Annotated in this window: 199 protein-coding genes and 7 pseudogenes (1 of these 206 only partly in view); 126 read left to right on the plus strand and 80 right to left on the minus strand. The window is 59.4% G+C overall.

Translation table 11 applies throughout. The annotated features are described in order from the left end of the window. Positions 1 to 5: the final stretch of a DsrE family protein gene (locus ACLFLU_RS16095; RefSeq protein WP_426413141.1), read on the plus strand. 511 nt of this gene lie to the left of the window's left edge; only the last 5 of its 516 coding nucleotides appear in the window; its start codon lies beyond the left edge, outside the window; it ends in the stop codon at positions 3 to 5. Positions 6 to 55: 50 nt separating this feature from the next. On the opposite strand, the gene ACLFLU_RS16100 is transcribed toward ACLFLU_RS16095, so the two are convergent. From ACLFLU_RS16100 to ACLFLU_RS16130, 7 genes are all read right to left on the minus strand, one after another. Then, positions 56 to 1,435 (minus strand): polysaccharide biosynthesis C-terminal domain-containing protein, encoded by a 1,380-nt coding sequence (locus ACLFLU_RS16100; RefSeq protein WP_426413142.1) that lies wholly within the window; start codon positions 1,433 to 1,435, stop codon positions 56 to 58. Between the two features lie 58 nt (positions 1,436 to 1,493). Beyond that, complete coding sequence (locus tag ACLFLU_RS16105; protein WP_426413143.1) at positions 1,494 to 2,318, minus strand: hypothetical protein; 825 nt, start codon at positions 2,316 to 2,318, stop codon at positions 1,494 to 1,496. 52 nt (positions 2,319 to 2,370) lie between these two features. Continuing rightward, the gene (locus ACLFLU_RS16110) at positions 2,371 to 3,900 is read right to left on the minus strand and encodes a hypothetical protein (protein ID WP_426413144.1); all 1,530 of its coding nucleotides are present in this window, start codon (positions 3,898 to 3,900) and stop codon (positions 2,371 to 2,373) included. Then, complete coding sequence (locus ACLFLU_RS16115) at positions 3,897 to 5,882, minus strand: GumC family protein (protein ID WP_426413145.1); 1,986 nt, start codon at positions 5,880 to 5,882, stop codon at positions 3,897 to 3,899. The genes ACLFLU_RS16110 and ACLFLU_RS16115 overlap by 4 nt, the downstream gene beginning before the upstream one ends. A gap of 33 nt (positions 5,883 to 5,915) precedes the next feature. Continuing rightward, positions 5,916 to 7,322, minus strand: a complete 1,407-nt coding sequence (locus ACLFLU_RS16120) for an O-antigen ligase family protein (RefSeq protein WP_426413146.1) — start codon at positions 7,320 to 7,322, stop codon at positions 5,916 to 5,918. Between the two features lie 101 nt (positions 7,323 to 7,423). After that, positions 7,424 to 8,281, minus strand: a complete 858-nt coding sequence (locus ACLFLU_RS16125; protein WP_426413147.1) for a hypothetical protein — start codon at positions 8,279 to 8,281, stop codon at positions 7,424 to 7,426. Positions 8,282 to 8,380: 99 nt separating this feature from the next. After that, positions 8,381 to 9,472, minus strand: coding sequence for a glycosyltransferase (locus tag ACLFLU_RS16130; RefSeq protein WP_426413148.1), 1,092 nt, complete (start codon positions 9,470 to 9,472; stop codon positions 8,381 to 8,383). A gap of 923 nt (positions 9,473 to 10,395) precedes the next feature. On the opposite strand from ACLFLU_RS16130, the gene ACLFLU_RS16135 reads away from it, so the two are divergent. Together ACLFLU_RS16135 and ACLFLU_RS16140 are read left to right on the plus strand one after the other, a co-directional pair. Beyond that, complete coding sequence (locus ACLFLU_RS16135) at positions 10,396 to 12,519, plus strand: type I secretion system permease/ATPase (protein ID WP_426414002.1); 2,124 nt, start codon at positions 10,396 to 10,398, stop codon at positions 12,517 to 12,519. Next, entirely contained in the window at positions 12,506 to 13,930 is a 1,425-nt protein-coding gene (locus ACLFLU_RS16140) for an HlyD family type I secretion periplasmic adaptor subunit (protein WP_426413149.1), read from the plus strand. Before ACLFLU_RS16135 ends, ACLFLU_RS16140 begins: the two co-directional genes overlap by 14 nt. Positions 13,931 to 14,043: 113 nt before the next feature. Here ACLFLU_RS16140 and ACLFLU_RS16145 read toward each other — a convergent pair whose 3' ends face one another. The 7 genes from ACLFLU_RS16145 to ACLFLU_RS16175 form a co-directional block, all read right to left on the minus strand. Beyond that, positions 14,044 to 14,700: a helix-turn-helix transcriptional regulator gene (locus tag ACLFLU_RS16145; RefSeq protein WP_426413150.1), complete on the minus strand. Its 657-nt coding sequence runs from the start codon at positions 14,698 to 14,700 to the stop codon at positions 14,044 to 14,046. A 243-nt stretch (positions 14,701 to 14,943) separates the two neighbouring features. Next, positions 14,944 to 16,203, minus strand: a complete 1,260-nt coding sequence (locus ACLFLU_RS16150) for a polysaccharide biosynthesis/export family protein (RefSeq protein ID WP_426413151.1) — start codon at positions 16,201 to 16,203, stop codon at positions 14,944 to 14,946. A gap of 140 nt (positions 16,204 to 16,343) precedes the next feature. Next, positions 16,344 to 17,351 carry a GDP-mannose 4,6-dehydratase gene (locus ACLFLU_RS16155; RefSeq protein ID WP_426413152.1) on the minus strand — a complete coding sequence of 336 codons (1,008 nt, stop codon included), beginning with the start codon at positions 17,349 to 17,351 and terminating at the stop codon, positions 16,344 to 16,346. A gap of 16 nt (positions 17,352 to 17,367) precedes the next feature. Continuing rightward, positions 17,368 to 18,054, minus strand: coding sequence for a sugar transferase (locus tag ACLFLU_RS16160; protein ID WP_426413153.1), 687 nt, complete (start codon positions 18,052 to 18,054; stop codon positions 17,368 to 17,370). Beyond that, positions 18,051 to 19,187, minus strand: coding sequence for a DegT/DnrJ/EryC1/StrS family aminotransferase (locus ACLFLU_RS16165; protein ID WP_426414003.1), 1,137 nt, complete (start codon positions 19,185 to 19,187; stop codon positions 18,051 to 18,053). The genes ACLFLU_RS16160 and ACLFLU_RS16165 overlap by 4 nt, the downstream gene beginning before the upstream one ends. Before the next feature lie 72 nt (positions 19,188 to 19,259). Further along, positions 19,260 to 19,979, minus strand: a complete 720-nt coding sequence (locus ACLFLU_RS16170) for a nucleotidyltransferase family protein (protein WP_426413154.1) — start codon at positions 19,977 to 19,979, stop codon at positions 19,260 to 19,262. 456 nt (positions 19,980 to 20,435) lie between these two features. Then, positions 20,436 to 21,242 carry a LuxR C-terminal-related transcriptional regulator gene (locus tag ACLFLU_RS16175; protein WP_426413155.1) on the minus strand — a complete coding sequence of 269 codons (807 nt, stop codon included), beginning with the start codon at positions 21,240 to 21,242 and terminating at the stop codon, positions 20,436 to 20,438. 739 nt (positions 21,243 to 21,981) lie between these two features. Here ACLFLU_RS16175 and ACLFLU_RS16180 point away from each other — a divergent pair. Further along, entirely contained in the window at positions 21,982 to 22,641 is a 660-nt protein-coding gene (locus ACLFLU_RS16180) for a LuxR C-terminal-related transcriptional regulator (protein ID WP_426413156.1), read from the plus strand. Between the two features lie 112 nt (positions 22,642 to 22,753). Here ACLFLU_RS16180 and ACLFLU_RS16185 read toward each other — a convergent pair whose 3' ends face one another. Continuing rightward, the gene (locus tag ACLFLU_RS16185; RefSeq protein ID WP_426413157.1) at positions 22,754 to 22,990 is read right to left on the minus strand and encodes a DUF6894 family protein; all 237 of its coding nucleotides are present in this window, start codon (positions 22,988 to 22,990) and stop codon (positions 22,754 to 22,756) included. A gap of 497 nt (positions 22,991 to 23,487) precedes the next feature. Between ACLFLU_RS16185 and glmS the strand changes: the two genes are divergently transcribed. Both glmS and ACLFLU_RS16195 read left to right on the plus strand, forming a co-directional pair. Beyond that, on the plus strand, positions 23,488 to 25,314 hold the full coding sequence (gene glmS / locus ACLFLU_RS16190) for a glutamine--fructose-6-phosphate transaminase (isomerizing) (RefSeq protein ID WP_426413158.1): 1,827 nt from the start codon (positions 23,488 to 23,490) through the stop codon (positions 25,312 to 25,314). 374 nt (positions 25,315 to 25,688) lie between these two features. Beyond that, entirely contained in the window at positions 25,689 to 32,519 is a 6,831-nt protein-coding gene (locus ACLFLU_RS16195; protein WP_426413159.1) for an alkaline phosphatase family protein, read from the plus strand. 394 nt (positions 32,520 to 32,913) lie between these two features. On the opposite strand, the gene ACLFLU_RS16200 is transcribed toward ACLFLU_RS16195, so the two are convergent. The 5 genes from ACLFLU_RS16200 to ACLFLU_RS16220 are packed head-to-tail and all read right to left on the minus strand — an operon-like array spanning position 32,914 to position 37,505. Next, a complete protein-coding gene (locus tag ACLFLU_RS16200; RefSeq protein WP_426413160.1) occupies positions 32,914 to 33,618 on the minus strand; it encodes an ABC transporter ATP-binding protein in 705 nt (234 codons plus the stop codon). Next, a complete protein-coding gene (locus ACLFLU_RS16205; protein WP_426413161.1) occupies positions 33,611 to 34,357 on the minus strand; it encodes an ABC transporter ATP-binding protein in 747 nt (248 codons plus the stop codon). The genes ACLFLU_RS16200 and ACLFLU_RS16205 overlap by 8 nt, the downstream gene beginning before the upstream one ends. Next, entirely contained in the window at positions 34,354 to 35,364 is a 1,011-nt protein-coding gene (locus ACLFLU_RS16210) for a branched-chain amino acid ABC transporter permease (RefSeq protein WP_426413162.1), read from the minus strand. The genes ACLFLU_RS16205 and ACLFLU_RS16210 overlap by 4 nt, the downstream gene beginning before the upstream one ends. Next, positions 35,364 to 36,233: a branched-chain amino acid ABC transporter permease gene (locus ACLFLU_RS16215; RefSeq protein WP_426413163.1), complete on the minus strand. Its 870-nt coding sequence runs from the start codon at positions 36,231 to 36,233 to the stop codon at positions 35,364 to 35,366. The genes ACLFLU_RS16210 and ACLFLU_RS16215 overlap by 1 nt, the downstream gene beginning before the upstream one ends. 15 nt (positions 36,234 to 36,248) lie before the next feature. Beyond that, positions 36,249 to 37,505: an ABC transporter substrate-binding protein gene (locus ACLFLU_RS16220; protein ID WP_426413164.1), complete on the minus strand. Its 1,257-nt coding sequence runs from the start codon at positions 37,503 to 37,505 to the stop codon at positions 36,249 to 36,251. Here ACLFLU_RS16220 and ACLFLU_RS16225 point away from each other — a divergent pair. Continuing rightward, on the plus strand, positions 37,504 to 38,427 hold the full coding sequence (locus ACLFLU_RS16225; protein ID WP_426413165.1) for a GntR family transcriptional regulator: 924 nt from the start codon (positions 37,504 to 37,506) through the stop codon (positions 38,425 to 38,427). The two genes, ACLFLU_RS16220 and ACLFLU_RS16225, sit on opposite strands and share 2 nt — an antisense overlap. 145 nt (positions 38,428 to 38,572) lie before the next feature. Here ACLFLU_RS16225 and ACLFLU_RS16230 read toward each other — a convergent pair whose 3' ends face one another. From ACLFLU_RS16230 to ACLFLU_RS16255, 6 genes are all read right to left on the minus strand, one after another. Continuing rightward, on the minus strand, positions 38,573 to 39,937 hold the full coding sequence (locus tag ACLFLU_RS16230) for an FGGY-family carbohydrate kinase (protein ID WP_426413166.1): 1,365 nt from the start codon (positions 39,935 to 39,937) through the stop codon (positions 38,573 to 38,575). Between the two features lie 138 nt (positions 39,938 to 40,075). After that, complete coding sequence (locus tag ACLFLU_RS16235) at positions 40,076 to 41,191, minus strand: substrate-binding domain-containing protein (RefSeq protein WP_426413167.1); 1,116 nt, start codon at positions 41,189 to 41,191, stop codon at positions 40,076 to 40,078. A 49-nt stretch (positions 41,192 to 41,240) separates the two neighbouring features. After that, positions 41,241 to 42,224, minus strand: a complete 984-nt coding sequence (locus ACLFLU_RS16240; RefSeq protein WP_426413168.1) for an ABC transporter permease — start codon at positions 42,222 to 42,224, stop codon at positions 41,241 to 41,243. A gap of 5 nt (positions 42,225 to 42,229) precedes the next feature. Beyond that, on the minus strand, positions 42,230 to 43,216 hold the full coding sequence (locus ACLFLU_RS16245) for an ABC transporter permease (protein ID WP_426413169.1): 987 nt from the start codon (positions 43,214 to 43,216) through the stop codon (positions 42,230 to 42,232). Further along, positions 43,213 to 44,754 (minus strand): sugar ABC transporter ATP-binding protein, encoded by a 1,542-nt coding sequence (locus ACLFLU_RS16250; RefSeq protein ID WP_426413170.1) that lies wholly within the window; start codon positions 44,752 to 44,754, stop codon positions 43,213 to 43,215. Before ACLFLU_RS16250 ends, ACLFLU_RS16245 begins: the two co-directional genes overlap by 4 nt. A gap of 2 nt (positions 44,755 to 44,756) precedes the next feature. Continuing rightward, on the minus strand, positions 44,757 to 45,569 hold the full coding sequence (locus tag ACLFLU_RS16255; RefSeq protein ID WP_426413171.1) for a DeoR/GlpR family DNA-binding transcription regulator: 813 nt from the start codon (positions 45,567 to 45,569) through the stop codon (positions 44,757 to 44,759). Between the two features lie 184 nt (positions 45,570 to 45,753). Between ACLFLU_RS16255 and ACLFLU_RS16260 the strand changes: the two genes are divergently transcribed. The 3 genes from ACLFLU_RS16260 (at position 45,754) to ACLFLU_RS16270 (ending at position 49,831) form a co-directional block, all read left to right on the plus strand. Next, complete coding sequence (locus ACLFLU_RS16260; RefSeq protein WP_426413172.1) at positions 45,754 to 47,850, plus strand: bifunctional rhamnulose-1-phosphate aldolase/short-chain dehydrogenase; 2,097 nt, start codon at positions 45,754 to 45,756, stop codon at positions 47,848 to 47,850. Continuing rightward, entirely contained in the window at positions 47,847 to 49,145 is a 1,299-nt protein-coding gene (gene rhaI, locus ACLFLU_RS16265) for an L-rhamnose catabolism isomerase (RefSeq protein WP_426413173.1), read from the plus strand. Before ACLFLU_RS16260 ends, rhaI begins: the two co-directional genes overlap by 4 nt. A 272-nt stretch (positions 49,146 to 49,417) precedes the next feature. After that, entirely contained in the window at positions 49,418 to 49,831 is a 414-nt protein-coding gene (locus ACLFLU_RS16270) for a hydrogenase (protein WP_426413174.1), read from the plus strand. A 103-nt stretch (positions 49,832 to 49,934) separates the two neighbouring features. Here the strand turns inward: ACLFLU_RS16270 and ACLFLU_RS16275 are convergent, their stop codons facing one another. From ACLFLU_RS16275 to ACLFLU_RS16295, 5 genes are all read right to left on the minus strand, one after another. Continuing rightward, on the minus strand, positions 49,935 to 51,083 hold the full coding sequence (locus tag ACLFLU_RS16275; RefSeq protein ID WP_426413175.1) for a Gfo/Idh/MocA family protein: 1,149 nt from the start codon (positions 51,081 to 51,083) through the stop codon (positions 49,935 to 49,937). A 114-nt stretch (positions 51,084 to 51,197) separates the two neighbouring features. Beyond that, complete coding sequence (locus ACLFLU_RS16280) at positions 51,198 to 52,814, minus strand: ABC transporter ATP-binding protein (RefSeq protein ID WP_426414004.1); 1,617 nt, start codon at positions 52,812 to 52,814, stop codon at positions 51,198 to 51,200. 46 nt (positions 52,815 to 52,860) lie between these two features. Beyond that, positions 52,861 to 54,456, minus strand: coding sequence for a gamma-glutamyltransferase (ggt, locus tag ACLFLU_RS16285; RefSeq protein ID WP_426413176.1), 1,596 nt, complete (start codon positions 54,454 to 54,456; stop codon positions 52,861 to 52,863). Continuing rightward, positions 54,453 to 55,223, minus strand: coding sequence for a glucosamine-6-phosphate deaminase (nagB, locus tag ACLFLU_RS16290; protein ID WP_426413177.1), 771 nt, complete (start codon positions 55,221 to 55,223; stop codon positions 54,453 to 54,455). The genes ggt and nagB overlap by 4 nt, the downstream gene beginning before the upstream one ends. After that, positions 55,220 to 56,428: an ROK family protein gene (locus ACLFLU_RS16295; RefSeq protein WP_426413178.1), complete on the minus strand. Its 1,209-nt coding sequence runs from the start codon at positions 56,426 to 56,428 to the stop codon at positions 55,220 to 55,222. Before ACLFLU_RS16295 ends, nagB begins: the two co-directional genes overlap by 4 nt. Before the next feature lie 225 nt (positions 56,429 to 56,653). Between ACLFLU_RS16295 and ACLFLU_RS16300 the strand changes: the two genes are divergently transcribed. Genes ACLFLU_RS16300 through ACLFLU_RS16310 form a run of 3 tightly spaced genes read left to right on the plus strand, consistent with a single transcriptional unit; the run spans position 56,654 to position 60,033 of the window. Next, on the plus strand, positions 56,654 to 58,165 hold the full coding sequence (locus ACLFLU_RS16300) for an ABC transporter substrate-binding protein (RefSeq protein ID WP_426413179.1): 1,512 nt from the start codon (positions 56,654 to 56,656) through the stop codon (positions 58,163 to 58,165). Between the two features lie 57 nt (positions 58,166 to 58,222). Beyond that, positions 58,223 to 59,164 (plus strand): ABC transporter permease, encoded by a 942-nt coding sequence (locus tag ACLFLU_RS16305; RefSeq protein WP_426413180.1) that lies wholly within the window; start codon positions 58,223 to 58,225, stop codon positions 59,162 to 59,164. Then, positions 59,161 to 60,033, plus strand: a complete 873-nt coding sequence (locus ACLFLU_RS16310; RefSeq protein ID WP_426413181.1) for an ABC transporter permease — start codon at positions 59,161 to 59,163, stop codon at positions 60,031 to 60,033. Before ACLFLU_RS16305 ends, ACLFLU_RS16310 begins: the two co-directional genes overlap by 4 nt. Positions 60,034 to 60,175: 142 nt before the next feature. On the opposite strand, the gene ACLFLU_RS16315 is transcribed toward ACLFLU_RS16310, so the two are convergent. Continuing rightward, positions 60,176 to 60,910 carry a LuxR C-terminal-related transcriptional regulator gene (locus ACLFLU_RS16315; RefSeq protein WP_426413182.1) on the minus strand — a complete coding sequence of 245 codons (735 nt, stop codon included), beginning with the start codon at positions 60,908 to 60,910 and terminating at the stop codon, positions 60,176 to 60,178. 712 nt (positions 60,911 to 61,622) lie between these two features. On the opposite strand from ACLFLU_RS16315, the gene ACLFLU_RS16320 reads away from it, so the two are divergent. Next, a complete protein-coding gene (locus ACLFLU_RS16320; RefSeq protein WP_426413183.1) occupies positions 61,623 to 62,564 on the plus strand; it encodes a glycosyltransferase family 2 protein in 942 nt (313 codons plus the stop codon). 68 nt (positions 62,565 to 62,632) lie between these two features. Here the strand turns inward: ACLFLU_RS16320 and ACLFLU_RS16325 are convergent, their stop codons facing one another. Together ACLFLU_RS16325 and ACLFLU_RS16330 are read right to left on the minus strand one after the other, a co-directional pair. Further along, a complete protein-coding gene (locus ACLFLU_RS16325) occupies positions 62,633 to 63,820 on the minus strand; it encodes a glycosyltransferase family 2 protein (RefSeq protein WP_426413184.1) in 1,188 nt (395 codons plus the stop codon). Positions 63,821 to 63,828: 8 nt separating this feature from the next. Beyond that, positions 63,829 to 65,112, minus strand: coding sequence for a WecB/TagA/CpsF family glycosyltransferase (locus ACLFLU_RS16330; protein WP_426413185.1), 1,284 nt, complete (start codon positions 65,110 to 65,112; stop codon positions 63,829 to 63,831). A gap of 938 nt (positions 65,113 to 66,050) precedes the next feature. Here ACLFLU_RS16330 and ACLFLU_RS16335 point away from each other — a divergent pair. After that, the gene (locus ACLFLU_RS16335; RefSeq protein WP_426413186.1) at positions 66,051 to 69,011 is read left to right on the plus strand and encodes a polysaccharide biosynthesis/export family protein; all 2,961 of its coding nucleotides are present in this window, start codon (positions 66,051 to 66,053) and stop codon (positions 69,009 to 69,011) included. A 122-nt stretch (positions 69,012 to 69,133) separates the two neighbouring features. Here ACLFLU_RS16335 and ACLFLU_RS16340 read toward each other — a convergent pair whose 3' ends face one another. After that, positions 69,134 to 70,150 (minus strand): acyltransferase family protein, encoded by a 1,017-nt coding sequence (locus tag ACLFLU_RS16340; RefSeq protein ID WP_426413187.1) that lies wholly within the window; start codon positions 70,148 to 70,150, stop codon positions 69,134 to 69,136. Positions 70,151 to 70,323: 173 nt separating this feature from the next. After that, positions 70,324 to 71,529, minus strand: coding sequence for a glycosyltransferase (locus ACLFLU_RS16345; protein WP_426413188.1), 1,206 nt, complete (start codon positions 71,527 to 71,529; stop codon positions 70,324 to 70,326). Positions 71,530 to 71,972: 443 nt separating this feature from the next. Between ACLFLU_RS16345 and ACLFLU_RS16350 the strand changes: the two genes are divergently transcribed. Then, positions 71,973 to 72,668: an FkbM family methyltransferase gene (locus tag ACLFLU_RS16350; protein ID WP_426413189.1), complete on the plus strand. Its 696-nt coding sequence runs from the start codon at positions 71,973 to 71,975 to the stop codon at positions 72,666 to 72,668. Between the two features lie 142 nt (positions 72,669 to 72,810). Here the strand turns inward: ACLFLU_RS16350 and ACLFLU_RS16355 are convergent, their stop codons facing one another. Genes ACLFLU_RS16355 through ACLFLU_RS16365 form a run of 3 tightly spaced genes read right to left on the minus strand, consistent with a single transcriptional unit; the run spans position 72,811 to position 76,201 of the window. Then, a complete protein-coding gene (locus tag ACLFLU_RS16355) occupies positions 72,811 to 73,611 on the minus strand; it encodes a class I SAM-dependent methyltransferase (RefSeq protein ID WP_426413190.1) in 801 nt (266 codons plus the stop codon). Further along, positions 73,608 to 75,101, minus strand: coding sequence for an oligosaccharide flippase family protein (locus ACLFLU_RS16360; protein WP_426413191.1), 1,494 nt, complete (start codon positions 75,099 to 75,101; stop codon positions 73,608 to 73,610). The genes ACLFLU_RS16355 and ACLFLU_RS16360 overlap by 4 nt, the downstream gene beginning before the upstream one ends. Further along, positions 75,101 to 76,201, minus strand: coding sequence for a polysaccharide deacetylase family protein (locus tag ACLFLU_RS16365; RefSeq protein ID WP_426413192.1), 1,101 nt, complete (start codon positions 76,199 to 76,201; stop codon positions 75,101 to 75,103). The genes ACLFLU_RS16360 and ACLFLU_RS16365 overlap by 1 nt, the downstream gene beginning before the upstream one ends. Before the next feature lie 359 nt (positions 76,202 to 76,560). Here ACLFLU_RS16365 and ACLFLU_RS16370 point away from each other — a divergent pair, with 359 nt between their 5' ends. From ACLFLU_RS16370 to ACLFLU_RS16380, 3 genes are all read left to right on the plus strand, one after another. Beyond that, a complete protein-coding gene (locus ACLFLU_RS16370; RefSeq protein WP_426413193.1) occupies positions 76,561 to 77,862 on the plus strand; it encodes an O-antigen ligase family protein in 1,302 nt (433 codons plus the stop codon). A gap of 75 nt (positions 77,863 to 77,937) precedes the next feature. Beyond that, positions 77,938 to 78,942, plus strand: coding sequence for a DUF6492 family protein (locus tag ACLFLU_RS16375; protein WP_426413194.1), 1,005 nt, complete (start codon positions 77,938 to 77,940; stop codon positions 78,940 to 78,942). Continuing rightward, positions 78,899 to 80,026 carry a hypothetical protein gene (locus ACLFLU_RS16380; RefSeq protein ID WP_426413195.1) on the plus strand — a complete coding sequence of 376 codons (1,128 nt, stop codon included), beginning with the start codon at positions 78,899 to 78,901 and terminating at the stop codon, positions 80,024 to 80,026. The genes ACLFLU_RS16375 and ACLFLU_RS16380 overlap by 44 nt, the downstream gene beginning before the upstream one ends. A gap of 30 nt (positions 80,027 to 80,056) precedes the next feature. Here ACLFLU_RS16380 and ACLFLU_RS16385 read toward each other — a convergent pair whose 3' ends face one another. Continuing rightward, a complete protein-coding gene (locus ACLFLU_RS16385; RefSeq protein WP_426413196.1) occupies positions 80,057 to 80,986 on the minus strand; it encodes an FkbM family methyltransferase in 930 nt (309 codons plus the stop codon). 347 nt (positions 80,987 to 81,333) lie between these two features. Between ACLFLU_RS16385 and ACLFLU_RS16390 the strand changes: the two genes are divergently transcribed. The 3 genes from ACLFLU_RS16390 to ACLFLU_RS16400 all read left to right on the plus strand — a co-directional run bounded on the left by ACLFLU_RS16390 (position 81,334) and on the right by ACLFLU_RS16400 (position 84,255). Further along, positions 81,334 to 82,008, plus strand: coding sequence for a class I SAM-dependent methyltransferase (locus tag ACLFLU_RS16390; RefSeq protein WP_426413197.1), 675 nt, complete (start codon positions 81,334 to 81,336; stop codon positions 82,006 to 82,008). A gap of 24 nt (positions 82,009 to 82,032) precedes the next feature. Continuing rightward, positions 82,033 to 83,349 (plus strand): glycosyltransferase family 4 protein, encoded by a 1,317-nt coding sequence (locus ACLFLU_RS16395; protein WP_426413198.1) that lies wholly within the window; start codon positions 82,033 to 82,035, stop codon positions 83,347 to 83,349. Positions 83,350 to 83,553: 204 nt separating this feature from the next. Further along, a complete protein-coding gene (locus ACLFLU_RS16400; RefSeq protein WP_426413199.1) occupies positions 83,554 to 84,255 on the plus strand; it encodes a class I SAM-dependent methyltransferase in 702 nt (233 codons plus the stop codon). An 82-nt stretch (positions 84,256 to 84,337) separates the two neighbouring features. On the opposite strand, the gene ACLFLU_RS16405 is transcribed toward ACLFLU_RS16400, so the two are convergent. Then, positions 84,338 to 85,666 (minus strand): BA14K family protein, encoded by a 1,329-nt coding sequence (locus tag ACLFLU_RS16405; protein ID WP_426413200.1) that lies wholly within the window; start codon positions 85,664 to 85,666, stop codon positions 84,338 to 84,340. 400 nt (positions 85,667 to 86,066) lie between these two features. Here ACLFLU_RS16405 and ACLFLU_RS16410 point away from each other — a divergent pair, with 400 nt between their 5' ends. Beyond that, the gene (locus tag ACLFLU_RS16410; protein ID WP_426413201.1) at positions 86,067 to 87,572 is read left to right on the plus strand and encodes an exopolysaccharide biosynthesis polyprenyl glycosylphosphotransferase; all 1,506 of its coding nucleotides are present in this window, start codon (positions 86,067 to 86,069) and stop codon (positions 87,570 to 87,572) included. 120 nt (positions 87,573 to 87,692) lie between these two features. On the opposite strand, the gene ACLFLU_RS16415 is transcribed toward ACLFLU_RS16410, so the two are convergent. Further along, positions 87,693 to 88,757, minus strand: coding sequence for a LacI family DNA-binding transcriptional regulator (locus ACLFLU_RS16415; RefSeq protein ID WP_426413202.1), 1,065 nt, complete (start codon positions 88,755 to 88,757; stop codon positions 87,693 to 87,695). A 183-nt stretch (positions 88,758 to 88,940) separates the two neighbouring features. On the opposite strand from ACLFLU_RS16415, the gene ACLFLU_RS16420 reads away from it, so the two are divergent. The 18 genes and pseudogenes from ACLFLU_RS16420 to ACLFLU_RS16505 all read left to right on the plus strand — a co-directional run bounded on the left by ACLFLU_RS16420 (position 88,941) and on the right by ACLFLU_RS16505 (position 107,292). Next, positions 88,941 to 90,182, plus strand: a complete 1,242-nt coding sequence (locus tag ACLFLU_RS16420) for an ABC transporter substrate-binding protein (protein WP_426413203.1) — start codon at positions 88,941 to 88,943, stop codon at positions 90,180 to 90,182. A 76-nt stretch (positions 90,183 to 90,258) separates the two neighbouring features. After that, positions 90,259 to 91,130: pseudogene (locus tag ACLFLU_RS16425) on the plus strand (carbohydrate ABC transporter permease). Continuing rightward, positions 91,127 to 92,020 carry a carbohydrate ABC transporter permease gene (locus ACLFLU_RS16430; protein ID WP_426413204.1) on the plus strand — a complete coding sequence of 298 codons (894 nt, stop codon included), beginning with the start codon at positions 91,127 to 91,129 and terminating at the stop codon, positions 92,018 to 92,020. The pseudogene ACLFLU_RS16425 and the gene ACLFLU_RS16430 overlap by 4 nt, the downstream one beginning before the upstream one ends. A gap of 6 nt (positions 92,021 to 92,026) precedes the next feature. Continuing rightward, on the plus strand, positions 92,027 to 93,112 hold the full coding sequence (locus tag ACLFLU_RS16435) for an ABC transporter ATP-binding protein (protein WP_426413205.1): 1,086 nt from the start codon (positions 92,027 to 92,029) through the stop codon (positions 93,110 to 93,112). A gap of 26 nt (positions 93,113 to 93,138) precedes the next feature. Further along, positions 93,139 to 93,900 carry a sugar phosphate isomerase/epimerase family protein gene (locus ACLFLU_RS16440; RefSeq protein WP_426413206.1) on the plus strand — a complete coding sequence of 254 codons (762 nt, stop codon included), beginning with the start codon at positions 93,139 to 93,141 and terminating at the stop codon, positions 93,898 to 93,900. 14 nt (positions 93,901 to 93,914) lie between these two features. Beyond that, positions 93,915 to 95,075 (plus strand): Gfo/Idh/MocA family protein, encoded by a 1,161-nt coding sequence (locus tag ACLFLU_RS16445; protein WP_426413207.1) that lies wholly within the window; start codon positions 93,915 to 93,917, stop codon positions 95,073 to 95,075. Between the two features lie 155 nt (positions 95,076 to 95,230). After that, positions 95,231 to 96,286, plus strand: coding sequence for a sugar phosphate isomerase/epimerase family protein (locus ACLFLU_RS16450; protein WP_426413208.1), 1,056 nt, complete (start codon positions 95,231 to 95,233; stop codon positions 96,284 to 96,286). Between the two features lie 14 nt (positions 96,287 to 96,300). Next, positions 96,301 to 97,476, plus strand: coding sequence for a Gfo/Idh/MocA family protein (locus ACLFLU_RS16455; protein ID WP_426413209.1), 1,176 nt, complete (start codon positions 96,301 to 96,303; stop codon positions 97,474 to 97,476). A gap of 341 nt (positions 97,477 to 97,817) precedes the next feature. Continuing rightward, positions 97,818 to 98,135: an Hsp20/alpha crystallin family protein gene (locus tag ACLFLU_RS16460; RefSeq protein ID WP_426413210.1), complete on the plus strand. Its 318-nt coding sequence runs from the start codon at positions 97,818 to 97,820 to the stop codon at positions 98,133 to 98,135. Positions 98,136 to 98,159: 24 nt separating this feature from the next. Continuing rightward, the gene (locus ACLFLU_RS16465) at positions 98,160 to 100,427 is read left to right on the plus strand and encodes an FdhF/YdeP family oxidoreductase (protein WP_426413211.1); all 2,268 of its coding nucleotides are present in this window, start codon (positions 98,160 to 98,162) and stop codon (positions 100,425 to 100,427) included. A gap of 54 nt (positions 100,428 to 100,481) precedes the next feature. Beyond that, positions 100,482 to 101,894, plus strand: a complete 1,413-nt coding sequence (locus tag ACLFLU_RS16470) for a cytochrome ubiquinol oxidase subunit I (protein ID WP_426413212.1) — start codon at positions 100,482 to 100,484, stop codon at positions 101,892 to 101,894. A gap of 4 nt (positions 101,895 to 101,898) precedes the next feature. After that, positions 101,899 to 102,903 carry a cytochrome d ubiquinol oxidase subunit II gene (cydB, locus tag ACLFLU_RS16475; protein ID WP_426413213.1) on the plus strand — a complete coding sequence of 335 codons (1,005 nt, stop codon included), beginning with the start codon at positions 101,899 to 101,901 and terminating at the stop codon, positions 102,901 to 102,903. After that, complete coding sequence (locus ACLFLU_RS16480) at positions 102,903 to 103,016, plus strand: DUF2474 family protein (RefSeq protein ID WP_426413214.1); 114 nt, start codon at positions 102,903 to 102,905, stop codon at positions 103,014 to 103,016. The genes cydB and ACLFLU_RS16480 overlap by 1 nt, the downstream gene beginning before the upstream one ends. An 85-nt stretch (positions 103,017 to 103,101) precedes the next feature. Then, positions 103,102 to 104,289, plus strand: coding sequence for a mechanosensitive ion channel family protein (locus tag ACLFLU_RS16485; protein ID WP_426413215.1), 1,188 nt, complete (start codon positions 103,102 to 103,104; stop codon positions 104,287 to 104,289). 90 nt (positions 104,290 to 104,379) lie between these two features. Further along, entirely contained in the window at positions 104,380 to 104,979 is a 600-nt protein-coding gene (locus tag ACLFLU_RS16490; RefSeq protein WP_426413216.1) for a Maf family protein, read from the plus strand. 333 nt (positions 104,980 to 105,312) lie between these two features. Beyond that, complete coding sequence (locus tag ACLFLU_RS16495; protein WP_426413217.1) at positions 105,313 to 105,840, plus strand: HdeD family acid-resistance protein; 528 nt, start codon at positions 105,313 to 105,315, stop codon at positions 105,838 to 105,840. An 83-nt stretch (positions 105,841 to 105,923) separates the two neighbouring features. Continuing rightward, entirely contained in the window at positions 105,924 to 106,574 is a 651-nt protein-coding gene (grpE, locus tag ACLFLU_RS16500) for a nucleotide exchange factor GrpE (protein WP_426413218.1), read from the plus strand. Positions 106,575 to 106,899: 325 nt separating this feature from the next. Continuing rightward, entirely contained in the window at positions 106,900 to 107,292 is a 393-nt protein-coding gene (locus ACLFLU_RS16505; protein ID WP_426413219.1) for a DoxX family protein, read from the plus strand. Positions 107,293 to 107,472: 180 nt separating this feature from the next. On the opposite strand, the gene fdhD is transcribed toward ACLFLU_RS16505, so the two are convergent. After that, positions 107,473 to 108,453 carry a formate dehydrogenase accessory sulfurtransferase FdhD gene (gene fdhD, locus ACLFLU_RS16510; RefSeq protein ID WP_426413220.1) on the minus strand — a complete coding sequence of 327 codons (981 nt, stop codon included), beginning with the start codon at positions 108,451 to 108,453 and terminating at the stop codon, positions 107,473 to 107,475. Between the two features lie 237 nt (positions 108,454 to 108,690). Between fdhD and dnaK the strand changes: the two genes are divergently transcribed. From dnaK to ACLFLU_RS16610, 20 genes are all read left to right on the plus strand, one after another. Beyond that, on the plus strand, positions 108,691 to 110,589 hold the full coding sequence (gene dnaK / locus ACLFLU_RS16515) for a molecular chaperone DnaK (RefSeq protein WP_426413221.1): 1,899 nt from the start codon (positions 108,691 to 108,693) through the stop codon (positions 110,587 to 110,589). Positions 110,590 to 110,806: 217 nt separating this feature from the next. Next, positions 110,807 to 111,253, plus strand: a complete 447-nt coding sequence (locus tag ACLFLU_RS16520; RefSeq protein ID WP_426413222.1) for a DUF992 domain-containing protein — start codon at positions 110,807 to 110,809, stop codon at positions 111,251 to 111,253. Between the two features lie 155 nt (positions 111,254 to 111,408). Next, a complete protein-coding gene (locus tag ACLFLU_RS16525) occupies positions 111,409 to 112,584 on the plus strand; it encodes a hypothetical protein (RefSeq protein ID WP_426414005.1) in 1,176 nt (391 codons plus the stop codon). Between the two features lie 81 nt (positions 112,585 to 112,665). Next, on the plus strand, positions 112,666 to 112,848 hold the full coding sequence (locus ACLFLU_RS16530; protein ID WP_426413223.1) for a hypothetical protein: 183 nt from the start codon (positions 112,666 to 112,668) through the stop codon (positions 112,846 to 112,848). Positions 112,849 to 112,933: 85 nt separating this feature from the next. Then, positions 112,934 to 113,836 (plus strand): DnaJ C-terminal domain-containing protein, encoded by a 903-nt coding sequence (locus ACLFLU_RS16535; protein ID WP_426413224.1) that lies wholly within the window; start codon positions 112,934 to 112,936, stop codon positions 113,834 to 113,836. A gap of 8 nt (positions 113,837 to 113,844) precedes the next feature. Then, on the plus strand, positions 113,845 to 114,126 hold the full coding sequence (locus ACLFLU_RS16540; RefSeq protein ID WP_426414006.1) for a chaperone modulator CbpM: 282 nt from the start codon (positions 113,845 to 113,847) through the stop codon (positions 114,124 to 114,126). A gap of 46 nt (positions 114,127 to 114,172) precedes the next feature. Further along, complete coding sequence (locus ACLFLU_RS16545; RefSeq protein ID WP_426413225.1) at positions 114,173 to 114,463, plus strand: hypothetical protein; 291 nt, start codon at positions 114,173 to 114,175, stop codon at positions 114,461 to 114,463. Positions 114,464 to 114,534: 71 nt separating this feature from the next. After that, positions 114,535 to 114,891: a hypothetical protein gene (locus ACLFLU_RS16550; protein ID WP_426413226.1), complete on the plus strand. Its 357-nt coding sequence runs from the start codon at positions 114,535 to 114,537 to the stop codon at positions 114,889 to 114,891. Next, positions 114,884 to 116,272 (plus strand): sigma-54-dependent transcriptional regulator, encoded by a 1,389-nt coding sequence (locus tag ACLFLU_RS16555; protein WP_426413227.1) that lies wholly within the window; start codon positions 114,884 to 114,886, stop codon positions 116,270 to 116,272. The genes ACLFLU_RS16550 and ACLFLU_RS16555 overlap by 8 nt, the downstream gene beginning before the upstream one ends. Further along, complete coding sequence (locus ACLFLU_RS16560) at positions 116,251 to 118,281, plus strand: sensor histidine kinase (protein ID WP_426413228.1); 2,031 nt, start codon at positions 116,251 to 116,253, stop codon at positions 118,279 to 118,281. The genes ACLFLU_RS16555 and ACLFLU_RS16560 overlap by 22 nt, the downstream gene beginning before the upstream one ends. A gap of 189 nt (positions 118,282 to 118,470) precedes the next feature. After that, on the plus strand, positions 118,471 to 118,668 hold the full coding sequence (locus ACLFLU_RS16565) for a hypothetical protein (RefSeq protein ID WP_426413229.1): 198 nt from the start codon (positions 118,471 to 118,473) through the stop codon (positions 118,666 to 118,668). Between the two features lie 84 nt (positions 118,669 to 118,752). Beyond that, a complete protein-coding gene (locus tag ACLFLU_RS16570; protein ID WP_426413230.1) occupies positions 118,753 to 119,145 on the plus strand; it encodes a hypothetical protein in 393 nt (130 codons plus the stop codon). 368 nt (positions 119,146 to 119,513) lie between these two features. Further along, a complete protein-coding gene (locus tag ACLFLU_RS16575; protein WP_426413231.1) occupies positions 119,514 to 119,957 on the plus strand; it encodes a thioesterase family protein in 444 nt (147 codons plus the stop codon). A gap of 30 nt (positions 119,958 to 119,987) precedes the next feature. Then, positions 119,988 to 122,603, plus strand: a complete 2,616-nt coding sequence (gene clpB / locus ACLFLU_RS16580; protein WP_426413232.1) for an ATP-dependent chaperone ClpB — start codon at positions 119,988 to 119,990, stop codon at positions 122,601 to 122,603. A 125-nt stretch (positions 122,604 to 122,728) separates the two neighbouring features. Further along, a complete protein-coding gene (locus ACLFLU_RS16585; protein WP_426413233.1) occupies positions 122,729 to 122,980 on the plus strand; it encodes a DUF2171 domain-containing protein in 252 nt (83 codons plus the stop codon). 100 nt (positions 122,981 to 123,080) lie between these two features. Further along, positions 123,081 to 123,341 (plus strand): DUF2171 domain-containing protein, encoded by a 261-nt coding sequence (locus tag ACLFLU_RS16590; protein WP_426413234.1) that lies wholly within the window; start codon positions 123,081 to 123,083, stop codon positions 123,339 to 123,341. 419 nt (positions 123,342 to 123,760) lie between these two features. Beyond that, positions 123,761 to 123,955: a hypothetical protein gene (locus ACLFLU_RS16595; protein WP_426413235.1), complete on the plus strand. Its 195-nt coding sequence runs from the start codon at positions 123,761 to 123,763 to the stop codon at positions 123,953 to 123,955. A gap of 135 nt (positions 123,956 to 124,090) precedes the next feature. After that, positions 124,091 to 125,170, plus strand: coding sequence for a Dyp-type peroxidase (locus tag ACLFLU_RS16600; protein ID WP_426413236.1), 1,080 nt, complete (start codon positions 124,091 to 124,093; stop codon positions 125,168 to 125,170). After that, positions 125,163 to 125,987 (plus strand): family 1 encapsulin nanocompartment shell protein, encoded by an 825-nt coding sequence (locus ACLFLU_RS16605; RefSeq protein WP_426413237.1) that lies wholly within the window; start codon positions 125,163 to 125,165, stop codon positions 125,985 to 125,987. The genes ACLFLU_RS16600 and ACLFLU_RS16605 overlap by 8 nt, the downstream gene beginning before the upstream one ends. 122 nt (positions 125,988 to 126,109) lie before the next feature. Then, positions 126,110 to 127,006, plus strand: a complete 897-nt coding sequence (locus ACLFLU_RS16610; RefSeq protein ID WP_426413238.1) for a bestrophin family protein — start codon at positions 126,110 to 126,112, stop codon at positions 127,004 to 127,006. Positions 127,007 to 127,053: 47 nt separating this feature from the next. Here the strand turns inward: ACLFLU_RS16610 and ACLFLU_RS16615 are convergent, their stop codons facing one another. Next, positions 127,054 to 127,215 carry a hypothetical protein gene (locus ACLFLU_RS16615; protein WP_426413239.1) on the minus strand — a complete coding sequence of 54 codons (162 nt, stop codon included), beginning with the start codon at positions 127,213 to 127,215 and terminating at the stop codon, positions 127,054 to 127,056. A gap of 195 nt (positions 127,216 to 127,410) precedes the next feature. On the opposite strand from ACLFLU_RS16615, the gene ACLFLU_RS16620 reads away from it, so the two are divergent. The 4 genes from ACLFLU_RS16620 to ACLFLU_RS16635 all read left to right on the plus strand — a co-directional run bounded on the left by ACLFLU_RS16620 (position 127,411) and on the right by ACLFLU_RS16635 (position 129,535). Further along, positions 127,411 to 127,602, plus strand: coding sequence for a hypothetical protein (locus tag ACLFLU_RS16620; protein ID WP_426413240.1), 192 nt, complete (start codon positions 127,411 to 127,413; stop codon positions 127,600 to 127,602). Between the two features lie 387 nt (positions 127,603 to 127,989). Continuing rightward, positions 127,990 to 128,199, plus strand: a complete 210-nt coding sequence (locus ACLFLU_RS16625) for a hypothetical protein (protein ID WP_426413241.1) — start codon at positions 127,990 to 127,992, stop codon at positions 128,197 to 128,199. 29 nt (positions 128,200 to 128,228) lie between these two features. Then, a complete protein-coding gene (locus tag ACLFLU_RS16630; RefSeq protein ID WP_426413242.1) occupies positions 128,229 to 128,582 on the plus strand; it encodes a UBP-type zinc finger domain-containing protein in 354 nt (117 codons plus the stop codon). A 44-nt stretch (positions 128,583 to 128,626) separates the two neighbouring features. After that, positions 128,627 to 129,535 carry a DUF5996 family protein gene (locus ACLFLU_RS16635; RefSeq protein WP_426413243.1) on the plus strand — a complete coding sequence of 303 codons (909 nt, stop codon included), beginning with the start codon at positions 128,627 to 128,629 and terminating at the stop codon, positions 129,533 to 129,535. Between the two features lie 210 nt (positions 129,536 to 129,745). Here the strand turns inward: ACLFLU_RS16635 and ACLFLU_RS16640 are convergent, their stop codons facing one another. After that, the gene (locus tag ACLFLU_RS16640; RefSeq protein ID WP_426413244.1) at positions 129,746 to 130,636 is read right to left on the minus strand and encodes a LysR family transcriptional regulator; all 891 of its coding nucleotides are present in this window, start codon (positions 130,634 to 130,636) and stop codon (positions 129,746 to 129,748) included. Between the two features lie 95 nt (positions 130,637 to 130,731). Between ACLFLU_RS16640 and ACLFLU_RS16645 the strand changes: the two genes are divergently transcribed. From ACLFLU_RS16645 to ACLFLU_RS16655, 3 genes are read left to right on the plus strand one after another with little or no spacing between them, the layout of a single operon-like run. Further along, complete coding sequence (locus ACLFLU_RS16645; RefSeq protein WP_426413245.1) at positions 130,732 to 131,706, plus strand: NAD(P)H-dependent flavin oxidoreductase; 975 nt, start codon at positions 130,732 to 130,734, stop codon at positions 131,704 to 131,706. Between the two features lie 42 nt (positions 131,707 to 131,748). Further along, the gene (locus ACLFLU_RS16650; RefSeq protein WP_426413246.1) at positions 131,749 to 132,945 is read left to right on the plus strand and encodes an ABC transporter substrate-binding protein; all 1,197 of its coding nucleotides are present in this window, start codon (positions 131,749 to 131,751) and stop codon (positions 132,943 to 132,945) included. Positions 132,946 to 132,982: 37 nt separating this feature from the next. After that, the gene (locus tag ACLFLU_RS16655; RefSeq protein ID WP_426413247.1) at positions 132,983 to 134,509 is read left to right on the plus strand and encodes an acyl-CoA synthetase; all 1,527 of its coding nucleotides are present in this window, start codon (positions 132,983 to 132,985) and stop codon (positions 134,507 to 134,509) included. Positions 134,510 to 134,771: 262 nt separating this feature from the next. Here the strand turns inward: ACLFLU_RS16655 and ACLFLU_RS16660 are convergent, their stop codons facing one another. From ACLFLU_RS16660 to ACLFLU_RS16670, 3 genes are all read right to left on the minus strand, one after another. After that, positions 134,772 to 136,106: an amidohydrolase gene (locus tag ACLFLU_RS16660; RefSeq protein ID WP_426413248.1), complete on the minus strand. Its 1,335-nt coding sequence runs from the start codon at positions 136,104 to 136,106 to the stop codon at positions 134,772 to 134,774. Positions 136,107 to 137,283: 1,177 nt separating this feature from the next. Continuing rightward, positions 137,284 to 137,883, minus strand: a complete 600-nt coding sequence (locus tag ACLFLU_RS16665; protein WP_426413249.1) for a HupE/UreJ family protein — start codon at positions 137,881 to 137,883, stop codon at positions 137,284 to 137,286. Then, complete coding sequence (locus ACLFLU_RS16670; RefSeq protein WP_426413250.1) at positions 137,864 to 138,073, minus strand: HupE/UreJ family protein; 210 nt, start codon at positions 138,071 to 138,073, stop codon at positions 137,864 to 137,866. Before ACLFLU_RS16670 ends, ACLFLU_RS16665 begins: the two co-directional genes overlap by 20 nt. 160 nt (positions 138,074 to 138,233) lie before the next feature. On the opposite strand from ACLFLU_RS16670, the gene ACLFLU_RS16675 reads away from it, so the two are divergent. The 3 genes from ACLFLU_RS16675 (at position 138,234) to ACLFLU_RS16685 (ending at position 142,713) form a co-directional block, all read left to right on the plus strand. Further along, on the plus strand, positions 138,234 to 138,428 hold the full coding sequence (locus ACLFLU_RS16675) for a hypothetical protein (protein ID WP_426413251.1): 195 nt from the start codon (positions 138,234 to 138,236) through the stop codon (positions 138,426 to 138,428). Between the two features lie 641 nt (positions 138,429 to 139,069). Then, entirely contained in the window at positions 139,070 to 140,239 is a 1,170-nt protein-coding gene (locus tag ACLFLU_RS16680; RefSeq protein WP_426413252.1) for a WecB/TagA/CpsF family glycosyltransferase, read from the plus strand. Between the two features lie 68 nt (positions 140,240 to 140,307). Next, complete coding sequence (locus ACLFLU_RS16685) at positions 140,308 to 142,713, plus strand: tetratricopeptide repeat protein (protein WP_426413253.1); 2,406 nt, start codon at positions 140,308 to 140,310, stop codon at positions 142,711 to 142,713. Positions 142,714 to 142,752: 39 nt separating this feature from the next. Here the strand turns inward: ACLFLU_RS16685 and ACLFLU_RS16690 are convergent, their stop codons facing one another. The 3 genes from ACLFLU_RS16690 to ACLFLU_RS16700 all read right to left on the minus strand — a co-directional run bounded on the left by ACLFLU_RS16690 (position 142,753) and on the right by ACLFLU_RS16700 (position 145,560). Then, entirely contained in the window at positions 142,753 to 143,997 is a 1,245-nt protein-coding gene (locus tag ACLFLU_RS16690) for a hypothetical protein (protein WP_426413254.1), read from the minus strand. Positions 143,998 to 144,025: 28 nt separating this feature from the next. Next, a complete protein-coding gene (locus ACLFLU_RS16695; protein WP_426413255.1) occupies positions 144,026 to 144,619 on the minus strand; it encodes a polysaccharide biosynthesis/export family protein in 594 nt (197 codons plus the stop codon). 104 nt (positions 144,620 to 144,723) lie between these two features. Beyond that, entirely contained in the window at positions 144,724 to 145,560 is an 837-nt protein-coding gene (locus ACLFLU_RS16700; RefSeq protein WP_426413256.1) for an ExeA family protein, read from the minus strand. 269 nt (positions 145,561 to 145,829) lie between these two features. Between ACLFLU_RS16700 and ACLFLU_RS16705 the strand changes: the two genes are divergently transcribed. Together ACLFLU_RS16705 and ACLFLU_RS16710 are read left to right on the plus strand one after the other, a co-directional pair. Further along, positions 145,830 to 147,167 (plus strand): sugar transporter, encoded by a 1,338-nt coding sequence (locus tag ACLFLU_RS16705; protein WP_426414007.1) that lies wholly within the window; start codon positions 145,830 to 145,832, stop codon positions 147,165 to 147,167. A gap of 27 nt (positions 147,168 to 147,194) precedes the next feature. Further along, entirely contained in the window at positions 147,195 to 147,998 is an 804-nt protein-coding gene (locus tag ACLFLU_RS16710; RefSeq protein ID WP_426413257.1) for a CpsD/CapB family tyrosine-protein kinase, read from the plus strand. Between the two features lie 39 nt (positions 147,999 to 148,037). On the opposite strand, the gene ACLFLU_RS16715 is transcribed toward ACLFLU_RS16710, so the two are convergent. After that, positions 148,038 to 148,697, minus strand: coding sequence for a S1 family peptidase (locus tag ACLFLU_RS16715; protein ID WP_426413258.1), 660 nt, complete (start codon positions 148,695 to 148,697; stop codon positions 148,038 to 148,040). A 474-nt stretch (positions 148,698 to 149,171) separates the two neighbouring features. On the opposite strand from ACLFLU_RS16715, the gene ACLFLU_RS16720 reads away from it, so the two are divergent. The 3 genes from ACLFLU_RS16720 (at position 149,172) to ACLFLU_RS16730 (ending at position 151,308) form a co-directional block, all read left to right on the plus strand. After that, positions 149,172 to 149,867: a metallophosphoesterase gene (locus ACLFLU_RS16720; RefSeq protein ID WP_426414008.1), complete on the plus strand. Its 696-nt coding sequence runs from the start codon at positions 149,172 to 149,174 to the stop codon at positions 149,865 to 149,867. Positions 149,868 to 150,230: 363 nt separating this feature from the next. Continuing rightward, positions 150,231 to 150,407 carry a hypothetical protein gene (locus ACLFLU_RS16725; protein ID WP_426413259.1) on the plus strand — a complete coding sequence of 59 codons (177 nt, stop codon included), beginning with the start codon at positions 150,231 to 150,233 and terminating at the stop codon, positions 150,405 to 150,407. A 616-nt stretch (positions 150,408 to 151,023) separates the two neighbouring features. Next, positions 151,024 to 151,308 carry a hypothetical protein gene (locus tag ACLFLU_RS16730; protein WP_426413260.1) on the plus strand — a complete coding sequence of 95 codons (285 nt, stop codon included), beginning with the start codon at positions 151,024 to 151,026 and terminating at the stop codon, positions 151,306 to 151,308. A gap of 396 nt (positions 151,309 to 151,704) precedes the next feature. On the opposite strand, the gene ACLFLU_RS16735 is transcribed toward ACLFLU_RS16730, so the two are convergent. Continuing rightward, positions 151,705 to 152,010, minus strand: coding sequence for a hypothetical protein (locus ACLFLU_RS16735; protein WP_426413261.1), 306 nt, complete (start codon positions 152,008 to 152,010; stop codon positions 151,705 to 151,707). Positions 152,011 to 152,108: 98 nt separating this feature from the next. Here ACLFLU_RS16735 and ACLFLU_RS16740 point away from each other — a divergent pair, with 98 nt between their 5' ends. From ACLFLU_RS16740 to ACLFLU_RS16755, 4 genes are all read left to right on the plus strand, one after another. Further along, a complete protein-coding gene (locus tag ACLFLU_RS16740) occupies positions 152,109 to 153,563 on the plus strand; it encodes an undecaprenyl-phosphate glucose phosphotransferase (RefSeq protein WP_426413262.1) in 1,455 nt (484 codons plus the stop codon). A gap of 282 nt (positions 153,564 to 153,845) precedes the next feature. Next, complete coding sequence (locus tag ACLFLU_RS16745) at positions 153,846 to 154,214, plus strand: H-NS family nucleoid-associated regulatory protein (RefSeq protein WP_426413263.1); 369 nt, start codon at positions 153,846 to 153,848, stop codon at positions 154,212 to 154,214. Positions 154,215 to 154,572: 358 nt separating this feature from the next. Beyond that, the gene (gspD, locus tag ACLFLU_RS16750; RefSeq protein WP_426413264.1) at positions 154,573 to 156,840 is read left to right on the plus strand and encodes a type II secretion system secretin GspD; all 2,268 of its coding nucleotides are present in this window, start codon (positions 154,573 to 154,575) and stop codon (positions 156,838 to 156,840) included. A 50-nt stretch (positions 156,841 to 156,890) separates the two neighbouring features. Further along, on the plus strand, positions 156,891 to 157,262 hold the full coding sequence (locus ACLFLU_RS16755) for a hypothetical protein (RefSeq protein ID WP_426413265.1): 372 nt from the start codon (positions 156,891 to 156,893) through the stop codon (positions 157,260 to 157,262). 3 nt (positions 157,263 to 157,265) lie between these two features. On the opposite strand, the gene ACLFLU_RS16760 is transcribed toward ACLFLU_RS16755, so the two are convergent. Beyond that, complete coding sequence (locus ACLFLU_RS16760) at positions 157,266 to 158,087, minus strand: hypothetical protein (protein ID WP_426413266.1); 822 nt, start codon at positions 158,085 to 158,087, stop codon at positions 157,266 to 157,268. A gap of 202 nt (positions 158,088 to 158,289) precedes the next feature. On the opposite strand from ACLFLU_RS16760, the gene ACLFLU_RS16765 reads away from it, so the two are divergent. From ACLFLU_RS16765 to gspG, 10 genes are all read left to right on the plus strand, one after another. Continuing rightward, positions 158,290 to 160,083: a GspE/PulE family protein gene (locus ACLFLU_RS16765; RefSeq protein ID WP_426413267.1), complete on the plus strand. Its 1,794-nt coding sequence runs from the start codon at positions 158,290 to 158,292 to the stop codon at positions 160,081 to 160,083. Between the two features lie 11 nt (positions 160,084 to 160,094). Further along, a complete protein-coding gene (locus tag ACLFLU_RS16770; RefSeq protein ID WP_426413268.1) occupies positions 160,095 to 161,345 on the plus strand; it encodes a type II secretion system F family protein in 1,251 nt (416 codons plus the stop codon). Further along, the gene (locus ACLFLU_RS16775) at positions 161,342 to 161,782 is read left to right on the plus strand and encodes a GspH/FimT family pseudopilin (protein WP_426413269.1); all 441 of its coding nucleotides are present in this window, start codon (positions 161,342 to 161,344) and stop codon (positions 161,780 to 161,782) included. The genes ACLFLU_RS16770 and ACLFLU_RS16775 overlap by 4 nt, the downstream gene beginning before the upstream one ends. Further along, positions 161,779 to 162,183, plus strand: a complete 405-nt coding sequence (locus ACLFLU_RS16780) for a type IV pilus modification PilV family protein (protein ID WP_426413270.1) — start codon at positions 161,779 to 161,781, stop codon at positions 162,181 to 162,183. Before ACLFLU_RS16775 ends, ACLFLU_RS16780 begins: the two co-directional genes overlap by 4 nt. Beyond that, positions 162,180 to 162,800, plus strand: a complete 621-nt coding sequence (locus ACLFLU_RS16785) for a prepilin-type N-terminal cleavage/methylation domain-containing protein (RefSeq protein ID WP_426413271.1) — start codon at positions 162,180 to 162,182, stop codon at positions 162,798 to 162,800. Before ACLFLU_RS16780 ends, ACLFLU_RS16785 begins: the two co-directional genes overlap by 4 nt. Before the next feature lie 84 nt (positions 162,801 to 162,884). Continuing rightward, positions 162,885 to 164,003, plus strand: coding sequence for a PilN domain-containing protein (locus ACLFLU_RS16790; protein ID WP_426413272.1), 1,119 nt, complete (start codon positions 162,885 to 162,887; stop codon positions 164,001 to 164,003). Further along, positions 164,000 to 164,578, plus strand: coding sequence for a type II secretion system protein GspM (gene gspM / locus ACLFLU_RS16795; RefSeq protein WP_426413273.1), 579 nt, complete (start codon positions 164,000 to 164,002; stop codon positions 164,576 to 164,578). Before ACLFLU_RS16790 ends, gspM begins: the two co-directional genes overlap by 4 nt. Then, complete coding sequence (locus ACLFLU_RS16800) at positions 164,575 to 165,282, plus strand: hypothetical protein (RefSeq protein WP_426413274.1); 708 nt, start codon at positions 164,575 to 164,577, stop codon at positions 165,280 to 165,282. The genes gspM and ACLFLU_RS16800 overlap by 4 nt, the downstream gene beginning before the upstream one ends. After that, positions 165,227 to 165,916 (plus strand): prepilin peptidase, encoded by a 690-nt coding sequence (locus tag ACLFLU_RS16805; RefSeq protein WP_426413275.1) that lies wholly within the window; start codon positions 165,227 to 165,229, stop codon positions 165,914 to 165,916. Before ACLFLU_RS16800 ends, ACLFLU_RS16805 begins: the two co-directional genes overlap by 56 nt. Before the next feature lie 271 nt (positions 165,917 to 166,187). Continuing rightward, positions 166,188 to 166,643, plus strand: a complete 456-nt coding sequence (gene gspG, locus ACLFLU_RS16810) for a type II secretion system major pseudopilin GspG (RefSeq protein WP_426413276.1) — start codon at positions 166,188 to 166,190, stop codon at positions 166,641 to 166,643. Between the two features lie 107 nt (positions 166,644 to 166,750). On the opposite strand, the gene ACLFLU_RS16815 is transcribed toward gspG, so the two are convergent. Continuing rightward, positions 166,751 to 167,416: a PEP-CTERM sorting domain-containing protein gene (locus tag ACLFLU_RS16815; protein ID WP_426413277.1), complete on the minus strand. Its 666-nt coding sequence runs from the start codon at positions 167,414 to 167,416 to the stop codon at positions 166,751 to 166,753. A 995-nt stretch (positions 167,417 to 168,411) separates the two neighbouring features. On the opposite strand from ACLFLU_RS16815, the gene ACLFLU_RS16820 reads away from it, so the two are divergent. Further along, on the plus strand, positions 168,412 to 169,215 hold the full coding sequence (locus tag ACLFLU_RS16820) for a 2OG-Fe(II) oxygenase (protein ID WP_426413278.1): 804 nt from the start codon (positions 168,412 to 168,414) through the stop codon (positions 169,213 to 169,215). 272 nt (positions 169,216 to 169,487) lie between these two features. Here ACLFLU_RS16820 and ACLFLU_RS16825 read toward each other — a convergent pair whose 3' ends face one another. Further along, on the minus strand, positions 169,488 to 170,477 hold the full coding sequence (locus tag ACLFLU_RS16825; RefSeq protein ID WP_426413279.1) for a glycosyltransferase family 2 protein: 990 nt from the start codon (positions 170,475 to 170,477) through the stop codon (positions 169,488 to 169,490). Positions 170,478 to 170,824: 347 nt separating this feature from the next. Here ACLFLU_RS16825 and asnB point away from each other — a divergent pair, with 347 nt between their 5' ends. Then, positions 170,825 to 172,753 (plus strand): asparagine synthase (glutamine-hydrolyzing), encoded by a 1,929-nt coding sequence (gene asnB / locus ACLFLU_RS16830; protein ID WP_426413280.1) that lies wholly within the window; start codon positions 170,825 to 170,827, stop codon positions 172,751 to 172,753. Between the two features lie 561 nt (positions 172,754 to 173,314). Next, positions 173,315 to 175,729, plus strand: coding sequence for a hypothetical protein (locus ACLFLU_RS16835; protein ID WP_426413281.1), 2,415 nt, complete (start codon positions 173,315 to 173,317; stop codon positions 175,727 to 175,729). Positions 175,730 to 175,845: 116 nt separating this feature from the next. Here the strand turns inward: ACLFLU_RS16835 and ACLFLU_RS16840 are convergent, their stop codons facing one another. Next, positions 175,846 to 177,195, minus strand: a complete 1,350-nt coding sequence (locus ACLFLU_RS16840) for an oligosaccharide flippase family protein (RefSeq protein ID WP_426413282.1) — start codon at positions 177,193 to 177,195, stop codon at positions 175,846 to 175,848. Positions 177,196 to 177,428: 233 nt separating this feature from the next. Here ACLFLU_RS16840 and ACLFLU_RS16845 point away from each other — a divergent pair, with 233 nt between their 5' ends. Both ACLFLU_RS16845 and ACLFLU_RS16850 read left to right on the plus strand, forming a co-directional pair. Next, entirely contained in the window at positions 177,429 to 178,856 is a 1,428-nt protein-coding gene (locus tag ACLFLU_RS16845) for a hypothetical protein (RefSeq protein ID WP_426413283.1), read from the plus strand. A gap of 34 nt (positions 178,857 to 178,890) precedes the next feature. Beyond that, positions 178,891 to 180,162 carry a glycosyltransferase gene (locus ACLFLU_RS16850; protein ID WP_426413284.1) on the plus strand — a complete coding sequence of 424 codons (1,272 nt, stop codon included), beginning with the start codon at positions 178,891 to 178,893 and terminating at the stop codon, positions 180,160 to 180,162. Between the two features lies 1 nt (position 180,163). Here ACLFLU_RS16850 and ACLFLU_RS16855 read toward each other — a convergent pair whose 3' ends face one another. After that, on the minus strand, positions 180,164 to 181,273 hold the full coding sequence (locus tag ACLFLU_RS16855; RefSeq protein WP_426413285.1) for an acyltransferase family protein: 1,110 nt from the start codon (positions 181,271 to 181,273) through the stop codon (positions 180,164 to 180,166). A 218-nt stretch (positions 181,274 to 181,491) separates the two neighbouring features. On the opposite strand from ACLFLU_RS16855, the gene ACLFLU_RS16860 reads away from it, so the two are divergent. Then, entirely contained in the window at positions 181,492 to 182,670 is a 1,179-nt protein-coding gene (locus ACLFLU_RS16860; RefSeq protein WP_426413286.1) for a glycosyltransferase family 4 protein, read from the plus strand. Between the two features lie 37 nt (positions 182,671 to 182,707). Here the strand turns inward: ACLFLU_RS16860 and ACLFLU_RS16865 are convergent, their stop codons facing one another. Then, complete coding sequence (locus tag ACLFLU_RS16865; protein ID WP_426413287.1) at positions 182,708 to 183,466, minus strand: hypothetical protein; 759 nt, start codon at positions 183,464 to 183,466, stop codon at positions 182,708 to 182,710. Between the two features lie 232 nt (positions 183,467 to 183,698). Here ACLFLU_RS16865 and ACLFLU_RS16870 point away from each other — a divergent pair, with 232 nt between their 5' ends. After that, positions 183,699 to 184,826 carry a glycosyltransferase family 4 protein gene (locus ACLFLU_RS16870; RefSeq protein ID WP_426413288.1) on the plus strand — a complete coding sequence of 376 codons (1,128 nt, stop codon included), beginning with the start codon at positions 183,699 to 183,701 and terminating at the stop codon, positions 184,824 to 184,826. 14 nt (positions 184,827 to 184,840) lie between these two features. Here the strand turns inward: ACLFLU_RS16870 and ACLFLU_RS16875 are convergent, their stop codons facing one another. The 4 genes from ACLFLU_RS16875 to ACLFLU_RS16890 form a co-directional block, all read right to left on the minus strand. Then, the gene (locus ACLFLU_RS16875) at positions 184,841 to 185,917 is read right to left on the minus strand and encodes an acyltransferase family protein (protein ID WP_426413289.1); all 1,077 of its coding nucleotides are present in this window, start codon (positions 185,915 to 185,917) and stop codon (positions 184,841 to 184,843) included. Between the two features lie 81 nt (positions 185,918 to 185,998). Next, entirely contained in the window at positions 185,999 to 187,219 is a 1,221-nt protein-coding gene (locus ACLFLU_RS16880) for a glycosyltransferase (protein WP_426413290.1), read from the minus strand. 7 nt (positions 187,220 to 187,226) lie between these two features. Beyond that, entirely contained in the window at positions 187,227 to 188,195 is a 969-nt protein-coding gene (locus tag ACLFLU_RS16885; RefSeq protein WP_426413291.1) for a glycosyltransferase, read from the minus strand. Next, positions 188,180 to 188,725, minus strand: coding sequence for a serine O-acetyltransferase (locus ACLFLU_RS16890; protein WP_426413292.1), 546 nt, complete (start codon positions 188,723 to 188,725; stop codon positions 188,180 to 188,182). The genes ACLFLU_RS16885 and ACLFLU_RS16890 overlap by 16 nt, the downstream gene beginning before the upstream one ends. A 307-nt stretch (positions 188,726 to 189,032) precedes the next feature. On the opposite strand from ACLFLU_RS16890, the gene ACLFLU_RS16895 reads away from it, so the two are divergent. Beyond that, positions 189,033 to 189,878, plus strand: a complete 846-nt coding sequence (locus ACLFLU_RS16895; protein WP_426413293.1) for a glycosyltransferase family 2 protein — start codon at positions 189,033 to 189,035, stop codon at positions 189,876 to 189,878. 29 nt (positions 189,879 to 189,907) lie between these two features. On the opposite strand, the gene ACLFLU_RS16900 is transcribed toward ACLFLU_RS16895, so the two are convergent. Together ACLFLU_RS16900 and epsI are read right to left on the minus strand one after the other, a co-directional pair. Beyond that, on the minus strand, positions 189,908 to 190,915 hold the full coding sequence (locus ACLFLU_RS16900) for an acyltransferase family protein (protein WP_426413294.1): 1,008 nt from the start codon (positions 190,913 to 190,915) through the stop codon (positions 189,908 to 189,910). 265 nt (positions 190,916 to 191,180) lie between these two features. Further along, a complete protein-coding gene (gene epsI, locus ACLFLU_RS16905; RefSeq protein WP_426413295.1) occupies positions 191,181 to 191,885 on the minus strand; it encodes an exosortase-associated protein EpsI, V-type in 705 nt (234 codons plus the stop codon). Between the two features lie 220 nt (positions 191,886 to 192,105). Between epsI and ACLFLU_RS16910 the strand changes: the two genes are divergently transcribed. The 5 genes from ACLFLU_RS16910 (at position 192,106) to ACLFLU_RS16930 (ending at position 196,986) form a co-directional block, all read left to right on the plus strand. Next, on the plus strand, positions 192,106 to 192,978 hold the full coding sequence (locus ACLFLU_RS16910; RefSeq protein WP_426413296.1) for a hypothetical protein: 873 nt from the start codon (positions 192,106 to 192,108) through the stop codon (positions 192,976 to 192,978). 10 nt (positions 192,979 to 192,988) lie between these two features. After that, complete coding sequence (locus ACLFLU_RS16915) at positions 192,989 to 193,213, plus strand: XrtV sorting system accessory protein (RefSeq protein WP_426413297.1); 225 nt, start codon at positions 192,989 to 192,991, stop codon at positions 193,211 to 193,213. A 69-nt stretch (positions 193,214 to 193,282) separates the two neighbouring features. After that, positions 193,283 to 194,170, plus strand: coding sequence for an exosortase (gene xrt / locus ACLFLU_RS16920; RefSeq protein ID WP_426413298.1), 888 nt, complete (start codon positions 193,283 to 193,285; stop codon positions 194,168 to 194,170). A gap of 890 nt (positions 194,171 to 195,060) precedes the next feature. Then, the gene (locus ACLFLU_RS16925) at positions 195,061 to 195,681 is read left to right on the plus strand and encodes a hypothetical protein (protein WP_426413299.1); all 621 of its coding nucleotides are present in this window, start codon (positions 195,061 to 195,063) and stop codon (positions 195,679 to 195,681) included. A 639-nt stretch (positions 195,682 to 196,320) separates the two neighbouring features. Further along, on the plus strand, positions 196,321 to 196,986 hold the full coding sequence (locus tag ACLFLU_RS16930) for a hypothetical protein (RefSeq protein WP_426413300.1): 666 nt from the start codon (positions 196,321 to 196,323) through the stop codon (positions 196,984 to 196,986). A 1,569-nt stretch (positions 196,987 to 198,555) separates the two neighbouring features. Here the strand turns inward: ACLFLU_RS16930 and ACLFLU_RS16935 are convergent. Beyond that, positions 198,556 to 198,711: a hypothetical protein gene (locus ACLFLU_RS16935; RefSeq protein WP_426413301.1), complete on the minus strand. Its 156-nt coding sequence runs from the start codon at positions 198,709 to 198,711 to the stop codon at positions 198,556 to 198,558. 311 nt (positions 198,712 to 199,022) lie between these two features. Between ACLFLU_RS16935 and ACLFLU_RS16940 the strand changes: the two genes are divergently transcribed. Together ACLFLU_RS16940 and ACLFLU_RS16945 are read left to right on the plus strand one after the other, a co-directional pair. Then, a complete protein-coding gene (locus tag ACLFLU_RS16940; RefSeq protein WP_426413302.1) occupies positions 199,023 to 199,292 on the plus strand; it encodes a hypothetical protein in 270 nt (89 codons plus the stop codon). Between the two features lie 33 nt (positions 199,293 to 199,325). Then, a complete protein-coding gene (locus ACLFLU_RS16945) occupies positions 199,326 to 199,685 on the plus strand; it encodes a hypothetical protein (protein WP_426413303.1) in 360 nt (119 codons plus the stop codon). A 31-nt stretch (positions 199,686 to 199,716) separates the two neighbouring features. On the opposite strand, the gene ACLFLU_RS16950 is transcribed toward ACLFLU_RS16945, so the two are convergent. Next, positions 199,717 to 199,902 (minus strand): hypothetical protein, encoded by a 186-nt coding sequence (locus ACLFLU_RS16950; protein WP_426413304.1) that lies wholly within the window; start codon positions 199,900 to 199,902, stop codon positions 199,717 to 199,719. A 238-nt stretch (positions 199,903 to 200,140) separates the two neighbouring features. Here ACLFLU_RS16950 and ACLFLU_RS16955 point away from each other — a divergent pair, with 238 nt between their 5' ends. Continuing rightward, positions 200,141 to 201,457, plus strand: a complete 1,317-nt coding sequence (locus ACLFLU_RS16955; RefSeq protein ID WP_426413305.1) for a hypothetical protein — start codon at positions 200,141 to 200,143, stop codon at positions 201,455 to 201,457. Between the two features lie 686 nt (positions 201,458 to 202,143). Here the strand turns inward: ACLFLU_RS16955 and ACLFLU_RS16960 are convergent. Beyond that, complete coding sequence (locus tag ACLFLU_RS16960; protein WP_426413306.1) at positions 202,144 to 202,296, minus strand: hypothetical protein; 153 nt, start codon at positions 202,294 to 202,296, stop codon at positions 202,144 to 202,146. A gap of 880 nt (positions 202,297 to 203,176) precedes the next feature. Here ACLFLU_RS16960 and ACLFLU_RS16965 point away from each other — a divergent pair. Then, a pseudogene (locus tag ACLFLU_RS16965) lies at positions 203,177 to 203,281 on the plus strand (PEPxxWA-CTERM sorting domain-containing protein); the annotation flags it as partial. A 512-nt stretch (positions 203,282 to 203,793) separates the two neighbouring features. Here the strand turns inward: ACLFLU_RS16965 and ACLFLU_RS16970 are convergent. Then, a complete protein-coding gene (locus ACLFLU_RS16970; protein ID WP_426413307.1) occupies positions 203,794 to 204,006 on the minus strand; it encodes a hypothetical protein in 213 nt (70 codons plus the stop codon). 332 nt (positions 204,007 to 204,338) lie between these two features. Continuing rightward, positions 204,339 to 204,446: pseudogene (locus ACLFLU_RS16975) on the minus strand (PEP-CTERM sorting domain-containing protein); the annotation flags it as partial. A gap of 285 nt (positions 204,447 to 204,731) precedes the next feature. Between ACLFLU_RS16975 and ACLFLU_RS16980 the strand changes: the two are divergent. Then, on the plus strand, positions 204,732 to 204,989 hold the full coding sequence (locus tag ACLFLU_RS16980) for a hypothetical protein (RefSeq protein ID WP_426413308.1): 258 nt from the start codon (positions 204,732 to 204,734) through the stop codon (positions 204,987 to 204,989). 68 nt (positions 204,990 to 205,057) lie between these two features. Here ACLFLU_RS16980 and ACLFLU_RS16985 read toward each other — a convergent pair. Next, positions 205,058 to 205,154 (minus strand): annotated as a pseudogene (locus ACLFLU_RS16985) (PEP-CTERM sorting domain-containing protein); the annotation flags it as partial. Between the two features lie 1,031 nt (positions 205,155 to 206,185). On the opposite strand from ACLFLU_RS16985, the gene ACLFLU_RS16990 reads away from it, so the two are divergent. After that, positions 206,186 to 206,422, plus strand: a complete 237-nt coding sequence (locus ACLFLU_RS16990) for an H-NS family nucleoid-associated regulatory protein (protein ID WP_426414009.1) — start codon at positions 206,186 to 206,188, stop codon at positions 206,420 to 206,422. Positions 206,423 to 206,500: 78 nt separating this feature from the next. Here the strand turns inward: ACLFLU_RS16990 and ACLFLU_RS16995 are convergent. After that, a pseudogene (locus ACLFLU_RS16995) lies at positions 206,501 to 207,451 on the minus strand (integrase core domain-containing protein); the annotation flags it as partial. A gap of 409 nt (positions 207,452 to 207,860) precedes the next feature. Between ACLFLU_RS16995 and ACLFLU_RS17000 the strand changes: the two are divergent. From ACLFLU_RS17000 to ACLFLU_RS17015, 4 genes and pseudogenes are all read left to right on the plus strand, one after another. Then, positions 207,861 to 208,184 carry an H-NS family nucleoid-associated regulatory protein gene (locus ACLFLU_RS17000; RefSeq protein ID WP_426413309.1) on the plus strand — a complete coding sequence of 108 codons (324 nt, stop codon included), beginning with the start codon at positions 207,861 to 207,863 and terminating at the stop codon, positions 208,182 to 208,184. A gap of 751 nt (positions 208,185 to 208,935) precedes the next feature. Next, the gene (locus ACLFLU_RS17005) at positions 208,936 to 209,247 is read left to right on the plus strand and encodes a hypothetical protein (RefSeq protein WP_426413310.1); all 312 of its coding nucleotides are present in this window, start codon (positions 208,936 to 208,938) and stop codon (positions 209,245 to 209,247) included. A gap of 719 nt (positions 209,248 to 209,966) precedes the next feature. Beyond that, positions 209,967 to 210,188: an H-NS family nucleoid-associated regulatory protein gene (locus tag ACLFLU_RS17010; protein ID WP_426414010.1), complete on the plus strand. Its 222-nt coding sequence runs from the start codon at positions 209,967 to 209,969 to the stop codon at positions 210,186 to 210,188. 199 nt (positions 210,189 to 210,387) lie between these two features. Next, positions 210,388 to 210,492: pseudogene (locus ACLFLU_RS17015) on the plus strand (PEP-CTERM sorting domain-containing protein); the annotation flags it as partial. Positions 210,493 to 210,760: 268 nt separating this feature from the next. Here the strand turns inward: ACLFLU_RS17015 and ACLFLU_RS17020 are convergent. After that, positions 210,761 to 210,973 (minus strand): hypothetical protein, encoded by a 213-nt coding sequence (locus ACLFLU_RS17020; RefSeq protein ID WP_426413311.1) that lies wholly within the window; start codon positions 210,971 to 210,973, stop codon positions 210,761 to 210,763. A gap of 32 nt (positions 210,974 to 211,005) precedes the next feature. Further along, positions 211,006 to 211,140, minus strand: a complete 135-nt coding sequence (locus ACLFLU_RS17025; protein ID WP_426413312.1) for a hypothetical protein — start codon at positions 211,138 to 211,140, stop codon at positions 211,006 to 211,008. Positions 211,141 to 211,576: 436 nt separating this feature from the next. Between ACLFLU_RS17025 and ACLFLU_RS17030 the strand changes: the two genes are divergently transcribed. Further along, positions 211,577 to 211,903 (plus strand): hypothetical protein, encoded by a 327-nt coding sequence (locus ACLFLU_RS17030; RefSeq protein WP_426413313.1) that lies wholly within the window; start codon positions 211,577 to 211,579, stop codon positions 211,901 to 211,903. A 56-nt stretch (positions 211,904 to 211,959) separates the two neighbouring features. Here the strand turns inward: ACLFLU_RS17030 and ACLFLU_RS17035 are convergent, their stop codons facing one another. Beyond that, complete coding sequence (locus ACLFLU_RS17035) at positions 211,960 to 212,109, minus strand: hypothetical protein (RefSeq protein WP_426413314.1); 150 nt, start codon at positions 212,107 to 212,109, stop codon at positions 211,960 to 211,962. 547 nt (positions 212,110 to 212,656) lie between these two features. On the opposite strand from ACLFLU_RS17035, the gene ACLFLU_RS17040 reads away from it, so the two are divergent. Both ACLFLU_RS17040 and ACLFLU_RS17045 read left to right on the plus strand, forming a co-directional pair. Beyond that, on the plus strand, positions 212,657 to 213,169 hold the full coding sequence (locus tag ACLFLU_RS17040) for a hypothetical protein (RefSeq protein ID WP_426413315.1): 513 nt from the start codon (positions 212,657 to 212,659) through the stop codon (positions 213,167 to 213,169). An 86-nt stretch (positions 213,170 to 213,255) separates the two neighbouring features. Next, positions 213,256 to 213,435, plus strand: coding sequence for a hypothetical protein (locus ACLFLU_RS17045; RefSeq protein ID WP_426413316.1), 180 nt, complete (start codon positions 213,256 to 213,258; stop codon positions 213,433 to 213,435). A 147-nt stretch (positions 213,436 to 213,582) separates the two neighbouring features. Here ACLFLU_RS17045 and ACLFLU_RS17050 read toward each other — a convergent pair whose 3' ends face one another. After that, on the minus strand, positions 213,583 to 213,936 hold the full coding sequence (locus tag ACLFLU_RS17050; protein WP_426413317.1) for a hypothetical protein: 354 nt from the start codon (positions 213,934 to 213,936) through the stop codon (positions 213,583 to 213,585). Positions 213,937 to 214,136: 200 nt separating this feature from the next. Between ACLFLU_RS17050 and ACLFLU_RS17055 the strand changes: the two genes are divergently transcribed. Then, complete coding sequence (locus ACLFLU_RS17055; RefSeq protein WP_426413318.1) at positions 214,137 to 214,268, plus strand: transposase domain-containing protein; 132 nt, start codon at positions 214,137 to 214,139, stop codon at positions 214,266 to 214,268. A 37-nt stretch (positions 214,269 to 214,305) separates the two neighbouring features. Then, on the plus strand, positions 214,306 to 214,542 hold the full coding sequence (locus tag ACLFLU_RS17060; RefSeq protein ID WP_426413319.1) for a hypothetical protein: 237 nt from the start codon (positions 214,306 to 214,308) through the stop codon (positions 214,540 to 214,542). A 324-nt stretch (positions 214,543 to 214,866) separates the two neighbouring features. On the opposite strand, the pseudogene ACLFLU_RS17065 reads toward ACLFLU_RS17060, so the two are convergent. From ACLFLU_RS17065 to ACLFLU_RS17080, 4 genes and pseudogenes are all read right to left on the minus strand, one after another. Beyond that, positions 214,867 to 215,170: pseudogene (locus ACLFLU_RS17065) on the minus strand (transposase); the annotation flags it as partial. Positions 215,171 to 217,746: 2,576 nt separating this feature from the next. Further along, complete coding sequence (locus ACLFLU_RS17070; RefSeq protein ID WP_426413320.1) at positions 217,747 to 218,421, minus strand: AraC family transcriptional regulator ligand-binding domain-containing protein; 675 nt, start codon at positions 218,419 to 218,421, stop codon at positions 217,747 to 217,749. A gap of 759 nt (positions 218,422 to 219,180) precedes the next feature. Beyond that, positions 219,181 to 220,053 (minus strand): IclR family transcriptional regulator, encoded by an 873-nt coding sequence (locus ACLFLU_RS17075; protein ID WP_426413321.1) that lies wholly within the window; start codon positions 220,051 to 220,053, stop codon positions 219,181 to 219,183. Between the two features lie 109 nt (positions 220,054 to 220,162). After that, a complete protein-coding gene (locus ACLFLU_RS17080; protein WP_426413322.1) occupies positions 220,163 to 221,077 on the minus strand; it encodes a dihydrodipicolinate synthase family protein in 915 nt (304 codons plus the stop codon). 229 nt (positions 221,078 to 221,306) lie between these two features. Here ACLFLU_RS17080 and ACLFLU_RS17085 point away from each other — a divergent pair, with 229 nt between their 5' ends. The 8 genes from ACLFLU_RS17085 to ACLFLU_RS17120 all read left to right on the plus strand — a co-directional run bounded on the left by ACLFLU_RS17085 (position 221,307) and on the right by ACLFLU_RS17120 (position 230,418). After that, positions 221,307 to 222,647 carry an MFS transporter gene (locus ACLFLU_RS17085; protein ID WP_426413323.1) on the plus strand — a complete coding sequence of 447 codons (1,341 nt, stop codon included), beginning with the start codon at positions 221,307 to 221,309 and terminating at the stop codon, positions 222,645 to 222,647. A 70-nt stretch (positions 222,648 to 222,717) separates the two neighbouring features. Beyond that, a complete protein-coding gene (locus ACLFLU_RS17090; RefSeq protein WP_426413324.1) occupies positions 222,718 to 223,866 on the plus strand; it encodes an ABC transporter substrate-binding protein in 1,149 nt (382 codons plus the stop codon). Positions 223,867 to 223,921: 55 nt separating this feature from the next. Next, positions 223,922 to 224,803 (plus strand): branched-chain amino acid ABC transporter permease, encoded by an 882-nt coding sequence (locus ACLFLU_RS17095; protein WP_426413325.1) that lies wholly within the window; start codon positions 223,922 to 223,924, stop codon positions 224,801 to 224,803. Then, positions 224,803 to 225,801 carry a branched-chain amino acid ABC transporter permease gene (locus tag ACLFLU_RS17100; protein WP_426413326.1) on the plus strand — a complete coding sequence of 333 codons (999 nt, stop codon included), beginning with the start codon at positions 224,803 to 224,805 and terminating at the stop codon, positions 225,799 to 225,801. The genes ACLFLU_RS17095 and ACLFLU_RS17100 overlap by 1 nt, the downstream gene beginning before the upstream one ends. Then, positions 225,785 to 227,281: an ATP-binding cassette domain-containing protein gene (locus ACLFLU_RS17105; RefSeq protein ID WP_426413327.1), complete on the plus strand. Its 1,497-nt coding sequence runs from the start codon at positions 225,785 to 225,787 to the stop codon at positions 227,279 to 227,281. The genes ACLFLU_RS17100 and ACLFLU_RS17105 overlap by 17 nt, the downstream gene beginning before the upstream one ends. 91 nt (positions 227,282 to 227,372) lie before the next feature. Beyond that, positions 227,373 to 228,359, plus strand: coding sequence for a dihydroxyacetone kinase subunit DhaK (locus ACLFLU_RS17110; protein WP_426413328.1), 987 nt, complete (start codon positions 227,373 to 227,375; stop codon positions 228,357 to 228,359). A gap of 1 nt (position 228,360) precedes the next feature. Then, positions 228,361 to 228,966 (plus strand): dihydroxyacetone kinase subunit L, encoded by a 606-nt coding sequence (locus tag ACLFLU_RS17115; protein WP_426413329.1) that lies wholly within the window; start codon positions 228,361 to 228,363, stop codon positions 228,964 to 228,966. A 51-nt stretch (positions 228,967 to 229,017) separates the two neighbouring features. Beyond that, positions 229,018 to 230,418: an FAD-binding oxidoreductase gene (locus tag ACLFLU_RS17120; RefSeq protein ID WP_426413330.1), complete on the plus strand. Its 1,401-nt coding sequence runs from the start codon at positions 229,018 to 229,020 to the stop codon at positions 230,416 to 230,418. Positions 230,419 to 230,686: the final 268 nt, after the last annotated feature.

Genomic DNA, 230,686 nt, shown 5'->3' on the forward strand with positions numbered 1-230,686 from the left:
CCTGAAGCGTGGCCGGCCGGCGCGTCGGCGCGATGCGCCGGCGAGGTACGACATCTCAAACGGACGACGCTTTGACGTGAACATCCGGCCGCGCCGTTGCTTTCTCCTTGCGGCCCGGCACGAACAGCCCCAGGAGCCCGGGCAGCAGTCGCAGATGCCGGAATATGAAGACGGCCATGGCGATGTGCCAGATGATCAGCGCGGCTGAGCTGGCGATCGCAGCGCCGGTCAATCCAAGCCAGGAGATGAATGCGACGCTGGCGAGGATGTTGATGGCAGCGCTCAGCATCAGCAGAACGGCAGCCCCCCGTTCGTGCTCGGTCATCGTCATGATCAGCAGCAGAGATCCGAAGGCTGCTGCGAACACCTGCCCCAAGAGCAGGATGCGCAGGGCCGGGGCGCCAGCCACAAAACCCTCGCCGAACCAGGAGAGAAGTGGCTCGGCCACGATCGCCAACCCGAGCGCGATGCCCACCGAGGTACAGAGGGTCCATAAAGCGGCCTTGGTCACGAGTGCCTGCAAGGTCGCCCTATCGTTCTTTGTGAAGAGGCTTGAGATGGTCGGTGCGAACAGGGTGTTGATCGCAGTGCGGGGCAATGCCACAAGGAATGCGATATTGAAGACCAGGCTATATATTCCGGCCTCCCTGGTTTCTCCGAACCAGCCGAGCAGCACCACGCCGGCGCGGTTGAGGAGAGCTTCTGCCCCCGCGATGATCATGAACGGGACGGCGGTCTGCCGCCAACTTGCGGGCGCATATCGAGGTTCTGCCGCCCTGATTGCATCTGGGCACAATCTCCGAACAGCCTGGCTGGCGAGCAGGAGTCCGACGACGGCGCCGGCGACGGTCGCCATCATGATTCCCTTTGCCTCGATGCGCGATCCGAAGAAGCCGGCCATGACGACGATGATCACAAGTAGTCCGTCCCGCACCACGCGGTCGGGTATCAGCGCCGGCACAACGCCGCCAAAAGCGCGGACGATCGAGCAGCGTATCCATAACAGTGACAGAATGGGAATGAGCAGGAAGCCGACCATAAATGTGTTCGTCAGCTTCGTCGAGAACGGCCTGGGCCAGATATCGATAATACCCGCCCCGATGAACGCGACCAGAAGGCTTACGCCAAGTGAACGTCGCTCCGCGTATTGGATGACGCCTCGCGCAAGGTCGCTCGCTCCCATGGTTTGATACGCGGACACGAAGCGCAGTAGTGCGATATCGAATCCGAGCGCGCAGAAATATGCAAGGATGGTTATCCAGGCAATGACATAGGCGTACATGCCGTAAGTGTGAGCGCCGACAATTCTGGCTATCAGGAGTTGCGCGCAGGCAGTTACACCGGCGCTCGCAACGTAGATTGAGAATGCTGCAGCTCCTCCGATCACCACTCGTCTGATCCGCGCGTGGCCGCCGCTCCGGTCATGCATTTCCATATTCTGTCCTTGCAGTACTGGCTCTATCGAACGCCTAAAAATCCGATCTAAAAACGATTCAGCGAAAATGATTCAACAGGGAATGGTCTGAGATTTCCGCTTCGACATGAGCTGGTTTGGTCGTGGCGAGCTTCCGTTGCTCGGCGATGCTCACGATCTGCCGTTCCAACTGTTCGACGGCCGCGGCGAGAGACGCCGGATTGAGCGACGAGACGCTCACGACGTTCCGGCCTTTCCTGCGCAGCAATTCGTGCAGGAGGTCGACGATGCCGCGTGAGCTGAGGCTGGTTTCCACGTCCAGCTCGAGCAGCTGTTCGAACCCGCCCCCGAGATGATGTCGGTTGCGGAGCCGCTCCTCGAGGAGCTTGGCCGGTGCGTCGAGGCGTATCAGGATGTCTGGTTCGGGGACTAAATCCAGCGCATACGAGATCAATGCTTCGTCTGCAATCCCGCAAAGCAGTGCCAGAGAGCAAATCGCCTGGACGAACGCCTGGTCGAACAGGACGATGTGCGCAATCGCGGATCTGCGAAACCAGGCGTGCGACAACCTGGACATGTATTGCAGCAGTCTGAGCGAAGAGAGCGTGGTGGACGGTGGAAGTATCTTGATCAGATTCAACGCTGTCCCGAGATCGCGTGAAATCCCTCGCGGTCGGAGTATCATGGACACCAATTCCGCCAGCGGACGCGTCAGGCGCCGTGTCGCGAAGGATATCTTCCGAAGGGCCGTCGATGGTGTAACGGTCTCGCTCGGCGAGCACTCCGCCGGCCGATGGCTGAGTACGAGGTCCACGGTGTAGTCACGCTCGCGCAGACGTGCCGCAAGAGTACGTGCAAGAGTGGTCTTGCCGGCGCCTGGAGGACCGAAAAACTCGATGATCATATCCGAACTCAGACAAATGAAATGATTGAATTGGACCGTTCCGTCGTTTGCTCTAGAGTATGCGCCACACCTCCTTCTTCACCGCGCGAATGACATCGGCCAAAGGCTGTTGGGCGTCGATCGAGACGACGCGTGCGCCGGAAAACGCCAGTCGCGGGATCGCCGCGATGCGCTGCGTGATCACGGCAGGATCCATGTCGGGTTCGCGTCTGGCGCAAACCTCCGGCGGAACGACCAGCTTGATGACGATGTCCGGTGGAAGGCGCTCGGCAAGTGAATAGGCTTTGGCTTCAAATCGGCGTAGCCAGAGCGGAATCCCGATCAGGCGCGGCATCAGCGGACCTTCGTTGAAGCCGGCGATCTCGTTTTGCGGGTATCGATCGGTGACCACGACAAGACCTCGACGGGCCCCGCGATGCGCGGCCGACAGCTTGGACCGCTTTTCGATGGCGGTGGCCGTCGCCCAGATCGCCATGAGAGCACTGTACACCCGGCTCGGCGGGCGATCCGAGATCTTGCCATGCGATGAGCCTTTCGGCTTGGTCCTGAACAACGGCGTGATCAGAGGCACCATCAGCTTGAGCGGCCATAATACGAGGGAGGGGCGTCCTGCCCCGGTCCCGAAATAGATCGGAATGACATCCATCTCCTCGCCGAGCCACTGCCGAATTGTCGCGACAATGGTTGATTTCCCACTGCCGTCGACGCCGATGACGGCCACGACGTGCCCACCGCCTGGGGCTCGTCGGCTCCACGGCCGCGGTGCCCAGAGAAAGCGTTTGTTCAGGTAGCCGGCGACGAGGTGTGTGGCGCGTGTCAGACTGCGCAGTCCTGCCTCAAGATCGTTGTAGGTACGATGCGGCGCGAAGTGCCTTCGGATACGCTGCCGCAGATGGCGCTGATGTTCCAGCGCGGGCTGGCAATAAAGGGCATCGGCAACCATGTCGGCCAGATCGCCGCCCAGAAGTTCAGCGGCTCGCCTTCTGAGTGCTGCGCGAGGAATTCGGCCGGCGAGTTCGGCGCGATCAAGTGCAAACTTGCGCGTCATTGCCTGCCAGTTGCGGAGCACGACAGGATCCGATCGCCTCAGTTCGAGGCAGCCGCGAACAATCAACAGCAATGCCTCGTCCACAGGCTCCAGAATACGGATCGGCAGTTCCGGATGAGCGATCGCCCGCTTCGCCAGGACCTCTTCCCACGGCAGGTGGTAGTTCTTGAGCAGGCTGGCGCCGGCGACCAGTCGGACGTGCAGATGAAGATGCACGATCCGGCCACTCGGTTCGTCATAACCGAGATAGCTCGATACCGATGGATGGTCACGATAGGCGACGGCGGGAAAGAGCTTGAGACCGCGCTCGAGGAGGATCGCCTGGGCCCGGTGTTGATCCCGTTTTGCGACAAGCAGGTCGAGATCGCCGTCGCCGGTCAGGCCGCGGTAAATTCGATTGCTGCTCTTCCAGTAGAAGTAGCTGATATCGTGCCGATCAAAGTCGTTCAAGACCGCAAGAATCAGCGGCAAGATCGCGCTCTCGGCGGCCGGGCCACCGATCAGGTCTGTCCTGTGCAGGGCATCCTGGCTCATCCTTCGTGCCCTTTCCGCCCGAATGATCTTGCAATGTCGAGCGCTTGAAGTCCGATCTGCTGCATCCACCGAAACGGGGAAGAGGTGATTGCGAGGAAGCGTCGACGTATGCCGGCGCGAGGCGCGTCTGCGACCCCGGCGGCAAATTCGCTCGCATCGCCATAGCCGTATTGCGCGTGTTTCTTGAGATCGACCTGTGTCGCGATGGCCGCTGCAAAATCGCCGCGCTGGTTGTCGAAGCACCCGCCGTTGCGAAGCAGGCCCAAGGCGTTTTGAGCGACCTCCCGCCTCGTGCTCCCCCATTTGACGACGAAGAGAAGCTTGTCGGCGATCGACGGGAGCAATCGCGCCTCAACGGCTGCAAGGACAGGTGGACCGTCAATGATCACGCAATCGTAGCGCTCGCGTAGTTGGCGAATGAGGTCGGCGATCTGTTCGACGGCGCTTATTGGGTCGAGCCGATAGCCGGGTATCCGGACGTAGTCGAAGCCGGCCTGCGGAATGTGCCGGATCGAGTCCGCCAGCGATCGGTTCTGTAGACCGACGATTCGTCGCTCGCCGGCGTTGTCGAACTCGGTCACGCGCATGCCTTTTTGAAGGTCGATGCCGATCAGGAGCGCACGTCGCCCAAGGAGGCCGACATAAGCAGACAGTCCCCGGGCCAGCGTGGTTTTCCCTTCCCCGGAAATGCTGGAGCTGATCAGGACCGTTTTCGCATGACCTGGCTCGGCCAGACGTAACGTCGCAGCCGCCGACCGGAGCGCTTCCGCGTACGGAGAGAATGGCTGGACCCGAACGTAGTCTCCGGAGTCAGTCAGGTGGTCCGTGGGTATTTGCGGGACCAGGCCGATACAGGAGAGGCCGAACGCATCGGTGATTTCCTTCTCGCTGCGCAGCGCCTTGTCGAGCCGGTCCTGGACGAGGGCGATGAAGCTCCCGCAGATGAGCGAGACGATCAGGGCGGGCAGCATGAACAGGATCGGATTCGGAGAACTCGGCCGCGTCGGCGGAGAGGCAAGCGAGAGGATGCTGACGTCCGGGTTGACCAGCTCTTCCTGTTCGCGGATCTCCTTCTGGCGCTGGAGAAGACTTGCATAAAGCTGTGCGCTGGCGGCGGTCCGGCGTTCGAGTTCGCGCGGGTCGGCGCCAGCCGCCTGTTCTTCGCCGCCGGCATTGCGGCTCACATCGGCGCGCCGTTGGAGTGCCTGGTGCAGAGCTGTGCTGGTCCGCTCGATGTCGGCCTTGACCGTCGCCATTCGGTCGTCAAGCCGGGCCAGTTCGTTGGCGGTGTAGGCGCGTTGCTGCTCTGCATTGCTTTGAACGTAGAGCTCGACGATCCGGTTGACGATGTCGGCGGCCCTCTCCGGGCTCGTCCACTGGAAGGTGACGTTGATGATGCGTGAGCGGCGTTCCTGGAGAACCTGTAGACGACGTTGGAGATCGTCGAATTTCAGGCCTGCATCGGCTCGCCGGTGATGGAATAGCGGTCCAATCCAGACACCCAGCCGCCGCTTGAGCTCCTTCAGGCCCAGCGGGCCGGCCTCGTTGGTCTCGGCCGGGGCAGGTTTCGGCGTGATGGCCGCATCCACTTCGGCGTCGGACGCTAGCCCGCGAAACTTTGGGTCGTTCCGAAAGCTGTCGAGAACGTGGCGCAGGTGATAGGGAGATGTCAGCATGGTCACCTGGGTGTCGACGGCCTGCTGGAGCGCTTCGGGACTTAGGGGAGTGCCGCCCTGAACCTGGACGACCTGCGCGGTCGCCGTATATTTGGGCGTGATGAGCACGCCGGCGATGCCGGCCAACATCGCTCCCGCGCCTGCGATGGTGAGGATGAGCTTGCTCCTCCGGCGCAGGGTCCCGATCACCTGCTGGAAGCCCGGTTCGGATGCGATCGTGGTCTGGTCGTCTTGCCGCGGGCCTTCGAAGTCAGGCCTTAATGGTATGCTGTCGGCGATGAGACCCGTCTTATCCATCAATTGCATCCGTACCTCCCTGCCATCGGTCCATCCTCGCGATCAGCTCGGCCTCGAGCCCAGTTGGCTCGCGCCGTATGCGGGTCGCGGGCGTGCAAGAGATCGGCCCCATGCGTTCGCGAGGCGAGCATGGCCGCGCAATGCGTTGCCTCTGGCGATCGAGCGCAGCTGGTTCGCCGGCATCGGCTCTGCCACCAGGCAAACGGCGATCACAAACCAGAAGATAGGATGCCGAAGCAGGAAGGTGGCGATGGCGTAAATGCACAGACCGCACAGCAATGTCGGCAAGCCTGCCCCACCGGTCGCGTAGGCGGACCTGAAAGCCGTCGCCACGAGCCAGACGAAGCTCAAGACGACCAGGAGCCCGCCTTGGGTAAATAGGTCGAGCATCGTATTGTGCGCCTCGAAGTTCGGCACGAACGAGGGCTTGGGGTGCTCGACAAACTCGGGATGGATCGTATCCATCTTCCTCGCCGAGACGATGGATTTCGGAATTTCGAGATGCGGACCAGGGCCCAGGCCGAGCATGCCGGATTCGACCCCGCGCCTGAGGGCCTGGCTCCAGAGCTCAAATCGCAATTCCGTCTTCTCTCTGGTTTGCTCGGGGTTTTCCCGTGCCATCGACTTGGCGAGGTCGCTGGCTTCGACCGCAATCGAATAGGCGAGCGGCGCGATCGAAATCACGAGCCCGGGCAAAGCCAGCACAATCACCCAGGCGAACGCCGAACGGAAGCTGATCTGCCGCGCTCGCGAGAACAGCCAGGTTCGGCACTTGAACGCCAGGAGGAGCGGGCCGGCCAGCACAAGAATGAGCGTAAACGAATCGCTCCCGGTGATCCGGCCCGTGTAGACGGGGATGATGGCGCAGGCGAGAGCGCCAATCCTCGCGCCACGCGTGGTGGACGTTTCGGCAAGATGGAGCGATAGGATTCCCAGCACCATGCAGAGGACTGCAAGTTGATGCGGATTCGACGACCAGCCCCGGAATTGATCCCACCACATCGGATCGACCGAAGGAAGATCGTAGAGACCCCAGGCGTTCGCCAGTTGTGCGACGATAACCGGCGTGCCGAGTGCACACAGAAGCCACGTGATGCGCCGCAGCCGGGCTTCGGGGTGCGGCCCGATCACGGTCAGGCAACTGATGGCGGCCAACAGGGGATAGGCCATGACATCGTGCATGAACCACACCGGATCGTGCTCGTCGCCAATGAGCTTCGCCGTCAGCGTTCCGAGGCTCTGCGCAAGGGTAAATAGCGACCAGAACAACAGGAGCCGCGACAGAGCCGGCGTCAGCACAAAGCTGGCGCGTGCCGCTTCGCGGCCGAGGATGAGGGTCACCCAGATGATCAGACAGAGTTCGCCCGGCCCGACCGGCAGGCCCGCGACCCGCAATTGGGAAGCGGGTGTCAGCAGCAGCCCGAATGCGAACAAGGTGTCCAGGATCATCGGCCCGTGTCCGTCTTTCGCACCTGGAGGCGCGAGCAGGTGCCACGCCATCGACATGCTTCCCGTTTGCCTCGCGGTCGGTCCGTCGCCATGGCAAGCCTTCAATTCATCCGGTTCAGAGCGATTGGGTTTTGATGGCGGCGCAAGAACACCGCCTGCAATTCCGGCGACCCCGCGAGGGCAGAATCTCCATTCTGCGATCCCCAGCTGTAGGCGAAGTCGAAGACGGGGGCCGGTATGAGCGCGTCCCAGCGGGCGAATATCTGTTGCATCTGACGTGCGGTCGGCAGCACGTATCGGCCGCCGCCGTCATCCATCCAGCGGCCGCCGCCAAAGGTCTGGTAGACCGGGACCATGTTGTCGCGGGGGACCCCGGCGGATTCGGCCGCAGCGACATAGCGATCAATCTGGTGATAGTCGCAACCGTTCAACTCCGTTCGGCACGGATAGGGATCGATACCGAACAGATCGACATGTGAATTGGCGGGGTTGTAGGTGTCCTTGAAGGACGGTGTCCGTGACGACGTCATCGTCATGAGAAGGATGAATGTCTTCGCGTCGGGCACGTTGGCATGTACCCAGTCCGACTCGGCCTTCAGATTGTCAGCCGTGCAGAGCGAGAAATGCTGCCCGGTTGGATCCGGATCGTCCATCAAATAGAAGCCGAACAGTTTTGCATTGCCGATGAAAGGGCGGACTGCGTCCACGAATTTTGTGTCTACGCCGTTGCATTGGCCAATCCAGACGAGGCCCTTGACGCCGTCCGGCAGAGAGTCCAGCTGCGCCGGACTATTGACGTCCGCCAGATTGAAGCCGGCGGCGGCGGGAAGGTAACTCCCAGCCGGATCGAAGTTGCCGTTGGAGGCGAAGTGCAGCGCAGTCCTGGAGTCCGCGCGCGTCGGCGCGTCGAAGGCCAGGCCCTGCAGGAGCAACGCACCGGCCGCCAGCAGAGATGCCACCGCCGTCCACGCTACGTAGGGAGCGCGTGCATATCTTCTTACAGGACGCCGCATGTCGCATCCTCGGTCGTCGATCCGAACCTCTCGGTGCTGAGTGGGCTAGTGGCGCGCACGGTCAATCAACTCCCTGTAGAGAGCGGCATGATCAGCGACGACGGTCGCCAGGGAGAACTCCTGCCTGACATACTTGCCGGCGCGATCAGCCATGGCGCGTCCCCTCTCTCGATTCTCGAGCAGATAGAGGATTTTTGCGGCCAATACCGGCGGCGCTCCGGGCGGCACCAGGAAACCATTCCATCCGTCGCGAATGACTTCAGTGCAGCCCGGCATGGTCGTGGTCACGATGGGTACGCCGGCGAGAGCCGCCTCGAGAAGAACTCGCGGCACGCCCTCGCGGTACTCGGTCGGAAACGCGAATACATCTGCGAGCCTGAGCAGGGCCGGGATGTCCGGTCTCGATCCGATCGCCTTCACATAGGGAGCATGCCGATCGATCTCGGCTTGCGAAATGGCGAGCGGGCCTTCGGATTCACGAGGCCCGACAAGCAGGAAGCGTATATTGGGACGCACCTGGTGCACCCGCGCGGCCGCATCGAGCAGCGCGGGAATGCCCTTCTGCCGCGTCATCCGCGTCACGGTAATCACGACTTCGGCGTCGCCGAGCCCAAGTTCCTGGCGGAGCTGGGCTGGCGAAGGTCCTGACATCAGTGCGCGATCGAAACCGTCGACATCGACGCCGGCGCCGCGGATCAGAACCGGCCTCTTTCCCGCGATCCCGTGGCGTTCGAAAAATGCGCGATCATCGCTGATTTCGAACACGGTTGCCGCAGTAGTGCGAGCCGCGAGCTTATGGAGTGCGCGATACACGGGACGCAGCGTCAGGGCGAGGGGAGAGCGCGACGAGTAGAGGAAAGCACGTCCATTGATCGTGCGAACGGCCAATACGCCGGGAGCGCTTCGCGCAGCCAGAGGCAGGTATATCGATGGTTTGGTGTCGAAGCTTTGCGCCAGATCAGGCTGTTCCTCGACCAGGATCTTCGCAAGGCTCTTGATTGCGGCGAGGTCGGCGCGCGGGTTCACGAACCGGTCGAACTTGAACCCCCGATAGCGGATGCCCGCGTGCACAAATGGTGCCGGGTCGCCGCTTCCGACCGCGGTGATGCGAAAGCCGTGGTCGCGCAGCGCGCACATGGCGGGAATCCGAAGGTGATGATCTTCGCCTCCGATATAAAGAAGATGCGGCTGCAGCGGATCGTGCTGGTCCCTCGAGATTCGATCTGGTTCGTCATCAAGGAGGTGAGAACCGTGCCTGGTCTCGCTGTCCAGCAGTGGTTTCAACATACGTCCAGCTCCTGTACTCGACATCGTTGGCTTCTTGGCAAAGCCCTGCGGTCTGTCGCCAAGGCAGAACCTCAGTCATCCGCTGGGTCGCAGCCAACTTGAGCGGTGCTGCTGCCCATCCCTCGATCGAACGACGCCCGCCCGAGAGCTCCGACATCCGCAGGGAAGCGCGGTTTTCACGTTGCAACCTAGAGAGTTGTCAGGGGTCCACTCCTATCACGGCGTATGCGAGAGCCTATTCGAATAAAGGGGTAATCACTCGATCGCGCGCGCGATCCGCGGCGGTTCGTTGCGATGATGCGATGCGAGGAGCCTGCGCGGGGACTCGTTCTTCCTGATGGCGTCGTCGTCCGACGGAGAACTTGACCATCGATGTCTGATGACTGCCTGAACGAAGGCTCGACCGTGTGGCGCGCTCCTTCGACTGCGGAAAGGCCGAGCAAGACAAGCCGCAGCAGCAACGGGCCGCTAGCTCCTTTGGAGTACCTCACCGCGTGACGGTAGATCCGGGCAAATTGCCCTGCGGCACTGCTCTCCCGCTACGACGACAGCGGCGGCTTGTCGAGAGGCAAGCATCGATGCGCACTTCCGGGCTACCCATTTGGGCGTAGGGAGGCAGCGAGTGTACCGCGCATTAGCCGTACGAATGATCCGTGAGCGGGGTTAGTGTCTGACCCGAAGAGCCCCCGCAGCAGTGGCCAGTCGGCATTCAGAGCGGACTTGGTGCAATCGATCGCGCGATGCTGGCGGACCAGATGTGGGATGGTCGTGAAATGGTTGCTCCAGGGGAATCAGGGATTTTCTCGCTCGTTCTGCTGCTCCGGCTGCACGGCATTGCGGCCAACGAGCAGCAACTCTGCCACCGATTAGGCACGCGCCAGATCGGGGTGACCGAGATGTTGCGGTGCGCCAAGGCTTTCGGCCTCAAGGCGCGCACGATCAAAACCGGCTGGGCGCGTCTTTCCCGCACAGCCTTGCCGGGTATCGCTGTGCTCAAGGAGGGCGGCTTCCTCCTGGTGGGCAAGGCGGACGGGGACGAGGTGTTGGTTCAGCGTCCCTCGGAACCCCGTCCGCGTAAGCTCACGCGAGCCGAATTCGAGGCGATCTGGGACGGCCGCCTGGTCCTGATGGCGCGCCGGGCATCGCTTTCGGATCTGTCTCGCCGGTTCGATTTCACGTGGTTTCTCGGTGCGATCCAGAAATATCGCCACCTCCTGGGAGAAGTACTGGTCGCATCCTTCTTCCTCCAGGTATTCGCACTCGTCAGTCCGCTATTTTTCCAAGTGGTCATCGACAAGGTCCTCGTTCATCGCGGCATCAGCACGCTGGAAGTCCTTGTGATCGGACTGGCTACGATCGCGGTGTTCGAAGCCATTCTGGGCACCTTGCGCACTTACCTCTTTTCTCACACGACCAACCGCATCGACGTCGAGCTCGGTGCGCGGCTCTACCACCATCTGGTCTCGTTGCCGCTGATGTATTTTCAGGCGCGGCGCGTCGGTGACTCGGTGGCCCGCGTCCAGGAGCTGGAGAATATCCGCAACTTTCTGACGAGCTCGGCGCTGACATTCATCATCGATTTCATGTTCACCGCAGTTTTCATTGCGGTGATGTTTGTCTACTCGCCGATGCTCACGCTGATCGTTCTGGCGGCGTTCCCGTTCTACCTCGGTGTTTCGGCCATTGCGACACCCCTGTTCCGTCAGCGCCTGGATGAAAAGTTTCGGCGCGGAGCAGAAAACCAGGCCTTCCTGGTCGAGAGCATAACGGGCGTGCAAACGTTGAAGGCCCTGGCCGTCGAGCCCCAAATGAACAAGCGCTGGGAGGAGCAGCTTGCCGGCTATGTGTCCGCGAGCTTTCGGGTCGTGAGCCTCGGCAATGTGGCAAGCCAGGCGGTGCAATTGGTCAGCCATCTGGTTACGGTTGCGATACTGTTTTTCGGCGCGAAGCTGGTGATCGAAGGCAGCCTGACCGTCGGTGAACTGGTGGCCTTCAACATGCTGGCCAACCGCGTGAACATGCCGGTATTGCGCATTGCCCAGATCTGGCAGGACTTCCACCAGGTTCGCTTGTCCATCGAGCGGCTGGGGGACATCCTCAATACGCGGCCGGAACCGACCATCGGTGTGGGGCGCGCCGTGCTTCCGCCGATTCAGGGCGCCGTTACATTCGATCACGTCGGATTTCGCTATCGCGTCGACGGACCTGAAACGTTGCATGACGTCAGCTTCCATGTTCCGGCCGGTCAGGTTATCGGCATTGTCGGTCCGTCCGGCTCGGGCAAGAGCACCCTGACCAAGCTCATCGAGCGACTGTACGTGCCGGAAAGCGGCCGGGTTCTGGTCGATGGCATCGATCTGGCCATGACGGATGCTGCCTGGTTGCGACGGCAGGTAGGCGTCGTCCTGCAGGAGGACGTGCTTTTCAACCGGACCGTGGCCGAGAACATCGCGCTCGCCGATCCTGCCATGCCGATGCAGCGGATCATTGATGCGGCCACGCTTGCCGGCGCACACGAGTTCATACTCGAGCTTCCTGAAGGCTACGATACGATGGTCGGCGAGCGCGGGTGCAGCCTTTCGGGCGGCCAGCGGCAGCGCATCGCGATTGCCCGCGCCCTCGTCAACGATCCCCGTGTTTTGATTTTCGACGAGGCCACCAGCGCGCTCGACTACGAAAGCGAGCGCATCATCCAGGACAACATGCGACGTATTTGCGAGAGGCGCACCGTCTTCATCATCGCTCACCGGCTTTCCACGGTGCGGCGGGCAAACCGCATCATCACCATCGATCGCGGGCGGATCGTGGAGGACGGCACCCACGACGAGCTGATCCGTTCGAACGGGCGCTATGCGAACCTGCATTTGCTACAGGCAGGCACCCATGACGGCCGCTAGAAGCATTATCCGGTTTCCCGATAGCCGCCGGCGCCGCGCGGACGAGACCGCCTTTCTCCCCGCTGCGCTGGAAGTCATGGAGAGGCCGCCGTCGCCGGTCGGCCGTGCCATCGGCATGACCATCATCGTGTTGTTCTGCTCAGCCCTGGCTTGGGCCACGCTGGGCAGGGTCGACGTGGTTGCAACCGCGCCGGGCAAGATCGTGGTGAATGGCCGAACGAAGGTGATCCAGCCCGCCGAAACCGGGGTTGTGCGAGCGATTCATGTGCGGGACGGCGCGACGGTACGGGCCGGCGACGTCTTGATCGAACTTGATCCGACCATCAGTGCCGCCGAGCTTGACCATGTGAAGGCCGACCTCATTGCCGCCGAGCTCGATATCGCGAGGTTGCGGGCGGCGCTGGCGCCGGGCGACCCGATGGCGGCCTTCGCCCCCCCGATCGGAGCCAGCCTGCAGGCGATCCAACTCCATCGTCAATTCCTCGCCAGTCAGATGACAGAGCAGGCGACAAAGCTGTCGGAGCTCGACAGGCAGTTGGCGCAGAAGAAGGCGGAGAGCGAGACCATTGCGGCGACGATATCCAAGCTCGATGCAACGATCCCGCTGCTCGAGGAGCGCGTGAACGTCCGCAAATACCTTTACGACAAGGCAATCGGGTCCAAGATCACCTATCTCACCGAGGCGCAGGATCTGGTCGGTCAGCAGCACGACATTCTCGTTCAGCAGAGCCGGCTGCGCGAGGCGGAGGCGGCGACGGCGACTCTTGCACAGGCCAGGTCCAAGGCGGAAGCTGAGTTCCGCCGATCGCTCTATGACGACCTGTCCAAGGCAGAACAGCGGGCTGCGGGTCTCACCCAGGACGCGATCAAGGCCGAGCAAAAGGCGAAGCTGCAGATTCTGACGTCGCCTGTCGACGGCGTGGTGCAGCAATTGGCGGTACACACGATCGGCGGAGTGGTTACGCCGGCGCAAACTCTGGCGGCAGTCGTTTCGCTGAACGCGGATTTCGAGATCGAGGCAATGGTATCCAACCGTGATATCGGCTTTGTCGTTCCCGGGCAGAACGTTGCAATCAAGGTCGATACTTTCAATTTCACTCGTTACGGTCTGCTGGACGGGCGCGTGCTCAGCATTTCACGCGATGCCATCATAAGGGATCGGCGCGAGGACGGGGCGAGGGACCAGCCCGGAGGCGCCGAGACTGCGTCCAGCGAGCCGAAAGGGCAGGAGCTGATCTACGCGGCCCGCGTCAGTCTCGACCGCACGACGATGACGATCGAGGGGCGGACCGTCCAATTGTCGCCCGGAATGGCGGTGACGGTCGAAATCAAGACCGGTTCGCGACGGATCATCAGCTACCTGCTTTCGCCGCTCACGCGATACAATCAGGAAATGCTGCGGGAGAGATAAGGATCAGGCCGCTGTGCGGATCGGGGCGCAAGCCTGATTTCGGCGGCGGTCCCCTTCCGTATCGGTGCCCAGGCAAATGGCTCTGGGCCGCGTGACGACAGCGTCTGGCTGCATTATGGGAACAGCGCGATCCGTCCCAAGAGGGAGACGAGCTCCACCTGCCGCCGCGTCTGGGTCTTGGCGAAGAGGGACGCGAGATGCGAGCGGATCGTCGCCCGGCTCAGCCGTTGGGTGCGGGAAATATCAAGCAAATTACCGCCGCGTGCCAATTCGATGGCGAGTTGGGTTTCCGCGGCCGTCAGGCCGAACAAGCGTTGCAGCGTTCGAGGCGACGGCTCCGGATGGGCATCGAGATCAAGCAGGATGATGGTGCAGGTTTCGTCCGGCCAGACATTCGTCATCTGGTTCACGAGGCTCGCTATGCCTTCGTTGAAGGACGTCGCCAGCCACGACATCGAGCCCGCTGGAAGTTCGATACTCGCACGCTTTGCGATCTCCCTTACAACACCGTACAGCGATTTCGGACCCGCCACGAACTCGCTGTAACGCTCCAATATGGTGCGGCCGGTCGGGCTGACCTCGACCACATGGCCGTGCTTCAGCACGACGTGCGCGCAGCCGACGCGGCCCAGGGCCGCATGCAGCTCGTCGCGCATATCGGACGGACCGTCCTCGGGAAGAGTGGGGGGAACACGGTTGGAGATGTTGAAGATGGTCTCCTTGGATTGGTAACGCGACGCAACCGAGCTGCTTTGGTTCAAGTTCAGCATGATGCCCCGTTCCCTTTTGCATCAATCAAATGAATGAGTGTCTGATGATCATTCTCCAATTGCCGTACGTAATGTAAACGTTCAATCGGTGGTAGGTGGTCAGCTTTGGGGGTAATCCAGTTGCACTTTCTGACGAAGGCAGCCGGGGCCGGTCCGGCGTCCCGGACCCGTCGCTTGACAGCTCGGGCCATGTCGATGGGAGGAGCTCCGCAGGTCGGGACGCTGCCGCTCAAGCCTGTGATCTCAGGAGCCGCCCTGAGGTCGCAACGCGATTTCGATGACGTCACCCGGCTCAAGGTCGAAATCTTCGGATGCCGCGATCTTCTCCCATTGCGGGCCGGACTTTCGTACGACGGTGACCTGGGGCCGCAGATCATCTGTCCCCGCCGGCAGTGCTGCGCTGCCGCTTACCGGCTGCAACTTCTGCCCCAGCGATCGCATTTTTATGCGCAGGTCCGTCATATGGACGTTGGAGTCTCGTAGCTCACGAAGCAGAGTCACCGTACGCAGGCTTGCCACGCGATCGATCTGCCGGGCGGAGTCCTCGCGTTGGCGCTGAAGGCGCATCAGCTCGACCGTGGTTTGCAGCCGCCGGGTCGAAGAAAGCAAAAGGGCGCGACGACTTTCGGTCACGCGCGGGCTGGGCAGGGAGCCGGATCCGAACAGCTTGACCACGCGATCGAGCTCTTCCTCATCGGCCTGTACGCCTTTCTCTTCTCCCTCCTGTTGCTTGCTGAGCGCGGCGAATTGTCCGTCCGCTTGCTTAACCGCGTCCTCCAGAAATTGACGCTCCTTGCGGTAGTCGGTCTGCGCGGTTTTCAGCGACTCTGCCTCGGCTTGCACGATCGGAGCGATTGCAGATGCCGGCAAGGATATGTCCTGAGGCGTGGTCTGATCGAATGTGTCCTTGTTCGCCAGTTCAGCATCGATGCGAAGGACATGGAAATACTCCTTCACGTACTCGGTGGAGAACGACTGGTAGTCGCGCAGAAGATCCGCCGGATCATTGGCGCCCGGCTGGTTCCGCGAGCGCAACAGGCTATAGCCGCCGGAAACGGCGACGGCCTGGCGTACGGTCATCGATGACCTGTACGTCAGTTGTCCTGGCGTGAGAACGTCGCCGGTCACGTAGATCGGTCGATACTCCACCACGCTCGCGATGACGTCTCCAGGCACGACGACGATCGCTTGCTCCCGTCCGTCGGGCAGACGTTGCCGCAGGACCTTCGATTGCAGCAACGTCTCCATCCGGCTCTGCAACTCGGCGGTGGTCATGCCGGCGACCTCGACAGTGCCGATTCCGGGAAGAGCGATTGTGCCGTCGATCTGGATTTGCGCTTTGTGACGTTGCTCGGACGTACCTCCGATCGATACTTCCACGGTATCACCCGCCGCGAGGCGATATTGTCCAGCGAAGCAGGCATTGCTGACCAACAGAGCGACCGCCGTCGCGCAGGCACGTGAGATGTGGCTGAACGTCTTCCGGGGCCTGATGCGATCCATGGCGATCTCCCTGCATTATCTGGCCACGCCAGGCATGGCGCGGCTCTCATCCCGGGAAAAGCGAGCGGTCGGCGCCCGCGACGACGCCTTGGTTCCGCGAACGACATGTCTCGGAGTACGCCGGTGATCGAGCGATCTCGTCATGTCATGAAATCCGCTTGCCGTCGGACTTGCTTGGCGGAGAGGCGAGCTCGCCACCAATTGACGGTTTGTTCCAGGCCATCGCGAAGCGTCACCTTCGGCATCCAGCCGGTCGCCCGCACGAACCGGGTCGAGTCGGCAAGGAGCGCGCGCACCTCCGAGTTCGTCGGCCGCAAGCGCTTTGCGTCGTGTTCGATTGGCTTGCGATTGGATGTCAGCTCGATAATGATATCGATCAGCTCGCCGATGGCGATGGCGCGCTGACTGCCGGCGTTGTAGGCATGGCCATATTCGAGATCATCGACGAGCCCGGCCGCCATGAACGCCGCGGCGGTGTCCGTGACAAATGTCAGATCACGTACGGTTGTGGTATCGCCGACCATGATCGCGCTGCAGTCGGGATCGAGCGCCTGCCGGATGATCGTGCCAATGATCGCGCGCTCGCTTTGCCGAGGTCCGAACGTGTTGAATGGTCTGAGGATCACGACGGGAACGCCAAACGAGCGCGCGAAGGCCTCCGCCATCATATCCGCGCCGATCTTTGAAGCGGAGTAGGGCGATTGCCCCTGTAGCGGATGCGACTCGTCGATCGGCATTGTGAGCGCCGTACCGTAGACCTCGCTCGTCGAGGTCACGACCACCCGCTCGGTGCCGTGTTGCCGGGCCGCCTCGAGGACGTTCAACGTTCCGAGGACGTTGGTCTCCACATAGGATTGCGGCGCAATATAGGAGTAAGGTATCGCGATCAATGCTGCGAGATGAAAGACGTAGTTCTGGCCCTGGACGATACGGCCGACAAAGGCCGCGTCGCGAACGTCTCCGCGCACCAGGTTGACCGCCTTTCGGGTCGACTGCGGGAGATCGTCGAGCCAGCCATAGCTGTCGAAAGAGTTGTATTGCGCCAGCGCGGTCACGGCGGCTCCTGCCGAAACGAGCGCCTCCGTCAGATGCGAGCCGATGAAGCCGTCGGCTCCCGTCACAAGAATCTTCGCCCCATTGTAGGTCATCGTCGCTCTCACTCTGTCATTGTGATCGATGCTTCCGCCTTAGCGCGATCCAGCATTCCATTGCGATGACGTGCGCGGCACGAGCGATCCAGCCGAAATCGGATGCGAGAGTTCGGCGCGGAAAATAGGCAAGGTCGATCCTCGCCTTGGCCGGAAACAGGACCTCCCGATAAAAGTCCGCCGCGGGCGCGTCAGTCGGATACAAGCGGCTTTCGTGTCGGAACAGGACCTGACACGGTCCAAAGACGCCTGGCTTATGTTCAAGCACTCTTTCGAAGCCGTCGCGAAAACAGTCCGAGAAGCTGAGAGACTCTGGCCGGGGTCCAACGAGAGACATATCGCCGCGCAGGACGTTCCAGAGTTGCGGCAGCTCATCGAGCTTGGTCGCGGCGAGCAATCGACCGACGGTCGTCATACGTTCATCGGATGCCAGCGTCAGAGGAGAGCCGTCGTTGCCGCAGTTCGGCCCGAACTTGCGGAACTTGTACATCCGAAATGGCTTGCCGCGCTGTCCCAGGCGGAGCTGCGAGAACAGGATGGGCCGGCCGCTCTCGAGCCAGATGACAAGCGCGACAACAATGAAGACAGGTGAAAGTAATGTTATCGCGATGCCGACGCAGAAAATGTCGATCGCACGCCGAACATCCAGATGAGAGGGGCGAGACTGCGCAACGTACCGGCTCGCCGTCTCGGGTACCGTCATGCCACCGCTCCCATCGGGTAGTCGGCGGCGAGTGCGCCCGCCAGGGCATTCACGACCTTGTCGACGTCTAATGTCGACATTCGGGGATGCAGAGGCAGCGTAAGCTCGCGGCGAGCAAAATCCTCGGTGCGGGGGAGGGCCAACTCTGGGTAGAGATCCCTGTAAAACGTCAGGCGATGGACGGGCGGATAGTGAACCGTGGTCTGGACGCCGCGCTTACGAAGGCGGTCGATGATGCGCTGGCGGCTTGTGGCCGGCGGCAGCACGATGGGTAGCAAATGGTGGGTCGACGGCCAGGGAGCCTCAAATGGCACCATCACCGACGGGCAAAGCTCTGCGATGAGCTCGCGGTAAGTGGCCGACAGCCGCCGTCTGCTATCGTTCCATTCCGGCAGCTTCTTCAGCTGCACGAGACCGAGCGCGGCTCGCAGTTCGTCCATCCGGTAATTGAAGCCGAGGATCGTCACGTCGTAGTCCGGACGGCGGCTGGTGAGCCGTTGCCGCGCGCCACTCGTCATCCCGTGAGCGCGGGCCTGCCGGATGGTCTCGCGCAAGGTGCGGCTGCGCGCAATGATCGCGCCCCCCTCGGCGGTGGTCATGTTCTTGTTGCCGTAGAAACTGAATGCTGCGGCTTCGCCATAGCTGCCGACCTCGGGCAGTCCGGGCGCATGAGCTGCGTCCTCGATCAAGAGCAGGCCCTTTCGGCGGGCAAAGGATTGCCAGGCGTCGCGGTGGGCAAGGTAGCCGGCAAAATGCACCAGGATAATGGCCTTGGTCCTCGACGTGCACTTCGCCTCTGCGTCGTCCAGCGACATCAACGGAACGTCCGCAGATCCGATATCGACAAAGACCGGTCGGGCGCCGACATAGAGAACGCTGTTGGCGGTCGCGACGAAGGTCAGCGACGGAACAAGGACCTCGTCTCCCGGGCCAATGCCGAGGGCATGCAAGATGAGGTGGAGAGCCGCCGTACAAGAGCCGACAGCGACCGAATCCTCGGCCTCGTGCAAGCGGGCGAACGCCTGCTCGAACTCGCGAACGCGATCCCCCATGGTGACCCAGCCGCTTTCAATGACAGCGGCGAGAGCGGCCTTTTCCTCGTCTCCCAGGACCGGCTCAGATACCAAAAGCATGTGCTCGTCTCCCATCTGATGAGTGAGTTGACGCGGTGAACGCGATCCTTGCAGTCACCGCGAAGGGTCGCATCAGGCGGCGACGGAACTGGCGAACACCGGTGATTGTTCGTCCCAAGCGACGTCCTGAGCCTTCAGGAAGTCCTCGACGCGGCCAATGTCGAGCCAGAGGCCGCTGTGCTTGAACACGTTCACCGGCACCTCATCGTCGAGCATCTGGAACATCAGATCGTCGAAGCCGAAGGGAACGCCGGACGGGATCCGTTCGAGGACGCACGGATCTATGCAGTAGATGCCCATGCTGACGAGATGCGAGAGTTCGGGCTTTTCACGGAAACCAGTCACCCGATCTTCCACCTCGTCGATCACGCCGAAGTCCATCTTGGTCGGGCGAATTGCGGTGGCGATCGTGAGCTTCGAGTTGCGGCGACGATGGCTGCTCACGAACTGATTGAGATTCAGATCCGTGAGCACGTCGCCGTTCAGAACCAGAAACGGCTCGTCGAGCTGGTCGCGCAGCAGCGACAGCGGGCCAATGGTTCCGAGCGGCTCCATTTCCTGCGTGTAGTTGATGCGCATGTTCCACTGTTCGCCATCCCCGCAGACGCTGCGAATGAGATGGCCCAGATATCCGGTGGTGACGTAGACTTCCCTGATTCCGTTCCGCCTGAGCCATTTGAGGACGAGCTCGAGGACGGGACGCGCGCCGATCGGCATAAGTGGTTTTGGCAAAATTGATGTGTGGGGGCGTAAGCGCGTTCCTTTGCCGCCGCATTGAATAACCGCTTTCATCGAAGCCTCCGTATTGCTAGAGATCGCAATCGATCAATTATCATGCACTTTCGCCCGCGAAGTCCGATCTCAGCATGCTGGTCGGGGTTCGAGCGTTGCAGAAACGTACGCGGAATGTTTTGGCTCGTCTTCGTACGTTTGCATGAGATGACCGAGTCGGACTGAGCTGGTTCAGCTCTCTCGCGATCGAATGTTCAATGCCGCAGCAAGTGTGAACGTGAACGGTGCGCAGCCGGCTGGCGTGCGTTGCGCGCGTAAATCAAGCGACAATCATTGATAAACGTGCGTAAAAGCAGCTGAAATGAACCGCAACGCACGTACGCCACAGCAGCCTGGCTGCTGTGGCGTACGTGGAGGTTCGCAAGCTGCGCGACGATTGCTTGCCGTGGGATTAGTCCGTTATCGCATCGCGAGTGCGCCGTTTTGCGACGAGGTGGCGGCGCGGGCTAATCCTTGTTAGCCGATTTCATCGGCGCCGTGATTCCGACCAGCATGGTTTCGCAAATCGGTTCGCAAGGCGATGAGGCCTGTGGACTGGGAGATGACCGGGGGCAGGGCGTTGCCATTTGCGGCTTGCACCAGGGGCCCATTGTTCATTCCCCAGATCGCCGCTTGTGTCCGGTTCTGGACCCGGATCTTGCGCAGGATCGCCTTGACGTGGACTTTCACGGTCGCCTCGGCGATGTCGATCTTTCGGGCGATGCACTTGTTGGAATTGCCCTCGATCAAACACGACAGGATTGCCTTCTCGCGGGGAGAAAGATGCGGCGCAAGTGGCGCCTCAGCTGCGGCCACGATGTCGTGCTCCTCGTCGCCGGTTGGCGCAGCTTCACGCTCATGATTGCCGTCAAGGGCGTATTCAAGAAATGCCGGTGGAAAGACCGTCTCTCCCATCGTCACGAGTTCGATGGATTTGACGAATGCATCGCAAGAATTGACGTTGACGAAATAGCCGCTGGCGCCGGCCCGATACGCCACGACGAGCTCGTCCTGGCGATAGTGATCGGATACGATGGCTATCCGGGCGCCGGGGCAACGACCTTTGACGCCGCGTATCTGATCCAGTGCGACATCGAAACTGTCGCCGTTATGGATGATGAGAAACAGCAATTGCTGTGTCTGGAGTGCGTTTGGCAATTCATCCGCACTCAAAGCTGAAAGCAGGATCCGGAAATTCGCTGCATGTAATATTCGCGAAATTCCTTCTCTAACCAGAATGCTCTTTCCAATAAGAACGATTTCACAAGATTGCCGCCTCCGCATTTTACCCTCCGCGACATACGCAATGATACGACTGCAATGAAAAATTTAGGGGTTAAACAATGTACACCGGTCTCTCCGGCCTGCTGTTGCAGCAGGTCGTCCAATAGATCGCTTGTCTCGTTCCGTTCGGCGTACCGCATTAGCGCGGTATCCAGCCGTCGCCATCGACGGTAGTTTGGGACCCTCCAAATTTGTTAAATTTTTGTGAAGGTTAGATGCGAATGCCCGATTACAATATATATCCTTAGTTATAGGTGGGGCCGGGGGAACTACGGGGTTTTCGAAGCGCAAATAGCGCAATCTGTGGCTGAATTTTGGTGGATATGTTGCTGTAAATTGGGTGTCTTTCCGAAGGCGTGCGCCGGTTGAGAAGCCATCGTTTGGTTGCTCAATCGCAGGGAGGAGCATTGAAAACGATCTATCAAAGGTAGTTAGACACCGGATATTCCGAATGATCGTTTCGTCGCCATCTGCGTGATGCAGCGATCGGCCACCGCAATCTTGCGGGGATGCAGTTCGGCCCGGCGATCATAAGTCTGTCGTAAGCTCTTGCGAGCGAATCACGGGATGTTGAGTGCGCGCGGATTAATTTTTGGGTTCATTGGTTTAAGCGTGTTGCATCGTGAGGGCGAGATTTCTTGGATTTTTGCGAGTGTGATAACCCTATCGACATTGAAACGAATGGCGACGCGTGGGGAGAGGTGTTGGCGTCGGGGAGCGACCGATTAAGGAGCGCCCAATGAGTCGTACAAGCGTAGTGGTCGCAGATCGGCATCCGATGCTGTTGCTGGGTCTCAGCACAGTTCTCGGCGCGGAAGGCGACTTCGAAATTGTTGCTACCTGTGGCGATGCCACGAGTTGCATCGAGGCCATTCGTACGTTGGTGCCCAATATCGTGATTCTCGATCCGACAATGCCCGAGCTGGTCGCGTTGAAGAATTCCTTTGGCGCCAATGCAGGCAGCCGCACGCGCCTGGTGCTCTATATCCCTGCCGAAGATCGTGATCTCGTCTTGACCGACGGGTTCGATGGTTGCAGCGTTATTCTGAAAGAGGCTTCGGCGGAAGCGCTGGTGCAGTCTTTGCGGCAAATCGCGAGTGGTATGAGGATCTTGCCGCAATCCTCGACAGATCAGATTGCGCCCGCGGCTCAGGCGGCGAATTCGGACAATGCTCTGACTGTGCTGACGGATCGAGAGCGCCAGATCATTCGCCTGGTTTCGGAAGGACTGTCAAACAAGGAGATCGGGCGCCGCCTGAACATTGCTGACGGTACAATCAAGGTCCATCTTCACCACGTCTTCCAGAAGCTCGAAATCAGCAACAGGACTGCGCTCGCGGCCTTGGCCATTTCGCAGAGTGATTGGGGCACTTCGGTCAAGTCACCGGAATCTGAGTAAGCCAAGGATAATTGAAAATCCGACTTGCTCGGGCGATCGCTCCGCAGCGAGTGCAAGCCTGCCGAGCCTGATCGCAGGCGTCTTGGCGAACCGGCAGGGTGGTTACTGCCGGCTATTCCGTGACCGAGAAGTGAAGTGTGAACAAGGGCAGGCAGGTTGTTTCTGGGCTGTTGCTCACCTCAATCCGCCAGGACGAGTGATCCTGGAATGGCCCGATGAGCTCGCTGCTGAGGATCTCGCAGCTCAACTCAATAGCCGCCGTCCTCGCGGCGCCGATATCCGGCAGGTTCATCCCGAGGTCGTCGGGCACTGAGCCGCCATCGTGAACATGAAAGAAATAGCGAGGCATTGGCGCTTCCGCAAAACGGTTGCATCCCTAGGGTCGAACCAGACCTGAGTGTCCCGGAATGGACCTACGACAAGGCGCGGTTTCACGTCCATGATCATTGTTGGGTACCTCAAGGTCGTCTGGGACTCTCTTGGTTGACATGGACAGTTGCTTGTTGCGGACTAAGGTCGGGTTGCGCCGTCACTGCCCACTGCGGCGTGTTCAGCGGCCCCGGCTCCCCTGCTAATTAGCCCCCCTGCCGGGGCCGCGATCTTCCCGCATCGACAGCACGGCGCCGGTAGATGATCCACCCTCCGACGTTCGCGCATGCTGTTCTGGCGACGATGATCGAGTTGTTCGGGTGGTGCGTCGGCAATCGCAACTCCGACGGAGTAAGCCACGGTTGCTGTAGGCGCTCCCCCGATTCGACAACCTCGATTGTGCAATAGCAGTGTATTGGGCGTGATCACCGTGCTGCGCGTGCATTTTCTCGACTGTCGGCGAGGGGAGATCTGATCGTGTGCGGAATCATTGGCATTCTAGGGCGAAGTGCGGTCTCGGAGCGATTGGTCGATTCACTCAGGCGGCTCGAATATCGGGGCTATGACTCGACGGGCGTGGCAACTCTCGATGACGGTCGTCTCGAACGCCGCCGAGCCGAAGGCAAGCTCAAGAACCTGGAGGCGCGGTTGCTTGCCGAGCCACTGGGCGGTGATGCCGGAATCGGTCACACGCGCTGGGCCACGCACGGCAAGCCGACCGAGCACAATGCCCATCCGCATGCGACCGAGCGTGTCGCCGTGGTGCACAACGGTATCATCGAGAATTTCCGGAAACTGCGCCAGGCGCTCGAAGAGAAGGGCGCCACCTTCGCGAGCGATACCGATACGGAGGTCGTCGTACATCTCGTTCATTCGTACCTGCTGATGGGGTATTCGCCTCAGGAAGCCGTGTGGGCGTCATTGCCGCAGCTGCGTGGCGCCTTTGCGTTGGTGTTCCTTTTCAAGGGATATCGCGATCTTCTGATCGGAGCACGCAGGGGGTCGCCTCTGGCGGTGGGGTATGGCAACGGCGAGACCTATCTCGGTTCCGATGCGATTGCGCTCGCTCCCTTTGCCGATGGCATCAGCTACCTCGAAGACGGTGACTGCGTGGTGCTGTCGCGTGAGAAGGGGGTGATCCGGGACGCGAATGGCGCGGTCGTCGCCCGCGAGGTGCTGAAAACGGGCGGGGCGTCGTTCGTCGCCGACAAGGCCAACTATCGCCATTTCATGGCCAAGGAGATTTGCGAGCAGCCGGACGTGGTCGGCCGCACGCTCGCCCATTATGTCGATATGGGAGCCGAGCGGGCGGCGTTGCCGATCAAGCTGCCGTTCCACTTCAGCGACGTGAGGCGCGCGACGATTACGGCCTGCGGCACCGCAAGCTATGCCGGCGCCATCGCGAAGTACTGGATCGAACGGCTGGCACATATCCCGGTTGATGTCGATATTGCCTCCGAATTCCGCTATCGCGAAGCGCCAATCCGCAAGGGCGACCTCGCGATCTTCATCTCGCAATCGGGCGAAACTGCTGACACGCTGGCAGCACTTCGCCATGCCAGGGACAAGGGGGCGCACACCGTCTCCGTCGTGAACGTGCCGACTTCCACCATTGCGCGTGAGAGCGAAATAGTGCTGCCGACGTTGGCTGGTCCGGAAATCGGCGTCGCTTCTACCAAGGCCTTCACGTGTCAACTGACGGCGCTCGCTGCCTTCGCGGTAGCAGCCGGTGCAGCGCGCGGCGAGATCTCCGCGAGCGAGGAGAGGGGGCTGGTCAGAGAGCTGATCGAAGTGCCGCGCTTGATGGCGGCAGCTCTTGCCAGCGAACCGCAGATCGAGAAGCTGGCTCGCACCATCGCGAGAACGCGGGACGTGCTTTATCTCGGCCGCGGCACCAGCTATCCGCTGGCGCTCGAAGGTGCGCTGAAGCTGAAAGAGATCTCCTACATCCACGCCGAAGGCTATGCCGCAGGCGAACTGAAACATGGCCCGATTGCCCTGATCGATGAGAACATGCCTGTTGTGGTCATCGCGCCCTTCGACAGTGTGTTCGAAAAGACCGTGTCGAACATGCAAGAGGTCGCTGCGCGCGGCGGCAGGATCATTCTGATGACGGATGCCAGGGGAGCTGCGGAGGCCGCGGTCGAGCCCGAAGCCACGGTATTGCTGCCGGACATGGTGCCGACCTTCGCGCCGATCGTCTACGCCGTTCCAATCCAGTTGCTCGCCTATCATACGGCCGTGGTCATGGGCACCGATGTGGACCAGCCGCGCAATCTCGCCAAATCGGTGACGGTCGAATAGACGCGAATGTCCCCTCGCAGCACGCGGTGTTGCGCGATCGCCGGCGTCGCCGGTAGAGCCACGAAAGTGCGGCCGGCACTCGGATCCGACGGGGGAGTACCCCCTTTGGGTCGACAGAATAGTCCGTCGTCCTGCTACAAATTCTCGTTGATACGTCGTGCAATATCAGGCGGCAGCGTTAGCGCGCGAAAGCGGGCAGAGATCATCTATCTGAGGGGGCCCGCATGCGCATTGGCGCATCTCGGGGGAGGAAAGCTGGATTGCAAAGCCCCGCCAAACGTTGATTTGCGAATTTCGGTAAATCCTGCCGCCGCCCGGTCCGCGGCAACGTAAATATTCAAAGATGTGCAGACTAGGACAGAGGGAGCATTACGGTGAGCTATTCCTCGACCATCCAGACATCGTTCTCCGGGCCATCGGACACCAGCACCTATCCGCCGCACAACGGACTTGCCGTCGGGTCGAACTACGTTGTGATGATCGAGGGATCGCAGATCGAATGGACGAACCTGACCGGCGGATCGCCGACCGTGCAATCGGTCTACAGCTTCTTCTCGCCGTTGTCGCCGACCGGCGGCCTTTTCGATCAGCGCGTCGTCTACGACAGTGTCAATCAGCGCTTTGTCGCGATCATGGAGTATCTGGCGCCTGACGGCACCACCACCGACGTCGATATTGCGGTCTCCAAGGATTCCAATCCGAACGATGGCTGGACCTTCTCGCAGCTCAATACGACCGTCACGATCAACGGTCAGTCGACCGACTCCGACCGCCCGACGTTGGCGGTCGATGGTTCGAACGTCTACATCACTGCGCCACAGTACAATATCAACGTGTCCGGTTACGCCGGCACGGAAAACTGGGTGATCGGCGATACGGCCGGTGCCGGCGGTGGCATCTATGGCGGCGGCACGTTGAGCGTGACCGCAAGCGAAGTCATGCCGTCGACCCAGGGTATCTTCGCCGTCGCGGCCGGCAACAATGGCAAGACGTACTACGCGAGCGACTCCTCCAGCGGGGGGCAGATCGTCATCGCCCTGCAGACCTACGACAAGACCACCAATACATTCAGCGCCACCAGCACCATCGCGCTCGGCAATATCGACCAGGGCGGCAGCTACACCGCCCAGCAGCAGGGGACGAGCCTCCTGCTCGATGCCGGCGGCGACAACCGCATTGCCAACATGGTCTATGCCAACGGCTTCCTCTATGGAGTGGCCGAGATGAAGCCGGTCGGCTCGAGCGTGCCGCTGGTCCATTGGTTCAAGATCGACGTCAGCAATCCCAGTGCTCCATCCCTCGTGGCGCAGGGAGACATCTCCGGTGCCGCAATCGGAACCAGTGTGGCGACCTTCAATCCGTCCATCGCGGTGGACGCTTCGGGCGATGTCATCATCAATTTCACCGCCAGCGGCCCGAACATGTATCCGGCGGACTACTATGTCTTCCAGGGCGGCGGCGATCCCGCCGGCTCTTTCAGCGCGCCGGTCCTGTATCAGGCGAGCACTGGTTTCTTCAACTCGGGCGATGGAAACAGCACGCAAGCCTGGGGTGCCAATTCATCGGCCACCGTCGATCCCAACAATCCGAACTCGTTCTGGCTCTCGAATGAATACGTCGCCAGCGGCTGGTGGCAGACATCGGTCGCCCGGGTCGCTATCCAGAGCTCCACGCCAGGTCCGGCCATTTCTTCGATCGCGACTTCCGGCACCGGCATCACCAACGGTAGCGGCGATCTCAATGCCGGCAAGGTGGTCACGCTGACGGTCAACTTCACTGCGGCCGTGACGGTCAATACCGCGGGCGGCACCCCGGCGCTGACCCTCAACGACGGCGGCACGGCGAGCTACACCGGCGGCTCGGGCGGCACCGCGCTGACCTTCAGCTACACGGTGGCGGCAGGCCAGAACACCGCCGATCTCATCGTCTCGGCGCTCAGCCTCAACGGCGCGACCATCACCGATGGCGGCGGCAACGCCGCCAATTTGTCGGGCGCCACCAACTACAATCCGACCGGCACGCTACAGATCGACACGACGGTGCCGACGATTACCTCGATCGTCGCGTCCGGCACCGGCATCACCAATGGCAGCGGTAATGTGAGCACCGGCCAGGTCGTCACATTGACCGTCAATCTCAGCGAGGCGGTGACGGTCAACACCGCCGCTGGCGCACCGACGCTGACCCTCAACGATGGCGGCACGGCGAGCTACACCAACGGCTCCGGAAGTAGCGCGCTCACCTTCAGCTACACGGTGGCGGCTGGCCAGACCACGTCCGATCTCGCCATCTCGGCGCTCAACCTCAACGGTGCGGTCATCGGCGATGGCGCCGGCAACGCCGCCAACTTGGCCGGTGCGACCAACTACAACCCCGCCGGTATCCTGCAGGTCAACACGACTGCGCCAACGATCGCCTCGATCGCGACCTCCGGCACCGGTATCACCAACGGCAGCGGCGATCTCAACGCCGGCAAGGTGGTCACGCTGACGGTCAATTTCAGTGCGGCCGTGACGGTCAACACCGCTGGCGGAACCCCGGCGCTGACCCTCAACGATGGCGGCACGGCGAGCTACACCGGCGGCTCGGGCGGCACCGCGCTGACCTTCAGCTACACGGTGGCGGCAGGCCAGAACACGGCCGATCTCATCGTCTCATCGTTCAGCCTCAACGGCGCGACCATCATCGACGGCAACGGCAACGCCGCTAATCTGTCGGCGGCCACCAACTACAATCCCGCCGGCATTCTTCAGATCGACACGACGGCGCCGACGATTGCCTCGATCGTGGCGACCGGCACCGGCATCACCAATGGCAGCGGCAATGTGAGCACCGGCCAGGTCGTCACATTGACGGTCAATCTCAGCGAGGCGGTGACGGTCAACACCGCCGGTGGCGCACCGACGCTGACCCTTAATGATGGTGGCACAGCGAACTACACTGGTGGCTCGGGCGGTACCGCGCTCACCTTCAGCTACACAGTGGCTGCTGGCCAGACCACGTCCGATCTCGCCATCTCGTCCCTCAACCTCAACGGCGCGGTCATCAGCGACGGCGCCGGCAACGGCGCCAACTTGGCCGGCGCGACCAACTACAATCCCGCCGGTATCCTGCAAGTCAATTTGGCCACCCCCACCTCGAGCATCCAGACGCTGTTCTCCGGGCCATCGACCACCAGCAATTATCCGCCGCACAACGGTCTTGCCGTCGGGTCGAACTTCGTTGTGATGATCGAGGGATCGCTGATCGAATGGACGAACCTGGCCGGCGGGTCGCCGACCCAGCAGTCGGTCTACAGCTTCTTCTCATCGCTGTCGCCGACCGGCGGCCTTTTCGATCAGCGCATCGCCTACGACAGCGTCAATCAGCGCTTTGTCGCGATGATGGAGTACCTGGCGCCGGACGGCACCACCACCGCCATGGATATTGCGGTCTCCAAGGATTCCAATCCGAACGACGGCTGGACCTTCTCGCAGCTCAACACGACCGTCACGATCAACGGTCAGTCGACCGATTCTGACCGCCCGATGTTGGCGGTCGACGGTTCGAACGTCTACATCACTGCGCCACAGTACAACATCAGCGTGTCTGGTTTCGCCGGTACGGAAAACTGGGTGATCAGCGATACGGCCGGCGCGGGCGGTGGAATCTATGGTGGCGGCACGTTGAGCGTGACCGCAAGCGAGGCCATGCCGTCGACCCAGCGTATCTTCGCCGTTGCAGCCGGCAACAACGGCAAGACCTACTACGCGAGTGATTTCTCCAGCGGAGGTCAGATCGTCGTCGCCCTGCAGACCTACGACAAGGCCACCAATACATTTAGCACCACCAGCACCATCGCCCTCGGCAATATCGACCAGGGCGGCAGCTACACCGTGCAGCAGCAGGGGACCAGCCTCCTGCTCGACGCCGTCGATAACCGAATTGCCAGCATGGTCTATGCCAACGGCTATCTCTACGCCGTGGCCGAGATGAAGCCGAGCGGGTCGAGCGTACCGCTGGTCCATTGGTTCAAGATCGACGTCGGCAATCCCAGTGCTCCGTCCCTCGTGGCGCAAGGCGACATCTCCGGTGCCTCACTCGGAACCAGCGTGGGGACGTTCGATCCCTCCATCGCGGTGGACGCTTCGGGCGATGTCGTCATCAATTTCACCGCCAGCGGCCCGAACCTGTATCCGTCGGACTACTATGTCTTCCAGAGCGGCAGCAGTCCCGCCGGCTCTTTCAGCGCGCCGATCCTGTATCAGGCGAGCACCGGTTTCTTCAACTCGGGCGATGGAAACAGCGTGCAGCGCTGGGGCCTCAATTCATCAGCGACCGTCGATCCCAACAATCCGAGCTCGTTCTGGATCTCGAGCGAATATGTCGCCAACAACTGGTGGCAGACGTCGGTCGCTCAAATCGCCATTCAGGCTCCCGCAGGGACCGGTACGGCTATTTCGTCGATCGTGGCTTCCGGGACCGGTATCACCAACGGCAGCGGCGATCTCAATGCCGGCAAGGTGGTCACGCTGACGGTCAATTTCGCTGCGGCCGTGACGGTCAACACCAGCGGCGGTACGCCGACACTCGCCCTCAACGATGGCGGAACGGCGAGCTACACCGGCGGCTCGGGCGGCACTGCGCTCACCTTCAGCTACACGGTGGCCGCAGGCCAGAACACAGCCGATCTCGTCATCTCGTCGTTCAACCTCAACGGCGCGAGCATCACCGATGGCAGCGGCAATGCCGCCAATTTGTCGGCAGCCACCAACTACAATCCGCTCGGCACGCTACAGATCGACACCACCGCGCCGACGATTGCCTCAATCGTGGCTTCCGGGACTGGCATTACCAACGGCAACGGCAATGTGAGCACCGGCCAGGTCGTCACATTGACGGTCAATCTCAACGAGGCGGTGACGGTCAACACCACCGGCGGCACGCCGACGCTGACCCTCAACGACGGCGGCATAGCGAGCTACACCAGCGGCTCGGGCGGCACTGCGCTCACCTTCAGCTACACAGTTGCGGCGGGCCAGACTACGTCCGATCTCGCCATCTCGGCGCTGAACCTCAACGGCGCGGTCATCAACGACGGGGCTGGCAACGCCGCAAACCTGTCGGGAGCCGTCAACTACACTCCGACCGGTGCCCTGCAGGTCAATTGGACCAACCCCACCGGCGTACCGAAGTACAGCCACATCGTCGTCGTCGTCGAAGAAAACCACAACTATGACCAGATCGCCGGCAATACCGCAGAGGCACCCTACATCAACAGCCTCATGGCCGGCGGCGCATCGCTAACCAACATGACGGCGGAGGCTCATCCGAGCCAACCGAACTATTTCGTTCTCTACGCCGGCTCGACATTTGGCACCACCGACGACAACGCTTACAGCCTTCCGGATCCGACGCTCTACACGGTGCTGCACAACGGGGGCTACTCCTTCACGGGCTATGTCGACGAGACCAACGGGGGCAGCGACTTCAACCATGACCCCTGGGTTTCATTCCCCGAGGCCCGTACGGTTCAAACGGATTTCACCAGCTTTCCGGCGCTTTTCGCCAACGGCAACTATTCGAGCTTGCCGACGGTCTCGTACGTCATTCCCAGCGTCGGCAACGACATGCACAACGGGACGATCGCGCAGGGTGATACATGGCTTCAGCAAAACCTGAGCGCCTATGCCCAGTGGGCGGTCAACAACAATTCGCTGCTGATCGTGACCTGGGACGAAAATGACGATTCTACCTCCGAGGCTGCTTCCAACCAGGTTCCAACACTCTTGTATGGCGCCAACGTGGTCCCGGGAAACTACAGCACCGCCTACAATCACTACAATCTTCTAAGCACGATCACAGATTCATTGGGCTTGACCGCTCCCAACAGCTCCGCGACAGCGGCGCCCATTCAAGTCTTCGGAGGCGCTGCTGCGCCTCCCTCGGCCACAATTACCTCGATCGCGGCCTCCGGCACCGGCATCACCAACGGCAGCGGCGATCTCAATGCCGGCAAGGTGGTCACGCTGACGGTCAATTTCACTGCAGCCGTGACGGTCAGCACCACAGGCGGAACCCCGGCGCTGACCCTCAACGATGGCGGCACCGCGAGCTATACCGGCGGTTCGGGCGGCACCGCGCTCACCTTCAGCTACACGGTGGCGGCAGGCCAGAACACCGCCGATCTCATCGTCTCATCGCTCACCCTCAACGGCGCGACCATCACCGATGGCGGCGGCAACGCCGCCAATCTGTCGGGCGCCACCAACTACAATCCGGCCGGCACGCTTCAGATCGACACGACGGCACCGACGATTGCGATCAGCACCATCGCGGGCAACAACATCATCAACGCCACGAAAGGTTCTCAGGGCTTCGCTATCAGCGGCACAACGACTGATGCCGAGAACGGGCGGACCGTCACCGTCAATATCCTCAACAGCGCGAACGCGATCGTCAACTCCTATGCGACGACGGATAGCAGCAATGCCTGGTCTGTCGCTGTGACGAGCGCGCAGGCCACTGGCCTGGCGGATGGAAGCTACACCGTCTCTGCCAACGTTTCAGACGCGGCAGGAAATCCGGCACAGACCGCGACCCGCGCCCTGACGGTCGATCAAGACAGGGTGCCGGAGGTCCCGGCATTGACCATCAGCAGCACGTCGCTGACAGTGCCGGCTGGAGGATCAGTGGCGCTGGGCATCACCGCGACGCCCGTCGATTCCGACGACAAACTGTCGCTGACGATCGGCGGCTTGCCCAGTTACGAGTCGATCACAGCCCCTGCCGGAAATACTGTCACGAGCAGCCATCAATCCAACGGAACCTATACCTGGACCATTACCGAGGGCTCCTCCACGACAGGCATGCCACTCACCGGGCTGACGCTGTCGTCAAGCTATACGGGCACCGGCCATCCGGTCGCGACATTGACGGTGACAGCGAGGAATACAACTACGGGCGAAACCGCGACATCGGCGTCGCAGACCATGACGGTGACCGATCCTCCGGTGGACCCGTCTGGCGGTGGAGCAGTGTCTTCACCGGCTGGCCCCGCCATCGGTTGGCCCCAGGGGAATATCGACCGCCTTGCAGCGCTGATGGATCAATTCGCAGCAGCCGGCTTCCGCGGAGACCCCTCTGGGCCGGTCCCCTCGGCGCTCTATCAGCAGGTAGGCGCGGAGAACCCGTTCCTGGCGGCTCCTCATTTCCACACGGGATGAGACCGGAGAGGGACCCGGCTCGCTTCAGCTGTTAGGGTCCCTTCGCGCCATCGCCGGTATCGGATGCCTCGGCAACTGTGCCGTGTCCTTCATCTGCATATCCAAGATCACGATCTGTTCCGATGGGCTGACTTGTCCTGTCCGCACTTAACCCCCTGTGTCCTAGGTTGAATTTTCGTACTGTCCGAATTTGTTCTCAGTCGGCCAAACTCTGTTCATGGCCGTTGTTCATGTTGGTCGTCATTTGGCCGGATTCTGTTCGTGCCCCCAATGGACTAAGCGGAAAAGACTAGCCTGGCTGCCTCGCTGTGTGGTCGTCGAGGATACGCCTGCCAAGATCGAGAGCGACATCGATGATCTGAACTTCGATCCGAGACTTGTAAGAGATGCGCCTTCAAATTCCGAGATACGCCGCTTGGACTTGCCGGCTATTCGCAAGCTCGGCGCTTTTTCCCTGCATGGTCACGCGCCCGCTCTCCAGCACGTAAGCGCGGTCAACCAGAGACAACGCGCGGCTAACGTTCTGCTCGACCAGCAGGATTGCGGTGCCCATTTTGCGAATTTCTGCAATCTTCTCGAACGTGACGTCGGTCATCACCGGCGCCAGGCCAAGTGACGGCTCGTCCAGCATCAAGAGCCGTGGCTTCAGCATGAGGCCGCGGCCGACCGCGAGCATCTGCTGCTCGCCGCCGCTCATCGTACCCGCGAGCTGCTTTTTGCGCTCGGCAAGCCGCGGAAAGATCTCATAGACGAGCTCCATCGTTTTGCTGCGCTCGGCCTTGGCCTTTGGCACGAAGGCGCCGATTTCCAGATTTTCCTGCACGGACATCTCGGGAAAAACCTGACGCCCTTCCGGTACATGGGCGATACCCAATTCCGGAATCCTGTGGGGGGGCAGCGAGGCCAGGTCGATGCCGTCGAAACTGATTGCGCCCGACGTCAGGCGAACCAGCCCGGAGATGGCGCGCAACGTTGTGCTCTTACCGGCACCGTTCGCGCCCAACAGGCCGACGGCTTCACCGACGTTGATGTGGATCGAGACGTGGGAAATCGCTGGCACCGCACCGTAGGCTGCGCTGACGCCCTTGAGCTCAAGCATGAGCTCCTCCACCTGTGCCTGCATAACCGGAGCCGAGATAGGCACGTATGACCTCGGGATTTTCGACAATCTCCTTCGGCGCGCCCTCCGCGATCTTCTGGCCGTGGTCGAGCACGACGATGTGACGGGCAACCGCCATGATCGCGCGCATCACATGCTCGACGATCACGATCGCGAGCCCGCGCTGCGACAGTTTGCCGACCAGCGCGACCGCCTGATCGATCTCCGCCGGGTTGAGCCCCGCCATCACCTCGTCCAGCAGCAGGATGCGCGGCTGTGTCGCCAGCGCGCGCGCCATTTCCAGCCGGCGCTGGTCGATGGTGGTGAGGTCCTTGGCCGGCGTCTGTTCGCGCGCGGTGAGCCCGACGAAATCGATCGCCTCGCGCGCCTTTTCGCGCGCGGCCACGACGTGGCGATCGCGCAGGAAGGCGCCGGTCATGACGTTGGCAAGCACCGTCATCGCGCCGAAGGGCTTTGCGACCTGGAAGGTGCGTGCGAGGCCCAGCGCACAGACGTCGTGCGGCTTCAGGCCCACAACTTCCTGCCCGAAGGCCAGCACGGAGCCGGAATCGGCGGGATGAAAGCCCGTGATGAGATGAAAGCTCGTGGTCTTGCCGGCGCCGTTCGGCCCGATCAGCGCCACCGTCTCGTTCTGCTTTACGGTGAAGCTGACATCCTGCACGGCGCGCAAGCCGCCGAAGCGCTTGCTCAGGCCCTTCACCACCAGCGCATCCGTCATGGCGATGTCCTCACCCGTGCCGGCCGTCGGCCGAGATGCCGTTGCCAGAGGTCGTTGAACAGGCCCATCAAGCCGGTCGGCCGCCACAGGATGATCGCCATCAGGATCAGGCTGTAGACGGTGAGTTGGATGCCGCCGGTCGAGGAGCCGAGCCAGCTCTGCAGCAGGGCGGAGGTGGTCTCCAGCAGCACGGTGCCGACCACCGGGCCCCACAGCGTGCCGATGCCGCCGACGATCGAGACCAGCGCAGCCTCGATCGAGATGTTGAAACTGAATGCGGTCGCGGGATCGATGAAATAGATGTACTGGACGTAGAACGTGCCGGCGAGCGCGGTGAGAAAGGCGCTGATCACGTAGATGTGGCGCTTGATGCGCGGCGCGTTCACGCCAATCGCCTCCGCCGCGTCCTCATCCTCGCCGATAGCGACGAGGTAGTAGCCCATCCATGAGCGCTCGATGCGCCAGGTGATCACGAGCCCCAGCACCAGAAGGCCGAGCACCACGTAGTAGTAGGACGCCTTGGTCTCGAACTGCATCATCAGGGGCGAGCTGCCGAGATTTGGAATGGTGGTGCCCTCGGCGCCCCATGCGAGATCGCGGAATTTCAGGAAGATCAGCATCAGCGCCTGTGCGGTCGCGATCGTGGCGATGGTAAAATAGGGGCCGCGCAGACGAAAGCAGAGCCAGCCGACCGGCAGGCTCGCCAGCGCTGCGACGATGCCTCCGGCGACCATGCCGATCCACGGTGAGATGTCGAAATCGATCTGCATGATGGTCGAGGTGTAGGCACCGAGCCCGAAATAGGCGGCGTGGCCGAGCGACAGCTGCTTGGCGTAGCCGCCCATCAGGTTCCAGGCGACGCCTATGAACGAGAACAAGAGGATGCGGATGAAGATGTCGAGCGCGAACCCGTTGCTGACGAGTTGCGGCAGCAACAGCAGGATGATGCCCAGCGCGGCCAGCGCGACCACCTGCCAGCCGCCGGTGTTGTTCGTGTCCTTACCCACTAGCGCATTCTCCCGCCGCCAAGGCCTTGCGGCTTGAACGCCAGCGTCAACAGCAGCATGGCAAACACCACGATCAATCCGGAATCGGCGCCGACGAACTGGATGCCAAGCGATTCCGCAACTCCCATCATCAGGCTTGCGACCAACGCACCGAGCACATTGCCGAGCGTGCCCAGCACGACTGCAACAAAGGCCATCAGCACGAACACCTGCCCGACGAATGGATAGGCTGAATAGAACGGCATCAGGAGCGAGCCCGCCGCGCCCGCAAGCGCCAGCGCCGCGCCGAAGGCAACGCAGAACACGCGGTTGGGGTTGATGCCCATCAGCGTCGCGACATCCCGGTTTTGCGAGGCCGCCCGCATCGCCTTGCCGAGATCGGTGGTGTGTAGGAAGGCCCATAGCGCGCCGCTCAAGGCCATCGCGACCACGAAGGCGATCAGCTTCGCTTCCGGAATGTAGAGTCCGCCGAAGTGAAAGGCTTCATCCGAATAGGAGGTGTGAACCGTGCGGTAGTTCGCGCTGAACAGCAACAGCGCAAGATTGAGCAGCAGCAGCGACAGCGCAAAGGTCAGGAAGATCTGCGGCATGTCGTTCGGCCCCAGTACCCTGCGGATGAGGAAGTGCTGGATCAGCACACCGATCACGAACAGGGTCGGCATCGACACGAGCAGCGACAGAAGCGGATCGACGCCAAAATAGGTGGCGAGGAAATAGCTGATGTACATTCCGATCATCACGAATTCGCCCTGGGCGAAATTGACGATCTTCACGACGCCGAAGATCAGCGTCACGCCGATGCTGACGAGTGCGTAGATGCCGCCGATGAGCAGGCCGTTGATGACGGCCTGAGCCACTGTCTCCAGCATTGCGACTTCTCGTCTTCAGCTTTTGATGAGCGGTGCGCGGGCATCTTCCTTGGGGAAGACGCTGGCGAGGTCGCCATTCTGCCACTGCACCCCGACGGGGCGGCCATAGGCATTCTTGCCATCTGGCTCGAACTTGACCCTTCCACCAGGCGCCATGGCTGCATAACCCGAGGATACGTCGAGCGTCGACAGCGCCTCTCGCACCTTCTGCGGATCCGCGCTGGCGGCGCGCTCGAGCGCCTCCGCCAGCATGAAGGTTTGGGCTACGAGCCCGCCGGCATATTCGAACAGAAAATCGCCGGTGAGCTTCTTGTAGGCCTCGTTCACCTTCTGGCAGTCCGGGCTCATGTCGTGATTCCAGTGAGCGACCCCTTGCAGGCCCTCGGCCAGCTTGCCGACATTCTTGTAGAAATCCGGAATGACAAAGCCGCCGGAGCCACCATTGATCGCGACGTTGAGGCCGACCTGCTTTACCGTGCGCACGATCAGGATCAGATCGTTGAGGTAGGAGACTGAAAACAGCGCATTCGCCCCTGAAGCCTTCACCTTGTTGATCAGGGGGCCTGCATCCGTGAAACCCGCCGAATAGGGTTCGAACATCACGATCTCGACGCCTTCGCCCGGTGCCAGCTCCTTCAAGCCGCTCGAGGTGGAGGTGCCGAAAGCGGTATTCTCGAAGATCACGGCCACTTTGGGCTGGTCGCTGACGAGCTTGGCCATCTGGAGTTGCGCGCGGGCGAATTGCGAGGCGCGCGCGAACGGCGTGAAGGTGAACTTGCGGCCCTTGTTGAGCTGGTCGGAGCTCGAGCCGGTGATGATCGGCACCTTGGCACGCTCGCAGACTTCGCTCGCGATCAAGGTGAGCGCACTGGCGAAGCAGCCATGGACCGCCGACAGTTTATTGCCGGTGATCAGCCGGTCGGTCTCGGTGCGGGTCACGGTGGTATCGCTCTGCACATCGGAGATGATGAGGTTGAGTTTCGCGCCGCCGAGCGATTTGATGCCGCCCGCTTCGTTGATCATCTCGACCGCAAGCTTTGCCGCGGCGACGCAGCCGGTGCCGATCTGCGCCATGCTGCCGGTGGTGGGATAGAGCGCGCCGATATTGACGACGTCAGCAGCGTAACCACGGAGCGGCATCGCGCCGAAGGCGCCGGCAGCCAATGCGCCGCCTGCCTTGATGAGGAATTTGCGGCGGCTGTGCTGCCTGGAGGGGAGGGGGTTCGAAACGCACTCGCGATCGCGGACGGACTTGTGGCGTTGTCTTGTCATGCCGTTTCCTCCCTGTTCGGATCTGTCGCCGGGCCTTAAGGCCCAGCCGTCCGCCTTGTCCAGAAGCGTAACCCCATTTAGAATTGTTTACAATATCGTAGACAATATTATTATCGGTCCAGAGCAAGCGGCGCCCGCGCGGCGCGCGTTGACGGATCAGGACAGCATGGCCGCAAAATCGATCAAGCCAAGGAAGGTCGGCGTCAGGGTCGCCGAGAAGGCCTTGGACAAACCCGCCGACGGAGGCGCCGCGCAGGCGTCGGCCGCGGCCGATTTGATCGCGCGGCGGATCGAGGAAGATATAGTGCTCGGGCGACGCCATCCGCGCGAGCGTCTGATCGAGCAGGATCTTTGCGAGCTGTTCCAGACCCATCGCGGTGACGTGCGGCTTGCGCTGTTCGAGCTGGAGCGGAAGGGACTGATCGAGCGCATCCCCAATCGGGGCGCGATGGTGCGCGGATTGACACCGCGAGAGGTACGGGAAATCTACGCGGTGCGCGAGGAGCTGGAGGTGATGGCGGTGCGCATCATCCCGTTCCCTGTTGCATCAGTCGAAATCAGCAGGCTCGAAGAACTTCACCGCGAGCATAGCGCAGCCGTCGCAGCTGGTGATCTGCTCACCGTGTTTTACAGCAATCTGAGCTTTCACCAGACCTTGTTCGGCCTGTGCGGCAATTCCTGCCTGATCGAGACCATCGATCAGTTGGCACGGAAGGTCCACGGAATACGCTTCTATGCCAACGCATCGCCGGAATCGCTCGATCGCGCGCGCCTCGATCACCTGGAGATGATCAAGGCGCTTCGCGGCGGACGTCGTGACCAACTGATCTCATTGACCCGGCGGCATCTCAAACCTTCGCCGGAAGCCTACGTCAAAGCGTACGAGCAGCGTTTCGGTAAAGGCGACGCGGCGGTGTTGTAGGGGCGCATGGGGACCTGGCGGGGAAGGCAGTTCCTGGCGCAAGGCGGAGCACTCCTGATTATCTCCGCCATTCTTGGCTAGAACTTGCTTGAACTCGCCCGGCAACTCCTTTCCGTCGGCGCCGCCTGGCCGTTCGGCGTCTGGTTCACCGCGCGATCATGTCGACTGCTGCCGTCCAGGCCTTGCGATAGGAATCAAGGTCGGAAATCGAAATCGGATCGACGGGGCTCGGCTCCGCGATATGGTAGGAGGGGGGCCATTGCGCGAGCATTGCGGCGCCGCGTGCCGTGCCTGCGGCGTCCTCCGCCGCAAACACACGCTGCCTCGGTCGTAGTGCGCCGAGAGTCTGACAGAACGGAAGATTGTCGGCGAATGTCCCTTCGACGATGAGATCTCCACCGGTTGCTCCCATCCGTGTCAGCATCAGATCGCTGACCAAAGCGCAATAGAGCGTCGCGAGCGCGGTTCGATCGCACGTTGCGACTTCGCCGTGGATAACGCCTTTGGTCGTCGCGTAAGGTCCACCATGGCCGGAGAAGCAGGGGAGGGCCATCGCGCCTGAGGCGATGATGCGTTCGATGCCGCCAGGATCAGGATTGCCGCCGCCGCCCGCGATGACGGCGTATTCGCGTCCTCCCATGAAGCGTCCGCAGGCGATCGGTCGACACAGCGCATCGACGTTGGCAAGCGTGTCGTCGCGAGGATCGAGTTGATCGAGCGAAAGACCCACGCACATCAGGATCACCCAGGTCCCGGTCGACAACACGGTGAACGGCGCCTGGCGCGAGACAAGGTAGGGCAGAAGTGAAGCGTTGGAATCGTGGATACCGCAAAAGACTTGCGTTTCAGGCGCGAGCCCGGTGAGCGCGGCGATTTCAGGCTTAATCGGACCGAGAGGATCGAAGGCGCGGCGTAGCGGCGGCAGCAAGCGATCGACGCCGAGAGCTTTGACGAGGCTCGAGGCCTGTCCTCGCCGCGGCGCCCAGAGATCAGTATGGGCGCCGAGGCTAGTGACTTCGGAGACAGCGGCGCCGGCCAGGCGCCAGGTCCAGTATTGCGGATAGCCGACGAAATGCCTCGCTTTGGCGAACAAGTCCGGACAACGCCACTTCTGATAGGCGAGCTGCCGACCGAGATTGAGGCCGGCGGGCAGGTTCGGCGACAGGCTCTCCGAAAAGGGCGGCCGCAGCCTGGCATAGTCGGGCTCGATCGCTTCGATGCCCGTGAATTCATAGTCCATGACCGGAGCGGCGAGATCGTTCTGGCCGATCAAGGCGCCGGCGGCGCCATGCGCAGTCGGAACGATTGCACTGATCCGGTGCGAGCGTGCGGCCTCACGAATCGCATCGAGGAAGAAGTTCCACGTGCTCGCAACGTCTTCGTGCGGGTAGGGTGGGCCCGGCCGAATGCGGTTGGGCGCCGACTTCTCCCAGAGAAGTCGGCCGTCGTCGAATAAGGCAAGCTTTACGTTGGTCTTGCCGACGTCAAGGACTGCGACCGTCTGGCTCATCGTCAAAGCTCAAGGCAGATGGACATCTCGACAAGCAAACATCATCACCGTGTCATGGCCGGCTCGTTGCGGCCATGACAGCGGCGGTACGAAAGTGCGTCGCCCGACCGCATTCGACGGCCGGTCGACGAGTCCGGATCAGAAATCGAAGTCCTTGATGTTCTGCTTCGTGAAAATGAAAGGCGACCCAAGCAGGATCTCGCTGCCATTGACCACGTTCAGCTTGCCGAGCTTGCCCGCGTCCACCGAGGTTGCGCCGGGCTTCAGGCTGCCGTCGACGACGGCACGCATCACGTAGGTCGCGGCATAGCCGAGATCGACCGGGTTCCACAGCACAACCGACTTGACGCAATCGGCATTGACATACGGCTTCATCGCATTGGGCGTGGCGAGGCCGACCACCGCCACCTTGCCGCAGAGCTTGGCCTTGGTCACTGCTTCCGCCGAAGCAGGCGTTGCGACCGAAGTCATGCCGAACAGGCCGGCGAGCTTGTCGCCGTGCTTGTTGATCAGCGTCGTTGCCTGGTTGAAGGACAGGTTATTATCCTCCTGCGCCTCGACCGTTTCGAGCCATTTCAGCTTGGGATGACACTTCTGCGCATAAGCCCACATTTCGGCGATCCAGCGTGCCTGGTTCGGCGTTGTGAAGGTCGAGGTGACGATCGCAAAGCTCTTGTCCTCGCCGGCCTCCTTGGCCATCGAGTCGATCATCGCCTTGGCGATGCCGTTGAACTCGGCCTGGTTGACGAACCATTCGCGGGCGTCCGGCGTCGCGTTGGCGTCATAGCCGACGACATGGATGCCCTTCGACAGTGCCTTCTTCAGGACCGGCGCGATTGCCACCGGATCGTTGGCCGCGAACAAAATGCCGTCGACACCGCTGGTGATGTAATTGTCGATGAACTTGATCTGCTCGTCGATCTTGGCCTCAGTCGGGCCGTCGGTCTTCACCGTGACATTGCCGAGCGCCTTGCCGGCGTCCTGCATGCCTTTCGACGTCGCGTTGAAATAGCCGATGCCGATCAGCTTCGGTACGTCGACCAGCGTGATCGGTTTGCCGGCTTTGTCGGCGGCATTGGTTGGCCGGCCGCCGTCATAAGGCTTGGCCGTGGGCGCCGCGTTGGCCTCGCCAGCCGAACAGGCAAGCGGATTGACCGGCAGGTCGTCCGCGCCGTCCCATCTCTTGTCCGCCGCCGAGGCCGTTCCGGCCAGCAGGGTCGCGCCGAGGAATGCAGCAGCTAATCCGAGCTTCATTTTGTTTTCCTCCCATGTTGAAGCCGCCTTTTCGCGGCCAGCCACGCCATCAAACGCCCTCGCGTCGCCGCTGGAGCGAACTCGCCACAAGAGTTGAAAGGATGAGCACCGTGCCGATCACCACGATCGTCGCGTCGCCCTTGACGCCGGTGAGGGCCAACCCGTTTTTCAAGAGTTGAATCATCGCGAGGCCGACCACCGTGCCCCAGATCGTGCCGACGCCTCCGAATATGCTGGTGCCGCCGAGTACAACCGCCGCGATTACGTCGAGCTCGTAGCCCATCCCCATGTCCGATCGTGTCGTCGTCACGCGCGAAACGAGAACACAGGCCGAAAGGCCGGCCATGAAGCCCGATAGCGTGTAGATGATCAGTTTGACGCGATCGACCGGCAAACCGGAAAAGCGTGCCGCGGTCTCGCTATTGCCGATCGCGTAGAGTGTCCGGCCGAAAGTGGTGCGGTCAAGAACGATTGCCGCGACCACGATCGCGATCAGCAAGAGCCAGAGCTGCGCCGGCACCCCGAAGAGGTTTTCCTGTCCGATGAAGTAGAACCATTCCGGGTAGCTTCGCACCGAACGTGCCTGGCTGATCCCCTCGGCGAGCCCGCGGTAGAGGGCGAGCGTCGCGATGGTCATGATCAGCGGCGGCACTTTCACCTTGGTGATGACGATCCCGTTGAGGAAGCCCGCCGCTGCACCCACGAGCAGCGAGAAACAGATCGCCAGTGGCAGGGGAAAGCCGAAAACCTTCCAGGAATAACCGAGCAAGATCGCGCAGAGCCCGACGATCGAGCCCACCGAAAGATCGATACCGCCGGTAATAATGATGAAGGTCATCGGCAGGGCGATCAACCCGACCTCGGTCGTCAGCCTGCCTTGATTGAGCAGATTGTCGAGCGTGAGGAAGCGACTGTTCAAGCCCCCGAGCACGACCAATGCAATGAGCAGGATCACCGCAAGCATGGTCTCGTGGCGCAGGAACCACCAGGGTACGACGCGCTTGGCGGAGCGGGGAAGAGGGATTTCGCTCATGGCGCTCATGCTCCGGCCATGCGCCGGCGCCGCAGAATGTCGGCGATCACGGTTACGAGGATGAGCACGCCCTGGACCGCGCGGATCCAGTAGGGCGAGACGTCGATGAAGACCAGCGCGCTGGCGATTTCGGCGATCAGTACGGCAGCAAGTGTCGAGCCGAGCACCGTACCGACGCCGCCGAGAATGCTGACGCCGCCGACAACCGACGCGGTGATGATCGTCAGCTCGAGATTGGGCGGCACGGTCGACTGGATGACGCGCAGCTGCGTCGCGTAGAGCAGGGCGGCAGCGCCTGCGAACAAGCCGTGCAGCGCGAAGACCATTACGATCGTGCGCGGCTGCGAAATGCCGCAGAGCCGCGCCGCTTCGGCGTTGCCGCCGACGGCGTAGATCGCGCGTCCCGAGGCTGAATAGCGCATCCACAGCGCTGCAAGGATCGTCACCAGGATCATAAGAAAAACCGGAAACGGCAGCACACCGAAGAGTTCGATATCGGCGAGATGGAAACTGTCGGGCAGGTCGGTGATCCATTTGCCGCCGGTGACGCTGATCAGGCCGCCCTTGAGGATCGACAGCATGCCGAGCGTAACCACGATAGCCGGAATGCGCAGATAGGCGATGATGACGCCCTGCAACGCCATCACGAGGATGCCAGCAATGAGCGCCGCCAGCCAGGTGACCACGATTGGCGCGCCGTTCACCGCCAGAGTGCCGCTGATGGTCGCCAGGACACCGATCAGCGCGCCGACGGAAATATCGATATTGCCGGAAATGATCACCATCGACATGCCGACTGCGGCGACTGCGATATAGGCGTTACCGAGCAGCACGTCGGAAAGATTGCGGGCCGCCAGAAAGCGGGGATTGTAAAGTCCGACGGCAATGGCGAGGCCGATCACCGCGATCGCGAGCAAGGCCTCCTGCGAGGCAAGCACCCTCAGCCGCCGTCGCGGATCAGCCTCGGCGCCGGCTAAGGTCACCGCCGTCATGCCGCCTTCTCCGCGCTTTCTTGGCTGCCCATCATCGCTGCACCGATCGACTCCTGGGTTGCTTCCTCGCGCGAGAATTCGGCAACGATACGGCCTTCGCGCATCACGAGCACGCGGTCGCTCATGCCGAGCACCTCTGGCAGCTCGCTCGAAATCATCAGGATGGCGAGCCCTTGGGCCGCAAGCTCGCCCATCAGCCGATGGATCTCCGCCTTCGCGCCCACATCGATGCCGCGCGTCGGCTCGTCGAGGATCAATAGCTTCGGCCCGTTGGCCAGCCATTTGCCGAGCACGATCTTCTGTTGATTGCCGCCGGAGAGCTTGCCCGCGACCTGCTCGAGCGAGCTGGTCTTGACCGCAAAGCGCTTGACGCCGTCGCCAGCCAGTTTGCGTTCGGCCCGGCGATCGATGAAGCCGCCGAATGCGACCTTGCCGAGCGCGGCGAGGCTGAAGTTCTCGCGTACCGTCATCGGCCGCACCAGGCCTTGCGTGCCGCGATCCTCAGGAACGTAGGCGACACCCAAAGACCGCGCCTGGGCTGGCGAGCGAATGTTGACTCGCTGCCCGGCGATCCGGATTTCGCCACGATCGGCCGGCGTGATGCCGAAAATGGTTTGCGCCAGCTCGCTGCGACCCGAGCCGACGAGGCCGGCAAGGCTAACGATCTCGCCGGCTCGCACCGTAAGCGAGACGCTCCTCGTCAGCGGCCGTCGCTCGAGGTCCTTCACCTCCAGCACCGGCTTGCCGATCGGAACCGCGATCTTCGGAAATAGGCTTTCGATCCTGCGACCGACCATCAAGTGCACGAGCCCGGCCGCGTCCGTGTCGGCGACGCGCCTGGTCGCGACATGTGCGCCGTCGCGCAGCACGGTAAGTCGATCGGCGATCGCGAAAACCTCATCGAGCCGATGGCTGATATAAATCACCGCGACCCCGCGGGCTTTCAGCTTACGTACGATGTCAAACAGCCGCGTCACATCGTACTCGGTCAGGGCCGCGGTCGGTTCGTCCATGATGAGAATGCGTGCATCCTGCGACAGCGCGCGCAAGATTTCGACGCGCTGTCGATTGCCGACGCTGAGGGAACCGACGATACGCTCGGCCTGCAAGTCATGAATATCGAGCGAGGCGAGCAGCGCGTTGGTCTTCTCGCGCATCGCCCGCCAGTCGATCCGGCCGAAGCTAGCGCGCGGCGCATGCCCCATGAAGATATTTTCGGCGACCGTGAGCTCAGGAAACAGCAGCAACTCTTGATAGATCGTCGCGATGCCGGCGCGCCTGGCATCGCCCGGCCGTGCGAGGTCGACCGGCTTGCCGTCCACGAGCACCTCGCCGCAATCGGGTGGGAACACGCCGGAAACGATCTTGATCAGCGTCGACTTGCCGGCGCCGTTCTCGCCGAGTAAGGCGTGGACCTCTCCCCTGGAGGCGTCGAACGAGACGCCGGACAGGGCCCGCACGCCTGGAAAGGATTTATCGATCGCGCGTACCGACAGAAGCGGCGCTGCGGGCGTTTCATTGCGCGCGTCGGTTGTCATGATCACGCCGCCGCGGTGTTTTGAGCGCCAGCATCGACGACGACGATGCGGACACCGTGCCCGCGCAGCATGTCGAGTGCGTCGCTCGGCGCATCGGAATCGGTGATCAGGGTATCGATGCGCGAGAGCGGACAGACGACAAGGCTGCCGCGCGAGACGAATTTCGAGGAATCGGCGAGTACGATCAGCTTGTCGGCACGCTTCAGCAATTTGGATTCGGCGCGGGCGAGCAGGGGATCGCCTTCGATCACACCAAGCGGTCCGATCGAGATCGCACTCATGAACATCCGCGTCGCCGAATAGTGCTGGATCGCATCCTCTTCAAAGGGCGAGACGATCATGCCCTGCTCACGATAGACCTCGCCACCCGGTAAGGCGACGCGGCATTTCGACGTGTGGATCAGTGCGTCGGCGAGCAGATAGGAATTTGTCAATACCTTCAGACGGCGCTCGCGCAGATATTCGCCCATTTGAAAGGTGGTCGTGCCGCCGTTGATGATGATCGTCTCGCCATCGGCGCAGAGGGCGACCGCCGCTTTCGCAATGGCGCGCTTGGCATCTCTATTGAGCGTCTGGCTGACGTCGAAGGAGCGGGTGGCCAGCGACAGGACATCGCTCGGTACGTTAGAGGTTTCCGGCAACGCCTCGAGACCGCCATGCACCCTGATCGCGACACCTTGCTCGGCGAGCCTGGCGAAATCGCGCCGTATCGAGGCCTCGGAGACGCCGGTCGCGCGACAAGCATCGGCGATGCGCACCAATGACCGCTCACGCAAGAGTGCCTTGATGACCTGCCAGCGTTCCCGCTCGTGCACGTCGCCCTCCCTTTTGCCCATAAATAGGTCACGCTCTCGATCAGCGGTCAACTGCAATCCGTCAAAGTCGCTCAATATCGCGCTGCATCAATCATATCGCGTCGCAACGTTGAGCGCCGGTGATTGACCTTGATTGAATCCGTGGCCTAAGCTGCCCGGAGATCAAGCACAGGGAGAACGCCTAATGAGCGAGGTCGCGGCCACGCCCCTGCCAAATCTATGGGACGACGCGCTCGCCGCCGGGCTCGATGAAGCAGGTCAATTGCTGTACCGCTCGAACCTTCTCGGAGCCGATCTGCGCGTCACCAATTTCGGCGGCGGCAACACCTCAGCCAAGATCGAGATGACGGATCCGCTCACGCGCGAGAACGTGCGCGTGCTCTGGGTCAAAGGCTCAGGCGGCGACATCGGCTCGATGAAGCGCGACGGCTTTTCGACGCTGTACCTCGATAAGCTCGAGAGCCTGAAAGGCCTCTATCGCGGCCTCACCCACGAGGACGAGATGGTCGCCTTGTTCAATCACTGTACCTTCGATCTCAATCCGCGTGCGACTTCGATCGATACGTCCCTGCACGCCTTCGTGCCGCACCGGCATGTCGATCACGTCCATGCTGATGCGGTCATCGCCATTGCCGCCTCGATCGACGCCGAGCGTCTGACCCGCGAGGTTTTCGACGGCAAGCTCGGGTTCCTGCCGTGGCAGCGGCCCGGCTTCGATCTCGGCCTGAAGCTTGGCGAGATGGCCGCGCGTCATCCCGACTATGTCGGTGTGGTCCTCGGCGGCCACGGGCTCTTCACTTGGGCGGAGACATCGAAAGCCTGTTACGAGATGACCTTGCGCGTGATTCAGCAGGCCGCCGATTGGCTTGCCGCGCATGAGCAGAAGCCGGCTTTCGGCGGTGCCAAGGTCCAAACGGCCGCGCCGGAAAAGCGCCGCGCGATCGCGGCCAGGCTGATGCCGCTGATCCGCGGCAAGATCTCCGCGGACGAGCGCAAGATTGGCCATTTCACCGACGCGCCGGAGGTGCTGGAGTTCGTCAACTCCAGCGCGCTGATGACGCTGGCGCCGCTCGGCACCTCCTGTCCTGATCACTTTCTTCGCACCAAGATCCGGCCGCTGCTGCTGTCCTACGATCCCGTGGGCGACAATCTCGATGAGGTGATCGCTGGCCTCGACGACGTTCTTGCCGCTTACCGGCGGGACTACACCGCGTATTACGAGCGCTGCAAACATCTGGACTCGCCGGCCATGCGCGATCCCAACGCGGTCGTGTACCTCGTTCCGGGAATCGGCATGTTCACCTTTGCCAAGGACAAGGCGACGGCGCGCGTCGCGGGCGAGTTTTACGTCAACGCGATCAACGTCATGCGCGGCGCCTCGGGCGTCAGTGCGTATGTCGGCCTTGCCGAGCAGGAGGCCTTCAATATCGAATACTGGCTGCTGGAAGAGGCAAAGCTCCAGCGCATGCCCAAGCCGAAATCGCTCGCCGGGCGGATTGCCTACGTGACCGGCGGCGCCGGCGGCATTGGCGGGGCGACCGCGCAGCGGTTGCTCGGCGAAGGTGCTTGCCTCGTCATTGCGGATATCGACGAGAAGGCGTTGAGCGAACGCGTCGCGGCGATCACGAAGCGCCACGGGCGCGATGCGGCGATCGGCGTGAAGCTCGATGTGACCCACGAGGAAGCGGTGATCGCTTCGTTCGAAGCGGCCGCGCGCGCATTTGGCGGTGTCGACATCGTCGTCTCGAACGCCGGGATCGCCTCGGCTTCGCCTGTCGAAGACACGAGTCTCGGACTGTGGCAGAAGAACATGGACATTCTCGCCACTGGTTATTTCCTCGTCTCGCGCGAGGCGTTCCGGCTGATGCAGCGTCAGAACATCGGCGGCGCCATCATCTTCGTTGCCTCGAAGAATGGCCTTGCCGCGTCGGCTGGCGCCTCCGCCTATTGCGCCGCCAAGGCGTCGGAGATCCATCTGGCCCGCTGCCTGGCGTTGGAAGGCGCGGCGCATGGCATCCGCGTCAACACGGTCAATCCGGACGCGGTGCTGCGCGGCTCGAAGATCTGGGAAGGCGAGTGGCGCCAGCAGCGTGCGGCGTCTAACAAGGTTGCCGAAGACCAGCTCGAGGAAGTCTATCGCCAGCGCTCGCTGCTCAAACTATCGGTGTTCCCCGAGGACATTGCCGAGGGCGTCTACTTCTTTGCGTCCGACCTTTCGGCCAAATCGACCGGCAACATCCTCAACATCGACGCCGGCAACGCCCAGGCCTTCACGCGATGAGCACGCCGTTCTCGATCAGCGCGGATTTCATCGCCGAGCACAATGCGCGGCTCGAAGATGCGACCACTGAAGATTACGACGCCCTAAAGCGCGCGCTGGCGCGGCATGGGATCGACGCGGAGGCCCTGGCGCAGAAGGTCATGGCCTTCGGCGTCGCCATTCCGACCTGGGGCGTCGGCACAGGGGGGACGCGATTTGCCCGATTTCCGGGGCCCGGCGAGCCGCGCAATGTCTTCGAGAAGATCGACGATTGCGCGGTGATCCAGCGATTGGCGCGGGCAACCCCGACGATCTCGCCGCACATTCCTTGGGACAAGGTCGACGACTATGTCGCCTTGCGCGAACAGGCCGCGAGTCACGGCCTTACCTTCGACGCAGTCAACTCGAACACCTTCCAGGATCAGCCGGGGCAAGCGCTTTCGTACAAGTTCGGCTCGCTGTCGCATACCGATGCGCGTGTGCGCGCGCAGGCCATCGCCCACAACGTCGAATGTATTGAGATCGGCCGCAAGCTCGGCTCAAAGGCGCTGACCGTCTGGATCGCCGACGGCTCGAACTTTGCCGGCCAATCGAATCTGACCAAAGCGCTCGATCGCTATATCGATGCGATGCGTGAGGTCGTCGCGGCGCTGCCCGCCGACTGGCGGGTGTTCCTCGAGCACAAGCTTTACGAGCCGGCGTTCTACTCGACCGTGATCTCGGATTGGGGCACGAGTTTTGCGGTCGCGCAGGAGCTCGGGCCCAAGGCGTATTGCCTTGTCGATCTCGGCCATCATGCGCCGAACGTGAATATCGAGCAGATCGTCGCCCGGCTCGTTCGCTTCAACAAGCTCGCGGGCTTTCATTTCAACGATTCCAAATATGGCGACGACGATCTCGACAGCGGCTCGGTCGAGCCGTTCCGGCTGTTTCTGGTCTTCAACGAGTTGATCGACGCCGAGCACCGCAAGGCGGAAGGCTTCGCGCCCGCCTATATGATAGACCAGTCGCACAATGTGACCGATCCGATCGAGAGTTTGATGCAATCCGCGATCGAGTTGCAGCGCGCCTATGCGCAGGCGCTCATCGTCGATCGCACTGCGCTTGAAGCGGCGCAAGAGGCCAATGACGCCCTCGGTGCGCATCTCGAATTGAAACGCGCCTTCACCACCGACGTCTCGCCGCTCCTGGCCGTCGCCCGCATGCGGGCCGGCGGGGCGATCGCACCAATCGCGGCCTATCGCGCATCCGGCTATCGGGCCCGAAAGGCGACGGAGCGTCCCATCGTTGGCGGGACTTCGGCAGGCATCGTCTAGGGACGGTGATCCATCGTTGTCAGGATGGTCGCAGGCGCGCCGGTGAGGAGGCAAAAACGCGCCGATGCGCCTTGCGTTGCCTTATCTAGGAATTGGAGTCTGCCTGTCTTTAGCAGGCTGGCTGGCGCTCTTGTTGACGACGCCCTAGTGCGACAATGGGGCAGCATAGTATGTCTAGCTGACGAGCTCTCGCTTTCACTAATATCCACCATCGGAAGTCGGAGCACGGTCACCGGGCTTCTTCAAGGCGCGTGAAAGAGGGAGGGCGGAGAGTGCAGGAAGTTGGACGTCGCCTCGTCTGGCATGGGATGCTTCTGTTTCTACTGGGGCTACTGACCGGCCTCGGCGAGGAACACTTCTCTAACATCAGGATGGGACTTGCGGCTCACCTTGAGGGCCTCATGAACGGTATCTTTTTGTTGGCGCTCGGAAGTTGCTGGGTGCTCGTCCGGCTTTCGGCCACTCTCGAGCGCGCCGTCTTCATAGGCTTGCTGGCAGGGACCTACGGCAATTGGGCAACGACGACACTGGCTGCCGTCTTGGGCACGGGCGCGATGTCGCCGATAACGGCGGCGAACCATGCCGCTTCGGCCTGGCAAGAGCTGATCGTAACGTCAGGCTTCGTATCAGTTGGTGTCTTGATGCTCGGTAGCACCTGCCTCCTGCTCTGGGGGCTACGTCGCTAAGATGAGTAGGGCGCTAGGATGATCTGCGGAGGAGGGCCGGCGCGGCTGATTTCGGACCCATGATGGCCGCTGGCCAATATCGATGCCCTCGCCAGACCGTCCGTCAGCGAGCCACGCGAGGAATATAGTGCTCGAGTTCGGGGTCCGGGAAATGGATGGTCCGGCCAAGTTCCGCGGAGCGATAGAGCCCCATGAGCATTTCCATGACGCCGACCCCGTCATCGAAGGTCTCTGTCGGGCTCATGCCTCGCCTGAATGATTCCACCATATGGCGGTTCTCATCGGTGTAGCCGTAGATGCCGGCTTCGTCCTCGACAACCGGCATCAGACCTTGCTCAGAATTCTGCTTCTCGACGAGGTCCTCGCCCTCCGATCCGCGGATCGCCCGGGAGAGAAAGACCTTGAGGCCAGTCGAGAGCGAGGAGAACTCCATCGAGTATTCGGGACCAAGCAATTCAAGCTGGATGCGCAAGCCAGCGCCGACATACGCCCATGAGGTTGTCGCCTCGATCATCAGTTGATGCCCGTCGGCATCTTCCATCGTAAGCATCCCGCGCGCGAAATCTTCGACCGGACGTCGGGTGAAATCGACTCCCATTCGCGCCTTGAGGTCGGCGGCGTAGTGGGGGCGCGTCCATTTAAGATTGGCCGTCGTGGCGCTGGCGCTGAGCAGCTGCAAGGAGTCGCGCTTTGCGCCCGGCGCGGTGAGCATGAAACGTGCGACCTCGACCGAATGGCACATCATGTCGGAGAGCACGCCGCCTCCTTGTTTGTCGCCTTGCCAGAACCACGGCTCGTGCGGTCCTGAATGCTCCTCGGCGGCCCGCGCGAGATAGGGGCGTCCACTTCCAGGTACGGCTCGCCGCCAGATGATGTCCTTGCCGCGCATCACCGCGGTCGAGAAAAGCTGGTTCTCCAGATAACCGTGAAGCAAGCCTGCATCCGCAACGAGCCTGCGCATTTCCCGTGCTTCGGCAAGCGTGCGGGCGAGCGGCTTTTCGCAAGCAACGGCGCGCAGGGGAGCGCCGGCCTTGGTCACCCGGTGGATCTCGCGCATGATGTCGAGACGGCTATCGTTCGGCGTCAGAATCCAAAGCGCATCGACCTCGCCGGACATTGACATCGCTTCGATACTGTCAAACACCCGCGCCGGCCCAAGGCCAAGAGCGCGCGCCTTGTCCGCGATGCGCGTGCGCCGCTCGGCAGAACGGCTGTAGACGCCGCCGACGCTGACATTGCGCACGCCGAGCATGGATTGCAGATGGAACGCGGCGATGAAGCCGCTGCCGACAAGGCCGATGCGCAGCAGTGGAAGTTCGGCGAGCTTCTGCATGTCAGAGACCCTTCTCAATGAAAATGCGGCGGTTCAGAGGGATTTTGGCATTCTGCGTTGTCTACCCGGGATCGCGGCCAGCAGGGCCTGCGTGTAGGGATGTTCCGGTCGATTCAGCAGATCTGCGGTTGGCCTGATCTCGACGATCTCGCCAAGGCGCATCACTGCGATCCGATCGCAGACCTGGGCAGCGACGTTGAGATCGTGGGTGATGAACAGCACCGCCAGCCGCAGCCGCGCCTTCAATGTTTCGAGCAGGGCGAGCACCTGCGCCTGGACCGAGACGTCGAGTGCTGACACCGGTTCGTCGGCCACCAGCACCTCCGGGTCGAGCGCCAGCGCGCGCGCAATCCCGATCCGTTGGCGTTGTCCGCCAGAAAATTCATGCGGAAAGCGTCGCGCGGCCCTTGGGTCGAGACCCACCAGCGCCAGCAGTTCTTCGGCGCGCGCGACGGCCTGCGCCTTCGGAACGCCGTGCGCGATCGGCCCGTCGGCAATAATCTGCCCGACCCGGCGACGCGGGTTGAGCGAGGCGAAGGGATCCTGGAACACCATTTGGACGTGCTTGCGGGCATCCCGCAGGCGGGCCCCACGGGCCTCGGAGAAATCCAGTTCGCCGATGCGGACCACGCCCGCATCGGCGTCGGTGAGACGCATCACCAACCGGCCGATCGTGCTCTTGCCCGAGCCGGACTCTCCAACCAGGCCGAGCGTCTCGCCGCGCCGGATTTCGAAGGTCACATTCTTCACGGCTGCGACCTCGGCCTGCGAGCTGAACCAGTCGTTGCCACGATAGGTCTTCGCAAGTCCATTCGCCGCGCAGGCGATCGGTTCGTCCTCGGTCTCGGCCCGGACCGGCGGGGTCCCGCCGGGCACCGCGGCGAGCAGCCGACGCGTATAGGGATGCTGTGGGCGTTCGAGCACGTCCTCCACTGGACCCTGTTCGACGACGCGGCCTTTCTCCATGACCGCGACGCGATCCGCGATGTCGGCGACGACGCCGAAATCATGGGTGATGAACAGCACCGCCATGCCGCGCCGCTGCTGGATGTCTCGGATCAGCCGAAGGATCTGCGCCTGCGTCGTGACGTCGAGTGCCGTGGTTGGTTCGTCTGCAACGAGGATCGATGGCTCGAGCGCGAGTGCCATGGCGATCATGGCGCGCTGACGCTGGCCACCCGACAATTGATGCGGGTAGCTATGGATGATCCGCTCCAGATCGCGCATGCCGACCTCTTCGAGGAGGGCGCGCAAGCGGGCGTTCCGCTCAGTTGGCGTGAATTGGTCGTGCGCCTCGAACGCTTCCATGATCTGGTCGCCGATCCTGATCACAGGATTGAGCGCTGTCATCGGTTCCTGAAAGATCATCGCGATACGTCGCCCGCGCAGCGTCCGCCATTCTGCTGCCGGCAGGTTCAGTAAATCGCGTCCCTCAAAGCGAATGGCCCCTGCAACCGGGCGGATGGCCTTGGGCAGCAGGCCCATCACGGCAGCGGCGCAGACCGATTTGCCGGAGCCGGATTCACCGACGACGCAGAGGATTTGGCGCCGATACAGAGCAAGTGAAACATCCTCGATGGCAGAGGCACGATCCGCACCGGCGGGCAGCGCCAGCGTCAGCCGTTCGATCGTCAGGACTGCCTCTGCCATTTCGCTCATGCTGTCCGATCCGACATCACGGTGCTTCTCATCCTGGTCACGCCGCGAGTGCAATGCCGTCCTTGCGATGGTCCGACGCGCCGAACATGACACCTCTGGAAAGATCGACGTGAACGGCTTGACAACCTCCAAGCGGTTCGTCCGCCCGGATTACGCGATGGCCGCGCGCAATCAATTCGTCGGCGACAGCGCCGGGAATCGTGGGTTCGAGCGTCAGCGTGCCATCAAACGCAAAGCTGCGTGGCGCATCCGAGGACTGCTGAATGTCGAGCCCACGATCGAGCACTCCGGTCAGGATCTGCATGTGGCCCGCCGCCTGGTATTGTCCACCCATCACGCCAAAGGCCATGATCGGCTTGCCGCGCTTCGCCAGCAGGCCCGGAATGATGGTGTGAAAGGGACGCTTGCGCGGCGCAATGGCATTGGGATGTCCGTCGACGAGGGAGAATCCCGAACCTCGGTTCTGCATGAGCACGCCCGAGCGGGGGGCGTAGATACCGCTGCCGAAGGCGAAGAACAGCGAATTGATGAAAGACACCATGTTGCCGTCGCGGTCGGCGACGGCAACGTAGGCCGTGTCCCGATGAACAGGCATGTCGAAATGCGTTGCTGAGCTGGCGCGCTTCCGGTCGATGGAGGAGGCCAATGCCGCGACTGACGCATCCGAGAGCAGCGCGTCAGTATCGAGGGGATGGAATGCCGGATCGGCGACTAGCCTGTCACGCTGCCGGTAGGCGGTCTTGGTTGCCTCGGCCAGGAGGTGGATGCGATCCGCCTCATTGAGCGCCGGGTTGGCCATGTCGAAGCCGGCAAGGATGCGGGCGATCAGCAGCGCCGCGACGCCCTGTCCGTTAGGCGGACATTGCAGGATTTGATGGTCGCGATAGTCGGCGCTGATCGGCTCAACGTACTCCGGTCGGGCGCTTGCCAGATCTTCAAGCTGCATCACTCCGCCCATCGCCTTCAATGTTGCGATGATTTCCTCGGCGACGGCACCTTCGTAAAACGCAGTGCGTCCTTCGCGTGCAATCCGGCGCAGCGTCGCGCCAAGTGCGGGATGATTGAGCTTGCTGCCGACGGAGGGCGCAGCGCCACCGGGCAGATAGACCGGTACGCCAGCCTGATGTCGTTTGATGCGATCGGCGTAGCGTGCCCAATCCAGCGCGGCGCGGGGCGTCACCACAAAGCCGGTTTCGGCCGCGCGGATCGCCGGCACCAGAACTTCGTCAAGGCCTTTTGAACCATAGTCGGCAGAGAGGCGGCACCAGGCATCGACCGCACCTGGAACTGTGACTGCATGGGGCGAATCGTCCGGGATCGACGTCAGCCCCTGTTGCCGAAACCAGCCGAGCTCGGCTTTCGCCGGCGCTCGGCCCGAGCCGTTGATCGCGACAGGTTTGCCGGATGTGGGAGCATAGATCGCAAAACAATCGCCACCGATGCCGGTCATATGCGGATCGATGACTCCCTGGAGCGCGATCGCGGCAATGGCGGCATCGACGGCATTGCCGCCGGCGCGCAGGATCTCGACCGCAGCGAGCGTGACAGCCGGGTGAGAGGTCGCGGCCATGCCCCGGTCGCCGACCGCCAGCGAGCGCCCCGGCACCATGAAATCGCGCTGTCCCCAGCTCATGCCCGTCTCCGGTTGTTGGGTCGTGTGGCGAGCGCCGCGGCAGCCGGTTCATCGCAAAGGATAACGACGTTGTCGTGCAGGCGGAGTGCCGAGGCAGGACACGCTGGCGAGATCGGCCCCTCGATCGCGGCTGCGATTGCGGCTGCCTTCTCCGGTCCCTTGGCGACAAGGAGGATGCTCCGAGCCTCCAGGATTGTCGCTATGCCCATGGTGATCGCACGTTCGGGAACCGGCGCCGGATCGGGAAAATTGATGGCATTCGCGATGCGGGTTGCTTCGTCGAGCCTGACTTCGCGGGTACGCGAGGCGAAATCCGAACCTGGCTCATTGAAGCCGATATGGCCGTTGGCGCCTATGCCGAGGAGCAGCAGGTCAATGCCACCGGCAGCTGCAATCTGCGCCTCATAGCGCGCGGCCTCGGCGGCGACGTTGTCGGCCATGCCATCGGGTATATTTGCCCGATCGGCTTCCATATCCACGTGCCCAAACAAATGCTGCTGCATATAGGCATGGAAGCTTCCGGGCGATTGGGGAGCGACGCCCACATATTCATCGAGGTTGAAACTCGACACTGTCCGGAACGAGATGAGGCCGGCTCGGGTCGCGGCGACAAGGCGGCGATAGAGCGGCGTCATTGTCGCTCCGGTCGCAAGACCGAGCGTCATCGGCCGCCGATCTTGCAGCCGGGCGATGACAAGTGCGGCCGCGCGCTCGGCGACAGCACCAGCAGGGCCTACAACCTCAATTCTGGGCGCGTGCTCTTTCATGCCGCGACGTCTGCCGCGGAGACGGGAAGAGCCAATGGGCCGGCATCTCTGCCGATGCCAAACAGCGAGCGATGCACGAGGTCGAGCGCGCTGCCGATCGCGCCGATCAGCGTGGCGCGATTGCCGAGCGCGCTGAGCTCGATACGAACGGGCTCGCGCATGCAACGTCCCAGATGTTCATCGATCCGGAGCTTCAACTCGGGCCGGGCGCCGATGCTGCCCCCCAAGATGATGATCTCCGAATCGAGGATGCTGTGCACGGCCAGGATCGCGGTCGTGAGGATCCGGCTGACCTCGTCGATCGTGATCCGTGCCGCCTCCTCGATGTCGAGCCGATCGAAGACATCGCGCACCGTGCTGCTGGGGCTGCCGCCGAGCCCCACGTAGCGTTCGATGATGCCGACACTTCCGATGGCGGTTTCCAGGGTCCCGTACCGAAGGCCGCGCGCATCGTAGGGATCGCCCCCAAGCGGCAGGTAAGCTATCTCGCCGGCCGCCCCGCGCGCACCGCGGACGAGATAGCCGTCCGAAAAGATGCCCATGCCGATGCCGGTGCCGACTGCGATGAAGGCGAAGCTGCGGGCCTTGCGGCTGTTGCCGCGCCAATGCTCTCCGATTGCCGCGAGATTGACGTCATTCTCGATGGCGATGTCGATCCCGAGCCGCTCGCGCAGCGCGGCCCTCACGTCCAGGCTATCCAGTCCGGGGATGTTGGGCGCAATGACGATGCTGCCCGACGCCGGGTCGACCATTCCCGGACTTCCCATCACGCCGCCGCGCAAACGTTGCGCCGGTACGGAGGCCTGCTGAAGCAGGGCATCCTTCATGCGCTCGATCTGGGTGACCACGGCCGCACCGCCTTCGCAGGATGTCGGTTCGATGCTCTCGGCGACGATCTCACCGTGCAGATCGGCAAGTGCGACGTGCAGTTTCGTGCCGCCAAGGTCGATGCCGAGCACGAAGGCGGCGTCCGGCCGGAGCGCATAGGTGACGGCACTTCTCCCCACGTTGCCCTGGATTTGCCCGTCCTCATGGACCCAGCCGTCGCGCTCGAGATCGCGCATCACTTCGGAAATGGTCTGCTTGGACAGGCCCGTGCTGCGGGCGATTTCGGCGCGCGATACCGAGCGATCACGCAGCAGGCGCTCAACCACAAGGCGCACGGATTGTTGTCGCGCAACGGGCGACGAGGGAGCGTCCTGCATGAGCCTCAGTCCAATTAGTCAATAGACCGAACTAATACGTCCTCGGGTCTGTCGTCAAGGGGGGCGATCCGCAGATTTTATCCGTAAATTGGCCGGAGGATTGTAATTAAATTCCGCATCCCAAGGTCAATTGGTTCGAGATGTTTACAAATTGAACCGGGCGTGCTTGTCTTGGCCTTCAGCAGCAGAGCCTGGGACAAGGCCTTGGGACGAAAGGAATTCCGTATGAAGCGGATCGGCACGGCGTTGGCGGCAATTCTGATGATCGCATCGGGCGTTGTCTCGGCGTATGCCGCGACATTGCGGGTCGGCATTCAGGACGATCCCGATGCGCTCGATCCGGCGCTCAGCGGCACTTACGCAGGCCGCTTCGTGTTTGCGGCGCTGTGCGACAAGCTCGTCGATATCTCTCCCGACCTCAAGATCGTGCCGCAGCTGGCAGAGGCATGGGAGTGGGCCGCGGACGGCAAGTCGATCACCTTTACGCTGCGCAAGAATGTCACGTTCCACGATGGCACCGCGTTCGATGCAGCGGCAGTCAAGTTCAATATCGAGCGCATGAAGACGATGCCGGATTCCAAGCGCAAGGCCGAACTGGCGCCGATCGCGAGCGTCGAAGCGCTTGCCGCGGACAAGGTGAAGTTCAACCTGTCGGAGCCGTTCGTACCGCTGCTTGCCAATCTCAGCGATCGTGCCGGCATGATGGTCTCGCCCAAGGCTGCGACGGAGAAGGTCGGGGAACTTGCTGCCGCGCCGGTTTGTGCCGGTCCGTATCAATTTGTCGAGCGCAAGTCGCGCGATCTCATTCGCGTCAAGAACTATCCCGGCTATTGGAACGCTGCACAGGTCGGCTATGACGAAGTCGTCTATTACTACGTTCCCGATCCGACCGTGCGGCTCTCGCGTGTCCGGGCGGGCGATCTCGATCTCGCGGAGCGTGTCGCGCCGACCGACCTCAAGACCGTGCGTGACGATCCCAACCTCGCCCTGCATTCCGGCCAGGGGCTTGCCGTCTCGCATTTGATGTTCAATGTCGGTGCGGGCGCGAAGGCCGACACGCCACTCGGCAAGAACGCGACGCTACGTCAGGCCTTTGAGCTGGCGATCGATCGCAACGTCATTAATCGCGTTGCCTTCAATGGCGAGTTCCTGGCGGATAACCAGATGATCCCGCCGTCATCTCCATTCTACGACAGTGCGCGCAAGGCGCCGGCGCGCGATGTTGCCAAGGCCAAGGCGATGATTGCCGCTGCCGGAATGACTCGTGTGCCGGTCGAAATCCAGTACGAGAATACGGCCGGCGATTCACGGGTCGCACAGATCATACAGTCGATGGCGGGCGAGGCCGGTTTCGACGTCAAGCTGCTGCCGATGGAAACGACGACTGCCATCGAGCGCTACCTGAACGGCAATTTCGAAGCCTATATTGGCAACTGGAGTGGTCGCGCTGATCCGGACCCGACGCTGGTCGCCTTTTTCAGTTGCACGGGCTCTCAGAACGTCAACAAATACTGCAACAAGAATCTCGATGCGATCCTGATACAGGCCCGGGGCGAAGCTGACGAAGCCAAGCGCAAGGCGCTCTATGCCCGAGCGACAGACATTTACCTGACGGCGCTCTCGTCGATTCCTCTTTATCACCCGAACTGGTTCTTTGCGGCCCGCAAATCGGTCGGCGGCATCGTCATGGTGCCGGATGGTCTCTTGCGCCTGGTCGGTGTCAGGCCTGTGAATTGATGCGCAACGCCTCGTGCCCACTGACGCGCCTGCCCTGGTGAGGACTAGTCTGTCCCGATGAAGACCCTGCTTCTGCGCCGGCTTGCCGTGCTGCTTCCGACCCTGTTGCTGGTGTCGATGATGGTGTTCGGTCTGCAGAAGCTGCTGCCCGGTGATCCTGCGCTGGCGCTCGCCGGGGAAGAGCGCAATCCCGAAGTCGTCGAGTATCTTCGGCAGAAGTATCGCTTCAATGATCCGATCCCGGTGCAATACGGCGTCTGGCTGAAAGCCCTCGTGCACGGCGACTTCGGCACGTCGGTTCGCACCCGATTGCCGATCGGCACCATGCTCGTGGAAAAATTGCCGGTGACTTTTGAGCTCGCGATATTGTCGATGCTGGTCGCGCTGCTCGTCGGGGTGCCAATCGGGATCTTCGCGGCACTGGGACGCGGGACGCCCTTCGACTACGGGGCCAGTCTGTTCGGCCTTGCCGGACTGTCGATCCCGCATTTCTGGATGGGGATCATGCTGATCCTTCTGTTCTCGGTGAATCTCGGCTGGCTTCCGGCCGGAGGTTTTGTTCCGCCTACTGAAAGCGTGAGAGGCAACCTGCTTTCGATGCTGATGCCAGCTTTGGTTCTCGGCACGGGCACCGCTGCGATCATGATGCGCCATGTCCGCGGTGCGATGATCGAGGCGATGAAGCAGGATTACGTGCGCACTGCCCGCGCGAAGGGCGTTCGCGAAAGCACCATCGTGCTGCGTCATGCGCTGCCGAACGCGCTGATCCCGGTGGTGACGCTGGGTACACTGCAATTTGGCGAATTGCTGGCTGGCGCCGTGTTGACGGAGCAGGTCTTTTCCATCCCGGGCTTCGGCAAGATGGTCGTCGACGGCGTATTCAGCCGCGACTATGCCGTGGTTCAGGCAGTCGTGCTCTGCACAGCAGCCGTATTCCTCCTGATGAGCCTGATTGCCGACATGGCCTATGTGCTGCTCAATCCGAGGCTCAGGTCATGAGCTCGACTGAGACCGCACCTGTTGCTGATCACGCCGGCGCCGCCGCTCGTTCGGAAGTTCGTCGCCTGTTGCGCGAACCATCCGCCGTCATCGGAGCCACGATCATTCTGTTCTTCGTCGTGCTGGCGGTGTTTGCCTCGTGGATTGCGCCGTACGATCCGAACTCGCCGGACTGGATGGCGATCCGGGCGGCACCCAGTGCAGCACACTGGTTCGGCACGGACGATCTCGGCCGGGACGTGCTGTCGCGCGTGATCTTCGGCACGCAAGCCTCGCTTGGCGCCGGCTTGGTCTCCGTGACGGTTGCGGTGCTGATCGGCCTCCCGCTCGGTCTCATGGCCGGCTACTTCGGCGGCCTCACCGATATGGTGATCTCGCGCCTCGCCGACGCGCTGCTCGCTTGCCCCTTTCTGGTGCTGGCGATTGCGCTCGCCGCGTTCCTGGGCCCCAGCCTGCAAAATGCGATGATTGCCATCGGTATATCGGCCGTGCCGGTTTTCGTTCGTGTTGCGCGTGCCGAGACGCTGGTTGTCTGCACCGAGGATTACATCGCGGCGGCCCGGTCCCAAGGCCTCGGCCATCTCGCCATTCTGATCGGGCAGGTGTTGCCGAACGTGCTTGCGCCGACGATTGTGCAGGCGACGCTGACCATGGCGATTGCGGTTCTCGCCGAGGCGAGCCTGGCCTTTCTTGGGCTTGGCCAACTTCCTCCGGCCCCGTCATGGGGCGCCATGCTCGACGTTGCCAGGCAATTTCTCGGCGAGGCGCCATGGATGGCATTCTGGCCCGGGCTCGCAATCATCGCGCTCGTCATCGGCTTCAACCTGATGGGTGACGGCCTGAATGATGCTCTCAATCCAAGGCATTAGATACGTACAACCGCCCTCGTGGAAGTCGAAGAGAGATGCCGCCACGGTCGCGAATTGTGACACGTTGATGATTTTGTAGCGAAAGCGCACGATGGCCTGTGCTGAATAACGGTCGCTCTGGATTCGGGCCGGCGCGTCTGCTTCACCCTGGATTATCTTCCTGCTGGACCAACCCGGAAATATCCTGCGCAATGCCATTCAAGCTGTCGAAATGCCCGTGGCTGAGCGCCCAAATCGCCGCCTGGGTACGATTGCTCGCGCCTAACTTTCGAAAAATGGCTTTGACATGAGCCTTCACCGTCGGCTCGGCGATATCAAAAAATCGCGCGACATGTTTGTTGGAATCACCTCGGACAATCCTTTCCAGAATTGCGATCTCTCGGGCCGATAGTTGCTTCAGCGCGAGCGACTCACTCTCGGTTTCGGGAGCGGGCGCAGTCGCGACAAATGACGCTGGTACTTCGTTCGGTTGAAAGCCGGCTGGCCAGAGCCGCGCGTCGAAGACGATGATGTCGCCGCTCATGATCGCATGAAGGGAGCTAACGAGACCGGTTGGACTGACCGATGCGCAAAGCACCGCATTTGCACCGGCATCCAGTGCGCTCACCATGCATCGACGATCGCCGCTGTCGCCGATAACCACGGCGAGCGAGACTGGATATTGCTCTCGGATCCTTTTCAATTTGGAGACTAGATCATGCCTATGGCCGACTCCGACGATGAACAACGTCGGCGTATCGACGGGGATATTCGTAAGATCTTCCAGGTCAGCTCCACAACTTTGCGGCCGGAAGCGCGTCTTCGATAGTATGAGGCGGAGGCCTTCACGGAAGAGGCCGTCGCTTTCCAGTATGAATGTCGGCACAATCGAGTCCACCGATACATTCCTTGTTCAAAAGATACTGACCTTATTCCAAAGATACTGAAATTCCACGATTGTTATGCTGCTTGGCCGGTCCCAAACTTGGTTCAAATAAACCGGATGCCGCAAAATTGAATTTTTTCTGTGTATAAAGTTGTAGACGTATCGGGCATTAAGAAGGCGGTTTAATGATCGAAGCAGGCCATAAAGTGCCTTGACATCTTAGCTGACAGCTTGTGACGGCTTGGTGATCCAACTTCGTGATCCAAAACGACTTTATGAGCTAAAGAGTTCGACGGCACCTCCGAATGATTTGATGATCCAAAGGAAGTAGTCCCGCGCGGTCCGCGTGCCTTGTTCGCATGATCCGTATGAGGCGTCCTTTTAGAGTTTCTTGTGTGCCAGGGCACGCGGCCGTTAAGCTCCATTGCAGGATCGACGAGGCAGTCACAGCCCCGATAGTCAATCACATCAATGCCATCCGGAGGATTTCTCAAGTTTCGATAGGAAAGTCTTCCTTGGCCACGCATCGGCGAGGCGCCGACGTTGAGCGATTTCCGGCATATGCTGTTGCATATCCCCGGCCGCTCTTATTCTGGTTTGGGGGGAACCCCTGAAGCAATCCAGAATCTTCTTCCGGGTCGGCACGGTACTCCGGCTCGATAAGGCAGTCCCGATCGCCGCCGTCGCATGGTAAATTGGAGATGCGCGCTGCCGTGAGGCGATGATGAGTGAGAAGCCCTTCATCTCGGTTGTAATACCGTTGTACAATAAGGCGGACTTCATTCTGAAGACGCTTCGATCAGCGGCTGATCAGATTGACGTCGAGTTTGAGATAATCGTTGTCGACGACGGATCGACGGACGGCGGCGCCCGGTTGGTGGAAAGCACGGGACGGCTGCGGCTGATTCAGCAGGCGAATGCGGGGGTTTCGACCGCGCGTAATCGGGGGGTGGCCGCAGCGGAAGGGAAATGGATCGCATTTCTTGATGCGGACGATCTGTGGTCACCCGACCACCTTGCTGGTCTTTTAAATGCCGCGAAAGACAACTCGGCGATTGCAGCTTTCAGCAACCTCCAGCTACAGAGCCGCGCTGGTGGGCCGCTGATTGACCGGAAGGTCGCAGCGCAGAAGGTCGAAGATTATTTTTCATTCGCGCTCGCTAATGGCGGCTACCCGATGAGTTCGAGCTCGATCCTCGTTCTTAGGGATGAACTCCTGGCGGCTGGCCCTTTTGCTGTCGGAGTATCGGCGGGCGAAGATATCGACATGTGGTGCAGGCTCGCCTGTCAGGGTGCATTTGTGTACAACGCCAAGCTCTCCGCGACGTATAACGACGCGCATTCGCCGAACAATACGGCAAGCGGCGGAGCACGCGAGATAGCGCGTCCACTCTTTGCCCAGCGGTTTCCCAACATGATAAGAGAAGGCGGAGTGCCGCCCGCTCTCGTGGAGAGCGGCACGCGCTACGCGAATTTCCTTCTCCTGGAGTATGCTCGTCAGTTGCTCGACCGCGGCCAGTTTGCCGAGGCGCGCGCAGTCCTGCTCAATCAGTGCCACGTCAGCTACGATGCCAATCGCTTTGTGAAGCGCTTGCTTAGAACATGGCCCCCCGGGCAAGCGCTGTTTCAGCTAAGCCGAGGGGCGGGCAGGCGCTTTCACCGCTAAGCCACCGACCGGAACGTTTCCGCCCCAAAGTATCGCGAATCCGTCGCCCGAGTTGTTTGGTGGTCCGTCTAGACCCGATCGGTCCGAATCCATGGCACCTTGTGTCCGCGCGCCGCGTTCAAGGCAGAGCCCATGACCGTGATGATGTGCCGCGGCAAGAGCCCGACTTCCTTCAGGCCAATAAGATCCCGTCCGCAGACCCACCAAACGGCCACAAGGGATGACGCGAAGAGCGCGCTGGCGAGGGTCGCAAAAACGAGCGGAGCCCACGCGCCGACCGCAGCCATCCAGGCCAGGGACATCAGGAGCAGCGCCATATTGGCGCAAGCGAGCACCCCGAGAGGTGGAACAGCAAGGTCAGCTGCCAAAGCCAGCAACCCGAAATCTCGTCGCCGCAATGCCTGATGGATGAGCCGAGGCGCATGGCTGTAGATCAGCGCGAAATGCCCATGCATCCAGCGCTGTTTCTGCCGATCTCGACTGCCTTGGCTTTCGGGAAAATAGCTTGTTACGGAAGCTTCCCGAAAGAAGCGCGGCAAGAAGCCTTTCATCGCAAGTTCAAGCCCAACGAACAAATCTTCGGTCAGGTGTCCTGTCGCAAACATCCCGGGATCAATCAGTCTCCAAGGTAGCGCCATACCGGTCCCAAGCAGCTGGCAAGGTAAGCCGAGGCGTGCGTAACCATTAGGTCTGAGATCGTTCTTGATGCGCCATGCGAACTCGGCCAAGTGGGGCGGCGGCACGCGACTATCCGGATTGGCAATCATCAGATTGAGGCATTGCACCGGAGCGTTCGAAGCGGCGCAAGCTCGAGCGAGCAGCCCAACGCCGTCAGAGCCGACCCGGCAGTCCGCATCGATGAATACGACGACGTCGGGGGGCGTCGCGGCAAGGTGGCGAAGACCCGCAGCGAGAGCGAAGCCTTTACCGCGCAAATTGGGATCATTTCGGATCACGACCTCTGCCCCCGCTCGCGTCGCGAGCGTCGCTGTTCGGTCGACGCAATTATCGGCGACGACCAAGAGGCGATCGGCCGGAGATAATTCCTCCTTAATCCGAACTAGGGTTGCTTCGATGGTTTGTTCCTCATCATGCGCCGGTAGCAACACCGCAATGGAAGGGCGAACTGACGCTACCGGTAGCGAGCGGTCAGACAAGAGCAGCGCAGCTCCCGCCTGGGCCGCGAAAGCCATCGTCACAAAAATCAAACCGACGGCCGCGAGCTCCAAAAGTATCTGCGGGACCAAGATAAGCATGGCCAACCCTAATGGTGGCGGAAATTGCCCCAGAATTCCCCATGGTTGGCGATCGTCTGCCAGAATTTGCGGACGCCCAGGCTGTGCGTGGAAGCGGACCAACGGTGTCGAATTGGTTTCGTGCGCGTTCGTTCGGGAGAGAGCAAAAAACCGCAGCCATTTACGCGCATCATGCTCTTAACTCGTCGACTCGATGCACGAAGGAAAAAGCCGCGTTGCATTCGCCGCTGATACCCGTACGCAACCAGCACCAGGCCCAAGAAGGAGGCGTCCACAAACGTTACGCCTTCAAGGTCTAGCACGAGGTTGCTCGCTCTCTGTGTCGCCGCCGCAAGACCCGAGCGCGCCGGCGCGAGATTGTCTTCCGTCCAGGCGCCGGAAAACGTCAACACCTCAACCGTTTCGTCATGATAATGCTGCAAGCGTGGCGCCGAGGGCTGCGCCGCAGATGGCTCGTGCAACGCGCGCTTGACGAGGTATGGCAGGATCTGGCCGACAAACACCCATGCCAATGTCGCTAGATCGAGAGCGTATCGCCTCCAAAGCGCCGGCTCCTCCTTGATCCGCCAGAGCCATTCGAGCCCATGACGCTGGAGGAAGACGGGAGCGCGCCTAATGCTTCCGGCGACAAAATGAATCGTCGCACCGAGATTGCAGATCACAGGGCTTGAGAGCAGATGCTCATTTCGGTTGAGCCATAAAAGACCTTTGCGAGCTCCGACCGATACGACCAATAGATCGGGATTCGCTTGATTGATGATGCCGAAAATTCGGGGATTGCTCATGGATTCAACAGTTCCGAAGCCGGGCGAGTAAGCGCCAGCGCAACGGACGCTAGAGGTGCTCTCGTCAAGGCGTTCGCGTACGCGTCGACCAGCGTCATCGGTTGCACCGAAGAAGAAAGCGCTGATCCGGTCGCCCGAGCGACGCATCAGAGCATCAAACAGATCAGATCCGCATACGCGATGAGGGGCGGCGATACCTAGCGCGCGTGCAAGCCAAACAAGCGGCATGCCATCAATCACGGAAAGATCGCTAGCGAGTACGGCGTCTCTAAAATCCGGATCCGACCGTATCATGCGCAGGAAGTTTGCGTTTGGCGTGGCGACGTTGCACCGGCGCGCCTCTTTAATGGACAAGAGGATTCTTTGAGTCGCCTGCTCCATTGTTACCACATCGCATATCAGCCCCTGGAGACAGTAAACCGGCCGCGAAAAGTCGGGTGCAATCGGTCTTTGAGCGTCGCATCGTGGGACGTTTGAAGTGGGTCCCTGTTGCAGGGCAATGGTCACGACAGTCTCCTGCACATCGATTGTCGATCAATCCCACATCGGCGCAAAACGCCGGCGCTTGGCGCGGTCAAACCAAACGGACGACGCCACTCCACCGAGACGTGATTCAGCGAGATGAAGTGATGCGCAATCTAACCAGCACGGCGCCTAGAAATATCGGCTCTCACGGATGGGGGACCGATCCATCCTGACTAGTCCGAGGCCGGCCGGCCGCTGACAAGCGGCATGAATGAAGCTGCCGCACGCGGCGAGAAGTCACCCGGACGGCGAAGCGCTTGCAAGCGATTCCGTCGTCGCCAGCTCCGAGCTCAAGGCCATCTTCGACTATGCGGGAATCCGAGCGGCCTTCGGGACTATTCGAAAGGACTATCTACTTTGGAGTGATTGTGGCGCCGCGCCGCCTGCCGTCGTCGTTTCGTTCGCGACGCGTGATGAGTGCAATTCTGGCCAATCCAACACCTTTCGCTTAATATCAGTACGTCGACCGTAATCGCTGCTGTCGTTGTCGAGAATCGACAAGGCAACGCGGCGACGTCGACCGGCTTCCCGCCGGAGAGCCGTTCTATGCGTACAAGCAAATGCGCAGCCGCCCGTCTCGGTGGTGCTCGCATCGTTGCGCTCGTTTCGGGGGTGGCATTTTCGCTCTACTGACTATGGAAACTCGCGGCGGCGCAGCTGACCAGCTTGTCCCGTGTGCTGAAAACCCGCTGTAAAAAGGAGCAGGCCATCCCGATTCCGAGCCGGCTGCATTTTGCGATGCGCAAAAGGGGCGCGCTGAAGCGGTTTGCTCCGCCGACGGCGAGAAACAACCTCGGGCCTCCCGTCGGACCAATTGGCGACGGTTCAGGCAACTCCTCAGGAGCCGAGCAAATATTGGCAACGGATGCGCGTACAGAGCATCGACACGCTTTCGCAGCATCGACGCAGGAGTTTGTTTGATGCTTGATTCGACCAAGAGCCAGCGTTCAGTCCTATTCGAACCAGCAATGCGATCCATTGCGCCGGAGCCCGGGCGTGACGGGATCGGTTTCAGAATCTATCTTGCGAAGATTCGTCAGCAGGGGCGGATGATTGTTCGTTTGATGCTCGTTGGCGCCGTCATGGTGTGGTTGGCGAGTGTTGCTTATGTCCTGGTCAGAACGACCGCGTTCAGCGCTTCTTCCGAACTGTTGATTTCGAACACAACGCTGCAACAGTCAGGCCCGGATGCGGTCGTTACGCAGCTGCTGGTCGAGAACTCGCTGGTCCAGAGCGCAATCGAAATGGCGAAGTCCAGCAGGGTCCTTGAAAGGGCCGTCGACCGGCTTGGATTGGACGAAATTGAATTGATCTTGCCGAAATCACGTAGCATCCGCGATCTTTGGCTGTTGCAGATGTTTGCGCCGGAGCGATCGAGCTCCGAAACGTCAAGAAGGCAAACCGCGCTGGCGGCCCTGAAATCCAGCATCACTGTCAACCGGGTCGGCACCAGCCAAATCATTGCGGTGCGAGCTAAAGCACTGACTGCGGAGGATGCTGCGAAGCTGACCAACGAGATCGCGGAATCGTTCGTGCAAGAGCAAAACGACACAAGTTCCGTCGTCACGACGAGCGCAGCGGTGAGGGAACGCATCAAGGTATTGGGTCCTACGGCTCGGATCATCAGCGAGGCGGTTCCCCCCGGCGCCAAAGACGGGCCGACGGCCGGGGTCATGTCCGCGTTAGCAGCCGTCCTCGGCGCCGCACTGGGCTTGAGCGTAGGACTCGCAATCGTACTTTTCGATCGGCGTGTCCGTGCTGCCGAGCAGCTGGCGATGACGTCGGCCGAGTGCTTTGGGTATTGGCCGCGAATGATGGACCGGCCCGCTGTGCGAGAGCCAAGACGATGGCCAGGTGGCGGCCGGTTCGGGGCTTGGATGCTTCAGAAGCTCTCTCCCCATGCCTTTGCGCGCACCTTGCATGACGCCGATCCGGAATTGGGCTCTACCTCGCGGGGCGCAGTGCTGCGACGTGCGCGATCGGCGGTCCTCGAGCGGCGCGGGGACGTCCCTCACATTGTCGGCATAACATCGTGTCGCTGCGCAGAGGGCAAGTCGACGTTCGCAGCGCACTGGGCCGCACTGATCGCTGGAGATGGCTCGCGCGTTCTTCTCGTCGATGCATCGAAGACTGCGGCGCTTTCGAACAGTCTGACGCCAGGCGAAAAGCAAGGCCTTTACCAGTTGCTGCGAGGCTCAGCTCCCCCGGACGAGGTTATCCGGGCGGAAGTTCGTCCCAATCTCGACTTCCTGCCGAGCGGGCATGCTGTTGGCAACATCGACATGCAGTGGCACAATCTCGTTCACGCAGTCACAGCGTCCGGCGAGTGCGATTACGAATGGGTTATTCTCGATCTACCTGCGCTGAGCCCCGTCGCCGACGTTCGCTCTGCCGGTCAGATTGTCGACGAGTTGCTGATCGTTGTGGAGTGGGGGCGCACGTCGGAAGTTCAGCTTGAGCAATCGCTGCAGTCACTAGGACCCGTTCGGGACAAGATTCTGGGCACGGTCATAAACAAGACCCCGTGGGCCACGCCTGATCCGGATAGGCGTGGTGAGCAGTGGCCGGCCCGCGACGCTTTGGCGGGCAAAGGCCGGCTATGGAAATGGTTCTGCGAAATGTCGATTGTCTCAGGTTTCGCTCTGGCCCTTGCTGGGGCGCCGGCTCTCGGAGACGAGTACAGGCTTGGCATCTCGGATCGGCTAAAGATCAAAGTGCAGGAATGGCCGGACATCGGCGGCGAATACACTGTGACTACGGATGGCCTGGTTTCGCTGCCCCTGATCGGCGGCATCAAGGCCACTGGTCTCCAGGTCAAAGATCTGGCGCAGGAAATATCTGACCGGTTGCAGCAGCGCGGGGGCAAGGTCGAACGGCCTTTCACGGCCGTCGAGATTGTCCAGTTTCGCCCGTTCTCAATCCTGGGCGACGTGCAACGACCTGGCGAATATCCGTATCGACCAGGCCTCACCGTTATTCAAGCGATCAGCGCCGCCGGCGGGTATTACCGCCCTGATAGTAGTGGTCTGCACCTGTTGCGGTTAGATCGCGACGTTGCGCTCGCGAAAGGCGACATCCGCACGTTGTCCCTGAAACAGAGCCGCCTGGTCGTGCGCGCGGCACGCTTGACGGCGGCGCTTGCCGGGCAGGAGAATGTTCCTGTTCCGACAGAGCTTTCGAATGAACAGGGCGACGCCACCATCTCCGCGGTCATTGAAAGCGAACGCGCGGCGCTCGCGCAGGAAAACGACACGGCGCGCTCGGAAGCATCGGCATTTAAAGATATCAAGTCGCTCTACCAGCGTGAGATCGATTCGCTGCGCGGACAGATCGAGGCGCTGAAGCAGGAGAAAGGCACCATCGAACATCAATTGGACGAGCTTCGTTCGCTCTCAGCGAGGGGCCTCGCCCTTGCGCCGACGCTGTTCGCCCTGGAACGGTCGCTCGCACAGATCGCGAACCAGCAGATGGCCGCCGAAACGGAAATCGTGAGAGCTGGAGAGAACATCACCTTGGCGGAGCAACGGGTTCGCGAACGCGCTCTCGAGAGGAGCCGGTCGAATACGCGGGATCTGCAACTGACGAAGGACGAGATCGCGGAGGTGCGAGTGCGGATCGAGACAGCAGACGACCTGCTGAAGGAGGCGCAATTCGGCGCGCCGGCCGAGGCGCGGGAGCGCTTGGCGGAGAAAGGCGAGCGGCCTAGCGTCACACTGCTGAGGAAGGACGGCGAGCTCATGCGAGAGATCACGGCAGACGAGACGACTATCATCGAACCGAACGATATCATCAAAGTCCCGACAATCCGCTCCAAGCCGCTCGCTTCGAACAGCTACATCAATTTGTCGCGGGCCGGGCGTTCGCAGGAAACAGAACGATGATCCTCGCGACCATTCCCAGTTCGATTTTCGTATGACCTTGTGGCGCGAGCGGCCTGGCAAATCGCCGCAGAGCCCGAGCAGTGCCTGCGTCCGTCGGAGGCACCACATCGGCAGACGCGACACTATTCTCCAGCGACATTTTCCAGTCGTCCAACGGACTGCCGCGTCCCCATGTGCCTCGAGCGGCCCCAACGCTTGGCGGCCTGTATCCATATCGCCTCCCAGTAGAAAGTCGAAATGTGAGCGGCAGCCAGCGTGAGAGCGAAGTCTAACGGCCGCTTGAGCAGATATCGCTGCCAGACGTTTGCGTCATTCCACCATCCGTGTGCCGCAAGCGGATGAAAGACATAGAGAGCGTAGGAAACGGCGGCGATGTAGCGAAGAACTCGACCGCTTAGTGCGGCGGTCAGTCGATTGGGCGGTTGAGCTAGCGTTGCTGCAAGCAGAGAAGCTGCCGCATAGGGCCGCAGATATTGAACCCAGCCGCTGTCCGGATGCGAAGTCCCGAACCAGGCGCCGACCGCCAGCACCCAGATGACCAACGGCGCTGCGAATGCGCGGAATCGGCGCATCGGCAACGTCGCGATACAGGCGCCTGCCAAGATTTCGTCTACGCGCAGGTGCGTCGGAATGTCAATGTAAGCACCTTCCATGACGCGGATGGCGGTGATGGCGAGACAACAGGGCCAGACGAGTACGAAAGCCTTCCGGCCACCCACCGCGAGCAGCGTCACGAAGACATAGAAATGAACCTCGACACACAAAGACCAGAGATGCTCCGTGACAGGCGTCATCTGGTCGGGTCGATAGTTGACGACGAAGCCCAAATGGTAGGGCAGCGCTTGTTTGCTCAAACCGCCCAAAATAAAGACCAGCAGGATATAGAGATAGGCGAGCGGCAGTATTCGAGCCAACCGTTTTACGATGAATTCGGGGATCGGGGCCGACCGAAGCGTGCTGACGATCAAATATCCCGAAAGGACGAAAAAGAGACTCATCCCCATCGGACCGGCGGTCGAATTCAGATGAAGAGCCTTCGGTCCCAGGGGAAGAAGATGGGTCGCCAGGACGAGACAGATGCTGATCGCGCGAAGGCCATCCAGCGCGGGATCCCGGTGATCTGCCTGCTCGCTTCGCATGTGGCGTCCGTCCAATGCGTGCTGCGTCATCGCTGGGGTGTCAGAGAGCTTCGTCTATGTTCTCGAAGCGCGGCTACAGCCTTACGAAATGCCCAAAACAGGAGATCAAGACTTGCTTCTCCCAACCCTCCGTGTCGATCCTAACGAGATCCAACAAACGAGCAACGCAAGGATCAAGCCATCGCGTTGCGCGATGCGTGAATGACGTCACGAAGCTTTGTGGCCGTCGTTACAACATCGAAACATCGGGCCGCCGTCAGTCGAGCAGCCTGACCTATTCTTTGTCGGGTCTCAATATCACGGGCAAGCAAGGTGATCTTCTGCAATAGCGCGTCCTCATCCTTTTGAGGCACGAGAAATCCGTCTACGGCTGAGGTAATCATCTGCGGTGTCGCGCCGATAATACTCGCAATCACGGGAAGGCCAGCGCCCATCGCTTCCATAACAGATACTGGCCAGGCCTCCCCCAAGCCGATGCTAGGCAGCACAAACGCGTCGGATTGTGAAAGCAATTCAAAGACTTCATTCTCGGCGAGGGTGCCTTTTAGCGCAACGTTGCCATCCAATCCGAGCTCATGAATGCGAGTGACGATGGCATCTCTGAATGATCCCTCACCCGCAATGGTATATCGGATGTTCAGACCGAGGTCGATGGCGCGACGAATTGCGCCAAGGGCGTACAGATGGCCCTTCGCCGGATGAAGCCGCGCAACAGTTAGCAGATTTAGCGATCCTTCTTGATAAGAACGCTCACTGCCCAATAGCTTGAGCCGCAATGTGTCCACGCCCATACAAGTTACGAGCACGCGGTCGCTGGGAACGTTGGCTTGCTCGACAACCTGTTGCCGAAGGTGATCACCAACCGTACAAATGAAGGCTGCTTCCGCCATTTTGAGCCGGTGATCTGTACCATAGACGTCCAAATCACCGTGAAGTGTCAAACTAAAGGCCGGTCCTCCCGCGCGCCTTGCGAGAGCTAAAATGTGCGCCGCGTCCGCGCAGGAATGGCCATGGATATGGTCGATCCGATGTTCCCGTGCCCACATGACTAGATCGATCGCGCAGAGGAGTAAGATGTACTGCCGCGCACGATCTTTCGCGCCAGCCCTCTTCAATTGGTTCCGATAGGCAAGTGCCGGAAATAGGCCGGGAGAACCTCCAAAAGCCCATCGGCGTAACGTGGATAGTTGGGGCGGAAATAGGTACCGAGTCTCGGCGCGAGCTGAAGAAGCAAACTCGTGCCGGCAAGCCTGCGAGGGCGGTCTTCGAGTTGATAAAAGAGCGATACTTTCGCCGAGGTCCCGTAAAGCCAGAACTTCACGCCAAAAGAAAATATGCGTTTGGCTCGGAAATTCAGGGACCAGATATCCTATTTTCATCGGAGCCGCCGCACTCTACCAAGTCGCGGTATTCCCTTGCTTGCTGAGAAGTCTGTCTGCCGAGCGCCGCGCGTTCCGCGGGAAGGGCGCGCTTGTGGCAGAAAACCGTACATCAAGTGCGCAGTTCACGCTTTCGCTCCGATGGTAACAAAAAAGGACCTGGCGATCCACCAGCATGATCGGATTGAAAGTTGGCGAACGAGGGGACCCACTTCCTCTGTGTTTTGCAGGGCGGCGATCGTTGTCGCGATGTTGGGCAGGCCGACGTCCCGCCCTTCATCCTACGTTCTGTCTTCGCTCGCTCAAAGAGGCAGGCGTGAGACAGTTGGGGCAGGCGCGTCTGAGTGCTGAATCCGCGTAGAGAAAGATGGAGAATGGGTTTATCTTACGCTTGAAATCGGAGGGTTAGGGGGCTCAACGCGAGGGCGTTTTTGGAGCCGAGCATGATTTCAATAGAGACAATCCACTGGCATACTCTGGCGCCCGGGTTCCTGGATTCCTCATCGCGCGTTATCGATCTTGGCGCCAATTGCGGTCTATTTGCTCACGCTATTACCGAGCGCACCGGTTGTCGGTGCGTTGCTCTGGAGCCGTCGCCAGGGCCGTTCCGCGCCATTCCGCCATCGGATCGCATAAGAACGATACAGGCCGCCGTAGGCGGCAAATCCGGCACCACCGGGTTTCATGTCGATCTCGACAACGAACTCGCAAGCGCCCTGGCGGAGGATGCGGAAGCCGATGTGCAAGTAAGAATCGTGACGCTTCCGGATCTGCTGCGGGACTTGCGATGGCCCTATATCGACCTCCTCAAGGTCGATATAGAAGGTGCAGAAATTGAGATGCTGCAAGCATGCTCCGACCAATTCTTGTCAGAACGAATTCGGCAAATCTCAATAGAGTTTCACGACTTCTGCGGAATCACGCCACCAGTGGCCGTCAAGGAAGCGATCGGACGGCTTCACTCGATCGGATTTGAAGGCATCAGAATGTCCCGGGTTGGCCACCAGGACACATGGCTTATCAATCGAAAGATGCTGCCGATCAGCAAGGCAGAACTATTGTACCACAGGATGGTGACACGCAACTGGTTTGGGGTAAAACGTGTTGCGGCTCGCTTCTTTGAGCGACGTTTCAATTAGCCCGAATCCAAGATTGCCGACCAATCGAATATCAGCAGTCGAAAGTGTTCGCGTCGTGCCGGTAAGTTTTTGTGCTGCCGGTAAGGCTCCGGGTCAAATCCGATGTCACCTGGCTATAAGGCTTACGACGGATTGGCGGCTTTCAGTCATCGAGGCCAACCCGATCTGGAATTCCTTTCCAGCGCTTCTGATAGTGGGTCGGCAGTTTCAGGTTTTCGTCAGGAGCGGTTCTTCTTGCGAGAAAAATGGCGCATTCGCCGAGAGGCGATATGCCGTTCAGCAACGAAGCCAGTGCCCAAATGGGAAACGTCAGAGCTTTCATGTAAGGAGTAGAGAAAGACCCCGCCGATCCTTTGGAGACGACACTAAACCCTAGTTCATGCATCATCATGACCATCTGCTCCCCTGTAATAGGCGAGATGTGGCGTTGCGATCGGTAATTCTTTTCGCCAAAGCCCCAAAGCTCACCCTTGAGCAAGAACTTGACCCGCCCCTGCCAAGAGGCCACGTTAGGCAGCGAAATAGCGAGCCAACCATCCTCCTCCAGCAATGAATGTATTTCGGTCAGGAACATTCGTGGGCTGTCGAGGTGCTCAATGACATCGGTCGCGGTGATCAATTGAAATTTCTTGTCGAAATGATGCGAGAAAGGCTGGTTCAGCTCCAGGCGCTTGAAATCGGTATCAGGAACATCAAATCGCGTCGCGTCGAGATCTGTGCCTGTGAGATCCGAAAAGCCAAGATCGTCTTTCAGCCGTAGCAGCAAGGCCCCCGAATGCGTCCCAATGTCGAGGACAGCAGATCGATCCTCCGCGTTCAAATGTCGAGATATGACTGCGGCAAGAGCGGCGTGCGTCCCGGGAGCGCATCCAATGATCCGACCTTTGTAGCTTTCCAAGGGGGTCCTAAGAAAATGCTTCATCTGCATGCCCTGGAAGCTCAACGGCCTATCGTTCTTTTGGCTGCTGTCAGGAGTCGCGGGAGCAGGCGCAACGTGACGGACGCGAGCGCCTTCTTGAGCGGCGGCTCGATATGAAGAGCCAATTCGTGCCGGATGAGTATGACGCCAGCGATCCAGATCAACGCCGCGATTGCGCTTGATGCAGAAAATCGAACCATGACGTCCATGGGGCCCTGAGCGTCAAGATACCGAAAAGCGAGAGGTGCGGGGATGGCGATGAGAGTCAGCATCAGGCTTCGGCTCCACGCCATAAAAAGCGCGCCGGGCGCCAGATCGATGACGACCTTGAGCACGAAGGAGTAGCACGCTGCGCAGAGGGCGCTGCTCAAAACCAAACTCCAGAGCGCTGCCTCGATTCCGATGATCACGCCAACTCCGAGCGCGAGGATAGCGAAGAAACCTCCCGCGAATTCGGAAAGGAAGAGCAATCGTTGACGTCGCTTGACGACCATGACGTCGTAGTAGCCTGCAACGCTGAACGTCAATGCTTGGGCGATGGCGATAGGTACCATCATAGCGCCAGCGACGCTCCACGCCTCCCCATAGATCATTCTCACGAGAGGTGCGGCCCAAATCGCCAACACGGCGTAGGCTGGCCATGAAAGTCCGGTGATTGATTCGATGACGCGCAAGTAAAGTGGCGCCAAAGGTAAGCCGTCATGTTCGCGCTTGCCGAGGTTCGGAAGGAGGGGGCGCGTCATTCCAACGAAAAGACCGTTTGCAATGACCGAAACCAGGCTCTGAGCGCGCGCAAACAGAGCGGCATTCGCGATTCCCAGGGCGCGCCCGATCATGAGCTCCGGCGCCGACATCGCCGAGCATCCGACAAGGAGCGTCGCCGACGTCCAGCCGCCGAAAGCAAGCAGTCGGCCCGAACCTCTCAAAGTCGGTCGGCATGTTATCGCATCGAGTTGATAAGCCATCGTCATGAGCGCCACAACGAGCGATGATGCAAGTGAACCCCATGCCAGAGCGGTGGCTCCATAACCCAGGAGAGCGAGGGTGATCGAAGTCAGGCTTTGGGACGCGGCCGCGGCGAGGCCGATAGCGAGAAGCGACCCGAAGCGCATGGCGCGCATCAGGCGAACGCTGGCAGGAAAAGCCGCGGCAAAGCAGAGGTGCCCAAAAGCGACAATCCTCAGCGATACGCCGATGGTTGGGTCTTGATAAAAATTCGCGAGAGGGAAGCTCAAGCCGATCAATCCAATGGTGAGACAGGTGGCAATTGCGAGGCTCAAACCGAACGCAATGCTCAAAAGCGCGTCGTCAAGCTTGGGCACGCTGACCACATATGATCCAACAGCCGAGTCCTTCAGCCCCGCCACGATGTTGGAAGCCGCCATCGCCACCGTGTAGGAGCCGGCTTCTCGCGGCGTGAGCAGATGCGCAATGACGACGCCTGTTCCAAAGGACAGCAGCAATGTCGCATTCTGTTGCAAGGTCGAGATCAGCATTGCCTGGCGCAGGCGCACTAGCGGTTCTCCCGCTTTGAATGGGCGTTGCCCCTTGCGCGCTCCGCACGTCCGCGCGGCGCAGTGAAGAATGCGAAAGCCAGAATTTCGGGTCGAAGCTTGCCGGTCGGAGCGATGCCAGGCCCGTTGACGTCGATGCGGCCGACAAGCGGGTTCGCCAGAAAGCCATCTTTCAGGGCGCAAAGTTCAGCATCGCTAGTGAACGCGAGCGCGTAGCCCGCGGCCAGCGAGCGATCGACGATCTCGGTGGTATACGCTCCATGCGGAAACGACAGCGTATCAACCGAGCGCTGATGATGCGACGCTACGACGTCCTCCAATATCACGCGCGGCGAACATAGCTCACTTGTAATGTCAGATGAGAATGTCAGCGCAGTATGGGTCTTTCCATGTGCTCCAATGGAGATGCCGTTTGCGGTGAGGTTCCGGATTTCGCTTCGGGTCAACATCTGGCGCGGCTGCTGGACCCGGTGCAGGTCGATCTTGAGCGCGGAAAACGCTGCTTCGACGCGCGCTTTCTCCAATTCGGGTCCGCGCCGCACGATCTCCCAGATCAGTCCCGGGTCCTCGACGTCGCGGGCAGTGTCGCCCATAAGGAGCGCATACAAGCTGACAAGGTCTTGTTGATGAAGCCGCCCCTCCATGAAGGCCCATAGAAGATCCTCAGTCCAGAGCCGCTCGTTACGCCCGATGACGTCCGAAGATACGAAGACCGTGGCGGGGGCGCGATGCTTTCGCAGCAAGGGCAGAGCATATTCGCTGTTGTCGGCATAGCCGTCGTCGAACGTGATCAGCAGGCTCCTTGGCGGGAGTGGGCGTGTTCCTTCCAGAGAGGCCTTGACGTCATCAAGCCTAACCAACGCGTAGTGGCGCCTAAAGAAAGCCAGGCACTCATCGAACACATCGTCGGGAACGGTCCATGAGTACAGGGCCGTCTCCCAGCGTGGATCGTCTCGCTTCAGAACGCGATGAAATATCGCAACCGTCAGCACCTGGCGGTTGCGAACCCTGTGGTAGACAGATAGGGCTCCGCTTTGATAACTCAGCTTCCGAGCTACGTCGCGCAGCAAACGCATCGCGGCCGACGAGGCGGCGCGCAAGTGGGACTTCGCGATGGCCCTAGGACGCGATGCAAGCGACATTCCCCGGCGCGCCCCTCACAACTGATCTCATCGAAGACAATCCCAGAGTTATCGATAGTCGACGTCTGATAAAGAGGGTCAATCGTCAATCTGGACTAGTCCATAATTCTCTCGAAAAATCTTGTTTGCGGCCGAAGGGCGCCTTGCCGGTTGAGAGTGAACATTGGAAGGCTTAGGAGTGCTGGCATCGCGGGGAATCCGCTCGCCGGCTCTTCTGGGTCACGTGGTTCATGATCCTGTCCGACTGAACTCCAGGCGCCTGACATTCCAAATTCGACACTAGAATGTGAAACATTTCCCTGACCAGGGGAGCCAGCATGCCAATAGAGGCAATGATCGTCATAGTGGCGATTCTGAGCATCCTCCTGCTCTGCGTCGTGGGCTGCCTTAGGTTATCGCATCTCGTCCTGGCGATCGTTCTCGTCCGACCGTCATGCGATCCGATTTTCGGCTTGGCAAAATCTGTGCTCGGCGGAGGGGCCGGACCCGGTGGTGCGGTAAACGCCCTCGTGATCGGCCTGGGCCTCTTCTACCTGATCCAAGAACCGGTCTTGGTGGGAGCTGCGACCCTGCCGATGTGGGCGGGAGTTTTCGTGGTTGCCTCAACGTCCGCGATGCTCTCCCCGGAGCAAGCGGCGGCTGCAAGAGCGGTCGGTTGGTTGGCCAGCTATTTTGCAGCCTTCTCAATCCCGTTCGCGTTGGTCCGATCGCCGGAATGGGGCTTGCGATGCTTGACTGCGGCCATGTACTCGTCCTTCGTACCCGTCGCCTACGCATTCATCGAACTGGTATTCGGCCTCTCTGACGGGGAGGCCGGCGGTAGGCTGCAGAGCACCTTTTCTCATCCCAACATTTTCGCTTTTTACCTCGTTGGCGTACTCGCTCTCGGCATGTTCATGCTGAGATCAAATCGGATATCTCTGCCGCCGAATGTGCGACCGCTGCTGGTGTTGTACCTTCCCGTGCTGGTTCTCCTCATTGCGCTTACACAAACGCGCAGCGCATGGATTGCTTGCGCAGTTGTTGTTGCCGTTTTCGCTGGCCTTGTGGATAGGCGATATCTCGGTTTCCTTCTTCTGTTTCCTCTGATCATGCTCATACCTGGTGTCGAACAGAGAATGCTCGACGTTAGCTGGTACGATGACGACTATAGGCACTCTCTCGATTCTCTTGCTTGGCGCCAACTGCTCTGGGAGAGCGCCCTGCAATGGATGGCGGTGAATCCCGCCCTTTTGATCGGCAATGGCTTGAATTCGTTTGTGCACTACGTACCAGCTTTTTTTCCTTACGCGCGTGAGGCGAATGACGAAGCTGGTGTTGGGCCTCATAATGTCTTTCTGCAGATCTATTTTGAGATGGGCGTTGTGGGCGTTCTTGCCTTCGGTTGGCTTTTCCTTTCGCTGTTCTGGAAATTGAAGGACGGTTGGCGATCGGATCCGCGCGGTACGCTGATAATGTCTACGTTTGCAGCGTCATACCTCATCGAGTGCTACTCGGATAACGTGATCGATTATCTCGTATATCAATGGTTCTTCTGGTTCGTCATGGGGACGGTTTGCGCTTGGAATCGGCTTCCCGACAGGCGACTTCAGGCGCTTCAACCTGCGTTCGTTCGATGACGCGGACTCGTTACCGAGATCGTGGAGTTTCATCCCGGCTGCGGTGAATGACAACCCAAGAGACTGGCGCAAATAATGGTACCGGTGAAGAGCATTGCAATTGTCACTCCGACCTATGCGCCAGACTATGGCGTGTGCGCTGATCTACACAAGTCAGTGCTCAGGTTTGCTGACAGCTCAATCGTGCACTATCTGATCGTCCCCCCGTCCGACGTCGAACTGTTCAAAAGTCTCCGCGGCCCTCGCTGTATCGTTTTATCCGCCAACGAGTTCCTTCCTAAGCGTATGATTTGGGTATCACCGCGGGTGAACGACGTGGTTCGGCTAATCCTGGGAGGCGGGCCGCGCGCGAACCTAGTTGCCCTAAATCCCACCAGGCCGTATCCGCCGGTTCGTGGATGGATAATGCAGCAAATTCTCAAATTGGCGGCGGCGACCCGCTTGGACGCGGACATATTACTTCTGGTCGACTCGGATGTGCAGTTTGTGCGGCCCGTTAGTTCCGACACACTTGTTCAAAACGGTAGGTTGCGCCTGTACCGAAGGGATGGGACGGTTAGTGAGCATCTTCCCCAGCACGTCGCCTGGCACAGGATCGCTCGCGAGTGCCTTGGCTTACCTGCCCCCAAGCTACCCCTCCCTGACTATGTCAGCGCCCTAAACGTCTGGGACCGCCGTGTCGTGCTCGCTCTTCTCGAGCGAATTGAGCGGACAACGCGTCAGCGTTGGATTGATGTCCTCGGTGCCCAATTCACCTTTTCTGAACACGTTCTATACGGGGTATTTGTCGACGAAGTTCTCGGCGCGTCAGCCAATACCTTTGTGACCAGTTCGCTGTGCCACAGCTACTGGGACACGAGCCCCTTGGATGAGGCCAACGCAGACATGTTCCTGCGCAGTTTGTCAGCTGACGATGTCGCAATCCTCATCCAATCGAAATCCGGCACGCCGCTCGAGATCCGACGGTCGGCGTTCGCCCGGTTCATGGCATCGGCGCCCGAATGGCAAAATGAGCATGCCCTTGGAGACCATGGCAATGAACGTCCCCATGCATCGTCTGCCTATCCACCACGGCGGTAAAATCACGAAGGCACTTTTCGGCCTCATCGTTGGAATGTGGAGTTCGCTTGCTGCCGCAGACGAACGCTCGCTAGCCATCGCGCCCGGGCGAGAGTTCTCTGCCGAGAGCTATGTCCATAAGCCTTTAGCCGATGATGCTCCTCTCGATCCTCAATCGCGGTCATATGTGGCCAATCTCCAGCGGCAAATAAAAAAATACTATGATCATCCTGACGTGAACATCGACGGCGGTACGCCTCCTGTCTACATCGTTCCGATAGACCAACCGACAGTCCGCGTAAAATATGTGGCCTGGGACAGGCCGGGCGAAGCCGTCCAGCCTTTGCAGGCACAGTGGGAGACCGTGCCCCTTCCAGATGATTTTCAGCCTCCGGCGCCGGGCGGCGACGCCGAGGCTGTCGTCTATCAACCATCGACGGGAAAAATGTGGGAGTTCTGGCGCATTCAGAAGACGGGCGCAACGGCGGTAAATTCGGCCGGCAAGCGTGTGGATGAATGGGGAGCAAACTGGGGCGGACGCATGGACAATATTGCCACGAACCCTGGCTACTGGGTGACAACGCCAGACGGTTATAAGTTTGGTGCGACCGCCTCTGGCATCCCTTTCCTGGCGGGCCTTATCACTATAGACGAGCTGCAGCGCGGGGCGATCGATCACGTCGTCGGATTTGCCCTCCCGGAGACGCTAGCCGAGCACTGGTCCTACCCTGCGCAACGCACCGACGGTAACACCCATGGTGCCGATGCGATCCCCGAAGGCGCCATCTTTCGTCTTCCGGCAGGCTTGAATTTGGACCAGATGGACATGGATCCCTTTGCGCGCATGATCGCGAAAGCCGTGCAGAAGCACGGAATGATACTATGGGATATATCCGGTGTAGTCGGCTTTCGGGCGGAGAACCCTGCAAACCGGTATCCGGACGGCCATCCTTTTTGGAAGCAAGGAGGCATTTTGCGTTGTCCGGCCGGGGTCGATGCATCCGATCCGAACAATCAGGTCATCTATGAGTGTTGGGCGCCGGAACGGCTGCGTGACTTTCCTTGGGACAAGTTGCAAGCCCTCAAGACGCGCATGGCGAAATGAGAAATCCCCGCCCGAGATCGTATCAGAGGGTCAGGGCGTGTCTGCATTGATCCGTGCATGCAATTCTTCTGACATTCGTCCGTCCGGAATCCAGAGAACGTCGCAATCAACTTGATTGGTGAGATGAGTGAGGGTCCAGTCATTGCGGTCCGCCGAAAGGCCGATCTGGAATCCTTTGTATTCTTGCGACGTCATTAATTGAACCAGCTCCTCTGCCGAAGAGCGGCAGTTAGCCAGGTGCGAGGAGAACACTTCCGTAATAATCAGTGGCCTACTCTTCGCTATTGTCGTAGCGAGACCCCTCAAAACGCGCGACTCAAAGCCCTCCACATCGATCTTGATAAGACGGGGCATTGCTGCAGAGATGACGCTGTCCCCCCGCGTGACGTCAACGTCGATCGAGTAGGTTTCGTCTTTGGAGTATGACGATGCGCCAAAGGTAGCTTCGCCGGAATTAATCTTGGGAATCGTCAAAGTCAAAATGCCGATCGAGTCTGAAAGGCCGAGGTTGAAGACTTCAATATTCCCGATCGAATTGACTTCAATCGCCCTCTTCAGAATTGAAACGCACCGGAGGTTCGGCTCGAAGCACATCACCCGTCCATTCTCGCCTACACGTCTGGAAGCATAAAGTGCGAAGCTTCCACGATTGGCGCCAACGTCCACAACCAAGTCACCCGGACTTACAAGCGTATCCAGAACCATCTGGGCTGGCAGATCAGGCCAGCGGCCGAGAAAATACGTCAAACGATCTGACCACCAGGATAAGTCGAGCTCGATCGCGTACCCCGTTCGCTTGTCCACGGCAGCTACGTGAGGCGCATTGACCCAAAAATGATCGCGTTCGGCATGGCCAATCAGCAGCTTGTACAGGACGCCCCAACCGCGCAGTTCGCGAATTGAGTAGGGTCGGACCACGCGAGTTGCGATCGATTGAAGTGCACTCGGAAACAGCGCCATTTTCACCCCGGTGAACTACCGCCGCGCCCCTTCAGATGAATATGTGGGCTGCCGCTGAGCAGCATGCCGACTGTCTAGTGCGGGCAAGCCCAACGCCAACGGATCTCGTCGAAGAGAATTGAAACAATTTGGGAGCTCAGCGAAGCCGAAGGGACGAAAGTTCATATTTGGTCTGGCGCGTGCGTCAATCGCCAATCCGAACTAGTCCTTAGTTCCACTGAGAGGGCGGTGTGCGGGCGCGAACTGGGTGTTACGCTCGAATGCCAGGACGATTGCAGGCGGGCAGGGCACATCTGCATGCATTGCGTGACGTGCAATTGTGTCGGCTCTGCGAGACGAGTGGTGCCATGCAGAAATATCAAACCATTCAACAAATATTGCCTTCCCGGTTGCGCGAGGGCATTCGCGATCTGGCCGACGCCGTGTTTGCAAACCAGCGCAGCTCGCGCCACATCATGCGCGCCTCGGGCCCGATCGTTGACGAGGAATATGCGTGCGGCCGCTGGGATTACCTCAAGAACCTCGAGGAGATGTCGCGATACGCGTTAATCAGCGGATATTGCGAGCATGGCGGCGACGTTTCAAGCTTGCTTGACCTCGGATGCGGGTCAGGTGTCCTCCGCCACTGGCTGGGTCGATTAGGAAAAATTGAATATGTTGGCGTCGACCTTTCGAAAGTCGCTATCGAGACGGCGAAGCAGGAATGGACGGATGGCTCGACGGATTTCATAGCGACGGATGTCGCGACCTATGTGCCCGTTCGCAAATTCGATATCATCGTCTTCAACGAGGTTCTCTACTATTTCGACCGGCCGGGCGAAATCTTACAAAGGTTTGAAGGCTTTCTGGAGCAGAACGGACGATTTATTATCTCGCTGTGGGATGGACCTGAATCTCGGCTGGCCTGGCGGCGATTGCGCGGGAGCGTAAGCGTTCTCGATGAGGTCCAGACGCGACACAGTTCCGGGGTTTCTTGGCGAATCCGCTTTTGTGGGCCGCGCTCCCTGAGTCATGAGCAGTGAACGACTTAAGTCGCGGAGGCCAGCATGCGGTCTACGGCCAGCCAATGCAGTGAGCCATCGTTCGATTCAGCTGCGATCTCATCGAATGGGCCGAAGATCGTCTACTTGGTCAACCAATACCCGGCCATCACTCACACCTTCATCAAGCGAGAGGTGAATGCGCTCGAGCGCTTAGGCATTGAAATCATCCGCGTGGCTGCACGAGCCGGCCGTGCGCTAGTAGATCCGGGTGACCTCGACGAGGAAAAGCGCACCATCTATCTGCTCCGACGTCCGTTGCGCCTGTTGCAAGCGGTGGTGTCAACCCTCGCCGTGCGGCCGCTCGGGTTTGTGGAAGCTCTCATAACGACCCTGCGCATGATGCGCAGAAGTGATCGCGCGCCTCACATCCATATCTTCTACCTGGTCGAGGCCTGCGGCGTCGCTGCGATAGTTCGCAAAAGCGGGGCAGTGCACATTCACGCGCACTTTGGAACGAACCCTGCCGAGCTCGCGCTGCTCGCGTCGCAGCTCTCCGGAGCGCCATACAGCTTTACGGTGCACGGTTATGATGAGTTTGATAAGCCGGAATTCATCGCCCTGCGGACCAAAATTCATGACGCGGCCTTCGTTGTTGCCGTAAGTCAATACGGGCGCTCTCAGCTCTATCGCTGGTGCGGCAGAGAGGATCTAGGCAAGATCAAGCTGATACGTTGCGGGGTGGACCAGCATTTCCACGAGGGGGCGGGAGATGCGCCGTGTGTGGCGGCGCGTTTCCTTAGCGTTGGGCGACTATGTCGCGAAAAGGGGCAGGACATTCTTATCAGAGCGGCGGCGTTGATGGCTGCGGCCGGGCACAAATTCGAGGTCGTGGTGGTTGGCGACGGCGAGACTCGGGAGGAATTGGAGCGTCTTATCGTCAGTCTCAAGCTATCGGCGACCGTGCGCTTGCTCGGCTGGCTGAGCAGTGCGGACGTTCACCGGGAAATGATCGGTGCACGGGCGCTGGTGGTGGCAAGTTTGGCTGAAAACTTGCCGGTCGTCATCATGGAAGCGATGGCCTTGCGACGCGTGGTCGTCGCAACGCAAATCGCAGGTATACCGGAACTGGTGATCCCCCGCGAAACCGGCTGGCTGGCGCCTGCGAGCTCCGTCGAAGCGCTCGCAGAGGCCATGACGGAGTGTCTTCAGACTTCTCGTGAGGAACTCTGGGCGATGGGGCGGCGTGGACGCGAACGGGTGCTCGCCTTGCACGACGTTGACCGAGAGGCTGCCGCCTTGGCCAATCTGTTTCCAAAGAGTGCGTCGCGGCGGTATCCCGCGATCGGAATAAAGCAACATCTGCCGCCCGCGGCACTATAGGCCATAGTTCCGCGTAGCATTGTTTCTCTCCGAGGGAGGAGATTTAGACAGTTATCGAATCTTGCTCACGTTCGCGTTGGAAGTGTTAGACCGACAACTCGGACGAGGGCGCGCCAATATTCCTGCGAAGGATTTCGACCGGCCAACGCCCTGGCGCGGTTGATCTAGGCGACGTGAGGCAGCCCCGGCCTTGGAGGTGCCATCGTGAGTACAGCGACCGAATATTACGACAAGACAGCCGCGCAATACGATGCGCTTCGCACAAACGAGCCAGAACACACATTCGCGCTCGAGATTGGATGGCCGCTCATCGGCGACGAGGTCCAGTCTGTTTTAGACGTCGGATGCGGCACCGGGCGCGGGCTGTCCTGGCTCGCCCAAGAATATCCGACACTTGAGCTTCACGGCATCGAACCGTCGGTGAGCATGATCGCAATCGCGGCCAAGAGGTTAGCCAGTGCGGATATCCGCCAGGGAATCGGCGAGCGCCTGCCTTTCCAAGACGAATCCATCGATGTCGTGACCGCCACCGGAATTATGCACCATGCCGACAATCCGGCATTGGTCATCTCAGAGATGTTTCGCGTCGCCCGAACAGCCGTATTGATTAGCGACCACAACAACTATGCCTTCGGCGGCGCGATGACCCAGCGCATTCGCATCGGTCTCAAAGTCTGCGGGCTATTGAAGGCGGTCAACTTCCTTCGTCAAGGCTTCAATCACCGGGGCTATTCCGAGGAGGATGGCTGGTGGTATCCTTACTCTCTTTTCGACAACTACACTGATATCGCAAAGCGGTCATCGCGTCTTTACATTTTCCCAACGAGGCCTGCCGTTGGGTCATCGAGCAACATTCTGTTTTCGCAAGGACACTTCGCTTTAGTGGCCATGAAGGCAGCTAGCTGAGCGATCTCATTCAGCAGTGGAGAGCTCGCCTCGGAGCAAAAAACCGACCGACCAGCGACCTGTTCCTAACGTCGACCTGCCTCTATGGGCAGGAACGGCGTCGTCCGTCATAGTCGGTGTAGGTTCTAGACGCCGAATCGTACGTCCGATAGCGCTGGCAGCCGTAGGTAACGTCCGCGCTTGTGGCGCGCGGGCGTGGCAATGGAACTGTTGCTAGACTCATTGGCGGTTTGCCGGTCTCGGGCACCACGTCCGGCCGATTTGCGGTCTGGGAGGGCTTCACGAGGGCGTAGCTGTTTGCCCACGCGGGCAAGGAGACACCAGGCTTCTCATCCAGAGCCGAAGGTCTCCCATCCACGGCCTGTTCCCTTTGCCGCTTGATAAGGTTCTCGCGCTCTTGCTGTAGAGGCTGCCGCAGTTCCGCGGTCACACGCTCGGCGGTCTGTTTGGGCTGCGCCTTATCGTCCGCTTTCCGCAACAGCGCGACTTGTGTCTCGATTTCGCGGCGTGCCATCGCAAGTTCGATCGCCAGCGCGGCATTGCGGGCGCGTTCGCCTTCGATCGCGTGGCGATATTGCGCCGTGCTTGCCGTCAGCTCTTGTCGCGCGGCGGCGGCCTCCTGCGCGAGGGCAGTCGTTCTTTCGCGCTCCTGTCGGAGCAATTGTGCAGTCTTGGTGTCTTGCATTTGCAGCTGCAGATTGAGCCCGTCAACCGCGCGTCGGGCCTCGGCGGCCTCGTGCGCCAAATCCTCTGGATGCTGCTCCTCCTCGTAAGATTGTCGTGCTCCTGGCGCGGGCGTCTCCGCGGCGTGCTCGACCTGGGCCCCCGCCGGCGCACTGGTCTGACCGGCTTCGGCCTGCCGCTGAAGCGCCAATAAATCGGGCGTCCGCAAGTTCTGGTTCGGCAGTTCCATCCCTTGCTCGATGACCTGCCCACCTATCGCGCCGATCCTGACGATATTCTGTTGATCGATATATCGGGACACATAGGCGGAAATCTCGGCTCGGAGGTTCAAGCCAACGAGCGCCACCCCGACAAGAGTTGCTGCGATTGAGGGAGCCGCAAATCGCCACCGCACGCGCGGCACGCGCTTCGCTTCGATCGCTGCGGCCTGCAGCCGTTGTGGCGCGGGCTGCCTCGAGAAGAAGGGGAAGAAGAAACTGCGGCGGCTCCGCGACGTCGACGACCCGGCCTGAGAGGGGCTGCCCGGTACATCGGGACTTTGCGGAGTATCATTGTCTCCCTGCATTGGATACCAATGCGACGACGTGATCTTGATCGGCTCGCCGTTTTCACCGATCCATTCACCCGACTCGGGCGACCAGCGAGCGACGTCATAGGTCCCAAACACGTCATCTTCGAGGATGACGACTTTTCCATCTCTCGGTGCGGTCACAATGGTACGGCGCATACAAAGGACGCCTATTCTGACGGTGCTATCGGGCCATTTCTTCCTCGCTTCCTGAAATGCGGGATTTAGGGCCTTCGGTACACACGGGGAACTTAGAAACGTATCGGGATTTGGTCACTAGCTTCGTCCATCTGCAAACGTCCGAAAGTACGTAGAAAGGAGCGTTGGAGCTAGCACGAATGAATTCTCGCTGGCCCAGCGCGTTCCGATTACCATGCTGCGCACAAGCACATTATGCTGCTCATGCTCACATGCTTTCGAACAGGCTTGGTGCTGGACCGGTTACCGGCCGGTTGGAGAAGTCCTTCCTTCTTTGAATATTAGACGTCGAGTTTGGGCTGAAAAACAATTGGCGAGGCGCGGCCACTTGGCGCGCTAAGCGTGCGTAGGTGCGCCTCCGATGAGTATCGTAAAGAAAACCATGGGCGCGGATGTAGCGGATGTACCGGCATGGGGCGAGGGTGTACCGGAAAGCGTTCCTGCTCGCGGCCTAGAGCAGCCGGATGGAGACCGCAAATGGCCGATCCACTACGATTCCGTGGAACCGCTTACGATCGTGGCCGATCTCGCAACTATCGCTTTGGCAAGCGTATCGTCCAGCCTGTTGTATGATCTTGCAGTATCGGGGGAACCCGGCGACATCAGCAAGTCCCTTGGCTCCGCAGCCCTCGTTTCGGCACTATTTATTTCGGTAATGAAGATCCGCGGAATGTACGGCTCGCCCGAACTGCTGGTCCTCGGAAATCAGATACGCGCGGTTTGCCTGGCTTGGACGAGCGTGTTCCTTCTGCTCGCCGGCACAGTGTTCGCGCTGAAGCTTGGCAGTGAAATCTCCCGCGCCACCAATGCACTCTTCGCCATGCTTGGCCTGATTTCGCTCGTAGTTCAACGGAGCGTCCTGAGAGCGTTAGTTGCGAAGGGGCTCGCCGGGAAACGATTCGTCGGTCGAAACATCATCTTGATTACCGACGATCCGCGCGTCGGTGATACTGCGCTGAATCAAACGGTTGCTGGTCTCGGCTTCTGCGTGAAGGGGAACCTTGGCTTCCCCCCTTCCACTGCGGAGCCCAGTCAAAGGGAAGAGTTCGTTGCGCAAGTGATTGAGTATGCACGCGGCTGCGACGTCGAGGAAATTGTGGTGGGTGCCGATCCGAATCGTTGGTCGGACCTGCGCCTTCTTGTTGCCGGGTTGAGGGTTCTGCCATTTCCGGTAAGCTTCGTCCCCCTTGGGACAAGTTCGGAGCTATTCAGGCGACCTGTCCGGGAACTCGGCAGCGCCGTTTGCGTCGAGGTGCAGCGCGGCCCATTGACGTCATCGGAGCAGGCTGCAAAGCGATGCATTGACGTCCTTTTCGCCGGAATGGGGTTAATCGTGCTCCTGCTCCCGCTCATAATCGTGGCGATAGCGATTAAGCTAGATTCGCCGGGACCTGTCTTCTTTGGGCAGAAGCGTTGCGGCTTCAACGGTAGATGCTTCACAATTCGCAAATTTCGTACGATGTCGGTCCTTGAGGACGGCCCTTCGATCACTCAAGTTCAGTTTGCCGACAAGCGAGTCACGCGCTTGGGGACGTGGCTGCGCAGGACGAGCATCGATGAGCTACCTCAATTGCTAAACGTGCTCGAGGGCAACATGTCTCTAGTGGGGCCGCGTCCTCATGCTGTGGTCCACGACAGCCACTTTGACAAGATAGTCCGAGGGTACGCGTTCCGACGGCGTGTGAAGCCGGGACTTACCGGATGGGCGCAAGTCAACGGATACAGGGGGCCAACTCCCACTGTGGCGTCGATTGAACGACGGGTCGAATACGATCTTTGGTATATCGACAATTGGAGTCTCAAGCTTGACCTCGCGATTCTGCTCCAAACACCCATCGAGATGTTACACGGTCACAACGCCCTCTAGATTGGACTACCTTACATTGGTTGGACTTAGCTCGCCCGACCGCTGGGTGACGATAAGCACTTTCCGGTTGGCAATAACCCGCCGCATGTTCTGGCTGGGTCTAGGAGGATCTTAGCCGTCCTAGCCGGACCGCGCGCCTTTGGTCGAATGGCCGGGACTCCTCCGCGGCGGGCGCGTACTGTCACGCAGCATTAGCGTGGCGGGAAGCTTAATGTCCGTCCGCGGCCCCGCCCTCCCGTTCGTCATGAGCGCGATCAGTTCAGCCGCGGCAGTGGCTCCGAGGTTGCGACGGGGCTGGACGATGGTCGTCAAGGTCGGCTCGCAATAGTCGGCATAGGCAATGCCGTCGAAGCCCACGATGGAGAGATCGTCCGGGATCTGGAGGCCGGCCGTGTGTACCGTCTTGATCAGGCCGATTGCCATTTCGTCATTGGCCGCAAACAGCGCGGTGGGACGCGCTACGGGCTCGAGCGCCAGCAGTGCCCGGCCGGCCTCGACACCGGCGCGGAAGGTGAAATCGCCGTGCAGAATCAACCCCGCATCAGCCGCAAGCCCTGCGTCGCGCAAGGCCTCCCGATAGCCTGCGAGACGCTGCTGCTCGAGGATGTTGGATTTGGGCCCGGACAGATAGGCTATGCTTGTGTGGCCCAATTTGATAAGGTGTCCGACCGCCTCGCGCGCAGTATCGACGTTGTCGATCGTGACCTGCGGAAACTTTTCGCCAGGAATATACTCGCACGCGGCAACCAGCGGCACGCGCGCATCGCGCAAGTCGCGGTCGGGGCTGCGCATCACGTGGCCGCACAACAGCAGCACGCCGTCGGCTTGGCCGGCGCAGACCAGGTCTACGTAGCGTGCCTCCTTCTCGGGCGAGCCCGCCAGATTGGCGATGATAAGTCCGTAGTCGGCGGCTGATAAGGTATCGTCGATGCCCTGGAGAACCTCAGCGAAGAACGGGTTGGCGATGTCCGGCACCGCCACCAGCACGACCATGGTCTTCCGGACGCGCAGGTTCCTTGCGGAAATGTTCGGCATGTAGCCGGTATCACGCACCGCAGCGAGCACGCGTAGGCGGGTTTCCTCAATTACGACTTCGGGGCGGGCCAGCGTCCGGCTGACGGTCGCAACCGAGACTCCTGCCAGCCGTGCAACGTCGGCGATCCTGGCCGCCTTTTGGCGTGTCACTCTGGTTCGCTTGGCCATATCGAGGTTCGCGATCTCGGCGTCATGACGGGACTTGCAAAATCTCGACGTTCTGCTAGCGTTATGATGTAATCGATTACATGCGGCGTGTAAAGCCGTAGCGAGCTCATAAGGGCCGTAAGACGAATTACACAGGCCTGCAAAAGGCAGATCCGGGAGGGAATGATGAAGCGCACGTTGTTCGCATCGGTAGCGATTGTCGCCACGGCCTGGGCCTCGGCGCCAGTTTCCGCAGAAGAGATGAAGGCCGAAGTCATCCACTGGTGGACCTCCGGCGGCGAGGCTGCCGCCGTGAAGGTGTTTGCCGACCAGTTCACCAAGGCCGGCGGCACCTGGATCGACAGCGCGGTCGCCGGCGCTGCGAATGCGCGAAACGCCGCGATCAGCCGCACCGTCGCCGGCAATCCGCCGACCGCCATGCAGCTCAACACCGGCAAACAGTTCGACGAATTGGTGGAGGGCGATCTGCTCGCCGATGTCGATGCGATCGCAACCGAAGGCAACTGGAAAGGCGTGATGCCCGCCGCAATCATTGCCGCGGCGACCCGCAAGGGCAAGATGTATGCGGTGCCGATCAACATCCACGGTCAGAATTGGCTCTGGTACAACAAGGCTGTGCTTGCCTCCGTCGGCGCCGACGAGCCGAAGACATGGAATGACGCGATTACTATTCTCGACAAGCTCAAGGTCGAGGGCAAGGTGATCCCGCTGGCCTTCTCAGGCCAGAAGAACTGGGAACAGAATCTGTTCAACGCGGTCATGATCGGCGCTGGTGGCGCGCAGATGTGGACCGGCATCCTCGGCAAGCGCGACGCGTCGCTGGCGCAGAGCGCCGAGTTCAAGGCGGTCGCCGTCACCTACAAGAAGCTCAAGGACTATGTCGATGCCGGCGCGCCCGGCCGCAACTGGAATGACGCGACCAACATGGTCATCCAGGGCAAGGCCGGAATGCAGATCATGGGCGACTGGGCCAAGGGCGAATTCATCGCGGCGGGCAAGGTCGCCGACAAGGACTATGGCTGCACGGTGCTGTCCAATGGCAGCGGCGGTTATGTGATGGGCGGCGACGTGTTCGTATTCCCGAAGGCGAAGGACCCGTCCACCACCAAGGCGCAGATGACGTTGGCGAGACTGATGCTGACGCCCGAGACCCAGATCCAGTTCGCGCTGAAGAAGGGCTCGATCCCGGTGCGTAGCGATGTCGATACGTCCGCACTCGACGCTTGTGCCCAAAAGGGCATGCGCTATGTCGCAGACAAGGCCCAGCAAATGCCGTCCGGCGACATGCTGGCGCCGCCGGCGCTGATCGGTGCGCTGCAGGATGCCATCTCGCAATATTGGAACACCAATATGAGCGCCGATGAATTCTCGGCCAAGGTCGCCGCGGTGCTGAAGTCCCAGGAGTGATGCATCACAACAAAGGCGGCCGACGAACTGCGGCCGCCTTTCGTGCCCGTCGACCTCTCCTCAATCCGGCGATGCGATGCGTCTTTCGCTGAACTCCCGACTTTCCGCGATCTCCGCGCTCTTGCCCGCGCTGCTGGTGATGTTCGTCGTCTATATCGGCGCCACCAGTTGGACGGTGTGGATATCGCTGACCAATTCGCGCATGCTGCCGAACAACAATTTCGTCGGGCTCCGGCAGTACGAGGCGTTGTTTAATAACGATCGCTGGATCACCTCGGCATCGTCATCTACGGTGTGCTGCTCGTTTCGCTCGCGCTTCTGATCGGCTTCCTGCTGGCGGTTGCGATCGATCAGCGGGTGCGCGCCGAGGACACGATCCGTTCGATCTATCTTTATCCCTATTCGATGTCCTTCGTCGTCACGGGCCTCGTCTGGCAGTGGCTGCTCAATCCGACGCTCGGCATCCAGCACGTGTTGCGCAGCTGGGGCTTCGAAGGCGCGACGTTCGACTGGATCGTGCGGCCGGAGACCGCGATCTATTGCCTGGTCATCGCGGGGGTCTGGCAGGCGTCCGGCCTCGTGATGGCGATCATGCTCGCTGGCTTGCGTGGCGTCGACGAGGAGATATGGAAGGCGGCGCGGGTCGACGGCCTGCCGAAATGGCGGGTCTATGTGTCGATCATCATTCCGATGATGGGCGCAAGCTTTGCAACCGCCGCGGTGCTGCTGTCGACCGGCGTGGTGCGCCTCTACGACCTCTCGGTCGCGATGACCAATGGCGGGCCAGGCATCGCCTCGGAGGTGCCCGCCAAATTCGTCATGGATCATTTGTTCGAACGCGCCAATATCGGGCTTGCGACGGCGGCGGCCACCACCATGCTGATCACGGTGATCGCGGTGGTCGCGCCCTATCTCTACTGGCGCGCGCGCAAGGGAGAGGTGCGATGACCGTGGTGGCGCAGCTCTTGCCCGCCGCTCGGCGGCCGAAGCGTATGACCCCGGCGCGCTGGGGCCTCTACGCCTTCATCTTCATTACCGCGCTCTACTTCCTGCTGCCGCTGTATGTGATGGTCGTCACCTCGCTGAAGCCGATGGCAGAGATCCGGCAGGGCAATCTGTTGGCCTTGCCGGCAGCGCCCAGCATCGACGCGTGGGTCAGGGCCTGGACGTCGGCCTGTACCGGCTTGACCTGCCAGGGCATCAAGATTGGCTTTTTCAACTCGCTGCGCATCCTGGTGCCGTCGGTCGGCATCTCCATCCTGATCGGCTCGCTCACCGGCTATGCGCTATCGCTATGGCGTGTGCGCGGCGCCAACATCCTGTTCGGCGCGATGATGGTGGTCGCCTTCATCCCCTATCAAGTGTTTATCTATCCGTTGGTGCGCGTGTTTTCATTCACCGGGCTCGGGCAGTCGCTCCTCACCATCGTGATCATCCACACGATCTTCGGCCTCCCGACCATGACGCTGCTGTTCCGCAATTATTTCATGTCGCTGCCGGTCGAGCTGTTCAAGGCCGCCCGCGTCGACGGCGCCGGCTTCTACCAGATCTATGCGCTCATCATGATGCCAATGGCCACGCCCATGATCGTGGTCGCGGTGATCCTGCAAACCACCGGCATCTGGAATGATTTCATCCTGGGGCTCATCTTCGCCGGCCGCGACAATTTGCCGATGACGGTGCAGCTGAACAACATCGTCAATTCGACGCAAGGTGAGCGCGCCTACAATGTCGACATGGCGGCGACGCTGTTGACCGCGTTGTTGCCGCTCGTCGTCTATTTCGGCTCCGGGCGCTGGTTCGTGCGCGGCATTGCCGCCGGCGCCGTGAAAGGCTGACGCACCATGCAGAAATCGAGCGTCGATATCAGGGGCCTGCAGATCGGCTTTGGCGGCCTGAAGGTGCTGGAGAATCTCGACCTCCACGTTGGTGCGTCCGAGTTCCTCGTGCTGCTCGGGCCGTCCGGTTGTGGCAAGTCGACTTTGCTCAACGCCATCGCCGGGCTGATCGATGTCAAGGGCGGCGAGATCCATATCGGCGGTCGCGATGTCACCTGGGCAGAACCGAAGGATCGCGGCATCGCAATGGTGTTCCAGAGCTACGCGCTCTATCCGCGCATGATCGTACGGCGGAACATGTCGTTCGGGCTGAAGGTCGCGGGCACGCCGCAGGGCGAGATCGAGCGCCGCGTCGGCGAGGCCGCGCAGATGCTGCGGCTCACCAGTCTCCTCGAGCGCCGCCCCAGCGAGCTATCCGGCGGCCAGCGTCAGCGTGTCGCAATCGGACGGGCGTTGGTGCGTCATGCCGGCGTCTATCTGTTCGACGAGCCGCTATCCAATCTGGATGCCCAGTTGCGCGCCGAGCTCAGGGTGGAGATCAAGCGGCTGCATGCACGGCTCGGCGCCACCATGATCTACGTGACGCACGACCAGATCGAGGCGCTGACGCTCGCAGACCGCATCGCTGTCATGCAGGGTGGCGTGATCCAGCAACTCGATACGCCAAAGAAGATCTATCGCGAACCGGTGAACCGCTTCGTCGCTTCCTTCGTCGGCTCGCCCGCGATGAACTTCATTCCCGGCAGGCTCGAGCGCGGCGGCGAAATGAGGTTCGTCGCCGGCGTAAACCGGCTTGGCCTGAACGGCTACGTCTTTCGGAGCCAGCCCACCGACGCACCGGTCGTTCTTGGCATCCGCCCCGAGCACATCGAGATGACTGGGGCCGACGATCAATCGTCGGTGCCTGCGCGTGTCGAGATGGTCGAGCCGATGGGGGCCGACACGCTCATCTGGTGTCGTCTTGCCGACGGCACCGCCTTTTCCTTCCGCCATGACGCCGACGCGCAGGTGCGTGCAGGTGACGCGCTCGCCGTCCGATTCCCCGCCGACGCCCTGTCGCTGTTCGACGAGGCGAGCGGACAACGTCTCTAGATTCTCCAGGCAGCCGAAAGCGAGACATGACCAGACCGATCGACCGATTTTCCATCCAGCTCTATTCCGCCCGCTCCATTACCCCGCTCGAGGCACAATTCGCGCTGCTGTCCAGCCTCGGCTACACAATGGTTGAGCCCTGGGGCGGACTGTTCAACGATCCCGAGACGCTGAAGAAGCTTCTCGATGTCCACGGGATGACAGCGCCGAGCGCCCACGTCGGCCTCGACCGGCTGCGCGAGGATACGGTCGGCACGGCGAGGATGTGCAAGGAGCTCGGGATCGAGACCGTCTTCGCGCCGGCCCCGCCATTGGGTGAGCGCGAGGGTGGCGAAAAGGAATGGCGCGGGATCGGGCGCCAGCTTGCCGAGATCGGCAGGGCGGTGACCGGCGAGGGGCTCAAGTTCGGCTGGCACAATCATCACTGGGAATATGGCCGCACCGGAAGCGGCAAGACCTATCTCGAATGCCTTTTCGAGGAGGCTCCCGACCTCGTTTGGGAGGCTGATCTCGCATGGATCGTGCGCGGCGGCGGCGATCCGGTCACTGAGATTAAGAAGCATGCGCAGCGCCTGGTCGCCTGCCACATCAAGGATCTCGCACCATCGGGACAATGCGCCGATGAGGACGGCTGGGCAGATCCCGGCCACGGCACCATGGATTGGGCGGCGCTGCTCGCGGCGATGAAGGAGGCCGGGGTCTCCCTGTTCGTTGCTGAACACGACAAGCCGAACGAAGTCGCCCGCTTCGCGCGCCGGGCGCGCGAGACCGTGTCGTCATGGATGTGACAGGGGATCGGATCATGGGTAAGCTCGGTGTCGGCATCGTCGGATGCGGCAACATCTCGACGATCTACATGCACAACATGCCGAAATTCCGCGATCTTAAGCTGGTCGCCTGTGCCGATCTGCGGCCGGAGGCGGCACAAGCCCAGGCAGCGCAGTTCGGCATCGAGGCGTTGTCGATCGAGGCGCTGCTGGCGCGTCCCGACATCCAGATCATCGTCAATCTCACCACGCCGAGTGCGCACTACGGCGTGAGCCACGCAGCGCTCAGCGCCGGCAAGCACGTGTTCGGTGAAAAGCCGATTACGGTGGAGGCCAACGACGCCGCGACGTTGGTCGCGGAGGCATCGCGTCGCGACTTGAAGCTCGGCTGCGCGCCGGATACTTTCCTTGGCGGCGGCGGACGGACGGCACGCGAGTTCGTCGATACGGGTCGGATCGGCAAAGTGCTCTATGGCACTTGCTTCCTGATGTCGCATGGCATGGAGCATTGGCATCCCGATCCAACCTTCTTCTTCAAGCCGGGCGGCGGGCCGATCCTTGACATGGGGCCGTATTACCTTGCGGCCCTCATCAACCTGTTGGGGCCGGTTGCTTCGGTGCAAGGACGTGCGAGTGCCGGTTTTGCCACTCGGCTCGTGACCTCGAAGGGGCCGATGAACGGCAAGGCCATCGCGGTGGAGACGCCAACGACGGTGATGTCGCTGCTGCATTTCGAGTCTGGCGCCGACATCATCTTTGCGATGAGCTGGGACGTCTGGAAACACGGACATCCGCCGATCGAGCTTTACGGCACCGAGGGCTCGCTACGCGTGCCGGACCCCAACTTCTTTGGGGGCGCGGTGCAATACACCGAGAAAGGCGGCGACTGGATCTCGGTCCCAGCCGACGACCGGCCGTTCGGCAAGCCCAACTGGCGCTCGCCGAATTGGGCCGATCACATACCGAACCAGGCAAACTATCGTTGCCTCGGCATCGCCGAACTCGCAAGTGCGGTGCTGCGCGGTACGCCACACCGCTCCTCCGGCGCGTTGGCGAGTCACGCGCTGGAGGTGAAGCATGCGATCCTTAAGGCCGGTGCGGAAGGCGGGGAGATCGCAGTGCGTTCGCGCGTCGAGCGACCGGCGCCGCTGTCCGACGTCGATGCGATGGCGTTGTGGGGCGAGGAGACGTTCTGAATCGCGACAGTCCCCCAGATGATTGCCCGGCGACAGACATTGGGTGAAATGCCCGCCCTGTCTCCTGGAACCAGCAAGGGGAGACGGGTTTTGGTGGAGTATCGAGCTCGGCGGGCGGGTGCTGCTGGAGCGTCGACGGCAGAAGGAAGCATTCGATGAAGATGATCAAGGGACCAGCGATATTCCTCGCTCAGTTCGCTGCCGACGCGGCGCCGTTCAACTCCTTCGACTCGATCTGCGGATGGGCCGCCTCGCTCGGCTACAAGGGGGTTCAGATTCCGAGCTGGGATGGGCGGCTCTTCGATCTCAAGAAGGCCTCGGAGTCGCAGGCCTATGCCGACGAGCTGAAAGGAATCGCAGCTCGCCACGGCCTTTCCATCACCGAGCTCTCGACCCACCTCCAGGGCCAGCTCGTCGCCGTCCATCCGGCTTATGACGCGGCATTCGACGGCTTTGCTACACCCGAAGTCCGCGGCAATCCCAAGGCGCGTACCGAATGGGCCGTCGACCAGGTCAAGCGCGCGATCGTTGCCTCCAAGCGTCTCGGGCTCACGGTGCACGCGACCTTCTCTGGCGCGCTTGCCTGGCCCTACATCTATCCATGGCCGCAGCGTCCGGCCGGCCTCGTCGAGGCCGCCTTCGACGAGCTCGCAAAACGTTGGCGACCGATCCTTGACCATGCCGACGAGCACGGCGTTGATCTCGCCTACGAAATCCATCCGGGTGAGGATTTGCACGATGGTGTTTCCTACGAAATGTTCCTCGAACGTGTGAATAACCACAAGCGCGCGAACCTGCTCTACGACCCGTCGCACTTCGTGCTGCAGCAGCTCGACTACCTCGCCTACATCGACATCTACCATGCGCGTATCAAAGCCTTCCATGTCAAGGACGCCGAGTTCAATCCGACCGGCCGCCAAGGCGTTTACGGCGGGTTCCAAAGCTGGGTCGACCGTGCCGGCCGCTTCCGCTCGCTGGGCGATGGACAAGTCGATTTCGGCGCCATCTTCTCGAAGTTGACGCAGTATGATTACGGGAGCTGGGCGGTGCTCGAATGGGAATGCGCGCTGAAGCATCCTGAGCAAGGTGCGCGCGAGGGCGCGGAGTTCATCAATAACCATATCATCCGCGTCACCGAAAAAGCGTTCGACGATTTCGCAGGTTCGGATGCGGACGAGCAGGCGAACCGCAAGATGCTGGGCATCTCCTGAGCGAGGGGAACAATATGGCTATCGAAGCAAGCAATGAGGCTGGCGGTCATCGTCGTATCCGGCTCGGCATGGTCGGTGGCGGCCAAGGCGCCTTTATCGGCGCCGTGCACCGCATCGCGGCGCGTATCGACGACCAGTTCGAGCTCGTTGCCGGCGCCCTTGCTTCCGATCCGGTTCGGGCCAAGGCCTCAGCGAAGGAACTCGGTATTGCCGACGATCGCGCCTATGGCTCCTTCGAAGAGATGGCGACGGTCGAAGCCGCGCGAGCGGACGGCATCGAGGCGGTCTCGATCGTAACTCCAAATCACATGCACAGCCCGGTCGCGAAGACCTTCCTTGAAGCCGGAATCCACGTCATCTGCGACAAGCCGCTGACGACGACCGTCGCGGAGGCCGAAGAGCTGGTGGCGCTCGTCAAGAAGAGTGGCAAGGTGTTCGTGGTGACGCACAACTATACGGGCTATCCCATGGTCCGGCAGGCCCGCGCCATGGTCGCGAATGGCGACCTCGGGGAGATTCGGCTCGTCCATGCCGAATATCTCCAGGATTGGCTGACCGAGCGATTGGAGGCAACCAGCCACAAACAGGCGGCGTGGCGGACGGATCCGGCCCGGTCCGGCGCCGGCGGATGTATCGGCGACATCGGCACGCACGCCTACAATCTCGCCTGCTTCGTCACCGGGCTCGAGCTCGACGAATTGCTCGCGCAACTGTCGACTTTCGTCGAGGGGCGGCGCCTCGATGACGATGTCCAGATACTCCTCAGGTGGAAAGGCGGCGCCAAGGGCATGCTCTGGGCGAGCCAGGTCGCCGTCGGCAATGAGAACGGCCTGACGTTGCGTGTCTACGGCAGCAAGGGCGGCCTCGAATGGGCGCAGGAGAATCCGAACCAGCTGTGGTTCACGCCCTACGGCCGGCCGAAGCAGCTCCTGACCCGGGGCGGCGCCGGCGTCTTGGGCGACGCGGGTCGGGTCACCCGCATCCCCTCTGGCCACCCTGAGGGTTACCTTGAAGGTTTCGCGACCATCTATGCTGAGGCGGCGCGCGCCATCCACGCGGCAGAGACCGGCCAAAAGCCAGATCCTGACGTGATCTTCCCAACTGTTGAGGATGGCCTAGGAGGCGTGAAGTTCATCGAAGCTGCCGTGAAGTCCGCGGCACACAAAGGCGCCTGGGTTCGGATGACGTAACTGCCGACGCATCCATGACGCAGCCGTGATGCCAGCGTCATTTTCGGTTATGCCCAATAGCCCGTCCAACCCGTCAACTCGATAGCCAGCATCTGCTCAACTGTCAGCCGCGTCGGCTCTCGCCCACAACCGGATACAGTTGGGAGCAGTCGGATGAGTTAGGACGTCGATAGCGCGGTCGGTCCTGTCGGAGAACGTACCGTCGTGGTGCGGCGGACATTATGTCCGATTGCTTCAGACAAAACGTCCGTGAGCCAATAGTCCAAGTCCTCAAGCCATTGATCTTGCGGGCCGCGTCCGATGGCACGCGTATTGCTGCGAGGCGATTGGGACCACGGTTCATGTTTGCGTTCTGGCGCGAAGTAGCAGGTAGCGGGCGATTCACGATGTTCAACATTGACGTGAAGGAAACAGGCGAAGAGGTGCACATCTATGCCGATCTGCCCGGCCTAACTGAACACGACGTTGATGTCTACGTTGAGGACGACGTGCTCACTATTCGCGCCGAAAGACCGAGAGCGAATTGTCGACCCATGGAGCGATCATTCAGGTTCCTGAGCTCGCTACGATTGGCGCGTTTGATCGATACGCACAAAATCAGCCTGCGTTTCAATGGCGACGTTCTGACAGTGACGTTGCCGAAGCACAAAGACTGTTGAATTTTGCGATTTCGGAGCTCGATCATGGCGGACGGAAAACCCAGATTTAAGACTTACAACCATCCCGCAGGCGGTTGGGGTGCAGCGGCGGCGACTGCGAAGATTCTTCTCGAGCAGAGCGTGGTGACGAAGGGGTCGCGCGCGCTTCTGTCAATGAACCAGCCCGGCGGATTCAAGTGCTCGAGTTGTGCGTTCCCCGACGCGGAATGCAAGAAGACGCTCGATTTTTGCGAGAACGGCGCCAAAGCGCTCGCGTTTGAAGCAACGAAGTTCCGAGTCACACGGGAGTTCTTTGAAAGGCATGCCGTGTCCGAGCTCATGGAGCGGTCGGACTATTGGCTCGAGATGCAAGGACGTTTGACGGAGCCGATGCGCTATGATTCGTCGTCGGATCATTACGTGCCGTGCAGCTGGGACGACGCGTTCGCTCTGATAGGGAAGCATCTGCGGGCTCTTGAGAGCCCGCACCAGGCGGAATTCTACACATCCGGCCGCACACCCAATGAAGCGGCGTTTCTCTATGCGATATTCGTGCGCGAGTTCGGAACGAACAATTTTCCTGACTGCTCGAACATGTGCCACGAGCCGACGAGCCGGGGCTTGCCGCCCTCCATCGGTGTCGGGAAAGGTACCGTTATCCTGGATGATTTCGAGCACGCTGAAGCGATCTTCGTTATTGGACAGAATACCGGAACGAACTCGCCGCGGATGATGAGTAATCTGGTTGAAGCGCGCAAGCGCGGCGTGCCGGTTGTGGCAGTCAATCCGATGCCGGAGCGTGCGTTGGTGCAATTCGCTGATCCGCAGGATGTCATCCAGATGGCAACCTTTGGTTCGACCAAGATCGCCAGCGAATTCGTTCACGTTCGCATCGGAGGTGACCTTGCCTTCCTGAAAGGTATCATGAAGGTCATTTTCGAACGCGAGGAACGCGGCGAAAAGATCGTCGACTGGGAGTTTGTCCGCGAACATACCGTCGGCCTCGATGCCGTCCGGAGCGACGCGTTGGCGCAGTCATGGTCGGAATTGGAGAGAGTCTCAGGGCTCGAGGAATCGCAGATCCGCAGATGCGCCGAAATCTACATTCGCTCTCGCGCGACGATTATCTGCTACGGGATGGGTATTACGCAGCATCAGGAGGGGTCGCGGCTGGTGCAGCAATTGGTCAATCTGCTGTTGCTAAAGGGCAATTTCGGCAAACCGGGCGCCGGCATCTCTCCCATTCGCGGTCACTCCAACGTGCAGGGAGATCGCACCGTCGGTATCGACGAACAGCCGAGCCAAGACTATCTCGATCGTGTTCGCGAAGTTTTTGGGTTCGAGCCTCCGCGCGAACATGGCCATCACACCATCGAGTCTGTCGCCGCGATGGAGGCGGGGACGGCGAAGGTTTTCATCGGCCTGGGCGGCAATTTCGTTCGCGCTGTACCCGATACAGAACGATCATACGCGGCAATGCAAAAGCTCGCGCTGACGGTCGCAATCACCACCAAGCTGAATCGCGGACATCTGGTTCACGGTCGTGACGCCTTGATGCTGCCCGTCATCGCACGCTCGGAGGTCATCCGAACTGCAGCCGGTGAGCAATTCGTGACGATCGAGGACTCGATGTCAAACGTCACCGCGTCTCGTGGCGTGTTGTCGCCCGCTAGCTCGCACCTGCTTCCGGAAGTGGAAATCGTCTGCCGCATCGCGCAGGCGACGTTGCCGAACAGCAAGGTCGACTGGAGGAGGTATAGCGAGGATTACGGTCTAATTCGTGACAAGATCGCAGAAGTCTATCCGGAGATCTACAGCGACTTCTCCGAGCGCATCGAAAGCCCGAGAGGTCTTCACCTCGACGTGCCGCCGCGCCGTCTGGTGTGGCCAACTCCCAACGGCAAGGCGAATTTCCTGCTTCTGCCGGGTCTGGAGGTGAACGCGCCAGTTTCGGATCCCAAGATGCTGCGATTGGCAACCATTCGCTCTCACGATCAGTTCAATACGACAATCTACAGCAACAATGATCGCTACCGCGGTGTCTACAATGACCGCATGGTTCTCTTCATGAATGCCGAGGATCGAGCCGCGCGGGGGCTCGAAGATAGGTCGAGCATCGCGCTCGAAACGATCAGCGATGACGGCGTACAGAGGCGCGTGAGCGGATTGACGGTGCTAGACTATCCGATGCCGCGCGGATCGGTCGCTGGATACTACCCCGAGCTCAATCCGCTGTTACCTCTCGATTATTACGATAAGATCAGTGGGACGCCGGCAGCTAAGTCCATTCCAGTGCGTGTTGTTGCCGTTTAGTCGGCTGCGCATGACGAAGTGCCGGGACTGATATCCTGAGGTAAGGAGATGACATTGCTGGACAATCTCGACTCGGTGATGCTGGCCCGTGCCCAGTTTGCGTTCACTGTCTCGTTCCATTTCATATTCCCTTCTTTTTCGATCGGGCTTGCGAGCTATCTGATGGTGCTCGAGGCGTTGTGGTTGAAGACGGGGCAGGGCGTCTACGCCAACCTGTTCCGCTATTGGCTCAAGATTTTCGCCGTCGTGTTTGGCATGGGCGTCGTCTCAGGCGTGGTGCTCTCATATCAGTTCGGTACGAACTGGTCGGTATTCTCCACCAGGGCCGGACCAATCATCGGTCCGCTCATGGCCTATGAGGTGATGACGGCCTTCTTTCTGGAGGCCGGCTTCCTCGGCGTCATGCTGTTCGGCATGACCAAGGTCGGCAAGAGCCTTCATTTCTTCGCCACCTGCATGGTGGCGCTTGGTACGCTGATCTCGGCGACTTGGATCATTGCGGTGAATAGTTGGATGCAGACACCAGCAGGATTCGCGATCAATGCGAAGGATCAATTCGTACCAGCTGGATCCTGGATCCCGATCATCTTCACCGCGAGTTTTCCGTATCGCCTCGTCCACACCGTGATCGCGGCCTATCTGACGACGGCGTTCGTGGTTGGCGGTGTTGGCGCCTGGCATTTGCTGCGGGATCGCACCAATGCGGGCGCGCGGAAGATGTTTTCGATGGCGATGTGGATGGCTGCGATCGTCACCCCGATCCAGATCCTCGCAGGTGACGCTCATGGGCTCAATACGTTGGAACACCAGCCTGCCAAGGTTCTCGCTATTGAAGGGCACTACGAACCCAGCCCGGATGGCGCGTCACTCATTCTCTTCGGCTTCCCCAGCAACGAGGACGCGCAGGTTCGCTACAAACTCGAGGTGCCACGCCTGGGGTCGTTAATTCTCAAACACGATCCGGATGCGCCGCTGCCGGGTCTCAGCGACTTTCCGCGTGATCAATGGCCGCCGGTGCCGATCGTGTTCTGGTCCTTCCGTATTATGGTCGGACTCGGATTTGCGATGCTCGGTCTCGGCCTGTGGAGCCTGCTCGCCCGCTTTCGGAGGCAGCTCTACGACTGGCCTTGGTTGCATCGCGCCTGCGTCGCTCTCGGACCGGCCGGCTTTGTCGCGGTGATCGCTGGATGGGTGACAACGGAAGTCGGTCGGCAGCCCTTCACCGTCTATGGGTTGTTGCGAACGGCGGAATCACATTCGCCGCTGGCGGCGCCGGCTGTGGCGGTCTCCCTTGTCGCTTTCGTACTGGTGTACTTCGCGGCCTTCGGCGCTGGCACCTACTATCTGCTGCGCTTGATGGCGAAACCGCCCGCGCCGGGCGAGAAGGAGCCGCCCATGGTCCCGCAGCGAGCTGCAGGCATTACGCCGGCGACAAGCGTCGGCGTACCTCTGACAGCGGCGGAGTGAGGCCATGTATAGTATCGACCTTACCACCCTCTGGGCAGCCATTATCGGCTTTGCGGTGATGGCTTATGTCGTCATGGACGGGTTCGACCTTGGCATCGGAATTCTGTTTCCAACCTTCGCGGTCGGCAATGAGCGCGACCAGGCCATGAATTCGATCGCGCCGGTCTGGGATGGCAACGAGACGTGGCTCGTGATGGGGGGCGGGGGCTTACTGGCGGCATTTCCGATCGCTTATGCGATCATCCTCCCAGCCACCTACCCGTTGATGATTGCGATGCTGCTCGGGCTGGTCTTCCGTGGCGTCGCCTTCGAGTTCCGCTGGCGCGATCCACGGCATCGGCCACTATGGGACGTTGCGTTCTGGTTGGGCTCCCTGGTTGCGGCTTTCGCGCAAGGCGTGACGCTTGGAGCAATTCTGCAGGGCATTCACGTCGTCAATGATGCATATGCCGGCGGCTGGCTCGACTGGCTAAGCCCATTCAGCATCCTGACCGGCGTCGCGGTTGTGATCGGTTATGCGCTGCTCGGCGCAACGTGGCTGATCTGGAAGACGGAGGGGACGAGCCAACGTCACGCGCGCCGTGCCGCGTTCTGGCTCGGCGCCGGCACGCTCCTGGCGTTGGGAGCCGTCAGCGCCGTGACGCCGTTTCTCGACTATGACTATTGGCGACGATGGTTCGCGATGCCTGGCGTCTTGTTGACAGCACAGGTGCCCTTGTTGGTGCTGATCTGCGCGGTAACATTCTTCTGGAGCCTGAAACGGGAGCTCGAACGGGTGCCGTTTCTCATGGCCCTTACGCTGTTCCTGCTGAGCTTCATCGGGCTCGGGATCAGCATCTATCCTTACGCCGTCCCGCGCGCGATTACGATCTGGGATGCCGCGGCACCAGCTGAAAGCCAATTATTCATGCTGGTAGGGGCCTGCGTGATCATTCCGCTCATCCTTGCCTACACAGGTTGGGCCTACTGGGTGTTTCGCGGCAAGGCTGGTGCCACAGGGTATCACTGATGCAGGTGCGGATTCCGCTATGGCGACGACTCGTGTGGATGGCTGCGATCTGGATCGCAAGCGTTGTTGCGGTCGGCATCGTCTCGGGCGTGATCCGGCTGTGGTTGCGCTAATTCAGCTCCGTTCATTTGACCGCCTCGCCTATCGCGGAACCGCATGCTTTGGCGGAAAGCACGACCGTCTCTGGCAAGTTCCCACATGACACATAATGCGAATAACGATCTGACTGCGCTCTGGACGATCTTCCTTTCGTTCTGGCAGCGAAGCATCCTGGACCTGACTGTCGGACACTTCATCGTCTCGATCGTCATTCTTGCGATCGCGGTGCTGATCCGGCGCTTCTTTAGCCGCTTTATCGTATCTCGTATCCACTCCTGGTCGTCGAGCAAAGTGGGCCTCAACCGCACGATCGTCGAGGCGCTTGCTCCGCCGATTCAGTTTGTTCCGATCGTCCTTGCCGTATTCATTATCGGCGAATTCGTGCTGACCAATCAGAGGCTCAAGGATGGGCTCCTCCAGATCGACCGCTCCTTGACCGCATTCACGATCTTCTGGGCGCTGTTCGAGGTGATCGGGCCGCTATGCACGATTCTGGATGGCCGGACGCCGATCTTCAGCCAGGCCATGATCGGTTGGACGGTCAGGGTCGGACGCGCCATCATCGTTGCGCTGGGCGCCACCGCGGTTCTGGAGGTCTGGGGTATCCACGTCGGACCAGTGCTGGCAAGTTTCGGGCTCGTCGGTGTTGCCGTGGCGTTAGGCGCGCAGAATCTGTTCAAGAATCTGATCTCTGGAATCTTCATTATCGGCGAGCAGCGGTTTCGAAACGGCGATTGGATACTTGCCGAGGGAATTGTTGAGGGCACGGTCGAAACCATTGGTCTTCGGACGACGAAAGTCCGCCGGTTTGATCAAGCCCCCGTATTCGTCCCGAACTCGTATTTGGCGGACAATGCCGTCACGAATTTCTCGCAGATGCAGTTCCGGCGCATTTCCTGGATCATCGGCCTCGAATATGGCACGACCATCGAGCAGCTCCGCGACATCCGTGATGCGATCGAGGCGTATATCCTCGGTAGTGCCGCTTTCGTTCACCCACCCGAAGCCGTAGCGTTCGTGCGTGTTGATAAATTCAATGACTCGTCGATTGATCTCATGGTCTACTGCTTTACCCGCACCACGGTTTGGGGGGACTGGCTGAGGATAAAGGAGGAGCTGGCGTACGCCATCAAAGCGATCGTAAAAAAAGCCGGATCTGATTTCGCCTTCCCAAGCCAGTCGCTCTACGTGGAGGCCATCCCAACAGGGATTGAGCTTTTTCCTCACGATAAGCCGTCGACCCCGGACAGGCCGACGCCGGCGTCACGCGTCGGATCGCCGGCTTGAACGACGGCGCGCTTGTGGTGTGTTCGAGATGGTGACACGCGACCGAGTACCTCAAGCCGCCATCGAACTCGAACGGAGAAGGCCTGCGATATGACTACCAGTATCATTCTTGCTTCGGAGTCTCCGCTCGCCGAGCAGTTGCTGAAGAATGCGGGGATAAGTGTTGAGCTTCAGGCTGCCGATCTCGATGACGGAGCACTCGAAGCGCCTCTTGTTGAAACCGGCAGCTCTCCGGGAGATGTTGCCCTTGTTGTCGCGGAAGCCAAGGCGACCGAGATCAGCGCACGGAACTCGGGTGCTGTCGTTCTAGGCTGCAAGCAGGTCTTGGCGCTAGACGGTGAAATTCTGCGCACGCCCGCGGATATGGATGAAGGCCGCAAGCGCCTTCTCCTTCTGTCCGACCGCAGCCATCAGGTGAACAGCGCTGCCGTGGTGGCGCGCGATGGAAATGTCGTTTGGCGTCATGTCGGCGTTGCGCGCTTGACCATGTGCAAACTCGATCCCGGGTACATCGGTCGTTACCTGGCGCGGGTAGGGCCGTCTGCGCTGCAAAGCCCTGGTGTCTATCGGATTGACGGCGAGGGTGTACTGCTTTTCACCGAGATCGACGGCGACTACTTTACGATTATCGGGCTCCCGTTGCTGGCTGTGCTCGCGGAGTTGCGCCGTTTGCAGGTGATCGATTGCTAAATTGCGCCTTGCGGATCGTGATCCTTTCTCGCGCCTGACGCACGCCGACCGCAGCAACCTCGACCCCGGTCAATTTGTCCGAAGGATCCCGGACAAAATGGCCTTCTAAAGAAGGCGATCTCTGTAACATATTGAAATTGCAGCGGCTGCGCTCTGGCACGGCGATTGCGTTGCCGGTGTTGCGAGAATGGCGTCGTATGCATCGCAGGAGATGGATCTGCGTACAGCGGCAGTAGGACTCGCAATCTACCGAGAGCAACTCGATCTCTGGGCAAATCATTCATGGCGCAGATAACTGGGACGTCAGAACCGCTGCGAGCGTTCACGGGAATAATGACCGAAGCCCGTGCGAAATGGGGTTGGTTCGTCGCCCTAGGCATTCTTTTTGTTCTGCTGGGCTTCGGATCTGCCAGCAACCTGCTATTGGCGACTATAGCAACGATCTTCTACATCGGCGTCTTGATGATCGTCGCGGGCGCTTTCCAGATCGTCCATGCGTTCAGGGTCAAGAACTGGCGCGGGTTCTTTCTTTGGGGCCTGAGCGGTTTTTTCTATGCCGCGGCCGGTACGACAATCATTCTGGATCCAGCAATCGCTTCGCTTGTTCTGACCCTCATATTGGCCGTTTTCACGATCGCGTCCGGCCTCATGCGCCTGCTGCTTAGCTTCAAAGCAAGGGGAGATCGTGGCTGGGGCTGGCTATTGGCCTCCGGATTGCTCACCGCGATCGCAGGATTGGCGTTTCTCTTAGGGTGGCCACTCAACAGTCTCTGGCTGCTTGGTCTGTTGTTGTCGGTCGACCTGCTTTTCCAGGGCTGCACGCTGATTGGCCTGGGCCTGGAGCTTCGCGATGCGCGGTAGATGGCCGGTTCGGCCGAGCGAAGAAGGTCGCTCCTCCGACTGACCTCCAAACGACATATCAACGGCGAGATAAGAGATCTGCCATGACCAACAACGGCCCATCCAAGAATCCGCATCACAACAGACAGATTCAACCACACTCCTCTCAAGGAGGGACTCATCAGGTGGGACAAGATGTAGAGAAGGTGACGCCTGATGATCTCGCAAGGGAAGCAGTTTCCGGATCGCCAGATGCGGCGAGCCCCGCGCTGGGCACAGCAGAAGACGCGCATGATGCTATTGCGCGGCTCGTGGCGGAAAATGTTGATCTTAAGGATCGCCTGCTTCGAGCGCTCGCGGATGCCGAGAATGTACGCCGGCGCGCTGAGCGCGAGTTGAACGACATGCGGCAATACGCCGTGACCAAGTTCGCAGGCGATATGGTCAATGTCGCGGACAATCTAGAACGTGCCATATCCAGTCTTCCTGCGGAACTGCGCGACGATGCCGGCCCCTTCAAGACGTTTGTCGAGGGTGTGGAGCTTACCGAAAAGGAGCTGCTGCGATCATTGGAAGCGCATGGCGTCAAGAAGCTTGATCCGACCGGACACCGATTTGATCCTCACTTTCACGAGGCCATGTTCCAGGTCCAAGATCCGTCAGTGCCAAGCGGCACGGTCACGACCGTCGTACAGCCTGGTTATTCGATCGGATCACGTTCGTTGAGGCCCGCGAAAGTCGGTGTGGCGAGCTGAGATGCCTACTCGCTCCCAAAATGGTCACGCAATCGCCCGAATGATTTCAGCGTCACCGGGTTCTGATGGGTCGACTACCTGCGCTTGGGAAATGCCACTGTCACGGCGATGCGTCGCGTTAGCGTGTGGCGGCGGAATCGTGAAGCCTTGGCGTGACTCGCATTGCCCGGCGATCCCGACGATCCGTGCTTGCGTTCCTGGAATCCACCTACAGTGTTGCCGCGATTGCGGCAGGCTGGGACTCCGCGGACGTCGGAGTAATCTCTAATGCTGCCTGCCCGACGTGGCTGGCGCGTTCGATGGCGGGACAGGGGAGAAGGCTGATATGTACGATGGTGCTCTTTTCATCGCGCGGTTGTTTCTGGGCGTTCCGTTTATTGTGTGGGGAGCATTGAAGCTGCGCGGCGGCGAGGCCAAGCTGGTTCCTGGCCTTCGAGCCCTCGGATTGCCCGACGCTGCGTTCTTTGCCTATTTGATCGGATTGTGCGAATTGGTCGGCGGACTGGCGGTCGTCATCGGTTATCCCGCGAGCACAGCAAGCATCTTGCTCGGTCTGTGGTGCCTCGTTACGGGCTATGATGCCCACAGGGGTAATGTCACCGAGCTGTTGAAGAACGTCACCATGGCCGGAGGTTTTTTCGCTTTGGCTGCGGCAGGCGCAGGCACGATGTCTCTCTTCGGTGGCACGCCAAACGGTCTGTTCGGCTATCTGCGCTAACTAAGGTCCGGGTCGATGGTTTCGTATTGCCACCGGGAGATCCAGTCGATCGCTCAGTTAGCGAGGCGATCACACTGACGGGGATCGGCGTTGTCGAGGGGATTTCGTTTCAAGCGATCTGCGCTTGATCGTTGTTGCGACAATCCGTCTGTGCAATCACCTCTTTGTGCGTTCAGGCGTTCATTGCGAGATGTTTCCATGCACGTCGCAAACGACCAGGGCTGAATCCGGGCGAGCCAATGCAACGAGCGTGAGGCCGGCGTTCTCCGCGCGTTCGACCGCAAGGCTCGTAGGCGCCGAAATGGTGACAAGCATCGGAGATCCTGCGCGGACAGCCTTCTCAACAAGTTCGTAGCTGCACCTGGCCGAGAGCAGGAGGAAGCCGTCGGCCGCCTGGATACCTGCGAATGCCAGGGCGCCGATCAGCTTGTCGAGCGCATTGTGCCGGCCGACGTCCTCCCGAACGTAGAGGATCGACCCATCGGGGCGGCAGAATGCCGCCGCATGTGTTCCGCCGGTGGATCGACCGAGTAGCTGATGATGCTGCAGAGCGCTTAACGCATGCGCGATGGCTTCCCGGTTGGTGGCGATTCGGGTTGCTATCGGCGGCACGGGGCGCAGGACCTGCTGGATGTTTTCCAATCCGCAGAGCCCGCAGCTGCTCTCCGATACGCGCCTGCGAGCGCGCTCCAATGCGACTGCAGCTCCCTCCGGAGGCAAGGTGAGCCGGATGATCCAACCGCCTTCCGTTTCGTGGATGATGACGTCATCGAGTTCCTCTACGTGCTTGACGAGGCCTTCGGCCAGCGCGAACCCCGCCGCGTAGTCGCGCAGGTCCGACGGTGTTGCCATCATCACGGCGTAGCCGATCCCGCAGACCTCGATTGCAACGGGAGCTTCAACCGGAACCACACGAACGAACTCGCCGTCATTGCGGTCGGTGAATGCGAGGCGTCGTACCGAGACATTCAACGTTTGATTGGTCATTGTCATTGCCCGCGCTAGCCGAAGATCTGAACCGAATACCCCATTGGTCAACGTTATCGAGTGAACGATATCGAGAAGTTCTGTCGCAACATGCGTGCCACCCGGCTGACTGAACAACGTCAACAGCTTACGAAGTGACTTCGTTGGATCGACGGACAGCTTGTCCAGCGACAACAGACGAACCTTCCGCAGCCATCGGCTATGCCCGACCTACTGACGCGTCATGCGCGGTGAAACCAACAGACATTTTGTCCGGCGCGCTTCGGACAAAATGTCCGGCTTGTCACGGTCATGTAGCGTAAGTCGTTGAAATCGTGCGGGTCGTGATGTGGCACATGTGTTGCTCAACTGTAATGGCGCAGGGACGCAAGCCGCACATAGTCGATCAACGAAAAAGTAGAGGAGCGCGACGTGGCAAAAGTGATCGGAATCGACCTTGGCACGACCAATTCATGCGTCGCGGTCATGGATGGCAAGAACACGCGTATCATCGAGAACGCTGAGGGTGCGCGCACCACACCTTCCGTCGTGGCGTTCTCGTCTGATGGCGAACGTCTGGTCGGGCAGCCGGCCCGGCGGCAGGCGGTGACCAATCCAACCAACACCATCTTTGCGGTGAAGCGCCTGATTGGCCGCCGCTACGATGACCCGACGGTCGAGAAGGACAAGACGCTCGTCCCCTACAAGATCATCAAGGCGTCCAATGGCGATGCCTGGGTGGAGGCCGAGGGCAAGCCGTATTCGCCTTCGCAGATATCGGCCTTCATCCTGCAGAAGATGAAGGAAACGGCGGAAGCCAATCTCGGTGAGAAGATCACCCAGGCCGTCATCACTGTTCCCGCCTATTTCAACGACGCGCAGCGTCAAGCCACCAAGGACGCTGGCAGGATCGCCGGTCTTGAGGTTCTGCGCATAATCAACGAACCGACTGCGGCGGCGCTTGCCTACGGTCTGGACAAGAAGAAGCAGGCCAAGATCGCCGTCTACGATCTCGGCGGCGGCACCTTCGACATCTCCGTTCTCGATATCGGCGATGGGGTGTTTGAGGTGAAGGCGACCAACGGCGACACCTTCCTGGGCGGCGAAGACTTCGACATGCGACTGGTCAACTACCTTGCCGACGAGTTCCAGAAGCAGCAAGGTATTGATCTGCGCAAAGACAAGCTCGCTCTTCAACGCCTCAAGGAAGCGGCTGAAAAGGCGAAGATCGAACTTTCCACTGCCGCCCAGACGGAAGTCAATCTGCCGTTCGTCACGGCGGATGCCTCCGGCCCGAAGCATCTTCAGGTCAAGATTACGCGCGCCAAATTCGAATCCCTGGTCGAGGACCTCGTTCAGCGGACGATCGAGCCGTGCCTCAATGCCCTGAAGGACGCCGGACTCACGGCTAAGGACATTGACGAAGTCGTCCTCGTTGGCGGCCAGACCCGCATGCCGAAGATCCAGGAAGTCGTGCAGAAGATCTTTGGAAAGGAGCCGCACAAGGGTGTTAACCCCGATGAGGTCGTCGCCGTCGGCGCGGCTATCCAGGCCGGCGTGCTGCAGGGCGACGTCAAGGACGTGCTGTTGCTCGACGTTACGCCGCTGTCACTGGGCCTCGAGACGCTGGGCGGCGTATTCACCCGGCTGATCGAGCGCAACACCACGGTTCCGGCGAAGAAGAGCCAGGTCTTCTCCACCGCGGAGGACAACCAGAATGCCGTGACGATCCGGGTCTTCCAGGGCGAGCGCGAGATGGCTGCCGATAACAAGTTCCTTGGCCAGTTCGATCTCGTCGGTATTGCTCCGGCACCGCGTGGCATGCCCCAGATCGAGGTAACCTTCGACATCGACGCCAACGGCATCGTCAACGTGTCGGCCAAGGACAAGGGCACCGGCAAGGAACAGAATATCCAGATCCAGGCTTCGGGTGGTCTGTCCGAGAGCGACATCGAAAAGATGGTTAAGGATGCCGAGGCGCATGCTGCGGAGGACAAGAAGCGAAAGGAAGCGGTAGAGGCGAAGAACGTCGCCGAGGCGCTTCTGCATGCGACCGAGAAGACAGTCGCCGATCATGGCGCGAAGCTCGCGACATCGGACCGCAACGCGATCGAAAGCGCGATGTCTGATTTGCGCGAAGCATTGAAAGGCGATGATGCCACGACGATCAACACGAAAGTGAACTCGTTGCAGCAGCACTCGATGAAGCTTGCGGAAGCCATGCAGAGTTCCGCGCACGCGGCTCCTGGTTCTGCGCCGCGTTCAGGCGAGGACAATGTCGTCGACGCCGAATTCACCGAAATAGACGACGATAAGAAGAATTCGAAATAGCGCGCCCCTGCAGGCGCGGGCGCGAGCTTGCGTCTGCCAGTCGTGCTTTGCGCCGCCGTCGGGACGAAACTCCGGTTCTCAAAAGTGCTGGAATGCAATCCCGATTGCTTCTTCTTACTCAAACATCAGCAGAAGTCTTGAAGGCATTCCGCCTTCATTTTGTAGGAGCATTCTTATGCGACGACGTTCGACGGTCCTCACTGCCTTTGCCGGAGCAATGCTGACCGCCCTGGTATCCACCGCGCAGGCCCAGCAGCCCGCGCAAAAAGTGCAAGTCGGCGTGCTTCAATGCAAGGGCGGTCCGAGCATCGGCTTTATCGTGGGCGCGGTCACGAATCTGGCCTGCGTCTTGCGCGTCAACGGACTGCCAGAAGACTATTATATCGCCACGATTCAGAAGGTCGGTCTCGACATCGGCATTACCGAGAGCACCGCGCTTGCCTGGACGGTGTTCGCGCCTATCGCGCAGCCTGGCCGCGGCGATATCGCCGGCACTTACGTCGGTGTCGATGCCATGGCCGCAGCAGTCGTCGGCGTGGGCGGCAATGTGCTTCTGGGTGGTTCGAACAACAGCATCGCGCTGCAACCCTTGAGCGTGCAGGCGGAAACCGGCCTGATCGTAGCGGCAGGACTGGAGAGTATGACACTTCAGCCAGGTCGATAGGGCGGTACTGAACTGACACCGTTCGCTTGCGCGAACGGTGTCTTGCATCACGCGAATAGTAACGCGTTCTCGCAGAAGGTTCTCATATGTTGAAGCGACTGTTGACGACAACATCCTCCGTAGTGCTCGTCTTCTTACTGCTTGGAAACGTCTGTATGAGGTCGACGCCCGCGTTTGCCCAGGAGGCTGCCTGCTCGCCAGTCGTAGCTGCCGAGACGCCGCCGCCGCCATTGCCTAGTTACGCGCAACCCCCGGTGCCAGCGCCGGGCTATCTCTGGTCTCCGGGGTATTGGTCATGGGACGAGGATGCCGGCGACTACTATTGGGTGCCGGGAACGTGGGTGCAGCCTCCGCGATCGGGCCTGTTATGGACGCCCGGCTACTGGGGCTGGCTTGCGGGAGCCTACATTTTTCACCCCGGCTATTGGGGTGAGCGCGTCGGTTTCTACGGCGGCGTCAACTATGGCTTTGGCTATTCGGGTAGTGGCTATGAAGGTGGCCGCTGGGACCGCGGTCAATTCTACTACAACAGCACCGTCAACAACATACAGAACGTGACGATCAGAAACGTCTATCAGAAGACCGTCGTCGTCAATCAGAGGGTGAACAACGTCAGCTACAATGGCGGTCGAGGGGGTATCGAGGCTCGTCCGACGGCCGCGGACCGACACATCGCTCAAGAACAACATTTCGCGCCCACGCCTTTGCAACGCAAGCACCTTGAGAGCGCGAGCCATGACACTCGCTTGTTCAACAGGGCAAACGGCGGTGCGCCGCCCGTTGCGGCCACTCCACGCCCGACGGTCCTGACCGGGCGGGATATCGTTCGGCCAAACGCACCCGGCGAGGTCTTGCCGTCGAATCTGGAAGAGCGCGAGTCCGAAAACCCTCGACGTCAGTCGGACGCTCCCGTGACGGAACCCAAGTCACCGGCGGGTGAAAGTAGAAGAGCCGCGCCTGAAAGTGAACTCGAGCGTCAACGAAAGGCGCTGCCGGAGGCAGCTCCGAGACCCATTGCCCCGGAAGATCGATCTGCCACCGAGCAGGGACGGCGTGATCAGGCTCTACCGGCCGAGCCGCGGCGGGAGGATATCCGTCAGCCCGAGGCAAGGCCCGAATCTGTGCCAAGGCCGGAGGCTCGCCCCGAACCTATGCCCCGGCCGGCGCTGATGGCCAGACCAGAATCCGAGTCCAGGTCCGAGCCACGGGCGGCCGTGCCAGCCATGAGGCCGGAACCACGGACGGAAATGGACGCTGCCCCGCGCCGCGGGCCTTCGGAGGAGCAGCGCTCAGGCGAAAGAAACGAGGAGAGGCGACCCGAACAACGTTGAGCGCAGCGTCGAAGCCGTCCTGATCGGGCAGCCGGCTCCGGCCTGGATCGTCCTTGAACCACGTGCGGAGATTGGAACACAATGACAGCGAGTCTCGGAGGCAATGGGCAACTCGATGACGGCAAGCCGCGATTGACGGAGGATGACATCGCGCGGGCTCTACTTGGTCCCCGCGGCGTCCCAGGGGCGCCAGATCCCGCGCGAATGACGCCTCAACAACTGAAGAACTACCCTAAATATGTGGATCCCGGGCATGTTGAATAATCTGGATTTGGTGCTCGCTTGTCGCTCGCCAATGACAGGCCCGGTCTTTACCGTGTCGAAATACGTTCGTCGTCGGGAGCGGTGAGTGGCTGACAATCCATACGATGTCCTCGGAGTTTCGGCCTCAGCTTCGGCAGCTGACATCCAGAAGGCCTATCGGAAGCTCGCGAAAAAGCTGCATCCCGACCTCAATCCTGGCGACAAGGCGGCCGAGGAGAAGTTCAAGGAGGTTGCCGCCGCCTACGATCTCCTCGGCGACGCTGACAAACGTAAGCGCTTCGATAGCGGCGAGATCGATGCGGCGGGTACAGAGCGTCCGCAACATCATTATTATCGCGACTACGCCGATGTCGGCGATCCTCATGTCTACACAAGTGGCGCCGGCTTTGCCGACTTCATGGATTCGGACGACGCGTTCGCGGACCTGCTGAGGCGCGGACAGCGCGCGCGAGCGAACCGGCGCGGGGAGGATCTGCACTACCGTCTCCCGATCGAATTCGTCGAATCGATCAAAGGTGCGAACAAAAGGATCACGTTGCCCGACGGCGGCACGCTCGACGTGAAGATCCCACCGGGAATGGTTGACGGACAAGTCCTGCGCCTAAAGGGAAAAGGAGCCGCTGGGGCCGGCAAAGGTGCCGCGGGCGATGCCCTCATCGAAGTCGAGGTAATGCCGGATCGGCGGTTCACGCGCGAGGGCGACAACATACTTCTCGAGCTCCCGATCTCGCTGACCGAAGCTGTTCTGGGCGGCCATATCCGCGTTCCGACGCCAACCGGCGATGTGACAATGGCCGTGCCGAAAGGGTCGAACACAGGCACCACGCTACGCCTCAAAGGCAAGGGCGCACCGCGCCTCGGCGGTGGCAGCGGGGATGAACTCGTAAAGTTGAAAGTGATGTTGCCGAAATCGCCGGATCCGGAGTTGGAGGCATTCGTCGGGAGCTGGAGCAAGGGCAAAGATTTCAATCCACGCGAAGGTAGTTAGAAATGACCTTGAACAAGCAGGAGTTCCTGGCCTCATCGGGGCTGCGCGTACAGACACTCGAGTTATGGCTCGAGCAGCGATGGCTCATTCCGGCTGAGTCCGCTTCGGGGGTGCTGTTTTCTGATGGAGACGTCGCGCGCGCGCACTTGATCCAGGACCTCAAAGGTGACTTCGGAGTCAACGACGAAGGCATCGACGTGATCCTGCATCTGATCGACCAGCTTCACGGTGTTCGGCAGGCCTTCTCGCTACTGCGAGCCACGTTCAACGACAATTCGGGAAACGTCTGATTAGACGCTTCTTCACCTGAAAGGCACCACAAGGAACAGCATTTCGATGGCACATACGACATCGCTCGGAGATGGACCGATTAATGCGCTCATCCTGCAGGCCCTGGTCCGCAAGCTCGTCGCAAAGGATGTTCTGACGGCCGATGACGTAAGAGCGATTCTATTCGATGCGGCGATCCGTCTTGACATCGAAGGTAATCCGCAAACGCCGCGGGCGGCGACAATCATCGTCGATGAGGATTTGGCGCCTGCCTTTCTCGGCAATCATCCGACCCCTTCCGAAGGCCCGCCATCAGGGCAAGAAGCCGTCGCTCCACATCCCGCTAAGGAAGGGTGAGCCAAGCGTACAGGCGTTACCCGCTCGACGCAGTTGTCGTGGAGAGCGAGAGAAAGAGGGGGAGAGACAGGATGACCATTTCGGCGCATCTCTCGGCATTCTGCAACTGGACGATTGCGGCTGTTCCGGCCTATCCTACAGTCACGTTCTGGATGCAGATGGTCGGCGCCATCCACGGCGCGCTGATCGCCGCCGGGTCGGCTGCCGGCATCGTTGGTCCGGCTCTGATTGCCACCTTGCGTCCAGTGCGGCTCGACCATGGCGTGGCACCCAATCTTGTCTATGATCGCACGCTCTACATCATGGCGCTTCTCCTATGCTGTGGCTCGGTCTGCAACTGCCGCACCCTGTCGCGCTGGAGAGGGCCATCGCTTCGCCGTGAGATAGTTGCCGCCAAGAGCGGAGCCGGGAGAGACCTGTATGTCTAAGGAGAGCCCCCGTGAAGTTGCCGAGCCGGTGGTTGACCCGGAATTCGGCCCTTGGCTGGCGCAAGCCTCCGTTCTCATCGTTGACGACGAACCGGGGATACGCAATTTCCTCGTCAAACTCCTGCGACCGCGCTGCAAGCTGATCGAGGAGGCTGCGGACGCCAAGGACGCATCGCGGAAGGTCGATGGGCAACATTTCGACGTCGTCATTCTCGACAACGTCATGGCTGGAAAAAGCGGCCTCGACTGGCTTGCGGAACAGCGGGCGATCGGGTTCTTTACCGATGTCATTCTGATGACGGCCTATGCCGATCTGGACACAGCCATTGGGGCATTGCGCATCGGCGTCATCGATTTTGTCATCAAGCCGTTCCGATCCAATCAGTTGCTAAACGCTGTGGCGCGGTGCCTCGATCGGGCGCGGCTGCAGCGAGAGAACTTCGTACTGCGCCACGAGCTGAAGTCATCGTCGCGTCCACTGTATCTGCGCAACAAACTGCTTGGGGCATCTGCGGCGATTCAAAGAGCGCGCGAGACCATTGCCCGGGTGGCGCCCTTACCGACGCCAATTCTGCTTACTGGCGAATCCGGAACAGGCAAGGAGGTTGCCGCTCGATCGCTTCATTCACTGTCAAGTCGAGCGGACAAGCTGTTTGTCCCGGTCAATTGCGGGGCAATTCCGGCAGAAATGATTGAAAGTGAACTCTTCGGCCATGTGAAGGGCGCGTTCACCGGCGCGGGGAAGGCGCGAGAGGGCCTGTTCATGTTCGCACAGGGTGGCACTCTCTTCTTGGATGAGATCGGTGAACTTCCTCACCACCTGCAGAGCAAGCTCTTGCGTGTCCTTGAGGATCGGCGGGTGCGCCCCGTCGGCTCAGAGCGAGAGGTGCCGGTGGATGCTCGTTTTGTCTTCGCGACCAACGCCGATCTGCAGCAGCGGGTTGCGGCAGGTACCTTTCGTGCGGATCTCTACTTCCGTATCAACATCATGCAGATCAATCTTCCGGCTCTGCGGGATCGAGACCAGGATGTGCTCGACCTCGCCGAGGTCTTCATGAACGAGATTTCCGAGCAGCTCGGCATGCCGCGCGTTCCGATCGATGTCGGGATGCGCACGTTTCTCGCGCGATACGATTGGCCCGGCAACATTCGGGAGCTGCGTAACCTGATAGAGCGAACTGTGATCCTTGGTGAATTCCGAGAGGATTATCTGAAACCGCGCGTCGAAAGTTCGATGGGTGACGTCACGCTCGCGGACGTGGAGCGGCGACATATCGTTTTTGTACTGCGCGAGACGGGAGGCGACCGCGAGGAAGCGGCACGCCGGCTCGGCATCTCGCGTAAAACCATCGATCGCAAATGCGCAAGCTGGCAACTCTGATTTCGGCTTTTGCTCTTGACAGAGCCTCAGTGCGCTATCGCCTGCTGGCGATGGCGCTCCTGCCAATGCTCGTCATCCTTCCGCTGCTTCTCGGAATCAGCATCTACCGCTGGAACACGAAGTTCGACGCGGCGTTGAGGTCCAAGGTCCATGACGACTTGACTATCGCCAGACAATATCTCGCGCGTATTCTGGAGAGCACGGAGGGTGATCTGACATCGTCAGTCAACTCCGCGCGCTTTCAGTCGATTGTGCAGGCCCAAGGTTACGAGCATGGGGCTCTGAGCGTTTACCTCAAGGATATAGCACAGGCGCACGGCTTTGATTTTCTCTACGTTGTCGCCGATGATGGCGCGATCGTCGCAAGCGAAGTTCAGATGGTGTCCACGCCACGCCGGAATTGGCCGGTCGTCAGCGCGGCGCTTGAGGGACGAGCGCGAACCGCGATTGATGTGTTCGAGCCTGCGGAGCTCGCTGCGATCTCCGCGGAGCTACCGAAGCGCGCGCAGATCGACATCATCGCGACGCCGGGAAGCGCGCCAACCACGCGAAGGCAAGAAGGCCGGGGATTAGTGCTGCAGTCAGCGACGCCGGTTCAATTGCCGAATGGGCACAACGCCGCTTTGGTTGGTGGGATGCTGCTCAATCAGAATCTTGCTTTTGTCGACACCATCAATGATCTGATTTTCAATGGCGCGGGCTTGCCGGAAGGCAGTCGTGGAACCGTGACGCTCTTCCTCGACGATGTGCGTGTTAGCACGAACGTGAGGATGTTCGAGGGCCAGCGTGCGATTGGCACGCGCGTCTCGGCGGATGTTCGAAATGCGGTTCTTGATCGTGGCCAGACGTGGTTGGACAGCGCGTTTGTCGTCGACGACTGGTACATTTCCGCCTACGAGCCGCTCCGTGACAGCTATGACCGTCGCATCGGCATGCTCTATGCGGGCTATCTACAGAAGCCGTTCACCGAAGCAAAGCGTGATACGCTTCTGCAGATTGCGCTGGCCTTTCTGGTCGCGGTTGCAGCCACTGTCCCGCTTTTTTTGAGATGGGCCGCGGGCATTTTCAGGCCACTCGAGCGGATGACGAGCACCATTGCGAAAGTTGAAAGCGGCGAGCTAGACGCACGAACCGGGCCCGTTAATGGACGGGACGAAATCGGGCAAGTCGCGGTTCACCTGGATCGACTGCTGGATCAGCTTCATGAGCGCGACGCCCAGCTGCGATATTGGAACGAGGAGCTCAACCAGCGTGTAGATGAGCGTACCGGCAAACTTGTCCAAGCAAACGAACGGCTCGAGGCAACCACCAAGCAGCTCATCATGTCCGAAAAGCTTGCCTCAATCGGCGAAATCACCGCCGGCGTAGCCCATGAGATCAATAATCCCATCGCGGTCATGCAGGGCAATTTGGAGATCATCAAGGAGATGATGGGCTCTGGCGCTGATGAGGCAAAGACGGAGTTCCGGCTCATCGAAGAGCAGTTGCATCGGGTCAGCGAAATCGTGACCAGGCTTCTGCAATTTGCCAAGCCACAGGAGTATGTCGGCTTTGCCGATCAATACGATGCCGCCGCAGTCGTTACCGACACGCTGCCGCTCGTTCAGCATCTGCTGAACAAGACAACGATTAGCGTCGAAACGGAGTATCACGCCTCACGCGCGATCTCGATGAACCGTACCGAATTGCAGCAGGTGCTCGTTAATCTCCTGGTCAATGCGATTCATGCGATGTCGGGCGGCGGGCGTTTGACGCTTCAGACGTTCGATCGAGACGAAGGCAGGCGCCGTGGTGTTGTGATCGACGTGACGGACACGGGTGGCGGCATGACACCGGATGTGATGCAGAGGATTTTCGACCCGTTTTTCACCACCAAGAGGCGGGAAGGTACAGGTCTAGGGCTCTCCATCAGCCAGATGCTTGTAACGCGCCAAGGCGGCAAGATTTCAGTTGAAAGCGAACCTGGAAGAGGTACGACGTTTACGATCTGGCTGCCTGCGGAGGATTGACGATGACCGGGGAGCCGACGACATTTCGTCCTGCCGGAAAGACAAAGTGTCCCGTCGGCTGTTTGTCACATCCATCAAGCCTTTGATATCGCTTAATGTTCCGGTTGGCATGACCGTTGCTGGATTGCCGGGAGCGGTTGAAGCGTCAACCGGGCGCACCGTCCAGTCTGAAACCAGGGAGATGTCGCAATGAGCCGTCATCATGGCAAGATGCCTCCTGTTCCGCCCGCTAATCGTAGTCCAAAGGGCACCGGAGGCGATCGCGAAGCTAAGCAGGATGCGCTGTCGAAGAATCGCGAAGACAACTACGATGAGCAAGGCGAAACAGCGAACATCCGCGAAAACACCACCAATGCCGGTTACTTCCGGGGGCGCCGCGTCAAATGATGCCGGAGCGACCGTCATATGTCCGGCGGGCGCCAGTTTAAGTGCCGTGCGTCAACCGCTGTGCGAAGAGCGAGGAACTTCGAGATGACCGTTCTGTCAACGCAGCAGCTTTCGAAGGACATGCAGGCGTCGGCCCATCTCCTGCTCAATCAGGTCGGTCTCGTGCCCCAGGCGCAGGATCGGCCATTGGAGGCCGACGACCTGCTCTTTTACATCAGCGAGACGACGATGCCGATGGCTGCGTTTCTACACAGTCACGGACTTTTCGTGGACGACGAAGGCCTGCATTTCGATTTTTCCCAGTTCGATGCCATCCGCGAGGTCGCTGTCAAGGTCATCGCCGAGCATGATGCGGGAAAACTGGACGGCGTGTGGCAGGAATTCGATCTCTCGACCGACGACGCTGCCGACTACGATGGCGGGTACATCCTGCTCGTTCTTGCCGCCCTCGCGATCATGTATGATCAGCGCCACTAGGCGACGGAAAGCGAACTGGTCACATCGACAGGGCTTTCAAGGCCGGCTTCGACGGCCGCTCATCTCCGCTGATCGCTGAGGCTCGACTTCGAACTACACCGCGGACATTTTGTCCGCTGTCCTTTCGACAAGTTGTCCCAAGCCTCTTCCTTCCTTCGACATAACTGTTTGATATCATTGTATCGCCGACGTGGCACACGTGTTGCTCTGAGTTCCAGAGCGGCAGCGCAGCGGCATGGCAAACAGCATCCCGCACGCACTGTCAGCCTCCACGCTGTTCAACTCCGGGAGTGCGTACCATGGCGTTTCTCGATCATCTTGTGGACTGGGAGTCTGGCGAGGATCTCTTCAAGAAGGCAGCGTGACTGATGAAGGTCATATCGAGTGGCGCAACCGGACGCTTCACGCTTGTCGTGAAGCCCGAACATCTGGCCAACCGGGTCAAGGATAGCATCCTGCCGCCGGTGTTGGCGACACCAGTCATGATCATGGCGATGGAGAATGCCGCCCTGAATGCCGTTCGTGACCATCTTCAGCCAGGTGAGAGCGTGGTCGGCACCATGGTCGACGTGCAGCATCTTGCGGCGACCGCAGTCGGGCAGACGGTCACGGCTACGGCCGAGGTCATCGCAGTCGAGGGGCGCCGGATCACGTTTACTGTCAGCGCCTTCGACGAAGTCGAGGAGATCGGCAAAGGCACTCATGAGCGGATGGTCATTGAGATCGCCAGGCTGCGACATCGCCTTGAAGACAAGATTGCGCGATCGGCGGCGGCTCGGGCCGCGCTGGATCGTCGCTCCGTTCCTGACTGATGACAGATCACAGGTCTGGGAGGTGGCTCCATGAATGCTGAAAAATACACTGACCGCGCGAAAGGCTTTATCCAGTCGGCGCAATCCCTGGCAACAAGGGAGGGCAACCAACAGTTCACGCCTCTCCACGTGCTCAAAGTGTTGCTCGACGACGATGAAGGCCTTGCCGCAGGTCTGATTGACCGGGCTGGCGGCGATTCTCGAGCCATTCTGCACGCTACCGAAGCGGCTCTGGCAAAACTGCCGAAGGTGTCTGGCTCGGGTGCAGGACAGGTCTATATGGCGCCGGACACGGCGCGCTTGTTTACCGCCGCCGAAGATCTGGCGGGAAAGGCCGGCGACAGCTTCGTCACTGTTGAGCGCCTGCTGCAGGCCTTGTCTACGGACAAGAACAGTGACGCGGCGAAGATCCTGGCCCAGGGGGGCGTCAACGCGCAGAATCTCGATGCCGCGATCAATTTGCTCCGCAAGGGCCGCACCGCAGACAGCGCATCGGCCGAGAATGCATATGACGCACTGAAAAAATACGCGCGCGACCTGACGCAGGCCGCGCGCGAGGGTAAACTCGATCCGGTGATCGGCCGCGACGAGGAGATCCGCCGCACAATCCAGGTGCTGTCACGCCGGACCAAGAACAATCCGGTTCTCATCGGCGAACCGGGTGTCGGCAAGACTGCCATTGTCGAAGGGCTCGCCTTGCGGATCGTCAATGGGGACGTTCCCGAGAGCTTGCAGGACAAGAAACTGCTCGCGCTCGATATGGGGGCGCTGATCGCAGGTGCCAAGTACCGAGGTGAGTTCGAGGAGCGATTGAAATCGGTGCTCTCCGAGGTGACTTCCGCCGACGGCGGCATCATCCTCTTCATCGATGAGATGCACACGCTGATCGGCGCGGGCAAGGCCGACGGCGCGATGGATGCCTCCAATCTCCTTAAACCCGCACTGGCGCGTGGCGAACTGCACTGTGTGGGTGCGACCACACTCGACGAATACCGCAAGCATGTCGAGAAGGATGCAGCGCTAGCCCGTCGGTTTCAACCGGTCTACGTGCCACAGCCCTCTGTCGAGGACACAATATCGATCCTGCGCGGCCTCAAGGACAAGTACGAACAGCATCATGGCGTGCGGATCTCCGACGCGGCGTTGGTTGCGGCCGCAACGTTGTCCAATAGATACATCACTGACCGGTTTCTTCCCGACAAGGCCATCGATCTCGTCGACGAGGCCGCGGCGCGGCTCAAGATGCAGGTCGATTCCAAGCCGGAAGAGCTGGATTCGCTTGACCGCGAAATCGTGCGCCTCAAGATCGAGCAGGAGGCGCTCAAGAAGGAAAGCGATGCCGGGTCGAAGAGCCGTCTGAAGACGCTCGACCAGGACCTGGTCTCTCTCGAGAAGCGCTCCGTCGACATGACGACGAAATGGCAGGCGGAGAAGAGCAAGCTCTCGGACGCCCAGAAGATGAAGGCGCAACTCGAACATCTGCGCACGGAACTGGCGAACGCGCAACGCAAAGGCGAATATCAACGGGCCGGCGAACTGTCGTACAGTACGATTCCCGAGCTTGAGAAAAGGCTCGCGGCCGTTGAGTCCAGCGAGAACAGCTCAATCAGCGAGACGGTCACGGCCGACAATATCGCCCAGGTCGTTTCGCGTTGGACCGGCGTCCCTGTCGACAAGATGCTGGAAGGCGAGAAAGAGAAGCTCCTCCAGATGGAGGAGATGATCGCCAGACGTGTCGTCGGACAGACACAGGCGGTTCGCGCCGTGTCAACGGCCGTTCGACGGGCCCGCGCGGGACTGCAGGATCCGAACCGGCCGATGGGCTCGTTCATGTTCCTCGGCCCCACCGGCGTCGGCAAAACCGAATTGGCCAAGGCCCTCGCCGAATTCCTGTTCGACGATGAACATGCAATCCTTCGCATCGACATGTCGGAGTTCATGGAGAAGCATTCGGTTGCGCGGCTCATCGGCGCGCCCCCAGGCTATGTCGGTTACGACGAAGGCGGCGTGCTCACAGAAGCCGTGCGGCGACGTCCCTATCAGGTCGTGCTGTTCGACGAGATCGAGAAGGCGCATCCCGATGTCTTCAACATCTTGTTGCAGGTGCTCGATGACGGGCGCCTGACCGACGGCCAGGGGCGGACGGTGGATTTCCGTAACACGCTCATCATCATGACTTCGAATCTCGGTTCGGAATATCTCGTCAACCAGCCGGAGGGTGAGAAAACGAGTGTCGTCCGCGACAACGTCATGGAGCTGGTCCGCGCACATTTCCGGCCGGAGTTTCTCAACCGCGTCGACGCGATCATTCTGTTCCAGCGGCTGCAAAAGAACGACATGGGCCGGATCGTCGACATTCAGTGCGCCCGTCTGCGCAAGCTCCTCGTCGATCGCAAAGTTACGTTGTTGCTCGATGCCAAGGCGCAGGCGTGGCTCGCCGAAAAGGGCTGGGATCCTGCCTACGGCGCACGCCCCCTCAAGCGCGTGATTCAACGATACGTTCAAGATCCGTTGGCAGAGATGATCCTTGCGGGCGACGTACGTGATGGTGAGACAATCAAGATTTCGGTTGCAAAGGACGGATTGAGCTTCAACGGGAAAAAGGCGCCAACTGAGGACGAGGACGACGAGGTGGAGGTCGTCTAGCGCCAGACAACGAAGCGTTCCACCGCGCCAATGGTCGCTTTGGTGGATGTCGCCTTGCGGTACCCTGAGGCAACTCTCATCGACGCATCTATTGGACGTACGAGTAGCAGGAGACGAAATCCGCCATGAAAGGTCAGATTGAGGAAGGCATGGATGTTGTCGGGTTCGATGGCGTGCAGATCGGCGTCGTCGATTGTATCGAAGGAGACCGCATCAAGCTGAAAAGGCACGACGGCAGCGGCGGGCATAAGGGGCATCATGACTATATCGGAATCGATCTCGTGGATGGGATCGAGGGCCGCAAGGTTCGGCTCTGCTCTGATGCTGACATTGCGAAACTCTTCGAGGAGAGAAAGTCTGGACGATCTGTTGATTGATGAACGGAGTGGGGGAGCCGAGTGACGGTAGGCAGCGGGCCTACAGGCTGTGGTTCGCAAGACAACACGCAGAACAGATATCAAGGAGAAGGGTACGGTCATGAACAAGATCAACATCAACGAGGGCATGGAAGTAATCGGCGCCGATGGGGTGCATGTCGGCACGGTCGATCGGGTCGAAAGTAATCGTATCAAGCTCATGAAGAGCGACAGCTTAGGACACCATAAAGGTCACAACCACTACATCGAAATGGGATTCGTCGCCGGGGTCGAGGGTGACAAGGTGCGCTTGTCCGCCAACGCCGATATCGCATTGACGCTGGAAGAAGAGCCGTCAGGGCGTCCAGTCGACCTTGGGTAGAGAGGGTCTTGCAGCAGCGATTGCCGGGCTGGCTGTTGTCACGGCAGGTCGTTTCGACTTGACAGTAGCGACACCTGGCTCGGCCGCTCATCAAATATGGCTCGTGGGTGTTCTCGCACGGGTACGGACCGATCATTGTTTTGCCGGATGGTTCGACCGGCCTGCCGGAGACCTGGATGCGACACGGCCGTAGCGTGCGCTTTTTGTGGTACGTATCTCGTGAGCTCATTTGACCTTTGAACAGGTGGCGAGCCCGTCGTGCTAATTTGGACAATTTGTCCTCGCTCGATCGGACAATTTGTCAGATCCCGTCGGTTGGTCACCATAAGTCATTGATGTTTCGACGCGCTCAGACTGGCATGGCAGTTGCTCGATAGTCGATGAACAGTCCGAGAGGACAACAGGGAGGCATCGGCGCAATGGAAGAATACGATCTCTATGTCAACGTGAAGAGACCGGCGATCGGGCTCTACGTGCGCAAGGGTGCGCAACTCCCCGACCTCGCGGACAAGGCCGACTGGGTCTTTGACGGAACCTCCGCTCAGGATCTTTTGCCGTCGAGCGTAATCGAGGGTATCAAGGCTGACGGCCATGCCTTTCGGGATATGGATTGAGCAGATCCTGGCCGAGCGATCCAAGGGGGACATCGCAACAGATGGTAACGGTCCCTTGTTTCCCTTATCCTCCCACCCTATCGTCGGCCACCCTCGCGCTACGCGCCATCCGGGATTTCGGTCGAGGAGTTATATGTGCCACCTGTCGTTTCACAACCAGTCATCGCCAAGCTGACGCGGGCCGCCATATTTCTCGTCGTCAAGATCAACCCTGGCGGGGGCAGCGAACTGGCAGCGCGTAGCCTATGTGCCGATTTATCGGGACTTCTGCGGGCCATTGGATTTCGCGATCTCGAAGCGCGGCTATCATGTGTGATGGCCATCGGCTCCGATGCCTGGGACCGCCTGTTCAGCGGCCCGCGGCCCAAGGATCTTCACCCGTTTAGAGAAATTCACGGGGTGCATCACGCGGTTTCCACGCCGGGCGATATCCTTTTTCATATCCGGTCGGTCCGCATGGATCTGTGTTTTGAGCTCGCCTCGCAGATCGTTTCTCGCCTCGGCGAAGCCGGGACGGTGATCGAAGAGGTTCATGGATTCAGGTATTTTGACGATCGCGACTTGCTCGGCTTTGTCGATGGAACCGAGAACCCGGTCGATCAAGGTGCATTGGATGCCACGACCATCGGACAAGAGGATGCGGCATTCGCCGGAGGAAGCTACGTCATCGTTCAGAAGTATCTGCATGATGTGAAGCGGTGGAGCGCGGTGCCTGTCTCGGAGCAGGAGGATATCATCGGGCGCCACAAGCTCTCCAACATCGAGCAGGACGATTCGGCCAAGGCGCCCTACGCGCACAATGTTCTGACAACGGTCATCGAAAACGGCGAGCAGCTCGAGATCGTCCGCGACAACATGCCCTTCGGTGAGGTGGGTAAGGGTGAATTCGGCACTTATTTCATAGGCTATGCTCGCTCGCCCCGTCGGATCGAGCAGATGCTCGAGAACATGTTCATTGGCCGACCGCCTGGAAACTACGATCGGCTTCTGGATTTCAGCCGTGCAGTTACAGGCACGCTGTTTTTCGTGCCGTCCGCGACATTCCTCGACAACGTCTCGCCTGAAGAGAATGGAACGGTGGCGTCCGACGATCGAGCGTCCCTCGACGCCGAGCAGCGTGCCGAAGGCGCGCCGGATGCTCCTTGCAAAGGTGTGGTCGTCAACGACGAGTCGCTTGGAATTGGCTCTCTGAAAGAGAAGGCGAACCATGAATAATCTCCACCGGAAACTCGCTCCAATATCCGATGCGGCCTGGGCCCAGATCGACGAGGAGGCTTCGCGTACCTTGAAGCGACATCTTGCAGGGCGGCGTGTGGTCGACGTTCCCGAAGCCAGGGGCATCGGCTTTTCGGCTGTAGGCACGGGCCATGTCCAACAGGTCCAGGCGCCGGGCGATGGAATCGCGGCCCAACTTCGCGAGGTCAAGGCGCTCGTCGAGCTGCGCATCCCGTTCCAGCTCTCGCGCCAGCAGATTGATGATGTCGAGCGCGGCGCCGCGGATGCCGACTGGACGCCGGTCAAGGATGCGGCCCGCAGGATCGCATTTGCCGAGGACCGAGCGATTTTTGATGGATTCGCGGCTGCAGGGATCGAGGGTATCCGTCAGGCCAGCAGCAACTCGGGACTCATTCTTCCGACAAATGCAAAAGCCTATCCGAATGCAATCGCGCAGGCGGTAAGCGAACTCAGATTGACCGGTTGCAATGGGCCGTACGCTCTTGTGCTTGGGGCAGAGGCGTACACGATAGCCAGCGGCGGCAGTGACGAAGGCTATCCCATTTTTCACCACATCGAACGGGTGGTTGACGGAGGCATCGTCTGGGCTCCGGCCATTGAGGGCGCCTATGTTCTAACGACGCGCGGAGGTGATTTCGAACTCGATATTGGCCAGGATCTTTCAATCGGCTATCTCAGCCATACCAGCACAACCGTCGAACTCTATTTCCAGGAGACATTCACGTTCCGTGTTTTGACGACGGAAGCATCCGTTGTGCTGAAGCGAGCTGATGTTGTCGAGACCAAGAAGCCGTAGATCACCGTCCATCTTGGTGCCGACGCAATTCCGACCTGCTGCGCGACAAATTGGGATGACGACCCGGACAAAATCGGCGCGGATGATGTGAAGATATATTTCAGCGTGCCGCCGAATACAACATGATCATTCGCTCGCAACCCAGCTTCAAAGATATCCTGTTGGCGGTCAATGGGTCGATTCTGCCCCGCATCATCGGCCGATTGATGACGATTGCGATCGTAAGCGTCATCGCCGTCCTCGCTGCGTTGGAGCACCCAGGCATCTTTGCTCGCATCAGCGCCATACCCTTCACGCTGATCGGTATCGCTCTTTCGGTCTTTATGAGCTTTCGCAACAACGCCTGCTATGCACGTTGGTGGGAAGGCCGAAAGCTTTGGGGCGATCTGATTATCGCCTGTCGCTCATTGGCCCGTCAGGTCTCCCTCCTGGGTGAAGAGGACAAGCGTTTTCTTCTCCACGGACTGTGCGGCTTTTCCGCCGGGTTGGCCGCACGTCTGCGGAACGCAGACGAGCCTGGAGCGATTAAGCTGTGGTGTGACATCGGTCCTGCGCTCGAAGGCCCCAATCCGACCAATGCAGTCCTCGATGATATGGGGCGCTATTGCCTGGGGTTGATGCAAAGGGGGACGATTCAACCCATTCACTATTCCGTTCTCGAAGGGCAGCTCACGCAGCTTTCGATAGTGCAGGGCGGTTGTGAGCGCATCGCAAACACTCCGGTCCCCTTTGCCTATTCGCTATTGCTCCACAGAACAGCACTGACCTTTTGCATTACGCTTCCATTTTCGCTGGCCGGATCGCTGGATTGGTGGACACTGCTGCCCGTCTTGCTGGTCGCTTATACATTCTTCGGATTGGATGCACTCGGTCATGAACTCGAGGATCCCTTCGGTCTCGAGCCCAATGCCCTGCCGTTGTACGCGATGAGGCGAACCGTCGAGCGTGAAATGCTGGCCCTGCTGGGAAGCAAGGACATACCCCCGCCGCTGGATCCGCGCGACAATATTTTGCGGTAAAGAGGGAGCGGGTCTGGGGGGTGTCAATTTGGCGGCTGCTTCCGCGATCAATCTTTCGAAGGTCTTGGCTGAGTCGCGCTCACCGGATCGGAGGCCGGAAAAGTCTCCTCAAGGCTTTGGTCGAGCCGACTTAGCTTCAAATCCGCTTTGATCGCCTTTTTGGGATCTTCCGCGAGTTTGTCGGTCGGGGCAGGGTCGAATTTCTTCATCACAGACTCCAGAACAGACTGGCCCCATCGACGAGGACAAACAGCGGGGCAGGTCACTTCTCCGCTGCGTTAATGGCGTTCGTTCGCAGGAGAGAAAGCTCCGAGACCGCGAACCCATACCGGAGACTTCAGCATTGCCTTGAGCAAGCGCTATAGTAGCATACTATGGTAAGTCCACAATCGAAGCGGTGTTGCATGACCATGAATGAACTTGCCAACGCGCTCGCAAGGGTTGACGGAGATGCGTTTGCGTCGTTTCTCCTGGAGTATGAAATTACTCACGATGATGGACCTGAGGCGATGAAGACGATGATCATCGAGGCCCTTCGGTTCGCGGACGCGCACGGACTTCGCATAGCCCGACCACCTCTCGACGAGGCCGACTAGGTTCGAGCTGACTTGATGCGTGCCGCAGGGCCGCAATGCGGGAGCGAATGTAGCCCTTGCAGATATTCGTATCGGGTACCCGATCCGAGGGCGGTCAGCGCGGTCCATATTTGCCAGGCTGTTTTCCCGGCCTCGTAAGCGCGTGCGGGTGAGGTATAGCGGATAGACAAGTTGTCCCCAACAGCGCGGACAAGTTGTCCAACGTCGCCATGTGCTTCGCTTCCAAGCCATTGACATTGTTGCGTGCGCAGGTTGGCGCATCCTTTGCTACGGCGTTGCTGTCGAGACTTTCGGTGCTCTGGCGGGTCGGACTGATAAGCAATGGACCTGACAATGACGAACCGATCCAAGCCGCATTAACGCAGACAAAGATATATGAGGAACTCGATGTCCAAGGATCATGACAAAGCCTCGCACGGATCACAGGACGCGCGGCGGCATAAGATCGACCATCAAATCCGAAACGAATGGCTCCATAGAGACGCCAGCCTTCAAGCCTTGTGGCAGGCCTCCGGCATGTCGCGAGACGAGTTTATCCAGCACAATGAGGGCGCCATCGACAAGGTTATTGCCGACAACCTTGACGCGGACCGCTAACAGGAAGCGGCACCTCGGAAGAGACGACGATGGCAAAGAAAAATCGCGGGATCGATCCGGCCGCCAAGCCGTCCGGAACTGGCTGCCAGGAGTGCTTGGCCGCCGGTACATGGTGGTTCCATTTGCGGCGCTGTGCGGAATGTGGTCACATCGGGTGCTGCGATAGCTCTCCCCACCAGCATGCGACCAAGCATTTCCTTGCGAGCGGACATCCGATCATCAGAAGTTTCGAGCCGGGTGAGACATGGTTTTGGAACTTCGAATCCAGCGCGCAAGTTAGGGGTGAAGCGCTCGCGCCGCCCGAATCCCATCCGGAAGGCCAGCCGGTGCCGGGTCCGGCCGGACGCGTTCCGGAAGATTGGCAGTCGCTGCTGAACGAATAGGGAAGAGCTCCTTAAGCGCTGCATGCTTTGTGTGAGGACACGCCATGATTGTTGGCACTTCCGATTCCTGGCCGGCTCTTTCCTGCTCAGCCTTTGCGCCCACGCGATATCTTCTCCACATGGCATTACAGGCCGTCGGCAAGCTCAAGCTTGCCGAACCGTTTCAGGCCCAATGGGCTGAGGTACCGTTGTGGCTCAGCGCGAGAGGGCTGACCACCGGCCCAATCCGTTACGCCGGGGGCGTCTACGAGGTCCGCGCGGACTTCATCTCACACGAGATGCAGTGGCTCACGAGTTCGGGCGCATCGGGACGATTGCCGCTCGGCCCGACATCCGTTGCCGCATTCGTGGCCGCTCTGCTCGATCAGCTTCGTCAGGCCGGCATTGACGCTTCAATCATGCCCTTGCCGCAGGAGGTGCCCGATCCCATCCCATTCAACGAGGACAAAGCACAGCGTCCGTACGATCGCGACCTGGTCAACGCGTGGTGGCGCATCCTCCTCAGCACTCAACGCGTTCTTCGGGTTTTTCAGGGCCGGTTCACCGGCAAAACGCAACCCATCGGCCTGATGTGGGGGACGTTGGACATTCGGGCGGTTTTCTACAACGGCAGGCCCATTTCGCCCGCCAAAGATATCGGCCTCATCCGCCGTAATGCGATGAATGCGGCGTTGATCGAGGTGGGATGGTGGTCCGGCGATGCCTCCTATCCCAGGCCCGCGTTTTACTCCTTTACGTACCCGCAGCCGCAAGGCATCGAGACCGCGAAGATCGGTCCGACCGCCGCCCGCTGGGACGCGGGCATGGGCGAGTTCCTTCTCGACTACGATGACCTGCGCCACTCCACCAATCCCGAACGTGACCTGCTGACCTTCACCGAGTCCACCTATCATGCTGGCGCATCCGCGGCGGGGTGGGATTCCGAACTGTTGGGCAGCGGCCGTCCGGAGTGAAAAACAAGCTGCACCGATGGTCGCTGGAGAATCGGTGGATTTTCGAAGGATCACACGTAATCGCGACATCCAGCATATCGAGCATCCTGCTCGGGCGTGAAGGGTTGGCTACAGGTGTTGCGGAATTCCGGCGCGGCTTCCCGCACGGAAGCGGCTCATGTTCGGCCGTAGCTCAAATGGTAGTTTTTGGTCCACACAGGTCAAGCAGCCTCATCCTCCCCGCAGACGGTCGCGGTCGAGCCGAGCGCACTCCGTTACAAACGAGACGACAGCGCGCACTGCCGGCAAATCGACCATATCCGGATGGGCAAGTAACCAAAGGTCTGACACCGTCGAAAGCTTGTGCGGTGCGACCCGCACGAGATCAGGATAACAATCGCCGACGAAGCAGGATAGCGGTGTGATGCCGATGCCGGCCCGAGCCGCAGCGAGCATGTCGCCCTGCGACGAACAACGCATCAGGACTGAGCTTTGCCGCGTGACAGAGGCGCTCCAATTGGCGAGGCGGGCATTCGACAAAGGATCGGCAAAACCTATGACGCTATGACCTTTCCACTGATCACGTGTTTCGGGAAGAGCGTGCCGCGAAGCATAGTTGCGCGACGCGTAAAAGCCGGTGCCAAGGCGTGCGACCTTGCGGCCAATCAAATTCTCCTCACCGCTATCGACCGGGCGCAGCACGACATCCGCCTCGCCGCGTCGAATGCTGGCAGGGAACGGATGCGTGATGATCTCAACCTGAACGTTTCCATGTGCCGACACGAACTCCGCCATGCGTGGCAGCAACCAATGCGCCGCCAACGTCGCGCCGATCGATAGCTTTACTATGCCGCGGGCGTTGCGGCCGGTGGCGGCGACTGCCGACTCCGCGTTGAGCGCTGCCACGGCCATGGCCCTGGCGTGCTCGCGAAAGCTTTGGCCCTGAGTGGTGAGTGCTAGCCCCTCAGTTGTGCGCACAAATAGCCGCGTGCCAAGGAAGGTCTCCAGAGCTGCGATCTTCCGGCCGACGGTAGGGTGGCTGGTACGCAATTTGCGCGCCGCGGTCAGAAAACTTCCGGCGTCGGCGACTGCCAAAAAGGTGCGGCACAAGTCCCAGTCCATGGATGTGCAATCCTGAAATATGCAAAGTACAAAATTGTACATCGATGCCAGTCCGGTCAAGCGCTATTGTCGATCTCAAACCAAGGATCGACGAAATGCCGCTTCCCTCTTCGTTGAACGATAAGCTCGAGTTGCCCGTGTTGGGCTCACCTCTGTTTATCGTTTCGGGTCCTGAGCTTGTGATCGCGCAGTGCAAGGCGGGCATTGTCGGCTCATTTCCCGCGCTCAATGCGAGGCCCGTCGAGAGACTGGACGAGTGGCTGATGCGGATCGAGGACGAACTCGGCGAGTACAAAACATTGCACCCGGAGAAGAAAGTTGCGCCCTACGCGGTCAACCAGATTTGCCACGCCTCTAACGACCGCTTGATGAAAGACATGGAAACCTGTGTGAAACACAAGGTTCCCATCATCATCACCTCGCTGCGCCCGCCGTCGGAAATTGTTGACGCCGCGCATTCCTATGGCGGCGTGGTGTTTCACGACGTCATCAATGTGAAGCACGCGCGCAAGGCTGCGGAGCAGGGAGTTGATGGTCTCATTCTTGTTTGCGCCGGCGCTGGCGGTCACGCTGGAACACTGTCGCCGTTTGCACTGGTGCGTGAAGTGAAGCAATGGTTCAAGGGCACCATTCTGCTGTCGGGTGCGATTTCCGACGGCTGGGGCATTGCCTCCGCCCTCGCGCTGGGCGCCGACATGGCCTACATGGGAACGCGCTTCATCGCCACCGAAGAAGCCAGCGCGGATCCCGCCTACAAGAAGGCACTCACCGAATATGCCGCTCACGACACCGTCTATACAAATCTGTTCACGGGCGTGCACGGCAACTATCTCGGCCCGTCGATCGCCGCGGCAGGTCTGGACCCGAACAATCTGCCGGCCGCCGACAAGTCGAAAATGAATTTCGGCTCCGGCGGCAACATGAAAGTCAAGGCTTGGCGCGACATCTGGGGCTCCGGTCAGGGCATCGGTCAGATCAAGGATGTGCCACCAGTGGCGGAATTGGTCGAGCGTCTCAAGATGGAATTCGACGAGGCGCGCCGCGACTTCTCCGAACGGACAAGCGCCTAGGCGCTGTTCAAATACGGCAATAAAGCACTAGGGAGGCGACGAATGAGAGCGGTATCAATGCGTGCGTTTGCCATCATTGCAATCGCTTTCGGCAGCGCCATTTCCGCGTTCGCCGCAAGCGGAACAAAGGACGAAATTCGTATCGGGCAGACCTTGCCCTATAGCGGCCCGCTGTCGGGCTTCGGCGCAATGGGACGGGTCCAGGACATCTTCTTCGCAAAGATTAATGCCGAGGGCGGCATCAATGGCCGCACTGTCAAATTCATCAGTCTCGATGACGCCTATTCGCCGCCCAAGACGGTTGAGCAAACCCGCAGACTGGTTGAGCAGGACGAAGTAGTCGTCATGTTTGGTTCGCTGGGGACCGCGACCAACAACGCTGTGCATCGCTATCTCAACGGCAAGAAAGTGCCGCAGCTCTTTGTGCTGAGCGGCGCTACCAAGTGGGCCGATCCGAAAAATTTCCCATGGACAATGCCGGGAATGGCGACTTACGAATCCGAGGGCGTCGTTTATGCCAAGCATCTCTTGCAAACCAAACCAGATGCGAAGGTCGCGATCTTGGCGCAGAACGACGACTTCGGACGCGACTACGTTGCCGGCTTCAGGCGCGCGCTGGGCGCCAAGGCCGCAACGATGATCGTCGCCGAAGCGAATTACGAAACCAGCGCACCAACCATCAACTCCCAGCTTGCGACGCTCAAGGGCTCCGGCGCCAACGTTCTCTTCGGTGTCACGCTCGGTAAGTTTACGTCGCAAATGATCAAGGGGGTGGCCGAAATCGGTTGGAAACCTGAGGTCACCTATGTTCCGACGTCGGCGTCGTCGATCACATTCCTGGAGCCCGCCGGACTCGAAAATGCGATCGGCCTTGTCACCTCCAGCTATCAGAAAGACATTTTCGACGAGCAATGGGCAAATGACGAGGACGTCAAAGGATACTTTGCATTCATGAAGCAGTACATGCCGAGCGGCGATATGCGCAACACCAGCTATGCCGCGGGATACATGTACGCGAACCTGATGCTTCAGGTTCTAAAGGCATGCGGTGACGATTTCAGCAGGGACAATATCCTGCGCCAGGCAGCGTCACTTCACAATGTAAAAGTTCCGCTGTTGCTGCCGGGCGTTACGGTTTCAACAGGGCCTGACGACTACTTGCCTTTTCAGCAACTGAGGCTGCAGCGCTTCAATGGCAAGAGCTGGGAAGGTTTTGGCGAATTGCTCGATGATCGGTAGAGTGTGGAAAAATCCTGACCGACGAATTGGACCAAACATGATTATTAGTGGTGAACGTGAAATCAGTTACCCTGACATCCAGGACCGCATCGCACGGGCGACGGCAGGATTGAAGGACCTTGGATTGAGCGGCGGCACGCCAGTCGGTATGATGCTACGAAATGATTTCGCATTGTTTGAGGTCACGGCCGCCGCTGCTGCGCTGTCCTCACCCGTAGTGCCAATCAACTGGCATCTGAAGGCGGAGGAGGTTTCCTATATTCTTGCGGATAGCGGTGCAGACATTCTGGTGTGTCACGCCGATTTACTGCCGCAAATCCGCGACGGCCTGGCGAAGCGATTGCAGGTTCTGGTCGTGGCGACCCCGCCGGAGATCGCCGCTGCCTTTGGCGTAGCGCCGGCGGAAGCGCGCGTTCCCCACGGTTTCACGGACTGGGATAGCTGGCGCGATAACCATCCGCCATCGCAAGAAGAGCCGGGACGAGTGTCGCCGATGTTTTACACCTCCGGCACAACCGGTCGGCCGAAGGGCGTGCGGCGGCAGCCAATGCAGCTTGAGCAAATGGCGGCGGCGGAGCGGATCAGTGCGATCACCTACGGCGTGAAACCGAACGAAGATCAGGTCATCCTGATGAACGGACCGATGTATCATTCAGCACCGAGTTCATATGGCATGCTGGCGTTCCGCCATCGCTGCAAGATAGTCCTCGAACCGCGTTTCGATCCGGAAGATCTGTTGCAGCTTGTGGAGCGGCACCGTGTCACTCACATGCATATGGTGCCGACCATGTTCGTCCGGCTGTTGCGGCTCCCCGAGGATGTGAAAGCCCGCTATGACTTGTCGTCGTTGCGGTTCGTTGTACACGGCGCCGCGCCGTGTCCGGTCCACGTAAAGCAGGCGATGATCAAGTGGTGGGGCCCGGTCATCAACGAGTATCTCGGTTCGACGGAAACCGGGATTCCGGTCTGGCATTCGTCGGAAGAGGCGCTGGCCAAGCCCGGAACCGTGGGCCGCGTCATCGAAGGCGGTATCGTCAAGATCTTCGACTCGAACGGGCAGCCGTGCGGTGTTGGCGAGCCTGGCGAAATCTTCATGCGGCAGACGGCCATCTCGGATTTCGGCTATCACGGCATGAGTGATGCACGAGCCGAGGCCGGTCGCGAGGATCTGGTCAGTGTCGGTGATGTCGGCTACTTCGACGCGGACGGCTATCTTTTTCTGTGCGATCGCATGCGCGATATGGTCATTTCGGGTGGCGTCAACATTTATCCCGCCGAAATCGAGAATGCGCTGATCGGAATGGATGGTGTGCGCGACTGCGCCGTCTTCGGCATTCCCGATGACGAATTTGGTGAGCGTCTGTGCGCGTGCATCGAGCCCGAGAGCGGAGCGATGCTCACGTCGGCCGCAGTGCAGGACTATCTACGACGCAGGCTTGCTAACTTTAAGGTGCCGAAAGACATTCAGTTTCTCGACGCCTTGCCGCGCGAAGCCACCGGCAAGATATTCAAACGTAAGCTTCGCGATCCGTACTGGGAGGCTCGTTCCCGCGAAAGGACTTAGGCAGACGACGGTTCAGCAGCGTCTTTAGCCTATTAGGCGCGGTCACGGCGTCTGATGCAAACAGCACGGCGATCTCGAATCCGGACAGCGCGCCAAGGGCAGAAAAACTCTGCGGCGACCTGTTGGCCAGATCGGCGAACGGCCCGATCCGGTGTCGGATAACGCAACGCCTCTGCGCCGCCTTCCGCCAAATCCTTTTTCCGGATAGTCAGCGCGCTCCAGATGGGACGGTCAAGCGGCGCATCGAGGTACCGAAACGCCGTCATTTGCCGCTTGCATGCTGGTCGAACGTGCTGAGGACGACGAGCGTCATTGCCTTGATGCCGGTTTCGATGGTCGGCTTCGGCACCGGGGCGAACAGCGGCGAATGATTGGCCGGCAACGGGGTTCCGCTATTGTTGGCTGCAACCCATCGCTCGGCATCGTAAACGCCGATATTGAACATCATCGACGGCACGCCGGCATTGGCGAACTCTGAAAAATCCTCGCTCGTCGTGTTCGGCGGTGTCGTCCGCAACTTGTCGCCGAATGCCGCCTTCAAGACCTTCTCGGCGGTCGTAACCACCGCGGGGTCGTTCATGACAGCCTTGGTGCCCTCGGTGATCTTGATGTCGGGCGGCGGTGCATCGGACATCGCAGCCGCGGCCTTCGCCGTTCGCTCGATCCCCGCCAGCATTTTTGCGCGGACCGCCGGTTTGAAAGCGCGGATGGTTCCTAGGACCGTCGCGTCGTCCGGAATGATGTTGCCGGCGGTGCCGCTATGGATCGCGCCGATACTGATCACGCCGAATTCAGTCGGATCCTTTTCGCGGCTGATCACGCTTTGCAGATCGACGATGAAGCGCGCCGCGATCATCACGGGATCGATCGTGACCTGCGGTATCGCGCCGTGTCCGCCACGGCCGCGGAATTTGACATAGAGGCCGTCCGAACTCGACGAGCCGATACCGGCGCGATACACGACAGTGCCGTGGGGGAACGGCCCGTCATGCAGGGCAAAGGCAAAGTCGGGCTTTTTGAATCGCGTAAACAGGCCATCATCAAGCATGGCCTTGGCGCCTGACCCGCCTTCTTCTGCCGGTTGGGCGATGAACATCAGCGTGCCCTGCCATTGGTTCTTGAGATCTGTCAGCGTCTTCGCCGTTCCGACCCAGCTCGCCATGTGGATGTCATGGCCGCAGCTATGCGCGACAAACGTCTCGCGCCCGTTCCAGACGGTTTTGTCCTGGCTTGCGTAGGCAAGACCGGTTTTCTCCTCCATTGGCAGCGCGTCGAGTTCGGTGCGCACCAGGATGGTGGGACCATCGCCGTTTTTGAAGATCGCGACCAGGCCGGTCTTGCCGACCTTCTCGGTGACCTCGAAGCCGAGCGCGCGCATTTCCGCAGCGAGTTTTGCCGCCGTCTTCACCTCCTCAAAGGCGAGTTCCGGATGGGCATGGATATCCTTGTACAGCGCATCGAGCTTTGGATAGTAGACCTCGAGCGATTTTTCGATCGCGGCCTGGAGGCGCGCGACATCGAGCTCGGCATGCGCCGGCAACAGCGTGGCGGCGCATAGCGCCGCGGAAGCAAGGAACGTCTTGGGGAAGTGCTTCATGGTCATGATCCGCCCTGATCGCCGAACGCGGCTCTTATCATTGAATGCAGGTAATTCGTGCCGAGAGCGCAACGTGCGATGCGTGTCTAGCCCGTTGCGCCGTCATCCTCGGTTTGAGATCAACAATAGCGCTTGACCGGATGGCATTGTTGTACACTTTTGTACTTCGCAGTTTTCAGGATGGACACCGATGGACTGGGACTTGTACCGGACCGGTTTGGCAGTTGCCGACGCTGGAAGTTCTTTGCCCTCCGCACGCCTCTGGTTAGATCCCTTGCGCGGGCTCGGCTTGTCGTGAGGCGCAGCCAGCGCTCAACGCAAACAACAGCACAACTTTCCATACGGCATGGCGACCGAAACTACGATCGCAGCATTGCGAACCTAGGCGCTGGCAAAACGCAGCGCTACTTTGCTTCTGACTTTGATCGGCTTTTCAGTTGTTTGTTCAACGCTGACGGGCTCGCCGCGGTCGAGCCGTAGTTGGGGGGCGTCTCGCACCCCGCTGCTGCATGCGCTCGGTTAGTGTAGCAATGCAGTACCGGATCGAGGAAACATTGCCGTAGACGATTAAATGACGACGCCAGAATTGCTTCAACCAGTTGAAAAGAAAAGGAAATGCTTTAGGTCTATCGCTCCGATCATTTGTCGGCCCAGAGAACAGGTGGACGGACGCAAGCCGCAAAAATCAATGAAAACAATATGTTAGAACGACGCTTTGCCATTGCCCCCATGATGGATTGGAGCGAGAGTGTGGGTTTTTCAATTAGTTAGAAGGCGGCGTGTGCACGACGTGTGCACCGGCAGATCAAGAAAAATCATGAGACAGCTAATGTGAGTAGGCGCTCTGAAGCGGGAGGTGTCCGCCACCAGTCGGCGTTCGTGCTCGATCAAGACTCTCAAGGGCAGGGAAGACAGGCCAGTGCTGGCGCCGCAGCAGTTCGGCTTGCCGGCGGTGAAAAAACGTCATCCCCTCGCTGCGCATTCGATGCTGCCGTGCCGCGGGCACTGGGCGAGGGCTCCATGGCTTCATCGATCAGAAAATTGGCGTTAGGAGTTCTCGAGACTTTCTCGTCCTGAAGCAAAGGTGGTGCGCATGGCGAGGTATTGCGTATGCTCGTGCACGGCGGCGGGACAGACGGCACCGCAGCGTCCCTTGGGCAGAATCCTTTGCTGCCTCTCATGATGCCAGCACAAGGCTCGCCATCATCAGGCCGATGGCCGCGATCCAGCCTCCAAGAGCATGAACGGCGATGGCTCGCCAGGATGTCATGCTGTTCGACTTTGTTCGCTTGAATGCGACGGTCAGCGCCATTGTCAGCGTGATGGCTCCGTAGCCCACACAGGCCAATCCCGCCGCAAACAGCAGCCGGTCGGTTTCGGGCCCGAGCTCGGCGCCGTTTGCGGCGTCCCGTGTTACGGCGACCATGAAAGCAATTGCGCACAGCGCGAGCGTGGGAACCTGCACTGCTGCCGCGAGCAGCATGCCTATCGCGAGCATCATTGTCGCGTCCGCGAGCTGAGTGGAAACCGTGCCAAAAAGGGTCCCGAGAGGCAAACCAACCAGCAGTCCGAGCGGAAATACCAGGATGAGCCAGCGCCCCTTGGAGGTTCCGAGCGTAGCAGGCAGCACGCCGGTCGCGGTCCAGAGAACGACATCCTGAAGATTGGTGAGGGGGGCGATGCCACCATGTAGAAATCGCCGAGGCGGGCCGCGACGATATGCGCCTCGGCTGCGTTCGTGCGAGTCAACAGTATCGCTACCGCCAGCAAGGCCCATACGGATTCAGTTTCATGCGACGGCTCCGAGGCCTTGCGATGCGCTCGCCGGCTGGCCAGCGCGTCAAGGTGCCGATCGCGATGCCGAACAGGTGCAAGAAGCCGCTGGCGGTGACGAAGCCGACGCCGTAGGCCAGCGCATTGGCCGCGCGCGGAAGCTCAGCTCCATGCGCAAGACGTAGGCCAGACATCGTCTGAAATCTTGAAATGCAGGTGGAGATCTGCTTATCATGACATTTACTTTACTTGACCAGAATTAAATAAATTAACCGTTATCTCGGCCGCTGCTTAAATGTTCGTGGAGCCGGATCCCGAAACGACACGCAACAAATCCGTTGTGGAGGTACTAATATGGAAGTCGAACCGCGGGAGCGCGAGCGACATAACTTAAAGCAAGCTCTTGCAGATTTCGTCGCGATACTCGATGCCTTTGAGGCTCGCATCCAAGTTCACCTGCGGCCGGAACCTGCGAAGCCGGTCTTGAAGTGTGGTGACAGGAATTTCGCCATCGACGTGGTGACTGCATTCAGGAACAGGTCAAACTAACGCCTACATTGAGTTGGGTTGCCCGTCGCTTCGAGAGCGCGGTCGACGTCCTCGTGCCACGGCTGGTTCTCCCCCCGGCCGGCTGCGCGAGTGGCTGGTCGCATTTGTCTAAGCAAGAATACAATATCTTGACGACGGGGCTTCAGGCCACGGCCTTGATGGCCTGAGGTAGATGGAAAGCAACTGGTCGATCTCGCTCATTCCAGTTGATGACCTTGGCCTGGCCGGTCGGTCAGGTAAGCAACCAATCGAAGTCGTGCAGCCTACAGGTTTTGATCAGCGAAAGTGGCGACGGCCCAGTGCTCGGCTGGTTCAGAACCAGTAACCAAATCGCGCATGTAGGTATTATAGAACCGACTATTAATTAGCCTCGGCGCGCTCAGTTTATTTATCCCAGCTAATTTCGTTATTGCGCGCCGAATTGTAATTCCCGCCCAATATGTTCGTTGGTTTTGCACAACGAGCCGTTGAGAGCTGGTTATGTTTGCGTTCAGATCCTGAAATTAACGAACGTTGTTATTCCGGCTTTAATGCGTCGATCCGTCGTGTTAAAGCATTGGCCAGCAAGCAAGTTTATATATTTTTTACTGCAGTTATTAATCGCGGCGCCGACTAACTGCGCGTCGCCAATTTTCGAGCAAATGCGCCAGATGATTGCGGAAATTGCGGAAATTGCGCGGATCCAGCCGTCGCTAGAGAGCGGTCGCAGAAGAACCGACGCTCTTTCCAGGCCGGTTTTCGGCATCGCAGGTCTACCGATTGATGCTGTCGGAATTGATGATGTACTCGAAGCCTTAGAAGCAGTAATCCGTGAGCGTCGGCCGTTCCTGATCTCAACTCCGAACCTCCATTTTCTGATCAAGAGCTTGGGAGATGAGGCTTTCCGAGCCTCGCTATTGCTGAGTGATTTATGTCCGGCAGATGGCATGCCGATCGTCTGGATATCTCGCCTTCTAGGGGTGGAGGCCGTCCGTCGAGTTTCCGGGGCCGACATTTTTGACGTATTGAGAGCTGGTCGGCCGGGGGGCCGCGCGCGCTCGATCTTTCTCTTTGGTGGACCAGGCGACACCGCTCATAAAGTCGGAAAAGCAATAAATTCGGAGGCGGCCGGCTTGAGATGCGTCGGCTCGCTGAACCCCGGCTTTGGGTCGATCGATCAACTGTCCGACCCGGCGGTTCTAGCTGCCATTAACTCTAGTGGAGCGGATATGCTGGCGGTTTTTCTGAACGCCGATAAAGCGCAGACTTGGCTTCTGAGGAATCATCATCGACTAAGGCCACCTGTTCGTGCTCAGCTCGGTGCAACCATTAACTTTCAAGCGGGCACCGTGCGGCGTGCGCCAGCATTCATCCGTGACGCGGGGTTCGAATGGCTCTGGCGAATAAAGGAAGAGCCGTATCTCTGGCGACGTTATCTGCGGGATGGGCTCTCTCTGCTGCGTGTCATAGCCACGTCCGTAGTCCCGTTCAGGCTGAACGCAGTATTGCTTCGGCTCCGAAGCAACTACAAGGATCTGAAGGCGCAAATAATTGAGCAGCCGGACAGGACGCTGGTCCGGCTGTCGGGAGCTGCGACAAAGGAGCACATCGCTGAGGCTATCGCCCGATTTCGCCAGGCGTTGGACCGACACCAACCTTTGGTCGTGGATTTGGCGAGCACGAGCGAAATTGACCCCAGATTTTTCGGTCTGCTTTTGCTGGTACGGAAAGAGCTTGAAAGCCGCGAGCAATCGCTCGATCTCGTACACGCGCCTCCGGCGATTGCGAGAGCTTTTCGGCTCAATGGCTTTAATTTTCTGCTAGGCCATTGACGGTTGATTGTTGAGAGCTTGTGACGATTTGGATGTATGTTCCGCGGTCCGGAAGAAGGTCGAGACTAATGTTCAAAGACGAGAGAATTATCGGCTCCTCTCGCTGGTGCCTACCCATTCTGCTGGCCATAGGTCTCGCTGGATGCGGATCCCCGGAGGAAAAGGCGCAGAACTATTACGCACGCGGAATGGCACTCATCGCAAAGGGCGATGATCTTGCGGCTCGAACTGAGCTTTTGAACGCAGTCAAGTACAAATCCGATAAGGTCGAGTTTTGGAGAGCACTTGCGGGCATAGACGAGCGCACCAAAGCGCAATCCCTCTTCGTGGATATTAGGCGGATCGTCGAGCTTGATCCCAGCGATCTCGATGCGCGTCTTAAGCTCGTGCGGATCATGCTCGCTGCCGGCGCCACCGATGCAGCCTCCAAAGTGATCGAGCTCGCGCGCGAGGGTGAGATTCCGAATCCTGAGCTGCACGCGTTGAAAGCAGCGGTTTTGGCACGAGGTAGCGATTTTTCGGGAGCAGTTCGCGAGGCCAATCGAGCTCTGTCCATCGACCCGAACAACGCGGAAGCGCTGATTTTTCTCGCGAGTCGGAAGCTGACCGAACGCGATCCGGACGGTGCGCTCAAGATGTTGGATGCGCTTTGGATCGATCCAAGCCAGGAAAAGCGCGTCAGGCAGCTCAAGATCCAGGCTTTGGTACAGAAAGCGGATCTGAAGAGCGCTGAACAACTGTTGCGTTCGGCGATTGCCAGCGATCCGAATGAATCAGGCGCCAGAGTGCAACTGGTGCAGCTCCTTACTTCCGAGCGAAAATTCGATGAAGCCGAAAAGGAGTTGCGTGCGCGGATCGACGCCACGCCAAACGACGTGAAAGCAGTGCTCGATCTTGTGCGGTTCTTGGACGCCGCAAAGGGCGTCGATGCGGCCCGCCAAGAACTGGAAAATCGGATCAAGGCAGGCGGCGATGTGTTTGATTACCAGCTCGCCTTGGCACAGGTGGACGTCAATCGGGGGAAAGCGGATGAGGCTGTTAAGCTGCTGAAGGACCTCGTTTCATCGTCCTCTGCTGCCGATCGGAAGTCGACCGCGCAGCTAAGCCTTGCCGAGATCTATGTTGCGCGAAACGATATCGCTGCCGCGGAGCCAATCATTGCGCAGATTATCTCCGCAGACAGGCGAAACACGGGCGCTTTGAGGCTGCGCGCATCAATAAGGCTCAATCGGGGCCAGATCGATGAGGCGATCGCTGACATTCGCGAAGCATTGAACGATCAGCCTAAGGCATCCGACCTGCTTCTCCTATTGGGAGCGGCGTATGAGCGTGGTGGTAAAATGGAACTTGCCGAACGCCAATACGCCGACGCGAGCAGGTCGTCCGGCTTCAATCCGGCCGCGACGCTCCGCTACGTAGCGTTCCTGCAGCGCAAGGGCGATCCCAGCCAGGCCGAATCCGTGCTGACTGAGGCGGCAAACAACAACCGGGGGAACGCCCAGATCCAGGCATCGCTGGCACAGATGCGGTTATCGCGGCGCAACTGGGCCGGGGCGCGCGCAGTTGCCGATGCGCTTGCCGATAATCCAGCCAACCGAGCTTTGGCAGAAGAGATTCGCGCCGCTTCCTACGCGGGCGAAAACAAGATGGATGCAAGCATTGCCGCGCTCGAAAGGGCTCACAATGAGGCGCCGGATGCGGTGCAGCCGTTAGTTGCATTGGTCTCGGCATATCTGACACAGAAGCAACCCGACAAAGCGAGCGCGCTGCTTCAGGACATGCTGAAGAAATTCCCGCGCAATCCCGAGCTCCTGGTGCTGTCCGGACGGGTGAAGATTGCGCAAAACAAGCAGGACCAGGCCGTACAGGATTTTAAATCCGCGATCGCCGATGGACCGCAGAATCCTGCGGGATACGCCGCGTTGTCGGACCTCTATTCGCAGCAGAAGAATTACGATTCAGCGATCGGGGTGATTGAGTCCGGTTTGCGTCAACTACCCGGAAACGTGAATTTCCGGTTGGGGCTGGCTGGCTATCAACTGCAGGAGGGAAACCGAGAGGCTGCGATTGCGCAGTACGAAACGATCTTAAAGGATCAGCCGGCTCAAATTGTTGCGGTTAACAATTTGGCCAGTCTTTTGACCGAACGCAGTTCGGAGAAGAGCGATCTGGACAGGGCCGCGGCGCTTGTTGAACAGCTAAAAGACCTCAAGGTTGCGCAGTTCCAGGATACTTACGGCTGGGTTCAGTATAAGCGGGGAAGTTACCAAGCTGCGGCACAGGCCCTGGAGAAAGCCGCAGAACAGATGCCTGATCTAGCGGCCGTGCATTACCACCTTGGACTGACATACAAGGCGCAGGGGAATAGCGAAAAAGCGATGGCGGAGTTGAACAGGGCTCTGCAACTCGAACCTGACGGGACTGCATTGAAGTCGAATATAAGATCCGCGCTTGGAGAAGCGGGGTCGAAGTAGCTCTGGTTCTTCACCAAGATGATTGCGAGCGCCTCCAAATCATTGGAGGTGGGGTAGCACCGTCATGCTTTTGCTGACCACGACGAGCAAGCTGTTTGAGTCTGCCGCTGCGCTGCCGGAAAGGAGCGGTGTACCGGTGATTGGATCAAACGTTGTGGTGCCCGTGCTGGGAAAGCGATGCAAGTGGCGGTAGGATATCTGTGCGTTCCATTCGCGCGCGAGCTGATGGCTATAGGTTACCGAGGCCGACGCGAAATCGGTCGTATTGCTTGAAATCACACGGCTGATGTCGGCGGCGAGCGAGATCGACGAATAGGAGTTGATGGTGTAGGTCATTCCCCCGCGCACCGTCGTGGTCTTGAACAAGGACCCGACCACCGAAGGCCCAACGGTCTGGGTTGCTGCAAGCGTAAACGTGGTTGATTTGAGCGCCTTGTACGTAAGCAGCAGATCGGTGATCCAGTCCGCGACAGAGGATGAAAGTGCGCCGTTGGAGCCGCCGCTGGCTGAGGCCAGCGTGTTGACCCCGTTTTGCGTTTGCACATAAGCAGGACCGATCGTGCCGCGGAACGACAACAGCGGGGTAATGGCGATATCAACTCCGGCCTGGTTGCGCAGGATTAGAACGCTTGTCCCAAGCGCGTTCTCATAGGACAGGTACTCGGCTTGGGAGGACACCAGGATTGCTACAGTCGAGTTCACCCGGTGTTGCCAAAAGGCGGAGCCAATTGTGTCAGTGAACGGCGTGCCGCCTCCAAATGGATCATAGAAAGTGTACGTGGACTGAGCGCTGAGGCTGAGAGTGTCGCGCGCGCTCAGGGCGCGATCAATACCGCCTCTGGCAGTTGCCGTGTTTAGGGTCCCGCTCGTCGGCGAAAGCACGCCGAGTTGATTCAGAAGTGCGAAAGCGGCACTCGAGGAGGTATAACTTGTCTCGAGGAAATTCCGATCGATGCCGTTCTTTCCGAACGTCTCGTAATGGCCGGTGAAACCGTAGGCCAGGTTTTCCGTCTGCTGTAGTCCCTCGGTACCCGGACCCCAGTACTTGCGGTAATTAACATAGCTGTCGAAATCGAATTTCGACGTCGGTGTTCGTGCTTCCGCGTTTGCCGTGATGCTCGAATAAGAGGACACGGTTGGACCCGGCGGAGAGGGGGTCAGAAATTGATTGTCGTTGGCCTCGACCGTTTCGCTTGCGGTCGATCGCAACGACCAGTCAACCGCCCACGCAGCTGCTGGCCACAGATTGAGGCAGGTGAACGCCGCTAAGAGGGGTGCCCTCACTGCCTATCCTCCGCGGATCGGGCTGCGCTTACTCAAAGAGTCCGCGTTCGGGAATCAGGATCACATCTCCGGCGTGAAGTACGATATTACCTTCCAGGTCGGCACCGGCCTCATACGCGGTGTAGTTGAACATAAAGATGGTTTCGTCGCCGTTTGGCGCGCGCCGCCTGACCTGAATGCGACGCTTGGCAGCGTAGGGGCCGATGCCGCCTGCGAGGCTGATAGCCTGCATAAGGGTTGTCTTCTGTCTTACGACGTAGGGACCCGGCCTAAGGACCTCGCCGGTGACGAAGATTTTCGGCTTCAAATCTTCCTCGGGGATATCTTTGGGCGCGCTGACGACGCCAACGGTGACATCTAGCTGGTCGCCCTGAAAATTGGACTTCAGTCTGGCCTTCAAGCTCCGTTCCAGCGCCTCGGGGGTGAGACCGCGCGCTCGGACGTGTCCGGCGAGCGGGAAGGCGATCTCGCCGCCGGGATCGACCGTGACGGTTCGGTCCAGTTTAGGATCCTGGAGCACAGTGATGCTGAGAGTGTCGCCGGGCTTGAGCGTCTGCGCCTGCGTCGGCCCCGCCGACAGGCCCCACATCGCGAGGCATGCCACCAAAATCAGGATCCGCATCGGATTGTCCCTTGCAATACCCGGTCAAAGCCGGGCTGCCACGCGACGCAGTTGCCGCGGGTCCCCTACATTAATTACCGACCCGACGGTATTATTTCAAACGTTTAGGGAACCGGCGAGACGCTCTGCATCGGGAAAATGCTATGCTGTTGCTTATCTGCAATAACGTCCCGGACTATATCTCCGCCAATTAAGGTCCTGCCCCCAGCGAAGCCATAAACCAGTGCTGTATCGCAAAGGATGTTGATCATGCGCGGAATGCCTCGCCCGGCCGTGGCAATCAGGGCGGTTGCATCCGAGGTGAACAGCGGGCGCGAGCTGCCGGCCTTCTCCAAGCGAAAGCTGATGTAGCGGTCGACTTCCGCCGGATCGAGCGGCCGGATATGAAAATCGGACGAGATTCGTTGCGCGAACTGCTGCAGCTCGGGCCTGAGCAGCTGGTCCCGCAGCTGTGGTTGCCCCACCAGGATGAGCTGCAGGACCTGGAATTTATCGGCATTGATGTTGGAGAGCATGCGCAGGTGCTCGAGCGCGCCCGGCTCCAAATTTTGTGCTTCGTCGATGATCAGCACGGTACGCCGGCCGGCGGCAAACTGGGCGTGCAGATAGTCTTGCAACCTTTTGAAAAGATGAGCATAACTTCCATCAAAGTCCTGGCCGAGGGACATCAGAATCCACTCAAGCAGTTCCTGGCGACCTTGCGGCGAGTTCGAAATCAGTCCGACCGTCAGGGTCGGGCTGAGTTGACGCAGAAGATGGCGGACCAGGGTGGTCTTTCCCGATCCGATTTCGCCTGTGATGGCCGTAAATCCCGCATTGTTGAGGACGCCGAATTCGAGCATGGTGAACGCCATCAGGTGCATTCGTCCCCAATAAATCATGTCGGGGTCGGGCAAAATCGAGAATGGTTTCTCCCGCAGGTTGTAGAATGCTTCGTACATGTGGCTCCCTTAGGTCTGCCCTTTATAACGAAACGGCGGCGGCGCCGCGTGGATGATTTTCGATCAGCGTAAATGGACCTGTCGGGAACCCGGTGAAGGCTCGGCTCTCAATTAATCTTTAAAAACGAATAATGTAGACCCGTGACCGCAGGCGGGCGATTCTATGCTATCGTGCACGTCACACACGAAGAGATGCGAAAGCGCTGCACCCGATCGTTCGGATCGGACTTGGCCGCGCCCCGGTATGGGCTCAGAGAATGCTTCAGAGAGTGAATTTGGAGGCTGATAGTTTCGAGGAAGGGGATCGCAGCCATTTATTGCGTCCGGGTTTTTACTGGGAGGTCGCCAAGCGCCGCTGGCTGTATTTTTTGCTTCCTTTCGTATTAATCGCATTTGCCGGAGCCGCGGCCGTCTATCTCTGGCCGGCAATCTATCTGGCCGAGGGCAAGATACTCGTGCAATCCCAACAAATTCCCACCGAGCTGGTTCGACCCACGGTCACGAGCGCAGCGCAGGAGCGCATCGAGGTCATCCAGCAGCGCACGATGACGCGGGACAATCTTGTTGCAATTGCCGACAAGTTTCGGCTGTTTCAGGATAAGCGCGATCTGATGTCGGCAACCGAGCTCGTCGAGGCGGTGAAGAAGGCGACCAAGATCGCCCCGGTCGATCCGACCCTCGATTTCCGTCAGCGCACTCTGAACCAGAATCCGACGATCGTGTTTTCCGTCGGTTTTGAATATGGCGACCCGCAAACCGCCGCGCAGGTCGCGAACGAGCTTGTCACGCGCATTTTGAACGAAGATTTGCGAGACCGGACAAGCCGCGCAAATGACACAACCAAATTTCTTGCCAAGGAGGTTGAACGACTTCAGGCGGAGAACGCAGCTCTCGACGAACGGATCGCTCGACTGAAGGTCAGCGAGAGCAAGCTGCCGGCGGGAACGCCTGACAGGCCGACGGCGCTGGGGCAATTAAAGGCCGAGCTGGCGCAGAAGAGTGCGCTGTATTCACCGCGGCATCCAACCATCCAAGCGCTGACGAAACAGATTCAGGCGCTGGAGCAGACCGAGGTGGCAGCGCTTGCCACCAAAAGCGACAGAGAGAAAAACGACGGCACAGTCGCCGCGACGCTCGAGGCGCTGACGGCCCAGCAGGAATCGCTGCAGAAGAATTTGGAGACGGCGACCTCGAAGCTGGCGGCCGCGCGTCTTGGAGAGAGCCTGGAGAAGGATCAGCGATCGGAAAAGCTCGAGGTCATCGAACAGCCGACGGTTCCACAGCGCCCGGTGCGCCCCAATCGCGCGAAACTGGCGGCGCTTTCCATGCTGGCGGCCGCGGCGGCCGGGCTGGGATTGGCATTCCTTGCTGAGATCGCTGACAAGTCGATTCGGCGCAGCAGCGATCTTTTCGCGTTGCTCGACCCACGTGTGATCGTTTCAATTCCCTATATTGAAACCGCCTCCGAGCTTAAGCGCCGCAGACGTCGGATCGTTGGGGTTCTCGTCTTGGTGGTTGCTTGTGCAATCGGTGCGGTGGTTGCCGGCTACTTGCTGCTTCCAATCGATTTAATGATCGCGCGCGCGCGCGTCGGCCTGTTTCGTTAAAGTAAGCGTGCGGGAGAGCAAGTAACAATGGATTCCATCAAGCAGGCGATTGAGATCGCCAAGGCCGGCGGCGAGCTTGGACGGCAGGCGGCGTCGCGTACGGTGGATCCGGGGCATGGCGTCACGCCGAACAAGCCGATCGGCATTCGGCTTGATCCGGCGCATCTTGAGCGGATGCGGCTCGTGGCGTACGGGAGCAATGATAGCAATGGGCATTACTATGACATGCTACGGACCCAGCTCCTGATGGAGCTGGACAAGGGCGGATGGCAGTTCCTCGCGGTGACCTCGCCGACGCCGAACTGCGGCAAGACGGTCACGGCTTGTAATCTGGCCATGAGCGTTGCGCGGCTGCCCGAGCGCGCTGCCCTGCTCGTCGATCTGGACATGCACAAGGCGAAAGTGGCCGAATATCTTGGTCTCAAGGTGCCCGCCAATCTGCTCAGCGTTCTGGAGGATCGCTGCAGTCTGAGCACGGCCGTGGTGGACGCGCATATCGGTCCCAACGAGATCATGGTCCTGCCTGGAGCACCGTCGGTTGTCGGCGCTTCGGAGTGGATGGCGTCGCAAACGATGGCAAATCTACTGCAAGCCATCAAACGCGACTTCCGCGCGCGCACGGTGATCTTCGATCTGCCACCCTTGCTCGGCGGTAGCGATGTGATTTCGATTCTGCCGCGCATGGATGCCGTGGTTCTTGTCGCAGGCGTGGGAACAACCACGTCCAACGACATCAAGGAGTGCCAAAAGCACCTTGAGCGGTCGCACCTCGTGCGCGTCGTGGTGAACAAGACCACCGATACAACAGAGGCTTATTACGGCTACGCTTGAGCGGTCTTGCACACGGATGGCTCGGGGCGTGAGCGCCCTTCAAAAGCGCAGGCCCGCCGGCAGAAAGGCCGCGATCTCTGCAGCGGGCACAAAATACTTGCCGATGTCGTCGAGTTGCGGCTTTCCGCCGCCGCGCGCGCGGCGCGAAATCGAGAGTTTGCGGCTCATGATTCCGAGCAGGCAGCGCTGCTGCACGTCGAACACCCCCGCACCCGAATTGCCGGTCTGGGCGACGTCGCGAATGGCGGTCGCAAATCGACGGAGGTCGGCGGGAAGGCGCGCCGGAGCTAATACCTGCGACCGGACGGCAGAGCCGGGCACAATGGTCATCACCGCCTCGCCCGGAAAGGGCGGGGTGGTGCATAGCTTCATGCTGCGCAACCGGAAGCGCATCGGCAACAGGTTCTGCTCGACGCTCAGCAACGTCAGGTCGGTGTCTTCGAAGCTCCCTTCCTTCACGGTCTGGGTCGGGAATTCCTCATCGTTGCTTGCGATCTTGGGTCGCGTCAACCTGGTATGACCCGCGACATGGGCCGCGGTTAAGAACACACCATGGCCAAGGTAAATGCCAGCGCCGGCAATAGTATTCTGCGGGGCTGACTGGCGGATAAGAACCGCAAAGGCCAGAAGATTCTCACCGGGCGGTTCGGCTTTGGCGGGGCCGACCAACACAAAGAGCACCAGCAGAAGCGCGCTCAAGGGTCTGTACGCGAGGCTTCTCCGGCGAGAGTAACTGCACACGAGCTTTTCCAGTTCAATGATCCCGCAAATATAGCAGTGAGATATGAGCCGGAACATGCGAAAACAATGGGAAAGGGAGCTCCCTCCACCGGCAAATAACAGAGTGTCAAACGGGCCGATGTTTGAAAAACGAGCCTTCTTTAAGAGATGTCGATGTGATTACGGCGGCATGCTTCGTTGCGCGCTCGTGCTCGCGTTTTTCATGTTTGCCGATTGTAATCCAAGGATGTTGTCGCGTTTGTTAATTTCAGCAGCGGCATTTGCCATCGCTCATCAGGCCGGTCGGACGGTGATTGCAGCCACCCCTATTGTTGTGGGATCAGTCTACGCGTCCTTGTTGTTCGCCAATATCACTTGTTGCGCTCAGCGTCGCTCCTGCAATGATGCGGCCAAGTTTCGGCACGATGCTGATCGGCGGCGAACTTGGTGGTGATGGGCTTGATGGAATTAACCTACGTTATACCCGACTTGCATGGCCGGCTCGACTTGTTTGAAAAGGCGATTACCGCGATCCGAGCTCACGCGCGGAGCGCATCTGCAACGGTTGTGACGCTCGGCGACTACGTCGATCGGGGCCCATCAAGCCGGGAAATCATCGAGCAGCTAATACATTGGAGCGATCCCACCCTGCGGCTGACCGCGCTCAAGGGTAATCATGAGGCCATGATGTGGGAAGCTTGCAACGGCCTGCTCGAGCCGGAGCGCTGGCTCGTCAACGGCGGCGATGCGACGCTCGCCTCGTACGGGCTAAGTCAGCCGACGGTGCACGGTCAAATTATCAAGGAGCACCTTAGCTGGATCGAAAACTTGGCGCCCATTCGCAGCGACCGATATCGCGTCTTCGTCCATGCTGGTCTGGATGCCAAGTTGCCTTTGGACCGGCAGAGCGAGCGCACGCTGTTGTGGAAACGTTATCCACCGAGGTCCCAAGAAGGGTTTGGCACGCGGCACGTGGTGCATGGTCATGATGGTACGACAGCAGCGCCTGTGGTGAGCGAAAGCAGGTCCAATCTGGACGGACTTGCCTGGAAAACCGGGCGCCTCGTCGTAGGGATCTATGCGGGGGACTGCCCGGGCCCAGCGGTCGACTATCTCGAGGTCATCGGCGCCCCGGGCGGGGAGAGCTGATCGTCCGCAGCAGCCCTTGAACAGGGAGATCAGCTTGCGAGCTAAGTGTCGACGTCATGGCGCGCGACCACACGTTACCGCGTTGCGGCCCCAAGCTGGTCGAGGAGCTCCAAATCAGTGATGAGTCTTGAAGTGCTCGCCTTCATTCTTCTGTCGCGTGGAGCAGCGCTATTGGCTGGATCAGGACGGAGCGAAGCGCCCGGTACTGCCGTCCGGCGCGCGTGGACCGGGAAGAAGTCACGCTGACGTTATCGAACCCGCCTAAATTGGCGCGGGACAGAGCGAGGCAAAGACGCTTGGCATGTTGTTTGCTGGTGATGAGGGTTACTTGTTAAAAGGCCATATAATTTAAGGTATTTCGCCATGAAAGAAGTCAAGCGGGGCAGCAGAGGCGACTCAGGCGGCGATTTCGAACGTCGGCGCGCAAAAAACCGTAAAGCCAAACCAATTCCTGCCGAAGTCATCGCGAAGCGCTATTTCGAGCTATTGGAGCTCAGAGCCGAGCTGCAGCGCGTCCAACGTCGTCGGAATCCTGGGTAGAAGTAGGTCTCTTACCCGGCTTATCCGCGAGTCGAGATTGCCCTCGTTCAACCGCCGTGCTCGATGGACGAAGGTTTTTACTTCGGGGATTCGTCTGTGTTGGGCGCAGCACCTGAGTGGACGTATCAAAACAGGTCCTGGCGCGGGGTGCTCGACTGAGGCGGTTGGATCTGGGGGAATTTTGCACGTGTCCGAACAATTTCTGCAATCCGCCTTGGCCGCGCTCAACGCCGCTGATGCGCCCAGGCCTAGCCCGACCGCAACACCAAGCACGCCCGAGAACCGAGGCACGGGGCCGACAGCTGGTCAGTTGGCGCAGAGCTCTCCGGAACGCTTTGCCAACCATCTTTTGGTCATCATGGGTAAATTTTGGGCGGCTTGATTGCCCGACCAGATCAACACATTCCGGCTCTCCGAGCCCCCGTTGTGCGAAACACGACGAACCGCGATCTGACATCGACTACAAGGCGCAAAGGAGGTCAATTCACCGGTCACAGCCCGCCATGAAGTGGATCGTCTGGCCTGCTTTGCCTATCAGGCGACATTCGAGCCTAGATTGGATTGAAGGAGCTGCAATCGGACAGCAGAGATGGCTGTTTGAGCGTTGAGCCGGTGTGTGAATGCATTGTTCAGCGTGCTGGTGCTTGAGCAGCCGATGGCTGTGGCGGTGCATGAGCGCCTCCACAGGAAGACAATGGCTGAGTTGGAGCGGAGCGCCTCCGAGGAGGCGCTCAACGATCCGATCTTGGGGAGACGAGATATTGTCGGGACCGAACGGAATTTCCTGATGTTCACGGCAGCGGGCAGGATGGCGTCTGGCCCGTTTCCCGGCCGTTCCAAATCTGTTCACGGAGAACCGCAAGTAGCGGACTCCGATCACGCGTCAAAGCTCGGCCGGTGAGCTTAACTTGCGCGTTGCAACGGCCGGCGTCTCAAGAGCCGGGCCAGGTAAACTAGCTCCACCGCGAGGCGGGACTTCCTTAATACCCGGGATCGACATAATGAGCCGCAAAAATTGCCATCGCCGTAGATCCATCGGGCGACCGGGCGCCTCCGCGGGAGACGGAAGCAGGTCTCGTCCTGCTGGCAGACTAGTCGGGCCCGCATGGCCAATGAACTGTCGAGCCGCGGCGGAGGCCACGCCTGAGGCCGACAGCATCAGTAACATCCCAAAGTTAAATAGGGAGTAGAAGGTCTAAACTGTTGCCGCGGCGCAGCGCAAGGCTACCAGCTGGTCTATCCGGTAAGGCGGTTCCCGGGGCTTCGCGGTTTGCAGGCTTGTAGGCTTGTAGGAAGATTAGGTGGGCCTGGTGGCCTTGGGCGCTATCCGCGCGAGCAGCGCAGCGTAGACCGGCCTCCCGGTGAGTCCGACAAAAAAACCGGCCTGTAACGCCAGGATCGCCATGCCGAGCTGCCCCAGCAGAGATACCGACGTGTGTCCCAAGTAGCCATTTATGCCCAAGAACAAGCCGGCACCGAGCGCAGTCACCGAGATTAGCAGCAGGACGGAGAAATAAAGGCCAAATATCGCTCCGGCCAAGCAGGTGAAAATGATCAGCATGGCGCGGTGGCAAATAAATTCCGTTGCAATTTGGATTCCCAAATTTTAATGTCCGTCCGTTAAGATCCGGTTAAATTGACGCTCGACTTTAAGGTTTAATTGTTTCCTGGCGTGACGAGTTGGATTTTTGGGCGACACGAATGTCGATTCAGTCGGACCTAGATGCCGTTAGGCAATTTTCACGCGATGTGAATTCGGTCGACCTGCCAACGCAGGCAGTCCCCTATGTGCTCGCAACGTCAGATGCGGCGATCATCCTGCTCGCCAGCGTGCTGGGCGGGGCGGGTTATCATTGGGCAGTGGACGGTCCGCTCCCGGAGCTTTTGCCGTATTGCGCCGTGGGGCTTATGGCGAGCTTCATCTACATCTTGCGGATGAGCGGAACCGGGCATTATGAGCTGTCGCAGTCCGTCAAACCAGGTGTCGAGTTGAGCAACATCCTAGTTTGTTGGATCACCACGGGCCTCCTTCTTGCTTTTTTCGGTTTTCTGCTAAAGGTCAGTATTGATTTCTCCCGTGGCGCCTTCGTATTGTTTGTATTCGTGACGCCCATTGGCCTGTTGGCGGTGCGCAAAACGAGCAAGACCATTCTTCTCTCGGCTCTGACCAGCCACTTGCTCGGTCGCACCGATCTCGTGTTGATCGGGAATGAGGCAGAGATTGCCGCGTTGCAGCCAGAGGACATGTTGGCGTTTTTCGGGGCCGCCGATGTCAACAGGTTTGCGCTGCCTACGCCTTCAAACAACCTGCTGTGGACGCCTGCTGACGAGCACGCTCTCCAAAGGATGCTGACCCACGTCCGCAACCAGAATTGCCGTGAGATCGTTCTGGCCGTGCCCTGGGATCAGACCGAACGGATCGGTCTTATTCGGGAGCGGACCAGGGTCGTACCGTTGCCGGTGCGGCTCCTGCCCGACGCTCGGGTGCGCTCCTTGTCAAACTACACCTCGTCGGCTCGGCAGCGGGTTCTGGAGATCGAGATCCAGCGCGCGCCACTTGGCTCGACGGAACGGGTGGCCAAGCGAATCATGGATTTGGCAATCGCCTCGCTCGCGATTGCAGTGGCTGTGCCGGTCTTCTTTCTCACGGCGCTCGCAATTAAATTGGATGGGCCTGGACCGGTTATTTTCAGGCAACGTCGCAAGGGCTTCAATGGCCGCGAATTCGTTATGTTCAAATTCCGCACCATGACAGTCCAGGAGGATGGCGCGCAGATCACGCAAGCGTGCCGGGGTGACGCGCGGGTCACCCCGATCGGTCGGTTGCTTCGCTCGGCCAGCGTCGATGAGCTACCGCAGCTGATCAACGTGCTCAAAGGCGAGATGTCGCTGATCGGACCGCGACCGCATGCGCTGGCCCATGACCACCAATTCCAGAAGCTGGTCGGTGATTACGCCTTTCGCCACCACGTCAAGCCGGGCCTGACCGGTTGGGCCCAGTGCAACGGTTCGCGTGGGGCCACTCCGACGGCCGAGCACATCGCGCGCCGCGTGGAGCTGGATCTCTGGTACATCAACAACTGGAGTCTTTGGCTCGATGTCGTGATCTTTATGAAGACCTTCTTTGAGCTGTTTCGAAGGCGCAATGCGTATTGAGCGGAGGTGTCAGCTTTGGGTTCGGCCATCATAGATTGGCAAGAGCCGCTCGGGCGACGGCGGCGCGGGTGATTCGGTCCAGGCGACGTGGCGCTTCTACTGGTCGATTTGATCTGGCCATGAGGGGCTGGTGAATTTATTGGTATTTCAGAGAGCTAACGAACCTTGGGGACGAGATGCGCTGGTTGGTAGACGAGGTTCTGTCCCTGTGACAGGTTTGCGTCGCGACCGGCGCATATGGAGGGGACGCTGTTCTTGCGGAAGAATGCGCAGAAGCAAGCCATGACCAAAATGGTGGATTTGGGCGCCATGACGGTTGATGAGCTATGGCAGCTGCACGAAGAGTTGAGCGAGGTGCTCGCGACGCGTCTCACGTCGGAAAAGCGGGAGCTGGAAAAACGTCTGGCTCAGCTGCAGCGGGAGGAAGCCGCCGGCGATTTGCAGCGGCCTCTGCCAGCAGATGGCCTCGAGCCGCGTCAACGCCGAGCCTATCCCCGCGTGCTGCCCAAGTACCGCAATCCGGCCAACCCGGAGGAGACCTGGTCGGGGCGCGGGAAGCAACCGCGCTGGGTTGCTGTCGCCTTAAAGGCCGGCCATCATATCGACGAGTTCTTGATCTCAAGCTTCGAGCCCTCGCGGGATCGCCGGTAAGGGCCAGCAATGGAGGGACGCATGCTGCTACGGAGTGTGGTGGGCGCCGGTTTGGTGCTCCTCCTGCTTGATTCTGTGGTGTATGCAGGCACCTATACTCCGGTTCGTCCGTTGCGCCTCGCTGACGCCGCATCTGACGCCTGTCTTGCGGATTGCGCCAATCGGGCCACGCAGTGCAGGCAAGCCTGCCCAAGCACGTTCGGCGCTCCCTGCCAACAGAGCTGCGATAGCCAGTACCAGACCTGCCGTAGTGGCTGCCGACCCCGCTAAGGGTTCCGAGTTTACACGGCATTAACCATACTGCTTTACCAAGCGTTTACGCCTGGCTTTCGCGGGCGATCTCTGCTTGGGGCCTGCAGTGCTGGATTTTCGCCACCGTGCGACGAGGTTGCTCGGCAGTCTACTGCTCCTGGTCGCGGTGGCAGGCTGCAGTAGCGACCCCGCAAAAATTGGGCTTACGCTCGGCTCGGCGGAGTCGAGCCGGAACGAGACGGCCCGCGCTCGTGAGGCGTTCGCCGGCGAACCGCTGGATCGAACCGCAGCGGTCGCGCTACCGTCCGGCGCCTCTCGCGCAGTTCCGATCACGGAGAATGGAAGCGATCAATTCATCGCCGCTACGTTGTCGAAAGGTAACGCACGGACTGCCGACGGCAACGTTGTACTTAATCTCGCCGGCGTGCCGCTGCAGCAGGCGGCGAAAACCGTTCTCGGTGATCTGATTGGCGTCAACTATGTCGTTGACCCTCGCGTTGATGGGGTGATTACCCTGCAGACGACCCATCCGGTTGCGAAGCCGGACGCGCTCGAGATGTTTCAGGCGGCCTTGGCGCCAATCGGAGCCACTTTGGTCGAAAATCGCGGCATGTATCGCGTGCTGCCGGCCGATCAAGCGGCAACGGGCACGGTGACTACGGGACACATCGCGCCGAATTCGGTTGGTGGTAATGGGGTCCGAATCGTTCAACTGAAATTCGTGTCCGCAACGGAAGTCGCGCGCGTGCTGGAGCCGATGGTGCCGAAGGGGTCAATTGCCCAGGCTGACGATGGACGCAACATCCTAGCGCTCAAGGGCTCGCCCGCCGAGATCGATAGCATGCTCGATACCGTTTCGATCTTCGATGTCGACGTGATGAAGGGCATGTCGTTTGCCGTCGTTCCGGTCAAGTCACCGCAGCCAGAAAAGCTGGTCGACGAATTGAAGGCGGTGTTTGCCACCGAAAAGGAAGGACCGTTGAAGGGGCGGGTCCGCTTTATTCCGAATTCGCGGCTAGGGGCGATCCTGATTGTGACGTCGCAGCAATCCTATCTTGCCCGCGCACAGTCCTGGGTGCGCCGGCTCGACACCAAGGCGAGCGGCTCCGAGCCGCAATTGCACGTCTACCAAGTCCAGAACCGTCCGGCTGCGGAGCTTGCAGGCATCCTGCAATCAATGTTTGCCGACGAGATCAAGGTCGTGAAGTCGCGCAACGTGACCCCGAAATCGAAGCAGGTCACCGTCGCGGACCAGGGCACGAGTCCGACTGCCGCGCGCAACCCGGGATTTGGCGCGGGCGCTCCAAGCGGCTTCCCGTCCTCCGGCGTGGCGAGGTCGACTGCTCCTTCAAACGAGCAACAAAACCTCGCCCGCCTCATCAATAATGACCCCGACCCGCTCCCGGATAATTCGACGTCCAGCTCCTCTGCCGATGGACCCGAGCCCACGATGAAAGTTGTCGCGGACGACACCAAGAACTCGCTGATCGTCATGGCGAACGAGCGTGACTACCAGCGGGTCTTGCGGGTCATCCACAATCTCGACGTGGTGCCGAGCCAGGTTCTGATTGAAGCCGCAATCGCCGAGGTAACGCTCAACGACGAATTGAAATATGGGTTGGAGTGGCAGCTGCAAAAAGGCGGGACGCCGACCGCGACCTTCTCGTCACTGACATCGGGCGCTGTAGCAGCGGCATTTCCGGGATTCAACTACGCTTTCAATACCGCAAACATCGCCGCGACCTTAAAGGCATTAAACTCGCTGACCAAGGTCAACGTGATCTCGACACCGTCGCTGATGGTCCTCGATAACAAAACGGCTCGGCTGCAGATCGGCGATCAGGTGCCGATTACCACGCAAACCGCAACCAACGTGGTGACCTCGCAGGCGGCGATCGTCAATACGGTATCGATGCAAGATACGGGCGTCATCCTTTCTGTCACGCCTCGTATCAATGAGAGCGGACGCGTTCAGCTCGAGATCGAGCAGGAGGTGAGCAGCGTCGTGAAGACGACCAGCTCGAACATCGATTCTCCGACCATTCAGCAGCGCCGCGTCAAGACGACCGTGGTGGTCAATGACGGGGAGGTGCTGGCGCTTGGGGGAATGATTCAGGATCACGCTTCGAAAAGCGGCACGCAGATTCCGCTGCTTGGCGACATCCCGGGACTCGGTGCCATGTTCTCCAACAGGGACGACTCCGTTGACAAGACCGAATTGTTGATCTTGATCACGCCGCGCGTGGTGCGAGATCCGAGCGAAAGCCGGCTGGTGACAGAAGAGTACCGTCGTAAGATGAAAGTCTATATGCCGCACCAGGCCGCACTCGAACGCACCCCTGCAAACACACTGTTGCGGTTGTCGGGACAATGACATTTCAAATAGCCTTGCTGCGGAGCCAAGGGATCGGAGCGCTTGTTGCGTTGGCCTCGCTTGCGGGCTGCGTGACGGCTCAGCCCGTTGTACTTATTGAACCAGCACCACCTTATCCTTTGCTTCCGGTCGATGCGTCGATGTCTTGCGAGGCAATGACGGCCTCGTTTATGTTCTCCGCGAAACGCGCCGCGCGGCTTGAATTCTGGCTTGAGGTCGGCCGACTACCTGGTTATGGCACCGACATGTTTGGCATCGATGCGCCCAGAGAGCTCGCGGCTGAGCGAAGGCGGCTCGATGCTTTGACCGATTTACAACGCACCCGTGGCTGTCCGGTCATGGAGCCGGGCCCCGCGGTGGTCTACGAGCGGCAAAAGCTCGAAGGCGCAAGCAAAACGCCAGCACTTCGCGTGCGCGGTTGAACATCATCCTTGGCGTCCAGGCTGCGCAGTCGGGAAACAGGGATTAACATTCGTCTCATCCGGATCAACCGACCGGTTATCCGCATCGGCGTGCCGCCACTCTTGGACCGTAAAGGGTCGGCCGTTTGCAGGCTGAAGCGAGACCAGTGCCTCGCGAATAAAGCGGGCGTGCCCACCATCGCTGACGTCGGCGCGAATCGTGATTTCGCCAGTGTTCCGTATGGGGGCGTCCGTTACGGGAGGGGCCGCATTGGTCTGCAGCCCAAGCGCTTGGCGCAAGGGCTCAGGCGCGGCCGTAGGGGCGGGCTCGATCCTGCCGGTTCGCACCGTCACAAGCGGGAGCGCCGCGCGGAAGAGCTCCGGGGTGACCCCAGGAACGCTCCCAAGCTGCAAAATGCTTTGGAAGGCGGTCGGCTTGGGCTGGGTTGGCCCTGGGCGGCCCGATGTCGCAGCGCCGCTCCGGTAGGACAAGATCGCTCCAGCGATCCGATCTCCCGCAGGACGGTTTCCCGTGAGCGCTCCGAACAGCTTAGTCAGTGTCTGAGGCGAAGCGGCATTGAGATCCACTTTGCCAACCTCTTCGGTCACAGTTATTTCCACCAGCTCTCCGCCCGGCATGCGACACACCAGCGGAAAGGAAGGCTCATTCTCCAGATCGTCCGAAAGCTGTAGGAGAATGGCGAAATTGATTGCACTTTCGGCCGCCAGCTCCGCCCGCCGGAAATTGAGCAGACTTGTGTCGACACGGGTGCGGTAGCGCACGCCGACACTCACGGCGGTGCCGAGCAGAAGGATCAGGGCCAGGATCCAGACCACCACTATCAAGGCGAAACCCCCGCTGCGCCGCCCCTGAACCGTTGAGCAAGCTCGATGCATCGCTTGGCCTTTGGACGATGGCGTTGGCATGGATTTAGCGGGGTCTATCCCGGGCCGCCGCCCGGGCAGCCTTGACGAAGTGTTAAGCTGAAATGGCAAATAATTGGTAACCATTTGGTTAGCGCTTGTTGGTTACAACTGGGTGCTCGAAATGCTTGAGAACCTGGATGCCATGTCTCAATTGGCTGTGCTGCAGCGAAGCAAGGCGGGAAGCGCTGCCGGCGCGCGCCCCGGCCCGGCCGAGCGCGGATTTACCGAGGCGTTTCTTGAGTGCTTGGCAAGCGAAGGGCTTTCGGATGTCCAGGCCGCAAGTCGGGCACGACGGGCGGCCGAAGCGGCCGGTGAACGCATCGATCACGTGCTGGTCAAGCTGGGATTGATTGCTGAGGGCGATCTGGCAACGGCCTATGCGGCCTATTGCGGCCTGACGCTGCTCCGCACGCAGGATCTCCCGGATCGAGCTGTGCTCGGGGAGCGTCTGAAGCTGTCCTACCTGAAGTCCAACCACATCCTGCCCGTAGCCCTTGAGTCGGGTGTCGTGCTGCTTGGGACGATCGATCCGTTCATCGGCGAACTGGCGCGGACACTCAGCTACATGCTGGATCTGCGGGTCGAACTCGCGGTGTTATCGCCTGCACTTCTTGAGGAGGGGCTGCGGCAGATCTATGGGGATTGCGGCGGCGACGCGCCGGCGGACGTCGAGCAAGTGGCGGCGCTCGTTGGCCAAGAGGCGCGGGATCTTGATGTCGATCGGCTGCGCGACATTGCCAACGAAGCGCCTGTCATTCGGTTGGTCAACCAGATCATTGCGCGCGCGGTTGAGCGGCGGGCCTCCGACATTCACGTCGAACCCGGGCAAGATGCTTTGGTCATTCGCTATCGTGTCGACGGATTTTTGCAGCAGGAACAAACCGCCCCGGTATCGCTGCGTGCGGCGCTCACGACCCGCGTCAAGATCATGGCCAAGCTCGATATCGCCGAGCGACGCCTGCCGCAGGACGGACGCATCAAGACAGCCGTCCGCGGTGTGGAGATCGATATCCGAGTAGCCACCTTGCCGACGTTGTTCGGCGAGAGCATCGTCATGCGTATTCTTGATCGCTCGCGTGTCGAGCTCGACTTCGACAAGCTCGGGCTCGATGCGGGGATCAAAGAGCGGCTGGACGGTCTGATGTCGCTCCCCAACGGCATCATTCTGGTGACCGGGCCAACGGGCAGCGGCAAAACGACCACCCTTTACAGCGCGTTGAAGCAGCTCAACCGGCCGGAGCTCAAGCTGTTCACGGTCGAAGACCCCGTCGAATATCAGCTCGCCGGGATCAATCAGGTGCAGGTGCAGCCGCAGATCGGGCTCGACTTCCCGATGGCGCTCCGGTCGATCCTGCGGCAGGACCCTGATATCATCATGATCGGTGAAATCCGCGATCTGGAAACGGCGCGGATTGCCGTTCAGGCGTCGTTGACCGGCCATCTGGTGTTCTCGACGCTGCATACCAATGGCGGCATCGCGGCGATCACGCGCCTGGTCGATCTCGGAATTGAGCGCTTTCTGCTGGCTTCGACCATTTCCGGGGTGATGGCGCAGCGGCTGGTGCGTCGGCTTTGCAGCCATTGCGCCGGGCCGCACTCGAATCCCAAGGCTTTGACGGCACGGCTAGGACTTAGCTTTTCACTCGGTACGGCTGAGTTCGAACACATCCGCGAAGCCGTGGGGTGCGAGGCCTGCAGCGGCACCGGTTTCCTCGGTCGCACCATGATCTGCGAGCTGGTCGTGGTCAACGATGAGATCCGCGATGCCATGGGCCGTCGCAGCGAGGATCAGCGCAGCATGGAGACGTTGGCGCGGCGTTCGGGCTTTCGCTCGCTGTTCGAGAACGGCGCGGCCAAGGTGCTCGCCGGCGAAACCACCGTAGAAGAGGTCCTGCGCGTCACCCGTGTATCCTAAAGGAAGCTGACGTGGTGCAATTTGCCTATCGTGCATTCAACGGAGAGGGAGCGATCACCTCTGGCACCATTGTCGCCGAGCGGCGCGAGGCGGCGATTGACGCGCTCTACGGAAGCGGTCTCACGCCTTTTGAGACGCATGAACTATCCCGCCAGGCACAGGATCACTCACGTTCAGTAGCGCAAACAGCGGGGCCGCTAGCGCCGGGGCGCCGCTCGCGCCGGGCGAAGCTCGACGCGCGGGGCCTCTCGCGCTTTACGGTCGAACTCGCGTCGCTGGTCGGCTCGGGGATGGCGCTTGACGAAGCATTCCGCGTCATAGCGGCCTCCGACCGTGGAAGCGTCGGACGCGCGGCAGCGGCGCTGCTCAAAGACGTGCTCGCCGGCGCGCAGCTTTCAGAGGCGCTGCGAGCTCGACCGAAGACGTTCGGAGCTGATTACTGCGCGATCATCGCTGCGGGTGAGGGTGCCGGAGCCTTGGCTTCGGCCTTGGCACAAATTGCCGAGTTGTTGGCGCGGCGGCTTGAGCTCCGAAGCAAGATCCTCGCTGCGCTGATCTATCCGGCCGTCCTGGTCGTGATGTCCGTGGTATCAGTGGGGGTGATCATTGGGGTTTTGGTTCCGAGTCTTACACCGGTCTTTACCGATGCGGGGCTCCCGCTTCCGGGAATCCTAGCCTGGTTCGGTTGGCTCGAAGATAACGCCGCGATTCTCCTGGTTGCGAGTAGCGCGCTGGTGCTTTTGGTTGCTGCGCTGTTCAAGCTCTCAAGTCGTAATCCCGCGGCTCGACTTATTCGTGACCGGGCGTTCTGTTCGCTTCCTGTGCTGGGTCGCATGATTCTGCTTCGTGACGGCGCGGCTTTTTCTCGGGCCTTGGGGACTCTGATCTGTGCGCGCGCGCCGCTGATGTCGGCGCTTCACACAGCGAAGGCTCTGATCTCGAACAGTGAAATCGGATCGCGCTGTGCGGCTGCCGTGGCGCGCATTCCCGAAGGGGCATCGTTGAGCAAAGCGTTTGCGCGTAGCGACCTCTTCCCGCCTGCAGCCTTGAGTTTGATCGCTGTCGGCGAAGAAAGCGGTCAGCTCGGCTTGTTGTTGACGCAAGTTGCGAACAATCTTGAAGCTGAATTGCAGCGCCGCATGGAACGCATGGTCACGATGTTGACCCCCATTTTGACGCTTGCAATTGGCGCTGGCGTGGGCGGTCTGATCTTGCAGGTGATGAGCGCGGTGCTGTCCATCAACGATCTTGCATCGCGATGAATCGCCGGACCGGCCTCAGCTCAGGTTTCACGCTGCTCGAACTGCTTGTGGTGCTCGCAATCGTTGGCGTGGTGCTCGGGACGATGGTACTGGCTCGACCAAGCGCGGCCGGCGCCCGCGTTAATGCGGCCGCGCGAGGGGTGGTTGCGACGCTTCGGCTCGCGCGGGCGCGCGCGATGGAACGAAACATGGAGACGGTGGTCTCGCTGGATCCCGGTGCAGGTCTCATCCAGTTCTCGCATGGCCAATGGCAGCTGCCACCTGGCGTTCACGTGGCGCTCACCTTTGCCGAATCGGAAGCCAGGGGGGCGGCGGGCGGCTTGCGCTTTTATCCTGATGGTCAATCAAGCGGAGGCGAGATTAACTTGCGGCTGGACGGGCGGCGTGCGCGCGTGACCGTGAGCTGGTTCACCGGCGAGGCGCGCATCGAGCCATGAAAGTGCAACAGCAGCGCGGGTTCACGCTTCTTGAAGCCATCATAGCCTTTGTGGTCCTCGCCATTGGGCTAACGTCGATGGGCGTGTCGTTTGGACTGGTCATGCGGACCGACGGCCAGCTGAAATCGCAGCGACAGGCGCTGGAATTTGCGCGTTCGCGCCTGGAAAGCGCCGGCATTGCGGACGGGCTGGTCGTGGGGCGGCGCGGCGGTCGCGACGGTGAGCTGCGGTGGGTGGAGACCATCACGTTGGTGCGCCTTGCACCGCAGCATCCGTCGCAAAACGGTGCGACCACTGCGCCCGGAGTTCAGGCTTATTGGGTCGCGGTCGCGGTCGAAGCGGCGGGCGGGCAAGTTGCGCGTCTTGCGGCACTGAAGATTCCGCAGCGAGTGATGCCATGAGGCCTGCGCGCAACTCCTTGATTGGCCGGTTGCACCGGCAGCGCCGGCCAGATGCGGGACTGACGCTGATCGAGTTGTTGATTTCGCTGATGCTGTTGACGCTGATCACCGGCTTCTTGGCGGGGGGACTCGCGGTTGGACGTCGCTCGTTCGCCGCGGACCAGACGGCGGCGGCAGAAGCCGCGAACACCGCAGCGCTCGACAGTCTGCTTGATCTCATTGCCGGTGCGCTTCCAACCAAGACGGGGCAGGGGGCGCGGATCGCCTTTGAAGGCGGACGCGACAATTTGGCGTTCGTTGGGCTCTCGGCTGGGCACGCCCTGCCGGGGGGGCCCGTCGGCTTTCACATCTCACGGCAAGGATCCGAGATCGAGGTTGCCGCGAAGCTGAGCGCGCGGGCCGAGCTCTCGGGCAGAGAGATTAGGACCACAGCAATGAGTAGTGTCACCGCGATCGAGTTCAGCTATTTTGGAAGCCTCGGCCCGGGGCGGCCGCCGGCCTGGCATCTTGAATGGCTCGCATCGGACCACCTGCCGGATCTGGTGGCGATCAAGGTCACTTTTCGCGACCGCAACCGGACCGGGCCCGCTCAGGTCGTGGCACTCCGCCAGAGTTGACAGAGAATGAACGCCTCGCGCCACCGCGCCGATTAAGGGATTGGTAACCATGCTGGCCCACCCTGCGCGCGCAGGGGCGAGCACATGTTCTTTTCGACTGAGGCAATGGCGGCAACCAGGATGGCGCTCGCTGCGCTCAAGACGCATGCCCGTAAAGCTGCGGAACTTTGGCTTAGCGAGGCGCAGGCAACGCTTCCGACTGCGTGGCTCGTTCGCTTGGGCGGCCTTGCGCGGCCCGTTCTCACTTTGCGGCACCTACAAGGCGAGATTTGCGGGCGTCTCCACGGTATCGGCGTGAGTGCCGAGGCGACCTGGCCTGTGGCGGGCGGCTCGCTTGCCCTGATCTCTGACTGGCTAAAGGCACAGCAACTGAGCCGCGATGAGGTGCGGATCGACGTCGAGCTTGAGGGCGAGTTATTTTTGCTGCGCAAAATGATGGTCCCAAGGGCAGCGCTGGACGCGCTGCCGGCCATTGTCGTCCAGGACATTGTGCATCGGACACCGTTTGAACCTGCAGAGATCTGGCACATGGCCGCGCCGCGCGGCGGTCCAGATGGGCTTGAGGTCATCGAGGTCGAGCACTGGATTGTTCGGCGCGACCGTGCGCGCGCGGCGCTGGTCCAACTTGGACTTGCACCCGACGACATTGATGCGCTGAGCGTTGACGGCAGCGAGCCGCGTGCGATCATCCCGTTGCGCGAAAGCACCATCAATGATGCACCGTGGGGAGGGCACCTCGTTCGGGCGGTTCTGGCGGCCGCGATTGCGATCACCCTGCTCGGAGCGGTCGCGGTTGAGTGGGTTGCATCGGGTGAGGTTACCCGCATCGCCGATGCTCTTTTCGAGCTCCGCGGCCAGGGCAACGCGAGCAGTGATCCAGAGGCGCAGTTGTTGGCGATCAAAGCAGGTCCAGGGGTGCTTGAGGTCTGGGACGAGCTGTCGCGCCGCCTGCCCGACCACACCTATCTCAGCGAATTGCGGGTGGCCGATGGCAATGTGGCGATTGCAGGGTTTTCTGCAGACGCAGCGCATTTGGTCCGCTTGCTGGATCAGTCGCCACTGTTGACCGCGACCCATCTCACCGGCCCCATTACCCCCGATAAGGCCGAGCGCAAAGATCGCTTTAGCCTGGCACTTCGTCTTCGCGGCACGCCAACACAACCGGAGCGGCCGGGAACGGCGGTTGCACGGAGCGAACCATGAGGCTTGAGGCGATCAGCCGCGCCTTGCTGCTGCGACGCTTGCGTTTCGGAGCGCTCAATTTGGGCGCGGTGTTGCTGTTGATCGGGCTCGTATTCATGCCGTTGGCGTCGCATGTCGCGGCCGAGTGCGAGGAGATTTCCGAATCTACCGATCAGCTCGCACGCCTTCAGGCGTTGGTCGGCGCGCGTGGTCTAGCGCGAGACAAAACCGCGCAAGTGGACGGGGTATTCTTTTCCGTTCAAGAAGAGCGTGTGGCGAGCGCCGATCTACAAGCGATGCTGAAAGCGCTGAGCCAGGACGGCGGACTTCAGCTTCTCGGTTTGCGATCCATTACGCCGCGCCGCGCCATTGTTCCGCGCGCCGTTGCGGTCGGCCTTGAGCTCGAGGGGCCGCCGGCGAGCTTGCGCGATACGCTACAAAAAATCGAGGCGGCGCGTCCCATGCTGGTTGTGACCGGACTGGTGCTGCGCCCGGCATCTACCGGCGACAACGCGTCCTTGCGAGCCGAACTCACCATTCAAGGGGCCCTGCGTCCGTTGCCTCCCCGAACTGCCATTCTGGAGCAGGGACAATGAGGCGGCTGCGCGAGCTGTTACGATCGCTCGAGCCGTACTGGTCGCGCTACGCCGTCGAACTGATGCGGCTACCGGCCGCCACGCGTCTCGCTTTGTTTGCGCTGATCAGCTGGTCGGGACTTGCCGCGGCGGCCACTGCGTGCGCGCTAATTGCGATCGAAAGCTCAGCGCGAAGCGCGGCTGCGACGTCTGCTGGCGGAGCCAGCGGCGTCACCAAGCTGGAGCGCGGCAACGGAGAAGCCATCCTGCAGCGACCGGTGTTCGCGCGCACCCGTCAGGCGATGCTGCCCGTGCTGGCGCTACCCCAAACGCCATCATTACCTGCTGGACCGCCGCCGGCGCTTCGCGACACCGGATTGCGATTGACGGGTGTCTTCATCAACAGCCCGACCACCAAGGCATTCCTGACCAGCGCACAGAGGCCGGTGGGGTCCTGGGTTCAGCCCGACGAGATGTTTGGCGGCTGGAAGCTTGTCGCCGTGCGCCCCAATGAGATCGAGGTTGAAGCCGACGGCGAGCGCGTGGTGGTGCCATTCTCAACGGCGCGGACGGCAAATGACGGGCCGAGTGGTGGCCCAAACGTTCAACCGCACGCGCCGGCGGGGGGCGAGCGCTTTATCGGGCCATTCTCGGGGGGGCGCACAGCACATGAACAAGCAGGCACTGTACAAAACCTTCAGCCGTACCCGCCGGTTCGTCGTTGAGGGACTGCTCTGGCGGGGTGAGGCGCGCTGTTATGCTCTCGTTGTGTGGGCGCTGCTCGCCGGGCTCTTGTGGGTCGCGATCAATCTATCGATCGATAGCGCGGCCGTTTGGCTGCTGTTGCCATGGCAGCTTTTTCTGGTGGCGAGTCTCGCAGCCGTCGCGGCGATAGATGCACGATTTGCAATCATTCCCGACCCTTTAATCGGGGCGCTGTTGCTGGGGGGGGTGCTGCACGTTGCCGTGGAAGGCGCGCGGGGCGTCGGGGGGCTGGCGGATGCTTCGGATGCACTCACGCTCGAACTTGGCGTGATCGGCTGGCGGGGAGGCGAAGGGCTGATCGCCTTTGGCGGCGCGGCCCTGCTCAGGGGCGGCTACCGCGTCCTCCGCGGCCGGGACGGGTTTGGCTTTGGTGACGTCAAGTTTATCGGCGCCGCGGCGTTGTGGGTGGGAGTTGCAATGGTGCCGCTGATGCTGATTGTGGCGGTGCTGTCCGCACTAGGGACGGTCGTACTGCTACGCAGGCAGGTCGGTCCGCTCGGCGGCGGCGATGCCATCCCGTTTGGCCCCCATCTGTCGGTCGGGCTCTGGCTCACGGTGCTGATGGCGGGCGAGATCGGCACGTCCAGCTGGTAGGGGATGCAAGCGCAACGAGCTCCCCACCCGCCGGTCGGCGTTCCCTGCACCGTTCGTCGCGCGTGGCCACTCTGGCCGGGCCAGTCTTAAAATTGCAGACTTTTTGGCGGCAGTCCCAACCGCGCATTAACCGCGCCACGCAGCTCGCACCGGCCGGCAAGGATTTGGAGAGGAATGCGACCCAACGTAGCGGCCGAAGCGGGCCAGCGTTCGGGCGGGCCGGCGATCAGGGGTGGGACAACCGAGCGGGACAAGCATGTGGCAGCGATCGATGAAGAGGGACCGGGTTCGTCGTAAGCTCCGGGGACGCCGGGATGCACACGCCGGCGATGCCGGTTACACTCTGCTCGAACTGTTGGTGGTGTTGGGCATTCTCGCGGTGCTGAGTGCGATGGCAACGCCGCAGCTGATGGGCTATTTTGGCAAGGCCAAGGCCCAGTCGGCCCAGATCCAGATACAGAATATCGGCACGGCACTTGAGATGTACTATCTCGAGAACGGGAGCTATCCAAGCGAGAGCGCAGGCTTGAAAGCGCTGGTCGAGCCCACGCCCGAGGCGCCCACCTGGAATGGGCCTTACTTAAAAAAGGTGAAGAATCTATTCGACCCGTGGGGCCGGCCGTTCCAATATGTCTATCCCGCAAGCAACGGCAGTTACGAGGTGTTCTCGCTGGGGCCGAATGGCAAGGCTAAGGTTGCCTCAGCTTCCGCCTTGCGCGGCAGCTGAACGCTGTCGACGGTTAGGTCTCGTCCAAGCGGCTGCAAGGCTTTCCGGTAAGCAATCGCCCCGCGGTTAGCCGCGGGGCAATATCAATCCAAATTGGTTCGCCCGGATCAAACGATGCGGAGGGCGCGCTGAGAGTGGCCACGATAGCCGAGGAAGCCAAGACCGAAGAAGCCGAGCAGCATCATCGCCCAGGTCGACGGTTCGGGCACGGCTGCCACAACGCCGCCGATCGGGCCCGTCTCGCCATTAATTGGAGTGCCGTTCGGGTTCACACCGGCCACGTCCACAGAGAACGTAACGGAGGCGCTTCCCCCGGTTGAGGTCAGCCAAGCGATATTCGTGCCAACAACCGTGAATTGCATCGAGCTTCCGCAAAGATTTCCAGTGGTGCAGCCGGTATTGGTTGCGTCCACCTTGTTGTTGAAGGTACCAAAGCCATCCTGATGGACGGACCCGCTGGCCCAGGTAAATGTTGCTCCGGTGTTTGAGGTGACGGGCGAAGGGGTCACGCTGGTGATGCCGGTGGCATCGAACACCACCGAGGTCAGACCGTTGTCGCCGCCATGGAATTGGTACCCGCTCGTTAGGTTAATCGTGACCAACTCGCTGCTCGTGTTCGTGGTATCCACTGTAATGGTACCATAGTTCGAACTTCCACACCCGCCGGTGCAATGATCGATGGACAAGTTGTAGGTGACCACACTCGCCTGAGCGCTCGATCCCGCAAATGCGACTGCACCCAAAAGGGCCGCTGCTGCAACTAATTGCTTCATACACACTCTCCCTGCACCGAGCAAATATTTAAATAATCATTAAATCTATTGCATGCTGCCGACTGGGTGGCAACTCTAATTTCGTTTTCGTTTAATTTTTCCGCTTTGTCGCACGAGGGGAGAGGCGCAATAATACGGTAATACCGGCCGATGGGCTTTCAAACGGTTGTGCGGCGAAGACAGGCGCGCCGTGAAAGGGGGCTTCGCAAGTCGGGTGCTGCCTATCGGTCAGTTAATCGTCGTCCTGATGATATGACATTTAATTTGAATTGAAAATAGAATAGCAAAATCGAACTCCGCATCATCGCGCCTTGTATTCGATCAGGACCGGCTTACGCCCCTTGAGTCGGCTACTCTGGTACTGCAAACAAGCCGTGCGCTTCGGAAAGCGCCCAAGCATCGGAAACAACGCGATGATGGCACGTTCGGAGGCAGGCCGGGGGGCCGCCGCGAAAGGAACAGCCGGAGCGCCTGCGCAGGAAAGATAGGCCATGACAGCGCGCCCCCAGCCGCCCAAGGGAGTGGAGGCGAGGGTAAGCGTCGCGCAGGCGAGCGGGGGGGCCCACACTCCCCAGAGAACGGCCCGTCGCGCCTCCCAGACCCAATGCCGCTCTGGCGCACCGTCAAGGAGGCCGTATCAGTCCTCCGCCACGGATGGCGAATACAGCGGTCTATTCGCAGTGGCCGGGAAGGGGAATGCGAAGTCCACCTCGGTAGCAGCCGAAACCGTTCCGGGGCCGACAACACGCAGATGATCTTGGAATGAACGCTAAGGCGAATAGCTCAACTGTTATCGACGATTTCCGGCCGTGCAACATTAGCGATTTTCGTTTTCTCCAGCTCAGCATAACCGAGTGCCAGCCGATTCTCGCAATCCGTCCGTTGAAATAGGTCAGGTGGGTTGCCGGCGGTGCATTTAATTGTTTTTGGTCCTATTTTGTGGTCACGATAATAGATGATATGGATTTCTCTCGGACAAGCATTGGGAACCGAACATGCTTATGAATGAACTAGATCGGGAAAAACTTCGGCGAGAGTTTGCTTCGGCCAAACCGTTTCCCTTCATCGTGATCGAAGACTTTCTCCCGGAGCGCTTTGCCGCGGAGGTCGCTCTCTCCTATCCACAATCGTTCGATAGCGCGCTCAGTCAAGGCATTTCTTTCAATGCTTTCAATGAAAAGAAGAAAGTTCAGATTACGGATTCTTCCCGGTTTCCAACCCCGATAGCCATGTTAAACGATGCAATTTCGTCCCCAGAGTTCCTCGCGGACCTCTCGTACATCACGGGGATCCCTATGCTTGTAGCCGATCCCAAGCTGATCGGCGGCGGAATGCATATTACTGGGCCGGGGGGGCGCTTGGATGTTCACCTTGATTTCAATTACCTCGAAGAGGAGAGGCTTCACCGCAGGCTTAATATCCTGATCTACTTCAATGAGATTTGGGAAAAGGCCTGGGGAGGGGAAATTGAACTTTGGGACAAGGACGTGAAACAGCGTCATGTGTCCCTTAGCCCCGTCTTTAATAGGTGTGTTATATTCGAAACTAGCGACATCAGCTATCATGGAGTTGTGCCGATCTCGTCGGGGGCAGTTTCGCCAAGGAAGTCTTTCGCCGCATATTACTACACAAGCGAGGCCCCTCCTCACTGGAAAGGGATCGCCCATAGCACAATATTCAAGACACGCCCGGAGGAAACGATGCGCGCATTGGCTCATATGCCGGTCCAAGCCTTTTCAGCCGTGACTGCAACCTTTAGACAATTTAAGAGCAGTCTGAAGGGTCTGGTGGGAAGGTAGACTGTCCATCCCAGATGCTCTCACTCACGATGATCACCTCCAGCGCGGACAGACTGACAATCTGAGATGTTCATGGTGCAACTCGATCGGGCGGGCGTGGCCCGCAAGGATTTGCGAAGCAGTAAGACCGATGAGCGTTGCAGGATCTTCGTCGATTGATGCTCACACGGGGCTTCCTCAGTCATCTCACCGTCCTCAAGTTGAAGGATTGTGAGGAATGTCTCATTGGACAATAAAGAAGCGTCTGCAGTCTATTTGCTAGCTTGTTGGTTTTAGTTCATTTGAGTTGTTGTTTCCGGTGCTCTGACGTTATCAATTCCCGCGCCTCGCACAAAAACGCTGGAAAGGAAGCTGTCTACAAATATCTTGGGAGGCAATTGACTCGGGGTCAGCGTTACGAGTGAGCGGAACTTGGAGATCAAGATGCCGCACAACAAGCAAGTGTCGGCCATGAGCGCAAAGAGGGCGCCATAGTTTTTCAAGTAGAATCGCCTTCGTGCCTCGAGCAAGTATTTGGGCAGCCTCCGAGGGGTGTTGTCGACACCTGTAGACTGTCCCACCAGATGGACAACTCGACTTTCGGGGACATACCAAGTCATCCAACCGGCACGCCTTGCGGCTAGACAGAAATCAATATCATCGTAGTAGGTGAAGAAACCCTCGTCCAATAAACCAATTTCTTCAAATACTCGCGTGCGAACCATCATGCTCGCCCCGGCTACCCAGTCCGTTTCCAAGTTCTGGCTGCAAACGGGAGGAGCAACTACATACCGCTTGAGCAATTTGGTTATAAAGCCAATTCCCGCGCTGCCTTCCAGCTCCCCAAGGGGAGACTTGAATCGAAATGCAGAGCGCTGAGGCGTCCCGTCGGGATCCTCCAATCTACTTCCTACAATTCCTACTTGAGAATTGCGTTCCAAGAAATCGATCAGTGGGCGTAGGGCGCCCGGACGGATAATGGTGTCAGGATTTAGTAGCAGAATGTAGCATGGCGGTGTGGATGTCTTAAGAGACTCGGAGATCGGAATGTTGTTTCCGCCAGTAAAACCGAGATTTTGGTCGGAAACCATCAACTTACACCAGGCATCCCATTTATTGGAGGCGATTGCCTTCGCAATGAGCCGCGCCGAATCGTCCCCTGATCCATTCTCGAACACTACGACGCTTGTATCGGGAACAGCACGGAGCTCCTGATTAATAGATCGAAGACAATCAATTACCAGTGCTGGAACTCTAAAATTAACAATTACAATCAGAAGCATAGCCTGATCCCAAATCCTTCCAATGCGCTTATGCCTAGTCTAATTGGCTGCGATCGTCGGAAGCAACGCGAAAAGCCCCGATTTAAAGCTCTCAGAGTGTGCGCAGGGGCGCATCGTTGATGGTGGTGTGGCCGGTTGAACAAAGCCTCTCGCGAAGCCCACTCTCAATAGCGCCATAGCCGGCTGCGCATTGAGCAGCCTTGCCGCAACTGAGTGCAGTACATCAGCCGATTTCGATCAATCTTCCCGAACTGTAGTCGTAACCATATGCCTCCCTTAAGTGCGCCCATCGTTGATAGAAATCGACCGTTTAGATATATTTTGGCGACTCCAAGGTGGAAAATCAAATGTGCGGATTGGTCGGCTACGTTGAGCTGAATAAGGGGAAATCTCCGGCTGCCGCAATTGCTGCAGTTTCTTACCTTGCCCATCGAGGACCTGATGATGCCGGGTTTGTATCTGGCCGTACGCTCGCCTCGAGCCCTGACGCCGGACACGCGGTGTTCTCCAATGGCTCCTGGATGCTTCCTACCCCTGTTAAAGCACCTTCCCACGCAGTGTTCTTAGGCCACACGCGATTCGCTTTGGTCGATCTTTCACCTGGCGGGCATCAGCCGATGGTTTCGCCCGACGAGCAAGTCGCGCTGACTTTCAACGGAGAAATCTACAACCACAACGAAATTAGACGCGAGCTCATAGCCAAAGGCCATCACTTTTCGTCGACGAGCGACACTGAGGTCCTGTTGCAAAGTTATCTCGAGTGGGGCGAAGATTGCTTTTTGAGATTCCGAGGATTTTGGGCGGTTGCAATCTGGGACCGCAGAAGAAGGGGGGTGCTATTGTGCCGTGACCGTCTCGGCAAGGCCCCTCTTTATGTTCATACTTCGAACAGCGGCGTTCGCTGGGCGTCGGAGATTGCTGCCCTTTTTGTGCTGGATGGCTCGATCGAACGGAGGCCGGATTGGACCTCGATCAATGATTTCGTTGCGCATGGCTTGCGCGATGTCGAGGGAAGGACGTGTTTTGCCGAGATCGAAACGCTCGACGCCGCTAGCTATGTGTGGATCGGTGAGGATGGGCTCGGTCATCGTACCCGGTATTGGTCTCTTCCCGAGAGTAGACTTTCAACGAAGGATATCAGCATCGAAGAAGCTGCCAAGAAGGTGCGCGAGGAACTGATCGTTGCAACCGATCTCCGTATTCACGCAGACGTACCGGTGGCGCTCCAGCTTAGCGGTGGACTCGACTCCTCGATTATCCTTGCCTGTGCTGCGGAGCTGGGCAACAAGGTGAAGGCAATTACAGTCTCTTTCCCGCAAGAGGACGCGAACGAGGACAGGTATGCCACGGCAGCAGCTCATGCATTTCCGGAGCTGGTCGATCATCAATTTGTCCGACCTGGCAGTAAGTTCAGCCTGCCGGAATTAATCGAGTTCGCGCGTTCCATGGGCGAGCCAGTCCATTCGCCCAATCAAATGTCCAATCGGGCAATTTGGCTGACTCTCCGTGAGCTCGGCTATCGGGCTGTTCTCTACGGGGCAGCTGGTGATGAGGTGTTCGCAGGTTACGCAAATCGCTACTTCGTTCCCTACGTCCAGAGCGCTATTCTACGCGGCGACCTCTCAAGTGCAACGTCGACAATCGTTGGTCTATCTGAACGGGCCTTGAGTCCCGTAGATCTGTTCAAGCGTTTGCTGATTGTCCTGCCGGGGGCACAAAGGGCGTTTCATTGGGCAACGACCTCGGTTGGCCCCGATGAATCTCTTTATGATTCTCCGCCAACTGATTCTCGCTATTGTATGCCCTGGCGCTTCGATGATCGAATGAAGGCATTGATGGGCGATATGCAGCTGAACTACTGGCTTCGTATTGACAATCAAAACAGTATGGCTGTTCCAATCGAGCTGCGTGCCCCGTTCTTGGATCATAAAGTCGTCGAAACGGCTTTTAGTCTCCCTTCAAGCTATTTGGTTCGTGACGGCTGGATGAAATGGATTTTACGAAAGGCATTTGAGCGTACGTTGCCAGAGGAAGTCGTCTGGCGCCGACGCAAAATGGGATTTCCGTTCCCTCTCAATCATTGGCTGGCTGAGAACCGCGAGTGGGCACTTGGCGTGCTGGCGCGATCCGGCGCACCCCATCTTCAATTGAAAGACGTCGCGCACAGATATGATACCACAATCAGGCGGACACCCCATCAAGCTTGGCGAGTGCTATCGTACGCGATCTGGTGGAGCGCGATGAGCAAGGCGTTGCCAAATCGAGCCGTCGCTTGAGATGAGTATCTCGAGCAACTTCCGCGTGCAGCAGGTGCGAGCTGCGCACATGATCAACGCGTGACGTTGTGACCTGAGTACTCGGTTCGCGGGTAGATGGCTTCGTAGCCACCGTTGCTGCCATTGGAAAAGATTGAAGACCGCCCCTTCACTTGAAAGATGGCGGCTTTGGACAGAGCCGACGGACGAGAGAGCTAACTATCCTTTTTGAAGAGTGATTAGATTCGCGTGTCTTGCCAAGATGCTCTTAGAGTTGATCCGAGCGGGGGGGTGTCTTAACGAGCGGTAAAGCGCAGCATACTCCGTATTGTCCCCAAGTGCGTTGCAAGCAGCGTCTGCAGTAGTGCGCTTACGCCACGTTTACCGTTCTTCAAGTTGTTTCCTTCTTGTCAACTTGTTTTCTACTTCGGATATGCAGGATCGGCGGAGTAAGCGTAGAGGCGTAGCTGAAGCTGCACGACGCTCGTTCCGATCTAGTTGCTGGTGAGTGAAAGCCAAGCGAAAGCCCGATCATATTCAACATTAAAGCACTGGCTTGCCGTCATCTCGGAGAACCAAAAGATGAAGTTTTCGCGGAGAAAGATACTGGAGGGCGCGGCGGCTGGAGCCATAACACTGGCCACGGGCAATCACGCAATCGCTGTTCCTCCGAAGCCCAAATCGGTGACCGCTTCCAGTGCACTTCCAGCCAACAAGAGGTCCAGTATCAATATCAATGGTCTGGACGTGTTTGAGTATGCCTTTATTGACCACACTAGGCAGGGCGACAACTTTCCAGGACCGATCGGTACTTACTACGCAAACTCACCCGTACCTTGGACTCAATTGATCGATAGCGATGGTTGGCCCAACAATTCAGGGGCCAACGGCCTTCCTTTTGGTGGTGGCGTGCGCATCCCGGGCGCCGATCAGTTTGCTGGTCCCTACGTCATTACGTGGGAAGGTGACGGGACAGTGCAAATCGTTGGAAGCGGCACTTGGACCGAGGTGAACGGCGCCGGGACCTCGTATCGAAAGCTCGGAAATGGATCATGGTCGAGTATCAGCGGTCAAAAGGCCCGGATCATCGCAAACTTGTCCGGAGCCAACGGTCCGCAATTGCTGCTTCTGTGTGTCTGGGCAACCGGAGGTTCTGGCGGTTTTCTTAAGAACCTGAAGTTCTATAGGCTCGAAGATGAGGCCGATCTCTTGACCGGCAAGATCTTTCGCCGCGGCTTCAAGCAGCTATACGTCGACTACAATCCAAGCCTGATCCGCTTCATGGACTGGAATATGGTGAACAACTCACAGTTGTCTCGCTTCGAGCAGCGTACGGCTCCTGGCAAGGCAAGCTACGTCAGCAACTGGGTTGCCGGTCCAAGGTACGGGACAACGTCCGGCAGCAACCGAATGATGCTTCCAGGTGCAGCGGGTACACCAGGTTCGATGCAGCATGGTGAATTGGTGACGTGTCGGATCGGCGCGGGAATGGCTCGTGCCGGTACAACAGTTGTTACGTCAATTAGTCAGTCCAATCCGGGCATTGTGACCGCCGTCGGGCATGGGTTCGGTACCGGTGATGTCATCGTTCACCAGATGATGTCTCCGATTCCCGGACAAGCCCCTGCAGGAATGGTGGAACTTAATAACACGCCTTGCACAATTGCTGTCATCGACGAAAACACCTACTCGATTGGTACTGATACGAGCTTGTTTTCTCCGTTTACGATAGGAACAGCCTATCAGTACATTACCCTGAACGTCGGCGGTCGCGGCGAGTACCCTGTCGTGTATGTGGATGGCGTCTCGCCAGCCTCGCGTTATGGGTCCAACTACCTCGCGACCGGCGATTACAAGACCTTCACGTTCGACAAGGACATCATTGCGAGCAGCACGGTTAAAGGTGCGTGGCTTATGAGCAATGGCGGAGCCCAAGCCGTGCTTCAAAGCGGTGTGCCACTCGAAGTATGCACCGCGCTTGTAAATGAGCTCATGCAGATGACGACGAGCGGATCGATCGACATGTGGGTTTGCATCCCGCATCGGGGAATGATCTCGAGCGATCAGGACTACGCGCCATCATCCAACTGGCCCGTGAATATGGTCAACACCATTCTGAACGGAGCTAATGGCTATGCGGGCCTCGACAGTCGCTGCAAGTTGTACGTCGAACACAGCAACGAGACTTGGAATACCGGCTTTCCACACGCAAACTTCCTCAAGAAGATTGGGTACCAGCGTTGGCCCGCTTCCGGTCCCTATGATGTCAGCTCGTACTCTACTCTGCGTGCCGTTCTTTCAATCGAGGAAATCAAAGCCGCCTTCCCCGGAAGTCCACGAGTCCACTATGTCCTCTCTGGACAGGGAGCCGTCGGGCCGACCCACGTCGTCAACGCGTACCGGCTAAACGGAAGTGTCTATTTCAATAGCGACACGTTGAACACGTGGCGTACTGATCCAATGAGCCATTTCGATTATTTTGCTTGGGCCGGCTATTTCTATAATCCGGACGACGGCAGCAGTGGCTCCAATAGCCTAGGGATTTGTACAAATGCCTGGCTTGCGGCGAGCTCGGCGGGAGCCAAAGAAGCGGCTTGCGCAACATATGTCGCGGGAATTGTTGGGACGGGAACTGGAGAGACAACGAGCAGATACGCTGGAGTGTTGTTGCCCGCGTATGCCACCGCAGTTGCGGCGAAGGGGAAGAAAACCATAATGTATGAGGGTGGGTGGGATCATGGAGTAGAAGGCTTCAGCCAGGGTCAGAACGCGTTCCTTGCCGCTTGTAAGCGCAGCGCGGCCTGGGCGCAGGCGCTTAGAAATTTCCACGATGCTTTCAACGCGATCAGCGTCGCAGAATGTCCCGCCGAATACATCATGGTAAATAACCGCTGGGGTCATTCCTCACCTGATACGTATTCAGGAGGCGTAGAAGGAGGAAACCTCGATTTGGCTTGGCAATACCTCGCAGCACGTAACAAGGGAACTACCGCATAGGACTTTCTGAACTTGTGCCCCCAGCTGGAGCTCGCAGAAGGCGCGTGGGCTTCAGCACCGCGGTCTTCCTCGTAAGCCGGTTAGGAAGCGACCATTCGGCGCGTTACCCCAAAAGCTCACCAAAACCTGGAGGGAAGCAGCAGAAAGAGCCTTCCCATTATCACTCCCAGAACGAAGAGAGGGATTGCTCGGAGTTCGTGCCGCACGCTGATCCACTTGTAACGATGCGCAAGCCACATAGTCACTGCCGAGGGGATAATGCGGCTGAGCACTATACCGATCACGGCGCCGCGGGCTCCGAACAAGAAGTTTCCGCCAAGTAGGCCGCAAACGAGAGCCACTGCCTGGAGGATGGACACGAGTGCCACAACGCGCGTCTTTGCGATGGCTGTGAACGCGCTGCGAATAAGCTGAAAAGGGTACATCGCCAAGCCCAAACCAAATAGCTGCAATATTGGTCCTGCCTCCGCATATCGCGGGTCATAAAGCATTGCGATTATTCGCTCACCAATCTCGAACAGCATTCCACCACATGTAAAGGCAACAATGTCGATGGGAAGTCGGAACCGATAGAAGCGCCCCTGCAGATTGTCTGGATCTCGCCGAAGAACTTCGCCGACAACCGGAAGCGTGAGAGACCCATTAAGCTTCTCAAGCAGACCTTCCACCGCATCGATCAGCGTTTTCGCAATGAAATAGACTCCAACAAACGCGCTCGGGAAGAGCAGTCCAAAGAGAATGACGTCGCTTTGAACCGCAAAAAAAGTGGCTACAGATGAAACGGTGATCCACTTGCCGAAGTGAAGAATTTCCTGAACGTGGGCTGCTTGCCACTTCCAGGCCATCCGAGGGCCCGGGATAATCATGTGTGACAAAGCAGTGCGTACCACGCTTCCGACTACCGTGCCCAATGCGAGAGCCCAAACGCTGGGAAACAGCACAGCGCAGCCGATCATGATCGGAACAGGAGTGATCTTGCCGACAAGATCAAGCACAACAATAGGCCGGTAATTCAAGTTGCGTGCACTTAGGGGAATAGCGGTAGATTCCAGACTAGTTAACAACAGCCCCAGCCCCAGAATGATCGTCAACGTGGGAAAGGCTTTGTTGGAGAACACGCTCTCTTTGGGGATCAGATCGTGGATAGCCGGAACGCTTAGGGCTGCGCTGCAGGTCAGCAGGATTAACCAAAGAATTATTCCGCGAGTTATTTGAAATGCCCAAGCCGCGTGGAGAAAGCTCTCGCTTGCTCCTCGCGGGCTCTGTATGACGATGGCCCTAATTCCAAAATCGCTAACCAAGCTGAGGCCAACTAGGAGCGAAGTGGAAGCCGCCATAAGTCCAAACGCTTCGGGGAAGAGCAGCCGCGTAAGTATCAGGTTTGACAGGAGCCGGGTGATCAACTCAACCGAATACGACCCTGCAGTCAGGGCGCCGGCTCTTAGTAGCTTTGCTCGGAGATCCATCGGAATTCTCTTTAACGTTTGCTTCAATTCCCCAGAGGGCAAAGCAAACGCTCCGGCATTCGGGAGGCGGTAGTTGAGTTAACGGTCTCCACCGGACGTGGCTCAATCAGACGACATATCTAAAAAACCTCGTGGCACGAACAACCAGGTTTCAATTGGTTCAACATTTGATAGAACCGAAGGATGGGGGTCAAGTTCGCATTCAAATCGCCACCGCGCTACGTGGAATCCTGATGTCTGATGCCATTACGCCAAATTGGTTTGCCTATGCTGCTCTCTTGACGTGGCCCTTGGTAGCGATCGCTTTGTACGGTTCGCTCTCAAAAGTGCAAGCAACGCTTTGGACAATTTTCGGCGCCCAGATGCTTCTTCCCGTTGGAGCCGTCATCAAGTTTCCAATGATTCCTCAAATCGACAAGTTCACAATTCCTAACATCTGTGTCCTTGTCGGGTGTTTGCTGAGCCGTGGTCGGCCTCTCAAGATTTTTAGTGGACTCGGCGCGGCAACCGTTCCGCTCGCCGCGAATTTACTTGCTCCGGTTCTGAGCGTTTCCGGAAATCAAGATGCCATTTTTATCGGCGGAAGTGGGCTCCCACCGGCTGATTTCTACAATTCAGGTTCACTAGTCATCAGCACGTTTTTATCGCTTGTGCCGTTTCTAATAGGGCGTGCGCTCATTCGCCAACCGAGCGACCTTTCAGAACTCTTCAGAATAATCGTCATTACCGGCTTAGCGTATACACTTCCAACGCTACTTGAGCTGCGCTTCAGTCCGCAGCTGCACATATGGTTATATGGTTACTCGCCGACCGACTACGTGCAGGTACTGCGAGGCGAGGGGTACCGCCCGATGGTTTTCATGGGACATGGCCTCGTATTGGCGTTCTTTCTCGCGGTGTCAACGATGGCAGCAACAGCCAGGTGGAATCTGGGGATTGGGTTGGGGCGTCTTCCGCCCGCAGTTGTTCCGTCCTATCTCGGTCTTATCTTGGTGCTGTGCAAGAGCTTTGGTGCCACGGTTTATGCGCTACTCCTAACACCGCTCATTCGATTTACTTCGCCGAGATTTCAAATCTCGGTGGCATGTTTATTGGTGTCAGTTGCCTTGTCGTACCCCCTGCTAAGGTCATTGGACGTTGTTCCAACAGGTTTGATCGTTCAGGCAGCAGATGCGATAAGCTCGGATCGTGCGGAATCGCTAAAGACGCGCTTCCGGAATGAGGATGCGTTGCTCAACAGAGCAGCTGAGCGCCTCTTTTTCGGATGGGGAGGATATGGCCGTAACAGGGTATTCAACCAAGAAAGCGGCGCGGACACCAGTCTGACCGACGGCCGCTGGATTTTGACGATGGGAAACTACGGATTGCTCGGGTTTATTGCGGAGTTCGGCCTTCTCGGCGCCGGGGTTTATCGCGCCAGGACGGTTGTGGGGTATATTCGTTCAAGGGAGGAAAGGATCTTGTTGGCGGCTCTCGCGCTGATGGTTGCAATTAACATAGTAGAGCTGCTCCCGAATTCGACACTGACCCCTTGGACTTGGCTGCTGGCAGGAACTTTGTTGGGAACAGCTCAGCAGGCCAGACCGAGTTCACGTCGGTTCGCGAACACCCCGTTAGACTCAATCGTGTCCCCAAAGCGTTCCAGAGACCGGAGCAGCTAATACCATTTCAGTGGCCAGATGAGGATTAATCAAAGTGTATTGTAGCGACCTGTTCATCGTCTTGATTGCGCCAAACGTTGGAGAGCAAATGGGCGGAGAGGCAATCAAGGCACTTCAAATCTTCCGGGAGCTATCCAAAGACCAACCAAACACCGTGCAGATCACGCACGAACGTAATAGATCCGAGCTTTCTGATCGCCTGCGTCTGTCGAACGTCTTCTACGTTCCGGATTCGCCGGTCTCGCTTTTCCTTTGGCATTCACGTGTTCTTCGATGGCTCTTGGATCCTTGGTTTTGCAGGAAGGCGATAAGACTTGCTGAGCAGTTGGTGGAGGCCCGGCGGACGAGTTCCGTTAAGGTTGTGTTCCATCAGACCGAGCCGAACTCACCCGTCATGCCTCGGTTCATTTCGAGAAAATATCCGAATGTGTTTGGGCCGGTGAACGGCAACATTTATTATCCCAAGATCTTCCGTCGGCATGAAACATTATCGGCGAAGCTGAGAAGATTATTCCATATGCCATTCCAGTTCATTAATCGATTGATATTCAGAGGGGTGACAAAGGCGGATTTGGTGTTGTGCGCAGGCGGTCCTCGGACCAGGCGGTCGTTGCTGGCTGGCGGATGCGAGGAGGGCATTTTGGTCGACTGCCTCGACTGCGGGGTGAGCGACGAAATTCTCGATCGAGATCGGGTTCGGCAACAAGGAACGAACTTTCGGTTTGTGCATTTTGGTCGATTGGTGTTCCACAAGGGCACTACTCTAATAATCGAAAGCCTATCGAAGACAAAACAGCCGATCTGCATCGATATTATCGGTAAGGGGCCAGAACTCGAGCGCTGTCGGCTATTGGTGGATTCGCTTGGCTTGAGGGACCGGGTTAACTTCATGGACTGGTTCCCAAGTCATCGACAGCTATTGGATTCGTTCGGCCAATATCGAGGTGCGCTGCTTCCAAGCATCGAAGATGCGAACGGAATTGTGGTTCAGGAAGCTATGGCGCTGGGTCTACCTTGCATTTGTCTCGACTGGGGAGGGCCACAGCTTTTGGTCGAGGATGGGGTTTCCGGATTTTTGGTCAAACCCCTCTCAAGAGAGGCCATCATCCAGGGATTGGCCGAAAATCTCGACCGGCTTGCAATGGACGGCGAGCTGGCTGAAGGAATGTCGTTAGCTGCTCGAAAAAGGGCAGAGAGTTGGCGGTGGTCTGCCGTGGCAAGTGAGTGGCTTTCACTTTATCATGCCTATCTATCCGAACGATGGCGACGATCCGTAGCACGCAGCGAAAACTGTGAGGCAGGCTAGCTTAGCGTCGGAGCCGTCGCCTGAGGTTCATGAACGGCATCTCGATCACGTAATAGGAAAGAGCCGCCACGGCGAATGACATTACAAGCAAAAAGACATCGTAGGCGGCGGGGCCCACATATGCGTAGGCGAACGCTGAGAAAAGAAAGATCACGGCGCCGTGCCATACGTACAGGGAATAACTGAGTTGGCCGATCCATATCGCCAATGGGCAATTGAGAAGCCAATAAATGAGTCGGGGTTTCTCTGAGAACACCAGGTATCCAACAATCGGCAAAAGCGCCAATCCCTGAATCGTAAAGCGAAATGTGTCTTGGTAGAATGGTTCTCGAAATGCGAAGGATGCTAGCAGAGCTGCCACGGAAGCAAGAGCCACCTTGGGACTCAGCAACCGCCTCATGAATCCTCGGTATCCTGGAAGTTCGCATAGTGCGGCCAACAGGACCCCAAATGCAATGGAATCAAAACGGGTTTCCGACCTCCAGTAAGTGGCGAGGGTTCCGACCAGGCTGGGCCAGATCAAAAGGTAAGCGCAGCGTAGAGCGAGGCAGATAATACAGGTCGCGATAGCAACCCGAGCGACAAGTGTTGCTCTGCCCTTCGCAGCAACAAATATCGCCGGAAACGCCAAATAGAAATGCTCTTCGACTGCGAGCGACCAAAACGGACCAATCGGCAGGAAGAAGGACTGATGAGCAAGTTCTCGATCGAACACAAGGTAGTTTGCAAAATAGAAAAAGACCGCTGCAATCTCGACTAAGTCGATCCTCTGTCCTCGGAATAACGCGTACGCGACGCAGACCGCAATTGAGACGACAATGACAGGATACAACCTCAGCAAGCGCCTCAGATAAAATCTCAGAATATCTATGCTGCCATGAAGTTTGATCTCGTTGAACAGGAGCCGCGTGATAAGAAACCCGCTTATGAAAAAGAAGGTCGTTACGCCGAACGCGCCAATCCCTCGAATGCTCTGCGGCAGAAGGAAGTGACCAAAAAGCACAAGCAGAATGCTCATTGCGCGTAAGCCGTCCAGCGACAGCACGCGCCCCTCGTTCGCCTGCAAGTTGACCGGAATCGATGTTTCGACGTAAGCAATCTGTCGCTTCATTTGCAGCCCAGTCGGTCGAATCGCACGCAAGAGTTCCCGAGTTCTCTCACCCCCCAAACGAGTAGCCATTAACATGAGGTCTGGATAGGTTAAACACTCGTTTAATCATTAATCTAAGGCTCCTTAGTTAATTCCGGTGAGCTTGGACGATTTAATGGCTGTCTTGTACAAAGTAGCGATGGGTTTCCCTCGGGCGAATTAGCCAGGAACAAGAACGTATGAAGGTAGCTATTTACGTGCCCTCCTGGCCTCCCGGCGACGTGGCAAATGGTATCGTAACCTACGCAAAATACCTTGTCCCCGCATTACGCCAGCTCGGTCATGAAGTGTTCGTGTTGAGCCGGGACCCCCTCCAAGCTGATGGACATACGATAGACATCAGCGGATTTCGGAGTCTGCGGACGATCTGGTACCGGCTGCTATTCAAGGTCTTGCCTGATCTGGCAAATCATAGGCTGATGGCCGAAATGCTCAGACTGGCGGTTACGCAGCTGGTTCAAGACCACGGGGTCCAGCTGCTCGAGATCGAAGAGTCTTTTGGTTGGGGCCGCGAGCTCGTCGGCGCCTGTGGAGTGCCGGTCATCGTACGCCTGCATGGTCCTTGGTTTCTAAATAAGCGAAGCTTGACTCGTGCCGACGCCAAACGCGAACTTCGGGAAGAGAAGGGGATCAGAACCGCGCAAGCTTTGTCATCTCCCTCGTCGATCATCCTAAATGCAGTGGCATCGCAGTATGGAATCCCATTAGCTAATGCTGTCTGCGTACCTAATCCAATTGACTGTGTTCCGGACCAAGAGGCTTGGGGCGGACACCTCTGTTTGCCAGATAGCATCCTCTTCGTCGGGCGATTTGACGCGATAAAGGGCGGAGATCTGATCGTTCAGGCATTTACCAGTCTGGCGAGAGGCAACCCGAACCTTAGCTTAACATTTGTTGGGACAGACTACGGGATTCTCCAGAACGGATCCCGCGTTCTGTTTGAACAATATGCGCGGAGATGCGTGCCGGATGATCTCAGAACGCGCCTCCGGTTCTTGGGGCCAATTCCTCACGCAGAGGTTTCTGCTCTAAGAAAGAAACACTTCCTAACTGTGTGTACGTCCAGAAGTGAGATATTTCCCTATTCGGTTCTCGAAGCCATGGCATATGGCTGTCCGATCGTGGCGACGGACGTCGGGGGCATTCCCGAGATGATTGCATCTCACCGCAATGGGATATTGTGCCGCTCGGGTCAGTTGCAGGAAATCATCTCAGCTATCCAGATGCTGTTAGATGACAAAGACATGGCTGCGAAACTTGGGAAGCAAGCAAGGCTTGATTGCAACAATAACTTCAATTCGACGGTGGTCGCCGAGCAGGTTAGCTCATTCTACCGGAGCGTGATCGACGCGTTATGATCAACCTCGCTGTGCATCAATGGATACCGATCTGTTTCTAGATCCATAGCCCGGGGACAAGCTGGCGGCAAAATTCCCGGATGGAGAATTTGGCGATATTTCTTATCCCACCGGAATAGGGTTGGTTGTTGCCCTGGATCCCATCAACGCGCGGCGTGTATGCAAATCGAGGCACGATGGCGTCTCGACCAAGTCTTGCCCCAACGATACGCCGAAGGTGGTTCTCGGCAACGCCGGCGACGGGCTGATCCTCGCGCAACGAGTCCGCGATCCCTCTGAACAGATGTTCGTAGCCAGTCTTGCTAAAGGCGAAGAACCGCATGTCCATCCAAGGCATTGGATAGTCCTTAAGGTCACAGTAGAGGTCGGTCCCTGTAGGAGCGGTCTGGCTCAACTGTGCGAAATTCAACAGTTTCAAACGGCCAGTCGCTTTCCAGATCATATCATTGGGCTGAAGCTTCGCAATGATCGCGGAGCGATCCATCGCATAGTCCAGAAGCCTCGCCTCCCCATATCCGCGTCCAAATGAAGGTGGGTAGTCGAGGCCATAAAATGTAACAAACTCTATCTCCTTGTCGCGGTGCCGTGCTGCGAGATTCCTAAGCCCAGACACATCACCCGCAGAGTTTTCGACGAAGACAATCCTTGGTAAGATGTTGCTGGGAAGCTCTAGATAGAAGTGTAGAGCGGCCTTGTAGTCCTCGAGCCTCTGACGCGGATCGAACCTCGACAAATTGGTGACAATGCTCGGAGGGGTTATAGTTGCCGTTACCAATAAGGTTGGCTTTCCTGGCATAACAATCCATCCTCTAAGACGCAGCGGGCTGATCTATTTGTACAAAGAAATTCCATGCGACACGGCCCGGCCTTGGGGCAAGTAGTAAATCGGACCGATCGATTGTGAGGCAGCGACCTCATACAACGCGCTTGCGCATACCTTCTAATTTAATCACTGTCACGCGATGAAGAATATCGGGAAACCTTACCTTTTAACAGTCTCGGCTCATATCAAAGTTGACAAACACGGAGTGCGGTGGGCCGACCCGCTTTGGGCAAAAGATCTCGCCTTGCACCTGGAGTATATTGACGACCTGACCCTCGCGTGTCCGACGGTCTATGCAGATCCGTTTGATGAGGACGTTGATCTCAGCCGGGAACCTTTCAGTAGAATAAAGTTCGTCGAACTACCCCGACCCAAAAATCATCTCGAGGCGCTTTTGATGCTCCCAGCGTCAATAAGAGCCATGTGGTCAGCGGCAAGCGAGAACTTCATTGTCCATACCGGCTTCGGCAGCTGGCCTATCAGCGAAGGGCTTTTGGCCGCTCCGATTGCCAAGCTTCAGGGAAAGTTCCTGATTACGAATGTCGAATCGTCCTTCTGGAGATCGGATACAACACAAGAAACTTGGATCAATGTGATGCGCGGTGCATCGATAGAACGGCTAAACCGCCTCTGCATTAGAGCTGCAAACTTGCGGTTCTTTACATCGAAGGCCTATCTGCGGGATTTTTTGCCAGCGGACGCCCCTAATGCCTACGTCGCCCCAGCAACTTGGATCGATAGCTCGACCATTCTCGACGACGAGACGGCAAAAGACGACTGGGTCAAGAAGAAGAACGAGATTCAGCTCCTTTTTGCTGGACGCCTAACGCACGAAAAAGGTGTTCGGGTTGTCGTAGATGCTGTTCGCAAGGTCAGCCGAGAACCCATATCTGTTACGATCATTGGAGACGGCCCGCTCAAAGCGGAGTGTCAGAAATTGGCGCTAGAGGAGCACAGCCGCGTTGTCCTTCGTGATCCCATTCCCTACGGGACGGCCTTTTTTGCGATGCTGCGCAATTATGATGTTGTCGTCGTTCCCTCACTTTCTGATGAACAGCCGAGGATCATATTCGACGCATTCTCTCAAGGAATACCGGTTCTTGGATCTGATACCGGCGGTATACGAGAGGTCGTTGACGATGGTGTAAATGGCAGGCTCGTAGCTCCCGGTAATTCTGATGCCCTGTCTGAGATCATGGCATGGGCCGCGCACAACAGACCGGAGCTGAAAACGATGGGTCTTGCGGCGTTGAGCAAGAGCCGGCGCTTTACCCATCATGCAATGCATGAAAGGCGCCGCGACATCATTGTCCGCGCGCTTGAAGATCTCTGAGCGCCACCATCGAATTAGGCTAGAGGTGTTGAACCGACTCCGGAAGGCTGCGCGGGTAGGCTCCGCCTGAATCCTGCTCTGAGTTTTTGAAAATGGATTTCGACAAAGTAGTAAGAACCAGCGGCCAAGGCAATCGAGAGCGCAAGCTCGCAAATGTCGATAGTTATTAGACTCTCGTGTGCGATCGCCTTTGACACAAAGAACTGCACAGCGGTATGCCAGAGATAGATGGCATAGCTGAGCTTCCCAATCCAAATGGCGAATGAACACTCGAGCCCCTTGCGAATGAACGCAAAGCCAGGCGCGACAAGTGCACAATAGAAGATCGATAAGAGCGCTGTGCCCTGTATCGTGTACCTCAGGGTCTCTCTGAAAACTGGATCGCGATAGAGAAACGATATCAGCAACAGGAGAATGGCCAGAGCGACAACAAATTGATTAACGAGCACTGCCTGCAAACGATTTCGCCATTCGGTTTGAAGCGCTACGCCCAGGACCGCGCCGAAGAGGATTGAGTCAAGGCGAGTATCGGTGGAAAGATAAGTGCGGTTCATTGGAACGTGCAGGCGTGTGACAAGTATGATGCGCCAGATCAGTACCGCTACGCAGAGTGAGAGCAAAAATAGGACGAGTGGCTTGGTGTGCTTACCGTAAAGTGCAATCAAGGCCGGAAAAGCAAGATAGTAGTGCTCCTCGACCGCCAGGGACCAGAGCGCTCCGAGCGGCATTTGTGTCGGTCCTTCAATAAGGAGATAGTAGTTCATGAAATATAGCAGGCCAGCGCCGATCTCCGAAGGCACCACGAAGCCGTTCAGCATGAAAAAGACGAAGGAAACGATAGTGATCATCACAATCAACGCAGGCGCGAGCCGAAGGAAACGACGAATGTAGAACTGCGAGATCGAAACGGTGGTCGTTTGCGCATACTCTTGAAGCAAGAGCCGACTGATCAGGAAGCCACTGATGAAAAAAAACAAGGTTACGCCAAATCCGCCGGGCACGAAACGATCGAGGCCGTAGTGCGCTCCGACGACTAGCGAAATCGCAACTGCGCGCAGACCATCGATAGCTGGGATATATTGCACCTTCACGTTGAGGCTCCGAGTGACCGATCAAGCGATCGGGGGTGAATTCAAGAAGGATCCTGGGTGTGCACTCGTTCGGTGCTATGATCAGTCAGCCCGGGTTGCTCTGTCTGCCTTTTCGAACAGCGGAGCTAATTTCATTGCTTCTCTGTCAATGCTATGTCGTGCCATCACTTGGTCTCGTGCGGCGGCACCCATCTCAAGAACGGCCGCATCCGGAGCATTGAGGCAGGTCTCCATCGCTTCGGCGAGGGCGGCGATGTCGCCCGCGGGAACGAGCCAGCCGTGTTTGCCGTTATGTACCAGTTCCGGAATGCCGGCCACAAAGGTGGAAATGACCGGACGGCTTGAGGCCATCGCCTCCATAATCACCACGGGCAATCCTTCGGCGAAGCTTGGCAGTACCAGAGCTCGAGATGACGCGATTTCGTGCAGTACCTGTTCGCCGTTGATCCACCCCGTTATTCGCACGCTTCGATGAAGATCGTTTCGTTCGATAAATCTCTCAAGAGCAGTACGCATATCCCCGTCTCCCGCGAGTACGAGCTCAAAATCAACTCCTTTCTCCGAAAGGTGCTTTGCCGCCTGAAGCAAAAGTAGCTGTCCCTTCTGCTCGCAGAGTCGGCCAACGCAAACGAAGCGCCGGCTTAACTGCGTGACAGCCGTTGCATCACGCTCAAACATCGCGTCGACGCCGCAGTGCACTATGTGGATCTTGGGCCATAGTTCATGATCAACGAGCCTGTAGATCTGTGCGCGTCCGAAGGAACTGATCGCCACGACGAAGCTGCACCGCCTGACCTTCTCAGCCAAGCCAATGTTCATGCGTCGGTCGAACTCTTCAGGACCGTGCACAGTGAAACTCCACGACGGCCCACCAAGTTCATGGAGAAGCATGGCGACTTCTGCAGAATTGGTCCCGAAATGGGCGTGCACATGCTGAATGCCTTTTGCGGAAATCCAGGGGAGGATCCGACAGGCCTCCGCCAAATAGGCGAGGTGCCGAAAGAAAGAGCGGTCGGAGCGGCGCGCCATGGTCGAGGCGAGGAGAAAAGCTCGCAAAGACCGAAGAGGTCGGCCGAACGCTACTCGTACCAATGAAACCAGGAGAATGAAGGTGCCATCCTTTAAGACATAAGTCGTCTTGAGTCTCTCGGCTTTGTCGGCAGGATCTACGAGTTCGAGGTCCCATCCTCGAATGGCAAGCCGGGTAACCTCGCATCCTCGCCGTTCAACCGCTTGTATCTCTCGGCGTATGAAGCTGTGGCTGACTTTCGGATATTGGTTGATCAAATAGGCAACGTGCACGAGATTCTCACTTGTACTCGATCAGTTGCGTCTGTTGACCAAACGCCCGATCGCACAAAAATTTCAGTTGGCCGAAGCTCTCCGGGAAGCGGCCGAGCACTTGAAAGAGAGAGCGAAGGACGCGTTCGCGAAGACTCCCTCCGTTCTTGACAAGAAGCCTTAGAAACTGAACCGCGTAGATAAGAAAGAGGGCGGCAGCGAACAATCCAAAGAGGGCCATTGCGAAAAGACCTAGCAAGGGTACTCCAAACCCCCAGAACCAGATGCGTCGCGAGGCTTGTACCCTGTATCGCTCAGGGCCCGATCCGTGAATAGCTGCCCCTTGGGCGAGCGCGTAGCCGTTGCGGACGGCTCTGCGGCCCCATTGAGCGAAACGGGTAATAGCTGCGTCGTGGACCGTCATTTCTGCATCTATGCGCCATACGAACCAGCCGGCTCGTTGCAATCGCAGGCACAGTTCAGGCTCTTCGCCTGCGATCAGGTCGGCACGATAGCCGTTCACCGCCGTGAGCGCATCCAGTCGCATCATAACGTCGCCGCCGCATTCGCTTGCCTCACCTAGGGGGACATCGTCCCATTCCCAATCACAAAGCTGGTTGTATATTGATCGCGCGGGGTGACGCTCGCGACGCCTGCCGAATACAGCGCAAACGTTGTCATGACTTTCTAGGTAGGCAACGGCAATATCAAGCCAGGTGGGACAGAGCACACAGTCGCCGTCGATAAACTGTACGTACTTGAGGTGCGGATACTCTTCTCGAAGTCGTTCAAACCCAGCATTCCTGGCCCGAGCCGCTGTGAACGGCCGCTGCAAATCGAGATCGATTACCTTAGCGCCAAATTCGCAGGCAACTTTCGTCGAGCCATCTGTTGACCCGGAATCGACGTAAACGAGGGGCGTTGCTGGCGGGATTGATCTGAAGCAAGCCTTCAGACGCTCGCCCTCGTTTCGCCCGATGGTTACAACTCCGAACATTCATCGTCCTCGCAGGAGATCGAATCTTGCCTATCCCTAGATTTCACGACGGCGGGGACACCGACCGCGATGCAGTTGTCCGGCACGTCGCACAGAACCACCGCATTGGCTCCGATGTGCACGTTATTACCGATCCTGATGCCGCCAAGAAGCTTTGCCCCGGATCCAATATCCACATTGTCGCCAATAACGGGGGCGCATTTCTCCTCCACACGGCGGAGACCGATCACGACACCATCCCGGATACGGCAGTTGTTGCCGATCTTGGCATACCCGCTAACAATTATTCCCCCGAAATGATCGATAGCAAGGTTATCCCCCAATTCGACCTCACAAGGGAATTCGATGCCCGTTAGAATCTGCACGATCTTATAGAGAACGCGATAAATCAGGGAGAAGAACTTACGAAGGATCGGCGGTCGAACCTGGTACCGCCAACGACCGAAGCGGTAGGCGATCAGAACCCAGAATCCCTGGCTTCCCCAGTTGCGATTGTGCGCACGAAAGTCGCTTCTGATATTCTCAAACATCAGTCAAAGAATTCCTCGAGGCTGGGCGTTTATTCTATACGAAGTGCTGCCATCCTCAAATACGAGCTCGCCATCAAGCTCACTGATCTAGTTGGTTAATTTCAGCTTTCGGCTGCCTCCTTTGTTAACCTGATTGTTTAATAACATGAATCAAATATTGCCAATGTCCAAGGTTAATCTAAACTGCGATCCAAGGCTTTGGGACTTTAATTGATCCTTCTTTGTCGTTTGCTTCAGATATTGGCGAAAATGAATGGCTGACCGGCGATACGTACTAATATCTCCCTGCCGAGATGAAGCGGCCTATATGCGGGAAACACTTGACACGGTGATTAGTCAATCAGTGCTCCCCGCCAAATGGATCATCGTCGATGATGGTTCCTCCGATGAGACGCCCGAAATCCTCGCCGAGTACACGAACAAGTATCCCTGGATTCAGGTGGTGACTCGACCCGATAGAGGTGCGCGCGCAGTTGGGCCGGGCGTTGTAGATGCGTTTTATGCAGGCTATGCAACCATCAATGCAGATGACTTCACCTACCTATGCAAGCTCGATCTAGATCTGCGTCTGCCGCAACGCTATTTTGAAATTCTTATGGAACGCATGGAGGTTGATGCCCTACTCGGTACCTGCAGCGGTAAAGCCTATGTCAGAGAGGGCAATAAACTTGTTAATGAGCGTCATGGGGACGACACGTCTCTAGGCATGACGAAGTTCTACCGGATCTCCTGTTTTTTGGCGATCGGAGGATTTGTGCGGGAGGTGATGTGGGACGGAATTGATTGCCACCTGTGCCGCAAGGCTGGCTGGAAAGCTTGCAGCTGGGACGAGCCAGAGCTTCGCTTTGTTCACCTTCGCCCGATGGGATCCAGTCAGAAGGGCATCTATGCCGGCAGGATACGACATGGGTTTGGTCAATACTTTATGGGAACGAGCTTTTTGTACTTGGCTGCAAGCGCACTCTCAAGAATGAACGAAAAGCCATATATTCTAGGCAGCCTTGCCGTGATGTGGGGCTGGTGGAGAAGCGCGTTGCAACGGAAGCCACGATATGGCGATCGAAGCTTCCGACGTTTCCTTCGACGCTATCAATGGAGCGTGCTGTTGCTAGGCAAACGCCGCGCCCTCGCGGCAATTGAAGGCCGTCGGTAGGCCACAACGTCATGCAACCCGCCATCAGATCAACCTGCTTCACGGGCCGGCGCAGGTAGGCACCGGCGCATCCTCCGCTGCTGAATAAATTGTCTTCCCGCGTTCAGCCAGGCTCGCTCCCAATGAAAGGTGGAGAGATGGGCTAAGGCAAACGTCGTCGCCAAGCTGATGGGCCGTTTTAGGAAGTATCGCTCAAATATACTTCCCTCGTTCATCCACCCTTGGATGGTCGCTTGGTGGATAACGTATAGAGCGTAAGAAATCGTTGCGAGGTAGCGCATGGGCGCTGACGAAAGGAAGGTTGAAAGATAGCTTCCTTGGTGACCCAGCACGCCCGCCAGCAGGACGGCCGACGCATAAGGCCTTGAGTATTGAAGCCAGCCCATGTAGGGGCTTGAAGAGGCGAGCCAAAGCAAGCATGCAACTGTTAATAGTAGATAGTCATATCGGAACTTGTTTAACAAACCTCGCTCAAAAAGTGTTGCGACACACGCGCCAGCGAGAATTTCGTCCACCCTCAGGTGTGTCTGAATGTCTATGTAAGCTCCTTGCGAAACTCGAATAGCAGTGACCGCAAAGCAGGCGGGCCAAACTGCCCAAATTCCTCGCTTGCCGGCAATCGCTACGATCAAGGCAATCGCGATATAGAAATGAATTTCAACGCAAAGCGACCAGAAGTGCGAGTTGAAGCCACTCAAGTGGCTGGAAAAGTAATTCTCAACGAAACTCATTGTCCAGAACATGCTCGCCGGATCAAACTTCACCGCCGAAAAAACGATCAGCGCATATGCGTAAGCGAGGGGCAGGATGCGCATGAGTCGTTTGACAAGAAACTCAACAACATCGTCATTGCGCATCAGCAACGACGCGATCAAGAAGCCCGAAAGCGCAAAGAAAAGGCTCATGCCCATTGCACCGGCTGTCTCATTAAGGCGCAGAAATTTGGGACCTAGCGGCAGCATGTGGGTCGCCAAAACCAGCAAAATGCTGATCGCTCTCAGACCGTCGAGCGCCGGTAGGCGGTTGGAAGCATGCATGAGCGGACCTGGCAGGAACTAGATGGAGGGTTCTACGAGCAGAATCCTAGTACAGTGGCTCAATTCTGGGGCAGTGTTGCGAAACAACCTTCCGCGACCACACGTCTTGAATACTCGCTTTCTCCGGTGACCAGCTAATGCCGTTCCCTGACGAGGTCTACGTCGCGATGGTAGGCCGGTGAGGGATGCTAAGTTCTGGTCCCGAAGGCGACCTTCTCTACAACACAAGTCCAAATCAGAAGATCTCGCACCGCTCATGAAAGAACTAGCTTGGTTCACCGATCAGGAATCTTTTTGTCATGGGATCGACAGCATTCAAAAGATCGCGAATGAATTCGTCCTGCAGCCGGAACGATTGGTTAGCGGGTAGCCCAATGACGGATACCCGGACCAGGGCGCCATCAGGAACGATTCCTCTCAAGCCATACTTTAATCGCGTGACCTGATTTTCAAAGACACCGTTTGAAATATCGTTTCCGACCCGCCTCCAATAGCTGACCGGTTCAAAGCGAGATTCTCTCTCGGTAATCAAACGTTCCAATCGCACAGGTGCGGCGTCTTCGCGGTAGCTTATCGTATCAAATGATTTGTTTGAAACGCGAAAGCCGGCTGCCGTGTAGCAAACCTCGGGTCGGTGGGATTTCAATCGATAATTTTGCACGGGGCCGTAGGCGACGAGCAACATAACGATATGACCCTCGGCGTCGCGGTAACCGCGTCCGAGTTCTTGACTGTAGATTCTGGAGGCGCTGCTGTCGGCTTCAACATAGCCTTCTGGTTCGGTCGGGGTCACAAGCCCGATATTTGGAACGTAAGTCCATTGTCCGAACTGTCGGGGGATCACTCTTTCGAGTTCGACCGTTGAAGATGCGCTCGCCATCAGCTCGCGAGGCGCAAGCACCTGGGCAAGGGTTGCCGTTGTCAAGATTGCAACGGCGGCCATAATCGCCTGAACAGGATTAAATTTCATACTCAGAACCGTCCCCCAAATTAAAATACTGGAGAAGCGTGAGGTTGCACTAAAGATTGTCCTGTTTATACTACCAATGGTGATAATGGCTTGCTCTTTTTTTAATTAAGCTAAACGGCATTTCCCGGGGGAGCAAACTCGACCGCCTCGTCGGTAATCGTTATTGTTGCTCCGGGCTTAGTGGTTCCCGGGCGTCGGAGTGCGCCGGGCAAGAGGTTACATGCAATTGTCTTTTGGCACGCGAAAAATAGTTGTCTTGCTGATCCTGATCGCCGAAGTCATTGCAGTCGGCGGATGCAGCAAGAAAACTGAAGAGCAGACGGCCAAGTCGACCGGACAGGTTGTCGCTCGTATCGGCGATCAAGTTGTGACTATCCAGGAGCTGGACACCGAGTTCCGTTGGGCAAATGTGCCCGCCGATAGACAGAAAGATCCAGACGCCGTTAGACATGTCCTCGGTGAGCTCGTGACCCGGAAGTACTTGGTACAACAGGCGCTGGCAGCGAAGCTCGACCGCGAACCGTCTGTCCTTCTGGACATCCTTCGTGCTCGTGATCAAGCCTTGGCAAATGCCTTTGTCTCCCGCCAGGTCTCGACTCGAATGTCGGCTATGGGCAAAAGGGAAATTGAGAAATTCATAACCGACAATCCGGGGAAGTTTGTCAATCAGCAGCTGTTGAGCGTTGAGCAAATTTCAATCCCCCTCAATCAGAGCGACCAATCGAGCATCGATGCCATCAAGGAGATAAACTCTCTCGATGAGATTGATCAAAGATTGACCGCGATGGGCATACCCCACGGCCGGGCGACGGGCACGTTGAATACCGCTGAAATTCCAGATGAACTGTTCAAGACGATCGAATCGAAGAAGCCGGATGACGTGTTCTTTGTGCGCGCGGGACAGAACGGCGTCTTCTTCCGAGTGAAGAGTAAACAACCGAGACCGGTCGAAGGAGAGGCGGCTGTTGCGCTCGCCCGGCAATTGCTCCGGCTGGACATGCTAAAGACCGAGGCCTCCTTAACAAACATATCCGCAAACATCGACGCCAAGTTCGAGGGAGACTATGCGAACATCATGAAGCTCGGGAAATGAGCGGCACTCGATGGTGACAGCTTTTGATGTGGTTACGGTTGCGTGCTTTTTTGGCCTGGTGGTGGGATTTTTTGCCTTCACCAATCAGGACACCCGTACCTTGCTACATTTCCTGCTATCGGCGATTGTATTGGCAGTCGCCAATCAGGTTGGCAATGCTGGTTTTTTATTCTTAGCCTGCGCGCTCGTTATCGGCGGCGTGGGGTACGCAATCACAGCCGTCCGGCCACGATAGGCCGGTCTTCATCTCGAGGTTGTTGCGAAGCGACTACCGGCTGGACGCCTTTTTGTTGATGAGGCCACGATGAACCAAGCTGAGACCTTGCAAGGATACAGGGTTTACTTGACCAAGCCTACCTTGTGGCCCTCGCTGACAGCAATTGCTGCTCTAGCCGCCTATTCCCCGACGTTTTTGCAACTGGCAGACGGACCGTGGCAGACCGAACAAGAAAGTCATGGCCCGCTCATTCTGGCTGCGTCGCTATGGCTGGTATGGGGAAGTCGGGACAAATTGCGGAAGGCTGAACTGCGACCGGCCCCGATCTCCGGATGGACCTCGCTCCTTGTAGGGCTAGCGATGCTCTTTCTTTCTCGCAGTCAGGACCTCATCTCGATTGAGGTTTTGTCCGAAATCCCTGTTGTTGCCGGATGCGTACTAATCTTGGCCGGTTGGGGGGTTTTGCGGATAGTTCTTTTTCCGATCGTCTTCCTGATTTTCACCGTTCCAGCACCAGGATGGATGGTCGATGGTGCGACTGTTCCCTTAAAGGTGTTTATTTCGGACCTGGTGACGAAGGTTCTCTATGCGGCCGACTATCCGATCGCGCAGAACGGCGTGGTGATACTGATCGGGCCTTATCAGCTGCTGATGAAGGATGCATGCGCGGGTATGAACTCGATCTTCGCGCTTTCCGCTATTGGAATGTTTTACGTTTATGCGTTTCGATGGGAATCAAAAGTTCGCGCTGTCATTCTACTAGCCGCCATTATTCCGATCACTATTCTGGCAAACTTTATCCGTGTAATGGCTCTCGTCTTGATCGCTTACTATGGCGGAGTTGAGCTTATCGATGGCGTGCTTCACGACCTGACGGGAATAGCGTTGTTCGCTATTGCTCTAATCCTTGTTTTCATGTGTGACATCTTCTTCGGTCTTGCAGGTAGTTTAATTGCAAGAATGTCGCCGTCCTAGCCTCTTGGCAAATTTGTTCGGAAGGCTGGACTTACGGGAATGGACGTTGGCATGCACTTGCGTTGCCCTGGACCGCGATCCATCCGCTAGCGCTGAGAAAACGTCAGTTTGACGGCGACGGCAAATGTGGACGGAGGTCATCGATACACAGGCGCGCCCCGTCCGGCATGAGCCTGACACACGCGATACCCGACCTTCATTTCCACTTGACCGCTCGAGGGCGCTCCTGCCCCGATCGTCAGTTGTCTATCGGAACAAAATTGCGGCTATGATCGCGCCTGGTGACGATTTTGACCGCGGGCCAAGCGGCTAGGTCACCGGCATGAGCCCCTGTCTGGGCATCGCGCGAATGAGGTCGGGCGGGTACTGTTGGGCTGGATATCACGGCGGCTCTCATCTACGTTGACACGCGTAGGTTTGCCCATGCTCCAGTTGATGCGAGGCAGCAAAGCGAACAGACGCTGATGTGGACGTCGTGCCCGACGGCTTTCTTTGGGGGGCACGGCAGACGGTACTTCGTCCGTTGCCATCATGAGAGCGCCAATTGGCGCAAAGGGGAAACCAATCCGATGGCGACTGCTTGCAGGAGCTTTCGAAGCGATGATGATCAGCCGTGTGGAGCGATCGAATTCTTGTTCTCGGTCCTCAAAGCTCATCCCCTCATCAACCGGTAAAATTGGCGAGCACCCGGTCTTGTCCGAGGAGGCTCAACCCGCACGCGACAGTTAAATTTCAAGAGTTGTCGGTATCAGCGCGACTCTGTTGAATGGGGCGGCCTCCATTCCCTTTGGCTGGTGATTGAATGATCAAATAACAAATATAGAATGAAGTTAATCAAGTGATTCGCGCGTGCCCTAAGTCGCCCCATTAAATAAGCCGGAGGTCAGCCAATGCATGTTTGTTATCGCGTGTTAATAGGCTATTTTGCTGGTGTGCTTGTGTCACTCTCGGCGGCAAATGCCGCAACGATCACGGACAATTTTGTCTTTAGTGATCAGAGTGGTGTCGTGGCCACTGGGTCGTTCAGCTACGACTCTTCGAAGTCCGGACTACTTTCCTACTCGGACCTGACGGCATTTTCCATAGACGCGTTTATCGTCGGGCAGCCGATTCAATCATATGACCTGGCGTTTGTTCAGCAAGGACTTTCCTATAGTTATTTCGGTTATGACACGACGGTGGGTGGTTTCGTGCCGGGTACGACCAATGGCGTCGCTGTCATTTTTGCCGCGACGGACACGTTCTTTGGATTTTTGTTTGATCCCCTTACATCACAAGGCGGCGATGGCTTGTATGCTTTCTACAACCCGTCCAACGTGGCTGGCGACGGAAGCAGTCCGAGCGACTATCCATCGTTTACGTCTTTCTCGGTGTCCGCCGTTCCTGAGCTTCCGTCTTGGATCATGGCAATCCTGGGCTTTGCCGCTATCGCTTTGATTACATATCGCCGCCGCGACAAGGAGGCAGCGGCCTTCCCCACGCCGATCGACAGTTGTACCAGGATTGCGTAGCGGATTAGCAGGGATCCGCGTATCCTCAAAAGCTGGTTGAGGATAATTGATGCTGGACAGCTTCCTTCAGATGCGGCTCACGAGGCCTGAAGAGTCAAATGACGCTAGGATATCGACGTTCAGGTCGAGGTAGCTGGGGAAGGGGCAGTCTCCCGCTTGGTTAGGTCAATTGGTTGATAGATCTGACCGCGGATTTGCGGCAAGTGTGTGCGTGCATGTCTCCATCAGCCAGAGTTGGTTCGCTGCCCGGGCACTTGTAGAAAATTGTCTGCCCCGCCGGGGGTGAATGTTGCGGTGGGGCCCAATTGCGTTACGTGCGGGTTCGCTCCCAATTTCCGGCCGATAGTGTCTGATAGTTTTCTTATATGTCATTTAAATATGACGGCTGATGACCAAAAATCAGCGGTTAATTTGCGATGTCGTCTGGCCGGGTGCTGGCGCGAGGTGCGACCGGCTGGTTGATTTGACCGCGAGATTCGGCCGCAAAAGAAGGCCTGATACATCAGGACGGACGGGTCCGCATGCGGGCGGCGGCCTTTGAGGTTCAGTTAATAAAGTCTGAAGGTGCGCTTGACTCTTATTGGGAGTGCAATTAAAAGATTAAATATCTCGTGCTTTGGATTTCCTTGGAGTGCAAAAATGAATAGATCAAATATTTTGGCGACGTTGGTTGCTTCGACCGCTCTTTTGTTTTCGGCGTCGGCTAACGCCTCGGTTTGGCTGACGACTGGGGGCACTTCGGTCGTAGGTGAAGGACAGGTGTCGTCGCTTGCTCCGACAACTTATGATATGAGCTCCACCATCCCGACATTTACCGGAAGTCCCGTCCTATTTGCGACGGGTGATACCTCATCGTCGGCGGCTCCCTATGACGATGCGACGCAGTACGCATCGGTAGGTTCGGTGGTGACGCCTGGAACGACAGGCATGAGCTTGGTGGCTGGGGCGGATATTCACTATTTCGGCCTCTATTGGGGATCGCGTGACGCGTACAATTCGATCACGATCAGCGACGCTGGCGGGAATACGACGACCATCAATTCATCTACTTTTCCGATCCTGGATCCGGCAACCGGCGATCGTGGCTTGGCCGGCTCGGCGTACGTGAACATCTTCGATAATTTCGCAATCACCGGGATCACATTCAGCTCCTCCCAAAAGGCCTTTGAGTTCGACAACGTTGCTTTGGCGGGGGCCGTGCCGGAGGTGTCGACTTGGGCGATGATGATCCTTGGATTCGTAGGCCTCGGCTTTCTTGGCTATCGGAAGTCTCGTTCCTCCAATCCGGCATTCCGTTTTGCCTAGGCTCACGTAAGGCGGCTCGCAGAGAAGGCCGCCGAAGGGCGGCCTTCTCCAATTTGACCATGGATCGCTTGCGGTCGCTTTCACTCGCATAGCGGTCTATTGCCGCCGCTTCTTCAACCAAAATAAGGAGAGCAAATGAGAGCACTTTGATTGCATGGGTACGCCACGCCAACTCAGGCTAAGGTTGGGTGTCGAGCTCCTGCAATAACCTTTGCTTGGCAAGTTTGATAAAGTCGCGGGCAAAGTTAATTTGAATGACTATTTGCGATCCGACTACCCATGACCTGCAATGAGCGGCCCACGTCGGACAAGACGGGAGTCATGCCAAATGGCGAGTCATCACTGCGAAAGCGCTCCCGACGATCGTAGACGCGGTAGTGATAGCCTTCGCCATTTCAGTAATTATTACTCCGGAAGATTCCCGCGAGCGATCGGCGACGAAAGCGACGAGCTCTTCACAACAAGCACGCGCGAGCTCCTCGAGGAGCGATGAGCGACCCGCATTCTGACTTTACCTGTTGATCCGGACGCCAGATCTGCACCACCTGAATGCGGACTGCGTCAGCTATTTTTTGCCGACACCCCGACTAGCGTGAATACGCATCAAATTTGGCTGGAAGCAATCGGCGAAAGCCGCGGCTCCTGGGTTTTTGCGGCGATCTTCGTTCAGGCGGCATCGGGATCGTTCATGTTGATGTCAATACAACGATCAGCTTGCCGCGCCGCCTACCAGCCGGATGTAGAAGGAGGCGGACTTCGAACCCGGACCCAAGATTAAAGGATAATCATTGAGGTTAAAGGGGCAATGTCGTTGCGCGTTCAAGATGGACGCTTATTTTAGGCAGTGGATAGCCGAAGCTCCGGCAACTGATTCAGCCCCAGATAGGCTGATCTGGCCTATGAGATGTGATCCGATGCCGAACGAAAACAACCAACACAACGCGGATAGCGCGCAGGAAGCGCGGAGCTCTGAGAAGGTGCGCATCAGCCAAAGGTTGTGCGAGGTGCAGCGCAGACTTCGCATTCTTGAAGGTGGCGTCGAATCCGATCAGGCCACCCGCTCGCAACGCTCAACGCGGCGAAGCGGTAGCACGAGTGGGAATGGCTTTCACTAGGATCCAAGCTGTGGGTTTCAGCGGTGCCGCGGCAAACTCGAGGCAATCAGTGTCCCGACCCAATCTTATGTCCTATCGGAATTCGTGCGCGAGCTGATAAGCTGCTGCCTAGTGACGAAGCTACAAGTCATCGAACATTTGAGCCAGTTAGCCTGCCGTTTCATCGAAACGTAATTTGGACGTCGCGATGACATGGTCGCAACACCCTTGGATGATCGGAAATGAGAGTTCTCGCTCCCCGCGCGATGAGTGAAGCGTCCCACCGAGTATCCGCAAGCGACGCAGCTCTTAGAATTTGTCGCGTTGTATTGCTATCAGCCTATGTTCTGGCGGTTACAACGGCGATGATCGGGTGGATTTATTTTCTGGCCAGGCTTTGCGTGAAGTTATTCGATTGGATTAATGTCTAAGCGTGCTCGTTGCAGGCCCGCTCTATTGAGGACGGTCAACTGGATCAATAATCTTTCACCGGGCCAGTGGTCTGCTCCATTAGCGCAGACGGCAGCACGACCGCTTGAGCTTTGTCGAATGGGATATTCACATCGTGAACACCTTCTGAGCCCTGGCCTTTGGGGTCGATCGCGCGGCGGCGCGGCTTCTTCGATGCCATGGATCGGGTTCGCCTCCCAAAGCGCCTTGGCGATAGGTAAGGGCGAGAGCAAAACGTTCCCGCGCAATCTCGGCGCGCTTTTCGCGCAAGGGGCGGCTCGCCTCGTTATCGCCCATGATGATGCGCGCGTCCGTGGCTCTCCAAATCTCAGAGCGGAACGGCAAACGAGAGGCTCAACTTGAACCTGCGTTCCGGCTCAACGTCGCGCCCCCGAACCTCGGGACGGCGGCCATCCGGCCGGTGCTATCCATGTTGCCGAATTAATCGATACAACCTGGCAAACAATCCGCTGGCAGCGCTGCAAGACCACTATGTTCAACGTTGCCTATCGCGCCGCGCCGACAGATATGCTCTATCAGGGGCTGGAGGCGGTTGAGTTCGCGGCCGCAAAGGAGCCGGCGCAGAAGTCGTTCACGACTAAGAATGCGAGGAAGGAGGTAGCCGGTCTGCTCAGACGGTTCAATTTCAATGAGTCCGCCATCGAGGCCGAAGCCATGAAAGGGTTGGGTGCGGAGCTCGACATGGTCGACAGGCTGCTGACGTCATTGGAATTGCGGGGGCATCGGGCAATGCGTGGATGATGGGACTACAGTGTTGCCGAGCGGGCTCTGCGCGTGATTGAAGCCGCAGCGGTCCCGCAGCTCGAACAGGCGAGCGAGGATTCGGACCAATCATGGCCGGCCGAGCGCCAGATCCTAGGCAAACGGCGTAACGCGAAAAAGAGCGCCGGCCCGCGCTCGCGCGCTGGGAAGACGCGCCCCGCCGGCAATGCGCATCGGCATGGTCTCGCCGCAGCAGAGGCCACCCCCCATGACATCTACGCCCTCGCTCGTCTCATCGTCGGCGCTTCGGCCGGCTTTCTTTTGCGCGAACATGCGCGCGCCATCGCTCAAGCGGTCATTGATCTTAAATGGGACGGCGCAGGTCCAACGCATTTACGTCAACGGTGCCCTGGAGCGCCCCCAATTGTTTGAATCCATTCGCGATATAAAGAAGTTTCTGAGCTCAATCGCCCGCGGCGAAATGCCGGATCTGCCCAACAAAGTCGTGCCCGCTCTGACGCTGCCCGCCCAGCCAGAAGAACGCGTGGCGGAAGCCGCGCGGCGAGCCCTCACAGCGCTTTATAGGCTCGATCGATATGAACCGCGAGCGGCGGCACGCCGGAACCGCGCCTTGAGCGAAATCGTTCATGCCAGATCAAGCCGGGGAGATTAGGGCGGTGAAGTTCGCAGAACGAACCCAATTTGCTCTAGGGAATCAAGGCGGGGCCGAATGGCAGGTCGCAGAATTGAAGCGGTGCGAAGCGTCTTCACTATGGGGACCCAGGGGTGTTCGCGCCATGAATAGTTACGGAGATTCGCTGCCTGCGCCATCGGCGACGCGGGCGAACGGTGACCGGTGAGACGCTGCTATATGAAATGGGGAGCACATGAGTTCGAGTAGCCATACGCGTGGCATCGGGTCCGGTATCTTGGTGACGCTGGGCCTCTCAGGCACGGCGGTTGCGTTACTTGCGCTTGGTCACGTCGTTGGATGGGACGCGACGTGGCGTGCATTTGGCGTCACCCCGCTGCAGCCGCCATTCTTCGACATGCGTGTCATCAATGATTACGCGGCTTGCGCTTGGAAAGGACTCGATCCCTATGCACCGCGCGCCTGCAATGTCGACAACTTCAATATTCCACCGGCTTGGTTGTGGCTTGGCTTTCTCGGCGTCGATGGCTCGGACTCGCCATTGCTTTCGGCGGCGGCAATCGCGGCTGCCGGGATCGTGATGATGTTGTTGCTTCGGGGGCGCTCCTGGTATCATGGAGTGATGGCGCTGGGAGCCATCATGTCACCAGCAGTGATGATGGGGGTCGAGCGTGGCAATCTCGACCTGTTCATCCTGGCGCTCGTGGGGGCGGCTGCTCTGATATATGAGGAGAAAAGACTGGGACGGGCATGCGGAGCTATGGCGCTTCTCGGCCTTGGCGTCGTGTTGAAGCTGTTCCCGATGTTCTGCATCTCGCTTGCCGCTCGGTCTAGCCGGTCGACTTTGATCTTCGCGTGTACCACTGGGGCCTTGTCGTTGACCTATTTGGGTTTGACCCTGGACTACGTTTTCCTCATTCGGCGGAATGTGCCGAGCACCTTTATCTTGTCGTACGGGTACAAGGTGATTTTCCTCGGCATCGATCAGATTCGCAGCGAAGCGGGGCTGAGCCCGATCGGACTGGCCGAGACGTGGTTGCCCGCCGGCGCAGCTGCCGTGGTCGTGATTGGTGCTGCGATTGTCGCCGTAAACAGCTTACGTAACCGATGCGAGTTTTGCGCAGTCCATAAATCTGTTGCCGGGACTGCGTTCCTGTTCGGGGCTGGAATCTATTGCGGGACCTATCTCTTGGGCACGAATTTTGTCTACCGGCTAATGTTTCTGCTGCTCTGCGTTCCCCAGCTTCAAGATTGGCAGTCCCGAAAATATCAAGACGGCACGTCGGCCGGGACGGCTGAGCTGGGCCTCTTTGGTGCCGTTGTGGGTGTGCTCTGGCTGAATGGGAATTCAAACGGTCATTCGATCTTTCTTTTGCTCCCGCAGTTGCTCGACTGGGTCTTATTCTTTTACATGGCCACCGTGCTGATGGCGAATTTGTTGCACAGCTCGGCTGGTTCGGCGTTCGGGCGACTCGCCGCAAGAAGATCGCAATGCGCGGAGCCTGCTTGCGACGGTAGGCAGCAGCAGTGGAATAAAGTCGAGAAACCGTGAGCATCCGGCGATGCAGCGCGCGCGTTTGAGGCGAGGGGGATCGGTGACGATAGTCAGAAAGGTTTGCTCGCATGGAAGCAAAAGCTCCTGGAGTGGCTGCGGAACACGCCGGCGCGAGATGTGCGAGTTGCCCTGCTCGAGCTCAGCGCTAGTTCAGGAACGGGGTTGCCTACAAATTCTGGGCAACGATTATGGTCAGAGCAAAAGGCGCGAGCGGGCCGGACATGGACTACCGTTTCGGAGAAACCAGGTCGCGGAGCGGAGTATGGTCGCGCGACGAAAGGCAGCAGCAGTGGGATCTAGGTCAGGAAACCGCGAGCGTCTGGCGATGGAGCGTTCAGGGCGAGGGGACAGGTGACGACAGTTATAATGAACTTACTCGCGCGGGGATGCCAAACACTCCGGCTCGTGATGTGCGAGTTGAAATCGAAGGCCAGCTCGAGCGCATCAATACAGCGCTAGACCTCCTGGACGGACCCGACGATTTGAACCGGCGCCGCCCCGTTGGGGGACCCATTCAGTGGCGCTGGTCAGTCAGCGGGCGAAGATCGCGCCCTGGTCAGCGGGAGCGAGCGGAAGATGGCCGCAGCTTGCCGAGCTTCGAAGCCGCGTACTCCTCTCGCTCCCGGATGAAGTGCTGCTGATGCGCGCTGAAGTTCTCGATCCGCTTCCTGGTCTCCTCGCGCTCAGACCCCGCCCCAATCGGTGGCGGTGAGCCCGACACGCTCGACGGTTTCCGGCGCCTGTGGTCGGGACGCGGCGGCGGCACTATCAACATTCTTCGTAAAGACCTTCGTCTCGGCGACAAAGGCATTAAGCTCGGCTTTCCAATCCCGCATAACCACTCCCAGCCGCTGAAAATTCTGCCAAAGCCGGGATCAAAGAAAGGCCGCCGGAACTGCCAGCGGCCTCCTGGGAAAAATGTGTCTGCGAGCTGCAACAAGGTGGCGCAGTCCCGGCACTTTGTGGAGTCGGAACCGGCGTTCCGCAGAGCGGAACGATATTAACGTGCTCATTCACCACAAAGGAACGTTCCGCCTGGCTATCCGGGCTGCGGACTGGTGATGTGGGGCGCGATGCCGGAGGCGGCTCTTGCGGTCGTCTGGGACGTCAGGCTGCGGAACCAACTGCCCGACGAAGTGTCGCCGAGCCGCAGGTAAAGCCCACGATTGGCGTCGCCTGGGATTCGTCTGCATGTTTTGGGCAATTCTTCGGCTGACCAATTGACACGAGATCGTTTATTTGGAAGATTAAATTTAATATATTTAAATAGCGAAGAGAGGATTATTTAGAATGCGACGGTTAATTGCCGTATTGTTTGGTTTTTTGGCCTTCTCAACTTTTCCGGCAAACGCAGCCATTTTCAATTTCGACTACTCGAATCGGGCTGCAACTGTTTTTGGCGCCGGGACCTTCGTGACCAATGACGCAAGTTCGCCGTATTTGATAACCGGGATTTCCGGCTCGGAAACCTATCTCGGCGTGACTTCGACATTTACCGGAATGTCGAGCTACGCTGGCGCGGACAATCATCTTCGGTATCCTGCGAGCCCCCTGTTTGTTTCGTTCGGTGGGATTTCCTTCACCACGGCCAACGGCGATATTTTCAACCTTGCGAACACGGGTGGCCGCAACCCTTCCTACAATCTCGACGAATACTTTTCGGACCCGGGTGGCTATTGTTGCTCGGTCGTGCCTCTAAGCGTCACGATCACGCAAGTTGCCGCCGTTCCTGAGCCCGCCACATGGGCGATGATGATCCTCGGCTTTGCCGGCCTCGGCTTCATGGCATATCGTCGTCGTAATCAGGTTTCCGTAGCCTGACGCCCCTCGGCCGCTTCAGCGGGTAGCGTGGCGTCAGGTTCAGCAAATCGATCATGGGATCCGGCTAAGCCATCCCCTCGGAGACCACCTTCGGGCGGTCCCTTCTTGTTGGCGCAGTTCCAGAATTAACCCGCGGCTCCAGCATCAAGCTTAACGCGCGACTGTAGTTGCGGCGATTGCGCCAACCGTTAAGGCTGGCTCACCGGACATTTTCCCCAAGTCCGGGCCCAGCCAAGGCAAGGCCGTCGGGCGATCATACTCCGCTCGGCGGCATTGTTCTCCAGCAACGTGGCAGCCGTCATGCAAATGCGGACTCACAACGAGGTCTCTCGATTTCAGATCGTGTGCCGGGTCTGTGACGGGCTCGGTATCATTTTCGAATTTGCTGAGAACGCGCCGTCTTCCACGATAATCACGTGCCGCCATTGCGGCGCGCTGCGAGGAACGCTTGGAGATCTCCGCAGTCTCTCATTGTCGGGCAAACGGGATCTTTTTGAAGTCTGACCTGCTAGCTAGACCGGTGATCGCTGCTCCAGCCGAGCCAGCCCGATCTCAATCGCCGCGATCTCCTCTTCGATCCGTCGGATCGTAAAGTTGTAGTCGAAGCCGCTCCTCGACTTAAGATCAACCGATAAGCGCCGTCTGTGCTCTCTCAAGCTCTCCAGGGATTGTCGGTCGCCGAGGCTTACAAACCCGTCAACAATCAATTCAATCGCTTTGGCCATTCTGCAACTCATCAACCAAAATTCGGAGAACAAAATAAGCCAATGCTAACGGGCCTCGCCGTCAGCGGTCAATGCGCCACACGAGGGAGCAAAATGCTGGCTGGCCGTCATTTGGGAAATTTCACGGCTTACGGCCGGGGAATTGCGCGCTTTTTTCGCGAGTTAGTCTTGCTAGGCCGTGAACACATAAACCTGCCGGGGGATCTGCTTGGTAGAGTCAGCTATGCCCCGATAGCAGCTAAATTCTGCAGCGCAGCGAAATGACGCAAAGGGCCAAATCCGGAAGTCGACTGCAAAGGAAAAGCCCGCCAGAGGCTGCTTCTGGATCGTGACTACGCAGCGATCAATGCTGGCTTTGACTTCCGCCGATAAGCCACAAACCCGAGCCCAGCGAAGCCTACGGTCATCATGGCCCAAATGGACGGTTCGGGAACACCGCTCGTCATGGTACGTGCGGAAACTTCGCTGTGGCGCGAATATCCGCGCGAAGATCTTATTTTTCACTCCAGTCCCATTTGCAAAGCCGAGGATTGCAAACGAAGCCGATTCTTTCAAAGCCTGCAAGGCGCGGCATCCACGAGAACATGAAGACGGCTGGAGACCATCTTCGTCGGCAACGGGCGCCTCTACCCGCTATCTGGTCGATCCGGTTGTCTCCAGGCAGGCTTCGCGCTGCGAGACGGGGCAGGTCTCCTTTTTTGAATGGGGTCCCATTCCAACGCCGTTTGACAGTATTCTTCGCGGAATCTGGGGCTTGCGCGGCGATTAAAGCGGTTTACGATAGTGCTTTCTCAGCTGTGAAAATGGATACCTTAGGCATTACATTGATTGTCGTCGGAGCGGGCTTTCTTTGTGGCGGGCTGTTTTTTCTGCTGCCCGCCGAGGGTAGAGCCACTTCGTCGCAGAAATCCGTTGAAGAAAGCCTAGAAGAGATCGAGGCCTATCTTCGGCGGATACGCAAGGAGCGCGGCGACCTCAGCTGAGCGCGAACTTCAGGACCGTCCGAAGGCGATCTCTTTGTAAAGCTGATGGAGCAGAGATCAGCCCGCTCTCAGAGCCGAAGATTGTTGCGCAGCCGGTATGCCAGAAATCCAAGCCCCCGAGAATCCTAGGACCATCATCGCCCTTGTTGACGGCTCGGGGGCGGCCGGCACGGGTGTCGAGGGGGGATGGTTGGATTCTGGTGGGTGAAAATCCACAAGGGAGAAGTCTCAAGGCTCAGCGGATCAAGCCGAGATATGGTTTGAACAGGTGGGTCTCCGCCCCCATGCCCAATGCGCGACCGCGCGCCAGGCCATTCATCCGTGATGCTCCAAGCAGACAGATGAGTGTCCGACGATCGATCAAAATAGACCGCGGCGGAACGTTTCGCGCAGGTTAATTGGGCACCTACAGGGTGAGGCATCCTGTGGTCTATGCGGGTTCAAAGCCGGAGATGCCGTTGGTCTTCGGCCGCCTGTGCAGAAAACCCGCGGATCCGGGCGGCCCGTCCAAGATTGGCCCGATGTCATCACAATCTCGGCTCAAGCTAAATGCCCGTAGAGGATCTCAGCATCACCCGAACGGTCCATTTCATGTTCGGCTGGCTCTGCCTGATGCAGAACTGGCGGCTTCCGACCGGTACTTCTACGATCGACGTTCTTTTGTTGCCACAGCATGACTGGATGTTCTCTGCGTGGCCAAGAGGATAGATATAGAAGCGGCTATAAAAGGGCTCAATGGTTATCAATAGGTCAAGCATTTTAACCGTGCTCGGGATTCTCTCCGTCCAGTCAATAAACTGATCGCCTGGTTTGCAGGCTACGGCTGCGATCAAGAGAAACTTATACATATGGTAACAGTAAGAAAGCGGTTTGATTGCAAGGCACCCAGTGCGGCGTGGCTAGACCCGAGGAGAATAGCGCAGAATATGCTTACCGTCTCTTCTCACAGGTGTAGCTGCAACGTTCGGTCCTTGACCGAGATGTCTAATCGGTGGGCACCCTGCGCTTCGCCGTGAACAGTTAACGTGCTCGGCTCAGCGAATTTGCCTTCCGCTTGCCATTATCGATCGCGAATGTGGGGATGGCAGGGAATCAAACCACTTGAGCAGGAAATGCAGAGCCGCGATTTAAGGACAATGTCCGCAGAACATCTATGGAGTCTTCACGAGGAGGTCGTTGCCGAACTCAGCCGCAAGATGACGGCCGAAAAGACCAAGCTTGAGGAGCGCCTTCATAAACTCATCGCCACGGGTCACAACGGAGCGCCGATACGCGAGCGGCGCCCTTACCCGAAAGTTCTTCCTAAATATCGAAATCCGAAAAATCACGGTGAAACCTGGGCGGGCCGTGGCAAACAACCTCGTTGGCTCAAGGCGCAGCTTCGATCCGGCAAGAAGCTGGACGAGTTCCGGATAAATCGGGCGTCCGACTGAAAATTGGAGATCTGCCGAACGTATAAGGTTAAGGTGAGTCGCAACTTGCGAGGCTTGTGTGACCTTTGCCCCCAAGTTTTATCCAGAGCTGAGTTCGCGCCGGCTGTTGGATTGGCCCGGCTGGGCGATGGGAGTGACGGGACCTGGCGCGGAGCCCCCTCGGCATAGCGCAGCGCCAGATCCCGGCTCGGATGGCAGGTGACGGCGAACTCGGACGGCGTTTTCCACCCGAGCCGCGAGTGTGGGCGTACATCGTTGTAATCGGCCCGCCTGCATCCGAGCGCGACGCGGGTCTGGGCCATCGACGTGAACAGCGTCTCGTTCAACAGTTCGTCCCGCAGCCCGCTGTTGAAGCTCTCGATGTAGCCATTCTGCATGGGCTTGCCCGGTGCAATGTAATGCCACGCGACGTGGCTCTGATCGGCCCCGGTCAGCATGGCATTGCTGGTGAACTCGCTGTCGTTGTCGCTGACCACCATCTTCGGTTTGCCACGCTCCGTCACGAGTCGCTCCAGTTCCCGGGCCGCCCGGATGCCCGAGAGCGAGGCGCCGGCCAGCAGCGCCAGGCACTCGCGCGTTCATCGGCGCCCGGACCCCCATCGCCCGCTTGCGGCCGCCACGGCGGCACACCGCAAGCCTCTCTTCCGCTAAAGTCGGAATAGCTTCTTGTGGTTGATCACATAGCCCTCCCGTTTGAGCAGAACGTGCAGGTGCCTATGGCTGAAGCGACGGCGCACCTCGGCGATTGCTCTCAAGCGGTGACGAAGGCCGGCATCGTCCGCCCGGGTCGTCTGGTATCTGATGGTCATGCGACAGCAGCCGATGGCTTTACACGCCGGCCGTTCGCTCATCCCGAAGGCGTCTCGGAGATACGCGACAGCTCTCCGCTTGGCGGCCGGCGTCACCACTTCATTCCCAACAGGTCCTTCAGCGCGGCGTTGTCGAGCATGGCGTCGGCCAGCAGCCGCTTCAGCCGCGTGTTCTCGTTCTCTAACACTTTCAGCCCTTGGCCTCCGGAAGCTCAATCCCGACCAATCGGAGGTGACTGCGGCGCCAAATCCAAGCAGATCCCTGGACCGCATTCTTGTCTAACGCCTTCTCGATAGATGCGAACACGGCGGTCGCCGCCAATCCGATCTGAAGCCAATGCCGGTGATCCCTACATGGAGGAGGAGCAGAGACGTCTGGATGCGTGCGCCTCGGGACGAGGTGAAGGGGGTGCAGCGACCGTTGCCAGATTCTGCACTTGTGCTTCGCCAGAATTGTAAGGGACTCGGCGATGACGGGCCTCAACATCCCGAGTGTGCAACTGATGCTTTTCTCGTAATAGTTGAATAGATTTGGATGGCTTAAGTAATTCCAACTTTTAGGCATTGAGCTGATATCAAAAAAGGGCTTAGCCTGTAACGGGCCACCAGTAAACGAAGCGAGTCGAAAAATGCAGAGCCGCGACTTGAAATCGATGTCGCTAGATGAGTTGTGGAATTTTCATGAGCAGGTGATAGCTGAGCTTAGCCGCAAAATGGTGGATGAAAAAGCCAAGCTCGAGGAGCGCCTACGTAGGCTTGAGGATGCTGGTCTCAGCGGGAAGCCAAATCGCGAGCGTCGCCGCTATCCGAAGGTTGTGCCAAAATATCAGAATCCGAAAAATCCTAAGGAGACGTGGGCCGGCCGCGGCAAGCAACCTCGGTGGCTGAGGGCGCAGCTGCGGTCGGGCAAAAAGTTGGAAGATTTCCTCATAGAGAGATCATCCGTCAGGTGACTTGAGCGAGGGCTCATCCGAACGTATAGATAAGCGTGAACATACTTTAGCGGCCGATTATGCTTCAGTGATCCCCTTTTTCCGGAGGCGGTAATTTATGGCAACTAAGACCAAGGCCAATCTGAGATCGAATGTTGCGGTAGATCTTGAAGGACAATTCGTGGAACTTATGGCCTTGCGGCGCGCATTGTGTCGGCTCATGGCGTCCCGATTGTCCGCGAAGGGGGCTCGTCGTGCGAGCGTTGGCCGCGGCCGGCGAATAAGGAAGGCTCGCTGACTTCCTTACAACCGTTAATCGTGCAATCATCCAAAGCTCAAACTCCGAAACTCTCGACAGATTGTACCTGTCTGGACCAGGGTAGGTTGGGCTTCAAGATTCTCATCCAGGCTCGGTTTGTGATTCAAGCTTTGGATGGACCGATTTGTTTTAACTGACGCCCAATGGGCGAAGATGGAGCCGCTTTGTCTTGGCGAACCGGGCGATCCCGGCCGCCGCGTCAAGGACAATTGGCTATTTGTCGAGGCCCATGCTGTGGATCGCCCGAACCGGCAGTCCCTGGCGGGATCTGCCGCCCTCGTTCGGCCACTGAAACAGTGACTTCACGCGCTTCCGCGACTGGGTAAAGGGGGACATCTGGAAGCGGCTATCCGACGCTGTCTCCGACGATCCCGACATGGAATACGCCAAGGTCGATGCCACCATCGTCAAGGTCCACCGCCACGGACAGGGCGCAAAAGGGCAAAGCCAGACGTGCCGCCGCTCATCAAGGTATTGGCCTTCGATGCGCTGATCACCGACACGGCGTTCGACAGCAACGCCATTGCCGCCGAGCTCGACGCGCGCGGCGCCGAGGTCATCATCTCCCAGCATCCGCACCGCGCAAAGCCTCTCGCCATCTACGAGGAGATGTGCAAATGGCTGCATCTCATCGAAAACTTCTTCGGCAAGCTCAAGGAGTTCAAACGCATCGCCATGCTCCGACGAGACCGATCAAAGCTTCGCCTCCATGATCCCTCTGGCCGCGGCCGTGATAAACTCCCGATGAATCCCAACAGACGGTAGCCTCAACTACTCTTCCTCGCAGTGCGGTGAAGACGAGATTTCTTCGGCAATTCAAGGTGATAGGCAAAGGGGTCTGCCCCGATTTGAGCTATCCTCTAGACGGGCCCGACCGAAACTAGTTCATAAGCTATTTCAATCATCTTTCAACCGCACGCTCGAGGCCCGCCGATGCTCAGAGCGCCGCCGGAATTTGCGTTCCCGATTGCCGCTGCCATTTCTTCCTACACAGGTCGACCGAAGGCGTCTCATTGAGGTGCAATAGGAAGCGGATTTCAGCTACTGATGGTCCGATGGGTCCCTCCCCATAGACTCCCCGGGCACCGTCATCGTGAGTGCCAGACCTACGGCAAGATCGATGCTGCAAGCATCGATGATGCCCAATTCTCACGCGACGCTGAAGAAAGGCTCCATTGCCCCCTGGTGCCGCTCGCGTTTCATCATGAGAGCCGGTTGGCAGCGGCTCGCGCAATCAAAACGAGCCGGCCCTGGAGAATATCCTACGGCAATCCTGGGCATGGGCGGCCCTGGTCGCGCTCAAGACGTTATTCGGATTTCCAGTATTAGTTCAAATAAGCCGAACGGGTTAAGCAAACTTAGTTATTGAGCTAGATACAGAAAGTTCTACGCTGTGAAGGATGCCAACTCTCGACCTGAAATCAATGTCTCTGGACGACCTTTGGGGCCTGCACGAGCAGGTAACGGCCCAACTCAGTCGCAGGATGTCAGATGAAAAAACCAAGCTAGAGGAGCGCCTGCGTCAACTTGCCGCCGGGGCCGTGGCAGGGCCTAGTCACCAGCGTCGCCCTTATCCGAAGGTCCTTCCCAAATACCGGAATCCGAAAAATCTTTCGGAGACCTGGGCTGGCCGCGGGAAGCAACCTCGGTGGCTGCGGGCGCAGCTTCGATCCGGCAAGAAGCTGCACGATTTCCTAATAAAATGACTAGCGACTACGGCGTGGACTCATAAGCACGTAGCCAAATCCCTGGCTTTTGGATTTTGCTGGGTTTTCGTACGCATCCAATGCGGTGGACTATGACGTGTTTTATTCACCGACCGGATCCTTTTGTGGTTCACCGGGGTGCTATGGAAGTTCAATTGTTGCCGCCGGTCGCGACACTCCGATCCAATTCAGCGTGAGCGCAGTCCCCGAACCTTCAACGTGGGTAATGATCATTCTCAGCTTCGCTGGCGTTGGCTTTATGGCCCATCGTCGCAAGTCAAGGCCAGTCTTGATGGCTGCCTGATCCAAGACCATCGGGTTTGAATTGTGAGCCGCCTCTGGGCGGCTTTTTCTTTGCAGTAACTTGCATCGGCAATGTCCGGGTTTGGCTCCAAGTCCAAGATCGCGACGGCGTCTTGTGAGTCAGCAGTCGAGGTCGACTTGTTCCTCCGAGGCATCTTTCGGTAACGCGAGCAGCCGAACCACAAGGCTGGCTATACCCCCAGCCTTATATTCATACCGGCAAGGCCTCCCGACCAGGTTAGGTTTGGGAGTGCGCCAATGAAATTACATCACGCAATCACGCGCGCCCCGAGTTCGTCTAAAACAAAGCCTCTCCGCAACTCGTGCGCAGCGGCCGTCAAATGGCAGCCTACGATCAGCCCGAGCCGCTTTAATTCCAGGAGAGCAACGAGGTCACACAGCTCGATAGAAAGTCCGGCTCCCAGTATCGCAATGGCGCGTTGCTGCTCCGCGTCGAGATCAGCCCAGGAGATGCCTTCCATCACGCGCCCTCAAAATTGTCCCTAGGGGTATCTCAAAATCCAAACGCGACCCTGATCTGCTGCAGCATATCCATGGCCGCGTCGGTGTACCGACCGTTGGTTAGGTATCGATCCAGTTGCGCTGTACTAATCAGCGCCACAATTGCCACCGTGAAGCCCTTAAACATTGGGCCTCTCCTGAAAGAGACCGCCAACCGGGCGTGTCGAAATATTAAACCGTTCTTAGAATGCGCTGCCGCTTAGGGCGACGACCCATATGTAGATGGTGACAGTGACTAGTAACCTGTTCCTTAACGAGCGCGATGTCTGGATGCGCGCGCCGTGGGCCGAGGCGAAGGCTCTACAGATCGCCACTGGATGATCGGCTTAGAATCGCGATGCGAGAGGCCGAGAAGGAAGATCGGGCGGCAGCGTGATTGTCCGCTTGGCCCCCAATAGGCGGGCCAGGCGCAGACAGCGCAGTATGTACGCGATGGGACTACCTACCCGGTCTCAAACTTGATGCCATGACGCCATCGATCTACATCGTCGCGAGGGCAACCTTCACCCTCTGAATGGAAGTCTCGAGCTCTCGGAGCAAGGCGCGGAGGTCGCCCCGGGAAGATGATCGCCGAGGAGCGTAGCAACAACGCCGGCCTGCAGATGCGAGCGAACCATGAACGAGACTGGGATCTGTTCATGCAGGAAGACGGCGACGTCCTCACACCAGGATGGCTATGCCCTTTGGGCGATTTGTGGTGGAACCACGTGACGTCAAAAATCACGCTCGACGCGCCGCCGTTGCTGCCAGAGGATCAACGGACGTTTGCGATCAAAGGCGTTTCGCACTGTCAATCCAACCAGGGCGGCACCAGCACGACGGTCGAGCTCTGCCGATCAGACGGGTTTCGTTCCGGCGTCGGCGAAACGATCGTGTTTTCGAAACCTTGAACCGGAAAAACGGACCAGCCGGTCCCTGCGCGGGACCGAGCGCGCTATCAAGTCGTTCACCGCCTGCTCTTAAAGACGTGAACAGCCACATTCTGGTTGCGCCGCTCCTTTGCTTCCGTGCTGAGGCGCGCAACCGTCGTGATGATCGCCGCGAGCAGCGCGATCCAGAAGCAGACACCGAAGACGATCAGGAGCAATTTGCGCATACCGTTTCTCGCGCCAATGAACAAAGCCGACGCGCCGAGTATGGAGGCGCGCCGACTTCGCCAGGGTGAACCCGGACGGGGCAATTGTCCGGTAGAACGAAGCCTAGCGCCGACGGACGCGGCCGCAATCGAAGCCTCGAATTAAGCTTGATGCCGCGAACGTGGGTTAATTCCGGAACTGAAAACTCATCCCCGACATCCTTGGCACTCTCCTTGCTCAGACCGGATCCCTGGTCGGCCCCGAGGATGCGGGCTGTTCCAGGTTCCGGCATACGATGCAGGAAGTGTCCCGTTCCGGTATCACCGGAGAACTACAGCTTAGCGCTCTCATCACGGATTTGTGGTGGCGTGTCGATCTCTTGAATTCCAATATTCTGCGGGAGGAGGCTAAGGCCGGAGTTTTTGATGTCGGGTAGCCGGCGTACCCGTCGCTTGCAGTGAACTTGCGTGCACGGCGCGATAACCTTATCTCGACGATCGGCGTGCTCGAGGAGCGTGCGAGATCATCGTTACAGGCGGCCTGAGGCCCTTTTGCTTCTTGGGATAGTTGACGACGTCGCTGCAAATCGGCTTTTGCTTCGGCATGGGCGGAAGGAGCAACCAGCATGATTTAGCCGACTACTATCTCCGCGCTGCCGGCATCGCCGCAATCTGGATCGACGAGGGCGGCCACATCGGCGCGGCCGACGTCGCCACGGTCGACGATCAGCGTGGCCGCATCATCTATTGCTGCCTCTGCGGCGATCACTTCCGCCTCAGTTATCACCTCTACGACTGGAAGCAGTCGGTCCAGGTCTCGCCCGAGGCGATCGCACGCAAGCTCGAGGAGATGGCGGGCGGCCGGTCCATCGGCCTCGCGAAGCACGTCACCGCCGTCGCGCGGGCCCGCGCCGCGGTCGAGCAGGCCTTTGAGAAGATGGCCGCCGCGGGCCAGATGCGCGAGTGGAACGCGGCGTTCAAGGCAGCGCGGAGCGTCAAGCCGACGCTCCGCTACGCGGCGTTCATCGAGGCTAAAAAGGCCGCGATGCTGGAGGCGCTGGCGCGGCGCCCGAGAAGTTAATCGTCGAGCCCTGCCTTGTGCGAAGGTTTAATTGAAACCTCAGGAAAAGCGGCGAATGCTCAGCAGCAATCCGGGTGAGGGGGCTGATGGATAATTCCGCTGATGATGAACTGCGAATTTCAGTTTCCGCTGCCATTGAGCAGTGGAAAAATTCACGCCAGCTTCCTCATCTTTCGAAAGCCGATTGCGAGACGTTGAACAGATTGATCATCACTGGGCTTCAGTCGGTGCTGTTCCAGCGGGCGAAGAATTTCGAAAAGGACTAGGCAGCCAGCTCGGTCATAGGCAAGTTCGAGATGTTGCTGCAAGCTATTCACATGTCACTACAGAGTAGCCGTCCTTGATGGCGGCTGCGAAAACTTCCTTCAGGCCGGCATCTTGCAGGATGGCATCACCAGGGCTGAAGCCCGGCATCATTTGGCTGGACCGCCCGGCTTCACTTTCCGTTTTCTCGTTCGACCTTGGTACGATCCGAGCCGCTCCGGTCCATCAACCGCACGATGAGACGAGCCAAGTTTTGCCGATTGATGTGGAACTCCGTATTGCGCTTGCCCGTGGATGCGATACTCGCGATCGGAGAAGGCACGGATGGCGGGCGTGTAGCGGCCGCCCATCAGATCGTCGATTTTCGGAAAGCCGTGGCGCTCCAGAAGCGGCGCAACCGCGCGCCAATGGCTTGCCTTTCCGGGGCCCATCAGCGCGATCGCGATGCCCTCTTCGCTGGCGACTAGCGGTAGCTCCTGCAGCGGGCGGGGCCGTTTCGCCATCGTATGCCGTGTGTGCGCTCGCCAAGCCGGCGCCGGGGAGGCGGCTGGAAGTCCTTGTTCGGATCCGCTCTCCAGCCACGCGTCCAGCGTTGCGCGACGCCAACGAAATCCGCGGCTCGAAATGCGTGAATTCGATAGGCGTCACCGGGCAAACCTCCTTGAATGTGACGACAGATAGGTCGCAATAGGCAGCCGCCTGGTTGAGACGGAGAACAGCGGGCCAATACCTGACCGACGCCCTCACCAGGATCGTCAATGATCATCCCAACAGCAGCATCGATGAGCTGCTTCCGTGGGCCTATAACCGTCACGAACTCAAAGCTGTGGCCTGAGACGCACAGAGCGTACATTCAATCGAGGAAGACACAGATGATGTCGGAAGCCTCATGGCGACAGGACGGGATCGATTCTGGCTGGTTCATCGCTGAGGGCATCGGATCGGTCCGAAGCACTGCCAGTTACGGAAGACCAGGAGGCTGGTGGTTCCTCCCCGCCTGGTTGCCTGACACTGAAGAGAACGACATCGGTCCCTTCAAGACAAAAGCGGCAGCATTAAAAGAAGCCGAGCGTCTCGCTGCTGCCAAAGATCAAACTGCCCGGAATTAGTCGCGGTCATTCCGCGGTGCCGGAACATCGCTTACGCTGAGTCCGCTGGTGAGCTATTCCCACCACCCCACGAAACGCGGGCGCTCCGGCGCCAACGCACCGGGCCTGGGCCGGCGCGCGCGAGGCGGCGCTTCCGGACCGTGTCCCGGCTTTCACCCGAAGATCCATGGTTGCGACACTGGTCGCGGCTCTCGCGCCCGCCGCCGGGACGGCGGTGGCCATCCCCAAGGTGGTCGAGACGGCCGCCGCGGTACTGGCGTCCGAACCGCCGGTGGCCGTGCCGGTACCGGCCGCCAGGGCGGCCGTGGAGCGCGCCGAACTGCTCGCCCTCGGCGCCGAGCTCGAGGACCTTGTCCGACTCTCAGGCAGAAAGAGACGCAACGCACATCACCGGCACTTCGTCGCGCGCAAGTCTCAACGACAGCAGCGTCTGGCAATTTGCCGTTTTGCCAAGAGCCGACGCGTATTGGGCCGCGACACCAACCGAGCGGTCGCCCTTCTTCGGCATTGCCCTATCGCCAATAACCAGCACGGCATCCTTGCCGCCGAGCCAGCGTTCGAGTTCGTCTTCCCATTCCGCCATGGTCAGCCCTCCAAGAGCCGACCACCCATGAATCATTGAAAAATCGATTCGGAAATTCTAATAAAACGCCGAAATCCAACAATCTGCCAAAGTAGTGCGAGATGATTCGTTCGGAAGAGGTCGCTCGGCTCAATGCTCGCTAATGCTGAGGGGAGGCGCATGAAAAATTCTAGCCTGCTCTCGGGCGACTCGCTCTCGAAGCTCCTGTAACTCTCTGTATTGAGCCCTCAGGTCGACCTTCTCTAGTTTCTTCTCATTGCAATTTGGGATGACGTGCATTGACCAAAGCTCCGAAAATAATGCGTTGAATGCAGCAAAAAAAATCGTGCGCAAGCCAATTCGCCGCGCTGGGTCTGGTGGCAGATGTGCCGGTCGTCAGAGGTCCGGTGCAAGTACAGCAAGGCGTTTCCTGATTGCGCGATGCAAAAGCCTCGGGTTATCGCGCAGCTGCAACGATAATACAGCGTACTGCGCGGTCGGCAACTTAGCTCGGCGGTTAAGCTTGATGTCCGCACTGCAGGTTAATTCCGGAACTGCCGCAAGCCAAGTGTTTTGGCCGGGCTGGTCTCGCTGGCGCCGATGGTGTCGCAATTGGGCAGCTGTCAATCGGCGCTGGCTGTTTTCCGGACGGCCTTGACATCGCGAGGTGCGATGCGCGGTAACTAGGTTTTACCTACTTCGGTGGACCAATAATTGGTCCGTGCCATTTTTATTGTGCGTTTGCAGGTGAGTTGATTGCGGTTGCGATCTTCGCAACGACCACAACGATAAGGCAGATCTCAATTCGGGATGGGGCCGCATCTGTGGGGGGCCGATAGTCGCGAAACAGAGGGGCCGCGAGACCAGCTCTGCAGCTAGCCGCGGGAGCTTACTTCTAGATCCACGCGAAAAGGCGCCGCGGTTTGTGAAGACACTGAGCCAAATATTGGCCATTAAGAGTAACAATCCCCGGCCAGCCCTAAACCCTAACGGTTACGTTTCTTTGCTTTTCGATTCAGTTAATCGGACACCAGTCCGGGTAGGGGTTTCATGTCGAAAATAAATGCATTAGGCTATATATCTCGCCGAGAGACAGGAGGACAGTAATGGAGCTCTTCAGGGCTGACAAGGTCGGAGAAATCAAAAGCAATTCATCAAAAACGTGCCGGGTCTGCAATCAAAAACAACAGTTGATCAGAACAATTCTTCATTCCGACACCGGAAATCTCATCCGTGTGTTCGAATGCAAGTGCGGCGAGCGCACCTGGGACGATTAGAGACCCTCAGTTGATCCTCTATGTGCGCTCCCCGGCTGCAGCCAGCGTGACAACCGGCTCTTTATCGAAGCCGTTCCTTATCGAAGTCGTTCTTTGGATAACGCGCACGGGCTCGGCGCGATCTGCAGCAAGCGTTCTGCAAGTGGTTCGCCGTCTATGCGCGCTTCTGGCGCAGGACGCAAAAAGGGGTCTGGTAGCGGTAGCTCCGATCAGGCTGCCGCTGGCTGGCATCTAAGCTCAACATCCAGCTTTGCGAGCGCACGTATTTGAACCGCCACTCTGGCACGCGCATGGTAGCTCGTTTCTTGTTTCGGGCTGCTACTGTTCGCTATTGAATGACCACCATACCCCGAGGACGACCAGAACTGCACAGCTCATAAATCCTGCCGCAAACACCGCCGCGGTTGATATAAGTGGCATCGCTGAACCCCTTTGGTAAGTTATTGGTCACAGAATAGCGTAGTTAAAGACTTCGGCAATAAAGTTTTTAAATAGAGTTTAATCTCTGAAATTATCTGCGGTGGCCCGAGCTTGTATCCATGCGCCCGCTAGGATATTAAATAATGGACTGCAATCGGGTAGAGTTTAACGATTAATGGTTAGTATCTAAGTACCGTTTCTCCGTCAGGATGATTTGTGGAGATCTCAAATCTTGGCAGCGGGTTTATATGTATTGGCAGCATGGGTTCTCCTTAACGTCCTCTTTGCAGTGGGGATGTACTTCCGACCTCAATCTGAGCGCAGTTTGCTGTGTCAGGAGAAGCAAGCCGAAGGTCGGCCTCTACCTTGCCTGACGCTCTTGCAGGACCGAAAAACCTCGCTGCATCCGGGTCGCAGGCCGTCGAGTCTTTCATGACCTCCTCCGCGGCCTACGCCACCAGCGTCTCTCAGCATCGGGCGCTGTGTGTTCGCCGCGCAGGGGCGGACTGCTTCGCAGGAGCGATGAAGCCATTATGCTGCGAACAGCGGACATTTCCACTCGCCTAAAGGGTCGCGAACTTGAAATTCGGCTGAAAAAGCTCGGAAAATTGGGGCAGCGCGAAAGGGGACCCGTTTGAGCCGTGGGTCCTCCGACGCTTACATGGGCGAAACGCGCCATCAGCACCGCGCCACCGAGCAGCACTGAGCCTGCTATTACGCACTCCAGCGCCGCTGAGACTGTTCCGGCCACCACCATCGTGAGCACTATCGCTAAGCCATCGGTGCGCTTTCTTACTCGGTTGCTGAACGGTGGAGCAGGTTCTTGACGCTCATGGCGTGCCATACACCCCCCACGCGCTCTGGCGACACCCCGAGCATTCAAGGCGTCGGCAATCTGCCTGAGGGTGTTCGCACAGGCCTTCTGGCCTTCTCGAATGATCGGGATCACGTTGGCCGCGTGCTTGTCGGCTCCGGCTTCCACGGCGCTCCTACGGGCCATGTGGAGCTTAGGATTTCCAAGATAATCGACACAGCGCGCGACGTAGTGCACGGGCGCGGGAAACGGGAAAACCATTCGCTTGCTGGGGAAGGGCGCACGCGACTGAACAACGCAGTCATCGAGCTCCGCCAGAACTCCGCAGCGAACGGCAAGAGATCGCCCAGCGTATCAAGCCCATGACTGCGCAGGATCGCCGTCGTTCCCCCTTCGATCCGGAAACTGATCTGACGTACGGCGGGACCGGCCAAGGTGATGTGATCGAGAGAGAACAGCAGGGCATCTCCGAAAGTGCGGCTCGAAACCATCGCATAGCCGTAGATGCCGTAATCGCTGATCCGCTGCCGCGCGCCGGCCAACAATCCGATGTCGGATCGTTTGGCCAATCGTCTGGCGTTCCGGTGGAGTGTGCGGCGCTGACGGTGCGAGATGCGCGCATGCGCATCCTCGAGCTGCGAGGCGTCGACGCCGCTTCGCGCAAACAGGTCGTGGACCCTGCGGCGTTCGAGCGCTGGGGCATCATCAATCAGGTCGTGCCGGAATCCGAGCTGGGGTCGGCCTCGATGACCTGGACCCGTCAACTCGCCGGGTGCGCGAGATGGATCGCCGCCATGTTTGGGCACTCGCAGCTACTGTTGTTTGAATGAATTGTCCGCGCGCGATATGGCACTGTTGTCGACGACGGCCATTGAGCGGGACAGGGTTTTGAAGGCGAGATCCCATTTTTCGGCCGTAGCTCAAGCGGAGGGTTTTGGTCTAGGAAGGTCGAAAATGCTTTCTCTTTCAATGGGGATTGACTGACAATCTCTCCGCCCCACCGCTTGTCCAATAAACTAGATCACCACGCAAACCGTAGAACGGACTGCGCATAGCTCGCAAAGCCGAAGCGTCTTGAGGTCGGAGGCCGGCTCCACGATTTGAATGTGCGAGCTCATGGGCGGGGGTTAAAGATGGTCTTCTGCATGTCTTTGGTGGGACGAACCTTGCTATGATTGGCTCGAATCGGACATCGATTGCTGGACCTAGCTCAAACTTGCCCATGGTTTGGAGCGAGAGTTCAAGTTTTTCAATCGGTTAGGAGGCCGTGTGTACACGACGTGTGCACCGGGAGATCAAGAAAAATCTCATCACAGCTAACGTGATCAGGCTTTCGGTGTGAGTGGCGCCGCACCGGGGCGCGGGACTGTCCGATGATTTCGGTCGAGGCGCGGATTAGAAGAAGCGCCGTTTGCTCCGGTTCGCGCGCGAGGCGAAAGAGGCCGTCAGAAGCGAGCTCAGAGAGAGCGTGATTCAGGCGAACATTTCCTATCGGTCTCTCTCGCGCGCGCTGGCTGTATATCGAGCGCGCCTATTTCTACATCCACTATCTCGAGACCGGACAGTTATTCGGCCGGTGTTTTTGTTGCACGGCTCGGTTGCCTGGCCTCATCAACTGAGCCGCCGTGTTCGCTCGAAAAACCTGTGTCGGGCTTTTGCGTGCTTGGCTCATATCCAAGACGTATCGAGAGAAGCTCTGCATGTGTCATCACAGCCCGCGCCAGTTCGGGCACCCGCTCGGGCGTGACGCGCCGGCTCGGGCCGCTTGCGCTTATCGCCGCAAAAACCCGGCCGGCGCTGTTGCGGATCGGTGCGCCGACGCAACGCAGCTCTGGCTCGTGCTCGGCATCGTCGATCGAATAGCCGCGCTCCCTGATCGCCGCGAGCTCGACCTTCAGCCGCTTCGGCTCCACGATCGTGTTCGGCGTGAAGCGGGCGAGGCCGGCGCGGATGACGCGATCGATCACGGCCTCGCTCTGAAAGGCGAGGGCGGCTTTGCCGACGCCAGTTGAATGGCAGGGTGACGCTTCCATTGTGATAACGGTATTGTGGGGGCGGGCAACCTGGTTGCGGCGGTTGACGAAGACCATCTGAGCGCCATCGAAGATGCACAGATGCACATCCTCACCGCTGAGCTTGGCGAGTGTATCGACGAAGGGCGGTGCCTCGCGATAGAGCGGCAGGTTCGTCAGTGCGTTGCCACCTAGCTCAAACAGTTTTAGCCCGAGCCGGTAGCGGTCGCGGCTGGCATCCTGTTCCAGGAACCCGACGCTGCGCAAGCTGTCAACGATACGATGGACGGTGGTGCGGGGCAGGTTGGTGCGCCGCGCGATCTCGACGACGCTCAGCTCCGGATCGTTCGAGGAGAAGGCCTCGAGCACTTCGAGCATCTTGAAGAGCGACTTCACGCTTTGTCGACTACCGTCGGCGCTCGTCATATCGGGACCTTCCGGGCGACGCGGCCTTACGAAGCGCAAGCCGCGATCTTCACCCGACTTAGACGGAATCGGGCGCGGCGGCAATGCGGCCGCGCCCGATGTCGAATGCTCACTCGGCTGCGGCGAGCCTCACGCCGCCGTCGAGCTCCATCAGCGGCTTGAGAGCTGCTGCGATTGCTTCCTTCTGCCGGCTGGTCGGCGCCGGCATCGGCTGCCGCGGCAGGCCGCTCGGCGAACCCTGGAGGGTGAGGGCATGCTTGACGCATGCCGGCAGATTGTCGCCGACGATGGTGTTCCAGAACCGCAGCAGGCGCTTGTGGATCTCGAGCGCGGTGGTGTGGTCGCCGCGCTGGACGGCGTTCCACAGTGCGACGCAGGCGCCGGGCACGGCGGCCGGATTGGCCGCGATCGTGCCATGCGCGCCGAGCGCGAAGGACGGATAGAGCAGCGCGTCGACCGCGGTCAGCACCACCTTCCCGGCGGGCACGTCGAGCAGCAAATCGGCCATCAGCTTGAGGTCGCCGGCGCTCTGCTTGACACCGATGACGCCCGGCAGCTCGTTCATGATGCGCAGGAGCAGCGCCGGGCTCAGATAGTTCCACGGTACGACGTTGTAGATGATGACCGGCTGCTTGACCCCTTCCGACAGTGTCTTGAAGTGGCCGACGGTCGCATCCTCGTCCGGCTTGAACAGATAATGCACCGGCGTGATCTGGAGCGCGGCGACGTTGACGTGCTCGATGGCACGGGCACGCGCAATGGCCTCACGGGTCGAGTTGGCGATAATGCCGGCGACGAGCGGGACCTTGCCGTTCAGCTCTTCCGCGCAGGCCTCGATCAGTTGGCGGAATTCGTCGGCGGTGAGTGTGTGGCCTTCGCCGGTGCTGCCACCGACGCAGACGCCATGCACGCCCTTCTCGAGCAGAAACTTCACCTGGCGGCGAAACGCCTTCTCGTCGATGTCTCCGTTCTGGTCGAACGGCGTCGTGAGCGGCGGAATGATTCCGGTGATCTTTGCTGGCACGTTATCCTCCTTTGATTGTTCGGAATGTGGACAATCCAATACGACAAATGATCGCAAGCCGTCAAGTAACCTCGGTCATGCATTAGGAAATGAGCGCTATAAATTGCAGTGGATAGCAAGTCGGGGTGAAAAATCTCTTGACATACGGGATAAGTCGCTGCTCATGATGTCCGCAATACGGACAAAAGTCCAAGCGGGGTATTTCTCTGCTGAAGCCGGAGGTAACGTCATGAGCGAAATGGTTGGGTCGATCGGGGCCGGCAGGGTCGCAGATCAACAATCCGCCGCCGCGATCAAGGCGCGGCAATCCAGCGACATCCGCAAGGTTGCGGTGGCGAGCGCCATCGGCAACATGATCGAGTATTACGACTTCACGCTGTATGCGACCGCGACCGCGCTCGTGTTCAACAAGATCTTCTTTCCCAGCACCGATCCCCTGGTCGGCTCGCTGCTCGCCTTTGCGACTTTCTTCGTCGGCTATTGCGCGCGGCCGCTCGGCGGCGTGCTGTTCGGCCATTTCGGCGATCGCGTCGGCCGCAAGACGGCATTGCTCCTCACCATCCTGATCATGGGTTTGGGCACGTTCTTGATCGGCTTCATGCCGACCTATGAGCAGGTCGGCGTGCTCGCGCCGATCTGCCTGATCGGACTGCGTCTGCTCCAGGGCATCGGCATCGGCGGCGAGTACGGTGGCGGCATGACCATGACCGTCGAGCATGCACCCGCTGACCGCCGCGGCTTCTTCTCCTCGCTCGTCCATGTCGGTGTGCCCGCCGGCTTTCTGATCCCGATCGCGCTGCTCGGACTTCTCTCGACCTCGATGAGCGAGCCAGATTTCCTCGCCTGGGGCTGGCGGATTCCGTTCCTGTTCTCGATCGTCCTCGTCGGCATCGGAATCTTCATCCGTTTCCGCATCTCCGAGACGCCCGCGTTCGAGCGCGTGCTGAACGAGGAGGGCACCGCCAGCGTGCCGGTGGTCGAGGCTGTGCGTAACCACACGCGCAACATCCTGTTCGGCATCGGCGCCAAGATCGCCGAGAGCGGGCTGTTCAACATCTACGCCGTGTTCGCGATCACCTATTGCAAGACTAAGCTCGGTCTGCCTAGCCAGACCATCCTCAACGGCGTTCTCGTCGGCTGTGCGCTGGAATGTCTGACGCTGCCCTTCTTTGGTGCGCTGTCGGACCGGATCGGCCGCCGCGCGGTCTATCTCGGTGGCATGCTGTTCCAGGTCGCGCTCGCGCTGGTGTTCTTCCAGATGCTGAACACCGGGCATACCGGCATGATCTGGCTTGCGATTGCGCTCGGTCTCGCGCTCGGCCACGGCTCAGTCTATGGCGCGCAAGGCGCCTATTTCTCGGAGCTGTTCCCCGCGCGCATCCGCTACAGCGGCCTGTCGCTGGTGCAGCAGCTCGGTCCGATCCTGGGCGGCGGTCTGTCGCCGCTGATCGCGACGGCGCTGCTTGCCGCATATGGCTCGCCCTCCTGGGTCGCCTTCTACATGGCCGCGATGGCGTTGTTCTCGGCCGCCTGCACCTTCGGTCTCCGCCCGCTTCGCGCTGGGGCCTGAGCTCGCTTCCACCTTTCGAAATCACCCGCCCGATCGAGGTGGGCTCTCACCAAAACATCGGAGGAAATTCATGGTGCACGTCTCTCGACGCAGTCTGATCAAGGCGATCGCGCTCGCACCGCTCGCCACGCCGGCCATCCTCGGCCGCGCGTATGCGGCCGATCCCATCCGCCTCGGCATCTCCGGCCCGATGACGGGCCAGTTCGCGCAGAATGGCCAGTGGATGAAGAACGGCGTTGCCATTGCGGTGAAGCAGGTCAACGATAAGGGCGGTATCAAGGGCCGCATGATCGACGTGCGGATTGCCGACGATCTGGGTCCGAACCCGACCGCGGCGGCCAACGCCGTGACCAAGCTCGCGACGCAGGACGAGGTCGTGGCGCTGGTCGGCCCGCACTACACGCCCGGCATTCTGCCGAACGTGCCGCTGCTCGGAAAATACAAGATTCCGGCCCTGACTGGCGCGACCGGTCCGGTCGTCACCCAGCAGGGCAGCCCCTGGGTGTTTCGCGTACGCCTCAACGACGCGGTCGGAGCGGATCTCCTGGTCAAATACGTCACCGAGGATCTGCAATGGAAGAAGATCGGGCTCGGCTACGTCAACACCGCGTTCGGCCAGTCCGGCATCGCCGTGGTGAAGGCCTCGCTCGCCAAGCGCAATGTCGAGCCCGTACTGGTGCAGGCGCATACTGACGCGACCAAGGACTTCACCTCGCAGATCCTTGCCTTCCAGCAGGCCAATGTCGACGGCATCATCGTCTGGACCGACGACCAGCCGGCCGGGCTGATCGCCAAGCAGAGCAAGACGCTCGGTGTCAAGTTCGGCATCGCCGGCAATACCTCGTTCTCGCAGCCGATCTTCCTCGGCCTCGCCGGTGAGGGCGCCGACGGCTGCATGGCGATCGGCGAATTCGTCAAGGACAATCCCGACGCGCGCGTGCAGGCCTGGAAGAAGCTCTACTCAACTGCTTATCCCGGCGACGAGCCGGAGCTCTACGCCACCGTCTACCATGATGCGGCCAGGCTGATCATCGCGGCGATGGAGCGTGCCGACACCATCTCGGGCGAAGCGATCCAGCAGGCGCTCACTCAAATCCGCGACTTCCAGGGCATCGTCACCCGCTACGGCTGGACCGACAATGGCGACATGACCCATTCCGGCATCATCACCAAGGTCGCCGGCGGCAAGCCGGAGATCGTCAAGGTCATCACCAGCTGACGCGCCTGTCGGCCTCCGGACATCCGGCTGCCGGCGCTCGCGATAGGATCATGCGATGTTGCAGACGTTCATTCAAATCGTGCTGGTGGGGTTGGCGGTCGGCGCGGCCTATGCGCTGGTGGCGCTCGGCTACACGCTGATCTGGAACGCGGTCTCCCTGGTCAATTTCGCGCAAGGCGACCTCGTGATGCTGGGTGCCTTCGTCTCGGTCGGCTGGCTCGCCAACCGGCTCGGCATGCCGCTCTGGCTCAACCTCGTCGCCATGTTGGTTATCCTCGGGCTGTTCGGCGCCGGGCTCGCTTGGGGCATCTACCATCCCCTGCGCAACGCGCCGCAATTGTCGGCGATCGTGGCGACGCTAGGTCTGTCCATGGCGCTGCAAAACATCGCTGTGATCATCTGGGGACCGCAGCCACTCAATTTCGCAGGTCCCCTCGGCACGACCTCGGTGCATCTGTTCGGCGCGACGATCTACGCGCAATATCTCGTCATCCTGGCGGCGCTCGCGGCCATGATGGCGATCCAGCATGTGCTGTTCCAGCACACCGCGCTCGGCCGTGCGATGCGCGCCACCGCGCAGGACGCGGAGGCCGCGAGGCTGATGGGCATTCCGACCGCGCGCATCATCGCCTTCATCTTCGCTTATGCCACGATGCTTGCGGCGCTCGCAGGGTGGCTGATCGCGCCGCTCTCTTATGTGTCGTCCGACATGGGCGTGAACCTGTCACTCCGTGCCTTCGCGGCGACTATTTTGGGCGGCTTCGGCTCGATCCCCGGCGCGCTGGTCGGCGGTCTCGCTTTCGGCGTGATCGAGTCGGCCGGCTCCTTCTACATCTCCTCGGAATATATCGACGTCATCGCGTTCGGCGTGCTGATCGCGGTGCTGATGTTCCGCCCGCAGGGCCTCTTTGGCGAACTCGAACTGGAGCGTCCCTGATGCCCGCCGAGACAAACTCATTAACGATGCGGACGCTCGCGATCCTGGTGATCGCGACCGCGATCCTCTGCGGCCTGCTGCTGCCGCGGTTCCTGTCGGTCTATTACCTCCAGGTCGCCGACGTGACCCTGATCAACATCCTGCTGGTGCTCGGGCTCAATTTCATTCTCGGCTTTGGCGGCCAGATGTCGCTAGCGCAATGCGCCTTCTTCGGCATCGGCGCTTACGCCTTCACGTTGCTCCAGGCCGCCGGCATGCCGGTGCCCGTTGCCGCTATCGGCGCGATCGCGCTCTCTGCCGCGGTCGGGATGGCGCTTGGCTGGCCGACCTTGCGCCTGAAGGGTCATTACCTCGCGTTGTGCACGCTTGCCTTCGCGCTGATCGTCGAGCGACTGCTGGTGAACTGGGAAGGCCTTACCAACGGCGCTAACGGCATCACCGCGATCCCTGGCATCGGGCTTGCCGGCGAGAATGACAAGATGCTGTGGGTACTGCTCACGGTCGTCGCTATCGCCTATCTGCTCCAGGTCTGGATCGCCAATGGTCCGCTCGGTTTACGCATCCGCGCGCTGCGCGACGATCCGCTCGCGGCGCAGGCGGTCGGCGTCGATATCTCGCGGCTCAAGATCATGCTGTTCGTGATCTCGGCGGCCTATGGCGGGCTCGCCGGCATCTGCTACGTGCTGCTGCGTGGTTATATCAGTCCCGACGTCTTCTCCTGGCAGTCGACCTTCTCCTACCTCGCCATGGCCGTCGTCGGCGGCCTCGGCAGCCCGCTCGGCGCCGTGTTAGGCGCGATCCTCTACACCTTCGTGCCGGAGCTGCTGCGTTTCATGCAGGAATATTACTTCGCGGTGTTCGGCGTGATGGTCATCCTCGTGATCACGTTCCTTCCCGCGGGGCTTTCCGGACTGGTCCTTTCCGCCTTCCGCGGCCTGCGCCGGCGCGAGAAATCCTTCGCACGATCGGATGTAACGCATCATGAACGCGCTGCTTGAACTCACTGGCGTCACCAAGCGCTTTGGCGGTCTGACCGCGCTTGAAGGCATCTCGCTTTCGGTCACGCAAGGAACGATCCACGCCGTCATCGGACCGAACGGCTCGGGCAAGACCACGCTGTTCAACATTATCAGCGGCATTTACGTCCCGACCGAAGGCGAGGTGCGCTTCGCGGGCGCCGCCGTGACGTCGAAGCCGCTGCACCAGCTTGCGGCGATGGGGCTCGCGCGCACGTTCCAGAACACCCGCCTGTTCGCCTCGATGTCTGTGCGCCAGAACGTGCTCGCCGCGCGGCACGGCCGGTCGCATCCCTGGCGCTTCGACCAGGAGAACGCGCGCCGAGTCGAGGAGATCATCCAGTTCGTGGGCCTCGCTGATGTCGCCGATACGAGCGCGGCGTCGTTGCCGCAGGGACAGCGTCGCCTGCTCGAAATCGCCAAGGCGCTGGCGCTAGAGCCGCGTCTGGTGTTGCTCGACGAGCCGCATGGCGGCCTCAACCACGCCGAGACCGCGCGCCTGATCGAGGTGATCCGCCAGATGCACGCGCGCGGCATGACCATCCTGCTGATCGAGCACGAGATGGAGGTCGTGATGACGCTCGCCGACCGCATCACCGTGCTAAACTTCGGCAAAGTCCTCGCTGAAGGATCACCGGCGGAGATTCAGAGCAACGACGCCGTGATCGAGGCTTATCTCGGCCGCGCCGACCGTGAGGCGGAGCTTCATACGCAAGTCGGCCGCGCGGCCGAGGGCACCGGCGCACCGCTGCTCGAAGTCGCCGATCTCACCGTCCGCTACGGTGATATCGAAGCCGTTCGCAAAGTCTCGCTCAACGTCGGCACCGGCGAGTTCGTCGCGCTGCTCGGCAACAACGGCGCCGGCAAGTCTTCGACATTGAAGGCAATCGCGCGTCTTGCGCAGGCGTCCGGTTCGGTGCGGTTTGCCGGCCATGAATTGACGAAGGAGCCGACCGAACGCCTGGTCGGCATGGGCCTCGCGCTGGTGCCCGAACGCCGTCGCCTGTTCGGCGGCCTGACCGTGATCGAGAATCTCAAGATTGGCGCCTATGGCCGGCCGCATGCGGAGCTTGCCCGGCTCATCGAGGAAATGCTCGAGCTGTTCCCCAATCTCAGGCGTCTGTCGGCCTCGCTCGCCTTCTCGCTCTCCGGCGGCGAGCAGCAGATGCTCGCGATCGCGCGCGCGCTGATGAGCCGCCCGCGCCTGCTGCTGCTCGACGAGCCGTCGCTGGGGCTGGCGCCGCTGCTGGTCGAGCAGGTCTTCAGCAAGCTCGTCGAGGTCAACCGGCAGGGAACGGCGATCCTGCTGGTGGAGCAGAACGCGCGCATGGCGCTGTCGGTCGCGCATCGCGGCTACGTGCTGAGCTCGGGCCGCATCGTCGCCGAGGGCAGTGCCGCCGAGGTCGCGCGCGATCCCCGTTTGATGGGCGCCTATCTCGGCCAGGGCGAGGCGGCGGAATAGACCTCTGAACCTGAATCGATGCTCATGGCGACAAGCGACGTCGTGAGCAGGCACGGCTTTGCCGTGCAGTTGTAGTCGCTGGAGCTGTCCAATGAAGAAGTTGATGAATTCACCCGACGCCTTCGTCGACGAGATGCTGGCTGGGCTGGTTGCGGCCCATCCCTCGCTCGTCCACGATGGCCGCGTCGTGCATCGCGCCGGGGGAGCAAGGAACGGCAAGGTCGGAATCGTCTCGGGCGGCGGATCGGGACACTTGCCGTTGTTCACCGGTTATGTCGGCGACGGCCTGCTCGACGCCTGCGCGATCGGCGACGTGTTCGCCGGACCGTCCGTCGATTCATGCGTGCAGGCAATCCAGGCGGCCGACGGCGGACGCGGGGTGCTGCGGCTCTACGGCAATTATGGCGGCGACCGCATGAATTTCGATCTCGCCGGCGAAATGGTCGAGATGGACGGCATCGAGACCACGACGGTGCGCGGCACCGACGACATCGCCTCGGCAGCACCAGAGGACAGCGCCAAGCGCCGCGGCGTGGCGGGTATCATCTATGCCTATAAGATTGCGGGCGCGAAGGCGGACACCGGCGCGGGTCTCGCTGACGTAACCGCCACGGCGCAAGCCGCCGTCGATGCCTGCCGCACCATCGGCGTTGCGCTGTCGCCCTGCCAGATCCCTGGTGCGGCGAAGCCGACTTTTGAATTAGGGCCGGACGAGATCGAGTTGGGCATGGGCATCCATGGCGAGCCCGGCATCTGGCGCGACCGGCTGCGGCCGGCGGATGAGATCGCCGACGAGATGGTGCGGCGCCTGCTTGCGGATCCTGTCGCTCACAAGTCGGAGCGTGTCTCCGTGCTGGTCAACAGTCTCGGCGCGACGCCGCTGGAGGAACTGTTCATCGTCTATCGCCGCGTTGCCGTGCTCCTGAAGAACCAAGGCCTGACTATCGTGCGCCCGCTGGTCGGGCACTACGTGACCTCGATGGAGATGGCGGGGCTGTCGATCAGCATGATTCACCTCGATGCCGAGCATGAGAAGCTTCTGGCCGGGCCCTGCGCCTGCCCGTTCTGGAGGGTGTGACGTGGCGATCACAGCGAGTACATTGCGCCAAGCGGCCATCCGCGCAAAGGAGGCGGCCGCGCTTGCGCAGGACGACCTCAACGCTGCCGACGGCAAGATCGGTGACGGCGACACCGGCGTGATGCTGCGCCGCCTGTTCGAGGCCGTTGCCGCTGCCATTCCCGGCCAGGAGACGGATATCGGCAACGTCTTTCAGGCCTGCGCCAAAGCTTGTGCCAGCGGCACCGGGTCCAGCCTGGGAACGCTGGTGACAGTTGCGATGATGACGCTTGCGAAGGCAACGAAGGGACGCAGCAAAATCGGCTGGGACGAGCTGGCGCCGCTGCTGGCCTCGGTCCGCGATCAGATGATGGCGCGCGGCGGCGCGAGGCTCGGCGACAAGACGGTGGTCGACATGATCGACGCGGCCGCGGTTGCGCTCGATGCGTGCCGGACGCGCGATGAGGCTTCTGAAGCCGCACAGAACGCCGCCCGTGAAACGCTCGCGGCGTTCCGCGACCGGCCGAACAAGCTCGGCCGCGCCCGCATGTTCGGTGAGCGCACTATCGGGCTCGATGATCCCGGCATGCTCGCTTTTTCGCGCCTGCTGATCGCCGTCGCGGCTTGAAACGCGCGCCACCGTCGTTCAGATGGGGGCAGGGAGAAAAAGGAGGCCGACATGAACGTCCATGCCCTGCCGCGCCCGGCGCTCGGGACCATCACCGAGGTCAGGACGCGGCTCGCCGAGCGCCTTGGCGCGCGCGTCTCGGCCACGCAGGCGGTGCTCGACCAGCACAGCCATGGTGAGGGCCTGCCGGCGGCGGGGGTGCCCGATCTCGTGGCTTTCCCCGAGACCAACGAAGAGGTCGCGTTCGTCCTCGCGCTCTGCAACGAGCATCGGGTCGCGGTGACGCCGTTTGGCGCGGGGTCCTCGCTCGAAGGCCAGCTTGCCGCGCTCGCCGGCGGTGTGTCTTTGGACATGGGCCGCTTCGACGAGATCCTCGACGTCTCGCCGGACTCCCTCGATTGCCGGGTCCAGGCCGGCGTCACGCGCGAAGCCCTCAACGCACAGATTCGCGACACCGGCCTGTTCTTTCCGGTCGATCCCGGCGCCAACGCCTCGATGGGCGGTATGGCCTCGACGCGCGCCTCCGGCACCAACGCCGTGCGCTACGGCACGATGCGCGAGAACATTCTTGGCCTCACCGTGGTCACGCCCGACGGCCGCATCGTGCGTACCGGCAGCCGGGCGCGCAAATCCTCCGCCGGTCTCGATCTCACTCACCTCTATGTCGGCAGCGAAGGCACCCTCGGCGTCATCACCGAGATCCAGCTCAAGCTCTACGGGGTGCCGGAGACGATCGTCGCCGCCGTTTGCCAGTTCGCCTCGCTCGAAGGTGCGGTCGCCGCGGTCGTGGCGGCGCTCCAGTCCAATCTGAAGATGGCGCGCATCGAGCTGCTCGACGAGGTGCAGATGCGGGCCGCGATCCGCTATTCGAAGCTCAACTATCTCGAGACGCCGACGCTGTTCCTCGAATTCCACGGCACGCCGGCCGGCGTGCGGGAGGAGGTCGAGATGATGCAGGCGATCACCGCGGACCACGGCGGCGGCGAATTCCAGTTTGCCGAGCGCCCCGAGGATCGCAACCGCCTCTGGAAGGCGCGCCACAATTCCTATCAAGCGGTAATGGCGCTGAGCCCCGGCAAGAACAACATGGGCACCGACGCCTGCGTGCCGATCTCGACGCTGCCGGCCTGCCTGCTCGAGACCAAGGCGGATATCGTCGCCTCCGGTCTGACCGCGCCGATCGTCGGCCATGTCGGTGACGGCAATTTCCATCTCGGTATCCTGTTCGACCCCAAAGATGCCGACGAGACCAAACGTGCCGAAGCGCTCGCTTTCCGCACCGCGCGGCGGGCGATCGGGATGGGCGGCACCTGCTCTGGCGAGCACGGCGTCGGGTTGCACAAGGTCGTCCACATGGAGACCGAGCACGGCGAGGGCGTCGCGCTGATGAAGGCGATCAAGCGCGCCCTCGATCCCGGCGGGATTATGAATCCCGGCAAGCTCTATCCTTAAGCCACAGTCTTTGGAGCTGGGAGAGGACCGATTTGGCTATCCCAATGCCAGACCCTGCTAAGGCTCGAAACGTGACCTCGCGGGGAGGGCACGCTTGGCGCAAAGTGGTATTACCCTTGCTCAGCTTGGCTGCAATTGGCTCAAACTTGCCCATGATGGATTGGAGCGAGAATTCAAGTTTTTCAATCGGTTAGAAGGCGGTGTGTGCACGACGTGTGCACCGGGAGATCAAGAAAAATCCATTGAAGACCGGCGTTGGCCATCGAGA

Source organism: Bradyrhizobium ganzhouense, from assembly GCF_049949285.1.
In the GTDB taxonomy this organism is placed as follows: Bacteria; Pseudomonadota; Alphaproteobacteria; order Rhizobiales; family Xanthobacteraceae; genus Bradyrhizobium; species Bradyrhizobium ganzhouense.

Excerpts from the sequence above, each read along its gene's own strand:
- ACLFLU_RS16820 (WP_426413278.1), top strand. The coding sequence starts at position 168,412 with ATGCTTATGAATGAACTAGATCGGGAAAAACTTCGGCGAGAGTTTGCT.
- ACLFLU_RS16445 (WP_426413207.1), top strand. The coding sequence starts at position 93,915 with ATGGGTAAGCTCGGTGTCGGCATCGTCGGATGCGGCAACATCTCGACG.
- ACLFLU_RS17060 (WP_426413319.1), top strand. The coding sequence starts at position 214,306 with ATGATGTCGGAAGCCTCATGGCGACAGGACGGGATCGATTCTGGCTGG.
- ACLFLU_RS16180 (WP_426413156.1), top strand. The coding sequence starts at position 21,982 with ATGAGTCGTACAAGCGTAGTGGTCGCAGATCGGCATCCGATGCTGTTG.
- ACLFLU_RS16635 (WP_426413243.1), top strand. The coding sequence starts at position 128,627 with ATGATTGTTGGCACTTCCGATTCCTGGCCGGCTCTTTCCTGCTCAGCC.
- ACLFLU_RS16960 (WP_426413306.1), bottom strand. The coding sequence starts at position 202,296 with ATGCGGGATTGGAAAGCCGAGCTTAATGCCTTTGTCGCCGAGACGAAG.
- ACLFLU_RS16845 (WP_426413283.1), top strand. The coding sequence starts at position 177,429 with ATGTCTGATGCCATTACGCCAAATTGGTTTGCCTATGCTGCTCTCTTG.
- ACLFLU_RS16885 (WP_426413291.1), bottom strand. The coding sequence starts at position 188,195 with ATGTTCGGAGTTGTAACCATCGGGCGAAACGAGGGCGAGCGTCTGAAG.
- ACLFLU_RS16545 (WP_426413225.1), top strand. The coding sequence starts at position 114,173 with ATGGCACATACGACATCGCTCGGAGATGGACCGATTAATGCGCTCATC.
- ACLFLU_RS16385 (WP_426413196.1), bottom strand. The coding sequence starts at position 80,986 with ATGGCGCTGTTTCCGAGTGCACTTCAATCGATCGCAACTCGCGTGGTC.
- ACLFLU_RS16655 (WP_426413247.1), top strand. The coding sequence starts at position 132,983 with ATGATTATTAGTGGTGAACGTGAAATCAGTTACCCTGACATCCAGGAC.
- ACLFLU_RS17105 (WP_426413327.1), top strand. The coding sequence starts at position 225,785 with ATGAACGCGCTGCTTGAACTCACTGGCGTCACCAAGCGCTTTGGCGGT.
- ACLFLU_RS16525 (WP_426414005.1), top strand. The coding sequence starts at position 111,409 with ATGAGGTCGACGCCCGCGTTTGCCCAGGAGGCTGCCTGCTCGCCAGTC.
- ACLFLU_RS16575 (WP_426413231.1), top strand. The coding sequence starts at position 119,514 with ATGAAGGTCATATCGAGTGGCGCAACCGGACGCTTCACGCTTGTCGTG.
- ACLFLU_RS16595 (WP_426413235.1), top strand. The coding sequence starts at position 123,761 with ATGGAAGAATACGATCTCTATGTCAACGTGAAGAGACCGGCGATCGGG.
- ACLFLU_RS16305 (WP_426413180.1), top strand. The coding sequence starts at position 58,223 with ATGAAGACCCTGCTTCTGCGCCGGCTTGCCGTGCTGCTTCCGACCCTG.
- ACLFLU_RS17010 (WP_426414010.1), top strand. The coding sequence starts at position 209,967 with ATGTCAGATGAAAAAACCAAGCTAGAGGAGCGCCTGCGTCAACTTGCC.
- ACLFLU_RS16320 (WP_426413183.1), top strand. The coding sequence starts at position 61,623 with ATGAGTGAGAAGCCCTTCATCTCGGTTGTAATACCGTTGTACAATAAG.
- ACLFLU_RS17000 (WP_426413309.1), top strand. The coding sequence starts at position 207,861 with ATGCAGAGCCGCGACTTGAAATCGATGTCGCTAGATGAGTTGTGGAAT.
- ACLFLU_RS16855 (WP_426413285.1), bottom strand. The coding sequence starts at position 181,273 with ATGAAGCGACAGATTGCTTACGTCGAAACATCGATTCCGGTCAACTTG.
- ACLFLU_RS16895 (WP_426413293.1), top strand. The coding sequence starts at position 189,033 with ATGCGGGAAACACTTGACACGGTGATTAGTCAATCAGTGCTCCCCGCC.
- ACLFLU_RS16160 (WP_426413153.1), bottom strand. The coding sequence starts at position 18,054 with ATGACGGTACCCGAGACGGCGAGCCGGTACGTTGCGCAGTCTCGCCCC.
- gspG (WP_426413276.1), top strand. The coding sequence starts at position 166,188 with ATGAAGAGGGACCGGGTTCGTCGTAAGCTCCGGGGACGCCGGGATGCA.
- ACLFLU_RS16430 (WP_426413204.1), top strand. The coding sequence starts at position 91,127 with ATGACCGTGGTGGCGCAGCTCTTGCCCGCCGCTCGGCGGCCGAAGCGT.
- ACLFLU_RS16225 (WP_426413165.1), top strand. The coding sequence starts at position 37,504 with ATGCCGTTTCCTCCCTGTTCGGATCTGTCGCCGGGCCTTAAGGCCCAG.
- ACLFLU_RS16405 (WP_426413200.1), bottom strand. The coding sequence starts at position 85,666 with ATGCGCCGTACCATTGTGACCGCACCGAGAGATGGAAAAGTCGTCATC.
- ACLFLU_RS16310 (WP_426413181.1), top strand. The coding sequence starts at position 59,161 with ATGAGCTCGACTGAGACCGCACCTGTTGCTGATCACGCCGGCGCCGCC.
- ACLFLU_RS16915 (WP_426413297.1), top strand. The coding sequence starts at position 192,989 with ATGGTGACAGCTTTTGATGTGGTTACGGTTGCGTGCTTTTTTGGCCTG.
- ACLFLU_RS16520 (WP_426413222.1), top strand. The coding sequence starts at position 110,807 with ATGCTGACCGCCCTGGTATCCACCGCGCAGGCCCAGCAGCCCGCGCAA.
- ACLFLU_RS16235 (WP_426413167.1), bottom strand. The coding sequence starts at position 41,191 with ATGAAGCTCGGATTAGCTGCTGCATTCCTCGGCGCGACCCTGCTGGCC.
- ACLFLU_RS17035 (WP_426413314.1), bottom strand. The coding sequence starts at position 212,109 with ATGCGCAAATTGCTCCTGATCGTCTTCGGTGTCTGCTTCTGGATCGCG.
- ACLFLU_RS16585 (WP_426413233.1), top strand. The coding sequence starts at position 122,729 with ATGAAAGGTCAGATTGAGGAAGGCATGGATGTTGTCGGGTTCGATGGC.
- ACLFLU_RS16665 (WP_426413249.1), bottom strand. The coding sequence starts at position 137,883 with ATGGGCCTTGCTGGCGGTAGCGATACTGTTGACTCGCACGAACGCAGC.
- ACLFLU_RS16935 (WP_426413301.1), bottom strand. The coding sequence starts at position 198,711 with ATGGCATCGAAGAAGCCGCGCCGCCGCGCGATCGACCCCAAAGGCCAG.
- ACLFLU_RS16640 (WP_426413244.1), bottom strand. The coding sequence starts at position 130,636 with ATGGACTGGGACTTGTGCCGCACCTTTTTGGCAGTCGCCGACGCCGGA.
- ACLFLU_RS17025 (WP_426413312.1), bottom strand. The coding sequence starts at position 211,140 with ATGTTTAAGGGCTTCACGGTGGCAATTGTGGCGCTGATTAGTACAGCG.
- cydB (WP_426413213.1), top strand. The coding sequence starts at position 101,899 with ATGTATAGTATCGACCTTACCACCCTCTGGGCAGCCATTATCGGCTTT.
- ACLFLU_RS16745 (WP_426413263.1), top strand. The coding sequence starts at position 153,846 with ATGACCAAAATGGTGGATTTGGGCGCCATGACGGTTGATGAGCTATGG.
- ACLFLU_RS16240 (WP_426413168.1), bottom strand. The coding sequence starts at position 42,224 with ATGAGCGAAATCCCTCTTCCCCGCTCCGCCAAGCGCGTCGTACCCTGG.
- ACLFLU_RS16105 (WP_426413143.1), bottom strand. The coding sequence starts at position 2,318 with ATGATCATCGAGTTTTTCGGTCCTCCAGGCGCCGGCAAGACCACTCTT.
- ACLFLU_RS16230 (WP_426413166.1), bottom strand. The coding sequence starts at position 39,937 with ATGAGCCAGACGGTCGCAGTCCTTGACGTCGGCAAGACCAACGTAAAG.
- ACLFLU_RS16940 (WP_426413302.1), top strand. The coding sequence starts at position 199,023 with ATGTTCAACGTTGCCTATCGCGCCGCGCCGACAGATATGCTCTATCAG.
- ACLFLU_RS16335 (WP_426413186.1), top strand. The coding sequence starts at position 66,051 with ATGCTTGATTCGACCAAGAGCCAGCGTTCAGTCCTATTCGAACCAGCA.
- ACLFLU_RS16120 (WP_426413146.1), bottom strand. The coding sequence starts at position 7,322 with ATGATCCTGGACACCTTGTTCGCATTCGGGCTGCTGCTGACACCCGCT.
- ACLFLU_RS16695 (WP_426413255.1), bottom strand. The coding sequence starts at position 144,619 with ATGCGGATCCTGATTTTGGTGGCATGCCTCGCGATGTGGGGCCTGTCG.
- ACLFLU_RS16950 (WP_426413304.1), bottom strand. The coding sequence starts at position 199,902 with ATGAACGATTTCGCTCAAGGCGCGGTTCCGGCGTGCCGCCGCTCGCGG.
- ACLFLU_RS16140 (WP_426413149.1), top strand. The coding sequence starts at position 12,506 with ATGACGGCCGCTAGAAGCATTATCCGGTTTCCCGATAGCCGCCGGCGC.
- ACLFLU_RS16280 (WP_426414004.1), bottom strand. The coding sequence starts at position 52,814 with ATGGCAGAGGCAGTCCTGACGATCGAACGGCTGACGCTGGCGCTGCCC.
- ACLFLU_RS16625 (WP_426413241.1), top strand. The coding sequence starts at position 127,990 with ATGTCCAAGGATCATGACAAAGCCTCGCACGGATCACAGGACGCGCGG.
- clpB (WP_426413232.1), top strand. The coding sequence starts at position 119,988 with ATGAATGCTGAAAAATACACTGACCGCGCGAAAGGCTTTATCCAGTCG.
- ACLFLU_RS16865 (WP_426413287.1), bottom strand. The coding sequence starts at position 183,466 with ATGCCAGGAAAGCCAACCTTATTGGTAACGGCAACTATAACCCCTCCG.
- ACLFLU_RS16200 (WP_426413160.1), bottom strand. The coding sequence starts at position 33,618 with ATGCTTGAGCTCAAGGGCGTCAGCGCAGCCTACGGTGCGGTGCCAGCG.
- ACLFLU_RS16175 (WP_426413155.1), bottom strand. The coding sequence starts at position 21,242 with ATGCGGAGGCGGCAATCTTGTGAAATCGTTCTTATTGGAAAGAGCATT.
- ACLFLU_RS16840 (WP_426413282.1), bottom strand. The coding sequence starts at position 177,195 with ATGGATCTCCGAGCAAAGCTACTAAGAGCCGGCGCCCTGACTGCAGGG.
- ACLFLU_RS16410 (WP_426413201.1), top strand. The coding sequence starts at position 86,067 with ATGAGTATCGTAAAGAAAACCATGGGCGCGGATGTAGCGGATGTACCG.
- ACLFLU_RS16150 (WP_426413151.1), bottom strand. The coding sequence starts at position 16,203 with ATGGATCGCATCAGGCCCCGGAAGACGTTCAGCCACATCTCACGTGCC.
- ACLFLU_RS16555 (WP_426413227.1), top strand. The coding sequence starts at position 114,884 with ATGTCTAAGGAGAGCCCCCGTGAAGTTGCCGAGCCGGTGGTTGACCCG.
- nagB (WP_426413177.1), bottom strand. The coding sequence starts at position 55,223 with ATGAAAGAGCACGCGCCCAGAATTGAGGTTGTAGGCCCTGCTGGTGCT.
- ACLFLU_RS16495 (WP_426413217.1), top strand. The coding sequence starts at position 105,313 with ATGACCGAAGCCCGTGCGAAATGGGGTTGGTTCGTCGCCCTAGGCATT.
- ACLFLU_RS16490 (WP_426413216.1), top strand. The coding sequence starts at position 104,380 with ATGACTACCAGTATCATTCTTGCTTCGGAGTCTCCGCTCGCCGAGCAG.
- ACLFLU_RS17045 (WP_426413316.1), top strand. The coding sequence starts at position 213,256 with ATGGATAATTCCGCTGATGATGAACTGCGAATTTCAGTTTCCGCTGCC.
- ACLFLU_RS16185 (WP_426413157.1), bottom strand. The coding sequence starts at position 22,990 with ATGCCTCGCTATTTCTTTCATGTTCACGATGGCGGCTCAGTGCCCGAC.
- ACLFLU_RS16700 (WP_426413256.1), bottom strand. The coding sequence starts at position 145,560 with ATGTACGAAGCATTCTACAACCTGCGGGAGAAACCATTCTCGATTTTG.
- ACLFLU_RS16970 (WP_426413307.1), bottom strand. The coding sequence starts at position 204,006 with ATGGCCAAAGCGATTGAATTGATTGTTGACGGGTTTGTAAGCCTCGGC.
- ACLFLU_RS16570 (WP_426413230.1), top strand. The coding sequence starts at position 118,753 with ATGACCGTTCTGTCAACGCAGCAGCTTTCGAAGGACATGCAGGCGTCG.
- ACLFLU_RS16110 (WP_426413144.1), bottom strand. The coding sequence starts at position 3,900 with ATGAGCCAGGATGCCCTGCACAGGACAGACCTGATCGGTGGCCCGGCC.
- gspM (WP_426413273.1), top strand. The coding sequence starts at position 164,000 with ATGAGGCTTGAGGCGATCAGCCGCGCCTTGCTGCTGCGACGCTTGCGT.
- ACLFLU_RS16215 (WP_426413163.1), bottom strand. The coding sequence starts at position 36,233 with ATGCTGGAGACAGTGGCTCAGGCCGTCATCAACGGCCTGCTCATCGGC.
- ACLFLU_RS16325 (WP_426413184.1), bottom strand. The coding sequence starts at position 63,820 with ATGCTTATCTTGGTCCCGCAGATACTTTTGGAGCTCGCGGCCGTCGGT.
- ACLFLU_RS16205 (WP_426413161.1), bottom strand. The coding sequence starts at position 34,357 with ATGACGGATGCGCTGGTGGTGAAGGGCCTGAGCAAGCGCTTCGGCGGC.
- ACLFLU_RS16250 (WP_426413170.1), bottom strand. The coding sequence starts at position 44,754 with ATGACAACCGACGCGCGCAATGAAACGCCCGCAGCGCCGCTTCTGTCG.
- ACLFLU_RS16740 (WP_426413262.1), top strand. The coding sequence starts at position 152,109 with ATGTCGATTCAGTCGGACCTAGATGCCGTTAGGCAATTTTCACGCGAT.
- ggt (WP_426413176.1), bottom strand. The coding sequence starts at position 54,456 with ATGAGCTGGGGACAGCGCGATTTCATGGTGCCGGGGCGCTCGCTGGCG.
- ACLFLU_RS17090 (WP_426413324.1), top strand. The coding sequence starts at position 222,718 with ATGGTGCACGTCTCTCGACGCAGTCTGATCAAGGCGATCGCGCTCGCA.
- ACLFLU_RS17075 (WP_426413321.1), bottom strand. The coding sequence starts at position 220,053 with ATGACGAGCGCCGACGGTAGTCGACAAAGCGTGAAGTCGCTCTTCAAG.
- ACLFLU_RS16800 (WP_426413274.1), top strand. The coding sequence starts at position 164,575 with ATGAGGCGGCTGCGCGAGCTGTTACGATCGCTCGAGCCGTACTGGTCG.
- ACLFLU_RS16170 (WP_426413154.1), bottom strand. The coding sequence starts at position 19,979 with ATGAAAGCGGTTATTCAATGCGGCGGCAAAGGAACGCGCTTACGCCCC.
- ACLFLU_RS16825 (WP_426413279.1), bottom strand. The coding sequence starts at position 170,477 with ATGCTTCTGATTGTAATTGTTAATTTTAGAGTTCCAGCACTGGTAATT.
- ACLFLU_RS16675 (WP_426413251.1), top strand. The coding sequence starts at position 138,234 with ATGGAAGTCGAACCGCGGGAGCGCGAGCGACATAACTTAAAGCAAGCT.
- ACLFLU_RS16130 (WP_426413148.1), bottom strand. The coding sequence starts at position 9,472 with ATGTGCGCGCTGCGCGACCACGGCTTTCGCATCACCGCGGTCGGAAGC.
- ACLFLU_RS16930 (WP_426413300.1), top strand. The coding sequence starts at position 196,321 with ATGAATAGATCAAATATTTTGGCGACGTTGGTTGCTTCGACCGCTCTT.
- asnB (WP_426413280.1), top strand. The coding sequence starts at position 170,825 with ATGTGCGGATTGGTCGGCTACGTTGAGCTGAATAAGGGGAAATCTCCG.
- ACLFLU_RS16435 (WP_426413205.1), top strand. The coding sequence starts at position 92,027 with ATGCAGAAATCGAGCGTCGATATCAGGGGCCTGCAGATCGGCTTTGGC.
- ACLFLU_RS16295 (WP_426413178.1), bottom strand. The coding sequence starts at position 56,428 with ATGCAGGACGCTCCCTCGTCGCCCGTTGCGCGACAACAATCCGTGCGC.
- ACLFLU_RS16710 (WP_426413257.1), top strand. The coding sequence starts at position 147,195 with ATGGATTCCATCAAGCAGGCGATTGAGATCGCCAAGGCCGGCGGCGAG.
- ACLFLU_RS16300 (WP_426413179.1), top strand. The coding sequence starts at position 56,654 with ATGAAGCGGATCGGCACGGCGTTGGCGGCAATTCTGATGATCGCATCG.
- xrt (WP_426413298.1), top strand. The coding sequence starts at position 193,283 with ATGAACCAAGCTGAGACCTTGCAAGGATACAGGGTTTACTTGACCAAG.
- ACLFLU_RS16100 (WP_426413142.1), bottom strand. The coding sequence starts at position 1,435 with ATGGAAATGCATGACCGGAGCGGCGGCCACGCGCGGATCAGACGAGTG.
- ACLFLU_RS16145 (WP_426413150.1), bottom strand. The coding sequence starts at position 14,700 with ATGCTGAACTTGAACCAAAGCAGCTCGGTTGCGTCGCGTTACCAATCC.
- ACLFLU_RS17050 (WP_426413317.1), bottom strand. The coding sequence starts at position 213,936 with ATGGCGAAACGGCCCCGCCCGCTGCAGGAGCTACCGCTAGTCGCCAGC.
- ACLFLU_RS16155 (WP_426413152.1), bottom strand. The coding sequence starts at position 17,351 with ATGACCTACAATGGGGCGAAGATTCTTGTGACGGGAGCCGACGGCTTC.
- ACLFLU_RS16370 (WP_426413193.1), top strand. The coding sequence starts at position 76,561 with ATGCCAATAGAGGCAATGATCGTCATAGTGGCGATTCTGAGCATCCTC.
- ACLFLU_RS16785 (WP_426413271.1), top strand. The coding sequence starts at position 162,180 with ATGAGGCCTGCGCGCAACTCCTTGATTGGCCGGTTGCACCGGCAGCGC.
- ACLFLU_RS16835 (WP_426413281.1), top strand. The coding sequence starts at position 173,315 with ATGAAGTTTTCGCGGAGAAAGATACTGGAGGGCGCGGCGGCTGGAGCC.
- ACLFLU_RS16680 (WP_426413252.1), top strand. The coding sequence starts at position 139,070 with ATGCGCCAGATGATTGCGGAAATTGCGGAAATTGCGCGGATCCAGCCG.
- ACLFLU_RS16165 (WP_426414003.1), bottom strand. The coding sequence starts at position 19,187 with ATGCTTTTGGTATCTGAGCCGGTCCTGGGAGACGAGGAAAAGGCCGCT.
- ACLFLU_RS17085 (WP_426413323.1), top strand. The coding sequence starts at position 221,307 with ATGAGCGAAATGGTTGGGTCGATCGGGGCCGGCAGGGTCGCAGATCAA.
- ACLFLU_RS16610 (WP_426413238.1), top strand. The coding sequence starts at position 126,110 with ATGATCATTCGCTCGCAACCCAGCTTCAAAGATATCCTGTTGGCGGTC.
- ACLFLU_RS17110 (WP_426413328.1), top strand. The coding sequence starts at position 227,373 with ATGAAGAAGTTGATGAATTCACCCGACGCCTTCGTCGACGAGATGCTG.
- ACLFLU_RS16910 (WP_426413296.1), top strand. The coding sequence starts at position 192,106 with ATGCAATTGTCTTTTGGCACGCGAAAAATAGTTGTCTTGCTGATCCTG.
- ACLFLU_RS16990 (WP_426414009.1), top strand. The coding sequence starts at position 206,186 with ATGACGGCCGAAAAGACCAAGCTTGAGGAGCGCCTTCATAAACTCATC.
- ACLFLU_RS16775 (WP_426413269.1), top strand. The coding sequence starts at position 161,342 with ATGAATCGCCGGACCGGCCTCAGCTCAGGTTTCACGCTGCTCGAACTG.
- ACLFLU_RS16805 (WP_426413275.1), top strand. The coding sequence starts at position 165,227 with ATGAACAAGCAGGCACTGTACAAAACCTTCAGCCGTACCCGCCGGTTC.
- epsI (WP_426413295.1), bottom strand. The coding sequence starts at position 191,885 with ATGAAATTTAATCCTGTTCAGGCGATTATGGCCGCCGTTGCAATCTTG.
- ACLFLU_RS16660 (WP_426413248.1), bottom strand. The coding sequence starts at position 136,106 with ATGAAGCACTTCCCCAAGACGTTCCTTGCTTCCGCGGCGCTATGCGCC.
- ACLFLU_RS16615 (WP_426413239.1), bottom strand. The coding sequence starts at position 127,215 with ATGAAGAAATTCGACCCTGCCCCGACCGACAAACTCGCGGAAGATCCC.
- ACLFLU_RS16790 (WP_426413272.1), top strand. The coding sequence starts at position 162,885 with ATGTTCTTTTCGACTGAGGCAATGGCGGCAACCAGGATGGCGCTCGCT.
- ACLFLU_RS16115 (WP_426413145.1), bottom strand. The coding sequence starts at position 5,882 with ATGCAATTGATGGATAAGACGGGTCTCATCGCCGACAGCATACCATTA.
- ACLFLU_RS16450 (WP_426413208.1), top strand. The coding sequence starts at position 95,231 with ATGAAGATGATCAAGGGACCAGCGATATTCCTCGCTCAGTTCGCTGCC.
- ACLFLU_RS16340 (WP_426413187.1), bottom strand. The coding sequence starts at position 70,150 with ATGCGAAGCGAGCAGGCAGATCACCGGGATCCCGCGCTGGATGGCCTT.
- ACLFLU_RS16725 (WP_426413259.1), top strand. The coding sequence starts at position 150,231 with ATGAAAGAAGTCAAGCGGGGCAGCAGAGGCGACTCAGGCGGCGATTTC.
- ACLFLU_RS16440 (WP_426413206.1), top strand. The coding sequence starts at position 93,139 with ATGACCAGACCGATCGACCGATTTTCCATCCAGCTCTATTCCGCCCGC.
- ACLFLU_RS16345 (WP_426413188.1), bottom strand. The coding sequence starts at position 71,529 with ATGAAAATAGGATATCTGGTCCCTGAATTTCCGAGCCAAACGCATATT.
- ACLFLU_RS16550 (WP_426413226.1), top strand. The coding sequence starts at position 114,535 with ATGACCATTTCGGCGCATCTCTCGGCATTCTGCAACTGGACGATTGCG.
- ACLFLU_RS16260 (WP_426413172.1), top strand. The coding sequence starts at position 45,754 with ATGAGCGAGGTCGCGGCCACGCCCCTGCCAAATCTATGGGACGACGCG.
- ACLFLU_RS16780 (WP_426413270.1), top strand. The coding sequence starts at position 161,779 with ATGAAAGTGCAACAGCAGCGCGGGTTCACGCTTCTTGAAGCCATCATA.
- ACLFLU_RS16765 (WP_426413267.1), top strand. The coding sequence starts at position 158,290 with ATGCTTGAGAACCTGGATGCCATGTCTCAATTGGCTGTGCTGCAGCGA.
- ACLFLU_RS16135 (WP_426414002.1), top strand. The coding sequence starts at position 10,396 with ATGGTTGCTCCAGGGGAATCAGGGATTTTCTCGCTCGTTCTGCTGCTC.
- ACLFLU_RS16860 (WP_426413286.1), top strand. The coding sequence starts at position 181,492 with ATGAAGGTAGCTATTTACGTGCCCTCCTGGCCTCCCGGCGACGTGGCA.
- ACLFLU_RS16395 (WP_426413198.1), top strand. The coding sequence starts at position 82,033 with ATGCGGTCTACGGCCAGCCAATGCAGTGAGCCATCGTTCGATTCAGCT.
- ACLFLU_RS16465 (WP_426413211.1), top strand. The coding sequence starts at position 98,160 with ATGGCGGACGGAAAACCCAGATTTAAGACTTACAACCATCCCGCAGGC.
- ACLFLU_RS16505 (WP_426413219.1), top strand. The coding sequence starts at position 106,900 with ATGTACGATGGTGCTCTTTTCATCGCGCGGTTGTTTCTGGGCGTTCCG.
- ACLFLU_RS16900 (WP_426413294.1), bottom strand. The coding sequence starts at position 190,915 with ATGCATGCTTCCAACCGCCTACCGGCGCTCGACGGTCTGAGAGCGATC.
- ACLFLU_RS16245 (WP_426413169.1), bottom strand. The coding sequence starts at position 43,216 with ATGACGGCGGTGACCTTAGCCGGCGCCGAGGCTGATCCGCGACGGCGG.
- ACLFLU_RS17120 (WP_426413330.1), top strand. The coding sequence starts at position 229,018 with ATGAACGTCCATGCCCTGCCGCGCCCGGCGCTCGGGACCATCACCGAG.
- ACLFLU_RS16925 (WP_426413299.1), top strand. The coding sequence starts at position 195,061 with ATGCATGTTTGTTATCGCGTGTTAATAGGCTATTTTGCTGGTGTGCTT.
- ACLFLU_RS16460 (WP_426413210.1), top strand. The coding sequence starts at position 97,818 with ATGTTTGCGTTCTGGCGCGAAGTAGCAGGTAGCGGGCGATTCACGATG.
- ACLFLU_RS17100 (WP_426413326.1), top strand. The coding sequence starts at position 224,803 with ATGCCCGCCGAGACAAACTCATTAACGATGCGGACGCTCGCGATCCTG.
- ACLFLU_RS17020 (WP_426413311.1), bottom strand. The coding sequence starts at position 210,973 with ATGGAAGGCATCTCCTGGGCTGATCTCGACGCGGAGCAGCAACGCGCC.
- ACLFLU_RS16530 (WP_426413223.1), top strand. The coding sequence starts at position 112,666 with ATGACAGCGAGTCTCGGAGGCAATGGGCAACTCGATGACGGCAAGCCG.
- ACLFLU_RS16890 (WP_426413292.1), bottom strand. The coding sequence starts at position 188,725 with ATGTTTGAGAATATCAGAAGCGACTTTCGTGCGCACAATCGCAACTGG.
- ACLFLU_RS16620 (WP_426413240.1), top strand. The coding sequence starts at position 127,411 with ATGACCATGAATGAACTTGCCAACGCGCTCGCAAGGGTTGACGGAGAT.
- rhaI (WP_426413173.1), top strand. The coding sequence starts at position 47,847 with ATGAGCACGCCGTTCTCGATCAGCGCGGATTTCATCGCCGAGCACAAT.
- ACLFLU_RS16685 (WP_426413253.1), top strand. The coding sequence starts at position 140,308 with ATGTTCAAAGACGAGAGAATTATCGGCTCCTCTCGCTGGTGCCTACCC.
- ACLFLU_RS17030 (WP_426413313.1), top strand. The coding sequence starts at position 211,577 with ATGATCGCCGAGGAGCGTAGCAACAACGCCGGCCTGCAGATGCGAGCG.
- ACLFLU_RS16380 (WP_426413195.1), top strand. The coding sequence starts at position 78,899 with ATGAACGTCCCCATGCATCGTCTGCCTATCCACCACGGCGGTAAAATC.
- ACLFLU_RS16560 (WP_426413228.1), top strand. The coding sequence starts at position 116,251 with ATGCGCAAGCTGGCAACTCTGATTTCGGCTTTTGCTCTTGACAGAGCC.
- ACLFLU_RS16220 (WP_426413164.1), bottom strand. The coding sequence starts at position 37,505 with ATGACAAGACAACGCCACAAGTCCGTCCGCGATCGCGAGTGCGTTTCG.
- ACLFLU_RS16455 (WP_426413209.1), top strand. The coding sequence starts at position 96,301 with ATGGCTATCGAAGCAAGCAATGAGGCTGGCGGTCATCGTCGTATCCGG.
- ACLFLU_RS16645 (WP_426413245.1), top strand. The coding sequence starts at position 130,732 with ATGCCGCTTCCCTCTTCGTTGAACGATAAGCTCGAGTTGCCCGTGTTG.
- ACLFLU_RS16275 (WP_426413175.1), bottom strand. The coding sequence starts at position 51,083 with ATGCTCGGCGTGCGCAATGTCAGCGTCGGCGGCGTCTACAGCCGTTCT.
- ACLFLU_RS16630 (WP_426413242.1), top strand. The coding sequence starts at position 128,229 with ATGGCAAAGAAAAATCGCGGGATCGATCCGGCCGCCAAGCCGTCCGGA.
- grpE (WP_426413218.1), top strand. The coding sequence starts at position 105,924 with ATGACCAACAACGGCCCATCCAAGAATCCGCATCACAACAGACAGATT.
- ACLFLU_RS16650 (WP_426413246.1), top strand. The coding sequence starts at position 131,749 with ATGAGAGCGGTATCAATGCGTGCGTTTGCCATCATTGCAATCGCTTTC.
- ACLFLU_RS16420 (WP_426413203.1), top strand. The coding sequence starts at position 88,941 with ATGAAGCGCACGTTGTTCGCATCGGTAGCGATTGTCGCCACGGCCTGG.
- ACLFLU_RS16565 (WP_426413229.1), top strand. The coding sequence starts at position 118,471 with ATGAGCCGTCATCATGGCAAGATGCCTCCTGTTCCGCCCGCTAATCGT.
- ACLFLU_RS16390 (WP_426413197.1), top strand. The coding sequence starts at position 81,334 with ATGCAGAAATATCAAACCATTCAACAAATATTGCCTTCCCGGTTGCGC.
- ACLFLU_RS16720 (WP_426414008.1), top strand. The coding sequence starts at position 149,172 with ATGGGCTTGATGGAATTAACCTACGTTATACCCGACTTGCATGGCCGG.
- ACLFLU_RS16955 (WP_426413305.1), top strand. The coding sequence starts at position 200,141 with ATGAGTTCGAGTAGCCATACGCGTGGCATCGGGTCCGGTATCTTGGTG.
- ACLFLU_RS16670 (WP_426413250.1), bottom strand. The coding sequence starts at position 138,073 with ATGTCTGGCCTACGTCTTGCGCATGGAGCTGAGCTTCCGCGCGCGGCC.
- ACLFLU_RS16590 (WP_426413234.1), top strand. The coding sequence starts at position 123,081 with ATGAACAAGATCAACATCAACGAGGGCATGGAAGTAATCGGCGCCGAT.
- ACLFLU_RS16480 (WP_426413214.1), top strand. The coding sequence starts at position 102,903 with ATGCAGGTGCGGATTCCGCTATGGCGACGACTCGTGTGGATGGCTGCG.
- ACLFLU_RS16605 (WP_426413237.1), top strand. The coding sequence starts at position 125,163 with ATGAATAATCTCCACCGGAAACTCGCTCCAATATCCGATGCGGCCTGG.
- ACLFLU_RS16485 (WP_426413215.1), top strand. The coding sequence starts at position 103,102 with ATGACACATAATGCGAATAACGATCTGACTGCGCTCTGGACGATCTTC.
- ACLFLU_RS16350 (WP_426413189.1), top strand. The coding sequence starts at position 71,973 with ATGATTTCAATAGAGACAATCCACTGGCATACTCTGGCGCCCGGGTTC.
- ACLFLU_RS16375 (WP_426413194.1), top strand. The coding sequence starts at position 77,938 with ATGGTACCGGTGAAGAGCATTGCAATTGTCACTCCGACCTATGCGCCA.
- ACLFLU_RS17095 (WP_426413325.1), top strand. The coding sequence starts at position 223,922 with ATGTTGCAGACGTTCATTCAAATCGTGCTGGTGGGGTTGGCGGTCGGC.
- ACLFLU_RS16815 (WP_426413277.1), bottom strand. The coding sequence starts at position 167,416 with ATGAAGCAATTAGTTGCAGCAGCGGCCCTTTTGGGTGCAGTCGCATTT.